205 protein-coding genes, 1 tRNA gene, 9 pseudogenes and 1 riboswitch (2 of these 216 only partly in view) are annotated in these 224,180 nt (G+C 70.6%); of the genes and pseudogenes, 109 read left to right on the forward strand and 106 right to left on the reverse strand.

The window, feature by feature from the left end; translation table 11 throughout:
• Both FPZ22_RS03885 and FPZ22_RS03890 read right to left on the reverse strand, forming a co-directional pair.
• A protein-coding gene (locus FPZ22_RS03885) for a sensor histidine kinase (protein WP_144890559.1) crosses the window boundary here: on the reverse strand, positions 1 to 97 show its start. Its footprint begins 1,154 nt before the window's first position; 97 of the gene's 1,251 nt are visible here — the first part of the coding sequence; its start codon is at positions 95 to 97; the stop codon falls past the left edge of the window.
• A gap of 147 nt (positions 98 to 244) precedes the next feature.
• Entirely contained in the window at positions 245 to 1,294 is a 1,050-nt protein-coding gene (locus FPZ22_RS03890; RefSeq protein ID WP_144890561.1) for a magnesium transporter CorA family protein, read from the reverse strand.
• 382 nt (positions 1,295 to 1,676) lie between these two features.
• Here FPZ22_RS03890 and FPZ22_RS03895 point away from each other — a divergent pair, with 382 nt between their 5' ends.
• Positions 1,677 to 2,216, forward strand: a complete 540-nt coding sequence (locus FPZ22_RS03895; protein WP_210412703.1) for a GspH/FimT family pseudopilin — start codon at positions 1,677 to 1,679, stop codon at positions 2,214 to 2,216.
• 4 nt (positions 2,217 to 2,220) lie between these two features.
• Here the strand turns inward: FPZ22_RS03895 and FPZ22_RS03900 are convergent, their stop codons facing one another.
• From FPZ22_RS03900 to FPZ22_RS03930, 8 genes are all read right to left on the reverse strand, one after another.
• Positions 2,221 to 2,676 carry a type IV pilin protein gene (locus tag FPZ22_RS03900; RefSeq protein ID WP_281287426.1) on the reverse strand — a complete coding sequence of 152 codons (456 nt, stop codon included), beginning with the start codon at positions 2,674 to 2,676 and terminating at the stop codon, positions 2,221 to 2,223.
• Between the two features lies 1 nt (position 2,677).
• Positions 2,678 to 3,337, reverse strand: coding sequence for a pilus assembly protein (locus FPZ22_RS03905; protein ID WP_144890563.1), 660 nt, complete (start codon positions 3,335 to 3,337; stop codon positions 2,678 to 2,680).
• A gap of 73 nt (positions 3,338 to 3,410) precedes the next feature.
• On the reverse strand, positions 3,411 to 4,088 hold the full coding sequence (locus FPZ22_RS03910; RefSeq protein WP_246120927.1) for a PilC/PilY family type IV pilus protein: 678 nt from the start codon (positions 4,086 to 4,088) through the stop codon (positions 3,411 to 3,413).
• Positions 4,089 to 4,128: 40 nt separating this feature from the next.
• Positions 4,129 to 6,078, reverse strand: a complete 1,950-nt coding sequence (locus FPZ22_RS13580; protein WP_168198931.1) for a pilus assembly protein — start codon at positions 6,076 to 6,078, stop codon at positions 4,129 to 4,131.
• A 29-nt stretch (positions 6,079 to 6,107) separates the two neighbouring features.
• Entirely contained in the window at positions 6,108 to 6,665 is a 558-nt protein-coding gene (locus tag FPZ22_RS03915) for a pilus assembly PilX family protein (RefSeq protein WP_144890569.1), read from the reverse strand.
• Positions 6,662 to 7,684 (reverse strand): prepilin-type N-terminal cleavage/methylation domain-containing protein, encoded by a 1,023-nt coding sequence (locus FPZ22_RS03920; RefSeq protein WP_144890571.1) that lies wholly within the window; start codon positions 7,682 to 7,684, stop codon positions 6,662 to 6,664. Before FPZ22_RS03920 ends, FPZ22_RS03915 begins: the two co-directional genes overlap by 4 nt.
• The gene (pilV, locus tag FPZ22_RS03925; RefSeq protein WP_246120928.1) at positions 7,681 to 8,163 is read right to left on the reverse strand and encodes a type IV pilus modification protein PilV; all 483 of its coding nucleotides are present in this window, start codon (positions 8,161 to 8,163) and stop codon (positions 7,681 to 7,683) included. The genes FPZ22_RS03920 and pilV overlap by 4 nt, the downstream gene beginning before the upstream one ends.
• On the reverse strand, positions 8,160 to 8,660 hold the full coding sequence (locus tag FPZ22_RS03930; protein WP_210412704.1) for a GspH/FimT family pseudopilin: 501 nt from the start codon (positions 8,658 to 8,660) through the stop codon (positions 8,160 to 8,162). The genes pilV and FPZ22_RS03930 overlap by 4 nt, the downstream gene beginning before the upstream one ends.
• Before the next feature lie 198 nt (positions 8,661 to 8,858).
• Here FPZ22_RS03930 and FPZ22_RS03935 point away from each other — a divergent pair, with 198 nt between their 5' ends.
• A complete protein-coding gene (locus tag FPZ22_RS03935) occupies positions 8,859 to 9,914 on the forward strand; it encodes a sensor histidine kinase (RefSeq protein ID WP_144890577.1) in 1,056 nt (351 codons plus the stop codon).
• 1 nt (position 9,915) lies between these two features.
• Here the strand turns inward: FPZ22_RS03935 and ppnN are convergent, their stop codons facing one another.
• From ppnN to grxD, 5 genes and pseudogenes are all read right to left on the reverse strand, one after another.
• Positions 9,916 to 11,307 (reverse strand): nucleotide 5'-monophosphate nucleosidase PpnN, encoded by a 1,392-nt coding sequence (gene ppnN / locus FPZ22_RS03940; protein ID WP_144890579.1) that lies wholly within the window; start codon positions 11,305 to 11,307, stop codon positions 9,916 to 9,918.
• Between the two features lie 160 nt (positions 11,308 to 11,467).
• Positions 11,468 to 14,680 (reverse strand): TonB-dependent receptor, encoded by a 3,213-nt coding sequence (locus FPZ22_RS03945; RefSeq protein WP_144890581.1) that lies wholly within the window; start codon positions 14,678 to 14,680, stop codon positions 11,468 to 11,470.
• A gap of 156 nt (positions 14,681 to 14,836) precedes the next feature.
• Positions 14,837 to 15,435, reverse strand: a pseudogene (locus tag FPZ22_RS03950) (YhgN family NAAT transporter).
• Positions 15,432 to 16,181: an SDR family NAD(P)-dependent oxidoreductase gene (locus FPZ22_RS03955; protein WP_144890584.1), complete on the reverse strand. Its 750-nt coding sequence runs from the start codon at positions 16,179 to 16,181 to the stop codon at positions 15,432 to 15,434. Before FPZ22_RS03955 ends, FPZ22_RS03950 begins: the two are co-directional and overlap by 4 nt.
• Complete coding sequence (gene grxD / locus FPZ22_RS03960; protein ID WP_144890587.1) at positions 16,178 to 16,504, reverse strand: Grx4 family monothiol glutaredoxin; 327 nt, start codon at positions 16,502 to 16,504, stop codon at positions 16,178 to 16,180. The genes FPZ22_RS03955 and grxD overlap by 4 nt, the downstream gene beginning before the upstream one ends.
• A gap of 78 nt (positions 16,505 to 16,582) precedes the next feature.
• Between grxD and FPZ22_RS03965 the strand changes: the two genes are divergently transcribed.
• Complete coding sequence (locus FPZ22_RS03965; RefSeq protein ID WP_144890590.1) at positions 16,583 to 17,170, forward strand: Fe-Mn family superoxide dismutase; 588 nt, start codon at positions 16,583 to 16,585, stop codon at positions 17,168 to 17,170.
• A 41-nt stretch (positions 17,171 to 17,211) separates the two neighbouring features.
• Here FPZ22_RS03965 and FPZ22_RS03970 read toward each other — a convergent pair whose 3' ends face one another.
• Both FPZ22_RS03970 and purE read right to left on the reverse strand, forming a co-directional pair.
• Positions 17,212 to 18,354 (reverse strand): 5-(carboxyamino)imidazole ribonucleotide synthase, encoded by a 1,143-nt coding sequence (locus tag FPZ22_RS03970; protein WP_144890592.1) that lies wholly within the window; start codon positions 18,352 to 18,354, stop codon positions 17,212 to 17,214.
• A gap of 5 nt (positions 18,355 to 18,359) precedes the next feature.
• Positions 18,360 to 18,866 carry a 5-(carboxyamino)imidazole ribonucleotide mutase gene (gene purE, locus FPZ22_RS03975; protein WP_144890595.1) on the reverse strand — a complete coding sequence of 169 codons (507 nt, stop codon included), beginning with the start codon at positions 18,864 to 18,866 and terminating at the stop codon, positions 18,360 to 18,362.
• 57 nt (positions 18,867 to 18,923) lie between these two features.
• Between purE and FPZ22_RS03980 the strand changes: the two genes are divergently transcribed.
• Positions 18,924 to 19,193 (forward strand): Trm112 family protein, encoded by a 270-nt coding sequence (locus tag FPZ22_RS03980; RefSeq protein ID WP_144890598.1) that lies wholly within the window; start codon positions 18,924 to 18,926, stop codon positions 19,191 to 19,193.
• A pseudogene (nadC, locus tag FPZ22_RS03985) lies at positions 19,190 to 20,082 on the forward strand (carboxylating nicotinate-nucleotide diphosphorylase). The gene FPZ22_RS03980 and the pseudogene nadC overlap by 4 nt, the downstream one beginning before the upstream one ends.
• Before the next feature lie 21 nt (positions 20,083 to 20,103).
• Here the strand turns inward: nadC and FPZ22_RS03990 are convergent.
• Complete coding sequence (locus tag FPZ22_RS03990; RefSeq protein WP_144890601.1) at positions 20,104 to 20,628, reverse strand: FHA domain-containing protein; 525 nt, start codon at positions 20,626 to 20,628, stop codon at positions 20,104 to 20,106.
• A 79-nt stretch (positions 20,629 to 20,707) separates the two neighbouring features.
• Between FPZ22_RS03990 and FPZ22_RS03995 the strand changes: the two are divergent.
• Positions 20,708 to 21,041: pseudogene (locus FPZ22_RS03995) on the forward strand (DUF3301 domain-containing protein).
• Positions 21,042 to 21,044: 3 nt separating this feature from the next.
• Here the strand turns inward: FPZ22_RS03995 and FPZ22_RS04000 are convergent.
• The 6 genes and pseudogenes from FPZ22_RS04000 to FPZ22_RS04025 all read right to left on the reverse strand — a co-directional run bounded on the left by FPZ22_RS04000 (position 21,045) and on the right by FPZ22_RS04025 (position 26,098).
• Positions 21,045 to 21,599 (reverse strand): ClpXP protease specificity-enhancing factor, encoded by a 555-nt coding sequence (locus FPZ22_RS04000; RefSeq protein ID WP_246120929.1) that lies wholly within the window; start codon positions 21,597 to 21,599, stop codon positions 21,045 to 21,047.
• A 25-nt stretch (positions 21,600 to 21,624) separates the two neighbouring features.
• Entirely contained in the window at positions 21,625 to 22,260 is a 636-nt protein-coding gene (locus FPZ22_RS04005) for a glutathione S-transferase N-terminal domain-containing protein (RefSeq protein WP_144893921.1), read from the reverse strand.
• Positions 22,261 to 22,351: 91 nt separating this feature from the next.
• Entirely contained in the window at positions 22,352 to 23,092 is a 741-nt protein-coding gene (locus FPZ22_RS04010; RefSeq protein ID WP_425463015.1) for a cytochrome c1, read from the reverse strand.
• 4 nt (positions 23,093 to 23,096) lie between these two features.
• Positions 23,097 to 24,357 (reverse strand): annotated as a pseudogene (locus FPZ22_RS04015) (cytochrome b).
• 3 nt (positions 24,358 to 24,360) lie between these two features.
• Positions 24,361 to 24,996, reverse strand: coding sequence for a ubiquinol-cytochrome c reductase iron-sulfur subunit (gene petA / locus FPZ22_RS04020; protein WP_144890606.1), 636 nt, complete (start codon positions 24,994 to 24,996; stop codon positions 24,361 to 24,363).
• A gap of 139 nt (positions 24,997 to 25,135) precedes the next feature.
• Entirely contained in the window at positions 25,136 to 26,098 is a 963-nt protein-coding gene (locus FPZ22_RS04025; protein WP_425463016.1) for a lytic transglycosylase domain-containing protein, read from the reverse strand.
• 194 nt (positions 26,099 to 26,292) lie between these two features.
• On the opposite strand from FPZ22_RS04025, the gene miaB reads away from it, so the two are divergent.
• The 10 genes from miaB to FPZ22_RS04075 all read left to right on the forward strand — a co-directional run bounded on the left by miaB (position 26,293) and on the right by FPZ22_RS04075 (position 36,122).
• Entirely contained in the window at positions 26,293 to 27,741 is a 1,449-nt protein-coding gene (gene miaB / locus FPZ22_RS04030) for a tRNA (N6-isopentenyl adenosine(37)-C2)-methylthiotransferase MiaB (RefSeq protein ID WP_144890609.1), read from the forward strand.
• A 10-nt stretch (positions 27,742 to 27,751) separates the two neighbouring features.
• Positions 27,752 to 28,003 carry a hypothetical protein gene (locus tag FPZ22_RS04035; RefSeq protein WP_144890612.1) on the forward strand — a complete coding sequence of 84 codons (252 nt, stop codon included), beginning with the start codon at positions 27,752 to 27,754 and terminating at the stop codon, positions 28,001 to 28,003.
• A gap of 24 nt (positions 28,004 to 28,027) precedes the next feature.
• Positions 28,028 to 29,038 carry a PhoH family protein gene (locus tag FPZ22_RS04040; protein ID WP_144890615.1) on the forward strand — a complete coding sequence of 337 codons (1,011 nt, stop codon included), beginning with the start codon at positions 28,028 to 28,030 and terminating at the stop codon, positions 29,036 to 29,038.
• Positions 29,039 to 29,048: 10 nt separating this feature from the next.
• Positions 29,049 to 29,531: an rRNA maturation RNase YbeY gene (gene ybeY, locus FPZ22_RS04045; RefSeq protein WP_144890618.1), complete on the forward strand. Its 483-nt coding sequence runs from the start codon at positions 29,049 to 29,051 to the stop codon at positions 29,529 to 29,531.
• Positions 29,532 to 29,588: 57 nt separating this feature from the next.
• On the forward strand, positions 29,589 to 30,464 hold the full coding sequence (locus tag FPZ22_RS04050) for a CorC family transporter (protein ID WP_144890621.1): 876 nt from the start codon (positions 29,589 to 29,591) through the stop codon (positions 30,462 to 30,464).
• Complete coding sequence (locus FPZ22_RS04055) at positions 30,454 to 31,653, forward strand: lipoprotein N-acyltransferase Lnb domain-containing protein (RefSeq protein WP_144890624.1); 1,200 nt, start codon at positions 30,454 to 30,456, stop codon at positions 31,651 to 31,653. The genes FPZ22_RS04050 and FPZ22_RS04055 overlap by 11 nt, the downstream gene beginning before the upstream one ends.
• A 90-nt stretch (positions 31,654 to 31,743) precedes the next feature.
• Positions 31,744 to 33,819, forward strand: coding sequence for a carbon starvation CstA family protein (locus FPZ22_RS04060; protein ID WP_144890627.1), 2,076 nt, complete (start codon positions 31,744 to 31,746; stop codon positions 33,817 to 33,819).
• Positions 33,819 to 34,043, forward strand: a complete 225-nt coding sequence (locus tag FPZ22_RS04065; RefSeq protein ID WP_144890629.1) for a YbdD/YjiX family protein — start codon at positions 33,819 to 33,821, stop codon at positions 34,041 to 34,043. Before FPZ22_RS04060 ends, FPZ22_RS04065 begins: the two co-directional genes overlap by 1 nt.
• Before the next feature lie 108 nt (positions 34,044 to 34,151).
• On the forward strand, positions 34,152 to 34,904 hold the full coding sequence (locus tag FPZ22_RS04070) for an ankyrin repeat domain-containing protein (RefSeq protein WP_144890632.1): 753 nt from the start codon (positions 34,152 to 34,154) through the stop codon (positions 34,902 to 34,904).
• A 48-nt stretch (positions 34,905 to 34,952) separates the two neighbouring features.
• Positions 34,953 to 36,122, forward strand: a complete 1,170-nt coding sequence (locus FPZ22_RS04075; RefSeq protein ID WP_144890634.1) for a Tle-like phospholipase domain-containing protein — start codon at positions 34,953 to 34,955, stop codon at positions 36,120 to 36,122.
• On the opposite strand, the gene FPZ22_RS04080 is transcribed toward FPZ22_RS04075, so the two are convergent.
• The 8 genes and pseudogenes from FPZ22_RS04080 to ssb form a co-directional block, all read right to left on the reverse strand.
• Entirely contained in the window at positions 36,116 to 37,384 is a 1,269-nt protein-coding gene (locus tag FPZ22_RS04080) for a DUF819 family protein (protein ID WP_144893925.1), read from the reverse strand. The genes FPZ22_RS04075 and FPZ22_RS04080 overlap by 7 nt on opposite strands.
• A 141-nt stretch (positions 37,385 to 37,525) precedes the next feature.
• Positions 37,526 to 39,588, reverse strand: a pseudogene (locus FPZ22_RS04085) (dipeptidyl-peptidase 5).
• Between the two features lie 88 nt (positions 39,589 to 39,676).
• Complete coding sequence (locus tag FPZ22_RS04090; RefSeq protein ID WP_144890637.1) at positions 39,677 to 41,644, reverse strand: OPT family oligopeptide transporter; 1,968 nt, start codon at positions 41,642 to 41,644, stop codon at positions 39,677 to 39,679.
• Between the two features lie 82 nt (positions 41,645 to 41,726).
• Complete coding sequence (gene rfbD / locus FPZ22_RS04095; RefSeq protein ID WP_144890640.1) at positions 41,727 to 42,629, reverse strand: dTDP-4-dehydrorhamnose reductase; 903 nt, start codon at positions 42,627 to 42,629, stop codon at positions 41,727 to 41,729.
• Positions 42,626 to 43,183, reverse strand: coding sequence for a dTDP-4-dehydrorhamnose 3,5-epimerase (gene rfbC, locus FPZ22_RS04100; RefSeq protein WP_144890643.1), 558 nt, complete (start codon positions 43,181 to 43,183; stop codon positions 42,626 to 42,628). The genes rfbD and rfbC overlap by 4 nt, the downstream gene beginning before the upstream one ends.
• Positions 43,180 to 44,067, reverse strand: coding sequence for a glucose-1-phosphate thymidylyltransferase RfbA (gene rfbA / locus FPZ22_RS04105; RefSeq protein ID WP_144890646.1), 888 nt, complete (start codon positions 44,065 to 44,067; stop codon positions 43,180 to 43,182). The genes rfbC and rfbA overlap by 4 nt, the downstream gene beginning before the upstream one ends.
• The gene (gene rfbB, locus FPZ22_RS04110; RefSeq protein WP_144890648.1) at positions 44,064 to 45,119 is read right to left on the reverse strand and encodes a dTDP-glucose 4,6-dehydratase; all 1,056 of its coding nucleotides are present in this window, start codon (positions 45,117 to 45,119) and stop codon (positions 44,064 to 44,066) included. Before rfbB ends, rfbA begins: the two co-directional genes overlap by 4 nt.
• A gap of 44 nt (positions 45,120 to 45,163) precedes the next feature.
• Positions 45,164 to 45,688: a single-stranded DNA-binding protein gene (gene ssb, locus FPZ22_RS04115; protein ID WP_144890651.1), complete on the reverse strand. Its 525-nt coding sequence runs from the start codon at positions 45,686 to 45,688 to the stop codon at positions 45,164 to 45,166.
• Positions 45,689 to 45,859: 171 nt separating this feature from the next.
• Here ssb and FPZ22_RS04120 point away from each other — a divergent pair, with 171 nt between their 5' ends.
• The gene (locus tag FPZ22_RS04120; protein WP_144890653.1) at positions 45,860 to 46,867 is read left to right on the forward strand and encodes a polyprenyl synthetase family protein; all 1,008 of its coding nucleotides are present in this window, start codon (positions 45,860 to 45,862) and stop codon (positions 46,865 to 46,867) included.
• Positions 46,868 to 47,438: 571 nt separating this feature from the next.
• On the opposite strand, the gene murD is transcribed toward FPZ22_RS04120, so the two are convergent.
• From murD to FPZ22_RS04135, 3 genes are read right to left on the reverse strand one after another with little or no spacing between them, the layout of a single operon-like run.
• Entirely contained in the window at positions 47,439 to 48,878 is a 1,440-nt protein-coding gene (murD, locus tag FPZ22_RS04125) for a UDP-N-acetylmuramoyl-L-alanine--D-glutamate ligase (protein WP_144890656.1), read from the reverse strand.
• A complete protein-coding gene (gene murL / locus FPZ22_RS04130) occupies positions 48,859 to 50,262 on the reverse strand; it encodes a UDP-N-acetyl-alpha-D-muramoyl-L-alanyl-L-glutamate epimerase (protein ID WP_144890659.1) in 1,404 nt (467 codons plus the stop codon). The genes murD and murL overlap by 20 nt, the downstream gene beginning before the upstream one ends.
• The gene (locus tag FPZ22_RS04135; RefSeq protein WP_144890661.1) at positions 50,259 to 52,859 is read right to left on the reverse strand and encodes a bifunctional aspartate kinase/diaminopimelate decarboxylase; all 2,601 of its coding nucleotides are present in this window, start codon (positions 52,857 to 52,859) and stop codon (positions 50,259 to 50,261) included. Before FPZ22_RS04135 ends, murL begins: the two co-directional genes overlap by 4 nt.
• A 106-nt stretch (positions 52,860 to 52,965) precedes the next feature.
• Between FPZ22_RS04135 and FPZ22_RS04140 the strand changes: the two genes are divergently transcribed.
• Complete coding sequence (locus FPZ22_RS04140) at positions 52,966 to 53,841, forward strand: PhzF family phenazine biosynthesis protein (RefSeq protein ID WP_144890663.1); 876 nt, start codon at positions 52,966 to 52,968, stop codon at positions 53,839 to 53,841.
• Here the strand turns inward: FPZ22_RS04140 and FPZ22_RS04145 are convergent, their stop codons facing one another.
• Together FPZ22_RS04145 and FPZ22_RS04150 are read right to left on the reverse strand one after the other, a co-directional pair.
• Positions 53,842 to 55,515 carry an amidohydrolase gene (locus FPZ22_RS04145; protein ID WP_144890665.1) on the reverse strand — a complete coding sequence of 558 codons (1,674 nt, stop codon included), beginning with the start codon at positions 55,513 to 55,515 and terminating at the stop codon, positions 53,842 to 53,844.
• A 98-nt stretch (positions 55,516 to 55,613) separates the two neighbouring features.
• Positions 55,614 to 56,048 (reverse strand): OsmC family protein, encoded by a 435-nt coding sequence (locus FPZ22_RS04150; RefSeq protein WP_144890667.1) that lies wholly within the window; start codon positions 56,046 to 56,048, stop codon positions 55,614 to 55,616.
• A 226-nt stretch (positions 56,049 to 56,274) separates the two neighbouring features.
• Here FPZ22_RS04150 and fusA point away from each other — a divergent pair, with 226 nt between their 5' ends.
• From fusA to FPZ22_RS04165, 3 genes are all read left to right on the forward strand, one after another.
• Positions 56,275 to 58,338: an elongation factor G gene (gene fusA, locus FPZ22_RS04155; RefSeq protein WP_144890669.1), complete on the forward strand. Its 2,064-nt coding sequence runs from the start codon at positions 56,275 to 56,277 to the stop codon at positions 58,336 to 58,338.
• A 142-nt stretch (positions 58,339 to 58,480) separates the two neighbouring features.
• Entirely contained in the window at positions 58,481 to 58,870 is a 390-nt protein-coding gene (locus FPZ22_RS04160) for an HU family DNA-binding protein (RefSeq protein ID WP_144890671.1), read from the forward strand.
• 182 nt (positions 58,871 to 59,052) lie between these two features.
• Entirely contained in the window at positions 59,053 to 59,484 is a 432-nt protein-coding gene (locus tag FPZ22_RS04165) for a hypothetical protein (RefSeq protein ID WP_144890673.1), read from the forward strand.
• Here FPZ22_RS04165 and FPZ22_RS04170 read toward each other — a convergent pair.
• Both FPZ22_RS04170 and FPZ22_RS04175 read right to left on the reverse strand, forming a co-directional pair.
• Positions 59,481 to 61,718 carry a DUF5916 domain-containing protein gene (locus FPZ22_RS04170; RefSeq protein WP_144890674.1) on the reverse strand — a complete coding sequence of 746 codons (2,238 nt, stop codon included), beginning with the start codon at positions 61,716 to 61,718 and terminating at the stop codon, positions 59,481 to 59,483. The genes FPZ22_RS04165 and FPZ22_RS04170 overlap by 4 nt on opposite strands.
• Before the next feature lie 138 nt (positions 61,719 to 61,856).
• Positions 61,857 to 62,357 carry an SET domain-containing protein gene (locus FPZ22_RS04175; RefSeq protein ID WP_144890676.1) on the reverse strand — a complete coding sequence of 167 codons (501 nt, stop codon included), beginning with the start codon at positions 62,355 to 62,357 and terminating at the stop codon, positions 61,857 to 61,859.
• A gap of 149 nt (positions 62,358 to 62,506) precedes the next feature.
• On the opposite strand from FPZ22_RS04175, the gene FPZ22_RS04180 reads away from it, so the two are divergent.
• From FPZ22_RS04180 to FPZ22_RS04210, 7 genes are all read left to right on the forward strand, one after another.
• On the forward strand, positions 62,507 to 62,974 hold the full coding sequence (locus tag FPZ22_RS04180) for an SUF system Fe-S cluster assembly regulator (RefSeq protein WP_144890678.1): 468 nt from the start codon (positions 62,507 to 62,509) through the stop codon (positions 62,972 to 62,974).
• A 17-nt stretch (positions 62,975 to 62,991) separates the two neighbouring features.
• Positions 62,992 to 64,464: a Fe-S cluster assembly protein SufB gene (sufB, locus tag FPZ22_RS04185; RefSeq protein ID WP_144890680.1), complete on the forward strand. Its 1,473-nt coding sequence runs from the start codon at positions 62,992 to 62,994 to the stop codon at positions 64,462 to 64,464.
• Positions 64,465 to 64,575: 111 nt separating this feature from the next.
• Positions 64,576 to 65,343 carry a Fe-S cluster assembly ATPase SufC gene (gene sufC / locus FPZ22_RS04190; protein WP_144890682.1) on the forward strand — a complete coding sequence of 256 codons (768 nt, stop codon included), beginning with the start codon at positions 64,576 to 64,578 and terminating at the stop codon, positions 65,341 to 65,343.
• Positions 65,343 to 66,617 (forward strand): Fe-S cluster assembly protein SufD, encoded by a 1,275-nt coding sequence (sufD, locus tag FPZ22_RS04195; RefSeq protein ID WP_144890684.1) that lies wholly within the window; start codon positions 65,343 to 65,345, stop codon positions 66,615 to 66,617. Before sufC ends, sufD begins: the two co-directional genes overlap by 1 nt.
• Entirely contained in the window at positions 66,614 to 67,924 is a 1,311-nt protein-coding gene (locus FPZ22_RS04200; protein WP_144890686.1) for a cysteine desulfurase, read from the forward strand. Before sufD ends, FPZ22_RS04200 begins: the two co-directional genes overlap by 4 nt.
• A gap of 29 nt (positions 67,925 to 67,953) precedes the next feature.
• Positions 67,954 to 68,478, forward strand: a complete 525-nt coding sequence (locus tag FPZ22_RS04205; protein WP_144890688.1) for a GNAT family N-acetyltransferase — start codon at positions 67,954 to 67,956, stop codon at positions 68,476 to 68,478.
• Complete coding sequence (locus FPZ22_RS04210; protein WP_144890690.1) at positions 68,475 to 68,810, forward strand: non-heme iron oxygenase ferredoxin subunit; 336 nt, start codon at positions 68,475 to 68,477, stop codon at positions 68,808 to 68,810. The genes FPZ22_RS04205 and FPZ22_RS04210 overlap by 4 nt, the downstream gene beginning before the upstream one ends.
• A gap of 14 nt (positions 68,811 to 68,824) precedes the next feature.
• Here FPZ22_RS04210 and FPZ22_RS04215 read toward each other — a convergent pair whose 3' ends face one another.
• Positions 68,825 to 69,427: a HutD/Ves family protein gene (locus FPZ22_RS04215; protein WP_144890692.1), complete on the reverse strand. Its 603-nt coding sequence runs from the start codon at positions 69,425 to 69,427 to the stop codon at positions 68,825 to 68,827.
• Positions 69,428 to 69,575: 148 nt separating this feature from the next.
• Complete coding sequence (locus FPZ22_RS04220) at positions 69,576 to 69,920, reverse strand: ComEA family DNA-binding protein (protein ID WP_144890694.1); 345 nt, start codon at positions 69,918 to 69,920, stop codon at positions 69,576 to 69,578.
• A 196-nt stretch (positions 69,921 to 70,116) separates the two neighbouring features.
• On the opposite strand from FPZ22_RS04220, the gene FPZ22_RS04225 reads away from it, so the two are divergent.
• Together FPZ22_RS04225 and FPZ22_RS04230 are read left to right on the forward strand one after the other, a co-directional pair.
• Positions 70,117 to 71,625, forward strand: coding sequence for a M20 family metallopeptidase (locus tag FPZ22_RS04225; protein ID WP_168198933.1), 1,509 nt, complete (start codon positions 70,117 to 70,119; stop codon positions 71,623 to 71,625).
• Positions 71,626 to 71,657: 32 nt separating this feature from the next.
• Positions 71,658 to 71,933 (forward strand): GlsB/YeaQ/YmgE family stress response membrane protein, encoded by a 276-nt coding sequence (locus FPZ22_RS04230; protein ID WP_144890696.1) that lies wholly within the window; start codon positions 71,658 to 71,660, stop codon positions 71,931 to 71,933.
• Between the two features lie 639 nt (positions 71,934 to 72,572).
• On the opposite strand, the pseudogene cysC reads toward FPZ22_RS04230, so the two are convergent.
• The 3 genes and pseudogenes from cysC to FPZ22_RS04245 all read right to left on the reverse strand — a co-directional run.
• Positions 72,573 to 74,402, reverse strand: a pseudogene (cysC, locus tag FPZ22_RS04235) (adenylyl-sulfate kinase); the annotation flags it as partial.
• Between the two features lie 2 nt (positions 74,403 to 74,404).
• Positions 74,405 to 75,319, reverse strand: a complete 915-nt coding sequence (gene cysD / locus FPZ22_RS04240) for a sulfate adenylyltransferase subunit CysD (RefSeq protein ID WP_144890700.1) — start codon at positions 75,317 to 75,319, stop codon at positions 74,405 to 74,407.
• Positions 75,316 to 76,719, reverse strand: coding sequence for a mannose-1-phosphate guanylyltransferase/mannose-6-phosphate isomerase (locus FPZ22_RS04245; RefSeq protein ID WP_144890702.1), 1,404 nt, complete (start codon positions 76,717 to 76,719; stop codon positions 75,316 to 75,318). Before FPZ22_RS04245 ends, cysD begins: the two co-directional genes overlap by 4 nt.
• Positions 76,720 to 76,801: 82 nt before the next feature.
• Between FPZ22_RS04245 and FPZ22_RS04250 the strand changes: the two genes are divergently transcribed.
• The 4 genes from FPZ22_RS04250 to FPZ22_RS04265 all read left to right on the forward strand — a co-directional run bounded on the left by FPZ22_RS04250 (position 76,802) and on the right by FPZ22_RS04265 (position 79,741).
• Positions 76,802 to 77,815: an aminoglycoside phosphotransferase family protein gene (locus FPZ22_RS04250; protein ID WP_144890704.1), complete on the forward strand. Its 1,014-nt coding sequence runs from the start codon at positions 76,802 to 76,804 to the stop codon at positions 77,813 to 77,815.
• A 10-nt stretch (positions 77,816 to 77,825) separates the two neighbouring features.
• Entirely contained in the window at positions 77,826 to 78,533 is a 708-nt protein-coding gene (murU, locus tag FPZ22_RS04255) for an N-acetylmuramate alpha-1-phosphate uridylyltransferase MurU (protein ID WP_144890706.1), read from the forward strand.
• A gap of 25 nt (positions 78,534 to 78,558) precedes the next feature.
• Positions 78,559 to 79,209, forward strand: a complete 651-nt coding sequence (locus tag FPZ22_RS04260) for an endonuclease V (RefSeq protein ID WP_168198934.1) — start codon at positions 78,559 to 78,561, stop codon at positions 79,207 to 79,209.
• 82 nt (positions 79,210 to 79,291) lie between these two features.
• On the forward strand, positions 79,292 to 79,741 hold the full coding sequence (locus FPZ22_RS04265) for a hypothetical protein (protein WP_144890710.1): 450 nt from the start codon (positions 79,292 to 79,294) through the stop codon (positions 79,739 to 79,741).
• Positions 79,742 to 79,745: 4 nt separating this feature from the next.
• Here FPZ22_RS04265 and FPZ22_RS04270 read toward each other — a convergent pair whose 3' ends face one another.
• The 3 genes from FPZ22_RS04270 to FPZ22_RS04280 all read right to left on the reverse strand — a co-directional run bounded on the left by FPZ22_RS04270 (position 79,746) and on the right by FPZ22_RS04280 (position 83,530).
• Complete coding sequence (locus tag FPZ22_RS04270) at positions 79,746 to 80,618, reverse strand: pirin family protein (RefSeq protein WP_144890712.1); 873 nt, start codon at positions 80,616 to 80,618, stop codon at positions 79,746 to 79,748.
• Positions 80,619 to 80,822: 204 nt separating this feature from the next.
• Positions 80,823 to 82,997: a bifunctional 23S rRNA (guanine(2069)-N(7))-methyltransferase RlmK/23S rRNA (guanine(2445)-N(2))-methyltransferase RlmL gene (gene rlmKL / locus FPZ22_RS04275; RefSeq protein WP_144890715.1), complete on the reverse strand. Its 2,175-nt coding sequence runs from the start codon at positions 82,995 to 82,997 to the stop codon at positions 80,823 to 80,825.
• Complete coding sequence (locus tag FPZ22_RS04280; RefSeq protein WP_144890717.1) at positions 82,994 to 83,530, reverse strand: alpha/beta hydrolase; 537 nt, start codon at positions 83,528 to 83,530, stop codon at positions 82,994 to 82,996. Before FPZ22_RS04280 ends, rlmKL begins: the two co-directional genes overlap by 4 nt.
• Positions 83,531 to 83,596: 66 nt before the next feature.
• Between FPZ22_RS04280 and FPZ22_RS04285 the strand changes: the two genes are divergently transcribed.
• Genes FPZ22_RS04285 through FPZ22_RS04295 form a run of 3 tightly spaced genes read left to right on the forward strand, consistent with a single transcriptional unit; the run spans position 83,597 to position 85,978 of the window.
• Positions 83,597 to 84,181 (forward strand): N-acetylmuramoyl-L-alanine amidase, encoded by a 585-nt coding sequence (locus FPZ22_RS04285; RefSeq protein WP_144890719.1) that lies wholly within the window; start codon positions 83,597 to 83,599, stop codon positions 84,179 to 84,181.
• Between the two features lie 7 nt (positions 84,182 to 84,188).
• Positions 84,189 to 85,094, forward strand: a complete 906-nt coding sequence (gene tesB, locus FPZ22_RS04290; RefSeq protein WP_144890721.1) for an acyl-CoA thioesterase II — start codon at positions 84,189 to 84,191, stop codon at positions 85,092 to 85,094.
• A 14-nt stretch (positions 85,095 to 85,108) separates the two neighbouring features.
• A complete protein-coding gene (locus FPZ22_RS04295) occupies positions 85,109 to 85,978 on the forward strand; it encodes a putative signal transducing protein (protein WP_168198935.1) in 870 nt (289 codons plus the stop codon).
• Between the two features lie 604 nt (positions 85,979 to 86,582).
• Here FPZ22_RS04295 and FPZ22_RS04300 read toward each other — a convergent pair.
• Positions 86,583 to 87,197: an EF-hand domain-containing protein gene (locus tag FPZ22_RS04300; RefSeq protein ID WP_144890725.1), complete on the reverse strand. Its 615-nt coding sequence runs from the start codon at positions 87,195 to 87,197 to the stop codon at positions 86,583 to 86,585.
• A gap of 179 nt (positions 87,198 to 87,376) precedes the next feature.
• Between FPZ22_RS04300 and FPZ22_RS04305 the strand changes: the two genes are divergently transcribed.
• Positions 87,377 to 88,096, forward strand: a complete 720-nt coding sequence (locus FPZ22_RS04305) for an arginyltransferase (RefSeq protein ID WP_144890726.1) — start codon at positions 87,377 to 87,379, stop codon at positions 88,094 to 88,096.
• Positions 88,093 to 89,325: an endonuclease/exonuclease/phosphatase family protein gene (locus FPZ22_RS04310; protein WP_144890728.1), complete on the forward strand. Its 1,233-nt coding sequence runs from the start codon at positions 88,093 to 88,095 to the stop codon at positions 89,323 to 89,325. The genes FPZ22_RS04305 and FPZ22_RS04310 overlap by 4 nt, the downstream gene beginning before the upstream one ends.
• A 14-nt stretch (positions 89,326 to 89,339) precedes the next feature.
• Here the strand turns inward: FPZ22_RS04310 and FPZ22_RS04315 are convergent, their stop codons facing one another.
• Positions 89,340 to 89,771, reverse strand: coding sequence for a hypothetical protein (locus FPZ22_RS04315; RefSeq protein ID WP_144890730.1), 432 nt, complete (start codon positions 89,769 to 89,771; stop codon positions 89,340 to 89,342).
• 160 nt (positions 89,772 to 89,931) lie between these two features.
• Between FPZ22_RS04315 and FPZ22_RS04320 the strand changes: the two genes are divergently transcribed.
• From FPZ22_RS04320 to rnk, 5 genes are all read left to right on the forward strand, one after another.
• A complete protein-coding gene (locus FPZ22_RS04320; RefSeq protein WP_144890732.1) occupies positions 89,932 to 90,798 on the forward strand; it encodes an SPFH domain-containing protein in 867 nt (288 codons plus the stop codon).
• 38 nt (positions 90,799 to 90,836) lie between these two features.
• The gene (locus tag FPZ22_RS04325) at positions 90,837 to 91,019 is read left to right on the forward strand and encodes a type II toxin-antitoxin system antitoxin (RefSeq protein ID WP_144890734.1); all 183 of its coding nucleotides are present in this window, start codon (positions 90,837 to 90,839) and stop codon (positions 91,017 to 91,019) included.
• On the forward strand, positions 91,016 to 91,591 hold the full coding sequence (locus tag FPZ22_RS04330; protein WP_144890736.1) for a hypothetical protein: 576 nt from the start codon (positions 91,016 to 91,018) through the stop codon (positions 91,589 to 91,591). Before FPZ22_RS04325 ends, FPZ22_RS04330 begins: the two co-directional genes overlap by 4 nt.
• Positions 91,592 to 91,600: 9 nt before the next feature.
• A complete protein-coding gene (locus FPZ22_RS04335; RefSeq protein ID WP_144890737.1) occupies positions 91,601 to 92,419 on the forward strand; it encodes a M15 family metallopeptidase in 819 nt (272 codons plus the stop codon).
• Between the two features lie 129 nt (positions 92,420 to 92,548).
• Complete coding sequence (rnk, locus tag FPZ22_RS04340; protein ID WP_144890739.1) at positions 92,549 to 92,959, forward strand: nucleoside diphosphate kinase regulator; 411 nt, start codon at positions 92,549 to 92,551, stop codon at positions 92,957 to 92,959.
• Here rnk and hda read toward each other — a convergent pair whose 3' ends face one another.
• The 3 genes from hda to FPZ22_RS04355 are packed head-to-tail and all read right to left on the reverse strand — an operon-like array spanning position 92,960 to position 95,920.
• Complete coding sequence (gene hda, locus FPZ22_RS04345) at positions 92,960 to 93,664, reverse strand: DnaA regulatory inactivator Hda (RefSeq protein WP_144890741.1); 705 nt, start codon at positions 93,662 to 93,664, stop codon at positions 92,960 to 92,962.
• Positions 93,661 to 94,842, reverse strand: coding sequence for an AI-2E family transporter (locus FPZ22_RS04350; protein WP_144890743.1), 1,182 nt, complete (start codon positions 94,840 to 94,842; stop codon positions 93,661 to 93,663). Before FPZ22_RS04350 ends, hda begins: the two co-directional genes overlap by 4 nt.
• Before the next feature lie 10 nt (positions 94,843 to 94,852).
• Positions 94,853 to 95,920 (reverse strand): DUF2066 domain-containing protein, encoded by a 1,068-nt coding sequence (locus tag FPZ22_RS04355; RefSeq protein WP_144890745.1) that lies wholly within the window; start codon positions 95,918 to 95,920, stop codon positions 94,853 to 94,855.
• A gap of 131 nt (positions 95,921 to 96,051) precedes the next feature.
• Between FPZ22_RS04355 and purM the strand changes: the two genes are divergently transcribed.
• The 4 genes from purM to FPZ22_RS04375 are packed head-to-tail and all read left to right on the forward strand — an operon-like array spanning position 96,052 to position 99,235.
• Positions 96,052 to 97,080 carry a phosphoribosylformylglycinamidine cyclo-ligase gene (gene purM / locus FPZ22_RS04360; protein WP_342779204.1) on the forward strand — a complete coding sequence of 343 codons (1,029 nt, stop codon included), beginning with the start codon at positions 96,052 to 96,054 and terminating at the stop codon, positions 97,078 to 97,080.
• A gap of 6 nt (positions 97,081 to 97,086) precedes the next feature.
• Positions 97,087 to 97,755, forward strand: a complete 669-nt coding sequence (gene purN / locus FPZ22_RS04365) for a phosphoribosylglycinamide formyltransferase (protein ID WP_144890751.1) — start codon at positions 97,087 to 97,089, stop codon at positions 97,753 to 97,755.
• Between the two features lie 10 nt (positions 97,756 to 97,765).
• Positions 97,766 to 98,518, forward strand: a complete 753-nt coding sequence (locus tag FPZ22_RS04370) for a DUF3108 domain-containing protein (RefSeq protein WP_144890753.1) — start codon at positions 97,766 to 97,768, stop codon at positions 98,516 to 98,518.
• Entirely contained in the window at positions 98,519 to 99,235 is a 717-nt protein-coding gene (locus FPZ22_RS04375) for a DUF3108 domain-containing protein (protein ID WP_144890755.1), read from the forward strand.
• A 30-nt stretch (positions 99,236 to 99,265) separates the two neighbouring features.
• Here FPZ22_RS04375 and murA read toward each other — a convergent pair whose 3' ends face one another.
• Together murA and FPZ22_RS04385 are read right to left on the reverse strand one after the other, a co-directional pair.
• On the reverse strand, positions 99,266 to 100,525 hold the full coding sequence (murA, locus tag FPZ22_RS04380) for a UDP-N-acetylglucosamine 1-carboxyvinyltransferase (protein ID WP_144890757.1): 1,260 nt from the start codon (positions 100,523 to 100,525) through the stop codon (positions 99,266 to 99,268).
• Positions 100,525 to 100,761 carry a BolA family protein gene (locus tag FPZ22_RS04385; RefSeq protein WP_144890759.1) on the reverse strand — a complete coding sequence of 79 codons (237 nt, stop codon included), beginning with the start codon at positions 100,759 to 100,761 and terminating at the stop codon, positions 100,525 to 100,527. Before FPZ22_RS04385 ends, murA begins: the two co-directional genes overlap by 1 nt.
• A gap of 124 nt (positions 100,762 to 100,885) precedes the next feature.
• On the opposite strand from FPZ22_RS04385, the gene FPZ22_RS04390 reads away from it, so the two are divergent.
• The 14 genes from FPZ22_RS04390 (at position 100,886) to mgtE (ending at position 112,350) form a co-directional block, all read left to right on the forward strand.
• Positions 100,886 to 101,890 carry a KpsF/GutQ family sugar-phosphate isomerase gene (locus tag FPZ22_RS04390; RefSeq protein WP_144890761.1) on the forward strand — a complete coding sequence of 335 codons (1,005 nt, stop codon included), beginning with the start codon at positions 100,886 to 100,888 and terminating at the stop codon, positions 101,888 to 101,890.
• A gap of 10 nt (positions 101,891 to 101,900) precedes the next feature.
• Positions 101,901 to 102,452: a KdsC family phosphatase gene (locus FPZ22_RS04395; RefSeq protein ID WP_144890763.1), complete on the forward strand. Its 552-nt coding sequence runs from the start codon at positions 101,901 to 101,903 to the stop codon at positions 102,450 to 102,452.
• Positions 102,449 to 103,012 carry an LPS export ABC transporter periplasmic protein LptC gene (gene lptC, locus FPZ22_RS04400; RefSeq protein WP_144890765.1) on the forward strand — a complete coding sequence of 188 codons (564 nt, stop codon included), beginning with the start codon at positions 102,449 to 102,451 and terminating at the stop codon, positions 103,010 to 103,012. Before FPZ22_RS04395 ends, lptC begins: the two co-directional genes overlap by 4 nt.
• On the forward strand, positions 102,993 to 103,529 hold the full coding sequence (gene lptA / locus FPZ22_RS04405; protein WP_144890767.1) for a lipopolysaccharide transport periplasmic protein LptA: 537 nt from the start codon (positions 102,993 to 102,995) through the stop codon (positions 103,527 to 103,529). The genes lptC and lptA overlap by 20 nt, the downstream gene beginning before the upstream one ends.
• Positions 103,529 to 104,248 (forward strand): LPS export ABC transporter ATP-binding protein, encoded by a 720-nt coding sequence (gene lptB, locus FPZ22_RS04410; RefSeq protein WP_144890769.1) that lies wholly within the window; start codon positions 103,529 to 103,531, stop codon positions 104,246 to 104,248. Before lptA ends, lptB begins: the two co-directional genes overlap by 1 nt.
• A gap of 31 nt (positions 104,249 to 104,279) precedes the next feature.
• A complete protein-coding gene (locus FPZ22_RS04415) occupies positions 104,280 to 105,707 on the forward strand; it encodes an RNA polymerase factor sigma-54 (protein ID WP_144890771.1) in 1,428 nt (475 codons plus the stop codon).
• Between the two features lie 107 nt (positions 105,708 to 105,814).
• Positions 105,815 to 106,144: a ribosome hibernation-promoting factor, HPF/YfiA family gene (hpf, locus tag FPZ22_RS04420; protein ID WP_144890773.1), complete on the forward strand. Its 330-nt coding sequence runs from the start codon at positions 105,815 to 105,817 to the stop codon at positions 106,142 to 106,144.
• 20 nt (positions 106,145 to 106,164) lie between these two features.
• Complete coding sequence (locus FPZ22_RS04425; RefSeq protein WP_144890775.1) at positions 106,165 to 106,635, forward strand: PTS sugar transporter subunit IIA; 471 nt, start codon at positions 106,165 to 106,167, stop codon at positions 106,633 to 106,635.
• Positions 106,632 to 107,591 (forward strand): HPr(Ser) kinase/phosphatase, encoded by a 960-nt coding sequence (gene hprK / locus FPZ22_RS04430; protein ID WP_144890777.1) that lies wholly within the window; start codon positions 106,632 to 106,634, stop codon positions 107,589 to 107,591. Before FPZ22_RS04425 ends, hprK begins: the two co-directional genes overlap by 4 nt.
• Positions 107,588 to 108,457 carry an RNase adapter RapZ gene (gene rapZ / locus FPZ22_RS04435; RefSeq protein WP_144890779.1) on the forward strand — a complete coding sequence of 290 codons (870 nt, stop codon included), beginning with the start codon at positions 107,588 to 107,590 and terminating at the stop codon, positions 108,455 to 108,457. The genes hprK and rapZ overlap by 4 nt, the downstream gene beginning before the upstream one ends.
• A 67-nt stretch (positions 108,458 to 108,524) precedes the next feature.
• Entirely contained in the window at positions 108,525 to 108,917 is a 393-nt protein-coding gene (locus FPZ22_RS04440) for a PTS sugar transporter subunit IIA (RefSeq protein ID WP_144890781.1), read from the forward strand.
• A gap of 12 nt (positions 108,918 to 108,929) precedes the next feature.
• Complete coding sequence (locus FPZ22_RS04445) at positions 108,930 to 109,199, forward strand: HPr family phosphocarrier protein (RefSeq protein ID WP_144890783.1); 270 nt, start codon at positions 108,930 to 108,932, stop codon at positions 109,197 to 109,199.
• The gene (ptsP, locus tag FPZ22_RS04450; protein WP_144890785.1) at positions 109,199 to 110,941 is read left to right on the forward strand and encodes a phosphoenolpyruvate--protein phosphotransferase; all 1,743 of its coding nucleotides are present in this window, start codon (positions 109,199 to 109,201) and stop codon (positions 110,939 to 110,941) included. The genes FPZ22_RS04445 and ptsP overlap by 1 nt, the downstream gene beginning before the upstream one ends.
• 47 nt (positions 110,942 to 110,988) lie before the next feature.
• Entirely contained in the window at positions 110,989 to 112,350 is a 1,362-nt protein-coding gene (mgtE, locus tag FPZ22_RS04455; protein WP_144890787.1) for a magnesium transporter, read from the forward strand.
• 19 nt (positions 112,351 to 112,369) lie between these two features.
• Here the strand turns inward: mgtE and FPZ22_RS04460 are convergent, their stop codons facing one another.
• The 6 genes from FPZ22_RS04460 to FPZ22_RS04485 form a co-directional block, all read right to left on the reverse strand.
• Entirely contained in the window at positions 112,370 to 113,317 is a 948-nt protein-coding gene (locus tag FPZ22_RS04460) for an aspartate carbamoyltransferase catalytic subunit (protein ID WP_144890789.1), read from the reverse strand.
• On the reverse strand, positions 113,314 to 113,802 hold the full coding sequence (gene ruvX / locus FPZ22_RS04465; protein ID WP_144890791.1) for a Holliday junction resolvase RuvX: 489 nt from the start codon (positions 113,800 to 113,802) through the stop codon (positions 113,314 to 113,316). The genes FPZ22_RS04460 and ruvX overlap by 4 nt, the downstream gene beginning before the upstream one ends.
• A complete protein-coding gene (locus FPZ22_RS04470; protein ID WP_144890793.1) occupies positions 113,802 to 114,368 on the reverse strand; it encodes a YqgE/AlgH family protein in 567 nt (188 codons plus the stop codon). The genes ruvX and FPZ22_RS04470 overlap by 1 nt, the downstream gene beginning before the upstream one ends.
• Before the next feature lie 91 nt (positions 114,369 to 114,459).
• A complete protein-coding gene (locus tag FPZ22_RS04475) occupies positions 114,460 to 115,086 on the reverse strand; it encodes a superoxide dismutase (protein ID WP_144890795.1) in 627 nt (208 codons plus the stop codon).
• Positions 115,087 to 115,223: 137 nt separating this feature from the next.
• Positions 115,224 to 116,354 (reverse strand): PilT/PilU family type 4a pilus ATPase, encoded by a 1,131-nt coding sequence (locus tag FPZ22_RS04480; protein WP_144890797.1) that lies wholly within the window; start codon positions 116,352 to 116,354, stop codon positions 115,224 to 115,226.
• Between the two features lie 12 nt (positions 116,355 to 116,366).
• Entirely contained in the window at positions 116,367 to 117,404 is a 1,038-nt protein-coding gene (locus tag FPZ22_RS04485) for a type IV pilus twitching motility protein PilT (RefSeq protein ID WP_144890799.1), read from the reverse strand.
• A gap of 135 nt (positions 117,405 to 117,539) precedes the next feature.
• On the opposite strand from FPZ22_RS04485, the gene FPZ22_RS04490 reads away from it, so the two are divergent.
• Both FPZ22_RS04490 and proC read left to right on the forward strand, forming a co-directional pair.
• A complete protein-coding gene (locus FPZ22_RS04490) occupies positions 117,540 to 118,238 on the forward strand; it encodes a YggS family pyridoxal phosphate-dependent enzyme (RefSeq protein ID WP_144890801.1) in 699 nt (232 codons plus the stop codon).
• An 83-nt stretch (positions 118,239 to 118,321) separates the two neighbouring features.
• Positions 118,322 to 119,161, forward strand: a complete 840-nt coding sequence (gene proC / locus FPZ22_RS04495) for a pyrroline-5-carboxylate reductase (protein WP_144890803.1) — start codon at positions 118,322 to 118,324, stop codon at positions 119,159 to 119,161.
• Between the two features lie 16 nt (positions 119,162 to 119,177).
• On the opposite strand, the gene FPZ22_RS04500 is transcribed toward proC, so the two are convergent.
• The 3 genes from FPZ22_RS04500 to pdxH all read right to left on the reverse strand — a co-directional run bounded on the left by FPZ22_RS04500 (position 119,178) and on the right by pdxH (position 121,062).
• Positions 119,178 to 119,573 carry a DoxX family protein gene (locus FPZ22_RS04500; protein ID WP_210412706.1) on the reverse strand — a complete coding sequence of 132 codons (396 nt, stop codon included), beginning with the start codon at positions 119,571 to 119,573 and terminating at the stop codon, positions 119,178 to 119,180.
• 74 nt (positions 119,574 to 119,647) lie between these two features.
• Positions 119,648 to 120,469 carry a cobalamin-binding protein gene (locus FPZ22_RS04505; RefSeq protein ID WP_144890805.1) on the reverse strand — a complete coding sequence of 274 codons (822 nt, stop codon included), beginning with the start codon at positions 120,467 to 120,469 and terminating at the stop codon, positions 119,648 to 119,650.
• Complete coding sequence (pdxH, locus tag FPZ22_RS04510; protein ID WP_144890807.1) at positions 120,466 to 121,062, reverse strand: pyridoxamine 5'-phosphate oxidase; 597 nt, start codon at positions 121,060 to 121,062, stop codon at positions 120,466 to 120,468. Before pdxH ends, FPZ22_RS04505 begins: the two co-directional genes overlap by 4 nt.
• Before the next feature lie 84 nt (positions 121,063 to 121,146).
• On the opposite strand from pdxH, the gene FPZ22_RS04515 reads away from it, so the two are divergent.
• Entirely contained in the window at positions 121,147 to 122,025 is an 879-nt protein-coding gene (locus FPZ22_RS04515; protein ID WP_425463035.1) for a kinase, read from the forward strand.
• On the opposite strand, the gene FPZ22_RS04520 is transcribed toward FPZ22_RS04515, so the two are convergent.
• Positions 122,006 to 122,209: a dodecin family protein gene (locus FPZ22_RS04520; protein WP_144890811.1), complete on the reverse strand. Its 204-nt coding sequence runs from the start codon at positions 122,207 to 122,209 to the stop codon at positions 122,006 to 122,008. The genes FPZ22_RS04515 and FPZ22_RS04520 overlap by 20 nt on opposite strands.
• A 107-nt stretch (positions 122,210 to 122,316) precedes the next feature.
• On the opposite strand from FPZ22_RS04520, the pseudogene FPZ22_RS13755 reads away from it, so the two are divergent.
• The 4 genes and pseudogenes from FPZ22_RS13755 (at position 122,317) to hemE (ending at position 125,402) form a co-directional block, all read left to right on the forward strand.
• Positions 122,317 to 122,878: pseudogene (locus FPZ22_RS13755) on the forward strand (shikimate kinase).
• Entirely contained in the window at positions 122,875 to 123,966 is a 1,092-nt protein-coding gene (gene aroB / locus FPZ22_RS04530) for a 3-dehydroquinate synthase (RefSeq protein ID WP_144890813.1), read from the forward strand. The pseudogene FPZ22_RS13755 and the gene aroB overlap by 4 nt, the downstream one beginning before the upstream one ends.
• 73 nt (positions 123,967 to 124,039) lie before the next feature.
• Positions 124,040 to 124,297 (forward strand): WGR domain-containing protein, encoded by a 258-nt coding sequence (locus tag FPZ22_RS04535; protein ID WP_144890815.1) that lies wholly within the window; start codon positions 124,040 to 124,042, stop codon positions 124,295 to 124,297.
• Positions 124,298 to 124,340: 43 nt separating this feature from the next.
• A complete protein-coding gene (gene hemE / locus FPZ22_RS04540; RefSeq protein WP_144893930.1) occupies positions 124,341 to 125,402 on the forward strand; it encodes a uroporphyrinogen decarboxylase in 1,062 nt (353 codons plus the stop codon).
• Between the two features lie 45 nt (positions 125,403 to 125,447).
• Here the strand turns inward: hemE and FPZ22_RS13945 are convergent, their stop codons facing one another.
• Complete coding sequence (locus FPZ22_RS13945; protein WP_246120931.1) at positions 125,448 to 127,604, reverse strand: ATP-binding response regulator; 2,157 nt, start codon at positions 127,602 to 127,604, stop codon at positions 125,448 to 125,450.
• A 37-nt stretch (positions 127,605 to 127,641) separates the two neighbouring features.
• Complete coding sequence (locus FPZ22_RS13950) at positions 127,642 to 128,994, reverse strand: ligand-binding sensor domain-containing protein (protein ID WP_246120932.1); 1,353 nt, start codon at positions 128,992 to 128,994, stop codon at positions 127,642 to 127,644.
• A 293-nt stretch (positions 128,995 to 129,287) separates the two neighbouring features.
• On the opposite strand from FPZ22_RS13950, the gene FPZ22_RS04550 reads away from it, so the two are divergent.
• Positions 129,288 to 129,827 (forward strand): YceI family protein, encoded by a 540-nt coding sequence (locus FPZ22_RS04550; RefSeq protein WP_168198938.1) that lies wholly within the window; start codon positions 129,288 to 129,290, stop codon positions 129,825 to 129,827.
• A gap of 18 nt (positions 129,828 to 129,845) precedes the next feature.
• On the opposite strand, the gene FPZ22_RS04555 is transcribed toward FPZ22_RS04550, so the two are convergent.
• Positions 129,846 to 130,082 carry a glutaredoxin family protein gene (locus FPZ22_RS04555; protein ID WP_144890819.1) on the reverse strand — a complete coding sequence of 79 codons (237 nt, stop codon included), beginning with the start codon at positions 130,080 to 130,082 and terminating at the stop codon, positions 129,846 to 129,848.
• A 104-nt stretch (positions 130,083 to 130,186) separates the two neighbouring features.
• Between FPZ22_RS04555 and FPZ22_RS04560 the strand changes: the two genes are divergently transcribed.
• The 3 genes from FPZ22_RS04560 to FPZ22_RS04570 are packed head-to-tail and all read left to right on the forward strand — an operon-like array spanning position 130,187 to position 133,542.
• Entirely contained in the window at positions 130,187 to 131,569 is a 1,383-nt protein-coding gene (locus FPZ22_RS04560) for an L-serine ammonia-lyase (protein WP_144890821.1), read from the forward strand.
• A gap of 43 nt (positions 131,570 to 131,612) precedes the next feature.
• Positions 131,613 to 132,713: an NHL repeat-containing protein gene (locus FPZ22_RS04565; protein WP_144890823.1), complete on the forward strand. Its 1,101-nt coding sequence runs from the start codon at positions 131,613 to 131,615 to the stop codon at positions 132,711 to 132,713.
• 4 nt (positions 132,714 to 132,717) lie between these two features.
• A complete protein-coding gene (locus tag FPZ22_RS04570) occupies positions 132,718 to 133,542 on the forward strand; it encodes a M23 family metallopeptidase (protein WP_144890824.1) in 825 nt (274 codons plus the stop codon).
• Between the two features lie 18 nt (positions 133,543 to 133,560).
• Here FPZ22_RS04570 and FPZ22_RS04575 read toward each other — a convergent pair whose 3' ends face one another.
• Positions 133,561 to 134,631 (reverse strand): HDOD domain-containing protein, encoded by a 1,071-nt coding sequence (locus FPZ22_RS04575; RefSeq protein ID WP_144890826.1) that lies wholly within the window; start codon positions 134,629 to 134,631, stop codon positions 133,561 to 133,563.
• Positions 134,632 to 134,792: 161 nt separating this feature from the next.
• Here FPZ22_RS04575 and FPZ22_RS04580 point away from each other — a divergent pair, with 161 nt between their 5' ends.
• The 3 genes from FPZ22_RS04580 (at position 134,793) to FPZ22_RS04590 (ending at position 139,107) form a co-directional block, all read left to right on the forward strand.
• Positions 134,793 to 136,385, forward strand: a complete 1,593-nt coding sequence (locus tag FPZ22_RS04580; protein WP_144890828.1) for a peptide chain release factor 3 — start codon at positions 134,793 to 134,795, stop codon at positions 136,383 to 136,385.
• A gap of 37 nt (positions 136,386 to 136,422) precedes the next feature.
• Positions 136,423 to 137,070, forward strand: coding sequence for a PAQR family membrane homeostasis protein TrhA (gene trhA, locus FPZ22_RS04585; protein ID WP_144890830.1), 648 nt, complete (start codon positions 136,423 to 136,425; stop codon positions 137,068 to 137,070).
• A 75-nt stretch (positions 137,071 to 137,145) separates the two neighbouring features.
• Positions 137,146 to 139,107, forward strand: a complete 1,962-nt coding sequence (locus FPZ22_RS04590) for an AsmA family protein (protein WP_144890832.1) — start codon at positions 137,146 to 137,148, stop codon at positions 139,105 to 139,107.
• Here the strand turns inward: FPZ22_RS04590 and FPZ22_RS04595 are convergent.
• The 3 genes from FPZ22_RS04595 to mtgA are packed head-to-tail and all read right to left on the reverse strand — an operon-like array spanning position 139,104 to position 141,337.
• Positions 139,104 to 139,562: a CBS domain-containing protein gene (locus FPZ22_RS04595; RefSeq protein ID WP_144890834.1), complete on the reverse strand. Its 459-nt coding sequence runs from the start codon at positions 139,560 to 139,562 to the stop codon at positions 139,104 to 139,106. The genes FPZ22_RS04590 and FPZ22_RS04595 overlap by 4 nt on opposite strands.
• A complete protein-coding gene (locus FPZ22_RS04600) occupies positions 139,522 to 140,550 on the reverse strand; it encodes a glycosyltransferase family 2 protein (protein WP_144890836.1) in 1,029 nt (342 codons plus the stop codon). Before FPZ22_RS04600 ends, FPZ22_RS04595 begins: the two co-directional genes overlap by 41 nt.
• 25 nt (positions 140,551 to 140,575) lie before the next feature.
• Positions 140,576 to 141,337 carry a monofunctional biosynthetic peptidoglycan transglycosylase gene (mtgA, locus tag FPZ22_RS04605; protein WP_425463017.1) on the reverse strand — a complete coding sequence of 254 codons (762 nt, stop codon included), beginning with the start codon at positions 141,335 to 141,337 and terminating at the stop codon, positions 140,576 to 140,578.
• Positions 141,338 to 141,424: 87 nt separating this feature from the next.
• Between mtgA and hslO the strand changes: the two are divergent.
• The 4 genes and pseudogenes from hslO (at position 141,425) to FPZ22_RS04625 (ending at position 147,847) form a co-directional block, all read left to right on the forward strand.
• Positions 141,425 to 142,325 (forward strand): annotated as a pseudogene (gene hslO, locus FPZ22_RS04610) (Hsp33 family molecular chaperone HslO).
• A gap of 96 nt (positions 142,326 to 142,421) precedes the next feature.
• Positions 142,422 to 143,279, forward strand: coding sequence for an XOO1806 family protein (locus FPZ22_RS04615; RefSeq protein WP_144890840.1), 858 nt, complete (start codon positions 142,422 to 142,424; stop codon positions 143,277 to 143,279).
• A 172-nt stretch (positions 143,280 to 143,451) separates the two neighbouring features.
• Positions 143,452 to 146,253, forward strand: a complete 2,802-nt coding sequence (locus FPZ22_RS04620) for a TonB-dependent receptor (protein WP_144890842.1) — start codon at positions 143,452 to 143,454, stop codon at positions 146,251 to 146,253.
• A 604-nt stretch (positions 146,254 to 146,857) separates the two neighbouring features.
• Positions 146,858 to 147,847, forward strand: coding sequence for a class I SAM-dependent methyltransferase (locus FPZ22_RS04625; RefSeq protein ID WP_168198939.1), 990 nt, complete (start codon positions 146,858 to 146,860; stop codon positions 147,845 to 147,847).
• A gap of 92 nt (positions 147,848 to 147,939) precedes the next feature.
• Here FPZ22_RS04625 and FPZ22_RS04630 read toward each other — a convergent pair whose 3' ends face one another.
• Together FPZ22_RS04630 and FPZ22_RS04635 are read right to left on the reverse strand one after the other, a co-directional pair.
• Positions 147,940 to 149,712, reverse strand: coding sequence for a phosphoenolpyruvate carboxykinase (GTP) (locus tag FPZ22_RS04630; protein WP_144890846.1), 1,773 nt, complete (start codon positions 149,710 to 149,712; stop codon positions 147,940 to 147,942).
• A 103-nt stretch (positions 149,713 to 149,815) separates the two neighbouring features.
• The gene (locus FPZ22_RS04635) at positions 149,816 to 150,406 is read right to left on the reverse strand and encodes a TetR/AcrR family transcriptional regulator (protein WP_144890847.1); all 591 of its coding nucleotides are present in this window, start codon (positions 150,404 to 150,406) and stop codon (positions 149,816 to 149,818) included.
• Positions 150,407 to 150,537: 131 nt separating this feature from the next.
• Between FPZ22_RS04635 and FPZ22_RS04640 the strand changes: the two genes are divergently transcribed.
• Positions 150,538 to 153,012, forward strand: a complete 2,475-nt coding sequence (locus FPZ22_RS04640; RefSeq protein ID WP_144890849.1) for an acyl-CoA dehydrogenase — start codon at positions 150,538 to 150,540, stop codon at positions 153,010 to 153,012.
• A gap of 65 nt (positions 153,013 to 153,077) precedes the next feature.
• On the opposite strand, the gene FPZ22_RS04645 is transcribed toward FPZ22_RS04640, so the two are convergent.
• The 3 genes from FPZ22_RS04645 to FPZ22_RS04655 all read right to left on the reverse strand — a co-directional run bounded on the left by FPZ22_RS04645 (position 153,078) and on the right by FPZ22_RS04655 (position 156,994).
• The gene (locus tag FPZ22_RS04645; protein ID WP_144890851.1) at positions 153,078 to 154,448 is read right to left on the reverse strand and encodes an NTP/NDP exchange transporter; all 1,371 of its coding nucleotides are present in this window, start codon (positions 154,446 to 154,448) and stop codon (positions 153,078 to 153,080) included.
• Between the two features lie 104 nt (positions 154,449 to 154,552).
• Positions 154,553 to 156,439, reverse strand: a complete 1,887-nt coding sequence (locus FPZ22_RS04650; RefSeq protein WP_144890853.1) for a M48 family metallopeptidase — start codon at positions 156,437 to 156,439, stop codon at positions 154,553 to 154,555.
• Positions 156,440 to 156,445: 6 nt separating this feature from the next.
• On the reverse strand, positions 156,446 to 156,994 hold the full coding sequence (locus FPZ22_RS04655) for a LemA family protein (RefSeq protein WP_425463036.1): 549 nt from the start codon (positions 156,992 to 156,994) through the stop codon (positions 156,446 to 156,448).
• Between the two features lie 136 nt (positions 156,995 to 157,130).
• On the opposite strand from FPZ22_RS04655, the gene FPZ22_RS04660 reads away from it, so the two are divergent.
• On the forward strand, positions 157,131 to 158,558 hold the full coding sequence (locus FPZ22_RS04660) for a serine hydrolase domain-containing protein (protein WP_484177336.1): 1,428 nt from the start codon (positions 157,131 to 157,133) through the stop codon (positions 158,556 to 158,558).
• An 84-nt stretch (positions 158,559 to 158,642) separates the two neighbouring features.
• Here the strand turns inward: FPZ22_RS04660 and FPZ22_RS04665 are convergent, their stop codons facing one another.
• From FPZ22_RS04665 to FPZ22_RS04690, 6 genes are all read right to left on the reverse strand, one after another.
• Positions 158,643 to 159,182 carry a histone gene (locus tag FPZ22_RS04665; RefSeq protein ID WP_144890857.1) on the reverse strand — a complete coding sequence of 180 codons (540 nt, stop codon included), beginning with the start codon at positions 159,180 to 159,182 and terminating at the stop codon, positions 158,643 to 158,645.
• Between the two features lie 798 nt (positions 159,183 to 159,980).
• Positions 159,981 to 160,373 carry a glycine cleavage system protein GcvH gene (gene gcvH, locus FPZ22_RS04670; protein WP_144890859.1) on the reverse strand — a complete coding sequence of 131 codons (393 nt, stop codon included), beginning with the start codon at positions 160,371 to 160,373 and terminating at the stop codon, positions 159,981 to 159,983.
• Positions 160,374 to 160,443: 70 nt separating this feature from the next.
• Complete coding sequence (gene gcvT, locus FPZ22_RS04675) at positions 160,444 to 161,544, reverse strand: glycine cleavage system aminomethyltransferase GcvT (protein WP_144890861.1); 1,101 nt, start codon at positions 161,542 to 161,544, stop codon at positions 160,444 to 160,446.
• A gap of 64 nt (positions 161,545 to 161,608) precedes the next feature.
• Complete coding sequence (locus FPZ22_RS04680; protein ID WP_144890863.1) at positions 161,609 to 162,049, reverse strand: NfeD family protein; 441 nt, start codon at positions 162,047 to 162,049, stop codon at positions 161,609 to 161,611.
• Positions 162,046 to 163,017, reverse strand: coding sequence for an SPFH domain-containing protein (locus FPZ22_RS04685; protein WP_144890865.1), 972 nt, complete (start codon positions 163,015 to 163,017; stop codon positions 162,046 to 162,048). The genes FPZ22_RS04680 and FPZ22_RS04685 overlap by 4 nt, the downstream gene beginning before the upstream one ends.
• Before the next feature lie 59 nt (positions 163,018 to 163,076).
• Complete coding sequence (locus FPZ22_RS04690; RefSeq protein WP_144890867.1) at positions 163,077 to 164,045, reverse strand: aldo/keto reductase; 969 nt, start codon at positions 164,043 to 164,045, stop codon at positions 163,077 to 163,079.
• Positions 164,046 to 164,133: 88 nt separating this feature from the next.
• Here FPZ22_RS04690 and FPZ22_RS04695 point away from each other — a divergent pair, with 88 nt between their 5' ends.
• The 4 genes from FPZ22_RS04695 (at position 164,134) to dusB (ending at position 168,666) form a co-directional block, all read left to right on the forward strand.
• A complete protein-coding gene (locus tag FPZ22_RS04695; protein ID WP_144890869.1) occupies positions 164,134 to 165,267 on the forward strand; it encodes a GGDEF domain-containing protein in 1,134 nt (377 codons plus the stop codon).
• Between the two features lie 82 nt (positions 165,268 to 165,349).
• The gene (locus FPZ22_RS04700) at positions 165,350 to 166,648 is read left to right on the forward strand and encodes a NupC/NupG family nucleoside CNT transporter (protein ID WP_144890870.1); all 1,299 of its coding nucleotides are present in this window, start codon (positions 165,350 to 165,352) and stop codon (positions 166,646 to 166,648) included.
• A 10-nt stretch (positions 166,649 to 166,658) separates the two neighbouring features.
• The gene (locus FPZ22_RS04705; RefSeq protein ID WP_144890872.1) at positions 166,659 to 167,627 is read left to right on the forward strand and encodes a ribokinase; all 969 of its coding nucleotides are present in this window, start codon (positions 166,659 to 166,661) and stop codon (positions 167,625 to 167,627) included.
• A 46-nt stretch (positions 167,628 to 167,673) separates the two neighbouring features.
• Positions 167,674 to 168,666 carry a tRNA dihydrouridine synthase DusB gene (gene dusB / locus FPZ22_RS04710; RefSeq protein ID WP_144890874.1) on the forward strand — a complete coding sequence of 331 codons (993 nt, stop codon included), beginning with the start codon at positions 167,674 to 167,676 and terminating at the stop codon, positions 168,664 to 168,666.
• Positions 168,667 to 169,311: 645 nt separating this feature from the next.
• Here dusB and FPZ22_RS04715 read toward each other — a convergent pair.
• Positions 169,312 to 169,911, reverse strand: coding sequence for a nitroreductase family protein (locus FPZ22_RS04715; RefSeq protein WP_144890876.1), 600 nt, complete (start codon positions 169,909 to 169,911; stop codon positions 169,312 to 169,314).
• 223 nt (positions 169,912 to 170,134) lie between these two features.
• Here FPZ22_RS04715 and FPZ22_RS04720 point away from each other — a divergent pair, with 223 nt between their 5' ends.
• From FPZ22_RS04720 to FPZ22_RS04730, 3 genes are all read left to right on the forward strand, one after another.
• The gene (locus tag FPZ22_RS04720; protein WP_144890878.1) at positions 170,135 to 170,497 is read left to right on the forward strand and encodes a hypothetical protein; all 363 of its coding nucleotides are present in this window, start codon (positions 170,135 to 170,137) and stop codon (positions 170,495 to 170,497) included.
• Between the two features lie 248 nt (positions 170,498 to 170,745).
• Positions 170,746 to 171,255, forward strand: coding sequence for a hypothetical protein (locus FPZ22_RS04725; RefSeq protein WP_144890880.1), 510 nt, complete (start codon positions 170,746 to 170,748; stop codon positions 171,253 to 171,255).
• Positions 171,252 to 175,589, forward strand: a complete 4,338-nt coding sequence (locus FPZ22_RS04730; protein ID WP_144890882.1) for a WD40 repeat domain-containing serine/threonine protein kinase — start codon at positions 171,252 to 171,254, stop codon at positions 175,587 to 175,589. Before FPZ22_RS04725 ends, FPZ22_RS04730 begins: the two co-directional genes overlap by 4 nt.
• A gap of 18 nt (positions 175,590 to 175,607) precedes the next feature.
• On the opposite strand, the gene FPZ22_RS04735 is transcribed toward FPZ22_RS04730, so the two are convergent.
• The 3 genes and pseudogenes from FPZ22_RS04735 to FPZ22_RS14390 all read right to left on the reverse strand — a co-directional run.
• The gene (locus tag FPZ22_RS04735; RefSeq protein WP_144890884.1) at positions 175,608 to 176,426 is read right to left on the reverse strand and encodes a UDP-2,3-diacylglucosamine diphosphatase; all 819 of its coding nucleotides are present in this window, start codon (positions 176,424 to 176,426) and stop codon (positions 175,608 to 175,610) included.
• A complete protein-coding gene (locus FPZ22_RS14385) occupies positions 176,423 to 177,139 on the reverse strand; it encodes a GNAT family N-acetyltransferase (RefSeq protein WP_246120933.1) in 717 nt (238 codons plus the stop codon). Before FPZ22_RS14385 ends, FPZ22_RS04735 begins: the two co-directional genes overlap by 4 nt.
• A 295-nt stretch (positions 177,140 to 177,434) precedes the next feature.
• Positions 177,435 to 178,241, reverse strand: a pseudogene (locus FPZ22_RS14390) (1-acyl-sn-glycerol-3-phosphate acyltransferase); the annotation flags it as partial.
• Between the two features lie 118 nt (positions 178,242 to 178,359).
• On the opposite strand from FPZ22_RS14390, the gene metK reads away from it, so the two are divergent.
• Positions 178,360 to 179,574 carry a methionine adenosyltransferase gene (metK, locus tag FPZ22_RS04745; protein ID WP_144890886.1) on the forward strand — a complete coding sequence of 405 codons (1,215 nt, stop codon included), beginning with the start codon at positions 178,360 to 178,362 and terminating at the stop codon, positions 179,572 to 179,574.
• Positions 179,575 to 180,241: 667 nt separating this feature from the next.
• Here the strand turns inward: metK and FPZ22_RS04750 are convergent.
• Positions 180,242 to 182,737 (reverse strand): alpha/beta hydrolase family protein, encoded by a 2,496-nt coding sequence (locus FPZ22_RS04750; protein WP_144890888.1) that lies wholly within the window; start codon positions 182,735 to 182,737, stop codon positions 180,242 to 180,244.
• 95 nt (positions 182,738 to 182,832) lie between these two features.
• A riboswitch (S-adenosyl-L-homocysteine riboswitch) is annotated at positions 182,833 to 182,909 on the forward strand.
• 53 nt (positions 182,910 to 182,962) lie between these two features.
• Here FPZ22_RS04750 and ahcY point away from each other — a divergent pair.
• The 6 genes from ahcY to FPZ22_RS04780 all read left to right on the forward strand — a co-directional run bounded on the left by ahcY (position 182,963) and on the right by FPZ22_RS04780 (position 189,637).
• A complete protein-coding gene (gene ahcY / locus FPZ22_RS04755) occupies positions 182,963 to 184,411 on the forward strand; it encodes an adenosylhomocysteinase (protein WP_144890890.1) in 1,449 nt (482 codons plus the stop codon).
• Positions 184,412 to 184,637: 226 nt separating this feature from the next.
• A complete protein-coding gene (locus FPZ22_RS04760) occupies positions 184,638 to 186,182 on the forward strand; it encodes an FAD-dependent oxidoreductase (RefSeq protein WP_144890892.1) in 1,545 nt (514 codons plus the stop codon).
• Positions 186,179 to 187,063 (forward strand): patatin-like phospholipase family protein, encoded by an 885-nt coding sequence (locus FPZ22_RS04765; RefSeq protein ID WP_144890894.1) that lies wholly within the window; start codon positions 186,179 to 186,181, stop codon positions 187,061 to 187,063. Before FPZ22_RS04760 ends, FPZ22_RS04765 begins: the two co-directional genes overlap by 4 nt.
• Positions 187,064 to 187,163: 100 nt before the next feature.
• The gene (metF, locus tag FPZ22_RS04770; RefSeq protein ID WP_144890896.1) at positions 187,164 to 187,988 is read left to right on the forward strand and encodes a methylenetetrahydrofolate reductase [NAD(P)H]; all 825 of its coding nucleotides are present in this window, start codon (positions 187,164 to 187,166) and stop codon (positions 187,986 to 187,988) included.
• Positions 187,989 to 188,048: 60 nt separating this feature from the next.
• Positions 188,049 to 188,657: a hypothetical protein gene (locus FPZ22_RS04775; protein WP_144890898.1), complete on the forward strand. Its 609-nt coding sequence runs from the start codon at positions 188,049 to 188,051 to the stop codon at positions 188,655 to 188,657.
• A 62-nt stretch (positions 188,658 to 188,719) separates the two neighbouring features.
• Positions 188,720 to 189,637, forward strand: a complete 918-nt coding sequence (locus FPZ22_RS04780) for a branched-chain amino acid transaminase (protein WP_144890900.1) — start codon at positions 188,720 to 188,722, stop codon at positions 189,635 to 189,637.
• Between the two features lie 19 nt (positions 189,638 to 189,656).
• On the opposite strand, the gene FPZ22_RS04785 is transcribed toward FPZ22_RS04780, so the two are convergent.
• From FPZ22_RS04785 to FPZ22_RS04810, 6 genes are all read right to left on the reverse strand, one after another.
• Positions 189,657 to 191,006 (reverse strand): sensor histidine kinase, encoded by a 1,350-nt coding sequence (locus FPZ22_RS04785; RefSeq protein WP_484177337.1) that lies wholly within the window; start codon positions 191,004 to 191,006, stop codon positions 189,657 to 189,659.
• Complete coding sequence (locus FPZ22_RS04790; protein WP_144890904.1) at positions 190,993 to 191,676, reverse strand: response regulator transcription factor; 684 nt, start codon at positions 191,674 to 191,676, stop codon at positions 190,993 to 190,995. The genes FPZ22_RS04785 and FPZ22_RS04790 overlap by 14 nt, the downstream gene beginning before the upstream one ends.
• 257 nt (positions 191,677 to 191,933) lie before the next feature.
• Positions 191,934 to 192,875: a 30S ribosomal protein S6--L-glutamate ligase gene (gene rimK / locus FPZ22_RS04795; protein ID WP_144890906.1), complete on the reverse strand. Its 942-nt coding sequence runs from the start codon at positions 192,873 to 192,875 to the stop codon at positions 191,934 to 191,936.
• Between the two features lie 45 nt (positions 192,876 to 192,920).
• Positions 192,921 to 193,298 (reverse strand): DUF6746 family protein, encoded by a 378-nt coding sequence (locus FPZ22_RS04800; protein WP_144890908.1) that lies wholly within the window; start codon positions 193,296 to 193,298, stop codon positions 192,921 to 192,923.
• Positions 193,299 to 193,516: 218 nt separating this feature from the next.
• Positions 193,517 to 193,590, reverse strand: a tRNA-Gly gene (locus FPZ22_RS04805).
• A 74-nt stretch (positions 193,591 to 193,664) separates the two neighbouring features.
• A complete protein-coding gene (locus tag FPZ22_RS04810) occupies positions 193,665 to 195,470 on the reverse strand; it encodes an autotransporter domain-containing protein (protein WP_210412732.1) in 1,806 nt (601 codons plus the stop codon).
• A gap of 182 nt (positions 195,471 to 195,652) precedes the next feature.
• Here FPZ22_RS04810 and thiS point away from each other — a divergent pair, with 182 nt between their 5' ends.
• Genes thiS through FPZ22_RS04830 form a run of 4 tightly spaced genes read left to right on the forward strand, consistent with a single transcriptional unit; the run spans position 195,653 to position 199,274 of the window.
• Positions 195,653 to 195,886 carry a sulfur carrier protein ThiS gene (gene thiS / locus FPZ22_RS04815; RefSeq protein ID WP_144890912.1) on the forward strand — a complete coding sequence of 78 codons (234 nt, stop codon included), beginning with the start codon at positions 195,653 to 195,655 and terminating at the stop codon, positions 195,884 to 195,886.
• Entirely contained in the window at positions 195,883 to 196,683 is an 801-nt protein-coding gene (locus tag FPZ22_RS04820; RefSeq protein ID WP_144890914.1) for a thiazole synthase, read from the forward strand. Before thiS ends, FPZ22_RS04820 begins: the two co-directional genes overlap by 4 nt.
• Complete coding sequence (trmB, locus tag FPZ22_RS04825; protein ID WP_144890916.1) at positions 196,683 to 197,423, forward strand: tRNA (guanosine(46)-N7)-methyltransferase TrmB; 741 nt, start codon at positions 196,683 to 196,685, stop codon at positions 197,421 to 197,423. Before FPZ22_RS04820 ends, trmB begins: the two co-directional genes overlap by 1 nt.
• A gap of 9 nt (positions 197,424 to 197,432) precedes the next feature.
• Complete coding sequence (locus FPZ22_RS04830) at positions 197,433 to 199,274, forward strand: SLC13 family permease (RefSeq protein ID WP_144890918.1); 1,842 nt, start codon at positions 197,433 to 197,435, stop codon at positions 199,272 to 199,274.
• 92 nt (positions 199,275 to 199,366) lie between these two features.
• Here the strand turns inward: FPZ22_RS04830 and FPZ22_RS04835 are convergent, their stop codons facing one another.
• Positions 199,367 to 199,765, reverse strand: coding sequence for a Rieske (2Fe-2S) protein (locus tag FPZ22_RS04835; RefSeq protein ID WP_144890920.1), 399 nt, complete (start codon positions 199,763 to 199,765; stop codon positions 199,367 to 199,369).
• 50 nt (positions 199,766 to 199,815) lie between these two features.
• Here FPZ22_RS04835 and FPZ22_RS04840 point away from each other — a divergent pair, with 50 nt between their 5' ends.
• The 4 genes from FPZ22_RS04840 to FPZ22_RS04855 all read left to right on the forward strand — a co-directional run bounded on the left by FPZ22_RS04840 (position 199,816) and on the right by FPZ22_RS04855 (position 202,833).
• The gene (locus tag FPZ22_RS04840) at positions 199,816 to 200,112 is read left to right on the forward strand and encodes a hypothetical protein (RefSeq protein WP_246120934.1); all 297 of its coding nucleotides are present in this window, start codon (positions 199,816 to 199,818) and stop codon (positions 200,110 to 200,112) included.
• A gap of 32 nt (positions 200,113 to 200,144) precedes the next feature.
• Positions 200,145 to 200,861, forward strand: a complete 717-nt coding sequence (locus FPZ22_RS04845) for a fumarylacetoacetate hydrolase family protein (RefSeq protein ID WP_144890922.1) — start codon at positions 200,145 to 200,147, stop codon at positions 200,859 to 200,861.
• A gap of 32 nt (positions 200,862 to 200,893) precedes the next feature.
• Entirely contained in the window at positions 200,894 to 201,304 is a 411-nt protein-coding gene (gene mscL, locus FPZ22_RS04850; protein WP_144890924.1) for a large-conductance mechanosensitive channel protein MscL, read from the forward strand.
• A gap of 92 nt (positions 201,305 to 201,396) precedes the next feature.
• Positions 201,397 to 202,833 (forward strand): M28 family peptidase, encoded by a 1,437-nt coding sequence (locus tag FPZ22_RS04855; RefSeq protein ID WP_144890926.1) that lies wholly within the window; start codon positions 201,397 to 201,399, stop codon positions 202,831 to 202,833.
• Between the two features lie 18 nt (positions 202,834 to 202,851).
• Here the strand turns inward: FPZ22_RS04855 and FPZ22_RS04860 are convergent, their stop codons facing one another.
• From FPZ22_RS04860 to FPZ22_RS04875, 4 genes are all read right to left on the reverse strand, one after another.
• Positions 202,852 to 203,607, reverse strand: coding sequence for a TrmH family RNA methyltransferase (locus tag FPZ22_RS04860; RefSeq protein ID WP_144890928.1), 756 nt, complete (start codon positions 203,605 to 203,607; stop codon positions 202,852 to 202,854).
• Positions 203,607 to 205,100 (reverse strand): alanine/glycine:cation symporter family protein, encoded by a 1,494-nt coding sequence (locus FPZ22_RS04865; protein WP_144890930.1) that lies wholly within the window; start codon positions 205,098 to 205,100, stop codon positions 203,607 to 203,609. The genes FPZ22_RS04860 and FPZ22_RS04865 overlap by 1 nt, the downstream gene beginning before the upstream one ends.
• A 118-nt stretch (positions 205,101 to 205,218) precedes the next feature.
• A complete protein-coding gene (locus FPZ22_RS04870) occupies positions 205,219 to 208,362 on the reverse strand; it encodes an efflux RND transporter permease subunit (RefSeq protein WP_144890932.1) in 3,144 nt (1,047 codons plus the stop codon).
• A 3-nt stretch (positions 208,363 to 208,365) separates the two neighbouring features.
• Positions 208,366 to 209,463, reverse strand: a complete 1,098-nt coding sequence (locus FPZ22_RS04875) for an efflux RND transporter periplasmic adaptor subunit (protein ID WP_144890934.1) — start codon at positions 209,461 to 209,463, stop codon at positions 208,366 to 208,368.
• A 192-nt stretch (positions 209,464 to 209,655) separates the two neighbouring features.
• On the opposite strand from FPZ22_RS04875, the gene cysK reads away from it, so the two are divergent.
• Positions 209,656 to 210,612, forward strand: a complete 957-nt coding sequence (cysK, locus tag FPZ22_RS04880) for a cysteine synthase A (protein WP_144890936.1) — start codon at positions 209,656 to 209,658, stop codon at positions 210,610 to 210,612.
• A gap of 583 nt (positions 210,613 to 211,195) precedes the next feature.
• Here cysK and FPZ22_RS04885 read toward each other — a convergent pair.
• The 5 genes from FPZ22_RS04885 to lptF all read right to left on the reverse strand — a co-directional run bounded on the left by FPZ22_RS04885 (position 211,196) and on the right by lptF (position 217,352).
• A complete protein-coding gene (locus FPZ22_RS04885) occupies positions 211,196 to 212,203 on the reverse strand; it encodes a class I fructose-bisphosphate aldolase (protein ID WP_144890938.1) in 1,008 nt (335 codons plus the stop codon).
• An 86-nt stretch (positions 212,204 to 212,289) separates the two neighbouring features.
• A complete protein-coding gene (gene pyk / locus FPZ22_RS04890; RefSeq protein ID WP_144890940.1) occupies positions 212,290 to 213,756 on the reverse strand; it encodes a pyruvate kinase in 1,467 nt (488 codons plus the stop codon).
• Between the two features lie 115 nt (positions 213,757 to 213,871).
• The gene (locus FPZ22_RS04895) at positions 213,872 to 215,047 is read right to left on the reverse strand and encodes a phosphoglycerate kinase (RefSeq protein WP_144890942.1); all 1,176 of its coding nucleotides are present in this window, start codon (positions 215,045 to 215,047) and stop codon (positions 213,872 to 213,874) included.
• Between the two features lie 107 nt (positions 215,048 to 215,154).
• Positions 215,155 to 216,261 carry an LPS export ABC transporter permease LptG gene (gene lptG / locus FPZ22_RS04900; RefSeq protein ID WP_144890944.1) on the reverse strand — a complete coding sequence of 369 codons (1,107 nt, stop codon included), beginning with the start codon at positions 216,259 to 216,261 and terminating at the stop codon, positions 215,155 to 215,157.
• On the reverse strand, positions 216,258 to 217,352 hold the full coding sequence (gene lptF, locus FPZ22_RS04905; RefSeq protein ID WP_144893936.1) for an LPS export ABC transporter permease LptF: 1,095 nt from the start codon (positions 217,350 to 217,352) through the stop codon (positions 216,258 to 216,260). Before lptF ends, lptG begins: the two co-directional genes overlap by 4 nt.
• 143 nt (positions 217,353 to 217,495) lie before the next feature.
• Here lptF and FPZ22_RS04910 point away from each other — a divergent pair, with 143 nt between their 5' ends.
• From FPZ22_RS04910 to FPZ22_RS04920, 3 genes are all read left to right on the forward strand, one after another.
• The gene (locus FPZ22_RS04910; protein WP_144890946.1) at positions 217,496 to 218,977 is read left to right on the forward strand and encodes a leucyl aminopeptidase; all 1,482 of its coding nucleotides are present in this window, start codon (positions 217,496 to 217,498) and stop codon (positions 218,975 to 218,977) included.
• A 69-nt stretch (positions 218,978 to 219,046) separates the two neighbouring features.
• A complete protein-coding gene (locus FPZ22_RS04915; protein ID WP_144890948.1) occupies positions 219,047 to 219,484 on the forward strand; it encodes a DNA polymerase III subunit chi in 438 nt (145 codons plus the stop codon).
• Entirely contained in the window at positions 219,484 to 222,339 is a 2,856-nt protein-coding gene (locus FPZ22_RS04920) for a valine--tRNA ligase (protein WP_425463018.1), read from the forward strand. Before FPZ22_RS04915 ends, FPZ22_RS04920 begins: the two co-directional genes overlap by 1 nt.
• Positions 222,340 to 222,472: 133 nt before the next feature.
• Here the strand turns inward: FPZ22_RS04920 and rimI are convergent, their stop codons facing one another.
• From rimI to pssA, 3 genes are read right to left on the reverse strand one after another with little or no spacing between them, the layout of a single operon-like run.
• Entirely contained in the window at positions 222,473 to 222,952 is a 480-nt protein-coding gene (rimI, locus tag FPZ22_RS04925; RefSeq protein ID WP_144890952.1) for a ribosomal protein S18-alanine N-acetyltransferase, read from the reverse strand.
• Positions 222,952 to 223,224, reverse strand: coding sequence for a hypothetical protein (locus FPZ22_RS14395; protein WP_144890954.1), 273 nt, complete (start codon positions 223,222 to 223,224; stop codon positions 222,952 to 222,954). Before FPZ22_RS14395 ends, rimI begins: the two co-directional genes overlap by 1 nt.
• On the reverse strand, positions 223,221 to 223,994 hold the full coding sequence (gene pssA / locus FPZ22_RS04935) for a CDP-diacylglycerol--serine O-phosphatidyltransferase (RefSeq protein ID WP_144890955.1): 774 nt from the start codon (positions 223,992 to 223,994) through the stop codon (positions 223,221 to 223,223). The genes FPZ22_RS14395 and pssA overlap by 4 nt, the downstream gene beginning before the upstream one ends.
• A 138-nt stretch (positions 223,995 to 224,132) precedes the next feature.
• Here pssA and FPZ22_RS04940 point away from each other — a divergent pair, with 138 nt between their 5' ends.
• Positions 224,133 to 224,180: the start of a DUF4124 domain-containing protein gene (locus FPZ22_RS04940; protein WP_144890957.1), read on the forward strand. Its footprint extends 348 nt past the window's final position; only the first 48 of its 396 coding nucleotides appear in the window; its start codon is at positions 224,133 to 224,135; its stop codon lies off the right edge, out of view.

Here is a 224,180-nt window from a genome sequence, read left to right on the forward strand (position 1 = left end):
CCAGCAGCGGAAGCTCCGACCACATGACCCCGACCAGCAGCACCGCAATGAACCAGGCAGCGGCGAGGCGGAAGACGAAAAAAGCACTCTTGATCATGGGAATCGGCATCGGATGGGAATGCGGCGGAGCATAGCGATCCGCGCACCCCGACTGGCGCGCTTTGCGACGAACCCCGGAATGGACCGACGAAGCTCCCGTCAGAGGGGCCGGACGCGGCGATCGGCAGGCCTTTTCCGCTGCCTGCTAGAACCATCCCCGCGCTCGCGCCAGCGCCACCGAGCCTCCGCCGAACACCAGCATCCCGCCCACCACGAGCAGGAAGCCGGCGTTTCCGGACTCGAACAGCCCGGCCTTGAAGTTCATGCCCAGCACGCCGGCCACCGTGGCCAGCACGCCGGTGATCACGGTGACGAAGGTCAGCACCCGCATCGAGCGGTCGGTGCGCAGGGCGGTCTGGCTGCTGAACAGTTCGAAGCTGCCCACCACCAGGGTGCGTGCGTTCTCGATCATGTCCATGGCCCGCTCGAAACGCGTGTCCAGCGCCTCGAAATGACGCTCGGACTCGGGCCGGTCGTCGTGCCGGAAGTCCGGCCGTGAGAGCGCGCCGAAGACGGCGCGGTGCGGAGCCAGCATCCTGCGCAGGCGCGCGGCGGCCTGGCGAAGGCGCCTCAGTTCCGGCAGGCACCTGTCTGCCCGCTCGGACAGGATCGCCTGCTCCAGCGCATCGACACTGGCCTCGAACGTGCTCACCGCATTGAAATAGGTCGACAGCTGCCAGTCCAGCAAGGCGGCCACGAAGCTGTCGGAGCCGAGCCGGCCGATGTACGAAGCCACGGCCTCGCGGTCCATGAGTTCGTCGATGAACTCGATGTCGCGCTCGTGCACGCTCACCACGATGTTGTCGCCGGCCACCAGCGTCAGCGGCGCGCCCCGCACGCCGTCGGGGCCTTCGTCGACCACGGCGATCGCACGGACCAGGAAGTGACTGCCGAAGCGCTCCAGCCGCGGGGCGGGATCATCCGCGGGCTGGTCGAGCATCTCCTCGGGCAGGCCGCATCCGGACCAGACCGAGCGCATCGTGTCCGCGTCCGCCCGCACCAGGTCGACCCACAGCAGTGCATCCTCGTCGGGACAGACGGAACCGAGTTCCGCGCAGTCCAGCTCGCGGACGCTGGCATCGGGCAGGAACAGCCGGGCGCGACAGCACGCGTCTTCCGCCCGCCGCGTGCGCCGCTCGCTCCCTGCGTCCGCGGTACCTTCGCCGGACGTGGAGACTTCATGCGGAAGGGACATTGGCGGGCTCGCGGGCTGGACGACTGGGGCGACAGTTGTCCGGCGGGTGCGAACGGTGCGTGAACCGCTGGCGCCGAACGCCAGGTCGCGCCACCCCAAGGCGATCGAGCCTGAAAACACCGCGCCACGCCTGCTCAGGCGGCCTTGACCGGCGTCGTGCTACCTCGGCCGTAAAGGAGGATCCATATCCGGAAAGGCAGCATGGCGCGCGGCGCGCAGGTCCTGCGGTTCATGTTGAAGCACTGATGCGCCGGCATCCAGGCCCGGCTATGAAGACGCGCCACTACAGCCGCGCTTCCGAGGGGAGATTCCGCTACAGCCTGACAAGCTGCGGCGTCACAGAAGGAGTGTTTCGCCCGCAGTGATGCAAAACCATGCAGGCATGAATACTCACGAGCTTCAACGCGGCTTTACACTAGTGGAGCTCGTCACCGCCATCGCCATCCTGGCCGTCTTGGTGGCGCTCGCCGCTCCCTCGGCGGTCCAGGCATGGAATCAGGCAGCCGCCCAGCGGGCATACCACGCCATGTCATCGAGCTTGGCATTGGCGCGCGTCCAGGCCGTCAGCCGCGGACATGCCGTTACCGTTTGTCCAAGCTTGAACGGCACTTCCTGCATCGTGGGAGGAACCGACTGGTCCCAGGGGTGGATCGTTTATCTTGATCCGTCCCGGAGTCCTCAACCAAAATCGACGTCCGATGTCATAGAAATGGTCCCGGACCTTGCGCCGGAAATATCTTTGAGAACCAGCGCCGGACGACACCGTATCCGCTACCAACCGTCGGGATGGGCAGCCGGCAGCAACCTCAGGCTGACATTGTGCATACGCAGCACCGGCGTCATGCACGGCAGCATTTTGCTCAGCAACGCCGGGAGGACGCGCGTGGAACGCGCGGCCGCCGAGACGAGCTGCTCCGCTTGAGCCGTTACCAGCAATCCTTGTAAGAACTTGCGGTACCGGTAATGGACTTCGCACCCGTTTGACTGAGCTTCAACGTCCCGCATCGGGCATCCGCATTGGCCTGCGCAGCCTGCGGCACGGCCTGGACGCCGTACGCACTAGCGCTTGAGCTCTCAAGCGACAGCGTGTAATGCGCGGCAAGATCCGTCGTGCACTGGGTCGCAGGGAGCGCTGCGCCGACATACGTCATCTTCGTCGTGTAATAGCGCTCCATGAACTGTGCGGCTTCCATCAAGCAACTTGCCGCAGCGCCACGACGCGTCTTGACGACATGATTCTGATAGCTCGGATACGCGATCGCGGCCAATATCGCGATCACGGCCACGACAATCATCAGCTCGATCAGGGTGAAGCCATGGGCGGTCCCTCCAGGGCCGCCATTGGCGGCGCAGGAGGACATCGTGTAGGACCTGTCACCCATATCAATCTCCGACAATCTCACGCCAGGAAATCCGCCCCTTGATCAGGGGATTGTTGATCCCGACCGCCCCGGCCGTACCCAGCGAACCGCCTGCAACGAGGAGGTTCTCCACCACGGTGGGCGAGGTTGGCATAGCGATATTCAAGTTGACCGAGCCAACAGGGCGACTTGTTCCGTTATCCCCTCCGCCCAGAACATCATCATCGAACTGCCCGTCTCCATCAACGTCGAAGAAGGATGACTGGACGCTTGTTCCCGAGAACGCGTCAATCGCGTTGAGATAGCCTGTACCACCGGACATGCATGGATCCGAGCTGGGCAGGATGCTGGCGGCAACAAGCACGCGGCCCACCATCAGTGGATCCGAAACCATGCGTTCCGAAGGCGTGCCATCCGCTGGCACTTCGAGATTGACGAACCAGCCCCTTGATGTGGCGTCGAGCCGATGGTAAGGCTCGAATGCACGAACAGCATGCCCATCGATCGTGCCGTGGAGCTGGATCTGGCGGGCCGTGAGGTCAGCATCGCCAGAAATCTTGACGCCGGTATCCTTCACTCCGTACCAACGCTGCTGGGAGGTGCTCAACTTGTCACTCTCTTCCAGGTACTTGCCCGTGCCGAAGAATACCCAGCGCTGATAGGTCTTGGGTTCGAATGCCACTTGGAGGCCGCCAGTGATCGGCTGTCCGGTTGCTATGAGCGGATTGCCGCCCGATGCCCGCTTGACCTGACCGCTAATCGTACCCCCCATCCGCCAGATTCCACTTGCTCTGATCACCGTAATTGAGATCGAACTTCCAGACATTGCCCTTCAGGTCTCCAGCAAACACGAAGTCATGCAGACCGTCGCCATCCTCGTCCCAAGCCTGGATGCTGGTAATACCATTTCCCCCGGCGGTCGCGGCTGGGAGTTCGAGCTTGCGGACTTTCACTCCGGTTTCAGCATCGACGATGAAAAGTGCACCTTTCCCGGATGCGCTGTTGATCCCGTTACCGAATATCGCAACGGCCGGCAGCAACGCTGCGTTGTTACCGTTTCCGTCTCGCGCGTTTGTGCGGACGATCAGAGGCTTGTTCAGGATCATGCCCAAATCGCTGCGATCATCAGCGGTCCAGCCCGAAGGCGCGCTCGCCGGCGACGCCTCCCACTTCACGTTGGACGCACCGAAAGTCGTCGGGCTGGTCACGTCCAGTCCGAACAGACCCCGCCCGCCGCGACCGAGCGTACCTACCAGCAGGGTCTTGCCTGGCGTCTTCGCCCTCGTCGAGACGGTCACCGGACCATCGACGTAGAACCTGTGGTTGTAAGTCGGATCGGCCAGCAGACGAAGCTTGTCGTCGGGAATCAGATTGGCACTGGGCACGTAGGCGAACAACTCACGCCCCGTTGCAGCATTGAAGGCGTGCAGCATTCCATCGTTCGCGCCCACGAAAATCGTGGCCGTTCCCGTTTCAGCCGTGAAGGCCGGCGACGAATGCACGATATCGCCGAGAGGGGGACGTGCGGTTGCGGAACGGTCCGCCGTACTGCTTTTCTCCGCTCCGCTCGCCAAGCAGGTAGGCCGCCAGGCCGTGACCATCCATCGTACCCAGACCGCTACCACGCTGCGCGAGGAACGTACCGCCGACCGTGAAGACCTTCGGAGCCCGGTCGTCGTAGTCCGGGACGCGGGTCGACGCTCTCCAGGAAGGAGTCGTGCTCACCTGCCCGTTCACGATGGGGTACGATGCCAGCTCGCCTGTCCAGCGCCGCCCAACGTAGCTAGCCTGAAAGATCCGCGTTTCGGTATCCAGCCTGACGCTGTTCGCAGCGACATTGGATCCGGATTCCGTACGCTCGATGATGCTACTGAGGGTGTTCCTGAGTTCGGTCGCAAAAGACTCGGGATCCGCGGCGCTAAAAAAACCGCCCCGCGAGTTGACGGCCGCGTGCAGTAGATCATCGATTTTCGCCGACTCCGCACTGGTCGGATCCGGCCAGACAAGAGAGCCCGACGTCTTGCCGATCTCGCCGAAAGCGGTCGCTGGATTCACGCTGCCTGAAACACCGAGCCCGATCCCGTAGGTCACCATGTGCTGGTGCGTCTTGGGGTTCAACGGACTTGCAGTCACCCTGTTGGCCATGCTCGGTCTCAGGTCGCGATTCCAGAAGTTGTAGGCAACGTCGGCCAGCGTGTCGCTGTATGCATCCTGGAACGGATAGCCCGCACTTCCATCGGCATTCGCGACGCTATTCGGAGGAGCTGGGCTTTCAGACCAGTAACCATCGGTCATGAGCATGGCAAAACTTTGCCGGCACGTCAGATACTCATCGTATTTGGATCCACCTGAATTTCCGACGTCGGTTCGCCAGGGGTCGTCTGAATCCGTCCGATCTTCGTAGTAGTTACCGACATCCCAGAGGGTCTGGCGGGATGGTGTTCCATTGGTCGAAACAACCCCGCCATAGAGATTGTTATAGAAAGCTGTCCGGTGAGTGCCCACGAAGGGCCTGACACCGGAGACGACCCTCGGGCTCGAGTTCAGCGTGGCGTAACCAACGCGCGCCGCAGTCGCTGCGTCATCGCCCGGAAGACTGGAGAATGCGCGTCCAATTCCGCCGCGACTGGCCAGGATTCTTGACCGGTAGTACTGGAACCAGTTGGCGAAGTTCTGAAGCTGGTCCGCGTCGGTGATCTCATGGCGCGTGTAGTTCGCAGGGTTGTACTTGTCGCTCGCGCTGTCGCCGCCTGTGTACGTGTAGTAGATGTTGAACCGGATGGTGCGCTCGCCCTGTTCACGGACACATGCCTGCTGGGTGCAGGTATCGTTATTCGACGTCCTCTGCCACCACACACCGGAATACGTCACGGGTCCCGTAAGGTCGACCGTCCCCTTTGACGCATTCTCGGGATTCCAGAGTGCCGCGGTAGGCGTTGCATTCGGGTAGCTCGTTCCGTCGGCCTTGACCCAGGGCTTGTAAGTCACGGCTGGATTGAAGTATTGGGCATTGAATCGCGCAGTCCGCACGATTCTTCCGTATACGTTGTCGGGATCCGCGACGGTATTGTCATAGTCGCTTCCGCCATAAAGCCCGGAGACACGAGGAAACACGCGTCCGATATTGGAAGTGTTCCTGTTGTTATCTGCGCTCGATTGAATCCTGTTGACAGTTATTCCATCAATCAAGTCTCCGGGCATGATCTCGCCATGCATCGAACCCGAGTCGTCCAGAACAAACATGATATTCGGCGGCACAGTGGCGCCCGACTGCAGCGGCACGTCCGGGATGTTCAAATTGGCATGGCCCGGCGCCGCAAGCGCCACTGCGAGACAACCAAGCAGCGCGGGATGAAGGCGCTGGGGGCGCACGGACTCGATCGTTCGTTGCTTGTTTCGACCAGACATCGGTTCGTACTCCATTACGGGCCATACCACGCCCTTAAGGCGATTCATTCGGGGGAGGTGAAGCTGCTTTGAAGCAGGACTTCTGCGCGCCCGGCGGCGCGTGCGCGCGCAGTGATGCGGTAGCGTGGCCCCATGCAACCAACCGGCACCGGCTCGGACCGGTCACAGCCCACCCAGTTCGGGAACAGACCCATGAACTCGATGAAGTATTCGGGGATCACCTGCAGGTCGCCACTACCCACGCTGGCGGCCTGCTTGTATGGAGGCGAAGGCAGCTTCCAACGATCGACCCACGACTCCTGACCGGTCGGATTCGGCTGTCCGCACAGCCCGTTGGTACACGCGCTGGTGTAATCGGTTCGCTTGGAGGCTGCCGCCACCGCTTCACCTTCCCGAAGCGCTGCTTCCGCTGCCTGGAACATCAACGATCGATCCATCAGGGACGTGCTCATTCGCTCCTCGAGCAGGACGCCGCGCATGCTTGCCAACCCCAACAAGGTCATGATCAGGAGCAGCAGCAGCACCACCACAAGCGCCACACCGCGTTCACGAGCGGCCGCGGCACTCGTTTCACGCAGCACGATACCGGGATACGTACTCATGGATTGCGGCCCCGGAGCGTTACCACGTGGGCCAATTGGCGCCTCAACGCCTGTCCGTCTGTACCGGCAATCTCTCGATTGCGCAAAGCCCCTTCGGCAGCCACGAGTTCCACGCCAATGCGGACAGCGGCGACCTCACCCCAACGGTCGGCGGGAACTGCGCCGGCCGCCAGGTAGTCTGTTCCCGGAAGGTAGTAGTTCAGGTCCAGCGTTCTGACACCCTCGGTAATCTCCTCCGGCGCCTGCCCACTTACACGGCGGTACAGCGAACGCGCACCGCGCGAGTTGTGTCCGATGTACCAGATCGTCGAATTGAGCTTCGCGATGAGCGCATTCTCTCCGTACTGCTTGCCGTCCTTGGGCTTGGATGCGCAATCCGGGTCGACGGGAAAACTAAGCGCCTTGCAGAAATTCCCGCCGGACGGTTCCGAACTGTTGCCGGTGTTATGCCCGATGTGCAACACAGCTCCGCCCGGCGTCATCTCGAAGATGCTGGCTTGGGAATAGTCACAGATGATGAGTACGTCGCCAGCCTTAAAGCCATGGTCGGCGGTGTTCACGTGGATCACCGCCGAAGCGGGGACGTGCTTGGTGACAGTCACGTTGGAACCCGCCGATGACCTGAGTTCCACGGCCTGGGTGCCTTCTACGCGGTTCCCCGCACCGGTCCCGAACGGCGCGAGAGCCGCGGCGTTGGCACCGCCGTATCCTCGCAGTCCGTCGCCCCATGAGAAGGTATCGCCGGGAGTCTTCAATACATTGGCGACCGGAAGATTGTTGCCGCATGCCGTTGCCCCTGCTTCGCGCAGGTCCCGCGCCATGAGCTCGAACGCTATGCGGCCATTCTCCTGGATACGTCCGATGGTTTCGGTCGCATTGTAGGCTTGGCGGTTCGAGAGGAAAATCGCGCCGGTCGCGCCCACGACAAGCAGGCCCAGCAGCATCGCGATCATCAGTTCGATAAGCGTAATGCCACGCTGTAGCTTTAGGGGCGTCGAAACAATTTTGCTCGGATTCATAGCCTGCTCGTAGTCACGACATTCATGCTTTCCGTGCCCGCTGTCGCCCGCGATTCATCCCAGAACACCGTCACTATGCAGACCGCGCTCGTGACATCGCACTGGACCGACCCGCACGCGGCCTGCCCGACTGTCGCCTTGAGTGAGTCGACCCAGAACTTCAGGTCACTCTGCGCGCGAGTTCCCGGTGAAGGCGAGGTACACGCCTTCGGCAGGTTGTAGGCGCCGGACCGCGCCGCGGTGACGTTGGAACGCATTGCATCGAGGATTGAATAGCTCTGGATTACCGCCTGGGTACGTTCGACGGACGCTTGGCTGTTTCGCAGCGCGACTGCCTGGATCGCCGCCACCCCCAGCAATCCGATCGCCATGATCAACACGGCAATAAGCACTTCGATCAGCGTTGCACCGGCCTGGCGACGAACGGATCCGATCATTCTGACGGGGCCTCTCCACAGGCGCTTGGTCATATGCTTCATGTGTTGGGCACCTGTGCCGCGCAGCCTGAGGACGTCACAGGAGCGTTCGTGGAGATCCGAGCTCCCGAAATCGCTACATGCCGGGCATTCTGGACGGGCCTCTGGGCGTTGATGCAGATCTCGATGATTCCCGTCAGCACGGTTTCCGGAGCGCTTCCGACGCGTGCGAGACCATCTGGCCGGAAAATGATCTTTGTACCGGCACTGCCGCTTCCACGCGCGGTCAGGCGGGGATTCAGCGCAATGTCCCGGTATATCGCTCCAGCCGCACTGCGCACGATGACCCGTTGCCAATCATTGCTTCCCGAACATGTGGTGCCGTTGGCGCTAGCGCATACCTCGACCCGTGCGTTGCGACGGACCGACTCCATCCGGGCATCCTGGAGGAGCGCGACCACCTCGTTCGTGCCGGACACGACATTGCTCCTATTTGTCATTTCCTGGAAGCTGGGAGCTGCAAGCGTGACCAGCACGGCCAGCACTGCCAGCGTGACCATCAACTCAATCAGCGTGAATCCCGCCAACAGGAGAGGGCCGCCTCCTTCCTGGCCTACAGCTCGATGCATGGATTCCAGCCCCCGGGGACGATATCCGAACCCTAATCGCCGACACGCCCAGTGTCAGCCTGAGTCCGACCGGCGGGCATTGTGCCCGGACCAGTGGGCATGAGATGAGCGCCGGTGCATGATTGACGCATGCCCACGCGCCTTGACCGCCCCGACACGATCTCCAGCCCACTCCACGCCGCGTGGCAGCCCGCGGCGATCATGTGGACCATGGCTGCAGGCGAAGGACTCGCCATTGTCCTGGCCCTTGCGCCGGGTGTCGAGGGCGACCGCTGGATCCATTTCGGCCTGGCATCCTTGGCCATCCAATGGGTCCTGCTGGCGACGATGGGTGGTTTGTATCTGCTCCGCAACCTGCTTTCAGGCCTCGCTCCCCAAGGCATCGCGATAGTTGCACTCCTGCTGCAGATGGTCGCAAGCTGGCTCGTAGGCGCATTGGCGTATCACTTCGGTCGACAGATGGCGCCGCTTTCGGGAGAAGGCGGACTTCGGCCCTTCCTGCACCTGACCGGACTGTCTTTATCGGTTGGGGCAATGGGCCTCGCGGCATTCCATAACCACTGGCGCGCCCGCCAGGCCGCCGTACGCACCAAACACGCCGAGTTGGAATCCCTGCAGGCCCGCACCCATCCGCACTTCCTCTTCAACAGCCTCAACACGGCAATCTCCTTGGTGCACCAGCGGCCGGAGGACGCCGAGCGGGTCCTGCTGGACCTGTCCGACCTCTTCCGCGCCGCCCTCGCGGGCCCGCGTCATATCCAGCTCGAGGAAGAGATCGGGCTTGTCCGCCGATATCTCGAGATCGAGCACCTCAGGCTGGGCGGACGCCTGGTGGTCGTCTGGGAGCTGCCACCGTTACTGCCCGACACCGAGGTCCCCGCCCTCTCCGTCCAGCCACTGGTGGAGAACGCCGTGCGCCACGGTATCGAGCGCCGCGTCGAGGGCGGCAGGATCGACATCCGAGTCACCGCCGGCGAGGACTGGGTCCACGTCACGGTACGCAACGATCTTCCGGATCGTGGCAATGCGCTTGTGCCCGCCGCCAGCGGCCATGGCGTGGGCCTCGCATCGGTCTCGAGCCGCGTCGAGGCGATGACCGACGGTCGAGGAACGCTGTCCACGGGCGTAGCGGACGGCCGCTATGTCGCGACTATTCGCCTGCCAGTGACCTCGCCGGCCACCTGACTCAGGTCACCACCTCGTAACACGGCCTGTAGTCCCCCGCGATCTTCATCCGCCGCTGCTCCACGAACGCCCTCAGCAGCGCGTCCAGTGACTCCATCATGTCCTTGTCGCCGCGGATCTGGAATGGACCGAAGGCCTCGATCCGGCGCATGCCCTCCTCCTTCACGTTCCCCGCCACGATGCCGGAGAAGGCCCGCCGCAGGTCTGCCGCAAGTTCGTGCGGCCTGCGGCCATGGTGCAGGTCCAGTCCTGCCATCGCCTCGTGCGTGGGCACGAAGGGCTGCTGGAACTCCAGGGGAATGTCCAGGCCCCAGTTGAAGTAGAACGAGTCCTTGTTCTGGATGCGCGCCTCGCGCACGCGCTTGATGCCGGCGGCCATGCGCCGGGCCACGGCCTGGGGATCACCGACGATGATCTCGTAGCGCGATGCGGCGGCGTCTCCCAGCGTCAGGCGGATGAACCTGTCGATCTGCTCGAAGTACGGCGCCGAGGCCACCGGGCCGGTGAGGATCAGCGGGAACGGCAGCTCCGCATTCTCGTCGCGCAGCAGCAGGCCGAGCAGATAGAGGATCTCCTCCGCCGTGCCGACGCCGCCGGGGAACACGATGATGCCGTGGCCGATGCGGACGAAGGCCTCCAGGCGCTTCTCGATGTCCGGCATGATCACCAGCTGGTTGACGATGGGGTTGGGCGACTCGGCGGCGATGATGCCCGGCTCGGTGATGCCGATGTAGCGCGGACGGCGCTGGCGCTGCTTGGCATGCGCGATGTTGGCGCCCTTCATCGGGCCCTTCATGGCGCCGGGGCCGCAGCCGGTGCAGATGTCCAGGCCGCGCAGGCCGAGCTCGTAGCCGACCAGCTTGGTGTACTCGTATTCGACGCGGCTGATCGAGTGGCCGCCCCAGCAGACCGCCAGGTTGGGTTCGACCGGATGCAGCAGGCGGGCATTGCGCAGCAGGCCGAACACCGCGTCCGTGATGCCGGCCGAGGACTCCAGGTCGGCCGCGCGCTCCGGGCCCAGTTCGATCGCCATGTAGGCGAGGTCGCGCACGGTGGCGAACAGCAGTTCGGCCACGCCGCGGATGATCGCGCCGTCGACGAAGGCCATGCCCGGCGCGTTCCTCAGCTCGATGCGCAGGCCGCGGTCCTGCTGCAGCACCTGGATGTCGAAGTCGGGATACATCTCCTGCGCGGCACGCGGGTCGTCGTTCGTGCTGCCGCTGGTCAGCACGGCGAGCGCGCAGCGACGCAGCAGGTCGTGCAGCCCGCCGGCGGAGGCGTCCTTGAGCCGGGCCACTTCCTCGCGTGAAAGGATGTCGAGCCCGCCGCGCGGGTAGATATGCGCATCGACCGTGGGAAGGGTGGTGGTTTCGAGCCGGACGGCCTGGGTCATCGCTTTCTCTTCTTCTTTCGTCGTCGTTTCCGGTCATCGACTCTAGCGCAACCGGGCCCGGCTGCCGAGGCGGCGGCGCCCTCCGCGTCCGGAGCCGGAGCGCAAACGGAAACGGCCGGGGCATGCCCCGGCCGTTCCGTGTACTGCGCAGCGTTGCCGATCAGAACTTGTACTTCAGGCTCAGCATGACCGACCAGCGCGAGACGCCGGTGTTGATGCCGTCTCCGTTGTTCTCCTGGATGCCGGAGTTGTCGGTCGAACCGGTGAAGTTGTAGACGTACTTGCCGGTCGCCGGATTGATGCCCGCGTAGTTGGCCACACGGCGGGTGGAGAAGAAGCCGTAGTCGTCGATCAGGCCCCAGTCCTTGTTGATCAGGTTGCCGATGTTCATGACGTCCAGCGCGATCTCGGCCTTGTGGCCCTCGAAGAACATGGGAATTTCCTGACTCACCCGGACGTCGAAGGTGTTCGTCCAGCCGGCGCGGAAGGCGTTGGCCGGGGCCACCTGGCCGCGGTAGCGCTGCAGCTCGGGGGCGTTCTGCGCCATCCAGTCGAAGAACCGCTGCTCCATCGCGGCTCCACCCACCCACTCGACGTCACCGGGGCCGGCGGGCACGTAGAACAGGTCGTTCGTGCTGGCGCTGTCGCCGTTGATGTCGTTGTAGTAGATGTAGCTGAACGGGCGACCCGAACGGCCCTCGTAGAACAGGCCCGCGGTGGTCATGTTGTCGCCGAACAGCGCCTTCTGCCAGGTCAGTGCGGCGGTGAAGCGGTCCTTGATGGCGTAGCGGGAGTTGTAGCCCACCGGCTCGTTGGAGTTGAACACCAGGGTGTTGTTCCAGTTCGACGAGTTCTGCGAGCTCGTCGCCGGGCTGAACTCCGTGGCGTCGGTGTAGGTATAGCCGAGCACCCAGCTCCACTGGTCGACCATCGGCTTCGACAGCGCCAGGGTGAGCTGGCGGGCCGAGCCCTTGTCGGTGTTGCGGATCACGATGGCCTGGTCGACCTGCGGATGCTTGTTTGCGCGGTTGCCGGCGCCATTGCGGCCGTGGGTCATGCCGAAGCCGGAAATGTTGGCCGGGTTGTAGCCCGCCGCGTTCCAGTAGATGGCGCGACCGTCCTGGCCGTAGCCGGTCGGGTTGCCGAGGTCGATGCGGTCGAACCACAGCGCGTTCTTGTTCTTGGTGACCAGCAGCTCGGCCGACGCCACCAGGCCGTGCCACGGCAGCTCGTGGTCGAACGCCAGGTTGGCCTTCCAGATCGACGGCAGGGCCAGGCCGGGCTCCATGATGTCGGCGGTGATGCGCGGCGCGCTGGCGCTGCCACCGGTCGGGATCGACGGCGGCACGCTCGGGTTGAACGCCGGGACATTGGAGCCGCTCAGGCTGTAGGTGTCGAAGTTCAGGCCGGTGTTCTGGAACGGGCCGGCGAGCCACACGTTGGGGTTGCCGCCCTGGAACAGGCCGACACCGCCACGCAGCTGCGTCGGGCGCTCGCTGTCGAAGGTGTAGTTGAAGCCGAAGCGAGGCTGCCACAGCTCCTTGTCGAGCGTCACGCTGTTGTCGAGGCCGTAGATCTCCTCGATGCGCGGGTTGTAGATCGGCGAGTTGCCGAAGTCGGGCATGTCGACGCGCACGCCGAACATCAGGGTCAGGTTGTAGTTGACCGCCCAGGTGTCCTGCACGAACAGGCCCAGGTTCTCGAACGAGTAGGCCGCCGGAATGTCGGAGCGGCTGCCGCCGGCGCGCGGGGCACGCAGGTCGTAGCGGGTCGGACGGCCGGCTTCGAAGTCCTCGAGGCTGTTGAAGGTCCACACGCCGTTGAGGTCGCGGCCGTAGAAGTTGAGGATGTCGTTGTCTTCGTAGTCGAAGCCGAACTTCAGAGTGTGGTCACCGGCATACCAGGTGCCGGCGCCGAACACGGTCAGCTGCTCGGTGTCGACGACGTTGACGTGGCGGTTGCGCTCGGTGCCGAGGTTGATGCTGTCCTGGCCCGGGCCGACGTTGTTGATGAAGATGGTCGGCAGGTCGGCGTAGGTGCCGGCGATCGACGAATAGTCGCGCTGCGAAACCTTGAACTCGGTCGAGAAGTTGTCGCTCCAGTCGCTGAACAGCTCGGCGACGGTGCTCTCGAAGGTCTTGTTCTGGTCGTACCAGTAGCTCGACAGCGAGACGCTGCTGCCGCCGAAGCCGACCAGCTTGGGCACCACTTCCTCGGTCTTGCTGTAGCGCAGCGCGGCACGGTGGTTGTCGTTGATGTTCCAGTCCAGCTTGACCGCGTACTCCTCGATGTCCGTCTCGGAGATGCTCGGCGGGTTCATGCTGCCCGGATCGAAGCCGAAGCCCTTGGCGGCGGCCGTCACGCGGTCGATGTGGGTCTGGTCGATGCCGTCGTTCCACGGGGTGCCGGACAGGCTGACGCCCGGACGCTCGCGCTTGAACTGCTCGTAGTTGGCGAAGAAGAACAGGCGATCCTTGACGATCGGGCCGCCGACGGTGAAGCCGTAGGTCTCTTCCTTGCCGAAGCCCTGGAACTCGACGCCGCGCAGCTCGTCACGCACCCAGTCGCCGTCGCGCAGGGTGTAGTACGCGCTGCCGTGGAACTCGTTGGTGCCCGACTTGGTCACGGCGTTGACCACCGCGCCGGTGCCGCCGGAAATGGTGGTGTCGTAGTTGGCCAGGTCGATCTGGATTTCCTCGATCGCGTCCATGGAGACCGGCTGGCGCTCGGTCGGCATGTTGTTGGCCTCGAGGCCGAACGGGTCGGAGTTGCTGACGCCGTCGATGCGGATCACGTTGAAGCGCGAGTTCTGGCCGCCGGCGGAAATGGAACCGTCGGCCTTGCTGATCTGCGAGATGCGGGGATCCAGGCGGATGTAGTCCTGGATGTTGCGGCTGGCCGACGGCAGCGCCTCGATGATCTCGTTGTTGAGGTTGGTGCCCGTGCCCATCTTGTTGGCGCTGAACAGCTCGGAGCCGCCCGCCACGCCGACCGCGGTCACGGTGGCGAGCGTGGTCACGTCGCCGGTGAGCTGGGCGTTGACCGTGTTGACCTGGTTCAGTCCGAGGAAGACGTTGTCCTCGGTCCTGGTGCCGGCGCCCGCCTTGGTGATGGTGATCTCGTAGGGACCGCCCACGCGCAGGCCGCGCGCGCTGTAGCGGCCGCTGGCGTCGGTGGTCACCCGGCTGGTGGTGCCGGATTCGACGTGGACGATGGTCACTTCGGCGCTGGTGACCGGCTGGCCATCGCTGCCGAGGACCACGCCGCCGACGCCCGCGGAGGTGGCGCTCTGGGCAAAGACAGGCGCTGCGGCGAGCGCGGCGATCAGGCCGAGCGAAAGTTTCGACACACGGAAGGCGTTTCGACGGGTCATGGGCAGGACTCTTTGGTGGCAGTAGAAAACGGAACGCGCCCCGAAGGGGCACGATGGGGGAATTCGGTCGGATCCACGCCGCGACCGCCGATCGGCGGCAGCGGTTAACGACAGATTAACATGTTAGGCCACGATCATGTCGGTTTTGTGACACTTTCAAGCCAGGCTGCTGTCGGCCAGATAGCCGGCCACGCCGTCAAGCAGCATCTGCACCGAGATGGCCACCAGCAGCATGCCCATCAGGCGCTCGACGGCGCTCAGCGCGCGGGCACCGAGCAGGCGGTACAGGTAGGGCGCGCACAGCAGGATCGCGGCCGTGGCGCCCCAGGCGATCAGCAGCGCCAGGCTCCATTCGCCGAGGCGCTCCGGTTCGCGGCTGCCCATCAGCATCACCGCAGCCATGCCCGAGGGCCCGGCCACCAGCGGCACCGCCAGCGGGACGATGAAGGGTTCGCCGTCCGGGAGTTCGCCCATCAGGCCTTCCGGCGGGGGAAGATCATCCGGATGCCGATCAGGAACAGGACGATGCCGCCGGCGATCGACACCGACTCCTGGCGCAGGTGCATGACCTCCAGCGCGTATTTTCCGACCCACAGGAACGCCATCAGCACGAACAGGGCGATCAGCAGCTCCCGCACCAGCACCGCGCGCTGCCGCTGCGGCGGCAGGTGGCGGAGGATGCCCAGGAACACCGGAATGTTGCCCAGCGGGTCCAGGATCAGGAACAGCAGCAGGGCGGCGGAGACGATGGTCATGCAGGCGGCGCCCAGGCCTGGCCTCGGAACTGCGCGCCATCGGACGACAGCAGGATGACGGCGGCGGTGGCGGCGGCATCCGGGTCGCGGGCACGGCGATCTTCGTCGGCCACGTGCGAGCGCGCGCGCAGCGGCGTGCGCATCGGTCCCGGGTGCAGCCCGTGGAAGCGCACAGGGCCGCGGCCATGCTCGGCATGCAGGGTGTCGAGCAGGGCGCGCTGGCCGCGCTGGGCGATGCCGTAGGCGCCGCGGTAGGCGGCCGGGACTTCATCGTCGAGCACGAACACGACGGCGGCGTCGGGGGCCTGGCGCAGCAGCGGCAGGCAGGCATGGGTCAGCCACCAGCGCGCGGTGAGGTCGACATGCAGGACGCGGGCGAAGTCGCCCGGGTCGGTGTGCTCGAGCGGAGTCAGGCCGGGGAAGTCCGCGGCACAGTGCAGGATGCCGTCCAGGCGGCCGAGCTGGGCGCCGATGCGCGCCGCGAGCTCGGCGTGGTCCCCATAGTCCGCGCCGGCGAGATCGAAAGGATAGTTGACCGGCTCCGGCAGCCCGGCGGGGTCGCGGGCGATGGCATCGTAGACGCGGTTGAGCTTCGGCACCCGGCGGCCGAGCAGGACCACGGTCGCGCCCGCACGCGCGCAGGCCTGCGCTGACGCCGCGCCGAGCCCGCCGTGGGCGCCGGTCACCAGGACCACGCGCCCGGCCAGCACGGCCGACGCCTCCACCGAGGCCGCGGGGGTGCTCACGCCTTCTGCGTTTCCGCGAGCATGCGCGCCAGCTCACCCGACTCGAACAGCTCCAGGGTGATGTCGCAGCCGCCGATCAGCTCGCCGTTGATGAACAGCTGCGGGAAGGTCGGCCAGTTGGAGATGCGCGGCAGGTTGGCGCGGACCTCCGGATCCTCGAGCACGTTGACGCTGTGCAGGGTGGACATGTCGGCGCCGGCCTCGCGCAGCGCGACCACGGTGCGGCTGGAGAAACCGCACATGGGGAACTGCGGCGTGCCCTTCATGAAAAGGACGACCGGGTGGCTGGAAATCTCGGCCTGGATGCGTTCGGTGATGGGCATGACGGCTCCGTCAGTGGGCGGCGGCCAGCGGCCGCGCGGCGCGCGGCGCGCGAAGGGGATCGCGCTATTGTAGCGTCCATGTCCATCGAACTCCCCGCCCTGCCCTGGGACCGCACAGCCCTCGAACCCCATGTGTCGGGCGAGACCATCGAGCTCCAGCACGGCCGCATCCAGCGCGCCCATGTCGACGCCGTCAATACGCTCGCCCCTGGCGCCGGGATGGGCTCGGCCAGCCTTGAGGACCTGGTCCGCGGCGCGCAGGGCGCGCTGCAGCAGCATGCGGCGCAGGCCTGGAACCTGGCGTTCCAGTGGCGCGGCCTGAAGCCGGCGCTGGCGGGCGGCGGCGGTGAGCCGAAGGGTGAGCTGGCCGAAGCCATCGTGCGCCGGTCCGGTGATATCCCGCGCTTCCGCCGGCGGTTCGCGGCCATGGCCACCGCGCTGCAGGGCTCGGGCTGGATCTGGCTGCTGCAGCGGCCGGATGCCTCGGTGGCGCTGGCGGTGACCGCCAACACCGCCTCGCCCATCACCGGCGACGACCGCCCCCTGTTCGGCCTGAGCCTCTGGGAGCACGCCTACCTGCTCGACTACCGCGAAGCGCGCGGACGATACGTGGAGGCGGTGTGGAACGTGATCGACTGGGGCTTCGTGGCTTCGAACATGAGATGACGGCGGAGCTGCCCCGTCCCCCGCTGCGCGGATAGTTCCCGCTACTCCCGGAGCCGCGCGACCACCGGGGCCACCTGCGCCTCGCGGCCAAGCGCGGCACCCACGCGCTCCAGTGCGGCCGCCAGGGCCTCGTCGTCGTCGGCGCGCAGGGTGGCGTGGCCGACCTTGCGGCCGGCACGCGGGGTTTTTCCGTAGTCGTGCCAGTGCCCCCCGGGCTCGGCCAGCACCGCGACGGGATCCGGCATCTCGCCGATCCAGTTCAGCATGCAGGCGCGTCCCAGCGCGCGTGTCGCACCCAGCGGCAGGCCGAGCACCGCGCGCAGGTGGTTCCCGAATTGAGAGGTCTCGGCGCCTTCGATGGTCCAGTGGCCGGAATTGTGCACGCGCGGCGCCAGTTCGTTGGCCAGCAGTCCGCCATCGAGGCAGAACAGCTCCAGCGCGAACACGCCAACATACTCCAGCGCCTCGGCCAGGGCGCGGGCATGGCCGACGGCACGCGCCTCCAGTCCGGGGGAGACGCGTGCGGGAGCAAGGCTGGCCGAGAGCACGCCGTCGACGTGCCAGTTCTCGGTCAGGGGCCAGGTGCGGAACTCGCCGTCGCGACCGCGCACCGCCACCACGCTCAGTTCGCGCTCGAACGGCACGAAGGCCTCGAGGATCAGCCCCCCGGCCGCGGCCTGCGCACCGAGCGCCTCCCAGGCCGCCGCGGCATCGGCCGCGGCGCGGATGCGGAACTGGCCCTTGCCGTCATAGCCCAGGCGACGGGTCTTGAGGATGCAGGGCGTGCCCAGGCGGGCGATCGCGGCCTCCAGGCCGGCCGGCGTATCCACGGCCACGTAGCCCGGCACCGGGATCCCGAGTTCGCCGAGCAGGGTCTTCTCGGCCAGGCGGTCCTGGCTGGTCCCCAGCGCGCGCGGATCGGGGAACAGAGGCACCCGCCGGCTCAACCACTCGGCCGATCCGGCGGGCACGTTCTCGAAGTCGAAGGTGGCGATGTCGATGCCCGAGGCGAACTCCTCCAGCGTGGCACGGTCGCGATAGTCGCCCACCACCAGCGGCGCGAACTGTCCGGCACAGGCCTCCGCGCTGGTGTCCATCACCGAGAAGCGCAGGCCCAGCGGGGCCCCGGCCAGCGCCATCATCCGCGCCAGCTGCCCGCCCCCGAGGATGCCGATCGTGGTCATCGCCTTCACCGGCGCGGGTCGTCGCCGGCGGCGACGTCGTCCGTCTGGCGCTGGCGGAAGGCATCGAGCGCCGCGGCCACGTCGGCATCGCCCGCGGCGGCCAGCTGCGCGGCCGCGAACAGCGCCGCATTGGCGGCGCCTGCGTTGCCGATCGAGAAGGTGGCCACCGGTACGCCCGCCGGCATCTGCACGATGGACAGCAGCGAGTCCATGCCATTGAGCGCCTTCGACTGCACCGGCACGCCGAGCACCGGCAGCGCCGTCTTCGAGGCCAGCATGCCCGGCAGGTGCGCCGCCCCGCCGGCGCCGGCGATGATCGCCTTCAGGCCGCGCTCGCGCGCGGTGGCCGCGTACTCGAACAGGGCATCGGGTGTGCGGTGCGCGGAAACCACGCGGACCTCGTGCGGAATGCCGAGTTCCCCGAGCTTCTGCGCCGCATGCTGCATGGTGTCCCAGTCGGATCGTGAACCCATCACGACCCCGACGACGGGTGGGCGGTTGCTGGCGGTCATTGGCCGTCCCCGGTGGCAAAGACGTATTCTAGCGGGCCCACGCCGCGACCGTATGCCATGGACCGCAAGCTGCTCGACATCCTCGTCTGCCCCGCCAGCCGGCAGCCGCTGGCGCTGCTGGAACCCGCCGGACTGGAGGCGCTGAACCGGGCGATCGCTGCGGGCGGCGTGCGGCGCGCTGATGACTCGCCGCAATCCACTCCGCTGCACGAGGCCTTGGTCACCCGCGACCGGCGCACGGTCTACCGCGTCGACGACGGCATCCCGGTGCTGCTGGCCGAGGAAGCCATCGCCACGTCCCAGGCCGACGGCTTCCCGGGCGCATGAGCAACGCGGACGGCGGATCCGGCGCGGTCGCGGATGCCCCGCCCCGCTTCGCACCTCCGCCCGCCGCGGCGGTGGACGCCGACGTCGAGCGCGCCCTCGCCGAGGATCTGGGCAGCGGCGACGTCACTGCCGCCCTGCTTGCCGATGCGCCGGAAGCGGCCTACCTGCTGTGCAAGGAAGAGGCCGTGGTCTGCGGCCGGCCCTGGTTCGACGCCTGCCACCGGGCCCTCGATCCGCAGGTCGCCATCGTCTGGCGCGTGGCGGAGGGAGACCGCGTGCCCCCCGGCACCGTGCTCGCCACGCTGCAGGGCCGCACCCGTTCCCTGGTCAGCGCCGAGCGCACCTCGCTGAACTTCATGCAGACGCTGTCGGGCACCGCGACCACCGTGGCCGCCCACGTCGATGCGGTGCGCGGCACCCGCGCGCGCATCCTCGACACCCGCAAGACCCTGCCGGGTCTGCGCCAGGCCCAGAAGTACGCGGTGCGCGTGGGCGGTGGCGAAAACCATCGGATGGGCCTGTACGACGCGGTGATGCTGAAGGAGAACCACGTGCGCGCGGCCGGCTCGATCTCCGCCGCCATTGCCGCCGCGCGCGCCAGCCAGCCGGAGCTGCCGCTGATCGTCGAGGTCGAGACCCTGGCCGAGCTGCGCGAGGCGCTCGACGCCGGCTGCGATCGCATCCTGATCGACGACTTCGACCCCCGACGCGCCGCGAGGCGGTGCGCATCGTCGCCGGCCGGATCCCGCTGGAAGTCTCCGGCGGCGTCGGACTCGAGTCGCTGTCCGCGATCGCCGCGGACGGCGTCGATTGCATTTCCATCGGCGGCCTGACCAAGCACCTGCGCGCGGTGGACCTGTCGCTCAAGCTCGGACCACCGCCGGCCTAGAGTCTCGACCGGCCCCGGGACTCACCCGCCGGCCTGGCCCAGCACCAGGGCCACGGTCGCCGCCAGCGCGGCCACCGCGGCCACCCACCACCAGGCGGATGTCCCCGCCGCCCGCTGCGTGCCGCCGACGGGTCGCGGGTCCGCCGCCGGCGCGCCCGGCGCGACCACGCGGAAGCGCAGCGCATCGATGCCCAGCTCGTCGCCATGGCGCGCCCAGGCGCGTTCGTGCGGCTTCTCGTTCAGCAGCCAGCCGTTGGTGGATCCCAGGTCTTCAACGAGCAGCCCCTCCGCGGTGGGCGTCAAGCGCAGGTGCTGGCGGGAGACGCCGGGATGGTCGAGGTGGATGCCGCAGTCGGCGGCGCGGCCGAGCGTCGTCGGTCCGAGCAGCGGAAAGGTCCTGCCGAAGCCGGCGCCGCCCACGCCGCGCAGCACGTAGGGAGGCAACACCGGGCGCACGACGGTGGCCAGCGTGGCTTCGGGGCCCGCGCCGGCAGGCGGGGACGGCTGCGGGTCGGCGGTGGTGTCGGCCTGACGGGTACTGTTCATTCGACGGAAACTGCGGCGTGCTGCGTGAAGCCCACGCAAGGCTTGCTGAAATCATCGGCCGGGCCCACATTGCACAGCCATGCCCAGCCTGATCCTGCTGATGATAGCCGGCGCCGTCGCCTATGCGTGGTGGAACGCCGGACGTGCGGCCACCGAGCACGCGATCGATGTCGGCCGTTCCGCCTGCCGCAGCGCCGGCGTGCAGCTTCTGGACCAGACCGTGCATGCCGCCGGGTGGCGCCTGCGCCGGCGGGACGATGGTCGCCTCGGACTCGAGCGCAGCTTCCCGCTTCGAGTACTCGCACGACGGCACCGACCGCCAGCGCGGGCGCATGGTCTTCCACGGGCGCCAGCTGGTGTCGTTTGCAGGGCCCGAGGCCGCGGTGGCTTCATCCCTGCATCGCAAGGACTGAGCCTTACTTCACCACGCGCAGATGGGCGCCGCGGCGCGGCGTCGGGGCGCCATCGTCACCATCGCCATCCCCGTCGCCATGGCCGTCATCGCCGCTGTCGCCGGGTGAAGCGGCATCCTCGTCGACGCCGCCCGGGACCACGCCAAGCACCACCTCGTTGCCCGGTGCGCCACGGGCCCGGGCCTCGTCCGCCGTCGCGCCGGTGGCGGTCGCGTCATCGCCGGGCCCGGGCGCCTCCTCCGGAAGCGCCATGCCCTGCCCCGTCTCGCGGGCGTAGATCGCCAGGATCGCGCCCACCGGCACCACGACCGGATGGCTGACCCCGCCGAAGCGGGCGGTGAAGCTGACCGCCTCGTTGTCCATGTCCAGGCGCGCAACCGCACGCTCGGCCACGTTCAACACCACGCGGCCTTCCTTGACGGTGTGCGGCGGCACGCGCACGCCGGGACGCGCGGCGTCGACCAGGAGGTGCGGCGTCATCCCGTTGTCCACGATCCAGTGGTACAGCGCCCGCAGCAGATAGGGGCGGTGGCTGGTCATCCGGGGCACATCGTTCATGCCCCGATTCTAGCCCGAGCCGACCTCAGTCCGGCAGTTCGCGCAGGTTGCGTTCCTGCGGTGTCAGGCTGCGCGCGAAGCCGGGGTTGCGGAAGATCCGGTTGCCGTAGTCCTCGATCGCCTTGCCGTCCTTCGGCAGCGGGATGCCCAGCGCCTCCAGCCGCCAGATGATCGGCGCCATCGCACAGTCGGCGAGGCTCATCTCGGGGTTCAGGAAGAACTTGAAGGCCTTGAACAGCGGCACCGACGCGGTGAGCAGCTCCCTCAGGCGCTTGCGCGCGGCCTCGGCCTGGGCCCGGGTGCCGGTCTGGATCGCGCGCACCTCGGGCACCCAGTCGTGCTCCAGGCGCAGCATGGCCAGGCGAAGCCGCGCGCGGGACAGCGGATCGACCGGCATCAGCGGCGGATGCGGATAGCGTTCGTCGAGGTACTCGGTGACCACGCTCGAGGCATAGAGCACCAGGTCGCGCTCCACCAGGGTCGGCACCGAGTGGTAGGGGTTGAGGTCGATGAGGTCTTCCGGCGGATCCTTGGGATCGACCGTGATCAGGTCGTAGGTGACGCCCTTCGCCGCGAGCACCAGGCGGACCCGATGGCAGAGGACGTCGTCGACCGAGGAAAAGAGCGTGAGTGCATTTCGCATGCGCGGACTCGCTGCCATCATCGAACAACTCTCCCGCGGCCGGAATCCGCCAGCCGCATCGGCGCCGCCCGCCCGTCGCGGGCGGCTGCCCGGTTTTCCGCCGCTGCCGTCAGTGGACGTCCTTCCAGTATTCCTTCTTCAGCAGCCACGCCAGGAAGGTGAAGAAGGCGAGGAACAGCAGCACCCAGACGCCCATCGCCTCGCGCTTGACCGCGATCGGCTCGCCGGCGTACTCGAGGAAGGCCGTGATGTCGCGCGCGGCCTGGTCGAACCGGGCCGCATCCATGGTGCCCGGCGCGGCGACCTCGAGGCGGTCGATCAGGGGCTCGTTCGTGGCCGCGTCCACGCCACCGTAGACCGGGCGCTGGATGCCCTGCAGCTCCCAGAGCACGTTGGGCATGGACGCGTTGGGGAACACGGTGTTGTTCCAGCCCACCGGACGCCCGTCGTCGATGTAGAAGGACTTGAGGTAGCTGAAGATCCAGTCGCCGCCGCGGACGCGCGAGACCAGGCTCAGGTCCGGCGGCACGACGCCGAACCACTGCGCCGCGCCTTCCGCCGGCATGGCGGTCAGGATCTGCTCGCCGAACTTGGCGCCCGTGAAGTTGAGGTTCTGCATCACCTCTTCCTCGGTCAGGCCCAGGTCCTCGGCCATGCGCGAATAGCGCAGGTACTTGAGCGAATGGCAGGACGAGCAGTAGTTCATGTACAGCTGCGCGCCGCGCTGCAGCGAGGCCTTGTCGCCAAGGTCGGTGCCTGCCTGCTGCAGAGGGCCGGCGGCGGCGGCCAGCGCGGAGAACGAGAGCAGCATGGCGGCTGCGAAACCGGCGGCGCGGCTGATGAGGGTCATGGGCTTAGTCATGCGTCGTCACCCGATCCGGCACCGGCCTGGTCTTGTCCAGCTTTGTCCACAACGGCATGGTGATGAAGAAGGCGAAGTAGAAGAAGGTCAGGAAGCGGCCGACGATGGTCTCGACCGGGTCGGTGCCCGGGCCGGCGCCGATCTTGCCGAGCCACACGAAGCTGACCGCGAACAGCGCCAGCAGCAGCTTCGAGAGCCAGCCGCGATAGCGGTAGGACCCTGACCCGGGCGCGGTCCAGCCACGGCACCAGGAACAGGATCGCGATCGCGCCGAACATCACCATCACGCCGCCGAGCTTGTCCGGGACCACGCGGAGCATCGCGTAGTACGGGGTGTAGTACCACACCGGCTTGATGTGCGCGGGCGTCACCAGGCGGTTGGCCTCGGTGAAGTTGTCATGCTCCAGGAACCAGCCGCCGAAGGCCGGCGCGAAGAAGATGATGAAGGCCGCGACCATCAGGAACAGGCCGACGTAGAAGGTGTCCTTCACCGTGTAGTACGGGTGGAAGGGGACGCCGTCGGCCGGCGCGGTCTTCGACCAGCGGTTGCCCTTCGGGCCCTTCTTGATCTCGACGCCGTCGGGGTTGTTCGATCCCACCTCGTGCAGCGCGAAGATGTGCAGCACCACCAGCAGCAGCAGCACCAGCGGCAGTGCGATCACGTGCAGGGCGAAGAAGCGGTTCAGCGTGGCGTCGCTGGGCAGGTAGTCGCCCATGATCCACTCGACCAGGCCGTTGCCGATCACCGGGATCGCGCCGAACAGCGAGATGATCACCTTCGCGCCCCAGAACGACATCTGGCCCCAGGGCAGCACGTAGCCCAGGAAGGCCTCGGCCATCAGCACCAGGTAGATCAGCATCCCCAGGATCCACACCAGCTCGCGCGGCTTCTGGTACGAGCCGTACATCAGGCCGCGGAACATGTGGATGTAGACCACGATGAAGAACAGCGAGGCGCCGGTGGAGTGCATGTACCGGATCAGCCAGCCCCACTCGACGTCGCGCATGATGTACTCGACCGAGGAGAAGGCCTCGGCGGCGGACGGCTTGTAGTGCATCGTCAGGAAGATGCCGGTGACGATCTGGTTGACCAGCACCACGATCGACAGCACGCCGAAGATGTACCAGATGTTGAAGTTCTTCGGCGCGTAGTACTCGGACATGTGCTTCCGGTACACGGGCATCATGCCCGGCGCGCGCTCGTTCACCCAGTCCATCACGGTGTTTGCGGTACGCATGATCACGTTGGACATGGCTTACGCGGCCCCCTGCGGATCGACGCCGACGACAATCGTGTTGTCGTCGGCGAAATGGTGCGGCGGCACCACGAGGTTGGTCGGCGCCGGCACGCCCTGGTAGACGCGCCCGGCCATGTCGAACTTGGACTTGTGGCAGGGGCAGAAATAGCCGCCCTTCCACTCCGGGTCGAACGGCGCCGGGCCGATCCTGGCCACCATCTCCGGCGAGCAGCCCAGGTGGGTGCACAGGCCGACGAGCACGGAGATTTCCGGCTTCAGCGAGCGCAGCTCGGGGTTGGCAGCCCGGATGTAGTCGGGCTGCTGCTCGACGTTCGCCGACTCCGGGTCGCGCAGCTGGTCGTTGAGCGTGGGCAGCGCCTGCAGGATCGCCTGCGAGCGCTTGACGATCCAGATCGGCTGGCCACGCCACTCCAGCATCAGGCGCTCGCCCTCGGCCAGCGCGCTGATGTCCGCGGTCACGGGCGCGCCGGCAAGCTGGGCGCGCTGGCTCGGGAACCAGGATTTGATGAACGGAACCGCGGCCACGCCGGCGCCAACAGCGCCGACTGCTGCGGTGGTGGCTGTCAGGAAGCGGCGGCGGCCGTTGTCGACCGTGCCCTCCCCGACAGGATCCAGAACCCCTTCATTGCCCATTACCACTCCGGAAATCGTCTGGTCGCTACTGGTATTGGCTGCCGCGCGCGGCTACCGCTACCGGAAGCCCGCCGCCAAAGACGCTGAAGTGTAGCGGAACGCCGATTCAGGGGACAACGCCGGGGCCGCCCCCCTCACCTCAGTTCGCGACCGTCCTGCCCCGGTAGCGGTCGGCCAGGAGCCCCACCCGCTCCACGTAGCGCCGGGTTTCGTTGTACGGCGGCACGCCCTTGTGCCGGTCCACCGCGCCTTCGCCCGCGTTGTAGCCGGCCGCGGCCAGGGTCAGGTCGCCCTCGAAGCGCTTGAGCAGCCAGGCCAGGTACTGCACGCCGCCGCGGATGTTCTGCGCGGGGTCGAAGGGATTGACCACGCCGAAGCGGTCGGCCGTGGCCGGCATCAGCTGCATCAGCCCCTGGGCGCCGACCCGCGACAGTGCATTGGGATTGAAGGCGGACTCGGCGTGCATCACCGCGCGGATGATCGCCTCTTCGACGCCGAACTCGGCCGCAGCGGCCCTGACCTCGGCCTGGTAGGCGGTGGTATTGAGGCGGACGCTGCCGAAGTCGACGCCTGGAGAACCGCAGGCGTAGCAGGTCTCGAAGAAGCTGTAGCGGATGGTGCGCACTGCGCTGGCGCCGCCGCCGCCGGGCTTGCGGCTGGTGTAGTGGCGCACGCCGTCCTTGACGTAGGAGTAGACCTGGCCCTGGACCAGGCGCCGCTGGCCGGCGCCGGCCGGTGGCCTGGGCCGGGGCGCAGGCGCGGGCGCGGTGCCCTGGCCGGTGCCCATGAAGGTGGCGGGCGCGTTGGCGCTGATCGATGCCGGCGAACCTTCCACCGCGGTGGAGGCCTTGACCGCACCGACGGCGCCCGATGCCGTGGAGGCGGCCGGCGCCGTGGACGGCCGGACGGGACGCGAGGACGCGAAGGTGCTGGCCACCGTGCAGCGCGCGCCCTGGATGCGCTTGCTGACATAGCTGGTGACGCCGTCGCCGGCGTCGCAGCGGTAGATGGTACCGGCCACGGCCGGCCCGGCCGGGGCCATGCCGCCAAGGCCGACAATCGCCATGCTGGCGAGACCCAGTATCGTCCGAAAGCGATTCATCCCCGCCCCTCCGTCGCGCGCAGTCTCCATGCTGGCGGCCGCCTTGCCAAGGCCCGATACCGTGAACATGCTCGCGGAAACGCCCCCGACCCGCCGAAGCGGCCGCTTCCGGCACGGGTAAACTGGCGAGCCCCGCCCGGACTACCGGCTTTGCCGTTGTGAAGCGCCCCGCCTCCGCGCCCCCGGAACCCGCCATGACCGATACCGACTCCCGCGCCCCCGCCGGCCCCGCGCACCGCGGCCGCAAGCTCTTCATCCAGACCCACGGCTGCCAGATGAACGAGTACGACTCGGCCCGCATGGCCGACGTGCTGGCCGCTTCCGACGGAATGGAACTGACCACGAACGTCGAAGAAGCCGACGTGATACTGGTCAATACCTGCTCGATCCGCGAAAAAGCGCAGGAAAAGGTGTTCAGCCAGCTCGGGCGCTGGAAAGGCCTGAAACAGGGCGACCGGCCCGTGTTGATCGGCGTGGGCGGCTGCGTGGCCAGCCAGGAGGGCGAGGCGATCGTGAAGCGCGCGCCCTTCGTCGACCTGGTCTTCGGCCCGCAGACCCTGCACCGGCTGCCGGAGCTTCTGCGCGGCCGGCGCGAGACCGGCCTGCCCCAGGTCGACATCAGCTTCCCGGAGATCGAGAAGTTCGACCGTCTCCCGGAACCCCGCGCGGAGGGTCCCAGCGCCTTCGTCTCGATCATGGAAGGCTGCAGCAAGTACTGCTCGTTCTGCGTCGTGCCCTACACGCGCGGCGAGGAGGTCAGCCGTCCGTTCGAGGACGTGCTGGTGGAGGTCATGCAGCTCGCCGCGCAGGGCGTGCGCGAGGTCAACCTGCTGGGCCAGAACGTCAACGCCTATCGCGGCCCGATGGGCGCGACCGATGCCGCCGGCGGGATCGACGGCCCGGCCGCCGCGACGACCGGGCCGCAGTTCGCCGACCTCGGCCTGCTGATCCGCACCATCGCCGAGATCGACGGCATCGACCGCATCCGCTTCACCACCTCGCACCCCCTGGAGTTCTCCGATTCGCTGATCGAGGCCTACCGCGACGTGCCGGAGCTGGCCAACTACCTGCACCTGCCGGTCCAGTCGGGCAGCGACCGTATCCTGTCGGCGATGAAACGCGGCTACACGGCGCTGGAGTTCAAGCAGAAGGTCCGCCGGCTGCGCACGGTGCGCCCGGACATCTCGATCAGCTCGGACTTCATCGTCGGCTTCCCCGGCGAGACCGACGCCGACTTCGAAAAGACCATGAAGCTGATCGAGGACGTGGGCTTCGACCAGTCGTTCTCCTTCATCTACTCGCGCCGGCCCGGCACGCCGGCCGCCGACCTCGAGGACAGCGTGTCCAGCGAGGTCAAGCATGCGCGGCTGTCGCGGCTGCAGGCGCACATCAGCGAACATTCGGCCCGCATCTCGAGGGCGATGGTCGGCAGCGTGCAGAGGGTCCTGGTCACCGGCCCGTCCCGCAGGAACCCGGACGAGCTCACCGGCAAGACCGAGAACATGCGCTCGGTGAACTTCGCCGGGCACCCGCGGCTGGTCGGTCGGTTCGTCGACGTGGTGATCACCGAGGCGCTCAGCAATTCGCTGCGCGGACGGGTGGCCACGAGCCGGGGGTTGCCACAGCAGCCACCCGCGGCCTGAGGACCGCGTCGTGGCGCTGCCACCGGCCGGACGCGGAGGACCCGATCCCGCTCCGCGTGCACGCCGCCGGCGCCGGGATCCGCTCGCGCTGTGGATGTGCGGACTGGCGGCACTGGGATCGGCGCGCGCCTGGCTCCATCTGGTCCGGGACGGCGACACCGGCAACCCCGCCGGCTGGATCTGGCTGGGCGGATCGCTGCTGCTCGCGGTGATCGGCGTCGTGCTGCTCGTGCGCGACCGGGGGCCGTCGATGGCCCCGTGACCGGGTGCGCGCTACCCTTCCGCCATGTCCAGACCCCACCAGCGCGACTTCATCCTCGAGCCCGACGACACCGAACGCCTGGCCAACCTCGCCGGCGCCTTCGACGCCCACCTGCGCCAGATCGAACTGGCGCTGGGCGTGGAGATCGCGAACCGCGGCAACATCTTCCGCGTCACCGGCATGGACGCCTCGCAGGTGGACGTCGCCGAACGCCTGCTGCGCGACCTCTACAGCGAGGCCGCGACCGAAACCTTCGACGGTCACGGCATCAACCTCCGCCTGAACGCCGCGCGCGCGGCAGGCGAGGACAAGGAGGCGCCGCTGCCTGCGCGCGACGGCGACTTCGTGCCGCAGGAGGTCGCCATCCGCGTCAAGCGCGGCACCATCCGCGGCCGCGGCCCGAACCAGCAGAAATACCTGCATGCCATCGCGACCCACGACATCAACTTCGGCGTCGGTCCGGCGGGTACCGGCAAGACCTTCCTCGCCGTGGCCAGCGCGGTGGAGGCCCTGAACGACTCCCGCGTGCAGCGCCTGGTGCTGGTGCGACCTGCGGTGGAGGCCGGCGAGAAGCTCGGCTTCCTGCCCGGCGACCTGTCGCAGAAGGTGGACCCCTACCTGCGCCCGCTGTACGACGCGCTCTACGAGATGCTGGGCGTGGAGAAGGTGCTGCGGCTGCTGGAGAAGAACGTCATCGAGATCGCGCCACTGGCCTACATGCGCGGGCGCACGCTCAACGATGCCTGGGTGATCCTCGACGAGGCCCAGAACACCACCATCGAGCAGATGAAGATGTTCCTGACCCGGCTCGGCTTCGGCAGCACCGCGGTGGTCACGGGGGACCTCACCCAGATCGACCTGCCCAAGCAGGTGAAGTCCGGGCTGCGCGACGCGGTGGACGTGCTGCGCGACGTCGACGGCGTCAGCTTCACCTTCTTCGAATCGCGCGACGTGGTGCGGCATCCGCTGGTGGCACGCATCGTCAACGCCTACGAGCGCCGCGACGCGGCGGACGCGGCAACGGGTCCGGCGTAGACTTCCGCCCATGACCCAGGGTCCCGTCCGCCTCGACGTTTCCGTCGGCTATGCCCTGCCGCGCGCGGGGCTTCCGGCACCTGTGAGCTTCCGCAAATGGGTGGCCGCGGCCCTCGCCGGGCGCATCCGCGAGGCCGATCTCGCGATCCGCCTGGTGGATGCGAAGGAAGGCCGCGCCCTGAACCGCCACTACCGTGGCCGGGACTACGCCACCAACGTGCTGAGCTTCCCCGCCGACCTGCCGGAGGGCCTGCCCGAGGGCGTGCGCCTGCCGCTGCTGGGCGACCTCGTCCTCTGCGCCCCGGTCATCGCCCGCGAGGCCCGCGAGCAGGGCAAGCCGCTGGCCTCCCATTACGCCCACATGACCGTCCACGGCACACTGCACCTGCTCGGCTGGAACCATGAGGACGACGTCGAGGCCGAGGCCATGGAGCAGCTGGAACGCGGGATCCTGGCCGGCCTGGGCATCGACGACCCCTACGGCACCCCCTGAACCGACGCGGTAAACTCACGGCTCCGCCCCACTCCTCCGGGCGACGATACGAGCGAGATGTCAGAAGACGACAGTAGCAGCGGCAGTACCAGCGCCACCCCCGACCCTCCGGAGCGCCGGCGAAGCTGGCTCGAGCGCCTGGGCTCGGCGATCACCGGCGAGCCCGACACACGCGACGACCTGGTCGAACTGCTGCGCGACGCGCAGTCCGACGGCCTGATCGAGGCCGACACCCTGCGGATGATGGAGGGCGCGATCGCCGTCTCCGACATGACCGTGGGCGACGTCATGGTGCCGCGCTCGCAGATGGTCTCGCTGCCGGTGGACGCGCGCTTCATCGAGCTGATGAAGCAGGTGGTCGAATCCGGCCATTCGCGCTTCCCGGTGCACGGCGAGGACAAGGACGAGATCCTCGGCATCCTGCTGGCCAAGGACCTGCTGCGCGGCGTGGTCGCGGACAACGGACCCCGCACCGTGCGCGAGCTGCTGCGTCCGGCGGTGCTGATCCCCGAGTCGAAGAAGCTCAACGTGCTGCTGCGCGAGTTCCGCCAGTCGCGCAACCACATGGCGATCGTGATCGACGAGTACGGCGGCGTGGCCGGCGTGATCACCATCGAGGACGTGCTGGAGGAGATCGTCGGCGAGATCGACGACGAACACGACGAGGCCGGGAACCCGGAAGCCCTGATCGCCGCCCAGGCCGACGGCCAGTACGTGGTCGACGCCCTGACCCCGATCGAAGACTTCAACGAGCGCTTCGGCGCCGACTTCGACGACGACGAGTACGACACCATCGGCGGCCTGGTGACCGCGGCCATCGGCCACCTGCCCGAAGCCGGCGAGGAGCTCACCCTGGGGCGCTTCAGCTTCCGCGTGGCCAGCGCCGACGCACGCCGGCTGCATGCCCTGCACCTGTCGATCCATGGGGAGTGAGCCGCGCCGCGCGCGCGCCATCGCGCTGCCGGCCCTGCTCCTCGCAGTCCTCGCCTTTGCCCTGCCTGCCCTGGCGGTACCGCGGATCGGCGTGGTCACGATGCAGCCGGGCGAGATCTTCTTCGAACGCTTCGGCCACAATGCGATCGTGGTCGACGATCCCGCCGCCGGGCCGCCGCTGTCCTACAACTTCGGCCTGTTCGATCCCGACGAGCCCGGGTTCCAGCGGCGTTTCATCCACGGCGAGATGCGTTACCGCCTGGCGGCGATGCCGCTGGCGCAGGACCTCGCCTACTACGGCAGCGTTGGGCGCGGCGCCTCGATCCAGTGGCTCGACCTCGACGACGCGGCGGCCGCGGAACTGGCCGCACGCCTGGCATGGAACGCACTGCCCGCGAACGCGGCCTATAGCTACAACTACTTCACCGACAACTGTTCGACCCGGGTGCGCGACGCACTGGATACGGCGCTGGGCGGCCAGTTGGCGCGCAGCCTGCAGGTCCGCTCCCAGGGGAATACCTACCGCAGCGAAGCGGTGCGCCTGGCCCGCCCGGCGCCGCTCATGGCGCTGGGCTTCGACCTCGGCCTCGGCCCCGCGTCCGACCGCCCCAACTCGCTCTGGGACGATGCCTTCGTGCCGATGCGGCTCGCGCAGGCCCTGCGCGACGCGCGCCTGCCCGATGGCCGCCCCCTGGTGCTGCGCGAGGAGGTGCTGCTGCCGCACCGGCTGGGACCCGAACCCGAGCCCCGGCGCGTGGCGTGGTGGCCCTGGCTGCTGGCGGGCCTGGCACTGGCCGTGCTGGCCTGGGCCGGGCGTTCGCGACCGAGCGCGGTCGCCGCGGTGGCGCTTCCCGCCTGGCTGCTGTGCACGGCGCTCGGCGCCCTGATGCTCTACATCTGGCTGGGCACTGCGCACCGCTACGGCTGGGCCAACCACAACCTGCTGCTGTTCAACCCGCTTTGCCTGCTGCTGCTGCCCGGCGCCTGGCGGATCGCCCGCGGCGGCGAGGGCGGGACGGTTTTCCGGGTCGTGCTGGCGGCGGTCGTCGCCGGCGTGGCGGTGGCGCCGTTCCTGCTCTGGATGCCGCTGCAGTCGCAGCGGAACGGTCACTGGATCGCGCTGCTGCTGCCGGTCCAGCTGGCACTGGCGGCGGTGTTGTGGCGGACCGGACCTCGACCAAAGTCGTAGCCGCCGCTCGTCATTGTGCGATGCAATACGATTGACCCCGGAGGCCGCAGGCGCGACCCTTTCCGCGTCCCATCACGACGCGAGGCGACAATGAAAGGTCCGGCAGGAAAACTCGCGTGGGCAGCCCTCGCCCTGTTGGGCGCCTTCTGCCTGGGAACCATCGCGCTGCGCCGCGGCGAGTCGATCAACGCGCTCTGGATCGTGGCGGCCGCGGTGTCCATCTACCTCGTCGCCTACCGCTTCTATGCGCGCTTCATCGCCGACCGGGTGTTCAACCTCGACGCCTCGCGGGCGACGCCGGCGATGGTCCACAACGACGGCCTCGACTACGTGCCCACCAACAAGCACGTGCTGTTCGGCCACCACTTCGCCGCGATCGCGGGCGCCGGCCCCCTGGTCGGCCCGGTGCTGGCGGCGCAGATGGGCTACCTGCCCGGGACCCTCTGGCTGATCGCCGGCGTGGTGCTCGCGGGCGCGGTGCAGGACTTCATGGTGCTGGTGATCTCCAGCCGCCGCGACGCCCGCTCGCTGGGCGACCTGGTGCGCGGGGAAATGGGCCGGGTGCCCGGGACCATCGCGCTGTTCGGCGCCTTCCTGATCATGATCATCATCCTCGCGGTGCTGGCGATGATCGTCGTGAAGGCGCTGGCGGAAAGCCCCTGGGGCATGTTCACCGTGATCGCCACGGTGCCGATCGCGATCTTCATGGGCCTGTACATGCGCTACATCCGTCCCGGGAAGATCGGCGAGATCTCGGTGATCGGACTGGTGCTGCTGATGCTGGCGATCTGGTCCGGCGGCCAGGTCGCCGCGCACCCGACCTGGGGCCCGGCCTTCACCTTCACCGGCGTGCAGATCACCTGGATGCTGATCGGCTACGGCTTCGTCGCCGCGGTGCTGCCGGTCTGGCTGCTGCTGGCGCCGCGCGACTACCTGTCGACCTTCCTCAAGATCGGCACCATCCTCGGTCTCGCCGTCGGCATCCTGATCGTCATGCCGGAGCTGAAGATGCCGGCCCTCACCCGGTTCATCGACGGCAGCGGCCCGGTCTGGAAGGGCTCCATGTTCCCCTTCCTGTTCATCACCATCGCCTGCGGCGCGGTGTCGGGCTTCCACGCCCTGATCGCCTCGGGCACCACGCCCAAGCTGATGGCCAACGAGCGCCATGCGACCTATCTGGGCTACGGCGGCATGCTGATGGAGTCGTTCGTGGCGATCATGGCCATGGTCGCGGCCGCGGTGATCGACCCGGGCGTGTACTTCGCCATGAACAGTCCGGCGGCGCTGATCGGCACCGATCCGGTGGCCGTTGCGGAGACCGTCTCGAGCTGGGGCTTCGTGGTCACGCCCGAGGTGCTGACGCAGACCGCCAGCGACGTCGGCGAGGCCTCGATCATCTCGCGCGCCGGCGGCGCGCCGACCCTCGCGGTGGGCATCGCGCAGATCTTCCATGCGGTGATTCCGGGCGAGGGAATGATGGCGTTCTGGTACCACTTCGCGATCCTGTTCGAGGCACTGTTCATCCTGACCGCGGTGGACGCCGGCACCCGCGCCGGGCGCTTCATGCTGCAGGACCTGCTCGGCAACTTCGTGCCGGCCATGCGCAGGACGGAGTCGTGGGGCGCGAACCTCATCGCGACCGGCGGCTGCGTGGCGCTGTGGGGCTACTTCCTGTACGTCGGCGTGACCGACCCGCTGGGCGGCATCAACATGCTGTGGCCGCTGTTCGGCATCGCCAACCAGATGCTGGCCGGCATCGCGCTGATGCTGTGCACGGTGGTGCTGTTCAAGATGAAGAAGGACCGTTACGCCTGGGTGCCGATCGTGCCGACCGCGTGGCTGCTGGCCTGCACGCTCAGCGCCGGCTGGATCAAGATCTTCGACGCCGATCCGGGCGTCGGCTTCCTGGCCCAGGCCAACCGCTACCGCGACGCGATCGTCGCCGGCAACCTGATCGCGCCGTCGAAGGACTTCGGCGGCATGCAGCAGATCATGTTCAACAACTACGTCAACGCCGGCCTGACCGCGCTCTTCATGTTCGTGGTGCTGGCCGTCCTCGTCTACTCGGTCGGCGCCGTGCGCAAGGCGCGTGCGAACCCGGCGCGCACCGACCGCGAAACGCCCTACGTGGCGCTGACGCCCGAACAGCAGAAGGCCTGGCTCTGATGGCCGGCGCGCTGGTTCCGCTGGACTATTTCGCCACCCACAGGCGTGTGTGGCGCAGGCTTCTGCAGACCGCGCGCCTGTGCTGCGGCATCCCGGACTACGACAACTACGTCCGGCACGTGCTCGAGAAGCACCCGGACCGGGAGCCAATGGACTACCCGACCTTCTTCCGCGAACGGCAGGAAGCACGCTACGGCGGGCGCGGCGGCTTCCGCTGCTGCTGATGCGCATCCGCCGGCCGTACGGGCCGGCGGGGTGGGAATTCTCCGATTGCCCGCGATCCGGCGGGTGACGTAGCGTGGACCCGACATCGCACGTCATCGGATGACACCATGCGTACCTGTCGCGTTCTCCCCCTGGCACTCCTGCTGTCCGCGTCCGCCGCCGGCCTGCTGCTGTCCGGCTGCGGCAACCGGGAGGTTTCAAGGATGGACCTGGAACTCGCGGGACGGGCGTTTCCCGACGATGCCCGCATGGCGGAGATCGCGGTCATGGCCCGGGCGGGCGATGTGGTCGCGGTGAGGCGCCTCGCGCCGTGGGTCGACCTCGACGCACGCGGGGACAGGCAGGTGACCCTGCTGGAGTGGGCGATCCTCGCCGACAGCCATGCCGGCTTCGAGGCCCTGCTGGATGCGGGCGCGGATCCGCACGTGAACGGAATGGACGGGGAGTCGGCGATCCATCTCGCGGCCCGGGTCCACGATTCCAGGTTCCTGGCGACGTTGATCGCGCGGGGCGCAGACCTGGACACGCCGGCGCTGCACGGCCATGGCCCCCTGACCTCGGCGATCCGGGAGGGGAACGATGCCCACATCGCCCTGCTCCTCCGCGCCGGCGCCAACCCCGACCAGGCCGACGGGACGGGCAACACGCCGCTCCATGTCGCGGCGAAGATCGGGACGCCGGGCCACGCGCTGCTCCTGCTGGAGGGGGGCGCCGATCCGGGGGCGCGCAATGGTCGCGGTCATACCTTCGACCGCTATCTCTTCGCCGGGCCCGAGCGCTTCCTCAACCAGGCCGCCCGCGAGGACATCGCCCGCATCCGGCGCCTGCTCGACGATGGCTCCGGAGGCAGCCCGGAGTAGCGCGGAACCGGGGGCCGGCCCGGATCCGGCAGTCACAGGGACGGTGACATGGACAGGACACGGGAATTTCCCGCGCCCCCGCCGCGCCGCACCGCGACGGACAGCGATCTTGCCGGCCGGCAGCCGCATGCCCTGGACCGGACGCTCGCGCTGCTGGCGCGGGATGTCTATGCCGGGGATGGCGGCGCCGTGGGCGGCTGGTCGGTGGTGTCCGCTGCGGAGCTGGCGGGCCTGGGTGTCGCCGGTTCGCCGCTGCACGACGGACAGACCGGATTCGCCGCCCGGCTCTACGTCCATCCCGGTCACGGCTACATCCTCGCGTTCCGCGGGTCCGACGAACCCGTCGACTGGATCGGCAATCTGCGGCAGGCGGCGGGCCTGCCGGCCCCCCAGTACCGGCAGGCCGTGGAACTGGCCACGGAGGTGAGCGAAGCGCTGGGCCCCCGACTGGTGGGCATGACGGGGCACTCGCTCGGCGGCGGCCTCGCTGCGGTGGCCTCGCTGCGTACGGGGGTCGCCGCGGTCACGTTCAATGCCGCAGGCGTCCGCGACTCGACGCTGGAGCGGCTCGGCATCGCGCGCGACGTGCGCGACCTCGCGGCGGAAAGCGGCCATGTCCGGCGCTACACCGTGGACAACGACATCCTCACCGAACTCCAGGAGCACATGATCCGGACCCGCACCGTCCTGCCCGATCCGATCGGCCACCGGATCCGGCTGCCCGACCCGGATCCGCTCTCCTTCCTCCAGCGGGGAGTGCCGGTCGTGCGTCTCCCGCATGCACTGGACCGGCACTCGATGGACACGGTCATCAGCGCGCTGGAACCTTCCGCGGCGCGCGATGCGCGGACGCAGGGCGCGGCCGCGCTCGTGCTCCAGTCACTCCGCGGCCTGCGGGACCTCCAGGACACGACACGGCTGCCGCGGCTGCCCGCCGACAGCCTGCTCAGCGCGGCAAGCTGCATCGCGCTGCGCGCGCGCGACTCAGGCATCGCGCGCATCGATCTCCTGGCATGCAGCGCCGACGGCGCCCGCCTGTTCGCCATCCAGGGCGGCCGCGACGATCCCGCGCAGCGGCGCATCACCGTGGACCTCGACACCGCGACCTCGGAGCCCCTGCATCACGCCGCCGCCCGCGTGGCGGCCTCCGACGCCGCCCCGCGGCCGTCGATGTCATACAACGGGCCGCAGCAGGCGCATCCGGCAGACGGTTACTGACCGGCCATCACCCGCAGGACCTGGCCGATGCCATAGGCGAAGACCGTACCGGTGGCATAGCCCACCGTGCCCAGCAGGACTCCCACCGGCGCCAGCGTGGGATGGAAGGCCGCCGCGACCACCGGCGCCGAGGCCGCCGCGCCGATGTTGCCCTGCGAGCCCACCGCGAAATAGAACAGCGGCGCGCGCACCATCTTCGCCGCCGCGTACAGCACGACGATGTGCACCAGCATCCAGATCACGCCGATCGCGATCAGCTCCGGCCGGTTGGCCAGCTTCATGAAATCCATCTGCATGCCGATGCACGCGATCAGGAAGTACAGGAGCACCGTGCCGACGCGCGACGCGCCCGCGTTCTCCAGGCGCCGCATGGGCGTGAAGCTCAACAGCAGGCCGCCCAGCGTGGACAGCACGATCACCCATACGAAGGGCGTGTCCAGGCTGAACTGGCTGGCCCAGGCGGCGTTGGCCTTGAACCATGCCGATGCCGGATCCGCCACGAAGTGCGCAAGGCCCACCAGGCCGAAGGCGACGCCCACGATCACCATGAGGTCGGTCAGCGTCGGGATGCGCGCGTTGGCGGCCTCGTAGGCGGAGATCCGCTCCTTCATCTCGTCGATGGCGCGGGTGTCGGCGCCGCTGCGGGCGTCGATCTGCTGCGCGCGGTTGGCGAGGAACAGCAGGGTTCCCATCCAGAGGCTGGCGATGGCGACGTCGACCACCGCGAACTGCCCGAACAGCGTCGCGTCGGTGCCGTAGATCTCGCGGATCGCCACCATGTTGGCGCCGCCGCCGATCCAGCTGCCCGACAGCGCGGCCATGCCCTTCCAGGTGTCGCCCGCCACGGCGGCGGGCCAGACCCATTCCATCAGCTGGAAGCTGACGATCGCGCCCAGTGCGATCCCCAGCGTACCGGCGCAGAACACGAACAGCAGCCTCGGCCCCAGCTTGAGGATGCCCTTGAGGTCGATGGACAGCGTCAGCAGCACCAGCGCGGCGGGCAGCAGCATGCGGCTGCCGATGTAGTAGAGCTCGCTGCCCTCGCCGTCGATCAGGCCGGTGGTGTTGTAGATGGCGGGCACGAAATAGCACAGCAGCAGTGCCGGCACCCAGGCGAAGAACTTCTTCCAGAACGGCGTCGGACCCGACGCGAGCCAGAAGATGAGCCCGAGCGTGGCCGCGATGAGGCCGAAGACGACGATGTCGCTGCCGATCACCGGCGCGGCGACATCGATCGCATCGACCACCCCGGCGGGATCCATGGCATCGATGGCGGCGGCTTCCTGGGCGGCTTCGGGTGCGGCGGCGTGTGGTGCCATCGGCGATGTTCCTGTCTGTTCGGAAAAAGATGGATGCAGGCGCGCCCGACCGGCCGCGCTGCGGCCGGGGGCGCCGGATTGCTGCTATCGGCCGATGTGCCGCTTCAGCCAGTCATTGACGGTGTCGTGCCAGAAGACGCTGTTCTGCGGCTTCAGCACCCAGTGGTTCTCGTCGGGGAAGTACAGCAGCTGCGACTCGATGCCCTGGCGCTGCAGCGCGGTGAAGGTCGACAGGCTCTGGTCGATCGGCACCCGGAAATCGTTCTGGCCGGCCACGACCAGCATCGGCACGCGCCACTTGTCGATGTGCCGCGCCGGGTTGTGGCGCTCGTAGGCCTCGGGGTTGTCGTAGACCGTGCCGCGGTTCTCCCACTCGGTGAACCACAGCTCCTCGGTCACCAGTCCCATCGAGCGGGTGTCGAAGACGCCGTTGTGGTTGACCAGGCACTTCCAAGGGCCGTTCCACTGTCCGGCGATCCAGTTGACCATGTAGCCGCCGTAGCTGGCGCCGAGCGCACAGGCCCTGTCGCCGTCGAGGAAGCCGTACTTCTCCTGCGCCGCGGCCCAGCCCTTCTGCAGGTCCTCCAGCGGCGCACCGCCCCAGTCGCCGCTGATGGCATCGGTGAAGGCCTGGCCATAGCCGGTGGAGCCGTGGAAATCGATCATGACCACGGCATAGCCCTGGCCGGCATAGGTCTGCGGGTTCCAGCGGTAGCTCCAGCCGTTGCCGAAGCTGCCCTGCGGGCCGCCGTGGATCAGGAAGGCCACCGGGTACGCGCGGCCTTCCTGGAAGTCCCAGGGCTTGACCACGTAGCCGTACACGGTGGCGCCCTTCGCGCCTTCGAAGCTGAACTGTTCGTAGGCGCCGAACTCCACGTCGGGCAGGCGCTCGGCGGCCGTCGGCGTGATCGCACGGAGGCTGGAGACATCGAGGGTGGTGGCGTAGATCACGTCGCCGGTATCGATCGTGTTGCGGCTGAACACCAGGGTGTCGCCCTCGACCTGGTAGGACGACACGCTGCCCTCGCCTACCAGCTTCGTCACCTCGCCGCTGGCGACGTCGATGCGGAACAGCGGGTATTCGCCGGTGTCCTGCGCCGCCACGTAGAGAGCGCTGCCGTCGGCGGACGCTTGCAGGCTGCTCGGTGAACGGTCCCAGCCGGGGGCGATCTCGCGGCGCTCGCCGCTGGCCAGGTCCAGGGCCATCAGCGCATAGCGATCGGCCTCGAAGCCGGGGCGCGCCATCGCGCGGTAGAACAGCGTCCGCCCGTCGGCGCTGAACACCGGACCGGCATCCCAGGCCGCGTTGTCGGCGGTGAGGTTGACCGGCGCGGCCTTGCCGGCGGCGTCGAGGCGATAGAGGTCGAAGTCGGTCGACCAGGGTTCTTCGCGGCCGGCCACCTTCACGCTGGCCACGATGCTCCGGCCATCGGGGGCCCAGGCGTAGTCCTCGGCCCCCCGAAGGGCTTGCCGGGCACGTCGCCATCGAGCTCGGCGCTGATGGCGCCGGCGGCGGCGACGGGCGTGCCCCGGTCGGCCGGAAGCGCGGCCACGAACAGCCGGTTGCGGCGGCCGTCGGCCCAGGTGTCCCAGTGGCGCACGAACAGCTGGTCGTAGACCACGCCGCTGACCCTGGAGTCCTTGCGCGCGTCCAGGCGCTGTTTGGTGCAGGCGAAGTCCGCGCCGCATTCGCCGAAGGTGTCTGCGCTGAAGGCCACTCGGCCACCGTCCGGCGAAACGTGGTAGGTGCCGATCCCGACCTCGAACGCGGTCAGCTGGCGCGGCTCGCCGCCGGCCAGCGGAATCGCGTAGAGCTGCTGCGAGCCGTTCTTCGCGCTGAGGAAATAGACGGTGGCGCCATCGGGCGAGAACGAGGGCGAGTTGACGTTCCAGCCCTCGGGCGTCAGGCGCTTCGGCGGCGTCGCGTCGCGGGTCCGGAGGTCGCGGACGTACAGAGCCGAGGTCGAGGAATTGGCCTCCAAATCGACGGAGCGCTGCGCGAAGACCAGCTGCGCGCCGCCCGGCGACAGCGTCGGGGACGAGACCCGTTCCAGCGCGGCCAGGTCGCGGCCCTCCAGCCCGCGGGCGTCGGCGACCGCGGGCAGCGCGGCGAACAGGCACAGGGTCAGCAGGGCGATGCGCGGCATGGAAGTGGACTCCGGACGGAAAGCCCGATGGTAGGGGCGGCGGGCGGGCTGCGCAAAGGCGGAACGTCGTGTTTTCCGCCTGCGGCCGTCAGCGCGGGCCCGGTTCCACGGGCGCCACGGCCGGCTGCGGGCGGGTGCTGCTGCGATAGAGCATCCACGCCACCACGGCCAGCACCACCAGCCCGACCCACTGGTTGAAGTGCAGCGATTCCGCCACGGCCAGCACGTCGGCGCGCTCGCTGACCACGATCGGGATGGCGATCGCGATGCCCATCAAGGCCTCGCCGGTGATCAGGCCGGCCGCGAACAGCGTGCCCGGCCGGTGCACGCGGTCGCGCGCCACCTCGTCCGTGCGATCGATGCCGTGCCTGCGCTCCACCAGCCACGCCAGCACGCCGCCCAGGAAGATCGGGACCATCAGCTCGATCGGCAGGTAGATGCCGATCGCCGCCGCCAGCACCGGCACGCGGAAGGTGGAGGCGCGGGCCTTCAGCCACTCGTCGAAGGCGATGATCGCAGCGCCGACGCCGGCGCCGATCGCGATCATGTCCCAGGGCAGCTTGCCGCCGAACATGCCCTGGGCCACCGACGCCATCAGGGTGGCCTGCGGCGCGGCCAGCGACTGCGGCTGGTCCGGCGTGGGCGCGCCGATGCCGTAGGCCTGGGCCAGCAGGTTCAGCACCGGAGCCATGATCAGCGCGCAGGAGAACGCGCCGATGCCGAGCATCAGCTGCTGCTTCCAGGGCGTGGCACCGACGATGTAGCCGGCCTTGAGATCCTGCAGGTTGTCGCCGCCGACCGCCGCCGCGCAGCACACCACCGCGCCGATCATGATCGCCGCGACCGCGCCCACCGGCGAATCGCGTCCGAGCAGGAACAGCAGCACCGCCGCCGCGAACAGGATGGTGGCGATGGTGATGCCCGACACCGGGTTGTTCGACGACCCGACGAGGCCCGCCAGGTAGGCCGAGACCGACACGAACAGGAAGCCGGCCACGATCATGATGATCGTCATCGGCACGCTGACGAACCAGTTGCCGACGATGGCCTGGTACAGCACCAGCAGCGGGATCACGAACAGCAGCAGTGCGATCAGCATCCACTTCATCGGCAGGTCGCGATCGGTCTCGGCCACCGCCTCGCCGCTGCCCTTGCGCGCGGCGGCGATGCCGCTCTTCACGCCCGAGAGCAGCGACTTGCGCAGCGAGAACAGGGTCCAGATGCCGCCGATCAGCATCGCGCCGACGCCGAGGTAGCGGATCTTCGTCGACCAGATGGCACCGGCCGCGTCGGCCGCGGAGGCGCCCGCAAGCTGCGTGGAGAGCACCGGATCGCTGGCGAGGAAGAAGGCGTGGTAGAGCGGGATCGCGATGTTCCAGGACAGGATCGCGCCCGACAGCACCACGATGCCGATGTTGAGGCCCACGATGTAGCCCACGCCGAGCAGCGCCGGGGACAGGTTGGTGCCCATGTAGGCCAGGTAGTTGCCGGCGTAGCCGGAGCCCACGGCGTTGTCGGGGATCATCCGCAGTCCGCCCTGCGCGGCCAGCTTGACCACCGCACCCACGGTCGCGGCCAGTGCGAGGATCCGCAGGCCGGGGCCGGGATTCTCGCCGGCCTTGAGCACTTCGGCCGCCGCCTTGCCCTCGGGGAAAGGCAACGGATTCTCGACGATCATCGTGCGCCGGAGGGGCACGGAGAACAGCACGCCGAGCAGGCCGCCCAGGCCCGCGATCGCCAGGACCCACCAGTAGCGGAAGTCGTCCCAGTACCCGAGGATGATCAGAGCGGGGATCGTGAAGATCACGCCGGCCGCGATCGACGACCCGGCCGAGGCGCCGGTCTGGACGATGTTGTTCTCGAGGATGGTGCCGCCGCCGAGCAGGCGCAGCACGCCCATCGAGACCACCGCCGCCGGGATCGCGGTGGCGATGGTGAGGCCGGCGAACAGCCCGAGATAGGCGTTGGCCGCTGACAGGATCACCGCCAGCACGATGGCCAGCAGCACTGCGCGGAAGGTCAGCTGCGGAACGGGTCCGCCCCCCTGGTTGGCCATTGCATCGCTCCCCGTATGAAGGCCGACAAGCTATCCCCATCCGGCATCGGGCGTCCAGCGCCGGTCGTGCCGCGGCGGTGGCTCAGGAGGCCGACATCATTCCGTCGAGGACCGCGTCGAGCGCGTCGCCCCACTGCGGGAGCGTGGTCGCGAAATCCGTCTGGAACCGGGCGGTGTCGAGGCGGGAGTACGCCGGGCGGCGCGCCGGCGTCGGGTATTCGCCGGTGGTGATCGGCAGCACCCGCGGCGCCCTCGCCAGGAGTCCGCGCTCCACGGCGCCGGCGAAGATCGCTTCGGCGAAGCCGTGCCAGCTGGTGCCGCCGTTCGCGGTCAGGTGCCAGAGGCCGCTGGCCTCGGGCCGGGTGCGCAGCGCGTGCGCGGTGGCGGCGGCGATCAGCGGCGCCGGCGTCGGCGTGCCGACCTGGTCGGCGACCACGCGCAGCTCGTCGCGCTCGGCGCCCAGGCGCAGCATGGTGCGCATGAAGTTGTGGCCGTGGGCGCCGTAGACCCAGGCAGTGCGGAAGATCATGTGGCGTGCGCCGATGCCGCGCACGGCGTCCTCGCCGGCGAGCTTGCTCGCGCCGTAGACGCCCAGCGGAGCGGTCGGGTCGTCCTCGCGCCAGGGACGCGTGCCGCTGCCGTCGAAGACGTAATCGGTGGAGTAGTGCACGAACAGCGCGCCACGTCGGGCGCAGGCCGCGGCCAGCGTGCCGGGAGCCTCGGCATTGGCGCGGAAGGCGGCCCCGCGTTCCTCCTCCGCGCGGTCGACGGCGGTGTACGCCGCGGCGTTGACGACGACATCCGGCGACAGCCGCTCGACCAGGCCCGGCAGCATGTCCGGCCGGTCGAAGTCCGCGATCTCGCAGGTGCCGCCGTCGGGCAGCGCGCCGCTGCGCGTCGTGCAGACGACCTCGCCCAGAGGCGCCAGCTCGCGCCGCAGGGCGTGGCCCACCTGCCCGTTGGCACCGAGCAGCAGCAGCCTCACGGCGCGTAGACCGGCAGCCGCTCCTCGGGCACCTCGGCCAGGAAGGGCGCGCGCGCGTCCTTGTCGGAGAGCACGGGCTGCGCCAGCGGCCAGTCGACGGCCAGGCTGGCGTCGTTCCAGCGGATTCCGGCATCCGCCTCGCGGTCGTAGGTCGCGGTGCAGAGATAGGTGAAGACGGCGCGCTCGCTGAGGGTCACGAAGCCGTGGGCGAAGCCTTCGGGGATCCAGAAGTGGCGCTTGTTCTCCGCGCTCAGCACCACCGCCGTCCACTGGCCGAAGGTCGGCGAGCCGCGCCGGATGTCCACGGCGACGTCCCAGACCTCGCCCTCGACCACCGAGACGTACTTGCCCTGCGGCTTCGGCCACTGGTAGTGCAGCCCGCGCAGCACGCCGCGCGTGGACGAGGAGACGTTGCCCTGCACGAAGGCCGGCGTCAGGCCGTGCGCGGCCAGCCGGTCGGCGTTGAAGGACTCGAAGAAGAAGCCCCGCTGGTCGCCGAACACCTGCGGTTCGATCACCACGCAGCCGGGCAGGCCGGTCTCCACCAGCTTCATCGCACCACTCCGCGCTTGGCCAGCGACAGCAGGTACTGGCCGTAGCCGTTCTTGGACAGGGGCGCGGCCAGCCGCTCGAGGTCGGCGTCGTCGATCCAGCCGTTGCCCCAGGCGATCTCCTCCGGGCAGCACACGCGCAGGCCCTGGCGCGCCTCGACGGTCTCGATGAAATTCGAGGCCTCGATCAGCGACTGGTGGGTGCCGGTGTCGAGCCAGGCATAGCCGCGGCCGAGCTGCTCGAGGTGGAGGCTGCCCTCCTCGAGATAGCAGCGGTTGAGGTCGGTGATCTCGAGCTCCCCGCGCGGCGAGGGCTTCAGCGAAGCCGCGAAGTCGCTGGCCCGGCCGTCGTAGAAGTAGAGCCCGGTGACCGCGTAGTTGGAGCGCGGCTGCGCCGGCTTCTCCTCCAGGCCCACCACCCGGCCGCCGGCGTCGAACGCGGCCACGCCGTAGCGCTCCGGATCCCTGACCCAGTAGCCGAATACGGTGGCGCCGTCCCCGCGCGCATCGGCGCGCTTCAGGATCTCGGTGAAGCCGTGGCCGTGGAAGATGTTGTCGCCCAGCACCAGGCAGCTCGGCCTGCCGCCGACGAACTCGCGCCCGATCAGGTAGGCCTGCGCCAGGCCGTCCGGACTCGGCTGCACCGCGTACCGGATGTCCATGCCCCACTGCGAGCCGTCGCCCAGCAGCTGCCGGAACAGCGCCTGCTCGTGCGGGGTGTTGATGATCAGCACTTCGCGGATCCCGGCGAGCATCAGCGTGCTCAGCGGGTAGTAGATCATCGGCTTGTCATACACCGGCAGCAGCTGCTTGCTGATCGCCTGCGTGATCGGGTACAGCCGCGTGCCGGAGCCGCCGGCGAGAATGATTCCGCGGCGCGCCGTCATGCCGCGACCCCGATCCGCTCCAGCCGGTAGCTGCCGTCGAGGACGCGCTGCACCCAGGGCTGGTTGGCCAGGTACCAGTCGACGGTCTCGGCGATGCCGCGTTCGAAGGTGTACTTCGGCACCCAGCCCAGCTCGTCGCGCAGCTTGGAGGCGTCGATCGCGTAGCGGCGGTCGTGACCCGGCCGGTCGGCCACGAACGCGATCTGCGATTCGCGCGGCCTGCCGTCCTCGCGCGGACGGCGCTCGTCGAGCAGCGCGCAGATCGTCTTCACCACTTCGAGGTTCTGCTTCTCGGCGTTGCCGCCGACGTTGTAGGTCTCGCCCACGCGGCCCTTCGCGAGCACCGTGCGGATCGCCTCGCAGTGGTCGCTGACGAACAGCCAGTCGCGCACCTGCTTCCCGTCGCCGTATACCGGCAGGGGCTCGCCGGCCAGGGCCTTGGCGATCACCAGCGGGATGAGCTTCTCCGGGAAATGGTAGGGGCCGTAGTTGTTGCTGCAGTTGGTGGTCAGCACCGGCAGCCCGTAGGTGTGGTGGAAGGCACGCACCAGATGGTCGCTGGCCGCCTTGGACGCCGAATAGGGCGAGTTCGGCGCGTACGGCGTGGTCTCGGTGAAGAGGCCGGTCTCGCCGAGCGTGCCGTAGACCTCGTCCGTGGACACGTGCAGGAAGCGGAACGCGTCCTTCGCCCCGCCTTCCAGCCCCTTCCAGTAGTCGCGCACCGCTTCCAGCAGCGCCAGGGTGCCGACGACGTTGGTCTGCACGAACGCCGCGGGGCCGTCGATCGAGCGGTCGACGTGGCTCTCGGCGGCGAAGTTCACCACCGCGTCCGGACGATGCTCGGCCAGCAGGCGCTCGACGAGGGCGCGGTCGCCGATGTCGCCGTGCACGAAGACGTGGTCCGGGTTGTCCTGGAGCGAGGACAGCGTGTCCAGGTTGCCTGCATAGGTGAGCGCATCGAGGTTGATGACGCGCACGCCCGCCGCGACCGCTTCAAGCACGAAGTTGCCGCCGATGAAACCGGCGCCGCCGGTGACCAGCCAGGTGGACATTGGGGGAAATCCTCCGTGATGTGCTGCTGCGGCCGCGGGGGCGGTCAGAACGGAATATCGTCGTCCGAGATGCCATCGTCGAACTGGGAAGCGGCTGCCGCCGGCGTCTGCCGCGCCGGGGCCGACTGGCCGCGCTGGAAGTCGCCGCCGCCACCGCCGCGCTGGTAGTCGCCGCCTCCACCACCACGCTGGTAATCGCCGCCGCCACCGCCGCCGCGCTGCCCGCCCTCGCCACCGCCGCCGAGCATCTGCATCTCGTTCGCGATGATGTCGGTGGAGTAGCGCTCGACGCCGTCCTTGCCGGTGTACTTTTCGGTGCGCAGGGAGCCCTCGACGTAGACCTGGCGGCCCTTCTTCAGGTATTCGCCGGCGATCTCCGCCAGGCGGCCGAAGAACTTCACCCGGTGCCACTCGGTGCGTTCCTGCATCTGGCCGGTCTGCTTGTCCTTCCAGGCCTCGGTGGTGGCCACGCTGATCGTGGTGATCGTGGTACCGCTCTGGGTGTACTTCACGTCGGGATCGTTGCCGAGGTTGCCGACGAGGATGACCTTGTTGATTCCGCGGGCCATGGTCCTGGTTTCCTTGCGTTCCCCGCCGGGATTGGCGGAGGAAAAGCGTGAGTATACCCGCCCGCCCGGGGCCATCCTCCGGCCCCGCGCCGGCGCATCGGGGAAGCCCGTGCGGCACACCGGCCGCAGGCACCGCCGCCTATAATGACGATCCCCAGACATGCGCCCGACATGGATCCGAACGCCCCGGCCGACCCGGCCCGCCCCGCCCTGCCGCTGACCGAGGTCCAGGCCTTCGCCGCCGCCGACATGGCGGCCGTGGACGCTTTGATCCGCCGCCGCCTCGCCTCCGACGTGGTCCTGGTCAACCAGGTGGCCGAGCACATCGTCGCCGGCGGCGGCAAGCGCCTGCGCCCGATGCTGCTGCTGCTCGCCACGCGTGCCCTGGGCCACCAGGGTCCGGACGCGCACCAGCTGGCGGCGGTGGTCGAGTTCATCCACACCTCCACCCTGCTCCACGACGACGTGGTCGACGAATCCGACCTGCGCCGCGGCCGCAGCACCGCCAATGCCGTGTTCGGCAACGCCGCCAGCGTGCTGGTCGGCGACTTCCTGTACTCGCGCAGCTTCGAACTGATGGTCGAGCTGGGCTCGATGCCGGTGCAGGAGATCCTGGCCGGCACCACCAACCGCATCGCCGAGGGCGAGGTGCTGCAGCTGCTGCACGTGCGCAACCCCGACGTGGACGAGTCCGCGTACCTGCGCGTGATCGAGCGCAAGACCGCGATCCTGTTCGCCGCCGCCACCCGCCTGGGCGCGCTGCTGGCCGGCGGCGACGAAGCCACGCAGCAGCGCCTGCACGACTATGGCCTGAACCTCGGCATCGCCTTCCAGATCGCCGACGACGTGCTCGACTACAGCGCCGACGAGGCCGCCCTGGGCAAACACCTGGGCGACGACCTGGCCGAGGGCAAGATGACCCTGCCGCTGATCCACGCCATGGCGCATGCCGACGACGCCACGCGCGCCCGCCTGCGCACGATCGTCGAGCAGGGCGATGCCGGCGCGCTGGACGAAGCGATGGCCGCGATCCGCGCCAGCGGCGGCCTTGAATACAGCCTGGACCGCGCCCGGGAATACGCCGCGATGGCCGAGGCCGCGCTCGACGGACTGCAGGACAACGAGGCTGTGGCCGCGCTGCGCGGCCTGGTGCGGCACGCGGTGGAACGCAGCGCCTAGAAAGCCTGGAGGACGGCCCAGCCTTTTCTGGCCCTTCTCCCGATCGAGGGGACGCTCCGTTCAGGTCTGGGCCGCCCGCCACGGACGCTCCGTTCGAGTCCGGGCCGCCCGCCACGGACGCAGGGGGGATGCCCAGCCGGATTCTCCGCGTCCTGCTCCCAGATCCGGCCGCCGGCCATCCATGGCCGGCTCTGGGCATCCCCCCCTGCATCCGCGGCGGGCACGACCTTTCGTGCGGTCTGGGAGGTTTCTAGAAGCGACGCCCACCTCGAAACGGAGAGCGTCATGACCGGCAGCAGCCCGGCTCCGACCGCTCTTGATCTTCCGCCCCGAAGCCGGAGAACGCCGGAGCCCTCCCGTGCACAGGGGGTGTGCGGACAGCCGGCCATGGATGGCCGGCGGCCGGCAGTGGGAGCAGGACGCGGAGACTGCCGGGGGAGCACACCCCCTGTGCGCGGGACGGGCTGCGCGGACCCCAGCGAAGCGGCTTCACCGCGCGACAGTGCACCAAGAACGCGGGAGCGCACCGACTGCACGCCATCGCCCCCGGAGTCGGGAGAAGAACGTTTTTTCAGTCCGGATTCGACGCCGCGATCCCCAGTCCCGGGATCTCCGAGATCGCATCCGGATCGAAACCGCCCAGGCGCGCGAAGTCGCGTCCTCGCTCCACATAGTCGCGCCAGGCGCCAAAGCTCGGTGCGCCGGGTGACAGCAGCACGACGTCGCCAGCCTCCGGCCCGGGACCGGCTGCCAGCGCCTCGCGCGCGGCCGCGACCGCACCGGCCAGGTCGGCCGCTTCGCGCAGGTCGAACCCGCCTTCGTCCGCCACCGCCGCCAGCAGCGCGTGGATGCGCGGGCCGTTGCGGCCCATGGTCACCACGGCCGCCGGCGCGTGCGTGCGCATCCGTGACGCGAAGTCCGCCCAGTCCAGGCCGCGGTCGTGGCCGCCCACGAGGAGTGCCACGCGCCGGTCGCGATAGACGTCCAGCGCCGCCAGCGTGGCGTGCGGCGTCGTGCTGATGGAATCGTTGACCCAGGTGGTGCCGCCACGGGTTCCCAGGACCTGCAGCCGGTGCGGCAGGGGCCGGAAGGTCCGCGCGGCCGGCGCGAGGGCCACGGCGTCGTGGCCCAGGGCTTCGGCGGCCGCCAGCGCCGCGCACAGGTTGTCGCGGTTGTGGCGCCCGGGCAGCGGCACGTCGCGGGTATCGAACACCGCCAGGCCGCCCCGATGCAGCATGCTCCCGCGCAGGTGCCAGCCGTCCTCCCGGCCATACCAGCGCACTCCGGTCGCGGGATCCAGCCGCGCTCCAAGCGCTGCCAGCCGTGGGTCGGCGGCGTTGAGCACGGCGACCCGCGGCTTCGCGCGGGTCACCAGCGCCAGCTTGTCCTCGACGTAGCACTCCTCGCCGCCGTGCCAGTCCAGGTGTTCGGGGAAGACGTTGGTGACCACCGCCACGTCCGGTCGCACGCCGCCGGCGGCGACGTCGCCGGTCTGGTAGCTCGACAGCTCGATCGCCCAGGCCTCGGCCTCGTCGTCCAGCAGCTCCAGCAGCGGCAGGCCGATGTTCCCCGCCAGCGCCGTGCGCACGCCGCCGGCGCGCAGCAGGTGCGCCAGCAGCGCGGTCGTGGTGCTCTTGCCCTTTGTGCCGGTGACGCAGGCCACGCCGCGCGCGACCCCGCCCTCCTCCGCACGTTCCCCGAACCACAGCGCGGTGCCGCCGACGAAGGCCGTGCCGGCGTGCGCGGCGACCAGCGCTTCCGGCCGGTATGGGCTGATGCCGGGCGACTTCACCACCACGTCGAAGGCCGACAGCCGGCCGGCGTTCGCCTCGGTCTCGATGGACAGCAGACCGTCGCCCAGCGCCGCCGCCGCGACAGCCTCCTCGGCGTTGCAGAACAGCGTCAGCGGCTGCGCCGGCAGACGCAGGCGCAGCGCGCGGTACGCGGCGCGGCCCTCGCGGCCCCAGCCCCAGAGCGCGAGGCGCCGGCCCTCAAGCTGCGAAATACGCATGCAGCCGGCTCCAGACCCCGTCCGGGATGCCGTGCTCCGGATCGGGCACCAGCAGCGGCGCGATCTCCAGCGCTTCGCCGCCCAGCTGCGGCAGGATCTCTCCGCGGAAGCGCGCGACCACCGCGTCCTCGCGCCACTCGGGGCGCGCGGCCAGGGCCGCCATCGCCGCGCGCGACTCACGCGCCTCGCCCACGCATTCGAAGGGCTTGTGGTCGCGGTATTCCATCAGCGCATCGTAGCCCCCCAGCTGTGACCGGTCGTCGAGCAGGTTGCGCCCGAAGATCGCCACCAGGCGCGGCTTGGGCATGAACGGAGCCAGCGCCAGGAACACGAAATGGCACTTCGGGCAGACGCCGCACCAGCGGCTGGTCGGGCGCTCGCCGAGAAGGTGGAAGTTGCGGTTGCAGCTGGAGAACCAGCCGTCGTAGCGGTCGATCCTCGCGAACTGGCGCGCCACCGCCAGCTCCGACAGCGGCCGCAGCAACGAGTAGTAGCGCAGGTCCGCCGCAACGTGGCTGCGCAGGTGGGCGGCGAAGGCCTGTTCGAAGGCCCAGCCCTTGGACCACTGGTGGTTCACCTCCCCAGTGCCTTCGATCAGGCTGCCGTAGCTGGCCGAGCGCTCGTTGGAGAACACCACCTGGTCGACGCCGAGCACGACCGCCGCGAGGGCGAGGATCGCGGAATTGATCGCGGTGACCGGGATGTGGCCGTTGTACGCGCCCTGGCGGTTGTACTCGAACAGTTCGGGGGCGAGCTGGCGCTGGATGTTGAGCGTCGGCAGCCCGGTGCGCTCGGCGCAGGCGCGGATCAGCTGCGAGCCGCCGACCCAGGCCACGGTCTGTCCGATGCCGGCGGCACGCAGGGCCTCGATCGAGACCAGCGAGTCCTTGCCGCCGCCGATGGCGACCAGGGCGTGGGAGCTCAGGCCGGCCGCGGGGGCGCGGCCATGGCTGCCGCCCGCCGCGCTTCCGGCGCCCGGACCCACTCCTGCTTCGGCCGGCCCTTCCACCGGGAACCGGATGCGTCCGTGCAGGTCCAGCGCGTTGCGATAGGCGAACTCGCCCAGTCCATGCAGGTAGACGTCCTCGAGCAGCGCCGCCGTGGCGGCGTCGATGCCGTAGCCGTCGATGCGGATGCACTCCGGGACCGCGGCCTTGTAGTAGCTGACGCCGGCGACGAGGTGGAGCAGCCGGAGCGCATGCTCCACGGCCGGCGCACGCGTCGCGTCCAGCGCGAACGGCGCGCCCGGGAGAATCACCGTCTCGACCAGCTCCGGGCCGTCGTCGAAGGCATAGGCCAGTCGTGCCTCGCCGGTCGCCGGGTCGAAGGCGCAGCCGACGAAGCGGAAGCAGGCCACCGCCTCGCGATCGAACGCTCCGGTCATTCCCCGGTCTCCGGGAGCAGGGTCTCCGCGGGCAGCGCGCGCAGGTTGTAGGTATTGGCCATGGCCATGCCGTAGGCGCCGGCGTCGGCGACCAGCAGCACGTCGCCGGGCGCGGTGTCGCGCGGCAGCGGGCGCTGGCGGCCGAAGACGTCGCTGGATTCGCAGATCGGCCCGACGACGTCGAACGCCACGGTCTCGCCGTCGGGCCGCGACAGGTTGTGGATGTCGTGCCAGGCGTCGTACAGCGCCGGACGCATCAGCGCGTTGATGCCGGCGTCGGCGCCGACGCGGCGGATGCCGCCCTTCTCCACCACCTGGGTGACTGCCAGCAGCAGGACGCCGGCCTCGGCCACCAGGAAGCGGCCCGGCTCGATCGCGAGGCGGTAGGCCGGGTAGGCCGCCTTGACCTCGGCCAGGCCGACGCTCCAGGCCTCGAGGTCGAAGGGCTCGTCGTCCTCGCGGTAGGGGATCGGCAGGCCGCCGCCGATGTCGATGGTGTCGATGCTGCCGATGCGTTCGGCGATGCCGCCGAGTTCGTCGCAGACCTCGCGCCAGTGGTCGGGCGTGTCGACGCCGCTGCCCAGGTGCGCATGCAGCCCGGTGACCCGCACGTCCAGTGCGCGCGCGGCGGCCAGGAAGGCCTCGACGCGATCCACCTGCAGCCCGAACTTCGAGGCCGGGCCGCCGGTGCGCACCTTCTCGTGGTGGCCCTCGCCGCGGCCGAGGTCCACCCGCAGCCACAGCGCGCGGCCGCGGAAGACCTCCGGCCAGCGCTCCAGCGCCTCGACGTTGTCGAGGGTGACCGTCACGCCCCGGCCGAAGGCGGCGGCGTACTCGTCGACCGGGGCGAAGCTGGGCGTGAACAGCACGCGCGCCGGATCCAGCCCGGGCAATGCCTCGAACACGTGCGCCAGCTCGCCGGCGGACACGCATTCCAGCCCGAAGCCTTCCTCGACCAGCAGGCGCAGGATTTCCGGGTGCGGATTGGCCTTGATCGCGTAGAAGCGGCGGTCCACGGCCTCCACCGCCGCCAGCTGCCGGGCGCGGGCGCGCACGGTGCCGGGATCGTAGGCGTAGCGCGGCGTGCCTTCCGCGGCCAGCGCCAGCAGTTCGTCGCGCCGCCCATGCCACCACGGCACCGGGCGCCGGCGCAGCCGGCCCTCGATTTCGCTCCAGCGCGGTCCGAACACATCGGCTTCGCGCACCGGCATCGCGCCGCTGGAAATCAGTTCATCGTGCAGTTCCCGCATGAGGCCTCCGGCGTCGGCTTCGTCGATGACGAAGGTCAGGTTGAGATCATTGGACGATTGAGAGATCAGGTGCACGCGCTCACGGCCGAAGGTCGCCCAGACATCGGACAACCGGTGCAGCAGCGAGCGCATGCCGCGGCCGACCAGGGTGATCGCGGTACACGGCGCGATCACCTTCAGCCGGCAGCTGCGCGCCAGGTCCTCCGACAGCCGGGCCAACACGTCGGTGCTGACCAGGTTCTCGTTCGGATCCAGCGACACGGTGACGTTGGTCTCCGACGAGCCGATCAGGTCGATCGACAGCCCGTGGCGACGGAAGCAGTCGAAGACGTCGGCCAGGAAGCCGACCTGCTGCCACATGCCGATGGTCTCCATCGACACCAGCACCACGCCGTCGCGGCGGCTGATGGCCTTGACCCCGGGCACGGTGGCGGCATCGCCGTCGATGCGCGTGCCCGGCAGCTCCGGGCGCGCGGTGTCCAGGATCGCCATCGGCACGCCGGCGTCGCGGCAGGGCTTGATCGCCCGCGGGTGCAGGACCCTGGCGCCGGTGGTGCAGATCTCCTGCGCCTCGGCGTAGTCCAGGCGCGCGAGCAGTCGGGCGTCGGGCACCTCGCGCGGGTTGGCGCTGAACATGCCGGGCACGTCGGTCCAGATCTCCACGCGGGCGGCGCCGAGCAGTGCGCCGAAGTACGCCGCGGAGGTGTCCGAGCCGCCACGGCCGAGGACTGCGGTGCCGCCGTCTTCGTGACGGGCGATGAAGCCCTGGGTGAGCAGCATGCCGCCGGGCTGGGCGTCGAAGCGCGTGCGCCAGTCGCCGGCGACTTCGCGGCGGCAGGCCACCGACAGCCTCCGGGTCCAGTCGTTCTGGTTGGGCAGGCCCACCGCCTGCAGCCAGTCGCGGGCGTCGCACCAGCCGAAATCCAGGCCGCGCGAGCGCAGATAGGCGGCGCCCAGCGTCGAGGAGAGCAGTTCGCCCTGCGCCAGCAGCTCGGCCTGCCAGTCGAGCGTCCGCGTGGAAGCACGCGGATCGGCCACCAGACTGCGCAGCGCGTCGAGGCGGGCCCCGACCGCGGCGTCCGGGTCGAGCCCGAGTTCGACCGCGAAGGCGCGGTGGCGCTCGATCAGCGCTTCTGCGCGCTCCACGGCGTCGGGCGCACCGTCGGCGATCGCACCCAGGGCGTTGGTCACGCCGGACAGGGCGGAAACGACGACCAGGACGCGATGGCCGGTGTCGACGCGCGAGGCGGCCAACGCACCGATGGTGTCCCAGCGCTCGCGGCGCGACACGGAGGTGCCGCCGAACTTGAGCACGATCCAGCGGGCGGGTTCGGAATGGTCGGGCATGGACGGCCGGCACGCCGGCGGATCGGACACGGCCTGCGATTCTAGCCGCGCACGGTCCCGATCGGCACGGCCGCCGCTACACTGGCGCGCCGCGCCGGAGCACCGCATGCCCGCCTGCCCCTATGTCCAGCTCGACGTGTTCGCCGATCGTTCCGGCGCCGGCAACCCGCTGGCCGTCGTCCCCGACGCCACCGGCCTCAACGACGCGACCATGCAGGCGATCGCGCGCTGGACGCGGCTGCCGGAAACCACCTTCGTCTTCCCCTCGCCCACCGCAACGGCCGACTACGCCGTGCGCATCTTCAGCCCGCGCCGCGAGGTGCCCTTCGCCGGCCACCCCAGCGTGGGCACCGCGTACGTGCTGCTCGACCGCGGCCTGGTGACCGCGCGCGAGGGGAAGCTCGTGCAGTCCTGCGCGGTGGGCGAACTGCCGCTTCGGGTGGACGGCGAAGGCGGGAGGCGCACGGTCGCGGTGCGCACGCCGCGCGCACGCGTGGTCGAGGTGGCCGACGCCGCGGACGCGCGCCTGCGCGCCGCGCTGGCCGGGCTTGCCCTGGGCGCGCTGCCGCCGGTGCTGATGGACGGCGGCCGCCGCTGGTGGCTGGCCGAACTGCGCGACGAAGCCGAGCTGCGTTCGGCAACGCCCGACTGGGCCGCGGTCGGCGCCCTGGCCGAGGCCACCGGCAGCATGGGCCTGTGCGTCTTCGCGCGCAGCGACGATCCGGTCTACCACCTCGCCGTCCGCGCGTGGGTCGGTTCGCCGGCACCGTTCGAGGACGTGGCCTCGGGCGCCGCCAACGCCACCCTCGCGGCCTGGCTGTCGGATCGCGGCGCGCTTCCCGGCGAAGGCGGCTTCTACCGCATCAGCCAGGGTCGCGAGGTCGGCCACGACGCCATCATCGAGCTGCGCGTGGACGCCGACGGCGAGGTCTGGTCCGGCGGCCGTGCGCGCATCATCGTGAACGGAACGATCGACTGGTAATCACCTGGCTTCGTACACCGGCCGGCCGTCGACCCAGGTCGATCGCACCTCGAGCTCGTCCAGCCGGTCGGCCGGCACCGCCAGCGGGTCCTGCCCGAGGATCACGAAGTCGGCACGCAGCCCTGGCGCCAGGCGTCCGGTCTCGTCATCGTCGAACGCCGACCAGGCCGCGCCCGCGGTGAACCCGTGCAGCGCCTCGGCCGCGGTCAGCACCTGGCCCGGCAGCCAGCCGCCCGGGGGCAGGCCGTGGACGTCCTGGCGTGTCACCGCAGCCAGCAGGCCGAGGCGCGGATCGGCGAATTCCACCGGGAAGTCCGAACCCAGCGCCAGCGGCACTCCGGCCTCGGCAAAGCTGCGCCAGGCGTAGGCACCGGCCAGGCGGGCCTCGCCGAGGCGATCGCCGGCCCAACCCATGTCCGAGGTCGCATGCGTGGGCTGCATCGAGGCCACCAGCCCCAGCCCGGCGAAGCGCGCGATGTCGCCCGGCGCCATCACCTGCGCATGTTCCACGCGCCAGCGGTGGTCGCCGGACGCTGCATCGCCGAGCACGCGTGCATAGGTGTCGAGCACGATGCGGTTGCCGCGGTCGCCGATGGCGTGCGTGGCCACCTGCAGGCCGCAACCCTGCGCGCGGCGCGCCGCGGCCTCGAAGTCCTCCTCCGTCTGCAGCAACAGGCCACGGTTGCCCGGGTCGTCGCTGTAGTCCTCGATCAGCGCCGCGCCACGGCTGCCCAGCGCGCCGTCGATCATCAGTTTCACACCGCGCATGTCGAGCCGGCCGGACGGGTGGCTGTAATGTCCGTCCCGGCAGAGATCGTCGATCAGGCTGCTGTCGCGCTGCGCATAGGCGCGCACGCGCAGGGTCAGCGCACCGCGGTCGGCGAAGCGTTTCATCACTTCCAGTCCACCGCGCCCGGTGCCCATGTCGTGCACGCCGGTCAGACCGAGGGCGGCGACGTGGCGCAGCGCGCGTTCCATCGCCCGGTCCTGCCAGGCCGCGTCCGGCTCGGGCGCGGGCGCGTAGACGAGGCGCGCGGCGGTGTCGACGAAGACGCCGGTGGCCCTGCCGTCCTCGCGCAGGATCAGGCCGCCCTCGGGCTGCCAGTCGCCGGACAGGTCGCGCTCCACCGCGCGCATCGCCGCGCTGTTGGCCCAGGTGGCGTGGCCGTCGACGCGCTCCAGCACCACCGGTCGATCGGGGAAGGCGGCATCGAGCACGGCCGCGGTCGGGAAGGCCTTCTCCGGCCACAGGTTCTGGTCCCAGCCGCGGCCCATCAGCCAGGCATCCTCGGGAAGGTCGCGCGCGAAGGCCTGCAGGCGTTCGACGATCTCGCCGGTGCTGCGCGCGCCGACCAGGTCGGCCTGCATCAGCGCATGCCCGAGCCCGACCAGGTGCGCGTGCGCGTCGATCAGGCCGGGGACCACGGTGGCGTCGCCCGCGTCGATGCGCTCGGCGCCGGGATGGCGCACGGCCAGCTCGGCGGCATCACCGACGGCGACGATGCGCCCTTCCGCATCCCAGACCATGGCGGTGGCCACCGGCGTCGCCGCGTCGGAGGTGTGGATCCGCGCCGCGGTGAGCAGGCGCTCGCCGTCGGCCTGCGCGGCTCCGGCAAGGGCCAGCAGGATGCCGGCGACGAGGGGCAGGGAAGAAGCGGGAACGGTGCGGCGCATGCGCGGACTCCAGTGGCGGACCGCGCGACTATGTCGGCGTTCGCGCTCCGGGGCAACGGCGGCGTGCCGCCGCGCCCCGGGAACGGCACGGCCGGGGATCAGGCGAGCAGCTCGGCCTCGAGCGTGACCGGCACCGCCGACAACGCCTTCGACACCGGGCAGTTCTGCTTGGCGTCGTCGGCAATGGCGCGGAACTTCGCGGCGTCGATGCCCGGCACCTTCGCTCTGGTGAAGAGCCGGATCGCGCTCAGCGTGGGGCCACCCTCCATCGACAGGTCGACCTCGGCGCGCGAATCGACCGCGTCGGCGGGATGCCCGGCCTCGGCCAGCGCATTCGCCAGCGCCATCGTGAAGCAGCCCGCGTGCGCGGCCGCGATCAGTTCTTCGGGGTTGGTGCCCTTCTCGTCGCCGAAGCGGCTGTTGAAGCCGTAGCGGGTGCCGTCCATCAGCCCGCTGGCCGGCGTGCTGATGGTGCCACCGCCGGACTTGAGGTCGCCCTCCCAGTGCGCGGTGGCCTTGCGCGAGATGCCCATGTCGTTCGCTCCGTGGTCGTATCGGGCCGTCCATCCTGGGGCGGCGGCCGTGACGCGCGCGTGGCCCCCGGCGGTGCATTCCCGATGCTGCGTCGCAACGCGACGCCCCCGCGCAGCGCGCGCTAAGGTGCCCGTCCGCCATGACCGCCCGCCGCGCAGGCCCGGTCGCACGCATGCGACGGACAGCCATGACGTCCTTTCCGCCCAGCCAGGGAGAAACGGACCCATGTCCCACGCAACGCAAGACATCCGCAACGTGGCCCTGGCGGGCCATCCGGGCGCCGGCAAGACCACGCTGTTCGAAGCCCTGCTGCATGCCGGCGGCGCGATCCAGGCGGCAGGCAGCGTCGAGCGCGGCAACACCGTGTCCGACTTCGATCCCCAGGAGCGCGCCCGCGGCCACTCCATCGACGCGGCGATCGCCGGCATCGGACATCGCGCCGCCGACGGCACTCGCATCCACGTCAACCTGCTCGATACGCCGGGCTATCCCGACTTCCGCGGAGTGGCGCTGTCGGCGCTGTCCGCCGTGGAAACGGTCGCGGTGGTGGTGGATGCCGACGCCGGCGTCGGCCACGGCACCCGGAGGATCATGGAGCACGCCGCGCGCCGCGGCCTGTGCCGCGCGATCGTGGTCAACCGCATCGACGCCGATGGCGCCGACTGCGCGCGCCTGCTCGACGAACTGCGCGAGGAGTTCGGCCCGGAAGTGCTTCCGGTCAACCTGCCGGCCGATGGCGGCACCCGCGTGGTCGACTGCTTCGCCGGCGACGGCGGCGACAGCGACCTCGGCCCGGTGGCGGACTGGCACCGGCGCATCCTCGACCAGGTGGTGGAGATCGAGGAGTCGGTGATGGAGCACTACCTCGACGGCGGCGAGGCCGCGCTCGGCCGCGGCGAGCTGCACGACGCCTTCGAGCGCTGCCTGCGCGAGGGCCACCTGGTGCCGGTCTGCTTCGTGTCGGCGCGCACCGGCGTCGGCGTGCGCGAGTTCCTCGACGTGGTCGCAGGCCTGCTGCCGCACCCGGGCGAGGCCAATCCGCCGCCGTTCCGGCGCGGCGCGGGCGACGCCGCGGAGCCGGTCGGATCGCGCCCCGATCCCGACGCCCACGTGATCGCCGACGTCTTCAAGATCGTCAACGATCCCTTCGTCGGCAAGCTGGGCGTGTTCCGGGTCCACCAGGGCACGGTGAAGCGCGACCAGCAGCTGTTCGTGGACGACGGCCGCAAGCCCTTCAAGGTCGCGCACCTGTACCGGATCCAGGGCAAGGACCACTTCGAGATCGACCGGGCCGTGCCCGGTGACATCGCCGCGGTGGCCAAGGTCGAGGACCTGCACTTCGACGCCGTCCTCCACGACAGCCACGACGAGGACCACATCCGCCTCGAGCCCATGGCCTATCCGCGGCCGATGTTCGGCCTGGCGGTCGAGGCCGGCAGCCGCGGCCAGGAGCAGAAGCTCGCCGCGGCGCTGCACAAGCTGGCCGAAGAGGATCCCTGCTTCCAGGTCGAGCACGACGCCGAGACCAACGAGACCGTGGTGCGCGGCCTGTCCGAGCTGCACCTGCGCATCCAGCTCGAGCGCCTGCGCGAGCGCCACGGCGTCGAAGTGTCAACGCGGACGCCGCGCATCGCCTATCGCGAGACCGTCACCGCCGCCGCGGAGGGCCACCATCGCCACAAGAAGCAGACCGGCGGCGCGGGCCAGTTCGGCGAGGTCATGCTGCGCGTCGAACCCCTGCCGCGGGGCGCCGGCTTCGAGTTCGTCGACGCGGTGAAGGGCGGCACCATCCCGGGGCAGTTCATCCCCGCGGTGGAGAAGGGCGTGCGCCAGGCCATGGCCGGCGGCGCGGTGGCCGGCCATCCGATCCAGGACGTGCGCGTGATCGTGCACGACGGCAAGCACCACCCCGTCGACAGCAAGGAAGTGGCGTTCACCACCGCCGCGCGGAAGGCCTTCCTGGACGCGGTGGCCAAGGCGTCGCCGACGGTGCTCGAACCGATCGTCGATCTGGTGGTGACCGCGCCCGAAGCGCACATGGGCGACATCAGCGGTGGCCTCGCGGGGCGCCGCGCACGCATCTCCGGCACCGATTCCGCGCGTGGCGGGAACATCGTGATCAAGGCCCAGGTGCCGCTGTCCGAGCTCGACGGCTACCCGGCGGAGCTGCAGTCGGTGACGGCCGGCCGCGGCCGTTACTCGCTGGATTTCAGCCACTACGAGCCCGTTCCGGCTCCGCTGCAGCGGCGGCTGGCGGAAGGCTGGCATCCCCGCCAGGACGACGAATAGCCCTTCCGCGACCGGCAGGGAACGAAAAAGTTGCGGGTTTCAAGCGTTTTCCCCTTGGCGCGGCCCCGGCCATGTCCTACATTGCGACTGCCGACGGGGTCGGCCGACTACCCATCTACCGATAAAACGGAATCACACACACATGGCGAAGAAAGCAACCAAGGCGGTTAAGAAGGCCGCCCCGAAGAAAGCCGCCGCTGCCAAGCCGGCCGCTCCGAAGCCGATCAAGGAAGCCCTCACCAAGTCGGGCCTGGTCGCGCACATCGCCGACTCCAGCGGCATTGCCGCCAAGGACGTCCGCGCCGTGCTCGCCTCGCTCGAGAACGCTGTGCACGCGTCGGTCAGCAAGAAGGGCGTCGGCAGCTTCACCCTGCCCGGCCTGCTGAAGATCACCTCGGTCAAGGTCGCCGCCAAGCCGAAGCGCAAGGGCATCAACCCGTTCACCAAGGAAGAGCAGTGGTTCGCCGCCAAGCCGGCCTCGGTGAAGGTCAAGGTGCGTCCGCTGAAGAAGCTCAAGGACGCCGCGGCCTGACCGCACGTTCCAGGCTTCACCTGCTCGGGACGGCGAATGCCGTCCCGAGTCGTTTCAGGGGCGGTGAAACGCAGCGGCCGCGTGGCGTACCGGCCTGCGGGCCATCGCGGATCGACGCGCGCGTCGCGTGGCGCTAGGCTCTGGCCATCGCGCGGCACGCGGCCGCGCCTGACGGTGCCGGCATGGACAAGCGCTTCTGGATCTGCGGGATCGTGGTGGGGGCGGCCGGCCTGCTCTTCGGCTTCCTGGTCCACGGACTGCTGCTGCGGGGCGAGTACCAGGCGCTTGCCGCGCTCTACCGCTCCCCGGAGCAGGCGAATGCGCAGGCCGCTTGGATCGTCCCCGCCTACCTGCTGCTCGGCCTGGCGATGACGTGGCTGTACCGGCGCATGCCCGCGAGTGATGGAATCGACCTTGCCCGCGGCGCCCGCTTCGGCCTGGCGGTGGCGCTGGTCTCGTACGTGCCGGGACACATGCTCGCCTTCGTCGCCCAGCCGTTGCCGCTGTCCCTGATGCTGCGCCAGGTGGCGCTCGACCTGGTGGCCATGGTGCTGCTCGGCATGCTGCTGGCATGGCTGCAGCCGCACCGGCGCGCGCTCGCCGCGCCGCCCTAGAGCTCGAAGCGGTAGCTGAACTTGACCAGGAGCTGCTCGTCGTCGCGCAGGTCGAAGCTGTCGCGCAGCGCCGACGAAGGCGATTCCGAGAACGGCTTGTCGCGGTAGCCGCCACGCGCATAGACCACGTAGAGATAGGACAGGGGCGCGAGCTCGTAGCGGTAGCGCACCTGGAAGCCCAGGGTGCGCACGCTGAAATCGTCCACCGGATCGTCGCTGGCGACCGCGCGGCCCGCGGGATCGACCCGCCAGGCCTGTCGCAGGCGCGCGTCGATGGCCAGGGCCTGCAGCTTGACCCGGAGCTCCTGGCGCTGACCGATGGCCCAATCCAGGCCGGTCGTGAACGCGACCTCCCGCCCGTCGAAGCTGCCGACCAGGTTGCCGCCCCGCCACAGCAACCAGTCCGGGCGATGGATCGAGGATGCGCCGAGATGCACGCGCAGGGCGTCGCTCGCGAACCAGGTCGGCTGGATCTCCAGTGCATGGCCCAGACGTTCGTTGCCGGCCAGGCCATGGCTGAAGACCTGGGCGTAGAGGCCGTAGGCCCAGCGGCCCTTGCGCGGACGGCCGTATTCGAAGAACGCGCTGAAGTTCGACGGCAGGCGCAGCACTCCATGGCCGCGGGTCAGGCGATCGTCCACGCCGGAGCCGTTGAGGCTCAGCTGGGCGTACTCGTTGCTTCCGTCGCGCAGCTGGCTGCTGCGGCTCAGCCGGAACTCGTTGCGGATGCGCTGTCCGTGGTCGTTCCAGGTGGAGCTGGCGCGCACTCGCCAGTCCTTGGACGCATAGCGGGAGTCGTCCGGAAGATCGGTGAAACGCCGAGAGACCTGCCAGTGCCCGTAGTTGAGGTCGTTGCGCGAGAGGTAACCCATGTCGTTGATCTCCAGCGCGTCGCCGAAGTGCATGGCGATCCATTGCTGGCGCCAGCCATGGTCCATCTCGTAGTCGGCCCAGACGGTGGCGCCCAGGTCCTCGCTGTCGTCGCCGGCCTGCGCGATGCGGCTTCCGAACAGGCGGCTGCGGACGTTCCAGCGCGCGGTCGGGCGCCAGTTGTGGTCGACGCCGAGCACGGTCGCCTCGCGGTCCAGCCAGGGCCGCTCGACGCGGGTCAGCATCAAGCCCGCATTCTGCGTGGCGAAGTCGCGCACAAGGCGCAGGGCGGAGAAGCTGCGCCCGGCCTCGCCCGACTCCTCCGCGGCGAACAGGCCGTACTTCACGGCGCCGACGCTGCCATTGAGCTTGAGCGCGGCGTCGATGTCGCCGGAGCCGCGGCCGTCGTCGGCCGGACCGCCGATGCGGCGCGTGTACAGCAGCTGGCTGTAGTCGGATGGCGTGGTGAATTCGAACAGGCCCTGGTTCTCGGTGAAGAACGGACGCTTGTCGCTGATGAAGGTCTCGGTGGCGCTGAAATTCACCACCAGGTCGTCGCTCTCGACCTGGCCGAAGTCGGGATTGAGGGTGGCGGTCAGCTGGAACTGGCCGTTCGGCTTCCAGAACAGGTCGGCGCCCAACTTCCCGTCGCCCCGGCCGTCGACTTTGTCGTACAGGCCCGAGACGTAGGGCGTGACCGCGAGCAGCGACCGGCTGTACAGCGGCACCTCGAGCGGCGCGAAGTCGGACAGGAAACGCGGGCGCTGGAAGCTGGCCGTTGGCCAGGCCATCCGCTCGCCGGTGGAGCCCACCACCCGGTCGAGGTAGACCTTCAGCGTGCGGGTGCCGCCGTCGCCACCGCGCATCGGCGCGATGTACCAGGGGATCAGCACCTCAACCGACCAGATGTCGCCCTCCTCGGACACGGCGTGGTGCCAGTGTCCGTCCCAGTCGCCGTTGAACTCGCTCTGGTTGGTGATCACGGCGTCGCTGACGCCGCCGGTCGAGGCGACCACGAAGTTGTAGCCCGTGCGGCCGTCGCCGTCGAAGTCGACCATGAGGTTGACGCGGTCGACCTGCTCGCTGAAATCGCGCTGCACGCGCTGGCGGGTGCGCGGCACCGCGGCCGGCTGGTGGTTGCGGAAGGCGACTGCCAGGCCTTCCGGGGTGGCCAGCACCCAGGCCTCGGTGGCGAGCGATCCCGGTTCGCCGGACAGCGGCTGGACCTTGCGGAAGTCGGTGACGTGGTGCGCCCCGGCCCACTCGGCAGGATCGATGCGGCCGTCGATCTCGACGGCCCAGGCGCCCGGCGCGGCCACGAGGGCGGCGACGAGCGCAGTCTTGCGACAGCTTCGGATGGACATGGGGGTTCCGGTGGGGAGCATCCCGCTCCCGTTGGCGGGCACCCTAAGCTCCAAGGCACCGGGAACCGACTGTCACAAGTCATGCGAACGATTCCGCGGCCGCGCGCATCGGTGCGCGGCCGGGAACGTCCGACGGCCTCAGCGCTTGGGCTGGAGCATGGTTCCCGTGCAATTGGCCGCGCCGCAACGGCAACCCCAGAGCTTCTTCAGCTTCGGCGTGTGGCGCTCGTCCAGGGTGATGCCGTAGTTGTAGGTCAGCTCCTCGCCCGGCTCGATGCGGCGCAGCGCCTCGATGAACACCTTGTCCTTGTGCGCACGGCCCTTGTCGTCCTCTTCCACGACGGCTTCGCAGTTGGGCGCGCAGCTGTGGTTGATCCAGCGTGCGACGCCGCCGCTGATGTTGGCGTCGATGACGTAGTCGTCGTTGAGCGTGAACAGGAAGGTGTGGCCGTTCTCCTCCAGGTCGCCGTAATCGGTGTCCACCTCGTCGTGGGTCCGCAGCGCGCCCTTGTAGCGCACGATGCGCTCGCCTTTCTCGATCGCCGCGGTTGCGAACACGCCGTTGCCGTGGATCTCCGACCGGCGGGCCTCGATCTTCTTCTTCTTCCTGCCCGTCTTGTCCTTGCTGCTCTTGGCCATCGGTGGCGCGGTTCCGTTGCGAAAGCGGCCATTGTGGTGCATGCGCAGGGGATGTTCCATCGCGCCCCCGGCTGCGGCGCGGTCCCCCGGCTTGGACGGGGTCGCTGCAAATGGTACAATTTCGGTCCTCTTTAAGGCCCGCCGCCGCCATGCTTCGCGTCACCCGCCTCACCGACTACGCCACCGTGGTGCTCACCGTGCTCGCCGCGGAGCCGGACCGCGTGCTGAGCGCGGTCGAACTGGCGGAGCGCGCGGGACTGGAGCCCCCGACGGTCAGCAAGGTGCTGAAGCCGCTGGCGCAGGCGGGGCTGCTGGAAGCCTTCCGCGGCGCGCATGGCGGCTATCGCCTGTCACGGCCGGCGCGGGAGATCAGCCTCATCGAGATCGTGGAGGCCATGGAAGGTCCGCTGGCGATGACCGAATGCAGCCTGGAGGACACCAGCTGCGGCATCGCCGACCAGTGCGGCGCGCGCGCCAACTGGCGCCGCATCAACGACATCGTCGCCGACGCCCTGCGCGGCGTCAGCCTGGCGCAGATGCTGGAGCCGCCCCTACCCGTTCCCGAGACCGGACCCGGCGCGCCAAAGCGCATCCCCGCCCGCCTCGCCACCGCATGAAGACCCAGGCAGTCCCCATGGCCACCCAGATCGATACACCCGTCGAAGAACCCGTCGCGAATCGCGAGATCCACGAGCAGCTCGGCCGCAAGTATGAAGCCGGCTTCATCACCGAGATCGAGTCGGACTCCCTTCCTCCCGGCCTCGACGAAGACGTGATCCGCGCGCTCTCGGCCAAGAAGGAAGAGCCGGAGTGGATGACCGAATGGCGCCTGGCCGCCTACCGCCACTGGCTGACCATGCCGGTGCCGCACTGGGCCAAGCTCTCGATCACGCCGATCGACTTCCAGGCCATCAGCTACTACTCCGCGCCCAAGGGGCCGAAGTACCAGTCGCTGGACGAGGTGCCGCAGGAGCTGCTCGACACCTACGACAGGCTCGGCGTGCCGCTGCACGAGCGCGCGAAGCTCGCCGGCGTGGCCGTGGACGCGGTGTTCGACTCGGTGTCCGTCGGCACCACCTTCCGCAAGGAACTGGCCGAGAAGGGCGTCATCTTCTGCTCGATGTCCGAGGCCATCAAGGAGCATCCGGACCTGGTGCGGAAATACCTCGGCACCGTGGTGCCGGTGGGCGACAACTACTTCGCGGCGCTGAATTCGGCGGTGTTCTCGGACGGTTCGTTCGTGTTCATCCCCAAGGGCGTGCGCTGCCCCATGGAGCTGTCGACCTACTTCCGCATCAACGCCGGCCACACCGGCCAGTTCGAGCGCACCCTGATCATCGCCGAGGAGGGCTCGCACGTGAGCTACCTCGAGGGCTGCACGGCGCCGATGCGCGACGAGAACCAGCTGCACGCGGCCGTGGTCGAACTGGTGACGCTGGACGATGCCGAGATCAAGTACTCGACGGTGCAGAACTGGTATCCGGGAGACGAGAACGGCGTCGGCGGCATCTACAACTTCGTGACCAAGCGCGCCGAATGCCGCGGCGCGCGCAGCAAGGTGATCTGGACCCAGGTCGAGACCGGCTCGGCGATCACCTGGAAATACCCGAGCTGCGTGCTGCTGGGAGACGACTCCTCGGGCGAGTTCCATTCCGTGGCGCTCACCCACCACCGACAGCAGGCGGACACCGGCACCAAGATGATCCACCTCGGCAAGCGCACCAAGTCGAAGATCATCAGCAAGGGCATCAGCGCCGGACGCGGCCAGAACACCTATCGCGGCCTGGTGAAGGTCGGCGCGAAGGCCGAGGGCGCGCGCAACTACACCCAGTGCGACAGCCTGCTGATCGGCAAGACCTGCGGCGCGCACACCTTCCCCTACATCGAGGTGAAGAATCCGACCGCCACCGTCGAGCACGAAGCCACCACCTCGAAGATCAGCGACGACCAGATGTTCTACTGCCGCAGCCGCGGGCTGGGCGAGGAGGACGCGGTGAGCCTGATCGTCGACGGCTTCTGCAAGCAGGTGTTCCGCGAACTTCCCATGGAGTTCGCGGTGGAGGCGAAGAAGCTGCTCGAGGTCAGCCTCGAGGGATCGGTGGGCTGATCGCCGCGACCGGCGCCGTGAGGGTGCCGGGTTCGCGGCTGTAGCCGCTCCTACAGGAATTGCACGGACCGGGCGATCACGCGCCGGCCCCAACCCGGACAAGAGACAGACATGCTCAAGATCACCAACCTCCATGCCACCGTCGGCGGCGACCGTGAAATCCTCAAGGGCCTCGACCTCGCGCTGAAGCCCGGCGAGGTGCACGCCATCATGGGTCCCAACGGCGCCGGCAAGTCGACGCTTGGCAACATCATCGCCGGCCGCGACGGCTACGACGTCACCGAAGGCAGCGTCGAGTTCGAAGGTGCCGACCTGCTGGCGCTGGAGCCGGAGGAGCGCGCCGCCGCAGGCGTCTTCCTCGCCTTCCAGTACCCGGTCGAGATCCCGGGCGTGAACAACACCTACTTCCTGCGCAGCGCGCTCAACGCACAGCGCAAGGCGCGCGGCGAGGAGGAGCTGGATTCGATGCAGTTCCTGAAGGTGGTGCGCGAGAAGCTCGGCGTGCTGCACCTGGACGACAAGCTCCTGCACCGCGGCGTCAACGAGGGCTTCAGCGGCGGCGAGAAGAAGCGCAACGAGATCTTCCAGATGGCGGTGCTGGAGCCGAAGCTGGCGATCCTGGACGAGACCGACTCCGGCCTGGACATCGATGCCCTGCGCCAGGTGGCCGAGGGCGTCAACGCGCTGCGCTCGCCCGATCGCGCCTTCCTGGTGATCACCCACTACCAGCGCCTGCTCGAGTACATCCGGCCCGACTACGTGCACGTGCTGGCCGACGGCCGCATCGTCGAGTCCGGCGGCCCGGAGCTGGCCCTCAGGCTCGAGGAGCACGGCTACGAGTGGCTGCGCGAACGCAAGGTGCCCGAGGCGGTGGCGTGATGGCGACGACGCTGCTCGACTCTCTCGCCACCGGCTTCAAGGGCGACGGCCCGCGCCGCGCCGCGCTCGATGCCGCGCTGCGCGACGGCCTGCCGCACGCACGCGTCGAAGCCTGGAAGTACACCTCGCTGCGCACGCTGGAGCGCCGCGAATTCTCCCCCGCGCCGCTTCCGCATGCGCCGGTCGATCCCGCGCTGGTGGCCGGCATCCCGGCGCCGCGCCTGGTCTTCGTCAACGGCCGCCACGACGCCGCGCTGTCCGACCTGTCCGGCCTCCCCGAGGGCGCCCGCCTTCTGACCATGGCCGAGGCCCTCGCCGATCCCGACCCGCGCGAGAGCAACGTGCTGGCGCGCAGTTACGACCGGGCCGACGAGGTCTTCGCCCGGCTCAACGCGGCGCTGGCCGATGACGGCGCGGTGCTGCGCATCGCCGAAGGCGTCGCGGTCGAGTCCGCCGTGCACCTGGTCTTCCTCGGCCAGCCGGCCGAGGGCGACCAGGCCTGGCATTCACGCCACCTGGTCGAGCTGCGCCGCGGTGCGTCGGCCACCGTGGTCGAGCACCACCTCGCAGGCGGCGACCATGCCCACCTCGGCAACGCCATCGCCCACGTCCACGTCGCCGCGGGCGCGACGCTGCGCCATGCGCGCATCCAGGACGAGTCGGCGCGCGCCACGCTCATCAGCCGCACAGACGCCGTGCTCGCCCGCGATTCGAGCTACCGCCGCCTCGACCTCGAGCTCGGCGGCGCGCTCTCGCGCCATGAGCTCAACGTGCGCCTGGAAGGCGACAACGCCGAACTGGTCGCCAACGGCGTGCTGCTGGCCGCCGGCCGCCGCCACCTCGACACCCGCCTGGGCATCCAGCACATCGCCCGCGACACGCGCTGCGAGCTGCTCTGGCGCGGCATGGCCGCAGGGCGCGGCCGCGCGGTCTTCCACGGCGGCATCGAGATCCGCGAGGGCGCCGACGGCACCGACGCGAAGCTGTCGAACAAGAACCTGCTGCTCTCCGACACCGCCGAGATCGACACCCAGCCGGTGCTGGTGATCCACGCCGACGAGGTCACCGCCGCGCACGGCGCCACCGTCGGCCAGCTCGACGAGACGGCGTTGTTCTACCTGCGTTCGCGCGGCCTCCCGGAGACGGAGGCCCGGGCGCTGCTCACGGCGGCCTTCGTACGCGAACCGCTGCTGTCGGTGATGGAGACGCCTGCGCAGCGCGAACTGCTGGAAGTCAGGCTGGAGCGCTCGGTCCAGGCGCAGGCGCTCGCATGAGCGCCCCGGGCCAGCATGCCGGCGGCGCGGGCACATCGGCGGGCGCTCGGCCAACCGCTGCCGGCCCCGGGGAAGATGCACGCGCCGCGACGATCGACTGGGCGGCGGTCCGCGCCGATTTCCCGCTGTTGCAGCGCAAAGTCCACGGCAAGCCGCTGGTCTACTTCGATTCCGCCAACACCTCGCAGAAGCCCGCGACGGTGATCGAGGCGGTCGACGATTTCTACCGCCGCCACAACGCCAACGTCAGCCGCGCCGTGCACCAGCTCGGCAGCGAGGCCACGGAGGCCTACGAAGGCGCGCGTGGCAGGCTGGCGCGTTTCATCAATGCCCGCCCCGACGATCTGGTGCTGACCAGCGGCACGACCTTCGCCATCAATCTCGTCGCCTACTCCTGGGCGCTGCCGCGGCTGAAGGCGGGCGACGCCATCCTGCTGACGCGGATGGAGCACCACGCCAACATCGTGCCCTGGCAGCTCGTCGCGGAGCGCACCGGCGCCCGCATCGACGTCGTCGACCTGCTGCCCGACGGCAGCCTCGACATCGACATGCTGCACGCGAAGATGACCGGCGCGGTGAAGCTGCTGGCGGTCGGCCATGTCAGCAACGTGCTCGGCACCGTCAACCCGGTGGCCGACATCTGCCGCGAAGCGCGCAGGCGCGGCATCACCACCGTGGTCGACGGCTCGCAGGCGCTTCCGCACCGCCCGGTCGACGTCGCCGCGATCGGCTGCGACTTCTACGCGCTCACCGGCCACAAGATGTGCGCGCCCACCGGCACCGGCGCGCTCTGGGCGCGGCGCGAGCACCTCGAGGCCATGCCGCCCTTCATCGGCGGCGGCGAGATGATCAAGGAGGTGCGCCTGGACGGCGGCACCGTGTTCAACGATCCGCCGCGGAAGTTCGAGGCCGGCACGCCCAACATCGCCGGCTTCGTCGGCATGGGCGCGGCCGTGGACTATCTCTCGGCGCTGGACATGCACAATGTCGAAGCCCGCGAGCAGGAGCTGCTGGCGCACCTCGTCGAGGAGTTCGCGAAGATCGAAGGCCTGCGGATCTTCGGCACCGCACCCGGCAAGGCGGCGGTGGTCTCCTTCGCCATCGAGGGCGTGCACTCGCACGACCTCGCCACCCTGCTCGATCTCGAGGGCATGGCGGTCCGCTCCGGCCAGCACTGCGCGCACCCGCTGCTGCAGTGGCTGGGGGTCAGCGCCACCTGCCGCGCCTCGCTGGCCTTCTACAACACGCACGACGAGATCGAAGCCTTCATCGCCGCGCTGCGCAAGGTGCGCACCCTGCTGGCGTAGGCCGGCCCCGCAACGGCAGAATCACGCCCATGGGCGAACTTCAGTTCCGCGCGGCCACCGAGGCCGACATCGACGCCATCGTGCTGCTGGTGACCCGCGCCTACCGCGGCGAATCCAGCCGCGCCGGCTGGACCACCGAGGCCGACCTGCTGGACGGCGATCGCATCGATCCCGAGGTGCTGCGCGCCGACATCGGGCGGCCGCGCTCGCGCGTGCTGCTGGCGCTCCGCGACGGCGCGCTGCTGGCGTGCGCACACGTCGCCGACGATGGCGGCCGCGGCTACTTCGGCATGTTCGCGGTCGAGCCGACCCTGCAGGGCGGCGGCATCGGGCGCGCAGTCGTGGCCGAATGCGAACGCATCGCTCGCACGGAATGGCGCCTTTCCAGCATGCGGATGACGGTGATCGACCTGCGCGGAGAACTGATCGCCTGGTACGAGCGCCTCGGCTACCGCCGCACCGGCGAACATCTGCCCTTCCCCTACGGCGATGCCCGCTTCGGCGTGCCCAGGCGCGACGACCTCCGCTTCGCGGTGCTGGAGAAGGCGCTGTGAGCGGGGCCTGGACCTTCGTCTGCGCAGGCGCCGAACTGCTTCCGGGCGAGATGAAGAGCGTGTTCGACGAGACCACGGGCACGCCGATCCTGGTGCTCAACCTCGACGGCGAGCTGTACGCGCTGGAGGACGTCTGCAGCCACGAGGACTTCGAGCTGTCCGCGGGGATCTTCGAGCCCGCGGACGGCACCATCGAATGCGTGCTGCACGGGGCGAAGTTCGACGTCCGCGACGGCCGGGCGCTGTGCGCTCCGGCGTACGAGCCTGTGGCGAAGTTCCCGGTGAAGCGGGAGGACGACGGGAGCGTGTGGACGCGGGACGACCGCGAGTAGGTTCGCCGCTACGCCTATCGGGCCGCGGGCTCCACGCGCACCAGCAGCAGTTCGCCGGCGCCTTCGACCAGTTGCCGGCCGCGCCCGGCGTGGCTGGCCAGCAGCGCGGTATCGCCGGCCTCGAGCAGCGTGTGCGCATCCCCGCCGCCCAGTTCGGCGCGCCCGGCCATCACGTGCACCGCCCATGTCGTGCCGGGGTCTACGAACAACAGCATCGAACCCACCAGCGGCCGGTGCCACAGCCGCGCCGCCACCCGCCGCGGCTGCCACATCAGGTTGAACACTTCGACCCGGCCCGCCTCGAGCCGCGCCTCCACCGGCACGTCGCCGGGAAACCGCTGGCGCCCATGCGGTGGCGCGAGACGGCGCTCGTCGCCTCCTCCGAAGTCCAGCGCCAGGCCGCCGCCCGACAGCAGAACCTGTTCGCGCTCGACGCCCGGGAACACGGAATAGGGGCCGTCAGCCTCGATCTCGGCGATCGACAGTCGCCAGTCCCAGCCCCCTCCTCCGTCCTCCGCCGCGTGGATCTCGCGGGTCCAGCCCAGGCCGTTGCGCCAGCGCAGGCGCCGGTAACCGTGGGCCGGCAAATGGCGTGCGAAGGCGATCCCGTCGGACATGGCGGGAGTGTAGCGCCGCGGAAGCGGCGCCCGGGACGCGTCCCTGCGTCCCGGTGCGCCACCGTTCCGGCGGACGCATGCGGGGCGGCAGAGCCCTGCGACGCCCGCCTTCCGGCGCGTCCGTGTGCCGGAAAAGCCACAGGGGCGCTCAGGACCCGGGAGATGCGGCGGGCCTGGGAGCCGCGGGCTTCGGCGCCGCCTTGGCCGCGGCCGGAGCCGTGGCGCCGCCGACCACGATGCGGTCGCGGTTCCGTTCGATGGTCTTCAAGCCCACGCCCTTGACCTTGGCAAGCTCGTCGGCGCTCTTGAAGGCGCCGTTCGCCTTGCGGTAGGCCACGATCGCCTCGGCCTTGGACGCGCCGATGTTGACCAGGACGCGTTCGATGGTCGCGGCGTCGGCGGTATTGATGTTGACCTTCTCGCTGGCGAAGGCGCTGCCGGCCGCGAGCAGCGACAGCAGCAGCGGTGCAAGCACGGACTTCAGGGGAATCATGGCGCTCTCCTTGCGTGGTGGATTCCATTGCGCCGGGCCGCTGGCGCCGGCGGAACCAGTCTCGACGGGCGGCCCGTCCGCCGGCCATCGCCACCGCACCCGCGACCGTGCCGGCACGCTGCGTGCGGTGCGGTCCGGAAACCCCGACCCGGGCGGCGTAGAATCGGGGCCCCCCGCAGAGACCAAGGTGCCTCCGATGGACGCCAGCCTGATCAACCCCGACAGCGTCGGGAAGTTCGTCTCCGCCAAGTGGGACGACGAGATCGTCCCGCAGCTGGTGGAGTACATCCGCATCCCCAACAAGTCGCCGATGTTCGACGCCGACTGGGTGAAGAACGGCTACATGGAGGACGCGGTCAGGCTGATGGAAGGCTGGGCGCGCGCGCAGCCGATCCCCGGCATGCAGCTCGAGGTCGTGCGCCTGGAAGGCCGCACGCCGCTGATCTTCATCGACATTCCCGCCGCCAATGGCGGCAGCGCCGAGGATTGCGTGCTGCTGTACGGCCACCTGGACAAGCAGCCCGAAATGACCGGCTGGGACGACGATCTCGGCCCCTGGAAGCCGGTGCTGCGCGACGGGAAGCTGTACGGCCGCGGCGGCGCCGACGACGGCTACGCCATCTACGGCTCGCTCGCCGCGATCATGGCCCTGCAGGAGCAGAAGGTCCCGCACGCGCGCTGCGTGGTGCTGATCGAGGCCTGCGAGGAATCCGGCAGCTACGACCTGCCCGCCTATGTCGACCATCTGTCCGACCGCATCGGCCAGCCCTCGCTGGTGGTCTGCCTTGATTCGGGCTGCGGCAACTACGACCAGCTGTGGTGCACCACCTCGCTGCGCGGCATGGCCGGCGGCAACTTCACCGTGAAGGTGCTGGACGAAGGCGTGCACTCGGGCGACGCCTCGGGCGTGGTGCCGTCCAGCTTCCGCCTGCTGCGCCAGCTGCTGTCGCGCATCGAGGACGAACGGACCGGCCGCATCCTGCTCGACGGCCTGCACGTGGAGATTCCCGCCGAGCGGGTGGCCCAGGCGCGCAAGTGCGCCGACGTGCTGGGCACCGCGGTCTATGACAAGTTCCCCTTCCTGCCCGGCATGACGCCCATGGACGACGACCTCACCGAGCTGGTGCTCAACCGCACCTGGCGGCCGGCGCTGTCGGTCACCGGCATCGGTGGGATGCCGGCCCTCGAATCCGCCGGCAACGTCCTGCGCCCGCATACCGCGGTGAAGCTGTCGCTGCGCCTGCCGCCCACGCTCGAGGGCAAGCGCGCCGGCGCACTGCTGCAGGACGTGCTGCTGCGCGACCCGCCAAACGGCGCCAGCGTCACCCTGGAGCTCGAGAAGGCGTCCACCGGCTGGAACGCCCCGGCCATGTCTCCGTGGCTTGAAAGCGCGGTCGACGCCGCCAGCCAGGCCTTCTACCGGCGTCCGGCGATGTACATGGGCGAAGGCGGCTCGATCCCGTTCATGGGCATGCTCGGCGAGAAGTTCCCCGGCGCGCAGTTCATGATCACCGGCGTGCTCGGCCCGCACTCGAACGCGCACGGCCCCAACGAATTCCTGCACATCGGCATGGGCAAGCGGGTGACCGCGTCCGTGGCCCACGTGATCGCTGCCCACCAGGCCGCGAGCGCACGCGGCGAGACCACGGGCGCCGCGGTGGCTGCCGACAGCGGCACCCGCCACGGCGACCACGGCTGCTGCTAACCTCCGGTCGTCATCCACCGGGAGGGGAGCGTATGGAAGGCGTGTTCGGCGGCAGCAGCTGGCTCTGGATCATCCTGCTGGGCTTCGTGGTCGGCGTGCTGGCGCGCCTGATCAAGCCCGGCAGGCAGAACATCGGCATCATCCTCACCGTGCTGCTCGGCATCGCCGGCGCGCTGTTCGCGGGCTGGGTCGGGCGCATGGCCGGCTGGTACGCGGAGGGCGAACCGGTCGGCTTCGTCGCCTCGCTGATCGGTGCGATCGTGCTGCTGTTCATCGCTGAAGCGGTGAACGGCAGACGCAAGCGCTGAGAAAGGTCGCTGCATGCACGAAAAAGCCCGGCACCGCCGGGCTTTTTCGTGGTCCTTCTCCAGACTCCGCGGCGATGGAGTGTGCAGTTGGCGCGCTGTCGCGCTTCTGGCGCACCGTTGCGCCTTGCTTGAAGTCGCCTCGTTGGGTCCGCGCAGCCCGTCCCGCGCTCAGGAGCGGCTCCGTTGGGGCCCGCGCCGCCCGCCCCGCGTACAGGGGGTGTGCTCCCCGGCAGTCTCCGCGTCCTGCTCCCACTGCCGGCCGCCGGCCATCCATGGCCGGCTGTCCGCACACCCCCTGTACGCGGGACGGGCTCCGACGTTCTTGGCTTCGGGAGGGAACAGCGGAGCCGGGCAGCCCCCGGTCATGACGCTCTCCGTTTCGACGTGGACGTCGACGCGGCCCTCTTCCCGACCGCGGCCAAAGGTCGTGCCCGCCGCGGATGCAGGGGGGATGCCCAGAGCCGGCCATGGATGGCCGGCGGCCGGATCTGGCAGCAGGACGCGGAGAATCCGGCTGGGCATCCCCCCTGCGTCCGTGGCGGGCGGCCAGCACTCGAACGGAGCGTCCGTGGCAGGCGGCCCGGACTCGACCGGAGCGTCCCCCTCGATCGGTAGAAGAACCTTTTTCTTGCTTGGCGTTCAGTCGAGCAGGAGGGAGATCACCCGCTCCGCCAGCGCCTCCGCGCTTTCGGCCATGGTGTCGAGCACCAGCTCGGGCGCCTCCGGTGCCTCGTAGACCGAATCGATGCCGGTGAAGTTGGGCAGCTCGCCGCGGCGGGCCTTGGCGTACAGACCCTTGACGTCGCGCCGCTCGGCCTCGGCCAGCGGCGTATCGACGAAAACCTCGATGAACTCGCCTTCGTCGAACAGCGCGCGCGCCGAGGCGCGCTCGGCGCGGAACGGCGAAATGAAGCTCACCAGCACCACCAGGCCGGCGTCGGTCATCAGCCGCGCGACGTGGGCGACGCGGCGCAGATTCTCGACGCGGTCCTCGTCGGTGAAGCCGAGGTCGCGGTTGAGGCCATGGCGCACGTTGTCGCCGTCAAGCAGGTAGGTATGGAAGCCTCGCGCCACCAGTCCGCGCTCGACCAGGTTCGCGATCGTGGACTTGCCCGCGCCCGACAGCCCGGTGAACCAGACGCAGCGCGGGCGCTGGCCCTTGAGCGCGGCCCGCACCTCGCGGCTCACGTCCAGCGCCTGCCAGGGAATGTTGTCGGCGCGGCGCAGGCCGTGGCGGATCATGCCGGCACCGACGGTGGCCCGGCTGAGCATGTCGACGAGGATGAAGCTGCCCATGGCCGGCTCTCGGGCGTAGGGCGCATAGGGAATCGGGGCGTCCAGCGCCAGCGTGACCTCTCCGATGTCGTTGGCCTGCAGGCGCCGGGCAGCCAGCGGCTGCAGGGTTTCGGGATCGAGCATGTGCTTGATCTCGCCGACGCGCGCACCGACCAGGCGGGTTCCGGACTGGAGCTGGTAGCGGCGGCCCGGCAGCAGCGCCGAGTCGTCGAACCACAGCAGGTCGGCGGCGAACTGGTCGCTGGCGGCGAGCGGCGCGGCGGTCGCGGCCAGCACGTCGCCGCGCGCGGCATCGACGTCCTCGGCCAGACGCACGGATGCTGCATCACCGGCGTGCACGACGTCGACCTCCATGCCGCTGCGGCGCAGGCCGGCGACGGTGACGGCCACGCCTCCGGGCTCCACGCGCAGCGTATCGCCCCCGCGCAGGCTGCCGGAGACGAGCGTGCCCGCGAGCCAGCGGCCGCCGTCGCCATCGCGCAGTACCAGCTGCACGGGCAGGCGCGCCGGCAGGGTGGCGCCACGCGCCTCCAGGTCCACCGACTCGAGGTGACCGAGCACGGTCGGACCGGCGTACCAGGGCATCGAGTCCGTGGCCGCGATGGTGACGTTGGCACCGGTGGCCGCGGCCAGCGGGATCGCGGTGACGCTGGCGATGCCGAGCTTCGCGGCGTGTTCGCCGTAGGCACCGGCGATCGCATCAAAGACAGCCCGGTCGTGGTCCACCCGGTCCATCTTGTTCACCGCCAGCAGCACATGGCGCACGCCGAACATCGAGGCGATCGCGGTGTGGCGGAAGGTCTGCGGCAACAGGCCACGGGTGGCATCCACCAGCACGATCGCGAGATCGGCCACGGACGCGCCGGTGGCCATGTTGCGCGTGTACTGCACGTGTCCCGGGCAGTCGGCGATCAGGAAGCGGCGCCGCGGAGTCTCCAGGTGCCGCCAGGCGACGTCGATGGTGATGCCCTGCTCGCGCTCGGCCTCGAGGCCGTCGAGAAGCAGTGCGTAGTCGATGTCGCCGTCGCGGGTGCCGTGCACGACGCTGGCCTTCGCCAGCGCCGCCCGCTCGTCGTCGGGCACGCGCCCGGCCTCGGCCAGCAGGCGTCCGATCAGGGTGCTCTTGCCGTCGTCCACGCTGCCGCAGGCGACGATGCGCAGGAAGTCGCGCGTCATCAGAAGTAGCCCTCGCGCTTCTTCTTTTCCATCGAATCGCCCTCGGCGTGGTCGATCAGGCGACCGGCGCGTTCGGACTGCGTGCCGGACTCCATCTCGGCGATGATGGCGTCGAGGTCGGCGGCGGCGGACTCCACGGCACCGGTCAGCGGGTAGCAGCCCAGCGTGCGGAAGCGCACGCGGCGCATCACCGGCGACTCGCCCGGGCGCAGCTGGAAGCGATCGTCGTCGACCATCACCAGGGTGCCGTCGCGCTCGACCACGGGGCGCTCGGCGGCGAAGTAAAGCGGCACCACAGGTATGCCTTCGCGACGGATGTAGCGCCACACGTCGAGTTCGGTCCAGTCGGACAGCGGGAACACGCGCATGCTCTCGCCCGGGCTCACCCGCGCGTTGTACAGGTTCCACAGCTCCGGGCGCTGGCGGCGCGGATCCCAACCGTGGTTGCGATCGCGGAAGGAGAACACACGTTCCTTGGCGCGCGACTTTTCCTCGTCGCGGCGGGCGCCGCCGATCGCGGCGTCGAAGCCACCGGCGTCCAGCGCCTGGCGCAGCGCCAGGGTCTTCATCACCTCGGTGTGCCGGCTGGCACCGTGGCTCTGCGGACCGATGCCTTCGCGCACGCCGTCGGGGTTGATGTGCACGCGCAGTTCCACGCCCGTCTCCGCCGCGCGACGGTCCCGGAACGCGATCATCTCGCGGAACTTCCACGTGGTGTCCACGTGCAACAGCGGGATCGGCGGCCTGGCCGGCGCGAAGGCCTTGAGCAGCAGGTGCAGCAGCACCGAGCTGTCCTTGCCGATCGAATACAGCATCACCGGCCTGCGGCACTGGCCGGCGACCTCGCGCAGCACGTGCAGGCTGGCGGACTCCAGGCGGTCCAGCTGGCGATCGATGGCGTCGCTCCCGGTCATGAGCGCCCGTACACGTCGTCGTAGCGGACGATGTCGTCCTCGCCCAGGTAGTCGCCGGACTGCACCTCGATCAGCTCCAGCACATCGCTTCCCGGGTTCTCCAGCCGGTGCTTCGCGCCCAGCGGAATGTAGGTCGACTGGTTGGCGTGCAATTCGAAGACGTCATGGTCGCGGGTCACGCGCGCGGTGCCGCGGACCACGATCCAGTGTTCGGCGCGGTGCGCGTGCGACTGCAGCGACAGCCGGCCGCCAGGCTTGACCTTGATGCGCTTGACCTGGAAACCGGTGTCGCTGTCGATGGAATCGTAGCTGCCCCAGGGTCGGTGCACCTCGCGATGCAGCACCGCGTGGCTGCGGTCGTCGGCCTTCAACCGCGCAACCACGTCCTTGACCTGCTGCACCCGGTCCTTGCGCGCGACCAGCACCGCATCGTCGGTCTCGACCACGACCAGGTCGTCGACGCCGACCAGGGCGACCATGCGCCGCGACCACACGTAGCTGTTGCGGCTGTCGATGGCGATGACCTCGCCGTTGTGGGCGTTGCCATGGGCGTCCTGCGCGCTCACCTGCCACAGCGCCGACCAGGAGCCGACGTCGTTCCAGCCGATGTCCACCGGCAGGACCATCGCCGTGCCGGTCTTCTCCATCACCGCGTAGTCGATCGAGTCGGCCGGCGCGGCGGCGAAGGCGTCCCGGTCCAGGCGCACGAAGTCGCCGTCGCGGGTGGCCCCGGCGAAGGCCGCGCGCACCGCTTCGAGCATCTCCGGGCGGAAGCGTCCCAGTTCCTCCAGGTAGCGCGAGGCGCGGAACAGGAACATTCCGCTGTTCCAGTAGTAGCCGCCTTCCTCCAGGTACGCCCGCGCGGTGGCCGCATCGGGCTTCTCGACGAAGCGCAGGACCTGGCGCACGCCCCTGCCCGGGCCGGCCTGGATGTAGCCGAAGCCGGTTTCCGGCGACTCCGGGACGATGCCGAAGGTGACCAGTGCGCCCGACTCCGCCGCCGGCGACGCTTCGCGCACGGCGGCCTGGAAGGCGGCGGCGTCGCGCACCACATGGTCCGAGGGCAGCACCAGCAGCAGCGGGTCGTCGCCGCCGGCCATGGCCTGGAGCGCGGCGGCGGCGATGGCCGGCGCGGTGTTGCGGCCCACCGGCTCGAGGACGATCGCGGCGCCGTCGACGCCGACCTGGCGCAGCTGCTCGCCGGCCAGGAAGCGGTGTTCCTCGTTGGCGACCACGATCGGCGCCTGCGACGCCAGTGGCGCGACCCGGAGCCAGGTGTCCTGCAGCATCGTGTGCCTGCCCGCCAGCGCCAGGAACTGCTTGGGATAGGCCTCCCGCGAAAGCGGCCACAGGCGCGTGCCGGAGCCTCCGGACAGGAGCACGGGTTGCAGCGGATTCATCGCGTCGGGCGCCTGCGCTGTCGAAAGGTGGAGGCGCGGAGTTTACCCTGTGCGCACCGCCGCCCCGCGGCCTGGAGAATGCATGAACGCAGCCACCGACGACCCGCGCGCGACCGAACGCCTGGACTGGGCCCGGCAGGCCGGCGGGCACCGCGACCTGGCCCTCGCGCGCGCTTCCGCCGACGCCGGCTTCCGCAGCTACTGGCGCACGACCGCTCCGGGCATCGCCAGCCTGATCGTGATGGACTCCCCGCCCGCGCTCGAGGACGTCCGGCCCTGGCTGCGCATGCACGACCTGCTGTCCGCCGGCGGCGTGCGCGTGCCGCACGTGCTGGCGCGCGACGTCGAGCGCGGCTTCCTGCTGCTCGAGGACCTGGGCACGGACACCCTGCTCCAGGTCATCGACGCGGGAAACGCCGATGCGTATTTCGATGCCGCCATCGACCAGCTCCTGCGCATCCAGGCGATCCCCGCACCCGACGACCTGCCGCGCTACGACGAAGACCTGCTCGCACGCGAACTGCGGCTGTTCGAGGAATGGTTCCTCGGCCGCCATCTCGGCGTGTCGCTGGACTGCGGCGACCTCGATGCGCTCGACCTCGCCTTCCGCCTGCTGATCGACAGTGCGCTCGCCCAGCCGCGCGTGCTGGTGCATCGCGACTACATGCCGCGCAACCTGATGCCGGTGGACGGCGGCCTGGCCGTGCTCGATTTCCAGGACGCGGTGCTCGGGCCGGTCGCCTATGACCCGGTCAGCCTGTTCAAGGACGCCTTCCTCGACTGGCCGCCGGCGCGCGTCGATGCCTGGCTGTCCGGCTACCACGCTCGCGCGCTCGCCGCGGGGGTGCCGGTGCCGGCGTCGCGCGAACGCTTCCTGCGCGACGCCACCCTGATCGGCGTGCAACGGCACCTCAAGGTGCTCGGCATCTTCGCGCGCCTGTGCCATCGCGACGGCAAACCGAAGTACATCGCCGACGCGCCGCGCTTCCTCGCCTACCTGGACGGGGCGCTGCCGCGACATCCGGAACTGGCCCCGCTGGCGGGCGTGCTCGACCGCCACGTGCGCCCGGCCCTGGCCACGGCCGCGGCGGGCTGAGCGCGTGGCAATGAAGGCTCTGGTTTTCGCCGCCGGGCTGGGGGAGCGCATGCGCCCGCTGACCGACCACACGCCCAAGCCGCTGCTCGAGGCAGGCGGCAGGCCGCTGATCGCGTGGCACCTGCAGAAGCTGGCCGCGATCGGCGTGCGCGAGGTGGTGCTCAACACCTCGTGGCTCGCGCCGCGCTTCCCCGAGGTGCTGGGCGACGGCGCGCGCTGGGGCCTGCGCCTCCAGTACGCGCACGAGGGCGATACGCCGCTGGAAACCGGCGGGGGCATGCTGCACGCGCTGCCCCTGCTCGGCGAAGGGCCGTTCATCGCCGTCAACGGCGACATCTGGACGGATTTCGATTTCGCGCGCCTTCCGCGGGAGCCGGCCGGCGACGCCCACCTGGTGCTGGTCGACAACCCCGACCACCATCCGGAGGGCGATTTCGTGCTCGATGCCGATGGCCGCCTGCATGCCGAGGGCGGGCCGCGGCTGACCTTCGCGGGCATCGGCGTCTACCGGCCATCCCTGTTCGAAGGCTGGCGCAGCGCCGTCGGCGATGCGCCAGGCGCGAACGAGGAGCCGCCGCGCTTCCGGCTGGCGCCGGTGCTGCGCGCCGCGATGGCGCGCGGCCGCATCGAAGGCAGGCGCCATGCCGGCCGCTGGACCGATGTCGGCACACCGCAGCGGCTGGACGCACTGTCCCGGGAGCTCGACGCAGGACGCTGAGCCGCGGGCGTATCCTGTGGCGACAATGCCTCCGCCCCCCTCCCCGTCCCTGCGCGACGGTTTCCCCGACCCGCTCTCCACGATCGGTGGTTTCGCCGCCGGTCCCGATGGCGATGGCGCCGTCCGCGCCGCCTCGGTGCTGCTCGACGCCACGACGCTGGACGTGCTGGCCGGCGAACTCGTGTGCCTGCCCGCGGCGGGGACCGGCACCAGCGACACGCATGCCAGTCGCGAGCAGGCGGCCCTGCTCGCCGCGCTCGAAGCGCTGCCGCACGCCCCCGACCTCGCGCTCGTGCACGGCCACGGCATCGCCCATCCGCAGGGGATGGGCATCGCCGCGCGTTTCGGCGTCGCGGCCGGACTGCCGAGCATCGGCGTCGCCCGGTCGCTCCTGTACGGCACCGGGCCCGAACCGCACGAGACCCGCGGCGCCTACACCGCGCTGCGCGACCCGACGCGTCGGCAGCTGGGCTGGCTGCTGCGCAGCAGGCCCGGCCATCCACCGCTGGTGGTCTCACCGGGGCACCGGGTGGCGCTGGCCTCCGCGGCGGACCTGGTCATGCGCTTCACCCGGGGCGATCGCCTGCCGGAGCCATTGCGGCTGGCGGACCGGCTGGTTCGCGGCGGCGATCCGGAAGAATCGGACGGAACGAAGCTCCGGGCCCCGAAAACGTGACGCCCGTCACGGATTTAAGCGCGACGCTCCACGCAGGATCGGGTGACGCGGCACGTGTCCCATGCCGCCAAGGGGGAAGGAAATGAAAGCGACCGCCATGCTGGCCACGGCCCTGCTGTTCGCCGCGGCCGGCGCCGCACATGCGCAGTCCGCCAGCGACTGCCCCACGCTTCCGCCCGGCAGCGCCCTCGTCTGGGAGAAACTCGACGGCAAGGGCTATACGTTCTGCAAGGCCATCCGCGACAGCGACGGCCGCCAGGTGCTGGCGGTGATGATCACCGGTGAAGCCCCGTTCCGTCCGCGCCGCGCCGACCGCATCCAGGAAGGGGTGATCGACGGCAACCAGACCTGGTGGTACCGCAGCGAACTGGCGGGCACCGTCGGCGTCGAGGTCCGCGAAGCCCTGCTCGAACTCGGACGCCACCACGTCGCCCACATCTCGCTGCGCGGCGGTGACGAAGAGGAACTGTCGCAGGCCATGCGTCTGGCCGAATCGCTGCGCTTCGACGACGTCCGCCTCTCGGTCAACTGAGGCCTCAGAAGCGGCCTTCCTGGAAATCGACGAAGGCCTGCATCACCTCCTGGCGCGTGTTCATCACGAACGGCCCGTGGCGCGCCACCGGCTCGCGCAGCGGTCGCCCGGAGACCAGCAACAGGCGCGCACCGGCGTCGCCGGCCTCCATGCGCAACAGGTCGCCGCCGCCGAGGACGCCGAGTTCGTGGCTGGCCAGCCGGCGCGCCTCGTCGCCGCGGCCGATGCGGGCGTCGCCCTCGAACACGTAGGTGAACGCGTTGTGGCCCTCGGACAGGCGATGCTCCCAGGCCACGCCGGGGGCGAGCGACACGTCGAGGTAGAGCGGATCGGTGGCGGGCTGCTCGATCGGGCCGCGCACGCGCCCGCCGCCGGCCGTGGCGATCGCGCCGGCGATCACCCGGACCTCGACGCCCGCCGCGGGAGTCGCGAGCGGAATGCGGTCCGGCGCGAACTCCTGGTAACGGGGCTCGATCATCTTGTCCCTTGCCGGCAGGTTCACCCAGAGCTGGAAGCCGCGCATGCGGCCGGCCTCCTGTTCCGGCATCTCCGAGTGCACCAGGCCGCGGCCGGCCGTCATCCATTGCACGCTGCCCGGCACCAGCAGGCCTTCGTTGCCGTGGTTGTCGCGGTGGCGCATGCGCCCGTCGAGCATGTAGGTGACGGTCTCGAAGCCCCGATGCGGATGGTCGGGGAAGCCGCCGATATAGTCCTCGGCCCGGTCGGTGCCGAACTCGTCGAGCAGCAGGAACGGATCCAGATCCGGCAGCTGCGGCCCGCCGATCACGCGCGTCAGCTTCACGCCGGCGCCATCGGACGCGGCCTGGCCCTGCACCTTGCGCACGACGCGGGTGGAGTCGAACTGGGCGGTGGTCATGGGAGAATGTCTCGGTGGAGTGGACACTCCACATGATGATGGCTGCGGGCTGCGGGAACAGTGTCCCGGCTGCAACGCTGCGGTGCCCCGCCCCACCCGCCCGCCTTCTAGCCGCCCTCCAGCCGCCCTCCAGCCGCCCCTGCAGGAGCAGCTACAGCTGCGACCCACTGGCCCGCGACTCCCGGGTCGCAGCTGTAGCTGCTCCTACACGGTGGTGGAGACGGCGCGCGGCCGCAACGCCCAGGCGCGGTGGATCCGCGGGCTGCGGGCGAAGTCCGGCGGGATCGTCTCCGCGGTGATGTCCTCGCATTCCGCGAACTCCGCCACCGCCCCGGCGTCCAGCCGGAAGCGCCGGTAGTTGTTCGAGAAGTACAGCACGCCGTCGGGAGCCAGCCGGGCGACCGCGGCCCGCAGCAGCCGCACGTGCTGGCGCTGGATGTCGAAATCGTCCGCGCGGGCGGAATTGGAGAAGGTCGGCGGATCGCAGAACACCAGGTCGTACTCGCCCGCGTCCCCCTCCAGCCAGGCGATGGCGTCGGCCTGCACCAGCCGGTGGCGGCTGCCGCCCAGGGGCCGGCCGTCGACGCTGTTGCCGCGCAGGTTGTCGGAAGCCCACTGCAGGTAGGTGGCGGACAGGTCGACGCTGGTGGTGGTGGCCGCGCCGCCGACGGCGGCATGGACCGTGGCCGCGCCGGTATAGCAGAAGAGGTTGAGGAAGCGCTTGCCGCGGGCCTCGCGCTGCAGGCGCGCACGCAGCGGCCGGTGATCGAGGAAGAGTCCGGTGTCGAGGTAGTCGAACAGGTTCACCCGCAGCCGCGCCGCGCCCTCGCGCACGACGATGGTCTCGCCGCGGCGCAGCGCCGCGTCGGCGGCGTACTTGCTGCCGCCCTTGCCGCGCGCGCGTACCTTGGTGGCCACGCGCTCGCGCGGCACGCCGAACACCTCGCGCGCCGCCGCCAGTACCTCGCCGAAACGGCGGCGCACGTCGGCGTCCGGAATGTCGGCCGGAGCCGCGTATTCCTGCACGTGCAGCCAGATGGCGTCGGGATCGTCGGCTTCGGTGTAGACGTCGATCGCGGCCGCGTACTCGGGCAGATCGGCATCGTAGGTGCGGTAGCAGCCGATGCCCTCGCGCGCGCGCCAGGACTTCGAGGCCCGCAGGTTCTTGCGCAGGCGATTGGCCAGCATCTGCGCGCCCGGCGACAGCGGCCGCGGGCCGGCGTCCTCGCGCAATGGCGGCTGCACCGGATCGACGACCAGCAGGGCGCACTCAAGGGCGCCGTTGAACACCTGGTAAACCTTCTGCGGGCGCAGTCCGGTGGCGCGCGCCAGTTCCAGGCTGCCGCACAGCAGGCTCGCCCGCCAGTACGGCGCGATCCGCCGCAGGGCGTCGCCGAGGCCACGGTAGAGCTGGGCGTCAGCGGCCAGGCGCGCGTCGTAGGGCGGATTGCTCGCCACCAGGCCGCGCACCTGCGCCATCGGCCGCAGCGCGGCGACCTGGCGTTCCTCCAGTCGCACCACGTCGATGAATCCCGCGGCCTCGACGTTCTCCCGTGCGGCGTGCAGGGCGGCGGGGTCGACGTCGCTGCCGAAGAACACCGGCCGGAGCGCGGCGCGACCTGCGCGCTCGCGCTCCAGCGCCTCGTCACGCAGCGCCGCCCAGCCCTCGGCGTCGAAGCCGTTCCATCGCGATGGCACCAGCCCGCCGTGACGCAGCAGGCCGGGCGCCACGTCGGCGGCCATCGCCGCGCCCTCGACCAGCAGGGTGCCGCTGCCGCACATGGGATCGAGCAGCGCGCCACCTTCGGCATGCACCTGCGGCCATTGGCCGCGCAGCAGCACGGCAGCCGCCAGGGTCTCCTTCAACGGCGCCTCGCCCTGCGCCCGGCGCCAGCCCCGGCGGTGCAGGGCGCCGCCGCCCAGATCGACCGACAGCACTGCGCGACCCTTGCGTACGACCAGGTTCAGCAGCAGGTCGGGCGACTCCAGGTCGACGTCGGGGCGCGTGCCGGTGTCGGCGCGCAGGCTGTCGACCACCGCGTCCTTGACCCGCTGCGCCGCGTAGCGGGCGTGGGTGATGCCGTCGCCGGAAACACGTGCGTCGACGGCCAGGGTGCGGCCCGGCGCCAGGTGGCTGGCCCAGGGCAGCGCCGCGACGCTGCGGTAGAGCGTGTCCTCGTCGGCGCAGGGGAAATCGGCCAGCGGCCAGAGCACGCGGCTGGCCAGGCGCGACCACATCACCGCGCGCTGGGCATCGGCAAGGCCGCCCTCCACGTTCACGCCGGCGACCGTGGCCGTGGCGCGGACGCAGCCCAGGACCATCAGTTCGTCGGCCAGGAGGTATTCCAGGCCCTTGCCGCAGCTGGCGAAGAACTTCACGGCGCGAGCGAGGACAGCAGCGCTTCGAACAGCGCCGCCGAGGTTTCGACGTGGGTGGACAGGCGATGGTCGTCGTCGACCAGCAGCAGGCGGTCGCCCCGCGGCGCCGCCCAGGCGACCACGTCGGCGGCCGGGATCAGCTCGTCGCCCCAGCCGTGGATGATCACGGTCGGGATCTCCGCGGCCTGCAGCGGGTGGGCCGCGGCCAGGTTCACCGGCGGAGCCATCAGGAACAGCGCGCGCACCGGCACCTGCAGGGAGACCCGGCCGGAGATCCAGGCACCCAGGCTGGAACCGGCGAGCACCAGCGGCCCCCGCGCGGCGCGGGCGGCGGCGAGCGTCTGCAGGTGGCCCAGGCGCGCGGCAACGTCACCGTGTCGGCCGGCCTCGCGGCGCGCATCGAATCCTGTGTAGTCGGGCCGCTCGTGGCTCCAGCCCAGGCGATCGGCGACCTCGGCGAGGGCGGTCACCTTGGTCGCATCGGGGCCGCTTTCGAAGCCGTGCGACAGGATGCAATGCCCGCGTGCGGTCATGGGGGTCCAGGGGTCTCGGGGGAACGCGAATGCTAGCATCGCGGGGCCTCCCGACCCGGCCGCGACGTGCGCATCCACCCCCTGCCCTACGAAGAGCTGCTGGACGCGAGACCGCTGCGGCAGATCGACCTGGTGGTCGTGCACTGCACCGAACTGCCCGACCTGGCCACCGCGCGCGGATTCGGCGAGCGCGTGCTGTATCCCGCCAGCGGCACCGGCAACAGCGGGCACTGGTACATCGATCGCGAGGGCCGGGTGGAGCGCTGGGTGGATCCGGCGCGCGTGGCGCACCACGTCCGCGGCTTCAATGCGCGTTCGATCGGCGTCGAACTGGTGAACAGCGGGCGCTGGCCGGACTGGCTGGATTCGCGCCGTCAGGCGATGGAGGAGCCGTACCCCGACGCCCAGATCGAGGCGCTGCTGTCGCTGCTGGCGACGCTGTCCGTGGACCTGCCGGCGCTGCGCTGGATCGCCGGACACGAGGACCTGGACACCGGCCTGGTGCCGGCGAGCGACGACCCCGCTGTCCAGGTGCGTCGCAAGCTCGACCCGGGACCGCTGTTCCCCTGGGCGCGCGTCCTCGCCGCCACTCCGCTGCAGCGCCTGGAAAAGGGGGAGCGAAGAGAAAGCGCGCGCCGGGGGTCCGTATAATCCGCGGATGCCCAGCCGCGTCCCCGCTCCCGCCTCCGAACTCCTCGACCTGCTCACCCTCGAGCGCCTCGAGGACAACCTGTTCCGCGGCCAGAGCCGCGACATCGGCACCAAGTATGTCTTCGGCGGCCAGGTGCTGGGCCAGGCGCTGTCGGCGGCCCAGGCGACCCTGACCCATGCCCGCCACGCGCACTCGCTGCACGCCTACTTCCTGCGCGCCGGCAACATCGACCACCCGATCGTCTACGACGTCGACCGGACGCGCGATGGCGGCAGCTTCTCGGTGCGCCGGGTGACCGCGATCCAGCACGGCCAGGTGATCTTCTTCTGCGCGGCGTCGTTCCAGGAGCACGAGGACAGCCGCGAGCACCAGCTGTCCATGCCGGAGGTGCCGCAACCGGAAGACCTCGAACCGGCGCCGGCGATCCCGGACAAGGTGCTGTCCAGGCTGCCGACCAAGATCCAGCGCTGGCTGGACCGCAGCGGCCCGTTCGAGTTCCGGCACGTCTACCCGCGCGACGAACTCGACCCGCCCAAGCGGCCGCCCTACCAGCAGGTCTGGTTCCGTCTCGCGGAGCGGGTCGGCGACTCGCCCGAACTGCACCGTGCGCTGCTGGCCTACGCCTCTGACTTCCACCTGCTCGGCACAGCCACGTTCCCGCACGGCATCAGCTATTACCAGCCGAACGTGCAGATGGCCTCGCTGGATCACGCGCTGTGGTTCCATCGCCCGTTCCGCGCCGACGAGTGGCTGCTGTATTCCCTCGACAGCCCCAGCGCGCAGGGATCGCGCGGCCTCGCGCGCGGCTCGATCTACGACCGCACCGGCCGGCTGGTCGCCAGCAGCGCGCAGGAAGGCATGATCCGCGTCATCGGGGACGTTCGCACCGGCCACGTCCCGGCCGGGGGCTGACGCCGATGCGCAAGGTGTTCTCCAGTCCCCGCATCGAAAATGTCGAGGCGGTCGCCGGGATGCTCGAGGAGGCCGGGATCGAGGTCCGCATCAGTGACGGACGCTCCTATCGCGGCGCCATCCGCGGCAATTTCAGCTATCGCGAACACTCCGCCAGCGCTCCCCGGCCGGCGGTGTGGGTGATCCGCTCCGACCAGCAGCCCGAAGCGCGGCGCCTGTTGCGCGAGGCCGGCCTGCTGCAGGAGCTGCCGGTACGCGGCGAAAGCTACCTGCCCTCGCCTGCGGCGCTGGCCGGCGGCGACCGTTCGCCCCTGTCCGCGCGCGGCGGCGGCCGCTTCCGCTACGGCATGCTGCTGGCGGTGGCGGTGATGGTGGCTCTGGTGATGGTGGCCTACAGGGCCGGCCAGGGAGACGGGACCGAGGGAGAAGAAGCCGGGGCCGGGGCCGGCATGGGCGAACCCGCCGCCGCCGCAAGGCTGGACGGGCCGCCCCGCCGTGACGGCACCCTGCCGGAGGCGCCGGTCGCGCCGGCGATGCCGGAGGTGGCGACCCTGCCCGATGCCGCCTTCGTGCTCGCGACGCCACCGGCCCTCGCCGCCACCCTGCTGCGCGCGGAGCTGGCGGCCGCCGACGGCGCCCGCGGCTGCCTGGCGATCGACGGCGCCGATCCGGAGCCGGCGCTGCTGCAGCAGCTGTCGGCCGAAGGCTTGGACGTGGCGCCGGCCTCGGCCTGCGGCGACGACCGCCTCGTGGTGGACGTCGGCGGCTACACCACCGACGGCTCCGGCAGTGGCACGGTCCGGATCACCGTGGGGAGCGGCGAGCCGCGCAAGGTCGCGGTCCGTCGCGAAGGCCGTGACTGGTTCACCGACGGAGTCCGCTGAGCCGCGGTCACGTTCCGCGCGCCTTGAAGCCGCCTCGTTGGGGTCCGCGCCGCCCGTCTCGCGCTCAGGCGGCTTCGTTGTGGTCCGCGCGGCCCGTCCCGCGCACAGGGGGTGTGCTCCCCCGGCCGTCTGCGCGTCCTGCTCCCATCGGCCGGCCGCCGGCCATCCATGGCCGGCTGTCCGCACACCCCCTGTGCGCGGGACGGGCTCCGGCGTTCTCGGGCTTCGGGAGGGAAGATCAGGAGCGGCGGAGCCGGGCGGGATGCTCCCGGCATGACGCTCTCCGTTTTGACGTGGACGTCAACGTGCCCTCTTCCAGACCGCACGAAAGGTCGTGCCCGCCGCGGATGCAGGGGGGATGCCCAGAGCCGGCCATGGATGACCGGCGGCCGGATCTGGGAGCAGGACGCGGAGAATCCGGCGGGGCATCCCCCCCTGCGTCCGCGGCGGGCGGCCCGGACTTCACCGGAGCGCCCCTGGCGGCCGACCCGGACTCGAACGGAGCGTCCCCTCGATCGGGAGAAGAACCGAAAAACAGCCCGCGCCATGAGACGCGGGCCCCGGCGCCGATCCTGGCGCCACCCGATCCTCCGGAACGCCGCGCTCAGCGGCCCCTGCCCGCCTCGAGCTCGTCGCGGCCGAGGAAGCCGTCGCGGTTGTCGTCCAGCCACGCGAAGCGCTTCGACAGGTGCGGCATCTTCGCGTCCACCTCCGCCCGGCTGAGCCGGCCGTCGCCATCGAGGTCGGCGGCGGCGAAGGCCTCGGCGAAACGCTTCCCGTGCTCGGCCCGCATCTGCTCCCGCATGCGATCGCGGTGGGCCATCACTTCGCTGCGGACGATGTAGCCGTCCCTGTCGGCGTCGATGGCATCGAAATCGAAGGCCATGTGCCGGACCATGGCGCCGCCGCGGGCGGCGCGGGCCTCCTCGCGAGCCTGCTCACGGGCGGTCTTCGCGGCATCGAACTCGGCGCGGCTGACGCGGCCGTCGCCGTCGCTGTCCATGCGTTCGATCCCGCCGTGCATGGCGCGGCCGCCATGGTGGACGGCGTTGCGCGCACCGTGGCGTTTCATGCGCTCGCCCTTCATGACACGCGGTGCGGTGGCATCGGTGTCGGGTGCGGATGGCGCGGACGGTGCGGACTGGGCGACGGCCAGGCCCGCGCCGCCAAGGGAAGCCACGGCCAGGACGGTGGCGAAAAACAGGGCATGACGCTTCATGTGCGACTCCTTGCCGGCAGCGGCATTGCTGCGGTGCCCCGGTCAACGTCCGGCACGGAAGGCGGTTGACGGCCGGCCGTATCCGTTCAGCCGCCAGCCGGTTCGCGGCGGACGCGACGCGGCGCAGTATCCTGCGCGCATGCACCGCACCATCCATGTGCCAGCGCGCAGGGCCTGCCATGCCTGAGCCCGCGCCGCTGCGTCTCTTCCACACCGCGGAACATCCCTGCGGCTACTGGCCCGGGCGTCTGGCGCGCGACCTGGTATTCGAACCGGGTGATCCGCGCCTGGCCGACTCCTATGCCCAGGCGCTGTCCTGGGGCTTCCGTCGCTCGGGCGACCTGGTCTACCGCCCGCACTGTCACGGCTGCCGCGCCTGCGTGCCGGTCCGGATTCCAGTCGCCGACTTCGCGCCCGACCGCAGCCAGCGCCGCTGCCTTGCGCGCAACGCCGACGTCCAGGTGCGGATCCTGCCCGCCGGCGAGAGTGCCGAGCGCTTCGAGCTGTACCGCCGCTACCTGGTCGGCCGCCACCCCGGCGGCGGCATGGACGACCACGGCAAGACGGAGTTCGCGCAGTTCCTGGTGGGCAGCTGGTCGCAGGGCCGCTTCCTGGAGCTGCGCGCCGACGGACGTCTGCTGGCGGTGGCCGTCACGGACCTTGTGGAGGATGCGCTGTCGGCGGTCTACACCTTCTACGACCCCGGCGAAGCCGCTCGTGGCCTGGGCACGCTGGCGATCCTGCATCAGATCGACTGGGCCCGGCGCGAAGGACGCCACCATCTGTACCTTGGCTACTGGATCGCGGGACACCCGAAAATGGACTACAAGCGCAGGTTCCAACCCCTCGAACACTTCGAAGGCCGAGGCTGGCGACCGCTGCCCCGGGGCGACGCATGAGCGCGCGACTGATCGCCCTCCTCTGCTGCGCCCTGCTCGCCGGCTGCGTGCGCGTGAACGTCCACGGCGACCCAGGCCAGGCCATGAACCACTCCCGACCGCTGCGCGTCGCCGCGTACAACGCTTCGCTCTACTCCGACCAGCCCGGGGGCCTGCTGCGGCGGCTCGAGGCCGGTGACGAAGGCGCGCGCAAGGTGGCGGCCGTGCTGCAGCGCGTACGGCCCGACGTGGTGCTGCTGAACGAGTTCGATTTCGATGCCGGCGGCGCGGCCGCCGATGTCTTCCAGCGCGACTACCTGGAGATGCCCCAGGCCGGGGGCAGCGCCGCGCTGCGCTATCCCTACCGCTATCTCGCGCCGGTGAACACCGGCGTGCCCAGTGGCCTGGACCTCGACCGCAGCGGCCACGTCGGCGCCGCTGCCGCGGTGCCGGGGGAAGACGCGGCCGCCGCGCGCGGACGCGGCAACGACGCCTGGGGCTACGGCCTGCACCCCGGGCAGTACGGCATGCTGCTGCTGTCGAAGCACCCGATCGACGACGCCGCCGCACGCACGTTCCAGCACCTGCGCTGGAGCGCGATGCCCGGCGCCGCGCGACCGGTCGACCCCGCCACCGGTGCCCCCTGGCACGACGATGCGATCTGGGCGCGGCTGCGCCTGTCCTCGAAGTCCCACTGGGACGTGCCGGTGCGCACGCCATCGGGCATCGTGCACATGCTGGCCTCGCACCCCACGCCTCCGGTGTTCGATGGCCCGGAAGACCGCAACGGTGCGCGCAACCACGACGAGATCCGCCTCTGGAGCGAGTACATCCGCGGCGACGACGCGCCCTGGCTCTGCGACGACGCCGGCCGCTGCGGCGGGCTGGCGCCGGACGCGCGCTTCGTGGTCCTCGGCGACCTCAACAATGATCCCGCCGACGGCGATGGTCGCCACGAGGCCATCCTCGGGCTGATCGGACATCCGCGCGTCCTGCGCATGGCCGCTCCGCGCAGCGCGGGCGCGGTCCACGCGGCCGGCGCTGACCGGCCCGGCCGCCGCGGCAGCGTTGCCGAAGCCACCGGTGATTTCGGACCCCGCGTGGGGCCGCTGCGACTCGACTATGTGCTGCCGTCCACCAGGTTCGGCGTGGCCGGGGCAGGCGTGTACTGGCCGGCGCCCGGCGAGGACGGGGCGGACATCGTCGATGGCAGTGACCATCGCCTGGTCTGGGTGGATCTGACCGACTGAGCCCGGAGGCGCCTTCAGGGCGCGGGTTTCGCGGCATCGTCGCCGGCGGGAGCATCCTCGACCGTGGGCGACCCGTCCCCGCCGCTGTCCGGTACCGCCCGGGGCGGAGCCGCGGCCGGCGGCGCGGAGGCGCCGATCGCGGGCAGCTCGGCCGGCACCGGCGCCGCGTAGCTGCGCGGGCCGAAGCCGAACACTTCACCGCTCTGCCGCGACACGATCATCCGCACCATCGACGTGGGCACCATCAGCTCCAGGCTCACGTCCTCGCCCGTGGGCATGCGGCCGCGCAGCGTCATCTCGACCAGGGCGCCACCGGTGTCGACCTCGTCGCAGGGCACGTGCGGCCCCACCACCGGACTGTCCTGGATGTAGGGCTTGATGGCGTCTCCCAGCGCCTCCAGCGCCTGCGGGAAGAAGAACACGGCGTATCCGTCGCGGCCTGTCATCGGTTCGGCTCTCGTGGAAGGTGGCCACATCATCGCAGGTCGCCCGGCCCGGCCGAGCGCCTGCATGTCAGGCGCTCGGCCCGCCCCCGCTTCTTGACAATGTGATATCACTTGGATATCAATATCCGGCACGCCCCAGCCGGGCCCCGAGGAAGTCGCCATGAAGGAAAACCCCGTCCGTTCGCTCTCCGGCATCCCGATGCTGCTGTTCCTGCTTGCCGTCGCGCTCGTCTGCGGCTGGTTCTTCTTCGACGCCCTGATCGGCGGCGGCGCCGTCGCGCAGCTGGTCGGTGCGATCGTGGCGGGTGGCGTCGCGCTGTTCTGCCTGGCCGGCCTCTACATGGTCGAACCCAACCAGTCGGCGGTGCTGAGCCTCTTCGGCAAATACGTGGGCACCGTGCACGACAACGGCCTGCGCTGGAACAACCCCTTCCTCACCAAGCGCAAGGTGTCACTGCGGGTGCGCAACTTCGAGAGCGGAAAGCTCAAGGTCAACGAGCTCGACGGCAGCCCGATCGAGATCGCGGCGGTGATCGTATGGAAAGTGGTCGATTCCGCGGAGGCCGTGTTCAACGTCGACGACTACGAAAGCTTCGTGCATATCCAGTCCGAGGCGGCCCTTCGCGCCATGGCCACCAGCTATCCCTACGACCAGCACGACGAGGGCCAGATGTCGCTGCGCAGCCATCCGGCCGAGATCTCCGACGAGCTCAAGCGGCATCTCGACGAACGCCTGGCCTCGGCCGGCGTGGAGGTGCTGGAGGCGCGCATCAGCCACCTCGCCTACGCGCCCGAGATCGCCCAGGCGATGCTGCAGCGGCAGCAGGCCAACGCGGTGGTGGCGGCGCGCGCGCGCATCGTCGCCGGCGCCTGCGGCATGGTCGAGATGGCCCTGGCCGAACTCGAGAAGAGCGGCGTGGTCGCGCTCGACGAGGAGCGCAAGGCGGCGATGGTCAGCAACCTGCTGGTGGTGCTGTGCAGCGACCGCGGGGCGCAGCCGGTGGTGAACTCGGGCTCGCTGTACTGACATGGACGCCTCGCGTACCCGCGGTCGCGGCCGTCGCCGTGGCTGAGAAGAAGGCCTATCCGCTGCGGATCAACGCCGAGATCCTCTCGGCGGTCCAGGCCTGGGCCGACGAGGAGCTGCGCAGCGCGAACGCACAGATCGAGTACGTGCTGCGCGAAGCCCTGCGCAGGGCCGGCAGACTGCCGAAGCCGGCGAAGAAAAAGACAGAGGACGGACAGTGACCGAGATCGACTCCCGCCGGCCCGGCGCCGGCGACTCCGCCGTGGCGCTGGTGCAGGCCTCGCCGGGCGCGCGCCGTTGGCTGTTCGCACTGGTCGTCCTCCTGCCGCTGGTGCTGCTCGGCCTGGCCGAGCTGCTGGACGAGCGCAATGCCACTGCCGGGCCGCTCCTCGGCACCGCCGCGTTCTGCGTGCTGCTGTGGGCCGTCCTCGCGCGATTGACCCGGCGCCATCGCCTGCGCCTTGACGGAACCGTGCTGGAGGTGGCGACGACCTTCTATACGCGTCGCTTCCGCCGGGACGACCTGGACCTGGACCACGCCCGCCCCGTCGACCTCGGCGAGCGGCCCGAGTACCGCCCGATGCTCAGGACCAACGGCATGTCGCTCCCCGGTTTCCGCAGCGGCTGGTACCGCCTCCGCAACGGCAACCGGGCGCTGGTGGCCACCGCGGGAGGGGCGCGCGTCCTGTGGGTGCCGACCCGCAATGGCCACGACCTGGTGCTGGAGGCCGTGGATCCGCGCACCCTCCTCGACCGGCTGCGCGCGATGGCGGGACACGGCGCCAGCCGCTAGCCTGTCGCCATGCACGGCCGCGACGCCATCCTCGCCAATACCCCCGACATCGAGCTGTGGCCAGGCGGCGTGCTGCGCGCACGTGGCAACCATGGCGCCCGCGCCCTGGCCCGCGCCCGCACCGTGCTGCGGCGCAAGCGCGATGGCGCCCTGCTCGCCGCCGTCCTGCCCGAGGGCTTGCTTGCCCTGGTTCCGCGGCTGGCCCGGGAGCCGGGACTGGACGCGGCCCTGCATGCGCTCGCGCATTCGCCCCAGCCGGCCCTGCGCGCCGGGATCGACGCGGTCCCCACCCTGCCACCGGCGCGCCTGCCCGATCGCCTCGAGGCCCTGGGCATCGACGGCGCCGCCTACGCCGAACGCACCGGCCTGGCGCTGGAGCCCGAACCCGCATGGCTCGCGTCGGCGGGCCGCGACCGCTACCAGCGCGCCCTCTGGCTGCGCGTGGACGCTGCGCGCGGCTGGCGCAACCTGGTCGCCGCCGCGATCCGCGACGGCGTGGTCCTCGAGGCCATCTCCGGATACCGCAGCCACGACCACCAGGCTGGCATCATCGAAAGGAAGCTGGCGCGCGGCCAGGCGATCGACGACATCCTCGCGGTCAATGCCGCACCGGGCTGGTCGGAGCACCATTCCGGCCGCGCGATCGACATCAGCGCGCCCGGCGAGCCGGCGGCCGAGGAGTCGTTCGAGGCCACCGCGGCCTTCGCCTGGCTTTCGGAGCACGCCGGCGGCCACGGCTTCACCCTCAGCTACCCGCGGGACAACCCCCACGGCATCGTGTACGAGCCCTGGCACTGGCGCTTCGACGGGCCGGCAGGGGCCGATTGAGATCGGCGCCGGCTGCGGCTACATTGACCGCCAAGGAACATCGCAGCCCCCCTTCCCCGCGCCCCGGCCGACGCGAGACGTCGCCCGGGGCGCGTTGCTGGCGGCAGACGCATTGCAGGAGACGCACGCGTGAACACCCGACCCAAGATCACCATTTCGACGCTGGATGCCGAGCGGCTGGAGAGCCTGCTCGAATCCCTTCCCGACGGCACCTTCCCCGGCCGCGAGGCGCTCGAGGCCGAGCTGCTGCGCGCCGACGTGGTGCCGCCAAAGGAGGTTCCGCCGACCACGGTGACCATGAACTCGACGGTCCGCTTCCGCGTGGGCCCGGACGAGAGCTTCCAGCTCACCCTGGTCTACCCGCGCGACGCCGACGGCAGCGCCGACCGGATCTCGGTGCTCGCACCCGTGGGCAGCGCGCTGCTGGGGCTGTCCCAGGGCGACGAGATGGAATGGCCCAAGCCCGGCGGTGGCAGCATCAAGGTCGTGATCGAAGAGGTCACCTACCAGCCCGAGCGCGCCGGCGAGTACCACCGCTGATCAGTCCGATCGCCCCCCGCCGGCCCCGATGATCTCGCGCAGGAAGGGCACCGTCACCCGCCGCTGGGCCGCCAGCGACGCCCGGTCCAGGGCGTCGAGCTGCGTGGTCAGCCCTGCCAGGTCGCGCCCCGCGCGCCTGAGCAGCCATGCGATCGCGGCCTCGTCGAACTGCAGGCCGCGGCGGCGCGCGCGCAACCTCAGCACTTCGGCGCGGCCGGCATCGTCCAGCGGCTGCAGGGCGATCCGGGCGCACTGCGCCAGCCTCGACCTGAGGTCGGGCAATCCGGCCGGAAGCGCCGCCGGCGCCGCCGCCGCGGCGTAGAGCAGGCGGCCACCGGCCGCCCGCGCGCGGTTGTGGAAGTCGAACAGGGCGACTTCGTCCTCGCGCTGGCCGGCGATCGCCTCCAGCCCGTCCAGTGCCACGAGCCCGGGCCCCTCCAGCGACTCCAGGGCGGCGGCCAGGCGCCCGGCCGCCGCCGCCAGCGGCAGGTAGGCGGCCCGATGCCCCAGCGACTCGGCCTCGGCGCAGGCGGCCAGCGCCAGGTGGGTCTTGCCGGTTCCGGGCGCGCCGTCGAGGTACAACCAGCCGCCGCTGCCGGCGGCCAGCGCGCGCAGCTGTGCGAGCGCGCCGGGCGGGGCAGCCACGAAGGTATCGAAGCGCTGGTCGGGCGGATAGCGCAGCGCCAGCGGCAGCTGCCTGCTCACGCGTCGTCGCGGTTCCGGCCGCCCTCGTCGCGCGCCGCGGCGCCGGCATCCGCGGCGACGGTCGCCTCCGCGGCACTCGCCCCCGTGGCGAGACCCGCCTCCCCGGCATAGAAGCGGCTCGCGGTGTAGCGCTCATGCGCGAAGCGCAGCAGCACATTGACCACCGCCGCCGCCGGCAGCGCGATCAGCATGCCCACGAAGCCGAACAGCACGCCACCGGCCATCACGGCGAAGATCACCGCCACCGGGTGCAGGCCGATGCGGTCGCCGACCAGCTTCGGCGTCAGCCAGTAGCTCTCGATCAGCTGGCCGATGCCGAACACCGCCAGCACGCCGGCCACATGCTGCCAGTCGCCGTGTTCGACCAGCGCCGCGACCACCCCCAGCACGATGCCGCTGGTCGGGCCCAGGTAGGGCACGAAGGTGAACAGGCCCGCGATCAGCCCGATCAGCAGGCCCAGCTCGATGCCCACCAGCCAGAGGCCGACGCCGTACATCACGCCCAGGATCAGCATCACCAGGAACTGCCCGCGCAGGAAGCCGCCGAGCACGTCGCTGGACTCGCGCGCCAGCCGCGACACGGTGTCGATATGGTCGCGCGGCACCACCGAGGCCACGCCCGCGACCATGCGGTCCCAGTCGCGCAGGAAGAAGAAGGTCACCACCGGCACCAGCACGATGTTCACGCCCCAGGTGACGATGGCGAAGCCGGAGCGCGACACCATGCCCAGCGCGGTGGTGGCGAGGCTGGTGGCGCGCTCGGAGTGTTCGCGGAAGAACTCCAGGGCCCGCGTGGGATCCAGCCAGGCGCCGAGGTCGATGCCGGCACGCGCCTCGATCCACGGCAGCACGGTCTGCAGCAGCCAGTCACGGTAGCCCGGCAGGGAGTCCACCAGCGTCCGCACCTGGTCCACCACCATCGGCACCAGGATCACCAGCGCCAGCACCACCAGCAGCAGCATGGCGGTGAAGACCAGCACCACCGCGGTGTTGCGCGAGCGCCCGCTGGCCTCCAGCCGGTCGACGAGCGGATCGCCCAGCCAGCCCAGCAGCGCGGCCAGCACGAAGGGCGTCAATATCGGGCCGAGCAGCCACACCAGCCAGCCGACCGCGAACAGCAGCAGCGCCCACTGCAGGCGCATGATGAAGCGCGGGATGACCTGGTCGTCGTCAGTCATGTGCGGCGCCTCAGCGCAGGCGGAACTCGGGCGGAACGCCCTCGATATTGCCGCCGGACTCCACCAGCACCGAGTCCTCGAGCATGCGCCGGAAGCCGGGCAGGCCGGTCAGCAGGTCGAGCTCCAGTTCGAGGCTGTTGGGCGTCGCGCGCAGCGGGCGGATGCCGCGTACCACCGGGGTCGACTGCAGCCACGAGGACAGGCGCACGAAATCGCCCGCGCTGTTGATCCCGGTCACCACCACGCGCTCGATCGCCGGTTCGCCGGTTTCGCTGGCCCTGGCGTAGCGGCGCACCAGGGCGTCGGCGGCGCCGTCGGCACCCGAGGCGATGGCGCGGCGGGCCAGTGCGTCCTCCCCGGACCAGGTGGACAGTACGCGGCCGTCGTCGACGAAGGTCCAGTCGGCCCTCCAGCCCGCGCCCACGCGGTAGAGCTTGCCGATGAGCTGCATCGGCGGACGGTACCGCGCCGACAGGCGCGCGATCGCGGCGGTGTCGCCGCGCCAGATCGCGCCCACCGCGGCCTGCTCGGCGGCGCTGCCGTTGGGCAGGCCGAGGCGGTAGCCGCGCTCCACAGCACGATCCAGCACCGGCCGCGCCACGTTGTTGTGCTGCAGGGCCACCAACCGCGGGCCGCTGCCGTCGTCGATCGCCAGCCACAGCACCGGCTTCGGCCTCGGTTCCGGCCAGACCGGCAGGCCGAGGGCGCCTGCGATCGCATCGACCTCCGACTCGCGGAAGCGCACCACCAGCACCGTGGTGTAGGTCGGCGCGCCGGAGGCCGATCGGCCCTCGTCCTGGCGGTAGTCGTAGCCTTCGACCAGATCGCCGGCGCGGCGCAGCTCGCGCGACACACCGGGGCGGCTGGTGACGTCGGCGTCGCCGGACATCTTCCCAAGCACCTCGGCCAGCGCGCGCGCGAAACCGGCCTGGCGAGCGGAATCGGCCTGGCTGCCGACCACGACCTCGGCCTGGTACATGCCGCTGGCCCCGGCGCGGTCGCCCTCCACGCGCTGGGCCTGGGCCCAGCCCGGGAGCAGCAGCGCGATGAGCAGCGTGAGCAGCAACGCCTTCGGCATCGTGGTTCCCTGGACCGATATCAGCCGGAATGGTGCCGCAGCGGGCGCGTCGCGTCCATGAAGCCGGCGCGGGGACTGCTAAAATCACCGTTTTCCCGTCCGGCGAAAACCTCGTGACCAGCCCCACTCCGCTGACCTACCGTGACGCCGGCGTCGACATCGACGCGGGCAATGAAGTCGTCGAACGCATCAAACCGCTGGTGAAGCGCACCTTCCGCCCGGAGGTGATGGGCGGCCTCGGCGGCTTCGGCGCCCTGTTCGACCTGTCCGGCAAGTACCGCGAACCGGTGCTGGTCTCGGGCACCGACGGCGTCGGCACCAAGCTCAAGCTTGCGCAGCAGCTCGGCCGCCACGACACCATCGGCATCGACCTGGTGGGCATGTGCGTGAACGACGTGCTCGTGCAGGGCGCCGAGCCGCTGTTCTTCCTCGACTACTTCGCCACCGGCAAGCTCGACATCGACACCACGGTGGCGGTGGTCGGCGGCATCGCGAGGGGCTGCGAGCTGGCGGGCTGCGCGCTGATCGGCGGCGAGACCGCGGAAATGCCGGACATGTACGGCCCGGGCGAGTACGACCTCGCCGGCTTCACCGTCGGCGCGGTGGAGAAGTCCGAGCTGCGCGACGGGGCCCGCGTGGCCGTCGGCGACGTGCTGATCGGCATCGCTTCCAGCGGCCCGCACTCGAATGGCTACTCTCTCATCCGCCGAATCTACGACCGCGCCGGGCGCCCGGGCGACACCGACCTCGACGGCGTGCGCCTCGAGGACGCGCTGATGGCACCCACCGCGCTGTACGTGAAACCGGTGCTCGAACTGCTGCGCGGCGCGCAGGGCGAGGCCATCCACGCCATGGCGCACATCACCGGCGGTGGCCTGACCGAGAACATCGTCCGGGTGGTGCCGGGAGACCTGGGCCTGGAGATCGACGCTTCGGCCTGGACCATGCCGGCGGTCTTCGACTGGCTGCAGCGCGAGGGCGCGGTGGCACGCGAAGAGATGTGGCGCACCTTCAACTGCGGCATCGGCTTCGTCCTGGTCGTGGACCCGGCGCGGGCGGGCGCGGTGTCGACGGCGCTGGACGCGCTGGCGCTGGCCCACCGGACGATCGGCAGGGTCACGCCGGCCGCCGAAGGCACGCCGCGCGTGCGCATCGGCTGAGCGTCGATGACGGGAGCAGCGACGCCGCGCCTGGCGGTACTCGCGTCGGGACGCGGCAGCAACCTGCAGGCGATCCTCGACGCGATCGCCGACGGGCGCCTGGACGCGCGGGTGGCCGGCGTCTTCGGCGACAGGCCTGGCGCCCATGCGCTGGAGCGGGCGCGCGACGCAGGCATCGAGGCCCGGGCGCTGCGGCCGCGCGACTTCGCCGGCCGCGACGAGTTCGACGCCGCGCTGTTCGCCATGGTCGCAGCGGTCCGCCCCGACTATGTCGTCTGCGCCGGCTACATGCGTCTGATCGGCGCCGCCGCGGTCGCGCCCTGGGCCGGCCGCATCGTCAACATCCACCCGTCCCTGCTCCCGGACTTCAAGGGCCTGGACACGCACGCCCGGGCGCTGGCCGCGGGCGCGGCCGAGCACGGCGCCAGCCTGCACTTCGTCACCGCCGACCTCGACGGCGGACCGGTGATCGCGCAGGCGCGCGTGCCGGTACTGCCCGGAGACGATCCGGTCGCGCTCGCCGGGCGGGTGCTCGAGGTCGAACACCCGCTGATGGTGGCCGCGCTGCAGCTGCTCTGCGCAGGCCGGATCGTGCTGCGGGAGGGGGTGGTGGAATTCGACGGGCAGCCGCTGCGGGCGCCGCTTCAGCTGGCGTCCAACCGCCTGCGGGCATGATCCGTCCGGCATGCGCGCCGTCCATACATTCCTGCTGACGGTCCTCGCGACCGTGTCCACCGCGACCGCGGCCGCATCCGTGCAGGCCGACAGCGGAATCCGGGAGCCTGCGGCCGCGCTGCAGCCCTTCCTGGCCACCTACGACGCCTGGAACGGCGGCCGGCCGGCCGGAGCCGCCACCATGCGCCTGGCCCGGGAAGACGGGCACTGGCTGCTGGGACTGGACGTGACCGGGAACCGCGGCCTGGCGCGCTGGGTGCGCCTGGACATCGACCAGGACACCGTCTTCGACGTGGTCGGCGACCAGTACCGCCCCTTGCGCCAGAGCACCCGGCGCAAGGCGCTGTTCGTGGACCGCGAGGTCGAAGGCGTCTACGACTGGGCGGCCGGCAGCGCACGCTGGGAGGGCGACATCAAGGCCGCGCGTCGTCAACCGGTGGCGCTTCGCGAAGGCGACATGGGCGGCCTGCTGATCAACCTCGCGATCGTCCGCGACGCAGCCCCCGGGCGCCGCCTGGGCTACCGCTTCGTCGACGGCGGACGCGTACGGGAGCACGAATATGCCGTCGCCGAGGCCACGGAGAAGGTCGAGGTCGACGGCCTGTCCTGGGAGGCACTGCGCGTTTCACGCACCAACGGCGGCGATGATGAAACGATCCTGTGGGTGGCGCGCGGCGTGCCCACGCCGGTCCGCATCCTGCAGCGCGAGGACGGCGAGGACGGCATCGACCTGCGCCTGGTCGCATACGAAGGAGTCCACTGAATGCAGAACCTGAAATCCATCCGCGGCCGTGCCGCAGTCGCATGCACCGGCGTGCTGCTGGCCCTGGCCGCGATGCCCGCGCTTGCGATCAAGCCGTTCAACGCCGACTACCAGGCCACCTACATGGGCCTGGAGGCCACCGCGAAGATGAGCCTCGCCGGCGTCGGCAAGGACCGCTGGGAATACCGCATCGACATTGGCGGCATGGGCGCGGAACTGCAGCAGAGCACCGTGTTCGAAACCGATGGCGGCGAATGGCGCCCGCTGTCGAGCGTCGACAGCCAGCGCGGCACCGGCGGCCTGGCGGCGATGCTGGTCAAGCGCAAGTCGGTCACCGCCGACTACGACTGGGACAGCGGCGTGGCTCGCTGGAGCGGCGACGTGAAGCCCGACCGCGCCGGCCCGGTCCAACTGCACGAGGGCGACCTCGACGGCATGCTGATGAACCTGGTGCTGGTGCGCGACGTGGCCGCCGGCAAGCCGCTGGACTACCGCCTGGTGGAGGACGGCCGGGTCAAGCGCCAGCGCTTCCAGGTGGCAGGCGAGGAGACCATCGAGATCGGGGGCAAGTCGCACACTGCCAAGCGCGTGGTGCGCAGGGACGGCAAGCGCGAGATCATCGCCTGGGTGGTGGACGGCCTGCCGGTGCCGGCCCGCATCCTGCAGCGGCGCGACGGCAGGGACCATATCGACCTGCGCCTGACCGCGGTGCACTGAGTCGCGCATCCGGCCACTCGTTGGTTCCGCTCAGTCGATGCGGCGGATGCGGGCGCCCAGTCCGGAGAGCTTGCGCTCGATGTGCTCGTAGCCGCGGTCGAGGTGGTACACGCGGTCGATCACCGTCTCGCCCTCGGCGACCAGGCCGGCCAGCACCAGCGAGGCCGATGCCCGCAGGTCGGTCGCCATCACCGGCGCCCCGCTCAGCCGCTCCACGCCGGTGACCGTGGCCCGGTGGCCGTCGATGTGGATCTCCGCACCCAGCCGCATCAGCTCGTTCACGTGCATGAAGCGGTTCTCGAAGATGGTTTCGTCGATCGTCGCCACGCCCTCGGCGATGCAGTCCAGGGCCATGAACTGCGCCTGCATGTCGGTGGGGAAGGCCGGGTGCGGCGCTGTGCTGATGTCGACCGCGCGCGGGCGCCGGCCGCGCATGTCGGCGGTGATGCGGTCGCCTTCGATGGCGATGTCGGCCCCGGCGGCGGCCAGGCGCTCCAGCACCGCGTCCATCGTGTCCGGACGCGCATGGGTGACGGTGACCCGGCCGCCGGTGATCGCGCCGGCGACCAGGAAGGTCCCCGCCTCGATGCGATCGGCGACCACCTCGTGGCGCGCACCATGCAGGCGTTCCACGCCGCGGACCACGATGCGCGAGGTGCCCGCGCCCTCGATGTCGGCGCCCATCGCCAGCAGGCAGTCGGCGAGGTCGACGATCTCCGGCTCGCGCGCGGCGTTGTCGATCACCGTGGTGCCCTGGGCCAGGGTCGCGGCCATCAGCACGTTCTCGGTGGCGCCCACGCTCACCATGTCGAAGGCGACGTGGCCACCCTGCAGCCGGCCGGCGCGGGCGTTGATGAAGCCGTGTTCGACGGTGATGCGCGCGCCCAGCGCTTCCAGCGCGCGGATGTGCAGGTCGACCGGGCGCGATCCGATGGCGCAGCCGCCCGGCAGCGCGACCTCGGCCGCTCCGTGGCGGGCCACCAGCGGGCCCAGCACCAGCACCGAGGCGCGCATGGTGCGCACCAGTTCGTAGGGCGCGATGTGGCTGTCGACGCTGCGCGGGTCGACGACCACGTGGCTGCCGTCCGCGTCATGGGTGACCTCCGCGCCCAGCCCGCCGAGCACCCGGGCGGTCGTGACCACGTCATGCAGGTGCGGGACGTTGCCGACCTCCACCGGCTCGTCGGCCAGCAGGGTCGCACACAGGATCGGCAGGACCGCGTTCTTGGCCCCCGAGGCGCGCACTTCGCCGTCCAGGCGCGCACCCCCGCTCACGACGATCTTCTGCATCAGCCGGGCCGCTGCTCGTCGGGGGTCAGGGTACGCAGCGCGAGGGCGTGGATCTCGTTGCCCATCAGGCTGCCGAGCGTGGCGTAGACCATGCGGTGGCGGGCCAGCGGCAGGCGGCCGGCGAAGTCGGGATGCACCACCAGCGCCTCGAAGTGCACGCCATCGTCGCCACGCACCTCCACCTCGGCGCCGGGCAGGCCGTCTTCGATCAGTTTGCGGATGGTGTCGGCGTGCACGGCATCGTCCCGGTCATGAAGGCTGCGTGAGCGGCGGCCGCCAGGCCGCGCCTCTCGACGCAGGCCGCGGAACAATCCGCGTAAGATGAACGGCTTAGCCTAAAGGAAAAGGGCCCGGCCCGGAATGTCCGCCAGCAACACACAGCCTCCCGGCGGCGGAGGCGCGCATGATTTCGCGGCCAGCGGCCGGCGGGTGTTCGAGATCGAGGCCCGCGGCCTGGCGGCGGTGGCCGCGCGCATCGACGGCGAATTCTCGCGCGCCTGCGCGCTGCTGCTGGCCTGCCGCGGCCGCGTGGTCTGCACCGGCATGGGCAAGTCCGGCCACGTCGCGCGCAAGATCGCCGCCACCCTCGCCTCCACCGGCACCCCGGCGTTCTTCGTGCATCCGGGCGAGGCCGGGCACGGCGATCTCGGCATGGTCACCGATGCCGACGTGGTGCTGGCGCTGTCGTACTCCGGCGAATCCGACGAGGTGCTGCAGCTGCTGCCGGTGCTGAAGCGCCAGGACAATGCGCTGGTTTCGATGACCGGGCGCCCGGGATCGACCCTCGCCCGCGCCGCCGCCGTGCACCTCGACGTGAGCGTGCCCGAAGAGGCCTGCCCGCTGCACCTGGCGCCGACCTCGAGCACCACGGCGTCGCTGGCGATGGGCGACGCCCTCGCCGTGGCCCTGCTCGAAGCCCGCGGCTTCACCGCCGACGACTTCGCGCGTTCGCATCCGGCCGGCGCGCTCGGCCGCCGCCTGCTGCTGCACATCGCCGACGTGATGCACACCGGCGACGCCGTGCCCCGCGTGCGCGCCGGGGCCACGGTCAGCGAGGCGCTGGCCGAGATCAGCCGCAAGATGCTGGGCATGACCTCGGTCGTGGACGATGAAGGCAGGCTGCTCGGGCTGTACACCGACGGCGACCTCCGCCGCAGCCTGGACGCCGGCATCGACGTGCGCACCACGCCGATCTCCGAGGTGATGACGCGCAGCCCGCGGACCATCGGCGCCGGCGCACTCGCCGTCGAAGCGGCGCAGCTGATGGAAGCCCACAAGATCGGCGGCCTGGTGGTGGTGGACGACGACGGCCGCGTGGCCGGCGCGTTGAACATTCACGACCTGTTGCGCGCACGCGTGGTGTGATCGCGCGCCCATGTCGACCCCGCCCCGCCCCGCCCCGTCCGCCGATCTGGCCGCCCGCGCCGCCCGCATCCGCCTGGTGTGCTTCGACGTCGACGGCACCCTGACCGACGGCCGCTTGTACATCGCCGCCGACGGCACCGAGACGAAAGCCTTCCACGTCCACGACGGCCTGGGCATCTCGCTGCTGCGCCGCGCCGGCATCGCGGTCGCCTTCGTCACCGCGCGCACCAGCCCGGCCGCGGAGATCCGCGCACGCGACCTGGGCGTGGAAGCCCATACCGGCATCAAGGACAAGCTGGCCTGCGTCGAAGCCCTGCGCACGCGCCTGGGTCTGGCCGCGGAAGAAGTGGCATTCATGGGCGATGACCTCACCGACCTCGCCGTGCTGTCGGCCGCGGGCCTGGCGGCGGCGCCGGCCGACGCCCAGCCGGCGATCCTCGGCCACGTGCACTGGCAGTCGAATGCCCGCGCCGGCGCCGGCGCCGCACGCGAATTCTGCGAGCTGCTGCTTGCGGCCCGCGGCGCGGGCCAGAGCGGCGACGCTGGCGGCGCGCGGCAGTGAGCTGGCGCGGCGCCATGATCGTGGTGTTGCTGGTGGCGGCCGTCGCCAGCGGCTGGTCGGCCTGGCGACAGCACGTCGAGCCGCCTGCCGACCCCTCGACCGGCGACCGCTCCGACTACGTCCTCGAGGACTTCCAGCTGGTATCGCTGGACGACAGGGGCGCCGAGGCCTTCACCCTGCGCGCACCCTACCTCAGGCGCGACCCGGTCGACGCGACCATGGCCCTGCGCGAACCCGTGTTCCTGCTGCCCGAGGAAGGCGACGGACTGTACTGGGACCTGCGCGCGGCCACCGGCTGGATCAGCGCCGACAGCGAGGAGATGCGCCTGCACGGCGACGTGGTCGCCGTGTCCGACCCCGCAGGCGAGCACGACCTGCGCATGCAGACCGACGCCCTGGCCGTGTTTCCGCGCCAGCGCCGCGCGCACGGCGACGGCCCCGTGACCATCACCCAGCCCGGCACTACAATGCGCGGCACCGGCATGGAAGCCGATCTGGCCGAAAAGCGCTTCCAGCTCACCTCCAAGGTCCAGGTCCGCTATGTCCCCACGCGCCGCTAGCCGCCGCTTCCTGCCCGCCACGCTGGCACTGGCCCTCGCCATGGCCGCCGCACCCGCATGGGCGAAATCCGGCGACCGCAACCAGCCCATGGACCTGACCTCGAACACCCAGGACTGCTCGCTGGCCGACGACGGGAGTCCCTGCGTCTTCACCGGCAACGTCCGCATCGTCCAGGGCACGCTCGATGTGCGCGCCGCCAGGGCCGACGTGCGCCGCGGCGGTGGCGACATCACCCGGATCATCCTCAGCGGCTCCCCGGTGCGCCTGAAGCAGGACCTCGACGACGGCGGCTCCATCAACGCCAGCGCGGGCAACGTCGACTACGACCTGCAGACCGAGACCGTGGTGTTCACCGGCGACGTCGAACTCGACCAGCCCGGCCGCGGCACGATGTCCGGCGGGCGCATCGTCTACAACATGGCCACCGGCCGCGTGCAGGGTGGCGGCGAGCAGGGCGGACAGATCCGCACCCGCATCCTGCCGAAGGGCGCCAAACCCGGCCAGGGCGGCGGCTGATGCTGGTCGCCGAAGGGCTTCGCAAACGCTACCGCCAGCGCGAGATCGTGCGCGGGTTCGGGCTCACGCTCGATGCCGGCGAGGTCGTGGGCCTGCTCGGACCCAATGGTGCCGGCAAGACCACCTGCTTCTACATGATCGTCGGCCTGGTGCCGGCCGATGCCGGGCGCATCGTGCTCGATGGCCACGACATCACCGGCGCGCCCATGCATCGCCGGGCGCGGTTGGGCGTGGGCTACCTGCCGCAGGAACCCTCGGTGTTCCGCAAGCTCAGCGTGGCCGACAACATCATGCTGGTGCTCGAACTGCGCCAGGACCTCGATCGCAAGGGGCGCGAGACCGAGCTCGAGTCGCTGATGGACGAACTGCAGGTCGGGCACGTCGCCGGACAGACGGGCGCCAGCCTCTCGGGCGGCGAACGCCGCCGCGTCGAGATCGCCCGCGCACTGGCTGCGCGCCCGCGACTGATCCTGCTCGACGAGCCGTTCGCGGGCGTCGACCCGATCTCCGTGGGCGAGATCCAGCGCATCGTCCGGCACCTCAAGGCCCGCGGCATCGGCGTGCTGATCACCGACCACAACGTCCGCGAGACCTTGGGCATTTGCGACCGCGCGTATATCCTCAACGACGGCAGCGTGCTCGCGCAGGGGGCTCCGGACGCGCTGCTGGCCGACCCGGACGTGCGCCGGGTGTACCTCGGGGATTCCTTCCGGCTGTGACGGCGGGCATCCCCGCCCGACCGGGAATGCCGTGAAAGCTCGCCTGCAGACATCGCTGGGACAGCACCTGGTTCTGACGCCGCAGCTGCGCCAGGCCCTGCATCTGCTGCAGCTGGCGGTCCCCGAGCTCGAAGCCGAGATCAACGCCGCGGTCGAGAGCAATCCGCTGCTGGAATGGGAGGAAGCCCCAGCGCTGTCGACCGCCGGCGCGGAATCCCCCGCCCCTGACATCGGGGCGGCCGACGACGCCGGCGGCGATGCCGCGGCCGGCCACGACTGGGACGATCCGCGCGACGCCGCCTGGGCCGACGGCGGGCGCGGCGGCCGCGACGACGATCCCGACGGCGACGCCTCCGAGCGCATCCCCCAGTCCGAGACCCTGCGCGACCACCTCGCCTGGCAGCTCGGCCTCGGCCAGCTGTCCCGGCGCGAGCTGCTGATCGGCGGAGCCCTGGTCGATGCGATCGACGACGACGGGTATCTGCGCGAGCCCCTGTCGGCGATCGCCGAAGCGCTGTCGCCGCAGCTGGAGTGCAGCGAGGCAGAGATCACCGCGGTCCTGCACGAAGTGCAGCGCCTGGACCCCACCGGCGTCGGGGCACGCGACCTCGGCGAATGCCTCACGCTGCAGCTCGACGCCCTGGACGCGGACACGCCGGGCCGCGGGCTGGCGCGCCGTGCGGTGGCCACGCACATCGAACGCCTCGCCAGGCTCGGTACCGACGGACTGGCCGAGGCCCTGGGCTGCAGCGCCGAGGAGGCGGCCACGGCGCTGCAGCTGATCCGCAGCCTGGACCCGCGCCCCGGCTCGAGCATCGGTGGCATGCCGCACGACACCTACGTGGTGCCCGACTGCAGCATCTCGCGCCAGCACGGTCTCTGGAAGGTGACGCTGGCCGGAGGCCGCCACGCCGGCCTCACCATCCATCGCGGCTACGAGCGGATGCTGCAGCACGCCGCCGGCGCCGACGCCGGCTACCTGCGCGGCCGCCTGCAGGAGGCGCGCTGGCTGCTCAGGAACCTCGAGGCCCGCGGCGAAACCCTGCTCAAGGTGGTCAACTGCCTGGTGCGCGAGCAGTCGGGTTTCCTCGAATTCGGTCCCCAGGCGCTGCGGCCGCTGACCCTGCGAGAGGTGGCCGCACAGATCGGCATGCATGAATCCACCGTTTCCCGCGCGGTGGCCCGCAAGCACGTGCACACGCCGCGCGGCACCATTCCGCTGCGCGCCTTCTTCGCCTCCGGCATCGACACCGGCGGCGGCGGCGAGGCCTCCAGCACCGCCATCCAGGACATGATCCGGCGCCTGGTGGATGCGGAGGACCCCCGCAAGCCGCTGTCGGATGCCCGCCTCGCGGAGCGCCTCAAGGACAGCGGGGTGCCGGTGGCCAGGCGGACCGTGGCCAAGTATCGCGAGGCCCTGAACATCCCGTCGTCGCACGAGCGCGTGCGCATCGCGTGAACCCTGGTGGAGCGCTTTCCGGCCTCCCGGGGCTGGGGTAACCTGTCCCTGACAACCACGGCGCCGCCCTGCGCGATGCCGCGGCCCCACGGAGAAAGGAGGTTGCGATGCTCATCGAGACCCACGGCCAGCAGATGGACGTCACCCCGGCCCTGCGCGACTATGTCGAGAGCAAGCTCGGGCGCCTGTCGAAGCTGTACGACCCGCCGCTCCAGGTCCGCACCCAGCTCAGCGTCGACAAGCCCGACCACCGCGCCGAAGCCACCGTCAGCATCGCCGGCAAGACGCTGCACGCCGACGCCCGTGCCGTCGACATGTACGCGGCCATCGACCTGCTCGCCGACAAGCTCGACCGGATGCTGGTCAAGGAAAAGAAGAAGATGATCGACCAGCACCGCCGCGGCGGCAACGCCGTGCGCGACGGCGAGTTCGGCTGACGCCGCCAGGGCCCGGGGGGATGCCTTACACCGACCTGCTCGTCGCCGATCGCATCGTGCAGGTGGTGGCGCCCGGCACCCGCGATCAGGTCCTGGACGTGGCCGCCCGGCTGCTCAGCGGCGACTCGCCGGACTGGACCGGGCCGATCGCCGAGGGCCTGCGCGGGCGGGAGGCCCTCGGCAGCACCGGCATCGGCCGCGGCGTGGCGATCCCGCACTGCCGCAGCGGCGCCCTCGGCGAGCCGGTCGCCGCGTTCCTGCGGCTGGCGACTCCGGTGGACTTCAAGGCCCATGACGGCCAGCCGGTGGACCTGGTGTTCGCGATGGCCTCGCCCCGGGACCGCACCCAGGAACACCTCGACACCCTGTCCGAACTGGCCGGACGGTTCGCCGACCCCGACTTCCGCGAGACGGTGCGTGAGGCACGCGATATCGCGGCGCTGCGGAAGCTGCTGCTGAGCGGCGCGCGGCGGCGTGCACCGGCATCATGAACGCGGCGATCACCGCACAGGCGCTCTTCGACCAGCTCCGCGATCGGCTGGAGCTGCGCTGGGTCGCCGGCCAGGGTGGCGCCACGCGCCGGCTCGAGGCGGTCGAGACGGTCTCGCGCCGACCTTCGCTGGCCGGCTACCTCAACATCATCTATCCCAACAAGGTGCAGATCCTCGGCAGCGAGGAGCTGGCCTGGCTGGACGGCCTGGAGCCGCGGCAGCGCTGGGAGACGGTGGAGAAGATCCTCCAGTTCGGGCCGTTGGCGCTGGTGGTGAGCAAGGGCCAGGCCTGCCCCGAAGACGTGGTGGAGATGGCGGAGGAGTCCGGCATCGCGCTGTGGGCGTCGCCGCGCCGCGGCCACGAGCTGTACAACGTGCTGCAGTACCATCTGGCGGGCGCGCTGGCGCCGCGGGTCACGCTGCACGGCGTGTTCATGGAGATCTATTCCGTCGGCGTGTTGATCACCGGCGAATCGGGCACCGGCAAGAGCGAACTCGCGCTGGAACTGGTGACCCGCGGCCACCGCCTGGTCGCCGACGACGCGCCGGAGTTCGCGCAGATCGCGCCCGACGTGCTCGACGGCACCTGTCCGGAGCTGCTGCAGGATCTGCTCGAACTGCGCGGTCTGGGCGTGCTCAACATCCGCGAGATGTTCGGCGACACCGCGGTGAAGCGGAACAAGTACCTGCGCCTGATCGTGCACCTCGCCCGTCCCGATTCCGCGCCCGCCAGAAGCGACTCCAGCGGCATGGTGCGGCTCACCGGCGACCTCGGTTCGCGCCGGGTGCTCGACCTGGACGTGCCCATGATCACCCTGCCGGTCATGCCGGGCCGCAACCTTGCGGTGCTGACCGAGGCCGCCACCCGCGTGCACGTGCTGCGCTCCAAGGGCGTGGACCCGGCCGCGGCCTTCCTTGCCCGCCATTCGCACTTCCTGGAGCGGGGGACGGCATGAACGATACGGGTCATTCGCTGATCATCGTCAGCGGCATGTCCGGCAGCGGCAAGACGGTTGCGCTGAACACGTTCGAGGATCTCGATTTCTACTGCGTCGACAACCTGCCGGCGGAGCTGCTGCCCGACTTCGTGCGCAGCGCCACGCACCCGGAGCGCGCCTCCCAGAAGCTCGCCGTGGGCGTCGACGTGCGCAGCCGCGGCGACCTCGCGAACATCCCGGAGTGGCTGTCGGCGGTGGGCGCGATGGGCTTCGACCCCAAGCTGGTGTTCTTCGACACCGCCGACGACGTGCTGCTCCGGCGCTACGCCGATACCCGCCGCCGACACCCGCTGACGCGGCTCGGCCTGCCGCTGTCCGACGCCATCGCGCTCGAGCGGCAGGTCCTGCGCCCCCTGAAGTCGCTGGCCGACATCATCATCGACACCAGCGAGCTCAACGTGCACCAGCTGCGCCGGAGGGTGCTGACCGAGCTCGGGCTCAGCATGGACTCTTCGCTGTCGCTGCTGTTCGAGTCCTTTGCCTACCGGCGCGGCGTCCCGCCGGACGCGGACTTCGTGTTCGACGCCCGCGCCCTGCCCAATCCGCACTGGGACGCACGGCTGCGGCCGCTGTCCGGGCGCGATGGCCCGGTGCGCGAATATTTCGAGAGCCAGGCCGAGGTCGGCGAGTACCTGCAGCAGGTCACCGCCTTCCTCGACACCTGGCTGCCGCGCATGCATTCATCCACGCGCAGCTACGTCACCGTGGCTTTCGGCTGCACCGGCGGGAGGCACCGCTCGGTCTATCTCGCCGAAGCGGCCGCGGACCATGCCCGCGCGCGAGGCTGGAAGGAAGTGGCCACCCACCACCGCGGCCTGGATTGAGCCCCGGAACGGTGCGCCACTCACGCGGCGCTTCCGGACCGTCATGCCGCTCTGCTAATTTGTGCCGATGGCCGTCGGACTCCTGCTCGTCACCCACCTTGGCATCGGCACCGCACTGAAATCGGTGGCGGGCCGGCTGCTGGGCCCCTTGCCGCTGGCGGTGGAGGTCTTCGAGATGTCGTACGACGCCGATCCCGACGCCATGCTTCCGGCTGCCAGCGCCGCGCTGCGCCGCGCCGACGGCGGCGACGGCGTGCTGCTGCTGACCGATCTCTACGGCGCGACCCCGGCCAACCTCGCCGCGCGCCTGGCGCACCTCGGCACGCCGGTGCGCCGTGTCTCGGCGCTGAGCCTGCCGATGCTGCTGCGGGTGCTGAACTATCCCGAACTTCCCCTGGACGAACTGCCGGCGGTGGCGGCCGCGGGCGCCCGCAATGGAGTGGTGCACGATGACGCCTGAGGCGGGCCGGCCATGATCGAACGCGAGCTCACCGTGGCCAACCGGCTGGGCCTGCACGCCCGCGCGACCGCGCGGCTGGTGCAGCTGCTGTCCGAGTACGACGTCGACGCAACCCTCACCGCCAAGGGCCGGGAGGTCAACGCCAAGAGCATCATGGGGGTGATGCTGCTCGCCGCCGGCACCGGTACCGCGGTGACCCTGAGGGTCGAGGGGGCCGACGAGGCCGCCGCCGCGGACGCCGTGTGCGCGCTGTTCGAGCGGCGCTTCGACGAGGGCAACTGATGCGCCAGCTGTTCCCCGGCCATGGCGCATCGCGGGGCAATGCCCTCGGCCGGGCGCGGGTGCGCCAGCCGCATGCGCTGGAAGTCGCCGAAGAGCGCATCGCGGTGGCCGACGTGCCAGGCGAGATCGCGCGCCTGCACGAGGCCATCGGCATGGTGCGCGCGGAACTCCGCGAGCTCCGGGCGCGCCTCCATGGTGCGCTCGCCGGCGAGGTCGGCGAGTTCCTCGACCTGCATGCCCTGCTGCTCGACGATCCCGAACTGCTGCAGGGCCTGGACGGCCTGATCGCCAACGAACTCTATGGCGCCGACTACGCCCTGCGCGTGCAGCGCAACCGCCTGGCGGCGGTGTTCGAGGGCATGGACGACCCCTACTTCCGGAGCCGCGTCGAGGACATCGACCACGTCATCGGCCGCATCCACGCGGCCCTGCATCGCCACGATGCCCAGGTCAGCGGCGTGGCCGGCGAGATCCTGGTCTCCGACAACCTGGCGCCCTCGGAGGTCGCGCGGTTGCATGCCCGCGGTGTGCTCGGCATCGTGACCGCCGGCGGCAGCCTGCTCTCCCACAGCGCCATCCTCGCCCGCAGCCTGCACGTGCCACTGGTGGTGAGCGCGCCGCAGGCCCTTGCCCAGGTCAACGACGGCGACGTGCTGATGATCGACGGCGCCACCGGGCTGGTGATCGTCGACCCCGACGCCGAAGACCTGCACGCCTTCCGCGAACGGGTCCGCGAAGGCAAGCGCGAGCGCCGCCAGCTGCACCGTCTGCGTCGCGAGCCTTCGCGCACGCTCGACGGCGTCGACATCCGCCTCTACGCCAACGCCGAGTCCCGTGGGGACGTGGCCGAGGCCCATGCGCTCGGCGCTGCCGGGGTCGGCCTGTACCGCACCGAATTCCTCTTCCTGCAGCGCGACGGGCTGCCATCGGAGGAGGAGCAGTTCGTCGCCTACCGCGACGTCGTGCTCGGCATGACGGGCCGCACCGTCACCATCCGTACCCTCGACATCGGCGCCGACAAGGCCGATGGCAGCGGGCTCGCCCTGCCCTCCGAGCCCAACCCCGCGCTCGGCGTGCGCGGCGTGCGTCTGGCGCTGCGCCGGCGCGACGTGTTCACCACCCAGCTGCGCGCGATCCTGCGCGCCTCCGGCTACGGACCGCTTCGGATCCTCCTGCCGATGGTGGCGCGACGGGAGGAGCTGTTGGCCGCACGCCGGCTGGTGCGCGAGGTCGGCGCGCGCCTGCGCCGCGAAGGCCACGCCGTGGCCGAGAACATTCCGCTGGGCGCGATGATCGAAGTTCCCGCCGCGGCCCTCGCTCTGCCGGCGCTGATCGACCTGGTCGACTTCATCTCGATCGGGACCAACGACCTGGTGCAGTACCTGCTCGCGGCCGATCGCGGCAACGACGCCCTGCACGCGCTGCACAGCCCCTTGCATCCGGCGGTCATACAGCTGCTGCACCAGGTGCTCTCGACCGCGCGTGCGCACGGCCGCCCGGCCGCGGTCTGCGGCGAGATGGCCGGCGACGCGCCGTTCACTCCGCTGCTGCTCGCTCTGGGACTGGAGGAATTCAGCATGCACCCGGGCACCCTGCTCGAAGTGCGGCGCGCAGTGCGGGCGCATGACCTGGCTGCGCTGCGCCGGAGCGCACCGGCGCTGCTGCGGGCACGCGACCAGGCCGGCATCGAACGCTGGCTCGCGACGGCCGGCGCAGGCGATAATGCGCGCATGAACGCCTGACCCGTTCGCGCATCCCCGTCGCGCGACGCGCCCACCGGAAGCAATCCATGGCCGAAGCCGTCCGCCACGACAAGACCGCGCGCCAGCTGCGCCTGCTGTCCGATGCGCTCGACAGCGGTCGCCTCGGTCCGGTGCGGCGGCTGGTCAACACCCTGGCGCCGGCCGAGATCGGCAACCTGCTCGAATCACTGCCGCCCGACCGGCGCATGGTGGTCTGGGGCCTGGTCGATCCCGAGGACGACGGCGAAGTGCTCGTCCACGTCGGCGACGAGGTGCGCGAGAGCCTGATCGCCGACATGGATCCTGACGAGCTGGTCGCCGCGGTCGAAGACCTCGACATCGACGACCTCGCCGACCTGGTCGAGGACCTGCCCGAAGCGGTCACCGGCCAGATCCTGCGCTCGATGGACCGCGAAAACCGCGAGCGCCTCGAGCAGGTGTTGTCCTACGAGGAGGACACCGCGGGCCGCTTGATGAACCCCGACGTGGTGACGGTGCGCGCCGACACCACGGTCGACGTGGTGCTGCGCTACCTGCGCCTGCGCGGCGAACTGCCCGAACACACCGACCATCTCTACGTGGTCAACCGCCGCCACCAGCTGATCGGGTGGGTGGCGCTGCAGGACCTGGTCACCTGCGAACCCGGCAGGCCCATCAACAAGCTGATCGACGACGAACTCGAGTCGATCCACGTCGACACTCCGGCACCGGAGGTCGCGCGCAGATTCTCCGACAACGACTGGGTGTCCGCTCCGGTGGTGGATGACAGCAACACACTGCTGGGCCGCATCACCGTCGACGACGTGATCGACATCATCCGCGAGCAGGCCGAGCACAGGGCCCTGGGCGCCGCCGGCCTCGATGAGGACGAGGACCTGTTCAGCCCTGTGTGGCGCGCCATGCGGCGGCGACTGGTATGGCTGTTCGTCAACCTGTGCACCGCCTTCGTCGCTGCCAACGTGGTGGGCCAGTTCGAGGACACGATCGACCAGCTGGTCGCGCTGGCCGTACTGATGCCCATGGTCGCCGGCCTCGGCGGCAATGCCGGCACCCAGGTGCTCGCGCTGATGGTGCGCGGCATCGCGCTGGGCCAGGTGGGCGCCTCCAACATCGGCACCCTGCTGTGGAAGGAGCTGCGGGTGGCGCTGCTCAACGGCCTGCTGATGGGCGCAGTGCTGGGTCTGGTCGTGCTGGTCTGGTTCCGGAGCCCAAGCCTGTCGGTGGTGATCTTCATCGCCCTCACCTGCAACCTGTTGCTGGCCGCCTTGTCGGGCGTACTGATCCCCGTGACCTTGAAGCGGCTGGGCTTCGACCCGGCGCTGGCCAGTGGGATCTTCCTCACCGCCATCACGGATTCGATGGGCTTCTTCACGTTCCTGGGGCTTGCGACGGTGATCCTGCTGCGCTGAGCACGGGCCACGCAGCGGCTCAGGCCAGCAGGGCTTCCAGCACCGCCATGCGCACGGCCACGCCGTTGGCGACCTGGCGCAGCACCATCGACTGCGGGCCGTCGGCCACCTCGTCGCTGATCTCCACTCCGCGGTTCATCGGCCCCGGATGCAACACCACGGCATCCGGCGCGGCACGGCGCAGGCGGGCGGCGGTCAGACCGTAGTCGCGGTGGTACTCCTCGAGCGAGGGCACCAGACCCTCGGCCATGCGCTCGCGCTGCAAGCGCAGCATGAACACCGCGTCCACGCCGTCGAGCGCGGCGTCCAGATCGTCGCCCACGCCACAACCGTCAAGGGTCGCGTCCCCGGGGAGCAGGCCGGCGGGGCCACACGCCCGGATCTCCCCGATGCCCAGCGTGCGCAGCGCGTGCAGCTCCGAACGCGCCACCCGCGAATGGCGGATGTCGCCCACGATCGCCACTTTCAGCCGGGCGAAGTCCGCGCCCTTGGCCTGGCGCAAGGTCAGTACGTCCAGCAGCCCCTGGGTCGGATGCGCGCTGCGGCCGTCTCCGGCATTGACGACGGCGGTGCCCGGCTGCGCGGCGGCCGCGAGCCGTGCCGCGCCGCCGTCCTCGCGCTGGCGCACGATGAAGCCGCGCACGCCCATGGCCTCGATGGTGCGCAGGGTGTCCAGTGCGCTCTCGCCCTTGCTGGTGGACGAGGTCGAGGCATCGAAGCCCAGCACGTCGGCGCCCAGGCGCTGCGCCGCGCGCTGGAACGAGAGCCTCGTGCGCGTGGACGCCTCGAAGAACAGGGTGCAGACCGCGGTGCCGGCGAGCGCGGTGCGCGGGTCGGCGGCGCCTCCGTGGTCGACGAAGGCCTGGGCGCGGTCGAGCAGGGCCACGAGAGTCTCCCGCGGGAGCCCCTCGAGGGTGAGCAGATGGCGCAGGCGACCGCTTTCGGTGGACTGGAGGTGCAGGCTCATGCTGAGACGTCGGCGTGTGGGCTGTCGGGATCGACCGGGACGGCGTCCTGCGGGGCGGACAGCCAGCGCTCGACGATGACCGCCGCGGCAACGGCGTCCAGCGCGGCGGCATCGCGGCGGCGGCGGCGTCCTTCGGCGCGGTCGACCGCGAAGCGCTGCGCCGCTTCGATCGAGCTCGAACGCTCGTCGACCATCACCACCGGCAGCGCATAGCGGCGCGCGATCTCGCCGGCGAAGGCCCGGGCCCGGGCGCGGATCGGCTGGTCGCCTCCCTCCAGGGTCATCGGATCGCCGACCACGCAGCCGCCTGGCCGCCATTCCCGATGCAGGCGGTCGACCGCCGGCCAGTCGACCTGGCCGGCATGCACGTCGACCACCGCCAGCGCGCGCGCGCCGTGACCGAAGGCGCTGCCGACGGCGACGCCGATGCGGCGTGCGCCGACGTCGAAGCCGAGCACCGTGGCGTCGCTGCGGATGGTCGCCATCAGGCGTGGCCGGCGTAGTCGGGCATGTGCGCCATGTCGACGCCGATACGGCCGGCGGCGGCCTGCCAGCGCTCCTCCAGCGGGACCGCGAACAGCAGCTCCGCGTCGGCGGGCACGGTCAGCCAGCTGTTCGCGGCAAGTTCGGCCTCGAGCTGGCCGGCGCTCCAGCCGGCGCAACCCAAAGCGACCAGCAGCTTCGCCGGTCCTTCGCCGCGGGCGACTGCGTCGAGCACATCGCGCGAGGTGGTGACGCGCAGGCCCCCGCCGACCACCAGGGTGGAGTCCCAGTCGCGGTCCCCGTCGTGGATCACGAAGCCGCGCTCCGGGTGCACGGGACCGCCGGCGAGCACCGGGGTGGCGCACAGCGCCTCGTCATCGCAGGCGATGCCCATCTGGGCGAAGACCTCGCCCAGCGAGTAGTCGGAGGGCCGATTGACGACCACGCCCATGGCGCCGCCCGCGTCGTGCTGGCAGACCAGCGACACGGTGCGCTCGAAATGCGGATCGGCCAGGGACGGCAGGGCCACCAGCAGCTGGTTGGCGAGCGATGTGGGCTGCGTGGACATGGTGTCATTCTAGCCAGTGGCGACCCACTGCGCCCGGTGTCCGGGCGCAGTCGCCGCCCCTTCCCCCGCGGCGCGGGGGGAAGGGAGAGTCTCAGCCGGCGGTGGCTTCCCGGTAGCGGCGCTCGACCTCGTTCCAGTCGATCACGTTGTAGAACGCGGCGATGTATTCCGGACGGCGGTTCTGGTACTTCAGGTAGTAGGCGTGCTCCCAGACGTCCAGGCCGAGGACCGGGGTGTTGCCGGAACCGATGCCCTTCATGAGCGGGCTGTCCTGGTTGGCGCTGCTCTCGACCTTGAGCGCACCGGAGCCGTCGACCGAGAGCCAGGCCCAGCCGCTGCCGAAGCGGGTCAGTGCGGCCTTGGTGAAGGCCTCCTTGAAGGCGTCGAAGCCGCCGAGGTCGCTGTCGATGCGCTTCGCCACCTCGCCCGCCGGCTTGCCACCGCCCTGCGGCGACATCACCGTCCAGAACAGCGAATGGTTGGCGTGGCCGCCGGCGTTGTTGCGCAGCGGCGTGCGCTTGTCCTCGGGCAGGGCGTCGAGGTTGGCGATGATCTCCTCCGCGCTCCGGCCGGCCCACTCCGTACCCTCGAGCGCGGCGTTGGCGTTGTTGATGTAGGTCTGGTGGTGCTTGGTGTGGTGGATCTCCATCGTCCGTGCGTCGATATGCGGTTCGAGCGCGTCGTAGGCATAGGGAAGCTGGGGCAGGGTGAAGGCCATTCGGGAATCTCCGGGAAGTGGATGAATCGGCCCCTCATTGTCGCCCGTGCGAGGTAAAAAGTGCGCAAAGGAAAGGGGCGCCACATGGGCGCCCCTGCCGGATGCTGCGGAACGGACCGTCGCGGAAGCCCCGCGCCTCAGTTGGCCTCGGCCACCTCGACGCCATCCAGGCCCTGCGCCAGCGTGCGCGCGTCGCCGCCCTGGGCGAGCTTGATGCGCAGGCGCACCTCGTTGGCGGAATCGGCGTGGCGCAGCGCGTCCTCGTAGGAGATCTCGCCGGCCTGGTAAAGCTCGAACAGGCTCTGGTCGAAGGTCTTCATGCCGAGGTTGGTCGACTCCTTCATCACTTCCTTGAGCTTGTGGATCTCGCCGTCGCGGATGTAGTCCTGCACCAGCGGCGTGCCGAGCATGATCTCCATCGCCACGCGGCGGCCCTTGCCGTCGGGCGTGGGGATCAGCTGCTGCGCGACCACGCCCTTGAGGTTGAGCGACAGGTCCATCAGCAGCTGGCCGCGCCGGTCCTCGGGGAAGAAGTTGATGATGCGGTCCATCGCCTGGTTGGCGTTGTTGGCGTGCAGGGTGCACAGCACCAGGTGGCCGGTCTCTGCGAACGCGATGGCGTGGTCCATGCCCTCGCGGGTGCGCACCTCGCCGATCATGATCACGTCCGGCGCCTGGCGCAGGGTGTTCTTGAGCGCGTTCTCCCAGCTGTCGGTATCGATGCCGACCTCGCGCTGGGTGATGATGCAGCCTTCGTGCTTGTGGACGAACTCGATCGGGTCCTCGATGGTGATGATGTGCCCGGTGGAGTTCTGGTTGCGGTACCCGATCATCGACGCCAGCGAGGTGGATTTGCCCGTGCCGGTGGCGCCGACGAAGATGATGATGCCGCGCTTGGTCATCGCCAGCGTCTTGATGATCGGCGGCAGGTTCAGCTCTTCGATCGTCGGGATCCTGGACTCGATCCGGCGCAGCACCATGCCGACCTGGTTGCGCTGGTAGAAGCAGCTGACGCGGAAGCGGCCGACGCCGGACACGCCGATGGCGAAGTTGCACTCGTGGGTGCGCTCGAACTCCTCGCGCTGCGGCGGCGTCATCACGTTGAGCACCAGGTCGCGCGACTGCTGCGGCGTCAGCGGGTTCTGGGTGATCGGCGAGATCTTGCCGTGGACCTTCATCGACGGCGGCATGCCGGCCGTGATGAACAGGTCCGACGCCTTCTGGTGGGCCATCAGCTTGAGGTAGGAGGTGAAATCGATGGCGCTCATGGGGTGCTCCGGTTACTCGAAGAGCCGCTTGTCCTTGGCGTAGTCCCGGGCCTGCTGGCGGGTCACCATGCTGCGCTTGACCAGGTCCTGCAGGTGCTGGTCCAGCGTCATCATGCCGTGCTGCTGGCCGGTCTGGATCGCCGAATACATCTGCGCCACCTTGTCCTCGCGGATCAGGTTCCTGATGGCGGGAATGCCGACCATGATCTCCCAGGCGGCGGTGCGGCCACCGCCGACCTTCTTCAGCAGGGCCTGGGAGATCACCGCGCGCAGCGATTCCGACAGCATCGAGCGCACCATCGGCTTCTCGCCGGCGGGGAACACGTCGATGATGCGATCGATGGTCTTGGCGGCGCTGGAGGTATGCAGGGTGCCGAACACCAGGTGGCCCGTCTCGGCGGCGGTCAGTGCGAGGCGGATGGTCTCCAGGTCGCGCAGTTCGCCGACCAGGATGTAGTCGGGGTCTTCGCGCAGCGCCGAGCGCAGGGCCTCGTTGAAGCCGTGGGTGTCGCGGTGCACCTCGCGCTGGTTGATCAGGCACTTCTGCGCGGTGTGCACGAACTCGATCGGGTCCTCGATGGTGAGGATGTGCCCGTACTCGTTCTTGTTGATGTGGTCGACCATGGCCGCCAGCGTGGTCGACTTGCCCGAACCCGTCGGGCCGGTGACCAGGATCAGGCCCTGCGGCTGGTCGATCAGCTCCTTGAAGATCCGCGGCGTACCGAGGTCCTCCAGCGTCAGCACCTCGGATGGAATGGTGCGGAACACCGCTCCCGCGCCGCGATTCTGGTTGAAGGCGTTGACGCGGAAGCGCGCCAGCCCGGCGATCTCGAACGAGAAGTCGACCTCGAGGAACTCCTCGTAGTCGCGGCGCTGCTTGTCCGACATGATGTCGTAGACCAGCGCGTGGACCTGCTTGTGGTCCAGCGCCGGAACGTTGATGCGCCGGACGTCGCCGTCGACGCGGATCATCGGCGGCAGGCCCGCGGACAGGTGCAGGTCCGAGGCTTTGTTCTTGACCGAAAACGCCAGGAGTTCGGCGATATCCATGCATGCTCCCCAGGGCCGTGCACAAGGTGGTGGCGAGGCGCCCGACCCGTGTCGCGGCTGGCGCCAGAGTACTCCCCGCGGGCAGTATAGCCCCGTATCCGCGTCACAGAACCAGCGCTGTTGGAGCACCAGGCGATGCCCACCGACCCTCTCGCGCGCATCCTCGATTCGATGGAAAACGCGGCCCGCGCCGCCGGGCGGCCACTGCCGCGCCTGGTCGCCGTCGGCAAGACGCGGAATGCCGACGAGATCGCAGCGCTCGCCGCCGCGTGGGCCGCACTCCGCCCGGGATCCACTCTGGCCTTCGGCGAGAACTACGTGCAGGAGGCCGCGCCCAAGGTGGTCGCGCTCGAGGGTCGCGGCATCGAATGGCACCTGATCGGCCATCTGCAGTCCAACAAGGCGGCCCAGGCCGCGGCACTGTTCGACTGGGTGCAGTCGGTCGACAGGCCGAAGCTGGTGAGTGCGCTGGCCTCGGCTCGCGCCCCGGGGCGGTCGCCGCTCAACGTGCTCATCCAGGTCAACGTCGACGGCGAGGCCGGCAAGCACGGCTGTACGCCGGACAAAGTTCCGGCACTGGCCGAGGCCATCGCCGCGCGACCGGCCCTGAAGCTTCGGGGGCTGATGGCGATCCCGGAGCCGCATCCCGACCCGGGGGTCCGCCGCGCCGCGTTCGTGGCCATGCGCGCCTTGCACGAGGCGCTGCAGGCCGCGCACCCCACCGCCGACACGCTGTCGATGGGCATGAGCGCGGACTTCGAACTGGCGATCGCCGAGGGCGCGACCATGGTCCGCATCGGCACGGCGCTGTTCGGTCCGCGCCCGGCGGCCTGAGGCCGACGCGGCCGCGCCAGGCGGTCGCCGCCACCGGCGCGCTCGGCGACAATGGTCGGCCACGCGACCAGGAGAGACCTGCCATGACCCGTTCCGGAACCGCCGCGGCGGAGCACCTCGCCTTCATTGGCGGCGGCAACATGGCGCGCAGCCTGATCGGCGGAATGCTGGCGCGCGGCACCGACGCCGCCACCATCAGCGTCGCCGAACCCGTGGAGGCGCTGCGTGCCGCGCTGGTCCGTGATTTCGGGGTGCGCGCGCATGCCGATGCGGTGGATGCGATCGCCGGCGCCGGCACCTGGGTGTTCGCGGTCAAGCCCCAGGTCATGCGCGAGGTCTGCGAAGGACTGGCGCCGAGCGCGCGCGCGGCGCGGCCCCTGGCGGTCTCGATCGCGGCCGGCATCACCGCCGGCCAGCTCTCGGCGTGGCTGGGCGGAGACGCCGCCGTGGTCCGCGCCATGCCCAACACTCCCGCCCTGCTTGGCGCGGGCGTGACCGGGCTGCATGCGAACGCGGCCGTGGATGCCGCCGGCCGCGAGCGCGCGCAGGCCCTGCTGTCCGCCGCCGGCGAGACCGTCTGGATCGAGGACGAGGCGCTGATGGACGCGGTCACCGCGGTGTCCGGAAGCGGCCCGGCCTATGTCTTCCTGCTGGCCGAAGCGATGGAGGAAGCCGCGCGCGCCCAGGGCCTGCCGGCCGACGCCGCGCGCACGCTGGTGCTGCAGACCATCCTCGGCGCGGCGCGCATGCTGACCGGCACGGGCGAGACCCCGGCGGAGCTGCGCCGCCGCGTGACCTCGCCGGGCGGAACCACCCAGGCGGCCATCGAGACCTTCGAGGCCGGCGGCCTGCGCGGCCTGGTGGCCGCGGCCATCGAGGCGGCCACCGTGCGCGGCCGCGAGCTTTCCGCGGCCAACGACTGAGGCCGGCCCCGCGGGCTCAGCGCTGGTTGATGCCGTAGCGTCCCGGACCCAGCAGGGCGATGGCGATGGCGGTGCCCAGGAACATGCCCTGGAGCTCCAGCGCCCAGCCGCCGGTGTTGTTGAGCCGACCCAGTTCGCCCATGTGCGCCAACGCGATCGCGAACAGCATGTTGATCGCCACCAGCACCGCGCCGGTCCGGGCATGGAAGCCCGCCAGCAGCATCAGCGGCGCCAGCACCTCGCCCACCAGCACGCCATAGGCAAGGAAACCCGGCAGGCCCTGCGCCTCGACCATGCCCTCGATGCCGGACATGCCGCCGCGCAGCTTGGTGATGCCATGCAGCAGGATCAGCACCCCGAGGGTGACCCGCAGCAGCAGCCTGCCGAAGTCGTGCATCGCAGCCTGGTTCATGTCGCGCTCCCCATCCCCATGGTCGAAGCGCCGATCATGGCAGAACCTGCATGGCACGTCAGCGGGGGGAAGGACTATCCCGGGTGCCTCTCCGACCAGCCGTGGACGATGCCGGCCAGCGCGCGCAGCCCGTCGGTCAGCGCCGCCGGGCCGGGCTGCAGGATCAGGGGCGACTTGACCTCGTGCAGCTCCCCGTCGCGCACGGCCGGGATCACGTCCCAGCCGGGCCGCGCCGCCACGCGGTCGGGGCGGAACTTCTTGCCGCACCAGGAGCCGACGATGATGTCCGGTGCCCGCCGCACGACCTCCGACGGGTCGGCGAGGATGCGCTGCTTCGCCAGCGGTTCGGCCGCCAGCTCCGGGAACACGTCGTCGCCGCCGGCGATCCGCACCAGCTCGGCGACCCAGCGGATGCCGGTGATCGGCGGTTCGTCCCATTCCTCGAAGTAGACGCGCGGGCGTCGCGGCAGCGAGCCCGCGCGCGCAGCCACTTCGTCGAGCCCGCGCCGGAGGTCGTCGGCGTACGCCTCGGCGCGCGCCGCCGCGCCCACCAGTGCCCCCAGCCGGCGCACGTAGTCGAGGATGCCTTCGACGCTGCGGTGGTTGCTGATCCAGACCTCGACGCCGCGACGCACCAGCTCCGCGGCGATGTCGGCCTGGATATCGGAGAAGCCGATCGCGAGGTCGGGCTCCAGGGCCAGGATCGCGTCGATCTTCGCGCTGGTGAAGGCGCTGACCTTCGGCTTTTCCCTGCGCGCCCGGGGCGGCCGCACCGTGAAGCCGCTGATGCCGACGATGCGGTGTTCCTCGCCCAGCGCGTACAGGGTCTCGGTCGGTTCCTCGGTGAGGCAGACGATGCGCCGCGGGCCGCGCAGCGGCGCGGGCGCGCCGTTCACGGGTAGAGCATCCGCTTGCCGCAGCCGCCGGCGAGGTCGCGCTCGTACAGCCAGCGCTCGTGCCACCGGAACTGCGCGCCGTACCAGAACTCGATGCGCTCCGGGTCCACGCGCAGGCCGTTCCAGCGCGGCGGGCGCGGCACGTCGCGGCCCTCGAACTCGCGTTCGCAGCCGGCCAGGCGCTGTTCGAACGTCTCGCGCGACTCCAGCGTCTCCGACTGCAGCGAAGCCCAGGCGCCCAACTGGCTGCCGCGCGGACGGCTGGCGAAGTAGGCGTCGGCCTCGGCCTCGTCGACGATCGCCACCCCGCCCTCGATGCGCACCTGCACGCCCTGGCGGACCCGCGGCCAGTGGAACAGCAGCGCCGCGCGCGGGTTGGCCTTCAGCTCGCGGCCCTTGCGACCGTCGAGGTGGGTATAGAAGACGAAGCCACGCGCGTCGTGCGCCTTCAGCAGCACAGTGCGCAGTGAGGGCCGGCCGTCGGGCGTGGCGGTGGCGAGCTGCATGGCGGTGCGGTCGGGCTCGCCGGCGGCCAGGGCCTCCTCGAACAGCAGGTCGAAAGTCGCCAGGGCTTCGGCATAGAGATCGGTCATCGGCAGGCGCGCTCCGTGGTGGTGCTGGATGGACGGCGCGGGCCGTGCCCGCGCCTGCGCTATCGTGCCCGGATGGCGCCGCCGATGCACATGGCCAAGGGCCGTTTCGAAGCCGGGCTGGTGGCGGCGATGCTCGACGATGCGCTGCGCGCCGACGTCCGCATCTACGGCATCAGCGGCCTGCAGGGCAGCGGCAAGTCCACGCTCGCCGGCCAGATGGCGAGCGAGGCCGGGCGGCGCGGCCTGCGCTGCGCCGTGCTGTCGATCGACGACTTCTACCTGTCGCGGGCGCGGCGCCTGCGCCTGGCGCGCGAGGTGCACCCGCTGCTGGAGACCCGGGGGCCGCCGGGAACCCATGATCTGCCGCTGGCGATCGAAGTGCTCGACGCCCTGCGCGCGGGCCGCGGCACTCTGCTGCCGCGCTTCGACAAACTGGCCGACGACCGCATCCCCGCAGACCGGTGGCCGAGCGCGGGCCAGGTGGACCTGGTGCTGTTCGAAGGCTGGTTCCTGTGCACGCCGCCGGAAGCACCGGCGGCGCTGGCGACGCCCCTCAATGCGCTCGAACGCGACGAGGACGCCGACGGCCTGTGGCGACGCGGGTGCAACGCCGCGCTCGCGCGCGGGTATCCAGCGCTGTGGGGCCGCATCGACCGGCTGCTCCTGCTGCAGGCACCCTCCTTCGACGTGGTGCCGGCATGGCGCTGGGAAGCGGAGCAGGCGCTGCGCGCGGCACGCACCATCCCCGGGGATTCCGGGGAGGGCATGGGCGGCTCCGGCGGAGGCATGGACCGGGCCGGCATCGACCGCTTCGTCCAGCATTGCGAACGCGTGAGCCGGCAGGCGCTGCGCACGCTGCCGGGCATCGCCGATCGCGTCATCGCGCTCGACCCGCACCGGCGGGCGACGGCGTGGACGGCCGGCACGCCCGGCGCGACCGGGCTCAATCCACCACGAAGCTGATCCGCAGGTTCACCCGCCACTCGGTGATGTTGCCGCCGGCATCGGTGACGACCTTGGTTTCGTTGATCCAGGCGCCCTTGATGTTCTTCACGGTCTCGGCGCACTTTGCGAGCCCCCTGCGCACGGCATCCTCGACGCTGGTGGGCGAGGACGCGTTGAGTTCGATGACCTTGGCGACCGACATGTTCGACTCCCTGGGTTGGCACCGCCGGCGTGGCGGCCCGCTCCATGCTCGCGGCACGGGTGTTAAGGCCGCGCCTGCGCCGCGTCGTCGACTGCTAGCATCGGCGCATGCATTCCGCCCGCCACCTCGTGCTCGTCGGTCCCATGGGAGCCGGGAAGACCTCGATCGGGCGCTGCCTGGCGCGGCACTTCGGGCTGGAGTTCGCCGATAGCGACCATGAGGTCGAGCGGCGCACCGGCACCACCATCCCGACGATCTTCGAGTGCGTGGGGGAGCCGGGCTTCCCGCGCACGCGAACGCGAGGTGCTGGCGGCCCTGCTCGCCGGACCGGACGCCGTGATCGCCACCGGGGGCGGCGCGGTGCTGGATTCCGGCAACCGCCGCCTGCTGGCCGACGGCGGCTTCGTGGTCTACCTGCGGGCCGGCGTACCAGCGCAGCTGCAGCGCCTGGAGCGCGATCGGACGCGGCCGCTGCTCGCCGTCGGCGACCGCGAAACCACGCTGCGCAGGCTGGCCGACGAGCGAGGTCCGCTGTACGCGGACGTCGCGGACTTCGCCTTCGACACCACCGCGCTGTCCACCCCCGAGGCCGCGAAGCGGCTGGCGGCCATGCTGGAGGCGGAGTGGCGCGGCCACCCGGCCGGACCGCGGGCGGAGCCGGCCGCGTGACCGCGGCACGGCACATCGAGGTTGGCGGCGACGCGCCCTACGCCATCGCCATCGGCGCCGGCCTGCTGGCCGACGGCGACGCGCTGGCCGCCCCGCTGCGCGGCCGCCATGTCCTGCTGGTCAGCGACAGCCACGTCGCCCCGCTGTACGCGGACGTCGTCCGCGACGCCCTGCGCCGCGCGCGCCCGGACGTGCGGCTGGACACCTTCGTGCTCCCGGCGGGCGAGGCGGCCAAGACGCTGGCCGGATTCGGCGACGCCGTTGCCGCCCTGGCCGCGCTGGGTGCCACCCGCGACGCCTGCGTCTACGCGCTCGGCGGCGGCGTGGTCGGCGACCTCGCCGGCTTCGCCGCGGCCTGCTGGATGCGCGGCATCGACTGCGTGCAGTTGCCGACCACCCTGTTGGCCATGGTCGACTCCTCGGTGGGCGGCAAGACCGCGGTGGACCTTCCGGCGGGCAAGAACCTGGTCGGCGCCTTCCATCCGCCACGCGCGGTGTTCGCCGATACTTCGGTGCTGCGTACCTTGCCCGACCGCGAGCTGCGCGCCGGCCTGGCCGAAGTGGTGAAGTACGGCGCCATCGCCGACGCCGGCTTCCTCGACTGGCTGGCCGGCCACATCGGCGCCCTGCTCGAGCGCGAGGACGCCGCGCTGGCCGAGGCCATCGCCCGCAGCTGCGCGCACAAGGCCGCGATCGTCGAGCGCGACCCCTTCGAGCGCGGCGAGCGCGCCCTCCTCAATTTCGGCCACACCTTCGGCCATGCGATCGAGGCCGAGCAGGCCTACGACGGCCTGAACCACGGCGAGGCGGTGGCCGTGGGCATGGTGCTGGCCGCGCGGCTGGCGGCACGGCTCGGGCTTGCGGCCGACGCCGACGCGGAGGCGCTGCGCCGGCTGCTGGAGCGCTTCGGCCTGCCCGCCCGCCTGCCCCATGGCCTGGATCCCCGGGCGCTGGTCGCGCGCATGCGCCTGGACAAGAAGGCTGTGGCCGGTGGACTGCGCTTCGTGCTCTGGGACGGGCCCGGTCGCGCATGCGTGGCCGCGGACGTGCCCGAGGATGCCGTGCTGGACGTGCTGCGCACCGCCTGAACGGCGCCGGCAGCGGACCCCCGCCCCGGTCCGGGGGGCGTCCGACGCCGTTGCCCCCGGCTACAATCGGCGGATGCGCCTGCTCCTCCAACAGCGACCCGGCGGCCCCGAGGCCCCGCGTTTCGTGCAGCTCATGCTCCAGCCCGACCTCCTGGGCGGCTGGACGCTGGTGCGCGAGACCGGGCAGATCGGCGGCCGCAGCACGGTGCGCCGCGAGCAGTTCCTCGACCAGGCCAGCGCGGTGAGCGCGCTGGAACAGGCGCGCGACCAGCAGCTCAAGCGCGGCTTCCAGGTGATGTTCGCGCAGGGCGCGAACACGCCGAGGCCGTGAGCCCCCGCGCGCCGCGACACAGGACCCCGATGTGACCCAGACACTGAAGAACGACCGCTTCCTGCGCGCCCTGCGCCGTGAACCCGTGGACTGCACGCCGGTATGGCTGATGCGCCAGGCCGGCCGCTACCTGCCGGAGTATCGCGCCAGCCGCGCAAAGGCCGGCAGCTTCCTGGCCATGGCCAAGAACCCCGAACTCGCCTGCGAAGTCACGCTGCAGCCGCTCGAGCGCTTCGACCTGGACGCCGCGATCCTGTTTTCCGACATCCTGACCATCCCCGATGCGATGGGCCTGGGCCTCTACTTCGTCGACGGCGAGGGCCCGAAGTTCGAACGCCCGGTGCGCGATGCCGCCGCGATCGCGAAGCTGGGCATGCCCGACATGGAGACGGAACTGGGCTACGTGATGGACGCGGTGCGCGTGATCCGCCGCGAACTCGACGGCCGCGTGCCGCTGATCGGCTTCTCCGGCAGCCCCTGGACCCTGGCCTGCTACATGGTCGAGGGCGGCGGCAGCAAGGACTTCGCGCGCATCAAGGCACTGGCCCACAACGACCCGAAGGCGCTGCACGCCCTGCTCTCGGTCAACACCGATGCCGTCATCGCCTACCTCGCCGCGCAGCGCGCGGCCGGCGCCCAGGCGCTGCAGGTCTTCGACACCTGGGGCGGGGTGCTGTCGCCGGCGATGTACCGCGAGTTCTCGCTGCCCTACCTCGCCCGCATCGCGCACGAGCTGGAGCGCGGCGAAGGCGCCGAACGTACGCCGCTGATCGTCTTCGGCAGGGGCAACGCGGCCTATCTCGAGGACCTGGCCGCCTCCGGCGCCGAGGGCGTGGGGGTGGACTGGCTGGTCGAGCTCGGCGAGGCCGCGCGCCGCACCGGTGGCCGGGTCGCCGTGCAGGGCAACCTCGACCCGGCCACGCTCTACGGCTCGCCCGAGGCGATCCGCCGCGAAGTGCGCCGGGCCCTCGACAGTTGGCGCGACGGCAACGGCGGCTCGCGCGAGGGCCACGTCTTCAACCTCGGCCACGGCATGTCCCCGGACATGGATCCGGAGCACGTGCGCGTACTGGTCGACGAGGTGCACGCCCACAGCCGTCGCTGACCCCCCGCGACCGGCCCGGGCATGCGCGCCCGGCCGGTCGCGGTCCTAGGCGAAGTCGCCGTCGCGTGACGCCGGACGCAGGGCGTCGATCGCCCCGGCAAGCATCGCGCCGGTCACCGGCTTGCGCAGGAATCCGTCGAAGCCGGCTTCGCGCGCCAGCGCTTCGGCGTCGGCGTCGGCGCGGGCGGTCACCGCCAGCAGCGGCGCCTTGAAGCCCCGGGCGCGCAGTTGGCTGGCCAGCGCCAGGCCGTTGATGCCCGGCAGGTCGAGGTCCAGCAGGGCCATGTCGAACGTCGCGGCGTCCAGTTCGGCCAGCGCCGCCAGCCCGTGCGGCACGTGCACGACCTCGTGGCCCAGGGTGCGCAGCAGTCCGGCGATCACCCTGGCGACCGTGGGGTCGTCTTCCACGAGAAGCAGCGACAGCGGCCGACCCGGCACCGGCGTCGCGTCATCGCCGGCCGCCTCCACGATCGGAGGGCTTGCGGCCGTCAGCGGAAGATCAACGGTGAAGTCGGAGCCCTGCCCCGGCGTGCTGTCGAGCTCGACCCGCCCGCCCATGGCCGCCGCGAGCTCCCGGCAGATCGCCAGGCCCAGGCCGCTGCCGCCGTAGCGCGAGGCGGTGCGCGCGCCCTCCGCCTGCTCGAAGCGGCGGAAGATATGCGCCTGCTGTTCCTCGCTGAGTCCGGGCCCGGTATCCGACACCACCAGGCGCACGCCACCGGTCGCGATCGGTGCCGCCTGCAGCGAAACGCTCCCCGTTTCGGTGAACTTGACCGCGTTGCCCAGCAGGTTGAGCAGGATCTGGCGCACGCGGCCGGCGTCGCCGAGCAGCCAGCGGGGAGTATGGGCGTCGACGTGGCTGAGGAACACCAGCCCGCGCTGGCGCGCCATCGGCTCGACCAGTTCGCCCACCTCCTTCAGCACCGACACGAGATCGAAGGGCTGCACGACCAGCTCCAGCCTGCCGGCTTCGATCCGCGCGAGGTCGAGGGCGTCGTTGACCAGGCGCATCAGGTGATCGCCGGCACGGCGGATCGCTTCGGCATAGCCGCGCTGCCGCGCGTCCAGGCCGGTCCCCAGCAGGAGCTCGCTCATGCCGAGCACGCCGGTCATCGGCGTGCGCACCTCGTGTCCCAGCGTGGCCAGGAACCGGGTCTTGGCCAGCGAGGCCTGCTCGGCGAGTTCCCGCTTCTCCTGGTGCAACTGCCACGCGTGCCGCCGCTTCAGCCGCTGCCGGTAGCCGTGCACCATCCACAGCAGTGCCAGCACCCCGAGCGCCGCCAGCAGTGCGACCGCCCAGGGTGTCTGCCACCACGGCGGCTCCACCCGCAGCTGCACGGCCCGGACCGGCGTCCAGTCGTGGTCGGCGTTCCGCGCCTGCACGCGGAGCCGGTAGTTGCCGGGGGCCAGGCGCGCGAACGCGCGCGTGCCTTCGGCTCCGGTCTCCACCCAGTCGGGGTCGTAGCCTTCGAGATGGAAGCGGTAGCGGTGGGCGTGGGCGTCGGTGAACGAGAGCAGGCGCGCGACCACGCGCAGGTCGCGGTCGTCGTGGCGCAGCGCAAGCACCGGCTGCGACGGGAGCACCACGCGCGCGTCGCCGCGCCTCAGGTCGATCGATTCGATGGCCAGGGTCGGCGTGCGCCGGCTCCATTCCACCAGCCGCGGGTGGAACAGCAACAGGCCGTCCGCGGTCCCCGCGGCAACGTAGCCCTGCGCCGACGTCGCGATCGGATACTCGCTGAACTCGTGGCTGGGCAGGCCATCCCGGACGCCGTAGACGCGCAGGCGTCCGCGCTCGGGATCGAAACGCACCAGCCCGCGCACGGTCGTCAGCCAGACCACGCCGGCATCGTCGACCGCCACCCCTCCCGGTGCGACCATCGGCATGCCCTGCCCTGCGCCCACGCTGCGCAAGGGGACCAGCGAAGCCCCGTTCCAGCGGTAGGCGCAGAGTTCGCCATAGCCCGCCAGCCAGACCAGTTCCCCGTCCACCGCCGCGCTGTACACCGCCGCATCCGGTCCGCCCGGTACGCGCGCGAACCTGCGCGTGTCCTCGTCCCAGGCCAGCAGTCCGCCGCTGGTCGCGACCCAGATGCCGCCATCGGGCGCATGCAGCAGGTGCTCGATCGCCATCGTCGCCTCGAGGCCACGTCCCCCGCCGCGATGGATGGTGTCGAGCACGCGGCCGTCGGCCGCGCGCACCTGGATCGTCTGGTGGCTTCCCAGCCACAGGCTGCCGTCATGGTGTTCGACCAGCTGGGAGATACGCCCCGGGGGGGGCGGCGTCGGCGCTGCCGTCGGCCAGCCAGCGGCGCACCCGGCCGCTCGCCGGCTCGAAGCGCACCAGTTGGTCCTGGCAGCCCAGCCAGACGCCGCCGTCGCGCGCCTCGATGACGCCGGTGATGAACAGCGCGCCACAGGCCGCGGACAGCCGGTGCTCGACGGCGCCGCTCTCGGGATCGAGATGGTCGAGCACGCCCCCGCTGCCGACCAGCCAGAGCCCTCGCCCGGAACCGGCGGAAGAGGGCGCGGCACCGTAGACGAAGGCATTGGCCGGCGAGCCCGCGTCGCCGATGCGCCGCTGCAGGACGGTGAAGTTGCGCCAGTTGGCGGGAAGGTGCCAGAGGCCGGCGTCGGCGCTGGCGAACCACAGCCCGCCCTCCTGGTCCTCGTACGCGCTCGACCAGGCCGGACGGACCATTCCGCGGCTGGTCGTGCTGTAGAGCGGCACGTCGTCGACGCGGCCGTCATGGACCCAGGCCATGCCGCTGCGCGTGTCCAGCCAGCGCGCCCCCCTGGAGTCCTCGAGCATCATGCTCAGCGCGCGGTCGCCGAGCAGAGGATCGATCCAGGGCAGCTGCTCGATGCGACCGTCGGCGTGGCGCACCATGCCGGCGCCATGGATGCCCATCCACAGGCTTCCGGCGGCATCGATGGTCATGCCGTCGACCATCGCCGTGCCCAGCCGCTCGATCGGCAGCCGCTCGAATCCGTCGCCGGTCCAGCGTGCCACCCCGCCCTTGGTGCCGACCCACAGCGTGCCGTCGCGCGGGTCCACCACCAGGTGCGAGACGCCGTCGGACGGCAGGCTGCGCGGGTCGGCGGGATCGTGTCCGTAGCGGTGCATGCGCCCGTCGGCGGACAGCCGGTGCAGGCCCCCGTGCGACGTTCCGAACCAGACCGCGCCGTCGGGCGTGCTCGCGATCGACCAGATGTCGTCGCTGGCCATTTCCGGCCAGGTCGCGCGGTCGTGCCAGGTGAACCGGTCGCGGTCGCCGTCGAGCATGGCCAGCCCCGCCTTCGAGGTGCCGATCCAGACCCGGTCGGCGGCGTCGACGTGCACCGACCACACGAAGTCGTCGCGCAGGCCCTCGCCGGTGCGCCAGACCCGGAAGCCGACACCGTCGTAGCGGGCCAGCCCGTCGCGGGTGGCGATCCACAGATAGCCCCGGCGGTCCTCGGCGATGGCGTTGACGCGATTCGACGGCAGGCCGTCGAACACGCTGATCTGGCGCGGCTGCGGCAGGAGCGGCACTGTGGCGCCAGCGACGCCGGACAGCATCAGCCCGAGCAGGCACAGCCATGAATGCATCGCCCAGCGCCGCATCGCTCTCCCCACGGTCGTGCGCTCGAGGCGCCACCGGATCCCCGGGGCATCGTCGCAACGCCCTCGCGCTGGCGCAAGTTTCACCGCCGGCCGCACAGGCGGCCTAGAATCGGCCATCGGCCCTGCCCGGCCCAGCCGCGGAGCACGCCATGCACCTCCATCGCCAGCGGCCGACCAGGTGGGTCGCGGTACTGGCCGCGTTTTGCGCCGTGGCGGCGGGCTGCGCGCAGATGCCCTCGCGCCCCGCGACGACGGCGCCGTCTGTTGCCGGTGCGGCCATGCCGTCTGCGCCCCCGGCGCATCCGGACGCCCGGAGCCATGCGATCGATCCGGTTCACTCGCGGATCGCGATCGCGGTCGACCACGCCGGCTTCTCGAAGGCCATCGGCACCGTCTCCGGCACCACCGGAACGCTGCAACTCGTGCCCGGCAGTTGGGAGGGCGCGCACGTCGAGGCGAGGATCCCGCTGTCGCGCCTCGACTTCGGCGACGAGGCCTGGAATCGCGCCATCGCCGCGCGCGGCCTGCTCGACACGGGGCGCCACCCCGAAGCGGTCTTCCGCTCCACGCGCATCGAGCCGCTGGACGCCGGCCGCGCGCGCATCCACGGCGAGCTCACGCTGCAAGGCATGACCCGTGACGTGGTGCTGGAGGCCGTGCGCAACGCCGAGCGCCGCTATCCGCTGCCGCCGTTCAGGCATACGGTGGGCTTCTCGGCCACCACCACGCTCAGCCGCGCGGAGTTCGGCAGTACGGCCTGGAGCTCCCTGGTCGGGGACGCGGTGGAGGTGCGGATCGAACTCGAGGCGGCGCGCTGACGACGGTCGCTCCGCGGGTCAGCGTCCGACGGGAGCAAGGAAGCGCTGGAGCGCGCCGGCGTCGAACGGCCATGCCAGCTCACGCCCGTCGCCCTCGTCGCGCAGCACCGGCACGCGCTCCCCGTAGCGCGCCTCGAGCACCTCGTCGCCATCGATGAATACGCTTTCGAACTCGGGCGAGCGCGCCGCCGCCAGCACCTCGAGCGCGAGGTCGCACAGGTGGCAGTCGTCGCGCTGGAACAGGGTCAGGTGCATGCCGGCACGGGTCCGTGGCTGGGGGCGATGGTGCCGTGCGCGGCGGAACCGGGCGACATGGCGGCGGCTATCATAGGCGGCAGACACCGTTCTCCGGGGCGCGCATGGCCGTCAGTACCTTCGACCTCTACAAGATCGGCATCGGGCCGAGCTCCTCGCACACCGTCGGGCCGATGCGCGCGGCCGCGCGCTTCGTCGAGCACTGGCTGGACGAGCCGGGGCGTCTGCAGGACGTCGTACGTGTGCGCGCCGAAGTCTTCGGTTCGCTGGCGCTGACCGGTCGCGGCCACGGCACCGACAAGGCGGTGCTGATGGGCCTGGAGGGCCAGCACCCCGACAGCATCGACCCCGACATCATCCCCACCGCGCTGGCGCGCATCCGCGGCGAGAAGCGCGTGGACCTCCTCGGCCGCCATCCGGTGCCCTTCGACGAGAAGCGCGACCTGGTGATGAACAAGCGCCAGAAGCTGCCGCACCACACCAACGGCATGCGCTTCACCGCCTACGACGCCAACGGCGAGGTGATCGCCACGCGCGACTACTACTCAGTCGGCGGCGGCTTCGTGGTCAACCAGGACGAGGCCGCCGAGGACCGCATCGTCGCCGACACCACGCCGGTGCCCTATCCCTTCAACAGCGGTCGCGAACTGCTGGCGCAGTGCGAGGAGCACGGCATCACCATCGCGCGGCTGATGATGGCCAACGAGACCTCCTGGCGCAGCGAGGAGGAGGTGCGCGCCGGCCTGCGGCAGATCCACGACGCCATGCAGTCGTGCATCCAGCGCGGCATCGCCAACGGCGGCACCCTGCCCGGGGGCCTGCGCGTGGCCCGCCGCGCGCCGGCGCTGTACGCCGAACTGTCCGAGCGTCCCGAGGCCGGCATGCGCGACCCCCTGACCACGCTCGACTGGGTGAACCTGTACGCACTGGCGGTGAACGAGGAAAACGCCGCCGGCGGCCGCGTGGTCACCGCGCCCACGAACGGTGCGGCCGGCATCCTGCCGGCGGTGATGCGCTACTACGAGCGCTTCTGCCCCGGTGCCAGCGAGCAGGGCGTGTTCGACTACCTGCTCACCGCCGCCGCGGTCGGGATCCTCTACAAGGAGAACGCCTCGATCTCCGGCGCCGAGGTCGGCTGCCAGGGCGAGGTCGGCGTGGCCTGCTCGATGGCCGCCGCCGGCCTCACCGCCGCCCTCGGCGGCACGCCGAGCCAGATCGAGAACGCGGCCGAGATCGGCATGGAGCACAACCTGGGCCTGACCTGCGACCCGATCGGCGGACTGGTGCAGATCCCCTGCATCGAACGCAACGCGATGGGTGCGGTGAAGGCGATCAACGCCTCGCGCATGGCCCTGCGCGGCGACGGCAAGCACAAGGTCACGCTGGACGAGGTCATCAAGACCATGCGCGACACCGGCCGCGACATGCAGGACAAGTACAAGGAAACCAGCCGCGGCGGGCTGGCGGTCAACGTCATCGAGTGCTGAGCGGGGTGTCGGCCGCGCCGCTGCGAGCCGCATAATCCACGCCATGCCGAAACCCATCCTCGCGGGCGCGCTCGCCCTCCTGCTCGCTGCATGCGCCAGCGCCCCGCCCGTGCCGGCCGGCGGGCCTGCCGCGGCATCTCCAGCTCCGGTGCCGACGCCGGCACGGATCGCCGAGGCCTGGGTCTCGCCCGCGATGCCTGGCGAAGAGCTGGACTCCGTGGTCACCTGGACCTCCGCGGACGGCGCCACCTGGCTGCTGGCCACCGCGAAATCCAGCCATCGCCTGGTGCTGCTCGACGGCGAGACCGGCGGGCTGTCGGGCACCGTCGGCTCCCGCGGCGAGGCCGCGGGCGCGTTCGACCGCCCGAACGGCCTCGCGGTCTTCGGCGACGTGCTGTTCGTGGTCGAGCGCGACAATCGCCGCGTGCAGCTGCTGTCGCTGCCGGAGTTCGCGCCGCTGGCGAGCTTCGGCAACGACGAGCTGCGCAGCCCCTACGGCATCTGGCTGCATGAGCGCGCACCCGGTGAACTCGAGGTCTTCGTCACCGACAGCTTCATGTACGGCGAGCGCCACGACGTGGTGCCCCCCGCCGAGGAGCTGGCGCAGCGCATACGCCGCTACCGTCTGCGCTTCGACGACCAGGGCCATCCCGACGCCGCCTATCTCGGCGCGTTCGGCGAGACCGCCGGGCCGGCGCGCCTGGACAGGGTCGAGTCCATCGCCGGCGATCCCCTGCACGCGCGGCTGATGGTCGCGGAGGAAGATGCCGGCTCGTCCACGCTGCATGTCTACGGTTTCGATGGCCGCTGGAGCGGGCGCAGCCTGCCCGCGGGAACCTTCGCCGGAGAGGCCGAGGGAGTGCTCCTGTGGACCTGCGGCACGGACGGTGGCTACTGGCTGGCAGTGGACCAGCGGAAGCCGCTGACCGCGTTCCACCTCTTCCACCGCGACAGCCTGGCGCCCGCGGGCAGCTTCCACGGCACGGTCACCTCCAACACCGACGGCGCCACGCTCCACGCCGCGGCCACGCCGCGCTTCCCGGGCGGCGTCCTGTATGCAGTGCACGATGACCGCGCGGTGGCGGCATTCGACCTGCGCGACGTCGTCGAGGCGCTCGGCCTGGACCCCGGCTGCCTGCGCTGAGCCGATGCGCCTCCGCCTGGCCATCCTGCTGCTGGTCGCCGGCTGCACGACCGAGGTCTCGGCCGGGCCGGCCGGCGGCATGTCCACGGGCCCTGCGCCGCTGGCGCGCCTGGACGTCGTGGATCGCGGCGACGGACCCGAGGCCTGGGCCGAGAACCTGATCGCGGGGCCGGTCGAGGTCATGCTCAGTGCCCGCGGCGCGACACCCTCGGCGCAACCGCCGCTGCCCGCCCGCGCCACCGTGCCGGCACGCGGCCGGGTGCTGGTGTCACGCGTCGAGCGCGCGGATGCCGAACTGCTGCTGGAGGTGGTCCCGGGCCATCCCGGCGCCCGCCCGCGCGATGTCGAGTACGCCTGGCCGCTGGACACCCGCATGCTGCATGTGGCCCAGGGCTGGGGCGGCGGCTTCAGCCACCGCGACGCAGAAAACCGGCACGCCGTCGACTTCGCCGTCCCCGAAGGCACGCCCGTCCTGGCCGCGCGCGAGGGCGTGGTGATGCAGGCGGAGGCCGGCTTCGCCCACGGCGGACTCGATTCGCCGGAAGGCGTCGATCGCGCCAACTTCGTCCGCATCCTGCATGAGGACGGCACCATGGCCGTCTACGCCCACCTTGCGCCGGGGGGCGTACACGTGCGCCAGGGCGAGCGCGTGCGCCGCGGCCAGCGGATCGGCAGCTCCGGCAGCACCGGCTACAGCGGCGGCCCGCATCTGCATTTCGCGGTGCAGGCCAACCGCGGCCGGCGCCTGGCCTCGCTGCCGTTCCGGATGTTCGGGCCCACGGGTGTCCTGCGCTTCGCCGAGGCCCCGGTGGATGCCGCGCGGCCATAGTGCCGCGCGGGGTGGCAGCTACGCCGCGCTGCGCGCGTCCTGCTCCATCAGCGCCCGCCACTGCGGCAGCCGCGCGCTCACGCCCACGGACTGCAGGTAGGCATCGTCCAGACCTTCGCCGGCCACCAGGGCGGCGGCCACGTGCAGGGCGCCGGTCACCCAGAAGCCCGACGCACGCCCGCGTCGCGGTCGACGGTGGAACGCCACCGCCTCGACGATGGGCATCGGCAGCCCCCACAGACCCAGCAGGTAGGCGCCGGCTTCCGTGTACTCCGGGGCCGCGGCGCCGTCGGCCGGCGGCGGCAGCAGGCGCCCCACTTCGGCCAGCAATCCGGCGGTGGCGGCCAGCTCCGCGCTCGGGCCCGCGAGCAGGCGGCCGACCAAGCGCGAAGTGCGCAGCGCGCGGTCCTGCATGGCTTCGCGTTCGGCGGCCGAGAGACCTGCGGCGTTGCCGAAGGCCTCGCTGGCCAGCACCACCCGGTGCACGGTCTGCAGGCCCAGGCGCGCAACCGCCGAGCGGATGTCGGTGATCTCGCGTCCTGCCGAGAAGTACGCCGAATTGCACAGCCTGAGCACGCGCGCGACCAGCGCCGGATCCTGCGACAGCTCCTCGGCGATCCGGCCCAGCCCGACATCGGGGTCCCGCATCAGGCGCGCCAGCTGGAAATACATGCGCGGCGCCGCGGGCAGCGAGTCCACGCGCCCCACGTACTGCTTGAGCGTCGCGCTGTCGAGCAGCTCGCGCAGGTCGCCGATGCCCTCGACCGCGTCGATCAGCTCGTTCGCGTCCAACGGTGCCTGCAGCACCCGGTGCGCGCCATCCAGCAGGCCCACCGCGCCTGCGTCCTGGTCGGGCCCGAGCAGCAGCACCCGCACCGCCCCGGGGAAACGCGCCCGCAGCGCCACCAGCCTGTCGCGCGCAGCCGGGTCCGACGGCATGCCGCTGACCAGCACGTCGGCCGTGTCCAGGGCATCCATGTTCTCCGCGCCCGAGACGGTCTCCACGCTCCAGTCCAGCCCGAACTCGGCCAGGGCCCGCGTCAGCCCGTCCATCGGCCCGGGTTCGCCTTCCACGAAAACTATGTGCACAGCCTTCTCCACGCGCATGGCCGGGGGATCGCCCGCCTGCGTCCGTTAGCGGCCGGCGTATCCGCGCCTTGATGGCACCGAAGGCGAACGGCGTCACAGTTCACGCACGTCTATAATCGCCTCCCTCTTTCCAGCCACGCGCGCCCCCGGGCGTCGACCCCATGTCCGATGTTTCCCGGCAGGCGCTGCGCCGCCGCACCTTCGCGATCATCTCGCACCCCGACGCCGGCAAGACCACGCTGACCGAGAAGCTGCTGCTGTTCGGCGGCGCGATCCAGATGGCCGGCTCGGTCAAGGGCCGCAAGGCCGCGCGCCATGCCACCAGCGACTGGATGAAGCTGGAGCAGGAGCGCGGCATCTCGGTGACCAGCTCGGTGATGCAGTTCCCTTACGACGGCCGCATCGTCAACCTTCTCGACACCCCCGGCCACGCCGACTTCGGCGAGGACACCTATCGCGTGTTGACCGCGGTGGACAGCGCGCTGATGGTCATCGACGTCGCCAAGGGCGTGGAGGAGCGCACGATCAAGCTGATGGAGGTGTGCCGCATGCGCGACACGCCGATCATGACCTTCATCAACAAGCTCGACCGCGAAGGCAAGGACCCGATCGAGCTGCTGGACGAAGTGGAGACGGTGCTCGGCATCCAGTGCGCACCGGTCACCTGGCCGATCGGCATGGGCAAGCGCCTGAAGGGCGTGGTGCACCTGATCAGCGGCGAAGTGCATCTGTACGAACAGGGCCGCAACTTCACCCGTCAGGATTCGACCATCTTCGCCTCGATCGACGACCCACTGCTGGAAGCGCGCATCGGCGCGGACATGCTGTCCGACCTGCGCGACGAACTCGAGCTGGTGCAGGGCGCGAGCCACTCCTTCGACCTCGACGCGTACCACGCGGGGCGGCAGACGCCCGTGTTCTTCGGCTCGGCGGTCAACAACTTCGGGGTGCAGCCGCTGCTCGATTTCTTCGTGAAGCACGCGCCCCCGCCGCAGCCGCGCGAGACCACGGAGCGGGCGGTGATGCCCGACGAGGCGAAGCTCACCGGCTTCGTGTTCAAGATCCAGGCCAACATGGACCCGCAGCACCGCGATCGCGTCGCCTTCATGCGTGTGTGCTCGGGCCGCTTCGAGGCCGGCATGAAGGCCTTCCACGTGCGCAGCGGCAAGGAAATGAAGCTCGCCAACGCGCTGACCTTCATGGCCAGCGACCGCGAGATCGCCGTCGAGGCCTGGCCCGGCGACGTCATCGGCATCCACAACCACGGCACCATCTCCATCGGCGACACCTTCACCGAGGGCGAGCGGTTCTCGTTCACCGGCATCCCCAACTTCGCGCCGGAACTGTTCCGCCGTGCGCGGCTGCGCGACCCGCTCAAGCTCAAGCAGCTGCAGAAGGGGCTCGAACAGCTGTCCGAGGAAGGTGCGACCCAGTTCTTCCGGCCGCTGATGTCCAACGACCTGATCCTGGGCGCGGTCGGCGTGCTGCAGTTCGACGTCGCCGCCTACCGGCTCAAGGCCGAGTACGGCGTCGACGCCATCTTCGAGCCGGTCGGCGTGGCCACCACGCGCTGGATCCACTGCGACAGCGAGAAGAAGCTGGAGGAGTTCCGCGAGAAGAATGCCGCCAATCTCGGCATCGACGCCGCCGGGGAGCTCGTGTACCTCGCGCCCAGCCGCGTCAACCTCCAGCTCGCCCAGGAACGCTGGCCGGACGTCCGCTTCGCCGCCACCCGCGAGACCGCGCACGTATGACATGATCCGGGCGGTTCCTTCCCCCGGGGATTCCGCCATGTCCACGATGACGCTGCGCGAGAGGCGCGAGGAGCTGGCCAGCGCGCTGACGCACGGCCTGGGCGCGACTGCCGCGCTGGCAGGCGGCGCGGTTCTGGTCACCCTGGCCGCGCTGTACGGCAACGGCTGGCAGCTGGGCGCGGCGATCGTGTTCGGCGCCTGCCTGCTGCTGCTGTACCTGGCATCCACCCTCTACCACTCCTTCCAGCACCCGGTGCTCAAGGGTCGGCTGAAGGTGTTCGACCACTGCGCGATCTACCTCCTCATCGCCGGCACCTACACGCCGTTCACCCTGGTCGCCCTGCGCGGCCCGTGGGGATGGGGCCTGTTCGCGGCGATCTGGACGCTGGCGCTCGCCGGCGTCGTCTTCAAACTGTTCTACACCGGCCGCTTCAGGCGCCTGTCGACCCTGATCTACGTTGCCATGGGCTGGCTGGTCCTCGTGGCGATCAGGCCGATACTGGCCGCGCTCGACGCCTGGACCTTCGGCTGGCTGCTCGCCGGCGGCGTCTTCTACACGCTCGGCACGGTCTTCTACCACCGCGAGGCACTGCCTTATTCGCATGCGATCTGGCATGTGTTCTGCATCGCCGGAAGCGTCTGCCACTACGTCGCGGTGATCGCGCAGGTGACGCTGCCCGCCTGAACGCCACCCGCGTCGTTCACCGCGGTTTTACCGCCGCCGTCGGAGGGTGATCGCGCCTCCCCCTCAGGAACGCGCATGGCGACCGAGCAACCACGGCGCGTGGGACCCTGGTCATCCGCGGCGCTTGCGGCCGGCCGCGCGCATCCCTGGCGAACCGTGCTGGCCGCCGTTGCGGTGGCCGTGCTCGTGCTGGCGCTGCTCTGGGACTGGAACTGGTTCAAGGGTCCGGTCGAAAGCCTCGTGTCCGCACGCACGGGCCGCAGCTTCCACATCGCAGGCGACCTCGATGTCGACCTCGGACGCACCACCGTGGTCCGCGCCGGCGGCCTTGCGCTCGGCAACGCGGACTGGTCCGCGCAGCCGGTGATGGCCCGCGCCGCGATGCTGGAACTGCACGTCCGCCTGTTCCCGCTCCTGGCCGGCCGCGTCCATCTGCCCGAACTGCTGCTCGTCAGGCCGGATCTGCTGCTGGAGGCGGGCGAAGACGGCGACAACTGGCACTTCGACGGTATGGCGGGCGAGGGCGACGGCCCGCGCATCGACCGCCTGCGGGTGGAGGCCGGGCACCTGCGCTTCGTCGACGCGGCGAAGGGGACCGACGTCGACCTCGCCCTGCAGAGCCGGGATGCCGGCGATGGCGAGGGCGAGCGCCCGCTCACCCTGCGTGGCGACGGCCACTGGCGCGGCGAAGCCTTCGAAGTGAGCGGAGCCGTGGCCTCGCCGTTGGAACTGCGCGACACCGACACCCCGTTCGCGGTCGATCTGCGCGCACGCGCCGGGAGCACGCGGGCGCATGCGCGCGGCGCGATCACCCGGCTGCTGGGGCTGTCGGCCTTCGACATCCGCATGGCGCTGTCCGGCACGGACCTCGCGCACCTGTACCCGCTGCTCGGCATCGCCCTGCCGCACACGCCGCACTACGCGCTGGACGGCCGCCTCGTGCGCGACCACGCCGTATGGCGCTACGAGGGCTTCAGCGGCAAGGTCGGCGACAGCGACCTCGGCGGCAGTGCGAGGATCACCACCGGCGGCGAGCGCCTGCGGTTCGAGGGCGACCTGCATTCCAGGCTGCTCGACTTCGACGACCTCGCCGGCTTCGTCGGCGCTCCACCCGAGAGCGATTCAGGAGGTTCGGGCGATGCCGTGCTCGAGGCACGTGCCGCGAAGCGGGCCGCCGAAGGCCGCCTGCTGCCCGATACACCCTACGACCTGGCCAAGCTGCGCACCATGGATGCCGACGTGCTCTGGAAGGCCACGCGCATCGTGGCGCCGGGCTGGCCGCTGGACGACATGGACATGCACGTCCTGCTCGAGGACGGGCTGCTGCGACTGGAACCGCTGGACTTCGGCGTCGCCGGCGGCCGCGTGCGCTCGACCGTGCGCATGGACGCGCGCCAGGAGGCGATCCGCACCGACGCCGCGATCCGCCTGCGCGGCCTCGACCTGGGGCAGCTGTTCCCGGACGCCGGGCTCACCGACGACGCCATCGGCCGCCTCGGCGGCGACATCGACATCCGCGGCACCGGCAATTCCATCGCCGACATGCTCGCCACCGCCGACGGCGATGCCGCGCTGGGCATGGGGCGCGGCGAGATCAGCAACCTGCTGCTCGAATTCGCCGGTCTCGACATCTACGAGGCGCTCAAGTTCATGCTCGGCCATGACCGCAGGGTCGCGATCCGCTGCGCCTTCGGCGACTTCGCGATCGAAGACGGAGTGATGACCACGCGCGCGCTGGCCTTCGACACCGAAGACACCATCATCGTCGGCGAGGGCACGATCGATCTCGGCGAGGAACGGCTGGACCTGCTGCTGAAGCCGCGGCCGAAGGACCGCAGCATCCTCGCGCTGCGCTCACCGCTGGTCATCGACGGCAGCTTCCGCGACCCCGGCTTCCACCCCGACATGGCGCGCCTCGGACTGCGTGGCGCGATCGCGCTGACCCTGGCCAGCATCGCGCCGCCCGCGGCGCTGCTCGCCACGCTCGAGCTGGGGCCCGGCGAGGACAGCGACTGCGGCGGCGAGTACGCGCGCTAGGGCGCGCGGTGCCCCACCGCCGGTTCGGACTTGATATAGCGCTGCAGGTGCTCGAGCTCGAACTGCTGCTCTTCGATCACCGCCTTGACCAGGTCGCCGATCGACACCAGGCCGACCAGCTTCCCGTCCACCACCACCGGCAGGTGGCGGATGCGACGCTCGGTCACCAGTTGCATGCAGGCCGGCGCGTCGTCGTCGAGGCCGACGGTGACCGCGTCCGCGGTCATGATGTCGCGCACCGGCGTGTCCCGCGACGAGCGCCCTTCGAGCACGATCTTCCGCGCGTAGTCGCGCTCCGACACGATGCCCGCGAGCCGTCCTCCCGGCTCCAGCACCACCAGCGCGCCGATACCCTTCTCGGCCATCAGCCGGATAGCGTCGATCACCGCCGCATCCGGCCCGATGGAAAAGACCTCAGACCCCTTCGACTCCAGCAGCTGCCTCACCGTGCGCATCGCGGCCTCGCTCGATCATGGGTGGCACGGCCGAGGATACCCCTTCGGCCGGCGACCAGGTGTCGACCAGGTACAGCGGACGCTGCTTGGACTCTTCGTACAGCCGGCCCAGGTACTCGCCGATCATGCCCAGCGCCACCAGCTGCACTCCGCCAAGGAACAGGATCACCGCCATCATCGTCGGCCAGCCCGCCACCGGGTCACCCAGGAACAACGCCTTGGCGACGACCCACAGGCCATAGCCGAACGCGACCAGCGCCGTGGCCCCGCCCAGGTAGGTCGCCAGCCGCAGCGGCGCGCTGGAGAAGCTGGTGATGCCCTCCAGCGCGAAGTTCCACAGCCGCCAGGCGTTGAACTTGCTGCGCCCCGCCAGGCGCGGCTCGCGTCGATAGGGAATGCTGGTGCGGTTGAAACCGATCCAGCCGAACAGCCCCTTCATGAAGCGGTGCCGCTCGCGAAGTCCGCGCAGGGCGGCCAGCGCGCGCGGCGACAGCAGGCGGAAATCGCCGGTGTCCGCGGGGACCGGTGTCTTCGACAGGCGCTGGATCACGCGATAGAAGGCGTGCGCCGAGGCGCGCCGGAACCAGCTCTCGCCCTCGCGCGCCAGGCGCGTGCCATGGACATCGTCGTAACCCTCGCGCCAGCGCGCGACGAACTCCGGGATCAGCTCCGGCGGATCCTGGCCGTCGGCGTCGAGGATCAGCGCCGCACCGTCGACCACACGGTCCAGGCCGGCGGTCAGCGCCGCCTCCTTGCCGAAATTCCGCGACAGCCGCAGCAGCGACACGCGCGGGTCGGCGGCGGCCAGGTCCTGCAGCACCCGCCAGGTGCCGTCGGTGCTGCCGTCGTCGACGTACAGCACGCTGCCATCGACGCCGTCGGCGGCGGCCAGCCGCGCCAGCACGGCGGCCACGCGGGGATGCAGTTCGGGCAGCGACTGGGCCTCGTTGAAGGCCGCCACCACCACGGTCAACCGGTCGCGATTCATGCCGCCATCCTAACGTGCACCGACCTCACTCCAGGGCTTCCAACCAGGCTTCGCCGCCGAGGTTGCGGACGTTGCGCTCGATCCATCGCGCGCGCCGCTGCACGTACGGGCCGGGCCGGTGCGCACTGTAGCGGCGCGGGCTCGGCAGCACCGCCGCCAGCCGTGCGCTCTCGTTCGCGCCAAGGGCGCCGGCGTCCTTGCCCCAGTAGCTGCGCGCCGCGGCCTGGGCGCCATAGATGCCGTCGCCGAACTCGGCCACGTTGACATACACCTCGAGGATCCGCCGCTTCGGCCACAGCGTCTCGATCAGCACCGTGTACCAGGCTTCCGCGCCCTTGCGGACCCAACTGCGACCGCCCCAGAGGAACAGGTTCTTGGCCAGCTGCTGGCTGATGGTGCTGCCGCCGCGGATGCGCCCACCGCGGGCGTTGTGCTCCAGCGCGCGCTCGATGGCGCGGATATCGAAGCCGCGGTGGCGCGCGAAGTCCTGGTCTTCCGCGGCCACCACGGACAGCGGCAGCGATGGTGCGATGGCCTCGAGGTCGCGCCAGTCGTAGGCGATGCGGAAGCCGGTATCGCCGGCGCCCAGCGCCTCGAACTGGCGGATGGCCATGAACGAGGTGAACGGCGGGTCCACGAAGCGCAGCACCAGCACCTGCGCCACGCTCAGCAGCACGAGCGCCAGCGGCAGCTTCCACAGCCAGTGCCAGCGGCTGCGTCGCCTGCGGCCGGCCGGCGGCTGCGGCGCGTGCGCTGCCTCGGCGTCCTTGTTCCCGCCCCGCGCCATCCCCATCTCCACGGTTCGCCCGAACGGGCGGAAGCGGCGATTATCCCGTGCCGCGGCCCCGCCACAACGCCAACCCCCGGATCCCGCATGCCCGACACCTCCCCCACCCGAGACCACCTGACACGCTTCCTGCTGCCGCGCGCCGGGGTGCGCGGTGTCCACGTGCGCCTCGACGACACCTGGCGCCGCATCGCCGCCAGCGACGACCATCCGGCGAACGTCCGCGCCCTGCTCGGCGAAGCCGCGGTGGCTTCGGCGCTGTTCACCGCCCACGTCAAGGTCGACGGCCGCCTGTCCGTGCAGCTGCGCGGCGAGGGTGCGCTGCGCACGCTGTTCGCGGAATGCACCGCCGCCGGCACGCTGCGCGGCATCGCGCGCATGACCGAAGGCGCCGGCGACATCGGCGGACTCGGCGACCTCGGCGCGGGAAGCACTGCTCGCGATCACGATCGAGAACCCGGGCATCGGCAGTCGCGAGACCTCGCGCTACCAGGGCCTGGTGCCGCTGGATGCACCGGACCTCTCGCAGGCCTTCGAGGCCTACTTCGTCCAGTCGGAACAGCTGCCGACCCGGATCCTGCTCGCGGCCGGCGAGGACCAGGCCACCGGCCTGATGCTGCAGAAGCTCCCCGCCGACGGTGGCGACGACGACGGCTGGGCCCGCGCCAGCGCCCTCTTCTCCACGCTCGAAGCCGACGAACTCCTGGCCACGCCGGGACCGGTCCTCCTGCATCGCCTGTTCCATGAGGAGTCGCCGGAGCGGGTCGGCGGCCACCCTCTGGCCTTCGGCTGCTCCTGTTCGCGGGAGCGGGTGGAGGCGATGCTGGAGTCGCTGGGCCGGGAAGAGGCCGAGGCCGCCGTGATCGACGGCGAAGCCCGGGTCCGCTGCGAATTCTGCGGCCAGGCCTACGCGTTCGACGCCGGGGCCGTACACGCCCTCTTCACCGACGCGCGAGGCCAAATGGATGCCCCCTCGCGGCTTCAGTGAGCGGGACCGGGGATTGTTAAGGAAACATAAATCGACTAGAGTTCTTCCCATCATCGGGGCGGAACTCCCGCCGGGATACGAGGTCTATGGCAGGCCATGAAGCCGCGCCTTGCGCCACTGTCGCTCTTGCTCGCCACTGCCCTCGCCCTCGGGGCGGGAGCGCCGGTGCACGCGCAGCAGCTGGGCAAGCGCGACAAGGCCGTGCTCCCGGTGTGGAACCAGTCCAGCGGCAAGGTCGAGGCCCTGCTGCTGCTTGAGCCCGCCGGGAACAAGGGCAGCCGCAGCTTCGACGATGGTGCGCTCGATGCCGCCTTCGGGATCGGCGCAGGCAGTTCGCTCGGCGTGTTCTGCGACCGCAAGACCGGGCTCGCCAGTGCGCTGGGCAACCTTGCCAACAACTGCATGCTCGCCTCCTTCGAGGACCGCGCGGGCACGCACGCCCGCGGCACCGCTGCCTTCAGGGCGAGCGACCATGCCCGCATCGGCCTCAGCGCCGGCAGCGGCAGCGGCAGCCTGCCCGTCTGGCTGGTGCGCGGCAGCCAGGGCGCAGGCGCAACGGTCGACGTCAACGACCTGACCGTCTTCGCCCAGCACAACATCGGGCGCGAAGGCATGGTCTCGATCGCCGGGACCGTGGCCAAGGCCACCCTGATGACCCCGGCCGAAGCCACCCACCTCGGGATCGGCGACGCCTGGACCTCGCACAGCCTCACCATCGGCGGCGGCTACGGCCCCTTCGGCGCCAGCGTCGTCGGCCACGTGGTAGAGACGCCGGGGCAGCCCAAGTGGGAGGGCCTGGGGTTGGGCCTGACCTGGCGCACTCCCTGGAGCGGCCAGCTCACCGTGGGCGCCGACAATCTCGTGACCAAGGGACGCAATCCCTTCGCACCGAGCCTCAACGGGCGCGAGGACGAAGGCACCGTGCCCTATATCAGGTACGAGCAGGACCTCTAAGCCCTTGATTTTCGCGACCTCTCGCAACGAGGGGCGCGCGTCTTAACAACACTTTAATTTTCTCTCCGACGCGGCTACTATCGGCGACGGCCTTGCCGGCCTTGGCGTCTGCCTTGACTCCACCGGTGAGGTTCCCATGGGAATTGACCCAAGACTCACCTCGGAGAGAGAGATGACATTGAAGACCACCAAGCTCCGCGACGCGATCACCTTCGCGCTCGTCGTGGGCGCCACCGCCGTCGCCGGTACGGGCGTCGCCTTCGCCCAGGACCAGCAGGCCACCAGCGAGCGTGCCACCACGCTCGACCGCATCGAAGTCACCGGCTCCCGCATCAAGCGCGCCGACATCGAGCAGGCCCTGCCGGTCACCGTGATCGACCGCGCGCAGCTTGAAGCCAGCGGTGACGTGTCCGTTGCCGACTACCTGCGCAACACCACGTTCAACTCGTTCGGCTCCTACCAGACCACCTCCGGCAGCTCCGGCGCCGGCGCCTCCACGATCAGCATGCGCGGTCTGGGCAGCGCCCGTACCCTGATCCTGATCGACGGTCGCCGCGCCCCGACCGCGCCGATGCTCGGCCAGGGCCAGGATCTGAACTCGATCCCGATGGCCGCGGTCGAGCGGATCGAGATGCTGTCCGACGGTGCGTCGGCGGTGTACGGTTCGGACGCGCTGGGTGGCGTGGTCAACATCATCACCCGTCGCGACTATGAGGGCATGGAGTACACGGTCGGCATGGGCCGTCCTACCGAGGCCGGTGGCGACACCGAGGAGTACAGCGTCATCGGCGGCGCGAGCGGCGATCGTGCCCGCATCCTCGCCGGCGCCTCGCTGACCAACCGCGACATCATCTTCACGCGTGACCGCGACTACTGGTACAACTCCGCTACCCCGTCGGGCTCGATCTACTCCAACAACTTCTCCCTGGGCACGGGCACCGGCGTCGGCAACCGCCTGTCGCATCCGGTGTTCGGCACCGCCGTTCCCGGCCTGTGCACCAACGGCGAGTCGCTGTTCCACGCCACCAACGGACCGCTGGGCAATGGCACCGACGGCCCGGTCTGCCAGTACGACCACGCGGCCACCTCGGCCAACCTGACCTCGCAGAAGAACACCGCGGTGTTCACCCGCGGCGACGTGCAGATCAACGACGACTGGCTGGCCTACTTCGCCGCCAGCGGCACCCGCGTCGACGTCTTCGGCCGCTACGCGCCGGTTCCGTCGTCCCCGTTCCCGGGCGGCGCCATCCTCCTGAAGGCCGGCAGCCCGAACCACCCTGGCACCCTGGCTGCCAACGGCGGCCTGAACCCGCACGCGGCCGATCCGTACTACCAGTCGCTGGCCGGCCGTGACCTGTACCTGTTCCACCGCTTCGCCGCGCTGGGCCCGCGTGACACCACCGTCGAGAACACCACCCTCAGCTTCACCGGTGGCTTCGAAGGCCGCGTGGGCGCGGTGGACCTGGACTTCGGCATGCGCTACGTGCAGTCGCGCGCCGTCGACCTCGGCCGCAACTACGTGGTGGGTGGCCTGGCCCAGGCTCCGATCACCGACGGCCGCTACAACATCTACGATCCCTTCGCCGGCGATGCGACCGCCCTGGGCTTCACCGCCACCATCAGCCGCGACATGAAGACCTCCGTCAAGGAGTTCTACGGCAGCGCGGGCTTCGACCTGTTCGAGATGGGCGGCGGCACCGCCGCGATGGTGGTCGGCGCCGAGTACCGCGAAGAGTACTACCAGGACAACTACGATCCGCTGTCCGAGTCGGGCCAGATCGTGGGTTCGGCGGGCAACTCCGCCGCCGGTTCGCGCGACGTCACCGCCGCGTACGCCGAGATGCTGTTCCCGGTCCTGGACAACTTCGAGATCGGCCTGGCCGCGCGTCATGACCGCTACAGCGACTACGGCAGCGACACCTCGCCGAAGGTCTCGTTCCGCTACCAGCCGCTCGACAGCCTGACCCTGCGTGCGTCCTACGGCGAGGGCTTCCGCGCGCCGACGCTGGACATCCTGACCCAGAAGGACACCTACAGCGCCACGTTCACCAGCGACCCGGCGACCTGCCGGATGATGACCGGCAACACCAGCTGCAACATCCAGGTCAACACCTACAGCATCGCCAACCCGGCCCTGTCGTCGGAGACTTCCGAGCAGTGGACCCTGGGCGCGGTGTGGGATGCCACCGACTGGCTGAACCTCACGCTCGACTACTACAACATCACCATCAACAACTCGATCACGAGCGTCGGGCTGGGGACGGTGGTCGGCTGCCTCCGCGGCACGACCTCGATGTGTCCGACGGGCATCAGCACCTTCCCGCAGGGCACCGTGCTGCCGAACCAGCCGCTGGGCCTGGGTGCGCAGTTCGATCCCGCGACCGGCGGCATCGTGAACGCCCAGACGGGCTACGCGAACCTGGGTTGGGTTGATACGCAGGGTTACGACTTCAGCATGCGTACCAACTTCGACATGGGCGAGTGGGGCCGTCTGCGCAACCTGCTGACCGCCACCTACATGTCCGAGTACAGCAGCAACGGTGGGCAGAGCATCGTGGGTCGCCGCAGCGGCGCCACCAACGCGACCACCTACCCGCGCATCAAGGCGTCGCTGAACAACGTGTGGACGATGGGTGATTTCGACTTCACCTGGAACATCTCGTACATCCACGGCACCCAGTCCCTCGCCCATCGCGAGTGGCTCGCCCTGGTCCGTACGGACAACCGCACCGCGGCCCAGGATCGGAACCTTGCGACCTTCGCCGCCCTGCCGCAGAGTCTGCCGTCCTGGATCCTCCACGACGTCCAGGCCAGCTACAACGCCCCTTGGAATGCGACGATCACCGTCGGCGTCAACAACCTCGCCAACAAGGATCCGGTGTTCGAAGCTGCATACGGCGGCACCTCGTACGACTCGTACGTGTACAACCCGTGGGGCCGCGTGCCTTACGTCCGCTACACCCAGCGCTTCTGATCCAGGCTGGTATCCGCGACACGAAGGGAGGCCTCGAAAGAGGCCTCCCTTTTTTGGGTTCTTCTCCCGATCGTGGGGGAGGCTCCGTTCGAGTCCAGGCCGGCCGCCACGGGCGCTCCGGTGAAGTCCGGGCCGCCCTGCTCGCGACCGCTCTTGATCTTCCGTCCCGAAGCCGCAGAACGCCGGAGCCCGTCACGTGCACAGGGGGTGTGCGGACAGCCGGCCATGGATGGCCGGCGGCCGGCCGATGGGAGCAGGACGCGGAGACGGCCGGGGGAGCGCACCCCCTGTGCGCGGGACGGGCTGCGCGGACCCCAACGAGGCGACCCCAAGGCGCGACGCTGCGCCAAAAGCGCGACAACGCGCGAACTGCGCGCCCCGCCCCCCGGAGTCCGGAGAAGAACCTTTTTGGGTTCTTCCCCCGATCGAGGGTACGCTCCCATCGAGTCCGGAGATGAGCTTTTTCGTGCGAGGTGGCTTTCGCACGATGGCAAATGATCCCGCGTTGGCCGATAGTCAAGCGACGGACAGAAACACCGGGAAGCGCCTCATTGATCCTGATCATCACGAATCACCCTGTGCAGAACGCTCCGGGCGGCCGCGCATGAGCGCGGGCATCGACGCGCGCCGCGACGCATGGACGCAGTACTGGAAGGCGGGCGCGCTGCATTCGCTGGCCGGCTCCTTCGACGGCAATTATTCCGGCGCGATCCGGAGGTTCTGGGAGCAGGTTTTCGCCCCCCTGGATGCCGACGACCGGGTGCTGGACATCGGCACCGGCAATGGTGCCCTGCCCGCACTGCTGTGCGAGCTCCGCGGGGATGCCCTGCCGCAGGTGGTCGCGATCGACCTGGCATCGCCCGACCCGGCCTGGCTGGCCTCCGCGCCGGCGGCCTGCCGCGGGCGGCTCCGCTTCCACTCCGGCATCGCCGCCGAGGAGACCGGGTTCGCCGATGCCGGCTTCGACCTTGTGGTGAGCCAGTACGGGCTCGAGTACAGCGACCTCGCGCGCTCGTTGCCGGAAGTCGCGCGGATCACCACCGGCGGCGGCCGCCTGGCGCTTGTCGTGCACCACGCCGGCTCGCGGCTGGCGGGGGTGGCGCGCGCGGAGGTGCGGATGATCGACTGGCTGCGCGCGCCCGGTGGGCTGATGGAACGTGCGGCCGCGCTGTATCCCTACCTGGTGCTGGCCGCGCGCGGTGAACGCGAGCGGTTGGTCGCGGATCCGCAGGCGGGACGCACCCGCGCCGCATTCAACGAGGCGATGCGCGCACTGGGGGAACTCGCCGGACGCGAGGTGTTCCCGGACGCGCTGCTCGACGCGCGCAGTGCGATCGCGGCGCGGATCGACGCGATCATGCGGGGCCACATGGACGCAAACCAGGCGGTCGAGGCACACCGGGACCACGATCGTGCACTGGAAGGCGCGCGACTGCGCAGCCTGGAGCTGTGCGAGCACGCGCTGGACGAGACCGCTCTCGAACGGCTCCTTTCAGCGCTGGAAAATATCGGCTTCACCGGGGCCGAGGCCGCGCCCCTGCATCACGGGGAACACCTGGTCGGCTGGACCATTCGCGCCGACCGGTCGAGCTGATTCCGCCCCCGACACTCGCCGCCCCCGCGGGAGCACGCCCTGCGCCGCTCCTGGTCCGGGAGCCGGCCTTCGCCGGCCCCGGGGATGTGTCATCAGCGCCCGGCTGCGCTGACGATCGCTTCGGGTGCGCGCGGCTGGAGCTCGTCCAGGTAGCTGCGGATCGCGGCGAACTCGCTGCTCCAGCCTTCGGCATCGATCTCGAACAGCTGTTCGAAGTCGACGCCGTCGAGCCCGTCGCGGTTGATGCCGTCCGCCTCCGGAAGCAGGCCGACGGGGCTGTCGACCGCCGCGGCCTCGCCGCGGACCCGCCCGATGATCCACTCCAGCACCCGCATGTTCTCGCCGAAGCCGGGCCACAGGAACCTGCCGTCGTCGTCCTTGCGGAACCAGTTGACGTGGAAGATCGCCGGCAGCCTGGCGCCCGGCCTGTCGAACGAGAGCCAGTGCCTGAAGTAGTCGCCGAAGTGATAGCCGCAGAACGGCTTCATCGCCATCGGATCGCGCCGGACCACGCCGACGGCACCGGTGGCGGCAGCGGTGGTTTCCGACGCCATGGCGGCGCCCACCATCACCCCATGCGCCCAGTCGCGGGCCTGGAACACCAGCGGCACGAGCGAGGCGCGGCGCCCGCCGAACACGATCGCGCTGATCGGCACGCCCTGCGGATTCTCGGTGTGCGGCGAGTACGTCGGGCACTGCCGGGCGCTGACGGTGAACCGGGAGTTGGGATGCGCGGCCGGGCCGTTGGCCGGATCATAGGGACGACCCTGCCAGTCGATGGCGGGCACCCGATCGTCCAGGCCTTCCCACCACGGCTGGTTGTCGTCGGTGACGGCGACGTTGGTGAAGATGGTGTCGCGCTGGATCGACGCCAGCGCGTTCGGGTTGGACTTCTCCGAAGTCCCCGGCGCGACGCCGAAGAAGCCGGCCTCGGGATTGATCGCCCACAGGCGGCCGTCCTCGCCGGGGTGCATCCAGCAGATGTCGTCGCCGACCGTCCACACCTTCCAGCCCTTCTCGCGATAGGACTCCGGCGGGATCAGCATGGCCAGGTTGGTCTTGCCGCAGGCGCTGGGGAAGGCGGCGGCGACGTAGTGCACCTCGCCCTGCGGGTTCTCGATGCCGACGATCAGCATGTGCTCGGCCAGCCAGCCCTCATGCCGCGCCTGGTGCGAGGCGATGCGCAGCGCGTGGCACTTCTTGCCCAGCAGCGCGTTGCCGCCGTAGCCGGAGCCGTAGGACTTGATCGTCAGCTCCTCGGGGAAATGCATGATGTAACGGCGGTCCGGATCGAGTTCGCCGGTGGAATGCAGGCCGCGCACGAAGGGCTTGCCCTCGGCGCCCTCGCGCTCGATCCGCGCCAGCGCGGCCGCACCCATGCGCGTCATCAGGCGCATGTTGGCGACCACGTAGGGCGAGTCGGTGATCTCCACGCCGCAGCGCGACAGCGGAGAGTCGATCGGGCCCATGCAGTAGGGCACGACGTACAGGGTGCGGCCCTGCATGCAGCCATCGAACAGGGCGTCGATCTTCGCGTGCGCCTCGGCCGGTGCCATCCAGTGGTTGTTGGGACCGGAATCCTCGCGATCCTGGTGGCAGACGAAGGTCAGGTGCTCGACGCGGGCCACGTCGTCGGGGTGCGAACGGTGCAGGAAGCAGCCCGGATGGGTGTCCTGGTTGAGCGCGATCAGCGTGCCGTCGGCCAGCATGGCCTCCTTCAGGGCGGCGTCTTCGGCGTCGCTGCCGTCGCACCACACGATGCGGTCGGGACGGGTCAGCGCCGCGACCTCGTCCACCCACTGGCGCAGGGACGGAAGCCGGGTGCCGGGCGTCGCGTTGGCGCCCTGCTGGGGAACTGCATTCATGTCTCGCGCCTCCGGAGTGCGCTCGTTCAAGGCTGGACACGCAATTCTAGCGAGCGCGCGACCGGCCGCCGTGCTGCAGCGCGTCAATTGCCAACCGGGATATTCAGCGCGGGACCAGGGTGTCCATCAGGTGCTCGACGTATTCGTCGAATTCCTCCTGCGGCATGCGCGCCTGGTGCAACTGCAGATTGAGCTGCAGGAAGCCCACATAGGCGGCATAGGTCAGGCGCGCGCGATGCCTGGCATCGGTGCGCGCCAGGCCGGCCTGGCGGAACGATGCCGTGAGGTAGTCCAGCCGCCGCTGCGAGACGCGTCCGATCACCGGCTGCACCGCCGGATGGTCGGGCGCCTTGAGCAGGGCGCTGTAGACCACGTGCGACCTGAACTCGCGCGCCACCATCTGGAACAGCGCACGCAGGCGTTCGCCGGGATCCGGCACGGCCTCGAGCCGGCCGAACACGTCCTGTTCCTCATGCGCTTCCCAGCGCTCCAGCGCCGCCTGCAGCAGGGCGTCGCGCGAGGGGAAGTGCCAGTAGAAGCTGCCCTTGGTCACGCCCAGGCGACGCGCCAGCGGCTCGACGGCCACCGCGGCCACCCCCTGCTCGGCGATCAGGTCGAGTGCGGCCTCGGCCCAGTCTTCGGCGCTGAGCCGGCTGCGCTCACCCTTGCTGGCCTTCGCGGCTGAGGTCTTCATGCCCCGAGTGTATCCATACGCTTGGGTGCGGGACAGTATCGAGCCCTGCCACGTTGACAGCGCGTCGCTGCGCTATCCATACTGACCCGTACGGCCCGCCCGGTGCGGGCGCGGCGTCCGTGGAGACTGCCATGAGTACCGTCATCCCCTTCCTCGTCCTGCTGTCGATCGGCGCTTTCGCGGCCTATCACCGGACGCGCCTGGCCACCTGGGCGGCGATCACCGCCGCGGGCCTAGCCGCCTGCTGGCTGCTGGGCGCCGACCGCGCGGCCACCATCGTCGCGATCGGAATCGCCGCCCTGGTCGCGGTGCCGCTGCTGCTTCCCTTCATCCGCAAGCCGCTGGTCACCGCACCGCTGCTGAAGTTCTACCGGAAGATCCTGCCGCCGCTGTCGCAGACCGAGCGCATCGCGCTGGAGTCCGGCTCGGTCGGCTTCGAGGGCGAGCTGTTCTCGGGCGCGCCGGACTGGAACGTGCTGATGTCGCAGCCGAAGCCGGAGCTCACCGCCGAGGAGCAGGCCTTCCTCGATGGCCCGGTCGAAGAACTCTGCCGCATGACCGACGACTGGGACATCACCCACGTCCGCGCCGACCTGCCGCCGGAGCTGTGGCAGTTCATGAAGGACCACCGCTTCTTCGGGATGATCATCCCGAAGGAATACGGCGGCCTCGGCTTCAGCGCGCTGGCGCACCACAAGGTGATCCAGAAGCTGGCCTCGGTCTCGAGCGTGGTCAGTTCCACCGTGGGCGTGCCCAACTCGCTCGGCCCGGGCGAACTGCTGATGCACTACGGCACCCGCGCGCAGAAGGACCATTACCTGCCGCGCCTGGCCGACGGCCGTGAAGTGCCCTGCTTCGCGCTGACCGGACCGTTCGCGGGCTCGGACGCCACCTCCATCCCGGACTACGGCATCGTCTGCAAGGGCGAATGGGACGGCGCCCAGGTGCTGGGCGTCAGGCTGACCTTCGACAAGCGCTACATCACGCTCGCGCCGGTGGCCTCGCTGATCGGCCTGGCCTTCCGCATGTACGACCCGGACGGCCTGCTCGGCGACACGCGGGACATCGGCATCACCCTCGCGCTGGTGCCGCGCTCGGTCGAAGGCCTGGACGTCGGCCGCCGCCACTTCCCGCTCAACTCGCCGTTCCAGAACGGGCCGGTGCGCGGGCGCGAGGTGTTCGTGCCGCTGAGCCAGATCATCGGCGAGGAGAACGGCTTCGGAGAAGGCTGGCGCATGCTCAGCGAATGCCTGTCCATCGGGCGCTCGATCACCCTGCCCTCCACTGCCAGCGGCGGCGCGAAGATCGGTGCGGTGGCCACCGGTGCCTACGCGCGCATCCGCAAGCAGTTCGGCCTGTCGATCGGCCGCTTCGAGGGCGTCGAGGAGGCACTGGCGCGCATCGGCGGCAAGGCCTATGCGATCAGCGCGCTGTCGCAGGCCACGGCGGCCGCGGTCGACCGCGGCGACGTGCCGGCGGTGCCCTCGGCGATCGCCAAGTACCACTGCACCGAGATGGGCCGCGAGGTCGCCAAGGACGTCATGGACGTGATCGGCGGCAAGGGCATCATCCTCGGGCCGCGCAACTTCGCCGGCCGCGCCTGGCAGGCCTCGCCGATCGCGATCACGGTCGAGGGCGCCAACATCATGACCCGCAGCCTGCTGATCTTCGGCCAGGGCGCGATCCTCTGCCATCCGTGGGTGATGAAGGAGATGAAGGCGGCCCAGGACCCGGACGAACGCGCGGGCCTGGAGGCCTTCGACGATGCGCTGTTCGGCCACATCGGCTACGCGATCTCGAACGCCGTGCGCTCGGTGTGGTTCGCGCTCACCGGATCGCGCTTCGGCGCCGCACCGGGTGACGATTACACGAAGCGCTTCTTCCGCCGCCTCAACCGCCACTCCGCCAACCTCGCGCTGATGGCCGACGTGTCGATGCTGATGCTGGGCGGCAGGCTGAAGTTCAAGGAGTCGCTGTCCGGGCGCCTGGGCGACGTGCTCAGCCACCTGTACATGACCAGCGCCATGCTCAAGCGCTACCACGACGAGGGCGCCCCGGCCACGGACAGGCCGCTGCTGGCCTGGGCCTACCACGACAGCATTTATCGGATCGAGTCCGCGCTGTCGGCGGCGCTGCGCAACTTCCCGATCCGTCCGGTGGGCTGGCTGATGTGGACGCTGATCTTCCCGCTCGGCCGGCGTGCCGTGGCTCCGGGCGATCGCCTCGGCCACCGCGTGGCCGCGCTGCTGATGTCGCCGAACGAGGCCCGCGACCGGCTGGCCCGGGGCGTGTTCACCACGCCCTGCGCCAACAACCCGGCCGGCCGCATCGACAGCTACCTGGCCGCCGCCGTGGCCGCCGAACCGGTGGAGCGCAAGTTCCTCAAGGCGCTGAAGACGAAGGGCATCGAAGCGCTGGACTTCGCCAGCCAGCTCGACGAGGGCGTGCGCGAAGGCTGGATCACCGCAGAGGAGCGCACGCAGCTGGAGGAACTGCGCGCGATGACGCTCGACGCGATCAGCGTCGACGACTTCGACAGCCACGAGCTGCGCGCGGCGACGTACTACGACCGCCACCGCCCCGACGGAACACGCGAAGCGGCCTGACTCCGGGACCACACCGAGGGCGCCTTCGACGGCGCCCTCGCTTTCAGAAAGGAAAACGCGATGGCTCAGGCAGCCCTGGCGCGCGCCTCGGCCTCCACGGCCGGATCCTCCGGCAGCGTGCGCTCCGCGCGCACCACGCGCCACGCGCCGATGGCCATGCCCACGGCGATGCCGAGCCCGGCCAGGAACACCATGCTCGAACCGAAGGCCGCCAGGGCCTTGTGCACCCAGACGAACGTGAGGTCGCCGCCGCGGTAGACCGCGGTGTCGATCACGGCCTTGGCCTTGTAGCGCTCTTCGCGGTCGACGCGCGTGTACAGCGTCTCGCGCGCGGGCTTGGCCAGGGAGAACTCGCTGGCCCGGGTCACGATCTGCACCAGGGCCACCAGCATCGGCAGCGGGGAGGCCGCCAGCGCCGCGAAGCCGAGCACGATGGCCAGCGCTGGCAGCAGCAGCAGCGGCGCGATGCCATAACGCTGCAGCAGGAAGCGGGTCAGCAGCAGCTGGATGGCGATGGTCAGTCCGTTGATCGCCCAGTCGAGCGTGGAATAGAACGCGGTGCGCTGCTCGGCGGTCTCGAAGGCCGCACGCACGATCGCCGCCTGCTCGTTGTAGAGCATGGTGCCGACGCCGACTCCGAAGAACATCAGCATCGCCAGCGCACGCAAAAGCGGCCGCTGCCACACCAGACGCAGGCCGGCGAGCACCGACCCGCCCATCGCGCGGCCATCGTGGCCCGCGCCACCCTGCGCGCGTTCGCGCGCCAGCGCCCAGGGCCGCAGCTTCATGATGCAGAGCAGGCAGACGCAGAGGAACCCGGCCGACACCAGCAGCAGGTTGGCCACGCCGACCGGCTCGACCAGGAACCGGGTGATCGCGGGGCCGACCAGGGCGCCGATGGTGCCGCCGGCACCGATGTAACCGTAGACCTGCCTGGCGTGCGCGTTGTCGAACACGTCGGCCATGAAGCTCCAGAACACGGTCACCGCGAACAGGTTGAACACCGCCACCCAGATGAAGAACGTCGCGCCGCGTCCGGCGATGCCGCTGTCGAAGGCCCACCAGAAGCCGAGCAGGCAGGCGATGAAGACCAGGTACACCGCGGGCAGGAACACGCGTCGCGGGAAGCGCGAGACCAGCGCGCCGTAGAGCGGCTGCAGCAGCACCATGGCGATGAAGGTCCCGGTGAACAGCAGCTGCAGCATGAAGTCGCCGACCTCGATGCCGAAACGTTCACCCAGGGCGATCAGGCCGCGGGGAAACACCGCGGCCGCGTCCGAAGAGGCCCCCATGGCGTCGCGCACCGGGCGCAACACGTAGTAGCCGCAGAGCAGGCTGAAGAAATAAAGCATCGCCCACCACAGCGGCGGCGAGGTGCCGAGCGCGGCCCGGAGGCGCCCCAGGCGCCGGTCGGCGCCTGCCTGCTCGCTGCTCATCGAACCGCCGTCCCGTGGTTGCCGCCCATTGCTCGGGGCACGTTAGCCGATCGCCGCCCCGCGCCGCCACCTTGTGCCGGCACCGGAGCGTTCCGCACCGGCCTTCAGGCGGCTTCCAGCCCCGGCGGCAAGGGACAGTGCAACACCCCGCAGATCGTGCGCAGCAGCTCGGACTCGGCCACCGAGATGCGGCCATCGTGGCTGGCCGCGGCGGTCACCGCCTCGACCATCAGTTGCTTGGCCAGCGGTTCCAGCGCATCGAGCGCGGGCCAGACCCGGTCGAGCGCCAGCACGCCGTCGCCCGGCGGTGCATAGGGCATGTGGTCGCGCGGCAGGACCCGCTGCAGTCCGGCCAGGTAGGCGCGCTGCGCAGCGGCCGGGTCGTCGGGATTGCCGGCCTGCGCCACCACGGCCAGCAGGGTGGAGAACTCGGTGCGCACGCTGCCGGGCTTGCGTCGGCCGAACCTGGCGTGCCGGCGCGGGTCGAGAGACTCGCGCAGCTGCACCGCGAGCAGGCGCGCCAGGCAGTACTCGAACAGGGAAACGTGGCCATCGCAATGGACCACGGCGTGCACGGTGTCGAGGAAGACCTCGAGGTCCGGTCGCGGGCGCCGCCGCAGCACCGGGAAGGCGATCGCCGCCAGCGGCAGGCGCTGCATGGGGTGCAGGGCGGCCAGCTCCCCGCCCTGCAGCATGGCCGCCCCTCGGGCCACGCCGTCACCCAGGCGTGCGGTGATCTCGGCCAGCTGGCGCTCGCGGACGGCGTCATCGCGGTCCAGCAGCAGCCCCAGCACAAGCGACCGCACCGCGTCCCGCGAATGTGCCAGCGCGACCAGGGCCTCGGGCATTCGACTGACGATCGCATCCGCGCGCCGGTAGTCGTCGGCCTCCGGCGCGCCGACCTGGGCGGCGACCATGGGCGGCGTCACGTCCAGGCGCGCGTCGTGCGCCGGCAGCACGGCGCGCGGGGCGTCCAGGCCCATCATGCGGTCTTCCTCCAGCCCCGAGGGGGGCGCAAGCGCCCACTGCGAGCGCAAGCGCTCCAGTTGCTCGCCGCGGAAGCCCGGCTCCAGCGCCTGGATGCGCTCGAGGATCGGCGGATGGGTGGCGAACAGGCCGCTGAATCCGACGCCGTCGCCGAACAGCATGTGGCTCGCCTCCTCGGCGTCGGCCCTGTCGTTCAGGCGCGCGCCGTCCGGCAGACCGGCGATCTTCTTCAGGGCGCCGGCCAGCCCGGCGGTCTGGCGGGTGAACTGCACCGCCGAGGCATCGGCCAGGCGTTCGCGCGAACGGCTGACGCTGGCCTTGATCATGCGCGCGAAGAACAGGCCGATGCTGCCGACCACCAGCGCCACCAGCGCCGCCACCGTGATCCACGCGGTGTCGCGGCCGCGGCTGCCGCTGCCCAGGTACAGCACCTTGCGCCCGATCAGGCTGATCATGAGGATGCCGAACAGCACTCCGATCAGGCGGATGTTGAGCCGCATGTCGCCGTTGAGCACATGGCTGAACTCGTGCGCGATCACGCCCTGCAGCTCGTCGCGGTTGAGGCGGTCGAGCGCGCCGCGGGTCACGGCGATCGCGGCGTCGCTGGACGAGTAGCCGGCGGCGAACGCGTTGATCGCCGTTTCCTTCTCAAGCACGTACAGACCGGGCACCGGGACGCCCGAGGCGATGGCGATCTCCTCGACCACGTTGCGCAGTCGCCGCAGCGAAGGGTCGCGTGCGTCATCCGGCACCGGCGTACCGCCGAACTGCAGCGCCACCGCGTCACCGCCGCCGCGCAGCGACGCGAGCCGGTACAGCGACCCGAGCCCGATCACACACAGCGCGGCGAGGGTGGTGAAGGCGAGCAGCCGCGGATCCGGTCCCGCCACCAGGGCCACGGCCAGGTCGATGGCCAGCACGATGCCGGCCACCGCCAGGGCGAACAGGAACACCAGGCGCGAACTGCTGCGGCGTGCCCTGGCCTGCTGTTCGAAGAAGTTCATCGAACGCTAGAACTGGACCTTCGGCGCCTCGCGGACCTCGGCCTTGTCCGCCGGGATCTCAAGCAGCGCCGCGGCGTCGAAGCCGAACATGCCGGCGAGGATGTTGGACGGGAACACCTCGCGCCTGATGTTGTAGGCCATGACCGAATCGTTGTAGGCCTGGCGCGCGAAGGCGACACGGTTCTCCGTGGAAGTGAGCTCCTCGGTGAGCTGCATCATGTTCTGGTTGGCCTTGAGATCCGGGTAGGCCTCGGCGATCGCCATCAGCCGGCCGAGCGCACCGTTGAGCAGGCCCTGCGACTGCGCCAGTTCGGCCATCGCCGCCGGGTCGCCGGGGTTGCCCTTGGCCGCCGCCAGGCCCGACATCGCCGCGCTGCGGGCGGCGATCACCGCTTCCAGGGTCTCGCGCTCATGCTTCAGGTAGCCCCTTGCGGTCTCGACCAGGTTGGGGATGAGGTCGAAGCGGCGCTGCAGCTGGACATCGATCTGCGCGAAGGCGTTCTTGAACGCGTTCCGGGCCGCGACCAGGCCGTTGTAGATGCCCACGCCCCACATCAGCGCGACCGCGATGAGGGCAATGAATACGAACAGGATCAGCAGACTGGACATCAAAGCTCCCCTTGTTCATGCAATTGCGGAACCGGGCGCATATGATCACCCGGCAGTCGAGCATACGCAGGGGAAACGTCCGATGAAAGACGCCGCGCGCACTCCTCGCCGCCTCCTGATGGGCGCGGGCCTGTTCGCATGCCTCATGCCGATGGCGATCGGCACGGCCGCCCAGACCGACATGCAATGGCCGGCACCGCTGGACGCCGCGGACGAGACCGCGGCCGGCGTGCGCGACGAGGTCCCGCCGATGCTGCCTCCAGGCACCACGGCGATGCCGCTGGCCAGTGGTTTCGACGTCGCGCGCTTCGAGGCGATGGCGCAGGCGGTGGTGGCCAACCAGCGCGTGCCCGGGCTGGCCATGGCCATCGTCCACCAGGGGGAGGTTCTCAGCGCCCGCGGCTACGGCATCACCGACGTGCGCTCCGCGGAGCCCGTGGACGCGCACACCGTGTTCCGTCTCGCGTCGCTGTCGAAACCGTTCGCAGGCACGGTCACCGGTCTTCTGGTCGCGGAAGGATCGCTGCGCTGGGACAGCAACGTCGCCGACTTCATGCCGGCGCTCCGCTTCTCCGATCCCGAGGCCGCCGGCAAGCTGACCGTCGCCGACGTGCTCAGCCATCGCGTCGGCCTCGGCCGCAATACCTACGACCGCGAGATCGAAGGCAACGCCGACTACCGCAGCCTGGTGCAGAAGCTCGCCGATGCGCCGATGACCTGCGAGGTGGGCGACTGCTACAACTACCAGAACGTCGCCTTCAGCCTGGTCGGCGACGTGGTGTTCGCCGCCACCGGCCAGTTCTTCAGCGAGGCGGTCACCGGCCGGATCTTCAAGCCGCTGGGCATGGATGACGCCAGCTACGGACTGGAAGGCATACAGGCCAGCCCGCGATGGGCGAAGCCGCATGTGCGCGCCGGCGGCGGCTGGCGCTCGCTCACTCCCAAGCCCACCTATTACCGCGTGGCCCCGGCGGCCGGCGTCAACGCCAGCATCAGCGACATGGCGCAGTGGCTGATCGCCCAATCCGGCCGCCGTCCCGACGTGCTGCCCCAGCCCCTGCTGGCCACGCTGCAGCAGCCGCTGGTGGCGACCCCCCGGGAGATGCGCACCTCGTCCTGGAGGCGCGAGCGCCTGAACGATGCCGGCTATGCGCTGGGCTGGCGCGTCTATGAGTATGCGGGCCACCGCGTGGTCTTCCACGGCGGCGCGGTCCAGGGCTATCGCGGCCTCATGGCGCTGATGCCCGAGCGCGACCTCGGCGTGGTGCTGCTGTGGAACGGCGAGACCAGCGTGCCGACCGGCCTGCTCCCGACCATTCTCGACAGCGCGATCGGCCTCACCCCGCAGGCCTGGCTCGACGTCGACCTCGAGGACGTGGACGAGCTGATGCTCGCCAACGCCCCGACCGATGGCGTCGCACCAGACCAGTCTTCAGGTTCCGCTGCGACAACGGGAGCCGACGCGGTCGGCGGCGGCAGCTCCGCCGCATCCATCGCCGGGCCGCACTGACCGGCCACCGCTCGTCACACATGAAAAACCCCTCCCCCGCCTGGGCTGCGGGAGAGGGGTCGGATCTACGGCAATCGGGGTTGCTTACATCAGCGGCGCGGGCGCGGCCGGGATGGAGACGACCGGCGCCTTGGCCTTGCGGGGAGCGCGCTTCTTCGCCGCCTTCTTGGTGGCGGTCTTCTTCGTGGCGGTCTTCTTGGCGGCGGTCTTCTTGGCGACGGTCTTCTTGGTCGCCTTCTTGGCGGTCTTCTTCGCCGCCTTCTTCGCCGGAGCCTTCTTCACCGCCTTCTTCGCGGTCTTCTTGGCGGTGGCCTTCTTGGCCGCGGCCTTCTTGGCGGGGCGCTTCTTGGCGACCTTCTTCGTCGCCTTCTTCGCGGTCTTCTTCGCCCCGGCCTTCTTCACCGCCTTCTTGGTGGTCTTCTTCGCGGTCTTCTTCGCGGCCTTCTTCACCGCCTTCTTCACTGCCGCCTTCTTCGCGACCTTCCTGGTGGCCTTCTTGGCAGCCTTCTTGGCGACCTTCTTCTTGGCGACCTTGCGCGGTGCCGCCTTGCGCACGGCCTTCTTGGCTGTCTTCTTCGCCGCCTTCTTGGCAGGCTTCTTTTTCGCGACTTTCTTCGTGGCCATGTGATGGCTCTCCTCGTCAGTGGGACTTGCAGGTACTACTGCCCAGTAGGAAACCCGCCGCGGGTATCGGACCCGCGACCAACCGACGACGCGCTGGGCGCGCCGTACCGGATCCTGTCTCCGGGCGATCCCTGCCCGTCACCACTACGGGAGCGCCGGAGCGCATCCCTCCATGCCGGTCCATCGGCACGAAAAAACCCGCTGCGCACTGCGCCGCGGGCTGCATGCATCCATCGGCCTCGAGCTTTTGCGGGGAAGACAACGCCTGAGTCCACCATGGCAACCATCCGGGCGGAGGACTGAGTTGTGTCACGCGCTGGTTTCCGGGTCGCACTCACTCGCTTCTGTGGCCGCGTCTTGTTGGGCGAAACCTAATCACGGTTTTTTCGGTGTCAACACCCTTCGCCCTCCGTCGCGGCGTGCACGGGCGCCGGCGTGGCCGCATCCGCGCACCGGAACGATGCATCGCTGCGCCCGAACCCACGCGGAGGCAACGGGACGATCGCGATGCACATGCGTAAAAACGCTTGTTTTAAGCACTCTTCCGGAAATGCACGGCCACACCACGTCGATCGCGTCGACGCGGACACCGGGCGGCGGCGGCGCGCGCGCGCAGGCTCCGCGCGCGTGCAGGCGAGGTGCATGCGCGCACACCCGGACGGTGCCGCAACCACCGGTTTGCGCGAAAGTGCGCGAAGCTTCGGACACCGTGCGCACCCCGCAACGACGAACGCCGGGCATTGCCCGGCGTTCGTGGAAGCGGTGCCGCGCGGTGCGCGGTGACGGTGGACGCGTGCGTCAGTCGTCGCCCTCGATGATCGCCGCATAGGCATCCGGGTCGAGCAGGTCCTTGATCTGGTCCGGCTCGCTGGCTTCGATCACGAACAGCCAGCCCTCGCCGAAGGCGTCCTCGTTGATCGTCTCCGGCTTGTCGGCGAGCGCGGCGTTGACCTCGACGATGGTGCCGGAGACCGGCGCGTAGATGTCGGAGGCGGCCTTGACCGACTCGACCACGGCGCAGGCGTTGCCGGCCTCGACGCTGTCGCCGACGCCGGGAAGGTCGACGTAGACCAGGTCGCCAAGCAGGCCCTGTGCGTGGTCGGAGATGCCGACGGTGACTTTGCCGTCGCCTTCGACGCGGGCCCATTCGTGGGACTTCATGAACTTCAGATCGCCAGGGATATCGCTCATTGCTGCTGCTCCGGGAACGGCGTTGCTGGGGAGATGGGGCGGCTAGTGTACGAAGCGCCGGAACGGTGGATCAAATGCCTTCGGCAGCCTTGCCGCCGCGCACGAAGGGCCATGCGACCACCCGCACCGGGACCTCGCGACCGCGGATGTCCACGCGCACCTCGCCGGGATCACCCGCGGGAATCCGGGCGAGGGCGATCGATTTGCCCAGCGTGGGCGCGAAGGTGCCGGACAGGATCTCGCCCTCGCCGCTGGCTGCGAGCACCTTCTGCCCATGGCGCAGCACGCCCTTCTCGTCCATGACCAGACCGATCAGCTGGCGGGCATCGCCACGCTGCTGCTGGGCTTCGAGCACCGGGCGGCCGTTGAATTCGCGGCCTTCGTCCAGCGACACCGTCCAGCCGAGGCCGGCCTCCCAGGGCGTCACCGACTCGTCCATGTCCTGGCCGTACAGCGGCAGTCCCGCTTCCAGGCGCAGGGTGTCGCGCGAGCCCAGGCCCGCCGGAGCCACGCCGGCGGCGACCAGCGCGTCCCAGAAGGCGACGGCGTGTTCCTCCGGCAGGGCGATCTCGAAGCCGTCCTCGCCGGTGTAGCCCGTGCGTGCGACGAACAGCGGCGCTCCGCCGGCGGAGCGCACGTCGAGGCTGGCGAACCTGCCCAGCTTCGCCACCGCGTCGCGGTCGTCGGCGTGCACCAGGCCCAGCACCTTGTCGCGGGCCTGCGGGCCCTGCACGGCGATCATCGCCAGGTCGTCGCGCACGCGGACCTCGACGTCGAATGGCGCGGCCTGCGCGTTGATCCATGCCAGGTCCTTGTCGCGGGTGGCGGCATTGACCACCAGGCGCTGGAAGTCGTCGCCGAGGTTGTAGACGATCAGGTCGTCGATCACCCCGCCGCGTTCGTCGAGCATGCAGGTGTAGAGCGCCTTGCCACGCACCTTGAGCTTGTCGATGGAATTGGCGAGCAGCCGGCGCAGGAAGTCGCGCACCCGCGGGCCGTGCAGGTCGACCACGGTCATGTGCGAGACGTCGAACATGCCGGCGTCGCGGCGCACCGCGTGGTGCTCCTCGATCTGGGAACCGTAGTTGAGCGGCATGTCCCAGCCACCGAAGTCCACCATCTTCGCCCCGAGGGCACGGTGGGAATCGTTGAGGATCGTCTTGCGGGTCATGGCGGGCGGGCTCCTGTGGGGCGGCCGGCCATTATCGCCGACCGTGCCCCCTGCAGGAGCAGGATCAGTCGACCTCGCGGACCTCGAGCACCATGCCGTTGGCCGCGACCACCCGCACGCGGGTGCCGGCCTCCAGCTCCGGCCCGCTGACCACCCAGTAGGCGTCGCCGATCTTCACCCGTCCCTGCCCGCCGCTGATCGCGCGGTCCAGGACCACGACGCGGCCGACGTGCTGCTCGGCGCGGCGGTTGAGCAGCGGTCGGTCGCTGGGCCGCTCGCGGCGGCGGCCCCACTTCAGGTAGGCCAGTACCGCCACCACGCTCAGCACCACGAACAGCACCACCTGGACCAGCAGGCCCAGGCCGGGGAACAGCAGTACCACGAGCCACACCAGCGCGGCAGCGATGCCCATCCACAGCAGGAACGCGCCGGGAATGAAGGTCTCCGCCGCCATCAGCACCAGCGCGATCGCGGCCCATGCGGTGGTGTTGAGCGTCCAGCTCATGGCTCAACCCCCGTGCGCGGCGCGCCGTCGAGGCGCCGGCGGGTGTCGGACTGCTGGTTGCCCAGCGCCTCCTTCGCCAGCTCGGCGATGCCGGCGATGGAGCCGATCACGCCGCTGGCCTCCATCGGCATCAGCACGAACTTCTGGTTGGGCGCGGTGGCAAGCTCCCTGAACGCCTCCACGTACTTCTGGGCGATGAAGTAGTTGATGGCCTGCACGTCGCCGGCGGCGATGGCGTCCGACACCATCCGCGTGGCCTTGGCCTCGGCCTCGGCCAGGCGCTCGCGGGCCTCGGCCTCGCGCCAGGCGGCCTCGCGCTGGCCCTCGGCCTGGAGGATCGCGGCCTGCTTCTCGCCCTCGGCGCGCAGGATCTCCGACTGCCGATGGCCCTCGGCCTCGAGGATCACCGCGCGGCGGTCGCGCTCGGCCTTCATCTGCCGGGCCATGGAATCGACCAGGTCGCGCGGCGGCTGGATGTCGCGGATCTCGATGCGGGTGACCTTGATGCCCCAGGGATGGGTGGCCTGGTCGACCACGTTGAGCAGCTGGGCGTTGATCGACTCGCGGTTGCTGAGCGACTCGTCCAGGTCCATGGAACCGATCACGGTGCGGATGTTGGTCTGCACCAGGGCGATCGTCGCGACCTCGAGGTGGGCGACCTCGTACGCGGCCTTGGCGGCGTCGAGGACCTGGAAGAAGACCACGCCGTCGACCTTGACCACGGCGTTGTCCTTGGTGATCACCTCCTGCGAGGGCACGTCGAGCACCTGCTCCATGACGTTGACCTTGCGGCCCACCGCCTGCATGACCGGGATCAACAGGTGCAGCCCGGGCGACAGGGTGTGCGTGTACTTGCCGAAGCGCTCGACGGTCCACTCGTAGCCCTGCGGCACGATGCGCACCATCTTGAAGAAAAAGATGATGAACGCGAGCGCCAGCACGGCGGCGATGAAGGTTCCTCCGGACATTCCGCATCCTCCCCAGACAATGGCCGGAGTATAGACGCCGGCCGGACGGCCACCGTGGCTCAGCCCGACGTGGCGGCCTCGACGCGGCCCCATGCGCCGGCGTCCACCTGCCCGGCGAGTTCCAGCGCGTCCAGGTTGTCCAGCAGCTGCGACACCCGGCTCGCCCCGAGCAGCACGGTGGACACATGCGGATTGCGCAGGCACCAGGCGATCGCCAGCGCCGCCGGCGCCAGGCCCAGGTCGGCGGCCAGCGCGCTGAAGCGGCGCGCGCGGTCCAGTCGGCCATCCCCGGGATCGCCGATCACCACGTCCCGCAACCATGCGTCGCCGGCCAGCCTCGATCCCGCGGGAACGCCGTCGTTGTACTTCCCGGTCAGCAGGCCCGACGCCAGCGGGGACCACACCGTCGCGCCCATGCCGAACTCGGCGTAGAGCGGGGCGTATTCCAGCTCCACGCGCCTGCGGTGCAGCAGGTTGTACTGCGGCTGCTCCATGGTCGGCGGCTGCAGGTGGTGGGCGCGCGCCACCGCGTGGGCCTCGCGGATCAGCGCTGCCGGCCACTCCGATGTGCCCCAGTACATGACCTTGCCCTGGCGCACCAGCGCGTCCATCGTCGCCACCGTCTCGACCACCGGCACCGCAGGGTCTGGGCGGTGGCAGAAGTACAGATCGAGATAATCCACGCGCAGACGTCGCAGCGCGCCATGGCAGGCATCGTGCACATGCTTGCGCGACAGGCCCCTCTGCATCGGCCGCGGATCGGCGACCGAGCCGTACATCACCTTGCTCGAGACCGCGAAGCCGTCCCGCGGCAGGCGCAGGTCGGCGATCACGTCGCCCATCACCCGTTCGGCCTCGCCGTGGGCATAGCCCTCGGCGTTGTCGAAGAAGTTGATCCCATGGTCCCAGGCCGCGGCGACCAGATCGCGCGCCTCGCCGCGGGGCACGCCGCGGCCGAACGTGGTCCAGGCACCGAAGGACAGCGCGGAAAGCGCCAGGCCGGAGGCACCGAGCCTGCGGTACTCCATCTGTGGACGACTCCATCGACGCTGCGGGTCCCGCAGTGTACGCGCGACCGCGCTATGCTTCCGCCGCAGGCCAGGGAGAAGCAGGCAGATGCACGCCGAGGAAGGCCGGATCCGCAACGCGATGCGGCGCCTGGTGGTGCCGCCCGACGAGGTCATGCGCGAACTGGGCGCGCGCGGCGAGCGCATGGTCGCCCGAGCGCGCCTGCTGCTCTGCGGGCTGGCGCTGTCGCTGCCGCTCGCGGCCGCCGCCCTCGGCGCGGGCACGGGCTGGGTCCTCTTCCATCTCGGTGCCGCCGTGCTGGCGATCGCGGTCGCCCTGATGTGGCTGGTGCTGGCCCGCGTACGCAGGCCCTGGCTGCCGTTCGCGAGCTGCGCCTGGGACGTCACCGTGGTTACCGCGGTGCTCGCGGCGATCGCGGCGAGGGAACCGTCCGTCGCGATCGCGGGCACCACCGGCGTCTGGCCGTTCTACCTGCTGGTGATCGCCTCCGCCGCGCTGCGCGCCGACGGTCGATTGACCCTGTTCGCGGGCGGCCTCGCCCTGGTCCAGTACGCGCTGCTGGCAGCGGCAGTGTCCGCGCTCGGCCCGTCATGGGACGGACTGGTCTCGCTGCATCCTGGCGTCTCCGGGGCCGGCAGCGAAACGCTGCGCGTGCTGCTCCTCGTGCTGGCGACCGCCGTGACCGCCGCCGTGGTGCGCCGCATGCAGGCCCTGGTGGAGCTGTCCGGCCACGACGGCCTGACCGGCCTGCCCAACCGCTCCTGGCTGCTGCAGCGCATGCCGCATCTGTTCGCCACCGCGCGCAACTCCGGCGCGTCGCTGACCATGGTCCTGCTCGACATCGACCGCTTCAAGCGCGTCAACGACGAGGTCGGGCCGCTGGCCGGCGATCGCGCCCTGCGCCACATCGCCTCGACCATCAGCGAGACGCTCCTCGCGGACGAGGCCCTGGTCCGGATCGGTGGCCAGGAGTTCGTGATGGTGCTGCACTGCCCGGCCGGCAGCGCCTGGGAACGCCTGGACCGCCTGCGCCGCAGGCTGATCGAGCTGCCTTTCCTGCCCGAGCGCGGCCAGGAGGCGTTCGCATTCACCTTCAGCGCCGGCATCGCCGCCTGGCCGCAGGACGGTGCCAGCACCTCCGGGCTGCTGGGCTGCGCCGACCGCAGGCTCAAGCTCGCCAAGGCCGCGGGCGGCAACCGGATCGTGGCCCGCGACGCCTGAGCGCGGTTGCCCGGCTACCGCGCCTGCACTACCCTGCCCCGTCGCCGCGGGCCCGCGGCAGTGCCAGGGGAACGGGTTCCGGATGGACGTGTTGACGCGGATCGGCTTCGGCGTGTTCGGCCTGGCCGTGCTGGTCGGGATCACCTGGCTTTTCTCGAACAACAGGCGGCGGGTGGACTGGACGCTGGTCGGCACCGGCCTGGCCCTCCAGGTCGCGTTCGCGGCGCTGGTGCTGCTGGTCCCGGGCGGGCGCGAGGTCTTCGACTGGCTCGGACGTCTGTTCGTGCAGGTGCTGGCCTTCGTCAACGCCGGCTCGGAGTTCATCTTCGGCAACCTGATGGACGTCGGGACCTACGGCTTCATCTTCGCCTTCCAGGTGCTGCCGACGATCATCTTCTTCGCATCGCTGATGGCGGTGCTCTACCACCTGGGCGTGATGCAGTTCGTGGTCCGGATCATGGCCCTGGCGATCACCCGGGTGATGCGCGTGTCCGGCGCCGAGACCACAAGCGTCTGCGCCAGCGTGTTCATCGGCCAGACCGAGGCACCGCTGACCGTGCGCCCCTACATCTCGCGCATGACCGAATCCGAGCTGATCACGATGATGATCGGCGGCATGGCGCACATCGCGGGCGGCGTGCTCGCGGCCTATGTGGGCATGCTGGGCGCCGGCGATCCCGGGCAGCAGGCGTTCTACGCCAAGCACCTGCTCGCCGCCTCGATCATGGCCGCGCCGGCGACCCTGGTGATCGCCAAGATCCTGATCCCCGAGACCGGTGAGCCGCTGACCCGCGGCACGGTGCGGATCGAGGTCGAGAAGACCACCAGCAACGTCATCGACGCCGCCGCCGCCGGCGCCGGCGACGGCCTGAAGCTGGCGCTCAACATCGGCGCCATGCTCCTGGCCTTCATCGCCCTGATCGCGATGATCAACGCGCCGCTGACCTGGCTGGGCGACGTGACCGGACTCTCGGCGGCGATCGGCAAGCCGACCGACCTCGCCGCGATCTTCGGCTACGTGCTCGCGCCGGTGGCCTGGCTGATCGGCGTGCCCTGGGAAGACGCCGGCACCGTCGGTTCGCTGATCGGGCAGAAGGTGGTGATCAACGAATTCGTCGCCTACCTGCAGCTGGCGGACATCGTCAACGGACGCATGGAAGGCGTCACGCTGGGCGACGAGGGCCGCCTGATCGCGACCTATGCGCTGTGCGGCTTCGCCAACTTCAGCTCGATCGCGATCCAGATCGGCGGCATCGGCGGGCTGGCGCCCGACCGCCGCCAGGACCTGGCGCGCTTCGGCCTGCGCGCGGTGCTCGGCGGCACCATCGCCACGCTGATGACCGCGACCATCGCCGGCGTGCTGACGCACATCGGTGCCTGAGGAGCGGCACGTGCCCCGCGTCGTCGTCGTCGGCTCCTTCAACGTCGACCACGCCTGGCACTGCGCGCAGCTGCCGCGCCCGGGCGAGACCCTGGCCGGCGAGTACGCGACCGGCGCCGGCGGCAAGGGGTTCAACCAGGCGGTCGCCTCGGCCGCGGCCGGCGCTGCCACCACCTTCGTCTGTGCGCTCGGCGACGACGACGGCGGACGCCTTGCGCGGCGCCTGGCCGCCTCGCACGGCATCGACCTGCGCGCCCACCAGGCCGCGACCGCCACCGGAACCGCGGGCATCTTCGTCGATGCCGAAGGCGGCAACAGCATCGTCATCGGCGCCGGCGCCAACGCCGCGCTCACTCCGGCCTTCGTGGCCGCCCAGGGCGAGGCGATCGCGGCCGCCGACGTGGTGCTCGCGCAGCTGGAATCCCCGGTCGCCACGGTGGTCGAGTCACTGCGCCTGGCGCGCGCCAGCGGCGCGCACACAGTGCTCAACCCGGCCCCGGCCAACGCCGCCTGCGCCCGGGAGCTGCTGCTGGTGACCGAGGTGCTGACGCCCAACGAGACCGAGTTCGCCGCGCTGCTGGCATGCCACTGCGGGGATACCGTGGATCCCGCCGCGCTCGGCGGCATGGACGAAGCCGCCCTGCACCGGCTGTGCCGCATCCTGCTGCCGCGCGGCACCCTGGTGCTGACCCTCGGCGCCGCCGGCTGCTTCGTCTCGCACCGGGAGGACAACCTGCGCGGCGACTCCGTCCCGCACTACCGCTGCCCGGCCGCGCCGGCGCAGGTCGTGGACACCACCGGTGCCGGCGACGCGTTCAACGGCGCTCTCGCGGCCGGGCTCGCGCTCCATCCGCAGCGTCCGTTCGCGGCAGTCGTGCGCCAGGCGACGCGCTTCGCCGCGCTCTCCACCGAGCGACCGGGTGCGTCCTCGGCGATGCCCTCGGCAAGCGAGGTCGAAGCCCGCTACGGCCCCGACTGAGCGGCGTCCGCGACCGCCGCCACGTGCGATCGGCGACAATGCCGACATGCGGATCGGCCCACACACCATCGAACCGGCGGTGATCCTCGCGCCCATGGCCGGCGTCACCGACAAGCCGTTCCGGCTGCTGTGCAAGCAGCTCGGCGCGGGCCTGGCCGTGTCCGAGATGACCACCAGCGACTCGCGCTTCTGGAACACGACCAAGTCGCTGCGGCGCATGGACCACGCCGGGGAGCCCGACCCGGTCAGCGTCCAGATCGCCGGCACCGTGCCGGAGCAGCTGGCCGAGGCCGCGCGCCACAACGCCGGCCAGGGCGCGCAGCTGATCGACATCAACATGGGTTGCCCGGCGAAGAAGGTCTGCAGCACCTGGGCCGGCTCGGCGCTGATGCGCGACGAGGCGCTGGTGGCGCGCATCCTCGCGGCGGTGGTTGCCTCGGTGGACGTGCCGGTCACACTCAAGATCCGCACCGGCTGGGCCGCCGGGCAGCGCAACGCGCTGGCGATCGCGCGCATCGCCGAGGACAGCGGCATCGCCGCGCTGGCCATCCACGGCCGCACCCGCGACCAGCACTACGCCGGCGAGGCCGAATACGACACCATCGCCGAGGTCAAGTCGCGGCTGCGCATCCCTGTGATCGCCAATGGCGACATCGACTCGCCGGAACGGGCGCTGGCCGTGCTGCGGCACACCGGCGCCGACGCGGTGATGATCGGGCGCGCGGCGCAGGGCCGGCCGTGGATCTTCCGCGAGATCGCGCACTTCCTGGCCACCGGCGAGCGCCTTCCGCCGCCCTCGCCGGCCGAGGTCCGCGACATCCTCATCGGCCATCTGCAGGCGCTGCACGAATTCCACGGTGAGCCGGCCGGCGTGCGCATCGCGCGCAAGCATCTGGGCTGGTACGCGAAGGACCGGCCCGAAAACGCCGCCTTCCGCGCCGTGGTCAACCGGGCGGAAACCGCGCGCGCCCAGCTCGACCTGACCCGCGACTACTTCGACGCGCTGTCGGCGGGCGAGGCCCTGCGCACGGCCGCCTGAGCGCGGCTGCCGGAAAAAAGGTTCTTCTCCCAACTCCGGGGCGATGGTGTCGCGTCCCTGGGTTGCTCCGCTGTGACTCCGCGCTGCCCGTCCCGCGTGCAGGGGGTGTGCTCCCCCGGCAGTCTCCGCGTCCTGCTGCCACTGCCGGCCGCCGGCCATCCATGGCCGGCTGTCCGCACACCCCCTGCACGCGGGACGGGCTCCAGCGCTCTCGGGCTTCGGAACGGAAATCACGAGCAGAAGCAAGAGCGGTCACGCGCTCGTTGCGCCGCTCCTGCATGACGACCGAACCGCCTTCGGCATCGACCTCGACATCGACTTGTCTCGACGTCGCGTCGCCGTCGCCGTTGCTGTTGCCCTTGCTCTCCTCCAGACCGCGACCAGAGATCGGGCCCGCCGCGGAGGCAGGGGGGATGCCCAGAGCCGGCCATGGATGGCCGGCGGCCGGATTCGGTAGCAGGACGCGCACGCTTCCGGCTGGGCATCCCCCCTGCCTCCGCGGTGGGCTGCGACCAACTCACCGGAGCGGCGGCCCCGGCCTCCGCGGCGGGCGGCGCGAACCTCGACGGAGCGTCCCTCACTTGGGAGATGAAAAAAAAATCCCAGGGCGTGCCCGGGTTCCCGGGTGTCGTCCGCCGTGGGTCGTCAGGCGACGACCCTGAAGCGGTCGGCGTCGTCCATGAACGTCTTTTCGGCGAACGGAGCCTCGTTGGAACCGAAGGGCATCTGCGCGCGCAGCTTCCAGCTCTCCGGGATGTCCCATTCCCTGCGCACGGCCTCGTCCACGACCGGGTTGTAGTGCTGCAGGCTGGCGCCGATGCCGGCCTCGGCCAGCGCCGTCCATGTCGCCACCTGGGCGATGCCGGAGGACTGCTCCGACCAGACCGGGAAGTTGTCCGCATACAGCGCGAAGTTCTCCTGCAGGCCCTTCACCACGCTCTGGTCCTCGTAGAACAGCACGGTGCCGACGCCGGCCGCGAACGACGCCAGCTTGGACTCGGTGGCCGCGAACCCGTCGGCCGGCACCAGCGGAAGCAGCGCCTCACGGGTCAGCCCCCAGAACTTCTCGCTCTGCGCACCGAACAGGATCACCGCGCGCGAGGACTGCGAATTGAACGAGGACGGGCTGAGGCGGATGGCCTCCTTGATCAGGGCTTCGATCTCGGCCTGCGACTGCCGGACCTGCCTGCCGAGGCTGTACTGGCTGCGCCGCTTGCGCAGGGACTGGATGACGGGGTTGCTCATGCTGGCTCTCCGGTGGGTTCAAAAGTGGATGAGCACATGGTATTGAACGCAAAACAGCAGTATATCGACGCCAGAATCACTGATTGTTCCAACAAGGGAATAAATGAAAAGCGCCGAGTCCCTGCGCGACCGGGTTCAGCGGCGACCGTGTAATCGCCGGCGGCGGATGCCGAATACATGGGTGCCGGCAGAGAACGGCACACCCTTACAGAGGAACACCGCCATGAACGCCAGACTGGCCACGCTCGCAGTGCTGTCCGCCCTCGCCCTTCCCGCGGCGGCCCAGGAGGATCTGAGGATCGTCGTCAACGCGCCTCCCGTTTTCGTGACGCCACAGCAGCTCGCCGCCGAGACCGGGCTCAGCGAACGCCAGGTGCGCATGATGGTCGGGGCGCACAGCGGTTCCCCCGAGTACCGTGTCAACTTCCTCCGCACCGACAAGCAGTTCCGCCAGGCGCTGGGCGCCAAGCGCTACAACGACCTGGTGGCCGGACGCCCGATCCCGCTGTACCGCCAGGGCGGCGACGCGACCCCGGCGCGCACGCTGGTCGCCGACGTGGCCGAGGGGGAGGATGATCCCCGCTGAACCGTTGCGCGGCACCGGGTGGCCGCCCGCCGCGGCCCCCCGGCGTTGGTCCTGACGAGGATGGACAGCAATGAGCCAGTTCCGGACCACCCGCTGGAGCCTGATCGCGGCGGCCCGCGATGATCCGGCTCGCGCGCACGTGGCGCTGGAGGAGCTTTGCAAGGCCTATCGCCCGCCGGTCCTGGCCTACCTGCGACGCTGCGGCCACGCCGACGCGGGAGGACCTTGCCCAGGCCTTCTTCCTCGGCGTGCTCGAGCGCGGGTGGTATCCGCAGGCGGATCCCGACCGCGGCCGCTTCCGCAATCTGTTGCTGACCGCGCTGCGTCGCTTCGTCGCCGACCGGCAGGCACAGGCCCATGCCTTGAAACGGTATGCCGCGCACCTGGATACACAGGTCGTCGCGGAGCTGCCCGACGATGCCCCGGGGCCCGAGGACGCCTTCACCCGGGCCTGGCTGGAGACCGTGGTGGCCCGCGCGACGCGGCGGCTGCAGCGGGAGTGGGCCGAACACGGCAGACAGGCGCAGTACGCCCTGCTGGCGCCGCTGCTGGTTGAACGGGCGGACGGACATGAACTCCGCCAGCTGGCCGAACGCACCGGCGTGCGCGGCAACACCCTGGCGGTGCAGGCGCACAGGATGCGCCAACGCCTGAGGCAGCTGGTGCGGCTGGAACTGTTGGCGACGGTCCGCGATCCGGACCAGCTCGAGGAGGAGCTGCTCGAGCTCCGCCGCGCGCTGGGCGAGCGGACGCGGTGACCGGGAGCGACGGCAAGGCCACGGACAATCCGTCCGCCGCTGCGCGGACCAGGCTGGCACGAGTGGCGCTCGGGCCGAGCACGCATGTCCGTGCCGGCTCCGGCGACAGCGACGGCACCTGTCCCTCCGGCGACGGCAGCGTCGGGCTCGAACTCGATCTCGACGATCCTGCACAGCGCGAGTTCGGCGACTACGAGCTCAGGGAGCCGATCGGCCGCGGTGGAATGGGCATGGTATACCGCGCGCACCAGCGGTCGCTCGACCGCCCGGTGGCGATCAAGCTGCTCGTGGACGGCGCCTGGGCGACCCCCGACTTCATCGATGCCCTCCGCCGCGAGGCGCGCAACGCCGCCCGTCTGCAGCATCCGAGCATCGTCACCATCTACGACTTCGGCGAACACGGGGACCTGGTCTACTACGCGATGGCCCTGGTCGACGGCGAAAGCCTCGCGCAGCGCCTCGCCCGGACCGGCCCGCTGCCGCCGCGCGAGGCCGCCGCCTGCCTGCGCACCGTGGCCGAGGCGGTGGACTACGCCCACCGTCTGGGCGTTCTGCACCTGGACCTGAAACCGGCCAACGTGATCCTCGCCGCCGACGGCGTGCCGCGGATCACCGATTTCGGCCTGGCGCGCCGCGTCGACCACCCGCAGGCCGTGGCCGACGACAGCATCGCCGGCACGCCCGGCTACATGGCGCCCGAACAACTGGTGCCCGGGAACGTGCTGGGGCCGGCCGCCGACGTCTGGGGCCTGGGGGCCACCCTGTACGAAGCGCTGACCGGCCACGCTCCGTTCGAACGCAGCGGCATGCGCACGCTGGAGTCGATGCGCCGGCGCGGGCAGGTGCGCAATCCGCGCCGCTACCGTCCAAAGCTCTCCCGGGACCTCGAAGCGATCTGCCTCAGGTGTCTGCAGGTGGATCCCGGTCTGCGCTATCCCAGCGCACGTGCACTGGCCGACGACCTCGGCCGCTTCCTCGAGGGCCGGCAGGTCAACGTGCGGCCGCTGGGCCTGGTGCCGCGCACCCTGCGCTGGGCGCGCCGCGAACGCAGGCTGGCGGCGATCTCGCTGCTTGCGGTGGTCGCGCTGGCGACAGGCCTGGTGGCCACCAACCACCTGCGCCGCGTCGCCGAGGACAGCGCCGCCAGCGCGCGCGAGAACCTCTGGGCGCAGCGGCACGAAACCGCCTGGCGGCTGCTCCAGGAGGGACGCGATTACCAGGTGCTGCCGTTGCTGGCGGCGAACCTCGCCGAACAGGAGCAGGCCGGCGCGACCCGGGCGGCGCACTCCGAACGCCTGCGCCTGCAGCTGATCCGGACGCAGGCCCCCATGCTGCTGGCGGTGATCGACGCGGGTGAACCGGTGCACGCCCTCGCCCTGAGCGACGACGGCCGGCATGTGGCGCTGGGCCTCGGCGAGAACCGGGTCGCGCTGTACTCCATCGCGGACGGCACGCGCCTGTGGCAGGTGGACCTGGGCCCGGAGGCGGGCCTCGACGGAGACTCGCAGCTGCGCCATCTCCGCTTCACGCCGGACCACCGGTGGCTGCTGGTGACCGAGCACGCACCGCTGGTCCACCACCTCCCGGGGGCCTCCACCCACCGCCTGGCGGTGGCGGACGGCCAACGGACCATCGCCCCCGACCGGCCCGGTCTCGAAGGCGCGACTTACCAGGCATGGAGCCCTGACGGCCGCCACGTACTGCTGAGCGACCGCCGCGGCTGGATGCAGATGTTCGAGGCCGCGGGCTGGCGGCCGCTCGGCCCGAAGCGACTGGTCCCGATCGCCCGGCACCACGACTGGCTCATCGCACCCGGCACCGCCTTCGTGGCCATGATCGACGGCACCAGCGGTCTGCACATCCTGGACCCGCACACGCTGGCCGCACGCCACACGCTGGCTCCCGGGCCGGAGAGCGACCGGTTCCGCGCATGGGCGGTCAGCCCGGATGCACGCCATCTCGCCCTGGGACGGATGTCGGGCGAAGTCATGCTCATGGATCCACGCGACGGGAGCACGCGCGTCCTGCTGCCCGGGATCGCGCGTCCGGCCTGGCTGACGTTCTCCGCCGACGGGACGAAGCTGGCCGCCAGCTTCGCCAGCGGAGACTTCCTGATCCTCGGTGTCCCGGACGGTCGGATCGTGGGGCGGGTCCGCGACGACAATCCGCTCTGGGGCCACCAGTTCGACTGCGGCGACGGCCCCGCCCGGCCACAGGAGACCTGCCTCGCGCTGCTGATGGAGTTCGACCGCATCCGGATCTGGTCGACCCCTTCGGAAACCCGCGAGGGCGGCAGTCCGGCGCAGGTCAGCCAGGTGGCACCCGAAATCACCCATCCGTCGTTCCTGCCGCGCTTCGCCAGCATGTTCGACCGGCGGCGCGGACTGCTCGCCACCGGCGGACAGGACGGCAGCCTGCGGCTGTGGCGACTGCCGCCGACGCCGCTCCTGCCATGGCCGGCGCCGACCCGACAGGAAGCACCGCTGGCCTTCGACGGCCAGCACGTGGTCACGATCGACGGCGGGCGCCTGCAGGTGTTCGACGTGGCCACCGGCCGGGCCGCATCGCCGCCGATGCCGCTGCCGGACGTCGCAGGCTTCGCCGTCCTGACCGGCGACGGCCGCGGTCTCGTGGCGAGCAGCGGCCACGAACTCCACGTCTTCGACTGGCGCGAAGGGAGGCTTCGCTTTCCACCGATCGCCCTGGGTGGCAGCCCCAGCGACCTGGCCTTCGCGCCCGACGGCTCGGCCGTGGTCGCGCGCTGGCTGGACGCCGCGGCGGAGGACGGTACGGGGACGCTGCGGGCCTGGTCGCTGATCGACGGCCACGCGCTCGGCCCCTCCACGCCGCAACCGTTCACGGCCGCGCGCGTGATCGAAGGCGGCCGCCTGCTGCTCGACGCGCCCGGAGCGACGATGCTGTTCGACCTCGCCGACCTCGGGCGGCCGCGGCTGCGCTTTCCGGCGCCGGCAGGAAGCCGGGTCCAGCTCACCGCGCACGCGCCCGGGCGCGACGAAGTGGTGCAGTACCTGCAGAGCCCCCTCGCTCTGGAGAACGGCCTGCGTCGATGGTCGCTGCGCGACGGCCAGCCGCTCGGTGTGCTGCCCATCGCGGCGCGCGCCTTCGATCTGCAGCAGCGCGGTTCGGACGGACGCATGGCGCTGAGCGGCACTCCCGGCTTCACCGCGCTCACGGACGTGTCCCTGCTGCTCGACGTCGACGGCGAGACCCACGCGATCAGCACTCTGCGCGGCGCGCGCCTGGTGCATGCGCAGGCGTTCAGCCCGGACGGCGCGATCCTGGCCCAGGCGGTTTCGACGGGTGTCCTGCTGGTCGACGTCGACAGTGGGCGCCCGCTGGGCCCCGCGCTCAGGCACTGGCTGCCGGATCCCGATGAGATCACGCAGCTGGCGTTCTCGCCCGATGGACGCGGCCTGCTCGCGCGCACGTTCCTGGGCCGCTGGATGCACTGGCGCCTCTCCGAGGACGACCGACCCGTGACCGTGCTGGCGTCCGAGGCCGCCCTGGTGTCGCCGACCGAAGGGGGCCGCTTCAGCGCCCCCGACCCGGCCGTGCAGGCGCTGCTGCGCGAACGGAGACAAGCCGCTCCGCATGCGGCGCAGAGCGTCCCCTTCCCGCTCTGGTCCTGTCTCCCTGCGACGCCGGAGGTGCCACCGCGTCCGCCCGGCCTGCCGCCGGAGGCGCTGGACCTGGGCGCGCTGTTCACCGCCCCGCTCCATCATCCGATCCAGCCGGTCGGGGACGGCGTGCTGGCCATGGCCCTGTCCAACCGGTGCTGGATCCCGATGGGTCGCCAGCGACTGCTCGGGGTCGACTACGACCTGCGTGGCCTGTTCACCCTGAGCCGGTACGGCAACCGGCAGTTGCCGGACGTACGGGGTCCCGAAACCACCGGCAGGATCGTGGTACCGCCGGGCCGCTACGACGCGGCACGGGTGCTGAACGCGCTGGCCACGCCGATGCAGGCGCCCAGCGGCCCGGTGGCCGCCTTCACCTTCCACTACCGCGACGGCAGCCGCGGAACGGTGCCGATGCACAGCGCACCGACCCCCACCTATGTCCTGGGCGAGGACCACGTGCTTCCCGACGGTCTGCGGACCGCGCTGACGACACGACACGGGGATGCATTGTTCGCGGCGGAACTGCGGAATCCACGGCCGGGGCGCGAAGTCTCGGCGATCGAGCTGCGGATGACCGCGCCGGCATCGCAGCCCTGGGCACTGGTGGTGTTCGCGATCACCCTGCAGCCCGGCGCTCCGGAACCGATCGCCAACGCGACGGCGATCGCGCGCGACGCGGGGCCTCGACGCTGAGTTCCGGCAGCGCTTCCGTCAGGCCGCCTGAGCGAACACACGTCCCGCATGCGCGCCGGTCGTGCGCGGTGCGAGTTCGGCCAGCACCTCGCCGCGATGCGACAGCAGCCGCAGGCAGCCATCGTGCTCCTCGACCAGGGCGGTGAGGCTCTCCACCCAGTCGCCGTCGTTGGCGTAGACCAGGCCGTCGCACTGCACCAGGCCGGGGCGGTGGATGTGTCCGCAGATGATCCCGTCCAGGCCGCGCCGCCGTGCATCGTCCAGGCCCGCCTGCACGAAGCGCGCGATGTAGCGTTCGGCGGCGCCGCTGCGCTGTTTGAGGAATTCCGACAGCGACCAGTAGCGCAGGCCCAGCCGGCGCCGCACCCGGTTGAGCAGCTTGTTGCCGCTCAGGATCCGGTAGTACAGCCAGTCGCCGAACTTCTCCTGCAGGCTGCCGAAGTGGGTGATGCCGTCGTAGTCGTCGCCATGCGTGACCAGAAGGCGGCGGCCGTCGGCGGTGGTGTGGATGGTGCGCCTGCGCACCTGCATGGCCGGCAGTGCCAGGCCGCAGAGGCGGCGTGCGGGACGGTCATGGTTGCCGGGCACGTAGACGATGCCGGTTCCCGCGCGGCGCAGCGCATGCAGGGCTTCGACCACGCGGTTGTGGGCCACGCTCCAGCTCGCGCGCCGCTGCGCCAGGTACCACAGGTCGATGATGTCGCCGACCAGATACAGGCGTTCGCAGCGCAGTCCCTCGAGGAAGGCCGCGAGCTCGGCCGCATGGCAGTGGCGCGATCCCAGGTGCACGTCGGAAACGAAGACCGCGCGCCTCGAGGGGGTGGTGCTGTCGCTCATGCCGGCTCCTCCCTGCGGCCCAGCCAGCGTCGGGCCTTCTGGGGGCGGATGCGATGCAGATCGACCTCGACCAGCCCATCGATGGAGTCGGAGAACGCGGGGTCGACGCCGAATGCGAGGAAGCGCGCGCCGCCCGGCTCGCACAGTTCGGTGTACTGGCGGTAGAGCGTGGGTACTCCGGCGCCCTGCGCGGCCAGGTTCGCCTTGAGCACGCCGTAGGCGGTGGCGGCGTCCAGCGCGCCGAAGCACGGTGGCGCGGCGAAGTATTCGAAGGGCCGGCTGGCGGTGGCCAGCGCGCCGCCGGCCCCGTGGTAGCGCTGGTAATAGGCGACCAGCTGCTCGCGCGCCTCCCGCGGCAGCGCGCCGCTGATCGATACCGCGCCGAACAGATAACGCAGGCCGGGCCGGCTCGCCAGATAGGCGCCGATGCCCTGCCAGAGATAGTCGAGGCTGCGACCGCCACGGTAGTCCGGCGCGACGAAGCTGCGCCCGAGTTCCAGGCCTTCGGCGATGCGCGGGATGGCGTCGTCGGCGTAGCGGAACAGCGATGCGGTGTATAGGCCGGCCAGCCCGCGTCGCGCGAGCACGTCGGCGCCGCGCGCCACCCGGTAGGCCCCGGCGATGCGCGAGGCGGCCTCGTCCCAGAGCAGGATGTGGTCGTAGTGGGCGTCGAAGGGGTCGAGGTCGCGGGCCCGGCGGGTGCCCTCGCCCACGCTGCGGAAGGCGATCTCCCGCTGGCGACCCAGCTCCTGCAGCAGCGGCGCCTGCAGCGCGCGGCCCGTCGAAGCGCGCCAGCAGGATCCGCATGCCGTCGCCGGTCTCGCCCAGCCGCTCGCAGCCGGCGATCGCCGCGCGCACCTGCGCGGCCGGCAGGGGCGGCGCGATCGGTTCCATTCCGGCCACCCGCGCCTCGCTGCGGCGGCCGATGGCGTAGAGCGTGCGGCGCACCTCGCGCAGGACCGATGCCGTATCGGCGTCCGGCGCGACCGCACGCGGCCAGCCCACGCGCAGGCGAAGCGGCTGCTGCCGGCGCGCGAACATCTCCCGTGCCAGCAGGGCGGTGGCCGCGGGCTTGTACAAGGCCGACACCCCGTAGAACAGCGGCGAGTTGCGCGCCTCCACCCGCACCGGAAGCACGGGCGCCGAGGTCGCGCGCGCGAAGCGCAGGAAGCCGCGGCGCCAGCGGCTGTCGCGCACGCCGCGGGGGCCGAGCCGCGACACTTCGCCCGCCGGGAAGATGATCACGCAGCGTTCTTCGCGCAGCGCCCGCTCGATCGCCGCCAGACTGCCGCCGTTGGCCCGGCCACCCAGCACGCGCACCGGCAGCAGCAGATCGCCCAAGGGTTCGACCAGGGACAGCAGGTCGTTGGCGACGATGCATGCGTCGCGGCGGACGCGCCCGATGCAGTCCAGCAGGGCCAGCGCATCGAGCGCCCGGGACGGATGGTTGGCGACCACAAGAAGGCGGCCGCGGGCGGGAATGCGCAGGAGCTCCTCCGGATCGACCTCGTAGCGCATCCCGAGGTAATCGCGGGCCGCCGCCACGAATTCGAAACCCCGCAGGTGGCCATGCGAATCGAGGAAGGCGTCGATCCGGTCCAGGCGCGACCAGCGGCCGATGCCCCGCAGCAGCGGCCTGGCCAGTTGCGCCCGGCGGCCCCGGAACCACTGGGGCCAGCGCTGGCGCAGGTGTTCTTCGAGCTGCGGCATCGTCCCCCCGAACGCCTCCTCCGCGGTGCAGGGAGCAGCTTGCGTCGGCACCGCGACAGCGCCGTTGCCGAATTGCTGCCGCACGATGACGTTCCCCGGTGCCATCTGCGGGGCGGCATGGCGGTCTGTCAGGGGGATGCCCAGGCGGCACAATGCGCGGGCCGGCGCGCCCGTGTATGATGCGCGCCCATCCTTTCATCCGCATCAAGGGATATAAGCCGCGATGACCAGCCCGTCCTACCTGTTCACCTCCGAATCGGTCTCCGAGGGCCATCCCGACAAGATCGCCGACCAGATCTCCGATGCCGTGCTCGACGCCATCCTCGCCCAGGACAAGCGCGCCCGCGTCGCCTGCGAGACCATGGTCAAGACCGGCGTCGCGATCATCGCGGGCGAGATCACCACCTCGGCGTGGATCGACCTCGAAGCGCTGACCCGCAAGGTGATCCTCGACATCGGCTACGACTCCAGCGACGTCGGCTTCGACGGCGAGACCTGCGGCGTGCTCAACCTGATCGGCAAGCAGTCGCCCGACATCAACCAGGGCGTCGATCGCAGGAATCCGGAGCAGCAGGGCGCGGGCGACCAGGGCCTGATGTTCGGCTACGCCACCAACGAGACCGACAGCGGCATGCCGGCGGCGATCCACCTCTCGCACCGCCTGGTCGAGCAGCAGGCCAAGGTGCGCAAGAAGAAGAACTCGCCCCTGCCGTGGCTGCGCCCGGACGCGAAGTCGCAGGTCACCCTGCGCTACGAGGACGGCAAGGCGGTGGCGATCGACGCCGTGGTGCTGTCGACCCAGCATGATCCGGGCGTGAAGCAGAAAGACCTGGTCGAGGCGGTGCGCGAGCACATCCTCAAGCCGGTACTGCCCGCCAAGTGGCTGCACAAGGGCACCAAGTTCCACATCAACCCGACCGGCAAGTTCGTGATCGGAGGCCCGGTGGGCGACTGCGGCCTGACCGGCCGCAAGATCATCGTCGACACCTACGGCGGCTGGGCACGGCACGGTGGCGGCGCGTTCTCGGGCAAGGATCCGTCCAAGGTCGACCGCTCGGCCGCCTACGCCGCGCGTTACGTCGCCAGGAACGTCGTGGCCGCGGGTCTGGCCGACCGCTGCGAAGTCCAGGTGAGCTACGCCATCGGCGTGGCCGAGCCGACCTCGATCTCGGTCACCACCTTCGGTACCGGCAAGGTGGACGACGCGCTGATCGAAAAGCTGATCCGCCGCCACTTCGACCTGCGTCCGTACGGCATCATCCGGATGCTCGACCTGGTGCACCCGATCTACCAGCGCACGGCGAGCTACGGCCACTTCGGCCGCAAGCCGCAGGAGATCAGCTACATCGACGCCGCCGGCAAGGAACAGACGGCCACCGCCTTCTCCTGGGAGAAGACCGACAAGGCCGAGGAGCTGCGCAAGGCCGCGAAGCTCTGACCCCACGGTGCCGGGCAGGGAATGAAGGGCGGGCCGCATATGCGGCCCGCTTTTTTCGGTTCTTCTCCAGACCGAGGGGACGTTCCGTCTGAGTCCGGGCCGCCCGCTACGGACGCTCCGTTCGAGTCCGGGCCGCCCGCCGCGGACGCTCCGTTCGAGTCCGGGCCGCCCGCCGCGGATGCAGGGGGGATGCCCCGCCGGATTCTCCGCGTCCTGCTCCCAGATCCGGCCGCCGGCCATCCATGGCCGGCTCTGGGCATCCCCCCTGCATCCGCGGCAGGCACGACCTTTAATCGCGGTCTGGAAGATTTTCCAAGAGCGACGTCGACGTCGAAACGGAGGACGTCGAAACGGAGAGCGTCATGACCAGGAGCTGCCCTGCTCGCGACCGCTCTTGCTCTTGATCTTCCCTCCCGAAGCCGCAGAACGCCGGAGCCCGTCCCGCGCACAGGGGGTGTGCGGACAGCCGGCCATGGATGGCCGGCGGCCGGCAGTGGCAGCAGGACGCGGAGACTGCCGGGGGAGCACACCCCCTGTGCGCGGGACGGGCTGCGCGGACCCCAACGAAGCGGCTTCAAGGCGCGACCGTGCGCCAGAAGCGCGACAACGCGCCAACTGCACGCCGTCACCCCCGAGTCCGGAGAAGAACCTTTTTCCGCGGCCGCTCCTACGGACCGGTCGCGCGTGGCGCCGCCTCCTTCACGTACTTCTCCAGCCACTCGCTGGTCTCGGCCAGCATGTGCAGGATCGACTCGCGCGCGCGATAGCCGTGCGATTCGTTGGGCAGCATCACCAGGCGTGCGGTGCCGCCAAGGCCCTTGATCGCGGCGTACATGCGCTCGCTCTGCATCGGGAAGGTTCCCGAGTTGTTGTCCTGCTCGCCGTGGATGAGCAGTACCGGTTCGTCGATGCGGCCGGCGTGGTTGAACGGGGACATCGCGTGGTAGGTGTCGGTGGCCTGCCAGTAATTGCGCTCCTCGGCCTGGAAGCCGAACGGCGTCAGCGAACGGTTGTAGGCGCCGCTGCGGGCGATGCCCGCGCGGAACAGGTCGGAATGCGCCAGCAGGTTGGCGGTCATGAACGCGCCATACGAATGCCCGCCGATGGCGATGCGATCGCGGTCGGCCACGCCACGCTCCACGACCTCGTCCACGGCGGCCCGGGCGCTCGCCACCAGCTGTTTCACATAGGTGTCGTTGGGCTCCGCATCGCCTTCGCCCACGATCGGCATGGTCGGGCCGTCGAGCACCGCGTAGCCCTCGGCGAGGAAGGCAAGCGGACCCCAGTAGCTGATCCGGTTGAAGCGGTGCGGCGAGCCGCGCACCTGGCTCGCGGCTTCGGCGGATTTGAACTCGCGCGGGTAGGCCCACATCAGCATCGGCAGCGGGCCGTCGCGTTTCGCGTCGTAGCCCGCGGGCAGGTACAGGTCGGCCGTCAGCTCGACGCCATCCGCGCGCGTGTAGCGGATCTGTTCCTTGCTGACGCCGCGCAGCGCCGGCGTCGGGTGCGGGAAGTCGGTCAGCGCCACCGGCGCTTCACTGCCGTCCAGCCTGCGCAGCAGCACGTTCGCCGGCTCGGTCGGCGATTCGCGGGTGGTGAGGATGCGCAAGGCACCGGCGTCGAGCAGCGCGAACGGCGACTCGTACCAGGGCGCCTCCGACTGGAACAGGCGTTCGGTCGTGCCTTCGCCCAGGTGCTGGCGGTCGAGGAAGGGCCGGTCGCCTTCCGGCGAAGCGCCGTCGCCGATGCGGTAGATGGTGTCGCCGTCGCCGGTCGTCAGCAGGCGCGCGAAGCCGCGCTCGTCGGACTGCATCACCGGCGACCCCGGATCCGCATAACGATCCTCGTACGAGCCTTCCCGCAGCAGCACCGGCGCGGCGCCGGTGTCCGGCGCCAGCCGCCACTCGCGCAGCTGGCGCGTCTTCCACCAGGATTCGTACATCAGCGCGAGTCCGCCGTGGCCCCAGCTGATGCCGCCATAGCGCATCGTCAGGTCGGCCACCACGTCGGGAGTGCCGCGGAACGGCGCGGCGTGCGCGAACACGCGGTCGCGGACCTCGACCTCGCGCGACGGGTCACCGCCGTCCTGCGCTTCGGCCCAGACCAGGGTGGCGGGCGCATCGGCGCGCCAGCCGATGCGGCGCACGCCGGTCGCCACTGCATCGTTGCCGGTGGGCAGTCCCTCGACCAGCGGCAGCGCGGCCACGGTATGCAGCAGGCGCCCCTCGAGGTCGATCACATCGATCCGCCGCGGGAAACGGAAGTACGGCACCGAGTACGAGAACGGGCGCTCCAGGCGCTGCCGCAGCAGGTGGCGGCCGTCCGGCGACACCGACGCGCCCACGTACATCTCGGGCGCGCCGATGGCCCGCACCCGGCCGTCCAGGCCCACGCGCACCAGCTGGCTGGTCATGTAATAGGCGAACACCGCCTCGTCATGCGGATTGCGCAGCAGGTCCTGGTAGGTGCGCAGGCTCTGCACCTGGCCGCCGCCATCGGTCTGCTGGATGTTCGGCCCGGCGGGGACGCCGTCGCTCGCCGGCGCCGGTCCCTGCCCCTGCGGCCGCAGCAGGGCGACCAGCCCGCTGCTGTCGGGCAGCCAGTCGAAGCCGCTGCCGACCACCCCGTTCAAGGGCTGATCCAGCAGCCGGCGCGCCCGGCCCGCGGCCACGTCCACCAGCCACAGCTCAACGCGCCCCGCGCGAGGATCGACATGGCTGAACGCGATGTGGCGCTGGTCGGGGGACCACTGCAGCGAGGACAGCGCCAGCGGCTGCGGCAGCCCCGCGATGCGGCGCTCGGCACCGCCGTCCACCCCCTGCAGCCACAGATCGTCGATGAAGCTGAAGGCGCTGGCCGAATGCGTGCGCGGGTGGATCCGCAGGCCCGCGAGCTTCAGCTCAGGCTGCGCGACCACGTCGATCCCGGGCAGCGACGGCACCTGCATGTAGGCGATCAGGTCGCGCTTCGGCGACAGCGACAGGCGCGGCGCGAAGGGCGCATCGACGATGCTGCGCAGCGCGGCCTCCGGCAAGCGGTAGCCGGACGCCGTGGCGGTGTCGGCGGCCGGTGCCTGGCGCGCGTCCGCGGGCGAGGGCGAACACAACAGCAGGCTGGCGAACAGCAGCGGGACGGCGAGGTGCTTCAGGGCGGGCTTGGCCAAGGCGTGGATCCTGTCCGGGGAAACTTCCAGCCTAGCTCCTGGGACCGCGGCGGGTACGTGGCGACGGTCATGCACGCCGGGATATAATCCGGGGCTCCGCCGAGGGGCGCTGCGACCGTGGAACCAGCACGGCCAGGCTCGGCGGGCCGCACCCGAACGGCGCCCGGTTCACCTCACCCACCCTCTCCCGCGAGCGGGACAGGGAGCAGAAACCGGAGCTTCCGCATGAACGCACAGGTCAAGACCTTCTCGACAGAAGGTGACTACAAGATCGCCGACATCTCCCTGGCCGACTGGGGCCGCAAGGAGATCGACATCGCCGAGCACGAGATGCCGGGTCTGATGTCCATCCGCCGCAAGCACGCCGCCGACGCCCCGCTCAGGGGCGTGCGCGTGACCGGCTCGCTGCACATGACCATCCAGACGGCGGTGCTGATCGAGACCCTGAAGGACATCGGCGCCGACGTGCGCTGGGCGTCCTGCAACATCTTCAGCACCCAGGACCACGCCGCCGCGGCCATCGCCGCCACCGGCACTCCCGTGTTCGCCTGGAAGGGCGAGACCCTGGAGGAATACTGGGACTGCACGCTCGACGCCCTGTCCTTCCCCGACGGCCAGGGCGGCTTCCTCGGCCCGCAGCTGGTGGTGGACGACGGCGGCGACGTGACCCTGCTGATCCACAAGGGCCACGAGCTCGAGCAGGGCGACGAGTCCTGGGTGAACTCGGCCTCGGGCAGCCACGAGGAGCAGGTGATCAAGAACCTGCTCAAGCGCGTCGCCAGGGAGCGCCCGGGCTACTGGACGAAGGTCGTCGCCGACTGGAAGGGCGTGTCCGAAGAGACCACCACCGGCGTGCACCGCCTCTACCAGCTCGCCGACGCCGGCAAGCTGCTGGTGCCGGCGATCAACGTCAACGACTCGGTCACCAAGTCGAAGTTCGACAACCTGTACGGCTGCCGCGAGTCGCTGGCCGACGGCCTGAAGCGCGCGCTGGACGTGATGCTGGCCGGCAAGGTGGCCGTGGTCTGCGGCTACGGCGACGTCGGCAAGGGTTCCGCCGCCTCGCTGCGCGCCTACGGCGCCCGCGTGATCGTCACCGAGATCGACCCCATCTGCGCGCTGCAGGCGGCGATGGAGGGCTATGAGGTCAAGACCGTCGAGGACACCCTCGGCGAGGCCGACATCTATGTCACCACCACCGGCAACAAGGACATCATCCGCGTCGAGCACATGACGGCGATGAAGGACCAGGCCATCGTCTGCAACATCGGCCACTTCGACAACGAGATCCAGGTCGATGCGCTGAAGGCGCTGCCGGGCGTCGAGATCGTCAACATCAAACCGCAGGTGGACAAGTTCGTCCTCCCGAACGGCAATGCCATGTTCCTGCTCGCCGAGGGCCGCCTGGTGAACCTGGGCTGTGCCACCGGCCACCCGAGCTTCGTGATGTCGAACTCGTTCTCCAACCAGACGCTGGCGCAGATCGACCTCTGGGCGAAGAAGGACGAGTACGACAGGAAGGTCTACATCCTGCCCAAGAAGCTGGACGAGGAAGTGGCGCGCCTGCACCTGGAGAAGATCGGCGTGAAGCTGACGAAGCTCACGAAGGAACAGGCCGACTACATCGGCGTGCCGGTCGAGGGTCCGTTCAAGCCGGAGCACTACCGCTACTGACCGGCACGCGCCGGTCCGTGCAACCGCAGCGGGCGCCGGAAGGCGCCCGTTTGCGTTCGGGGCGCTGCCGACGTGCCCCGCAGCGCCGCGCGGCCGACGCCGCGCGCGGTGGCGGGACAGGTCGGCGCTGGCCGGCGGACGTCGAGCATGGCGTCTGCTCCTGTGAGGACATCCCTTGCTGACGCGTCAGGGGCGCCGGGCATGTGCCAGGCGCCAGGAGTCGACCATGGCACCGACCGACACGATTCCTTCCGGCCCCGACCTCGCAGGCGGCATTCCGCTGGCGGACATCCCCCGCGGAGGGACGCTGGCCGGCCACGTCGACGGCGCGCCGGTGCTGCTGGCCCGCTTCGACGATGGCGTTCACGCGGTCGGCGGCACCTGCAGCCACTACGGCGGGCCCCTGGCCGACGGCCTCGTGCTCGATGGCGAAGTCCACTGCCCCTGGCACCACGCCTGCTTCAGCCTGCGCACCGGGGCCGCGCTGCGCGCTCCCGCGTTCGCTCCGCTGGCCCGATGGGACGTGGACATCATCGACGACACCGTGTTCGTGCGCGCGCCGGACACCGCGCCCTCGCCGCCCGCGCCGACGTCGCCCCGCCGCAGGCGCGGCCACCCGGGACGGATCGCGATCATCGGTGGCGGGGCGGCCGGTTTCGCGGCGGCCGAACGTCTGCGCGGTCTGGGGTTCGCAGGCGCACTGTCGATGCTGAGCGCGGACGAGGCGCCGCCCTGCGACCGTCCCAACCTGTCCAAGGACTACCTCGCGGGCACCGCGCCCGAGGACTGGATCCCGCTGCAGGCGGCGGACTTCTACGATGCGCACGGAATCGATCTGCGCCTTGGCTGCGAGGTCCGGGCGATCGACACCGCCTCACGCCACCTGCTTGCCGCCGACGGCGCGCGCATCGCCTATGACGCACTGCTCATCGCCACCGGCGCGGAGCCGAGGCTGCTGACGCTCCCCGGCTTCGACCGCCCCAACGTCTTCACCCTGCGCTCACTGGCCGACGCGCGCGCGATCGTGGCCGCCTGCGCGCACGCCACCTCGGTCGCACTCGTCGGAGCCGGCTTCATCGGACTCGAAGCCGCCGGCGCGCTGCGGTCGCGCGGCCTGGAGGTCCACGTGGTCGCAAGGGAGGCGGTGCCGATGGCGCGCGCGCTCGGGCCCGATGTCGGCGGCTTCCTCCTCGACCTGCACCGGGCGCGGGGAATCGTCTTCCACACGGACGCGACGGTGAAGGACTTCGACGGCCGCGTCGTCACCCTCGAGGACGGCACCGGCATTCCCGCGGACGTGGTCGTCGTGGGCGTCGGAGTATCGCCACGCACGGAGCTCGTCTCGGGCACCGGGATCGCGGTACGCGACGGCATCCTGGTCGATGCCTGCCTGCGGACGGCGGTTCCCGGCATCCTCGCCGCCGGCGACGTCGCCCGCTATCCGCACGGCGACGGTGATCTCCGCATCGAACACTGGGTCCATGCGGAGCGCCAGGGCCAGGTGGCGGCCGCGAACCTGCTCGGCGATCCGGAGCCGTTCGCCGACGTGCCCTTCTTCTGGACTCACCACCAGGGCGTGGCCCTGCGCTGCAGCGGCGTCCTCCAGGGCTGGGACCGGATCCGCATCGACGGCGAACCGTCCCGGCGCGACTTCACCGCGCGTTATTACCGGGGCGGCCGCCTGGTCGCGGCGGCTTCGGTCGGGCGCGACCTCGAGAACCTGCGCCTCGAGGCCGCGCTCGCCGGGGAACGCACCTTCGCCTTTCCATGAGCGGCCCGGGCCCGACACGGACCGCGTTCGTGCTGGCGGGCGGCGGCAGCCTCGGGGCGGTCCAGGTCGGCATGCTCAAGGCCCTGGCGGATCACGGCATCGCGCCGGACTTCGTCGTCGGGGCCTCGGTGGGCGCGCTCAACGGAGCCCGCTATGCGGCCGAACCGCACGGGGATGGGGTCGCGCACCTGGAACGCACATGGCTGCGGCTGCGCAGGGCCGACATCTTCCCGCTGACGATGCGCGACGCGGCGCTCTGCCTGCTCGGTCGCCGCGGCCATTTCGCACAGCCGCACCGGCTGCGCGCGCTCATCGAATCCGAGCTCCCCTGCCGGCGGCTGGAGGACATGCCCCTGCCCTGCCACGTCGTCGCCACCGACGTGCTCGACGGAACCGAAGTCGTGATCTCTTCCGGCGACGCGGGCACGGCGCTCCTGGCGAGCACGGCGCTGCCGGCGGTCTTCCCGCCGGTGGAAATCGGCGGCCGGGCACTGATGGACGGTGGCATCTCCAGCAATACGCCGATCGCCGCCGCAGTGTCGCTCGGCGCCACCCGGGCCTTCGTGCTGCCGACCGGATCATCCTGCGCACTCGACGCCCCGCCGCGGGGGGCGATCGCGATGGCCCTGCACGCGCTGAACCTGCTGGCCATGCGCCAGCTGCTGGCCGACATCGACCGCTTCGCCTCGCGCTGCCAACTGATCGTGGTCCCGCCGCTCTGTCCGCTCGCGGTCCATGCCTATGACTTCTCACGCACCGGATCCCTCATCGCCCGGGCCGAAGCCGCCTCCCGCGAATGGCTGGCAAGGGACATGCGCCCGGCCGACCCGCGCTGGGCGCTGCTGCCGCATCGCCATAGGGCGCCCGAGGCCGTCGGCTGACCGGTCCGGCGGCGCGGCGGCCCGCCCCGGGGCCGCTTTCTCATACCTTCCATCGCGATAAAGCGATATTATCCTGCCGGACCAGGACACCCCCGACGCCATGACCCCGATCAGCTTCGAGTTCTATCCGCCCAAGAATGACGAGCAGCGCGCGCAGCTCGACCGTACCGCGGCCCGGCTCAAGGCCTGGGCGCCGGAGTACGTGTCCTGCACCTTCGGCGCCGGCGGATCCACGCTCAGCTACACCGGCGACACGGTGCGCGGCCTGATCGACAGGCACGGACTGGACGCCGCGCCGCACCTGTCCTGCGTCGGCGGCACCCGCGACGAGATCGCGGCACTGCTGGAGCGCTACCGCGAAGCCGGCTGCCGCCGCATCGTGGCGCTGCGCGGCGACCTGCCCTCGGGCATGGGCCATCCGGGCGAATTCCGCTACGCCGCCGACCTGGTCGCCTTCATCCGCGCCGAACACGGCGACCACTTCCACATCGAAGTCGCCTGCTACCCGGAGACCCATCCCCAGGCCGAGGACGCGCTCGCCGACCTGCGCCACTTCCGGGCCAAGGTCGAGGCCGGTGCCGACGGCGCCATCACCCAGTACTTCTACAACGCCGACGCCTATTTCCGCTTCGTCGACGAGGCGCGCGCACTCGGCGTCGAGGTGCCGATCGTGCCCGGCATCATGCCGATCGCGAACTTCAACCAGCTGCGGCGCTTCTCCGAGGCCTGCGGCGCGGAGATCCCGCGCTGGCTGGGCAGGCGCATGGCGGCCTACGGCGACGACGCCGACAGCATCCGCGAACTCGGTGCGGACGTCGTGTCCAGCCTGTGCCGGCGCCTGGTGGACGGCGGCGCTCCGGCCCTGCACTTCTACACGCTCAACCTCGCGCGTCCCGCAATGGCGGTGCTCGACAGGCTGAACTGAGGCGCGCCGCACGCGTCCGCGATGCTTCTGCGCGGCATCCGCGCGCGCTACCCTTGGCCGATGCCGTACCTGCGACGCCCTGCCCCGACCGGCGCGCTGCTGCTGGCCCTGGCCGCGACCACGACGCTGACCGCACCCGCCGTCGGACAGATCCGCCGCTGCACCGCAGCCGACGGCGGCACCGTGTACACCGACCGCAGCTGCGGCTCGATGGGCGCGGTGGAAAGCCGTCTCCGGATCGACGATGGCGCCGCGGCCGGCACGCCGCGCTACCGCGGCGGCTGCGCCCGGCGCCTGGACGACCTGGTGTTCGAAGTCGGTGCGGCCATCGACGCCGGCGACACCAACCGCCTGGCCCGCAGCTACCACTGGACCGGCCTGTCCACGCGCAGCGGCTACGAGGTGATCGACCGCCTCGACGCGATCGCGCAGCGCCCCCTGCTCGACATCGCCGAGGTGCGCCCGGCACCCGTGGTCGCGTCCACGTCCGTGCCGGCCGCGTGGACCGTGGCCGGCGGGACGCCTCCGCCACCGTCTCCGCCGCCACCGCGCGAGGCCGCACAGCCGGAAGGACTGCGCATCGAACAGACGCTGGCCGACGGCGTCACGCCCTCCTCCGCCACCTTCGGGCTCCGCCGGCACATGGACTGCTGGTGGATCACGTTCTGAGCGCAGGACCCCGCGCGGGCGCGCTGCGGCACAATGCGGGTTCCACACAGCGGAGCGGCGCGATGCGGTACCCGGAATGGATCTGGCACAACGGCGGCATCAAGCCCTGGGCCGAGGCGACCACCCACGTGATGTCGCACGCCCTGCACTACGGCTCCTCGGTGTTCGAGGGCATCCGCGCCTACGCGACGCCGGACGGCAGCGCCATCTTCCGTCTGCGCGACCACACCCGCCGCCTGTTCGCGTCGGCGCGGATCTACGAGATGGCGATCCCCTACACGGCCGACGAGCTCGACGCCGCCTGCCACGAGGTGGTGAAACGCAACGGGCTGAAGGAGGCCTACCTGCGGCCGGTCGCCTGGCGCGGCCTCGGCGGCTTCGGGCTGAGCGCGGACACGCCGATCGACGTCGCGGTGGCGAGCTGGCACATGGGCCCCTATCTGGGCGAAGGTGCGCTGACCGAGGGCATCGACGCCTGCGTCTCCAGCTGGCAGCGCTTCGCGCCCAACACCATTCCCGCGGGTGCCAAGGCGGGCGGCAACTACCTCTCCGGGCAACTGGTCGCGCGCGAGGCGCGGCGCCTGGGCTTCGGCGAAGGCATCGCGCTGGCCTCGACCGGCCTGCTCAGCGAGGGTGCCGGCGAGAACCTGTTCCTGGTCTTCGACGGCGCGCTGCACACCACGCCGGTCAGCGCGGCCCTGCTCAACGGCATCACCCGGGACTCGATCATCCGCCTTGCGCGCGACGCCGGCATCGAGGTGGTCGAACGCGACCTGCCGCGCGAATACCTCTACCTCTGCGACGAGCTCTTCATGTGCGGCACGGCCGCCGAGATCACGCCCATCCGCTCGGTCGACGGCCGCCAGGTGGGTGCCGGCCGCGCCGGTCCGGTCACCCTGCGCCTGCAGGAACTGTTCTTCGGTCTGTTCGACGGCAGCACGCCCGACCGCCATGGCTGGCTGGAGCCGCTGGGCGGATGAGCGCCTCGCGCGACCGGCCTCAACCGGTCGCGCCGTCCCCGTCGCCGGCCTCGAAGCGCAGCGTCGCCACCACGCCGCGCTCCTCGCCCGGCACCACCCGCACCTGCCACTCGTAGAGGCTGCACAGCCGGCGCACGATCGACAGGCCGATGCCGCCGCCATGGGTGTGCTCGGCGTAGCTCCCGCGATATCCACGCTCGAACAGGTTGGCGGCGTCCTCGTCGCTCAGGCCCGGTCCGGAATCGATGACATCGACCGCGCGCTCGTGCAGGCGGACCACCACCGCACCGGCGGCGGTGTACTTCACCGCATTGCCGATGAGGTTGCCCAACGCCACCGAGACCGCGGCCTCCGGCGCGTCCACCATCAAGGTCCCGGCTTCGCCCTCCAGGCGCAGCTCCAGGTCCTTGGAACCCAGCTGCGAGCGGTGCGCCTCGAGCAGCTGTTCGGCGACGCGGCACACATCGGTATTGCCGTGTCCGCGCTCGGCGCGCGACAGCAGCAGCAAGGCGCTGATCAGGTCGGTGCACTGCTGCTCGGCGCGCTGGATGCGCTGCAGGCGCGCCACGGTCTTGTCGTCGAGCCCGGGGCGCGTCAACAGCAGTTCGACCGCGCCCCTGATCACCGCCAGGGGCGTGCGCAGCTCGTGGCTGACGTCGGCGTTGAACTCGCGGTCGCGCTGGACGACCTCGGTCAGGCGCGTGGCGTAGTCGTCGAGCGCGGTCGCGAGCTCGCCCACTTCGTCGTCGGGGAAGTGCGGGGCCAGGGCCGCGGGGCGCGCGCTTTCGTCGGACGCCCCCAGCAGGTTGGCCAGCTCCGACACCGGCCGCATCACGCGCGACGCCGACCACCAGCCGATGAGTCCGGCAAGCGCGGTGAACAGCACCACCGCCGCGATCAGGATCAGCTTGATGCGCGCGCGCACCTCGGCGGTGCTCGTGGTGTCCTGGGCGACGAAGAACCAGTAGTCCGGGTCCTTCTTCACAACAAGCCGGTAGACGAAAGGCTTGCCATCCTGGATGCCATGCATGTTGTAGACCCCGGACTCGAGGTCGATCCAGTCCGGCTGCGCGTTGTGCCACTTGTCCGGCCCGAACACGTAGGCGCGCACGCTGCCCAGCGGCGACAGCTGCGCCGACTGGTCGACGTAGAAGCGCTCGGCGTAATCGTCGAGGTTCTCCTTCAGCACCGCTCCCACGGCCTGGTCCTCGACCACCGCGCCGACGTAGGCCGCGGCGATCGCGAACATGGCCGTCAGCCCCAGCCCGAGCAGGGCGAAGGACAGGATGATGCGGCTGCGCAGCCGGCGCCGGTAGCGGCGCCTGGAGCGGATGCCCCGCGCGGGGACCCCGCCCTCAGCTTTCGACATCGGGTGCCGCGATGCGATAGCCGATGCCATGCCGCGTCTGGATCAGCTGGGTCGGGAACGGTTTGTCGATCACCGCGCGCAGGCCGTGGATGTGCACGCGCAGGCTGTCCGAGTCCGGCAGCTCCTCGCCCCAGACCCGGGTCTCCAGCTCCTGGCGGGTGACCACCGCCGGAGCGGCCTCCATCAACGCCTGCAGGATCTTGAGCGCGGTGGGATTGAGCTGCAGCAGCTTGCCGCCGCGGCGCACCTCGAGGGTGTCGAGGTTGTACTCGAGGTCGGCCACTTCCAGGACACGGGTCTGCACACCCTTGCCGCGACGTGCCAGCGCGTTGAGACGCACCTCGACCTCCTGCAGCGCGAAGGGCTTGATCAGGTAGTCGTCGGCGCCGGAATCGAAGCCGGCCAGCTTGTTGTCGAGGCTGTCGCGAGCGGTCAGCATCAGCACCGGAGTCTGCTTGCGGGCCTCGTTGCGCAGCTTGCGGCAGACCTCGAGCCCGTCCATGCCGGGCAGGTTGAGGTCGAGCACCACGGCGTCGAAATCATGCACCACCGCCAGATGAAGCCCGGTGACGCCGTCGGCGGCGAAATCGACCGTATGGCCGCGGTCCTCCAGGTAGTCGCCGATGTTGGCGGCGATGTCCTGGTTGTCTTCGATCACGAGGATGCGCATGCGTGGGCCCTGTCAGGAGTCGGTGTTGGACCGCGCCCCGGTGGGCGCGTTCCCGTCTGTCGGCGATTCTTGCACAGCCTCTTGCGAGCGCCGCGCGACGGCCGCGGTGGCGGGCAGAAAATGGCCCGGGCAATCTGCTTGCCCGGGCCGAACAGTATTGCCCCGATGACCGCAATCCACGACTGACGACAGGAGTGACCGGTGACACGCAGGGATTTCGGTCGGATCACGCTACCCGCGGCCCGATTAAAGAGGCGTTAAACGCAGGGCTCTGTTTTCATGGCACGCGCGCGTCTCACGCGCTTGCGCGACTGCATGCCCGCCCCGGCCGCTTCTGCCGTAACGAAGTCGATGATTCGGCCCGCGATATCGACACCAGTGGAACACTCGATGCCTTCCAGGCCGGGCGAAGCGTTGACCTCCAGGACCAGCGGACCGCGGGCCGAAGGCACCAGGTCCACCCCGGCCACGCCCAGGCCCAGCACCTTCGCGGCGCGCACGGCCACCGCGGCATCGGCGGCGGACAGCACTACGGCCTCGGCGCTGCCCCCCCGGTGCAGATTGGCGCGGAAGTCGCCTTCGGGCGCCTGGCGGCGCATCGCCGCCACCACCTCGTCGCCCACGACCAGGCAGCGGATGTCGGAACCGCCGGCTTCGGCGATGAACTCCTGCATCAGGAAGGTGGCGTAAAGCCCGCGCAGCGCGTCGACCACGCTGCGCGAGGCGGACGGTTTCTCGGTCAGCATCACGCCCCGCCCCTGGCTGCCCTCGGTGAGCTTGATGACGTGCGGCGGCTCGCCGAGCAGGGCCAGCAGGTCGTCGGTGTCGTCCGGGTTGTCGCCGAACACGGTGACCGGCATGTCGATGCCCTGCGCTGCCAGCAGCTGGTGGCAGCGCAGCTTGTCGCGTGCGGCGGCGATCGCCCGGGACGGGTTGGGCGTGTGGCAGCCCATCAACTCGAACTGGTGCAACACGGCGTTGCCGTAGCGGGTGATGGACGCACCGATGCGCGGGATCACCGCGCCGTAGCCGGCCAGCGACTGCCCCTTGTAGCGCAGCGCGAAGCCTTGGCTGCCGATGCGCATGTAGCACCGCAGCGGGTCGAGCACGCGAACGCTGTGCCCACGCTGCCGCGCCGCCTCGACCAGGCGGCGCGTGGAGTAGAGCTTGCCGTTTCGGGAAAGGATCGCGAGCTTCATGTGCGCCTGCGCGGGAGCGTCGCGTGGGAGCCCGGAGGAACGGGCCTAGCGGGTGAGCTTTGTCGCCGCCTCGAGGTATTCCCGGCCCTGCGTCCTCACCACGTCGACCTGGTAACGCTCCGACGCCACGTGGAGTTCCTCCAGCGTTTCCTGCATCTCTTCCACGTCTTCGCTGATCCTCTCCAGCGCGTTCTCGAGGGTGTAGGTGATCTGGTGGATCTTCGCAGTGTCTTCCGGCCCGAGCTCACCCTTGGCGAGGATCGTTTGCAGCTCCGCGTTGTAGGAGGAGAGGTGGGCGAGCGCTTCTTCGAACGTCTCCGCCTTCTCGCCCTTGAAATGCGCGGGACGCTCGTCCGCCAGCGCGGTGGCGGAAAGGCCGAGGGAAAGCAGCGGCGCTGCCAGCAGGATGAACAGCTTCTTCATTGGAATGTCCCGGAGTGCGGAAGGGCATGGTAAGGGAATCCCGTTGCCGGACGCATGCAGGCCGGGCCGTGGAAATCCATGTGTCCATTCACCCCGGAAACACGAGCGCCATGAGCGGGGTCTTCCAGCCGCGGGGAGGCGGAGTCGCTCGGGGTCTCGGGAGAGATCGTCGGCTTCCGGGCCCCCGGGGATGCGGATCGGGGCGGCGCGGGTCGGAATGGAGCGGGTGATGGGAATCGAACCCACGTTAGCAGCTTGGGAAGCTGCAGTTCTACCATTGAACTACACCCGCGATGCGCGGCAAGTCTAGGGCGTTGCCAAGCGGCTGGCAACGCCGCGCGGCCCTGCCGCGCGGCGCACCGGGCTTCAGAATCCGGCGCCGACGCTGGCGAAGACCATGGCCTGCCTGCCCCGCTTCTCGCCGCTGTTGATGCTTGCGCCGATGTCGGCATCCAGGCCGAACAACCGCGTGCGCGCACCGAAGGTCAGCGTCGTCCAGGACTGGTCGTACTCCACGCCGGGCACCGCGTACGGCAGCGCGCCCGGGATCGACAGCGAGCGCGCGAAGGCCTCCCCGGCCTCGTCCTCGAATTCGCGGTCGATGGTCAGCCGTGCGTACGGCACCAGGTGGTCGTGGATCGTATACGCCAACTGCCAGCCCGCGCTGCCGACCATCGAATCGAACTCCTGGTCGAGATAGCCCAGCGCGGTCGACAGCGTCGGATCGCTCTCGCTGAAGCCGTCGACTTCGATCCGCTGCGCCACCACCCCCAGCACCGGGCCGTGGCGAAGCGCGCCCCCGCCCAGGTTCCAGCCGCCCTGCAGGGCGAGGCTCAGGTTGCTGCCGTCGGTGGAGCCGGCATGCGTGCGCAGCGCCGGCCCCAGCGGCACCTGGCGCTCGACGTCGAAATCCAGGCGCGTGTAACCGAGCTGGCCGTTGATCCAGGCGCCGGCCTCGCTGCGCCAGCCCAGGTAAGCGCCCACCGAGGCCTCCGACTGGTCCCAGTCGCCGCGCCGCCCGCCCCAGTCGTTGGCCTGGACGCCATAGCCGATGAAGCCGCCATACGTGAAGCCGCCGTCGCCACGGTCCATGCCCACGGTCAGCGCCGGACCGGCGCCGTCGTAGTGGTCGCCGTGCGCATAGCGCTGGAAGTCCCCGCGCAGGTCGACCCACCAGCGCGTGCCGGTCGCGTCGCCGCGGCCGGCGACCTGCGCGTCCACGCGCGCGGCGCGGTTGCGGCCGGTGCCGGCGGCCGAATGCGGCAGCACCGCCATCTGGCGCGGCCCCTCGATCGCGGCGATGGCAAGGTCGGCCAGCGCGCGATGCGCGCCGCTGGCCGGGTGCACGCCGTCGGCGAACAGATAGGTGTTCGGGGCGTCGGGGCTGACCAGGCTGGTCGGGTTGCAGGTCAGCGATTGCGCGGTGATCTGCGGCATGCAGGCCGTACCGGTGACGTTGCCGATGCCGAACCGCCCCGGGTCCGCCACGATCTCGCGCAGGAAGCCGAAGGTATCGACCGGAATCACGCGCAGGCCATTGGCCGCCAGGGTGGCGTACAGCGCCTGGTTGTAACCCGTGGCCAGGGCCGTGCCCTGCGCGGCCGCCGCCGGCCCCTGCGCCCGGAAGGACGGGGTGAGACCGAGGTCCGGGATGTTGGGGACCAGCACATAGCGCGCGCCGGCGGCCTGCAGGCTGCCGACGATCCCGGCCTGGGCGGCCACCGCGCCGCCGACGATGGCCGGGGCGTTGGCCGGAGCCGCGGCCGCCGCGAACAGGTCGTTGGCGCCGCCCCAGACCGTGTAGAGCGCGCGGGGATCGGCCACTCCGCCGTTGGCGGCGAGGTAGCGGCTGGCCTGGGTGGCCAGCGAAGGCGTGAAGCCCAGCGCCCCGTTGACGTCGATGCCGTTGCGCGCGCCGCCGGCCGCATGGTTGTCGCCGGTCTGGCCGTTGCCGTTGGGCGTGGCTCCCGTGCCGTAGTTCTGGGCCAGCCACTGCGACCAGACCAGGCCGGGGTTGGTGGTGAACTGGCCGGTCACCGCCCGCGCGTTCGCGGGCAGCAGCGGCCGGAAATAGCCGGAGTCGGTGAGGCTGTCGCCGAAGAACACAGTGCGCGAGAAGGGCTGGTCGCTGGCGGTGGCGGGAAGGACGGCCAGCGCCAGCGCTGCGGCCAGCAGCGGGCCGGAAATGGGGCGGGATGTCGACATCGGTAGCTCCTTGCGGCGAGTCGGGGCCCGTTGCCCGGGCACGAAGCCGCCATCGTTCCACGCCGCCGCTCACCGGCTCAATGTGCAGTGCGGCAAGCCGCCGGCCCGCCCGCCATGCAATCGCCCGTCCGGCGGGCGACAATGCCGCCATGGACATCATCCTCAACGGCGAGCCGCAGGCCCTGGCCGGCCCCTGCACCGTCCTCGCCCTGCTGGAATCGAAGGAGCTGGCCGGGCGCAAGGTCGCGGTCGAGGTCAACGGGACCATCGTGCCGCGCAGCCTGCACGCCGAACACGCGCTGAAGGACGGCGACCGGATCGAGATCGTGCACGCCCTGGGGGGGCGGCTGACCGGCGGCGCTTGCGTGATAATGGCGCAATGACCAGCCCAGACCCCCGCGGCGGCGACGCCCTCGTCATTGCCGGAACGCCCTTCCGGTCCCGCCTGCTCACAGGCACCGGCAAGTTCAAGGATCTCGAGGAGACCCGCCAGGCCACCGAGGCCGCGGGCGCCGAGATCGTCACCGTCGCCATCCGGCGCACCAACATCGGCCAGGATCGGGGCGAGCCCAACCTGCTCGACGTGCTGCCGCCGGATCGCTACACGATCCTGCCCAACACCGCGGGCTGCTATACCGCGGACGAGGCCGTGCGCACCTGCCGCCTGGCCCGCGAGCTGCTCGACGGGCATTCGCTGGTGAAGCTCGAGGTGCTGGGCGACCAGCGCACGCTGTTCCCGGACGTGGTGCAGACCCTGAAGGCGGCCGAGGAGCTGGTGGCCGACGGCTTCCAGGTCATGGTCTACACCTCCGACGACCCGATCCTGGCCAAGCGCCTGGAAGAGATCGGCTGCGTGGCGGTCATGCCGCTGGCCGCGCCGATCGGCTCGGGCCTGGGCATCCAGAACCGCTGGAACCTGCTCGAGATCGTCGACAACGCCAAGGTGCCGATCATCGTCGACGCCGGCGTGGGCACCGCGTCCGACGCCGCCATCGCCATGGAGCTCGGCTGCGACGGCGTGCTGATGAACACCGCCATCGCAGGCGCGCGCGAACCGGTACTGATGGCGCATGCGATGAAGCTCGCGGTCGAGGCCGGCCGCGCCGCGTTCCGCGCCGGACGCATCCCGCGCAAGCGCTACGCCAGCGCCTCGTCTCCGGTCGACGGCCTCGTCGGCTGATGACCGACCCGTTCTCGAGCCCGGGCTCCAAGGCACCGCCCAAGCCCTTCACCGTCGAGGACGGGCATCGCCGGGTGCGCAGCTTCGTGCTGCGCCAGGGACGGTTCACGCCGGCGCAGCAGCGCGCGTTCGACGCGCTGTGGCCGCGCTTCGGGCTCGACTACGCCGGCACGCCGCTCGACTTCGACGCCGCCTTCGGCCGCAGTGCGCCGCGCATCCTCGAGATCGGCTTCGGCAACGGCGAGGCGCTGCGATTCTCGGCCGCCAACGACCCCGGCCGCGACCACATCGGCATCGAGGTGCACGCCCCGGGGGTGGGCCGCCTGCTCAACGCGCTCGCCGAGGACGGCAGCGACAACGTGCGCCTCTACCACCACGATGCCGTGGAGGTGCTGGAGAACGAGGTCGCCGACGCCAGCCTCGATGAAGTCCGCATCTACTTTCCCGATCCCTGGCACAAGAAGCGCCACACCAAGCGCCGGCTGGTGAATCCCGCCTTCGCCGCGCTGCTGGTGCGCAAGCTCGCGCCGGACGGGCGCTTGCACCTCGCCACCGATTGGCAGGACTATGCGGAGCAGATGTGGGACGTGCTCGACGCCACGCGGGGGCTGGAGAACCGCGCGGGGCCACGGGGCCACGTGCCGCGGCCCGGATGGCGTCCGCAGACGCATTTCGAGAGCCGCGGCCAGCGCCTCGGCCACGGGGTGTGGGACCTGCTCTACGACAGGACCGGGGACTAGACGCAGGACATGGAAACGCTTGCCCTCACCACCGACATGAAGCTCGTGCTCGGGCTGGTCGCGATGGTGATGGTGCTGTTCCTGTTCGAGCGCGTGCGCGCCGACCTCGTCGCGCTGGTGGTGCTCGTGGTGCTGGGCCTGACCGGCCTGGTGGCGCCCGAGGACATCTTCAACGGCTTCTCGTCGAACGCGGTGATCAGCATCATCGCGACCATGATCCTGGGCATGGGCCTGGACCGCACCGGCGCGCTGAACCGGCTGGCCGCCTGGCTGCTGCGACGGTCGAAAGGCATGGAGAAGCGGCTGCTGCTCTACACCTCCGCCATCGCCGGCCTCAACTCGTCATTCATGCAGAACCCGTCGGTGATGGCCCTGTACCTGCCGGTGGCCTCGCGCCTGGCCTCGCGCACCGGCCTGCGGCTGTCGCGCTTCCTGCTGCCGATCTGCGCGGCGATCATCATGGGCGGCTCGCTGACCATGGTCGGCAACTCGCCGCTGATCCTCCTCAACGACCTCCTGGTGGCGGCCAACGCCAACCTGCCGTCGGGCGTGGCCACGCTCGAACCGCTGCCGATGTTCGCGCCGCTGCCGATCGGCCTGGCCCTGCTGGTGATCGCGCTGGCCTATTTCCATTTCTTCGGCGACCGCCTGCTCGGCGGCGGCGGCGAGAGCGACGGCAGCGTGACCCCGGCGCGCACGCAGAGCTACTTCGCCCGTGCCTACGGCATCGAGGGCGACGTGTTCGAGCTCACCGTCAGCGCCGACAGCCCGCTGGTGGGCATGGCGCTGGGCGAGGCCGAGAGCCTGCACGGCGCGCCGCTGCTGTTGGCGCTGAAGACCGGCAACGACGCGCGCCTGGCGCCGCCCGGCGACGCCCGCATCTGGGTCGGCAGCGTGATCGGCGCGATGGGCCCGCGGCAGCAGGTGGCCGACTTCGCCCAGAACAACATGCTGCGCATGTCGGCGCGGCTGCGCGAGTTCGGCGACCTGTTCAACCCAAGTCGGGCCGGCATCTCCGAGGCGGTCGTGCCGCCGACCTCGAAGTTCATCGGCAAGAGCGCCGCCGACCTGGCGATGCGCAAGAACTACAACATCAGCCTGCTGGCGGTGAACCGCGACAAGGAAGTGCTGCGCGACGACATCCGCAACCTGCCGCTGCGCGCCGGCGACATGCTGGTGCTGCACAGCATCTGGCAGGACCTGGCGCAGACCGCGGCCAACCGCGACTTCGTCGTGGTCACCGATTTCCCCAAGGGCGAGCAGCGGCCGCACAAGTTCAAGGTGGCGATGGCGATCTTCGCGGTCACCATCCTGGTGGCGCTGGGCTCGGACCTGCCGACCTCGATCGCGCTGATGACCGGCGTCGCCGGCATGCTGGTCTGCGGCGTGCTGAAGATGGACGAAGCCTATTCGGCGATCAGCTGGAAGACGGTCTTCCTGATGGCCTGCCTGATCCCGCTCGGCTGGGCCATGGACACCAGCGGTGCCGCGGCCTGGATCGCCGGCCACACCATCGAGGCGCTGCCCGAGGGACTGCCGGTGTGGGCGATCCAGTTCACCGTCGCCGCGCTGACCGCCACGTTCTCGCTGGTCATCAGCCACGTGGGTGCCACCATCGTGATGGTGCCGCTGGCGATCAACCTCGCGCTGGCCGCCGGAGGCGATCCCACCGTCTTCGCCCTGATCGTGGCGCTGTCGGCCTCGAACAACCTGGTGACCTCGTCCAACCCGGTGGTGTCGATGGTGGTCGGCCCCGCCGACTATTCCGCGCGCGACCTGTGGCGCGTGGGCGCGCCGCTGTCGGTGGCCTACCTGCTGGTGGTGGTGGCGCTGGTGAACCTGATCTTCTGAGCCGGTGCCCCCGCCCGGCTGCGGCACCCCCTGCAGGAGCAGCTACAGCTGCGACCGCACGCTGGCAAACCCGGTCGCAGCTGCAACTGCTCCTACACCTGCCCGGGAACGGCCGAGGGGTCGGCGAGCCAGACGGCCTCTCCGCGGACTTCGACCGGGACGGGGCGCAGCGCGTCGCCCCGGCAGGGCCCGGCTTCGCACACGCCGCCCACCGTCTCGAAGCTGGCGCCGTGCACCGCGCACACCAGCAGCCCCGTCTTCGAGACCAGGAACCGCCCCGGCGCCCAGTCCAGGCGCCGGCCGGCGTGCGGACAGACATTGAGCCAGGCGCGCACGGCACCGTCCGCGGCGCGATGCAGGATCAGGGATTCCGCGACACCGTCGACCGGGGCCTCGGCCTCGGCGAAGCCGCCGGCGGGCAGGGCGTCCAGCGAAAGCAGGGGGCTACCGCGGCCATCGGTTAACGCTTCACTTACATCTCTGGGCGTCATCGGGCTGATACTCGCACCGTCACCAAGTCTTCACATTCTGGCACCGCCGCATGATCAACCGCACCTTCCGCAGCGTCCACGCGCGTTTCGACGCCAGCCAGCTGGGCGCAATGTTCGCACCCCGCAAGCCCCGCCATCCACTCCTGCGCCTCGCCGTGGGCCTGGTGGGCCTGGCGCTGCTGGCCGCGCTGCTGGTCGTCGGCGTGGTGGTCGGCACGGCGATGCTCGCCGCCGGCCTGGTGCGCCGCCTGCTGACCCGCGGCGGCCGGACGCAGGCGCGCGGCGGCAGCGTGGTCGAGGCCGAGTACCGCGTCGTCGACAAGCCGGTGCATACCCTGCCCTACTGAGCGCCACGCGCGCCCTTTTCCTGGAGCCTTCCATGACCGACGTGATCCCCGCGCCGGCGCCGGTCCGCGTGCCGGTGCGCGGCGGCGGCAGCTTCCCCGTGCGCCGCGTGTACTGCGTGGGCCGCAACTTCGCCGACCACGCCCGCGAGATGGGCGCGCAGGCCCCGGCCTCGAAGGCCGAGCGTGGCAGCCCGGTGTTCTTCTCCAAACCGGCCGACGCGGTCGTCATCGGCGGCGAGGTCCGCTACCCGCCGGCCACCTCCGATCTGCACCACGAGGTGGAGCTGGTGGTGGCGCTGGGGCATGACGCCCCCGGAGGCGTCCTCGATCCGGAGGAGGCCCAGGCCCTGGTGTTCGGCTACGGCGTGGGCCTGGACCTGACCCGTCGCGACCTGCAGGCCGCCGCGAAGAAGGCCGGCCTGCCCTGGGACACCGGCAAGGGCTTCGACGAGTCCGCGCCCGTCAGCGAACTGGTGCCTGCGGCCGACATCGGCGAACTGGCGCCCCGCCGGCTGTCGCTGGCGGTCAACGGCACCGAACGCCAGGCCGCGCTGCTGTCCGACCTGATCTGGGACGTGCCCGAGATCCTGCATGAGCTGTCGAAGCTCTATGCCCTGCGCGCCGGCGATCTGGTGTTCATGGGCACGCCCGCGGGCGTGGCCGCCCTGTCACCCGGCGACGACTGCGAGGCCCGGCTGGACGACGCCATCGTGCTCCGGTGCCGGATCGCCCCGGCGCGTGTAGGCTAGCGGCGATTCCCGCCAGGACGATGGAGAAGGCCATGGGCATGAGGAACGAGTTCAAGGAATTCGCGATGCGCGGCAGCGTCATCGACCTCGCCGTGGGCGTGGTCATCGGCGCCGCGTTCGGCAGGATCGTCAGCGCCCTGGTCGACAACGTGATCATGCCGCCGATCGGCCTGCTCATCGGCGGCGTCGACTTCTCGGACCTCGCGATCACGCTCAAGGGCGCCACCGTCGATGCCGCGGGCGAAGTCGTGCCGGCGGTGGAGATCGGCTACGGCGTGTTCCTGAACGCGCTGATCCAGTTCGTCATCGTCGCCTTCGCGATCTTCATGGTCGTCAAGGCGATCAACCGCCTGAACCGCAAGCAGGCCGCGCCGGAAGCGCCCGCCGCGCCGTCCGAGGACGTCCTGTTGCTGCGCGAGATCCGCGACTCCCTGAAGCGATAGCTCCCAGCGGCAGCAGGACTTCACGCACATCGACGCGGGGCCGCGGGTTGCTAAGCTCGTGGCTTCGTCCTTTTCGAATGCAGCGGAGCGCCATGCGCCTGGTCCCGATGTTGCTCTCGGCGGCAATCGCCGCATCCTTTCCCGCCGTCGCCGCCGAGACCGCTGGGGCCAGCACCCCGGCCACCGTCGAAACCCGCATCGCCGACGCCTCCATGGCCGCCGTCGCCGGCCTGCGCGAAGCTGCGCTGGCCAGCAGCCTGGCATGGGACATCACCGAGTCGCTGACCACCGAGATCGGCCCGCGCCTGGCCGGCAGCGAGGCCGACGCACGCGCGGTGGAATGGGCCCGGGCGAAGTTCACGGAGCTCGGCTTCGACCGCGTCTGGACCGAGCCGGTGACCTTCCCGAAATGGGTCCGCCGCGGCGAGTCCGCCGCCGTGCTGGGTCCGAATGCGCAGCCGCTGGCGCTGAGCGCGCTGGGCGGCAGCCCGGGCGGCACGGTCGAGGGCGAGGTCGTGCGCTTCGCCGACCTCGCCGCGCTGGAAGCCGCTCCGGCGGGCTCGCTGGCCGGGAAGATCGCTTTCGTCGACTACCGGATGGAACGCGCACGGGACGGCAGCGGCTACGGCCCGGGCTCGCGGGTGCGCAGCCGCGGCCCCTCGGCGGCGGTCCGCGCCGGCGCTGCCGGCTTCATCATGCGCTCGGTCGGCACCGACTCGCACCGGATGCCGCACACCGGCATCACCCGCTTCGACGCGGGCCTGGATCCGGTGCCCAGCGCCGCGCTGTCGGTGCCCGACGCCGACCAGCTCGCGCGCCTGCTCGCGCGCGGCCCCGTGCGCATGCGGGTCGCGCTCGACTGCGGATGGGACGGCGAGTACACCTCGCAGAACGTGATCGGCGAGATCACCGGCGCCAGCCGTCCCGACGAGTTCGTGCTGATCGGCGCCCACCTCGACTCCTGGGACCTGGGCACCGGCGCGGTGGACGACGGCGCCGGCGTCGGCATCACCATGGCCGCGGCGGTGCACATCGCCGCGCTCGAGCGGCGGCCCGCGCGCAGCATCCGCGTGGTGGCGTTCGCGAACGAGGAACAGGGCCTGATCGGCGGCTTCGCGTATGCGGACCGCCATGCCGGCGACGTCGCCCGCCACCAGATCGTGGCCGAGAGCGACTTCGGCGCCGGCCGGATCTACGGTTTCAACACCGGTGCGCCGGCGCATGCGAAAGCGGCCGAAGCGAAGATCGCCGAGGCGCTTGCGCCGCTGGGCATCGAACGCCTGCCCGGCGAGGGCGGTCCGGGACCCGACCTGATCGGCATCGCGCGCAAGGGCGCGACCTGGGCCTGGCTGGGCCAGGATGGCACCGACTATTTCGACCTCCACCACACGCCCGACGACACGCTCGACAAGATCGATCCCGACGCGCTGGCGCAGAACGCCGCGGCCTATGCGGTCTTCGCCTACCTCGCCGCCGACGCCGAGGGCGACTTCGGCAGCGCCCCCACGGATCCCGCTCCCGCCCTGTAGGAGCGGCTGCAGCCGCTCCTACAGAGGGGCGGCCGTGGCGGACTGCCACCAGCGCGCGAGCAGCACCGCGGTGGCCGCGGCGACGTTGAGGCTCTCCACCGCACCGGTGCCGGGGATCGACAGCCGCAGGTCGCAGGCTTCGACCAGCGCCGGCGACATGCCTTCGCCCTCGCTGCCCATCACGTAGACTAGCCGCCGCGGCAGCGCGGCGGCGAAGGCATCGTCGCCGCCGGCCACCACCGTCGCCGCCAGGCCGAAGCCCGCCCCGCGCAGCTGGGCGATGGCGTTGTCCTCGCGTCCGAGGCGCACCAGCGGCACCGCCTCGGCGCCGCCCTCGGCCACGCGCGCCGCGGCGCCCGAGAGCTGCAGCGGCGAATGCTTCGGCAGCAGCACCGCGGCGCCGAAGTTCGCCGCCGAGCGCAGGATCGCGCCGAGGTTGTGCGGGTTGCCGACGCCGTCCAGCCACAGCGCGCAGGCCGGCCCGTCGGCGAGATCCCGCAGCCAGGCGGTCAGCGGCAGCGGCGCCTCGCGCAGCACGTCGGCGACCACGCCTTCGTGGTGGCTGCTGGCGGCGAGCTTGCGCAGGTCCTCGTCTTCCACCACCCGGTAGCCGACGCGGTTGGCCACGCACCACTTCAGCAGCGGCTGCAGCCTCGGGATCAGCGCCTCGGCCAGGTACAGCTTGCGGATCGCCTCGGGGCGCCGCGCGAACACGGCCTGCACGGCGTTGAAGCCGTGCAGGCGGATCTCGTCGGCGGAACCGGCCTTCGCCATCAGCCCTGCTTCTTCCGCATCCAGAAGGTCGCATTGCGGATGCCCAGCGCCTCGGGATCGAACACCGGCTCCTTGCCCGCCTTCTTCTGCACCTCGTAGTCGCGCAGCGCGGCGAGCGCCGGCTTCTGCAGCAGGAAGATGGCGATGATGTTGAGCCAGGCCATCAGGCCGACGCCGATGTCGCCCAGCGCCCAGGCCGTCTTCGCGTTGTGGTACGCGCCGAAGACCACCATGCCCGTGATCGCCAGCCGCAGCAGGAGCGTGGCGAGCGGCCTCGTCTTGTGGCCGTTGAGGTAGGTGAGGTTGGTCTCGGCCATGTAGTAGTAGGCCATGATCGTGGTGAAGGCGAAGAAGAACAGCGCCAGCGCCACGAAGCCCGAGCCCCAGCCCGGGAGGACGGTGTCGATGCCACTCTGCACGAAGCCGGCGCCGGCCTCGATGCCCGGCAACGCCTCCTGCATCATCGTTCCTTCGGGCCCGTGCACGTTGTACATCCCGGTGGCCAGCATCAGGAAGGCGGTGGAAGTGCAGATCAGCATGGTGTCGAAGTAGATCGCCCAGGCCTGCACGTAACCCTGCTTGGCCGGGTGCGAGACCTCGGCCGCGGCGGCGGCGTGCGGACCGGTGCCCTGTCCGGCCTCGTTGGCGTATACGCCGCGGCGCACGCCCCACTCCACCGCCAGGCCCAGCATCGCGCCGAAGCCGGCGTGGATGCCGAAGGCGCTGCTGAAGATGATCCGGAACATCTCCGGCACGAACTCGTAGTTCACGACCATCACGAAGACGGCGGTGAGGATGTAGCCGATAGCCATGAACGGAACCACCAGCTCGGCGAAGGCCGCGATGCGCTTGACGCCGCCGAAGATGATCAGCGACAGCAGGCCGGCGACCACGATGCCGGTGCCCAGCTTCAGCGCGTCGCGCTCCGGCATGCCCATCCACTCGCCGTCCAGGCTGCCGCAGATCCCGCCCTGGCAGGCGTTGGCGATGCCGTCGGCGATGGCGTTGGCCTGCACTCCGGGCATCAGCAGGCCGGCGGCGACCAGCGTCGCCAGCGCGAACGCCAGCGCGTACCACTTCATGCCCAGGCCTTTCTCGATGTAATAGGCCGGGCCGCCGCGGTAGCGCCCCTCGTTGTCCTTTTCCTTGTAGATCTGCGCCAGCGAGCACTCGATGTACGAGGTCGATGCGCCGAGGAAGCCCATCACCCACATCCAGAAGATCGCGCCCGGGCCGCCGAAGGCGATCGCGGTGGCGACGCCGGCGATGTTGCCGATGCCGATGCGCCCGGCCATGGACATGGACAGCGCCTGGAACGAGGACACGCCGGCCTCCGACTTCTGGCCGGTGAAGGTCAGCCGCGTCATCTCGATGATGCCGCGCACCTGCATGAAACGCGTGCGGAACGAGAACCAGAGTCCCGCGCCGAGGCAGAGCGCGATGAGCGCCTTGCTCCAGATGATGGAGTTGATGAAGTCGAGGATCTGTTCCAAGGGCTGGCTCCAGTGGTGGGTGGCGATGCACCGGCACCACGTCTCCCCGGCCCCGGAACCGCCCGATTCTCCACGATCGACGCACGGATGCCAAAGGGCCGAAAGTCCGCCCCCGGCGTCAGGCGTGCCCCCCGACGCTGGGCACTTCGCGCTGCTGTTTCTCCAGCTCCCGGGCCACTGCCAGCGGCGAGCGCGTCCAGGGCGCAAACAGCCGGTAGAACGCGGGCACCACGAACAGCGACAGCAGGGTCGAGAACGCGACCCCGGCGATGATCACCACGCCGATCGTGGCGCGGCTGGCCGAACCGGGGCCGCCGGCCAGCACCAGCGGCAGGGCGCCGGCCACGGTCGCGATCGAGGTCATCAGGATCGGACGCAGGCGCACGGTCGCCGACTCGACGATGGCCTCGGTCACGCCGCGTCCCTCGTCGCGCAGCTGGTTGGCGAACTCGACGATCAGGATGCCGTTCTTCGCCGCCAGGCCCACCAGCATGACCACGCCGATCTGGCTGAAGAGGTTGATCGTGCCCCCGGTCACCGCCAGCCCGATCAGCGCGCCGAGCACCGCCAGCGGCACCGTCAGCATGATCACGAAGGGATGCACGAAGCTCTCGAACTGCGCGGCCATCACCAGGTAGACCACCAGCAGCGCCATGGCGAAGGTCAGGAGCACCGCGCCGCCGGCCTTCCGGAACTCGCGGGACTCGCCCTTCCAGCCGACCTGGGCGTAGTCGGGCAGTTCGGTGCGCACCACGTCCTCGAGGAAGGCCAGCGCATCGCCCATCGGGTAGCCGGGCGCGAGGCCTGCGCTGATGGTGATCGCGCGCAGGCGGTCGAAGCGGTTGAGGCTGCCGGCCTCGGCGACCTCGGTGAGCGTCACCAGGTTCGACAGCGGCACCAGTTCGCCGCTGCGTGCGCGCACTTCGATCGCGGCGAGGTCGGCGGGCTCGGCGCGGCCGGAGCGGCCGGCCTGCACCAGCACGTCGTACTCCTCGCCGTCCTGGACGAAGGTGGTGACGCGCCGGCTGCCCATCATCGTCTCCAGCGCGCGGCCGATGTCGGAGACACTGACGCCGAGGTCGGAGGCGCGCGCGCGGTCGATCTCGACGCGCATCTGCGGGCGTGTTTCCTTGTAGTCGGAGTCGACCGAGAAGAAGCCCGGGTGCGCCTCCATCCGCTGCATGACCAGGTCGCGCCAGGCCGCGATCTCCCGGTACTCGGGGCCGCCCAGCACCATCTGGATCGGCTGCCCGCGGCTGCCGACCAGGCCGCCGCCCACGCGCGGCTGCGCCTGCACGCCGCTGAGCGTGCCCAGCTCCGAGCGCAGCGAGTCGGCGACCTCGGCCGTGCTCTGTTCGCGCTTGTCCCAGTCCTCGAGGAAGACGATCACGTTGCCGGTGTGCATCTCCTCGCTCGCGCCCCAGCCTCCCGGCGCGCGGGTGTTGTAGCGGCGGATCGGGCTGTCCTCCTCGGCCACGCGGCGGGCGAAGATCTTCTCGACCTCGCGCACCTGCTGCACGGTGTAGTCGAAACCGGCGCCCTCCGGGCCGACCAGCGACACGAAGAACGAGCCGCGGTCCTCGGCGGGCGCGAGTTCGGACGGCACCAGCCGCGATAGTCCCCAGGCCGCCGCAAGGCTCACCGCCATCACCAGCAGCACGCCGGCCAGCACCTGCCACGCCGGGCGCGCGGCGATGCCGGAGACGCTGCGGCCGTAGGCGGCGGTCACCGAGGCCAGCCGCGCGTTGAACCAGCGGTTGACCGGGTTCGACTTCTCCTCGGTGTGCGGGCGCACCATCTTCGAGGCCATCATGGGCGTCAGCGTCAGCGCCACGAAAGCCGACAGCGCCACCGCGCCGGCCAGCGCCACGGAGAGCTCGCGGAACAGGCGGCCGGTGTTGCCTTCCATGAAGCCCACCGGCAGGAACACCGCGACCAGCACCGTGGTGGTCGCGATCACCGCGAACGCCACCTGCTTCGTGCCGCGCACCGACGCCACCAGCCGCGGCTCGCCGAGGTCGACGCGGCGCTGGATGTTCTCCAGCACCACGATCGCGTCGTCCACCACCAGGCCGATCGCCAGAACCAGCGCCAGCAGGGTCAGCAGGTTGATCGAATAGCCGAACAGCAGCAGCGGGATGAAGGCCGCCAGCAGGCAGACCGGCACCGTCACCGCCGGGATCAGCGCGGCGCGGAAGCTGCCCAGGAACAGCCAGATCACGACCAGCACCAGCGCCATCGCCTCGATCAGGGTCCAGTACACGCGCTCGATCGAGGCCTCGATGAAGACCGTGTCGTCGAAGGCGACGAAGATGTTCGTGCCCTCGGGCAGCGACTTCTGGATCTCGACCGCGGCCTCGCGCGCGGCGCGGGTCACGTCGAGCGCGTTCGCGGTCGAGGTCTTGACGATGCCCAGGCCGATGTTGGGCTGACCGTTGCTCTGGTAGTACGCACGGCGCTCGGCGGAGGCCAGCTCGACCTCGGCCACGTCGCCCAGGCGCACCACGTAGCCGTCGGCACCCTTGCGCAGCGGCATGGCTTCGAAGTCGGTCGGCTCGACGTAGCTGCGCTCCACGCGCAGGGTGAAGTCGCGGCTCCCGGACTCGATGCGCCCCGCCGGGAGCTCCACGTTCTCGGCGCGCAGCGCGGCCTCGATGTCGTTGGGGGCGATGCCGCGGGCGGCCATCGCCGCGCTGTCCAGCCAGACCCGCATGGCGTAGCGCTGCCGGCCGCCGATGCGCACCTGGGCCACGCCGTCCAGGCTCGACAGGCGGTCGACGACGTAGCGGTCGGCGTAGTCCGACAGCTGCAGCGTGTCCATCGTCGCCGAGCTCATGTTGAGCCAGATGATGGTGTCCGAATCGCTGTCGGCCTTCTCGATCTCGGGCGCCCGGGCCTCGTCGGGCAGGCGGTCGGCGACGCCGCCGATGGCGTCGCGGACGTCGTTGGCGGCCGCCTCGATGTCACGGTTGAGGGTGAATTCCAGGGTCACCGAAGAGCGCCCGTTGCGGCTGCGCGACTGCAGGGTCTCGATGCCCTCGATGCCCGACAGCGCGTCTTCCAGCACCTGGGTGATGCGGGTCTCGACCACGGTCGCCGAAGCGCCGGGATAGCTGACGTCGACCGAGACGATGGGCGGATCGATCGCCGGCAGCTCGCGCACGGTCAGCCTGGTGAAGGCCATCACGCCCACCACCATCAGCAGCAGGCTCATCACCGTGGCGAAGACGGGGCGGCGGATGGACAGGTCCGACAGGATCATGGCTCAGCCCTCCGTCGTTTCTTCGGTTCCCCCGGAGTCCGCATCCGCGGCCTCGACGATGGCGCTGCCGTGGCGCAGCTTGCCGGTGCCGTCGACGACGATGCGATCGCCGGGCTGGATGCCGGAGAGGATCTCGGCCATGCCGACCGCCCGCGAGCCGATGGTCACCGGCACCTGCTCGACCGTGGAGTCGGGGGTGACGCGGTAGACGAAGGACTCGCGGCCGACCTGGACCACGGCGATCTCGGGCACCAGTAGCGCCTGGCGCTCGGCGCGCTCGAGCTCGATCTCCAGCAGCATGCCCGGGCGCAGCATGTGCTCGGGGTTGGCGAAGTCGGCGCGCACGCTGAAGGCGCGGCTGGTCGGGTCGACGCGCGAGCCGACGTTGCTGACCGTACCCTCGAAGCCGCGGCCCTGCCAGGCGGTACTGGTGCCGGTGATGCGCTGGCCCAGTGCGACGTTCGCCAGGTGCGCTTCCGGCACGGGAAAGTCGACATGGACCGAGGACAGGTCGTCGAGGGTGGCGACCACGGTGCCCGGGGTGATCAGCGCACCGGGGCTGACCTGGCGCACGCCGAGCACGCCCGCGAAGGGCGCGCGGATCACGCGGTCTCCCAGGTTGGCCTCGATCTGCCGCACCTGCGCCAGCGCGCTGTCGCGGGTGGCGCGCTGGGAATCCAGCGTGGCGCGCGCGATCAGCTGGCGTGCGGCCAGCTCCTGCTGGCGCTGCAGCATGCGGTCCGCCTCTTCGGCGGTCGCGCGGGCAGCGGCCAGCGCGGCCCGCTGCTGCTCGCCGCTGAGGGTGACCAGCGGCGCCCCGGCGGCGACCACGTCGCCGCTGTCGAAATGGACGCGCTCCACGATCTCGCTGACCTTGGCGGTGACCTCGACCGCTTCACGCGCCTTCACCGTGCCCAGCGCGCGGATCCGGTCGTTGAACGGCCGGATGCCCACGGTGGTCGTGGTGACCACGGCCGCGGGAGCCCCGCCACCGCCACCGCCACCGGCACCCCCTTCGCTTCCGCAGGCCGCGAGGACGAGGAGCAACAGGGCGGCGCAACAGGCCCGGAAGCCGGGGCGGGACACGGAGGCGTGGGGCATCGGTCTCTGCGAAAGAGGGAAGGGGAACCGCTGGATTCTATCGGGGTGGCGTCCCGGCGACGTATGCCATCAGGCCCGTCCGCGGGACGCGGCGTTCATGTCAACCACTGGCGCCTGCGTACGTTACGGCGCACTCTGGCCTCGCCCGGGCCGGGCCCGCGGCACGTCCCCTCCCCCAACCAGGACGACGCCATGATCCACGACAGCATCCTCGACACCATCGGCCGCACCCCGGTGGTGCGCCTGCACCGGCTCGCGCCCGAAGGCATCGACCTGTACGCGAAGGTCGAATCCTTCAACCCCGGCGGTTCGGTCAAGGACCGCCTGGCCCTGGCCATCATCCTCGACGCCGAGCAGCGTGGCCTGCTGAAGCCCGGTGACACCGTGGTCGAAGCCACCTCCGGCAATACCGGCGTGGCCCTGGCGATGGTCTGTGCGGCGCGCGGCTACCGGTTCGTGGCCACCATGGCCGAGACCTTCTCCATCGAGCGCCGCAAACTGATGCGCGCCTTCGGCGCCAAGGTGATCCTCACGCCGGCCGCTGAACGCGGCAGCGGCATGGTGCGCCGCGCGAAGGAACTGGCCGACGAACACGGCTGGTTCCTGGCCAGCCAGTTCGCCAATCCGGCAAACCCCGCCTACCACCGCAACACCACCGCCGCCGAGATCCTGCAGGACTTCGCCGGCCGCCGGCTGGACCACTTCGTCACCGGCTGGGGCACCGGCGGCACGCTCACCGGCGTGGGCGAGATGCTGAAGCTGGCGCGTCCGGAGGTGGAGGTCGTGGCCGCGGAACCTTCGGTCGCGGCGCTGCTGCAGGGCGCGGAATTCACTCCCCACAAGATCCAGGGCTGGACCCCGGACTTCGTGCCGGAAGTGCTCAACCGCGAAGTGGCCGACCGCGTGCTGTCGGTGACCGACGCGGACGCCATCGCGATCTCGCGCAGGCTGGCGGCGGAGGAAGGCATCTTCACCGGCATCTCGGCCGGGGCGACGGTGGCCGCCGCGCTGGAGGTCGCACGGGGTGCCGTCGAAGGCGCGGTGATCCTGGCGATGCTGCCCGACACCGGCGAACGCTACTTCTCGACTCCGCTGTTCGAGGGCGTGGCCGAGGGCAGCGACGACGACTGGCTGGCCGGCCTGCCCTGAGGCAAAAAGTTCTTCTCCCGATCGAGGGGACGCCTCCGTTCGAGTCCGGTCGGCCGCCAGGGGAGCTCCGGTGAAGTTCGGGCCGCCCGCCACGGACGCAGGGGGGATGCCCAGCCGGATGTCTGCGCGTCCTGCTCCCACATCCGGCCGCCGGCCATCCATGGCCGGCTCTGGGCATCCCCCCTGCATCCGCGGCGGGCACGACCTTTGGTCGCGGCCGGAAAGAAGGTCAACGCCGAAACGGTCGCGTCGTCATGAGCAGGAGCGGCCCCAGCCGCGACCGCTCTTGATCTTCCCTCCCGAAGCCGCAGAACGCCGGAGCCCGTCCCGCGCACAGGGGGTGTGCGGACAGCCGGCCATGGATGGCCGGCGGCCGGCAGTGGCAGCAGGACGCGGAGACTGCCGGGGGAGCACACCCCCTGTGCGCGGGACGGGCTGCGCGGACCCCAACAAACCGACTTCAAGGCGCGACGGTGCGCCAGAAGCGCGACAACGCGCCAACTGCACGCCGTCACCCCCGGAGTCGGGAGAAGAACCAAAAAAAAGGCGGCCCGGAGGCCGCCTTTTTCTTCGCCTGGCGCGATCAGCCGCGGGTCCACTGCCCCAGCGCGGCCAGACCGTTGGCCTTTGCGCGCTGGTACACGGTGGCCTGGGCCTTGGCGTAGTTGCCGACCAGGTCCTGCGACCAGAGCTTGAGCGCGGCCGATTGCATGGCGCGGCCGTAGGAGAACGACAGCGGCCACGGATTCGGGCCCATGCGGTTCATCGCGTCCAGGTGCGCCGTGGCGTCGTCGTCGGACTGGCCGCCGGACAGGAACACGATGCCCGGCAGGATCGCCGGCACCGCCGACTTCAGGCACATCAGGGTGGCCTCGGCCACCTCCTCCACCGGGGCCAGCTCACCGCTGTCCTTGCCCGGCAGCACCATCGAGGCCTTCAGGATCGTGCCCTCGAGGGCCACGTTCTGGTTGTACAGGGCGTCGAACAGCGCGCGCAGGGTGACCTCGCTGACCTCGTAGCAGGTCTCGATGTCGTGGTTGCCGTCCATCAGCACCTCCGGCTCCACCATCGGCACCAGGCCCTGCTCCTGGCACAGCGCGGCGTAGCGCGCCAGCGCATGGGCGTTGGCCTCGATGCAGGTTCCCGACGGGATGTCGTCGCCGATGTTGATCACCGCGCGCCACTTGGCGAAGCGGGCGCCCAGCTTGTAGTACTCCTCCAGGCGGGCGCGCAGGCCATCGAGGCCTTCGGTGACCACCTCGCCGGGAAAGCCGGCCAGGGCGTGGGTGCCCTTGTCGACCTTGATGCCCGGGATCATGCCGTTGTCGGTCATGAACTGCGCGAAGGGCACGCCGTCCTTCGTCTTCTGGCGGATGGTCTCGTCGAACAGGATCGCGCCGCTGATGTACTCGTTGAGGTCCGGCGTGGACAGGAGCAGCTCGCGGTAGGCGCGGCGGTTCTCCTCGGTGTTCTCGATGCCGACGCCGGCGAAGCGCTTGGCGATGGTCCCGGTGGACTCGTCGATGGCGATGATCCCCTTGCCCGGGGCGACCATGGCGAGGGCGGTTTCGGCAAGCTGTTCGATGCTCATGTGCAGGGACACTCCGGGCTGGCGGCGGGGCCGGACATTATAGCCGTCCTTGCCGCCCCCGGCCTTCGCGCCGCCTCCCCCCCGGATCAGAGTCCGCCCAGGCCCTGGGCGGTGCCGTCGGGGCCCACCTGCAGCAGGCGCAGGGTGTTGGTGGCGCCGTGGGTCTCCATGGCCTCGCCGCTGGTGAAGACCACGCGGTCTCCGGACTCCAGCAGGCCCGCGCCCACCAGCAGGCCGATGGCGTCGCGCGCGGCCTGGCGCGCGCCCTGGCCGCGGCTGTCGTGGGCCATCGGGAACACGTCGCGCATCAGGCTCATGCGCCGGCGCGCGCCGGCGTGGCGCGAGAAGGCGTAGATCGGCGCACTGGAACGGAAGCGCGACAGGAAGCGCGCGGTGCCGCCCGATTCGGTCATGGCCACGATCGCGGCCACGCCGATGTGCTCGCTGAGGAACATCGCCGCCATGGCGATCGCCTGGTCGGCGCGCTCCAGTCCCCGCTGCGCCTGTTCGAAATCGGTGTCGTGCTCGAACTGCTTCTCGGCGCCCTTGCAGATCCGGTCCATCGCCTCCACCGCGCGCACCGGCCAGGCGCCGGCCGCGGTCTCGGCGGAAAGCATCACCGCGTCGGTGCCGTCGATCACCGCGTTGGCCACGTCCAGCACCTCGGCGCGCGTCGGCATGGGGCTCTCGACCATCGACTGCAGCATCTGGGTGGCGGTGATCACCACGCGGTTGCGGGCCAGCGCCTCGCGGATGATCTTCTTCTGCAGCCCGGGCAGCTCGGCATCGCCGATCTCCACGCCCAGGTCGCCGCGCGCGACCATGACCACGTCGCTGGCATCGATGATTCCGCCGAGGTTCTCGATCGCCTCTGCACGCTCGATCTTCGACACCAGCGCGGCGTCGCATCCGTGGGCGCGGGCGACGCGGCGCGCCTCCTCCATGTCCTCGGCGTTGCGGCAGAACGAGACCGCGATGAAGTCGGCATCGATCTCGGCCGCGACCCGGATCAGTTCGCGGTCCTGGTCGGTGATCGCACCCAGCGACAGGCCGCCGCCCTGCTTGTTCAGGCCCTTGCGGTCGGACAGGACGCCGTCGTTGAGCACGGTGGTGGCGATGGTCGCGCCCTCCACCGCCTGGACCCGCAGCTGCACCATCCCGTCGTCGAGCAGCAGCACGTCGCCGGGCGCCACGTCGGCCGGCAGGCCGAGGTAGCTGACGCCGACGCCGCGCGCGTCGCCCAGGGCGGCATCGCTGCGCGCATGCAGGTCGAAGCGCTCGCCGGCGCGCAGCTGGACGCGGCCGCCCTCGAAGCGCTCGATGCGGATCTTCGGCCCCGGCAGGTCGGCGAGGATCCCGACCTCCACGCCGGCACGGGCCGCCGCCTCGCGGACCTCCTGCGCGCGGCGGACGTGGTCGGCCGGCACGCCGTGGGAGAGGTTCAATCGCACCGCGTTCACGCCCGCGCGCACCAGCGCGTCGAGCACGCCCGGCGCGTCCGTCGCCGGCCCGAGGGTGGCGAGGATGCGGGTACCACGGCGGTATTCGGACATCGGGGCCTCGTGTTCGGCAGTTCGGGGATGCCCCAATGCTAGCCGAGCCCGATCGCGCGCGGCGCGCGCCGCGGCGCGGCGTGCGCTGCGCGTCCGGCACCATGTGCCGGCGCGCTCAGCCGGCGCGCCGCTCCAGCGCTGCGACCGCCGGCAGTTCCTTGCCTTCGAGGAACTCGAGGAAGGCGCCGCCGCCCGTGGAGATGTAGGACACGCCGTCGGCGATCCCGTACTTGTCGACCGCCGCCAGGGTGTCGCCGCCGCCGGCGATCGAGAACGCCTGCGAGGCCGCGATCGCCCGCGCCAGGGTTTCGGTGCCCTTGCCGAAGGCGTCGAATTCGAACACGCCGACCGGCCCGTTCCAGACCACGGTGCCCGCTCCGGCGATCAGCTTCGCGTAGCGCGCCGCGGTCTCCGGGCCGATGTCGAGCACCATCTCGCCCTCGCCGATCGCGTCCACCGCCTTGACCGTGGCCGGCGCGTCGGCGGCGAAAGCCGGCGCCACCACCACGTCGGTCGGCACCGGGATGTCGGCGCCTCGCGCGCGGGCGTCGGCCATGATCTTCCTGGCGGTATCGACGAGGTCGGCCTCGTGCAGCGAGGTGCCGACACCATGGCCGGCCGCGGCGATGAAGGTGTTGGCGATGCCGCCACCGACGATCAGCTGGTCGACCTTGCCCACCAGCGAGGACAGCAGCTCGAGCTTGGTCGAGACCTTGGAGCCCGCGACGATCGCCAGCATCGGCCGCGCCGGATCCTTCAGCGCCTTGCCCAGGGCGTCGAGCTCGGCCATCAGCAGCGGACCGCCACAGGCCTGCGCCGCGTGGCGGATGACGCCGTGGGTGGAGGCCTGGGCGCGGTGCGCGGTGCCGAAGGCGTCCATGACGAAGACATCGCAGAGTGCGGCGTAGCGCCTGGACAGCGCCTCGTCGTCCGCCTTCTCGCCGACGTTCATGCGGCAGTTCTCGAGCAGCACGAGCTGGCCCGGCGCGACCTCGACCCCGTCGAGGTAGTCGCGGACCAGCGGCACCTCGCGCCCGAGCAGCTCGCCCAGGCGCACGGCAACCGGCGCCAGCGAATCGGCGGCGTTCCACTCGCCTTCCTTCGGCCGTCCGAGATGCGACATCACCATCACCGCCGCGCCCGCATCCAGCAGCGCGCGCAGCGTCGGCAGCGAGGCCAGGATGCGCTGGTCGGAGGTCACGCGGCCGTCGGCCACCGGCACGTTGAGGTCCTGGCGGACCAGCACGCGCCTGCCGGCGAGGTCGAGGTCGGTCATGCGGAGGATGGACATGGGAAACGGCCGGAATGTCAGGGGGCGCCATTGTCGGCGCGGGCCGCGGCGGATTCAAACCGCCGCGAGGGCGCGCGGCCGGGCGAGCGGGCCTCGCGGCAGGCGCTTCAGCCGCTCCGCCTCCGGAACAGCAGCCACGACACCGCGAGCATCAGCAGGGGCGGCGCCGCGTAGGCCAGCCGGTAGTCGAAGCCGTAGACCGCGGCCAGCTTGGCGACCTGGTTCTGCAGCATCCAGAATCCCAGCGCGAACACCACGCCGATGAACAGCCTGCGCCCGAGGCCGCCGCTGCGCAGCGAGCCGAAGGCGAAGGGCATCGCCGCCAGGCACAGCGCGAGCACGTTGACCGGGTAGTACCAGCGTCCCCAGTAGTGCTCCTCGAACTCGCTGGCATCGAGGCGGTTGCGGTGGCGGTAGTCGATGCCCTCGGCCAGCTCGCGCGCCGACATGTAGCGCGGTCGGAAGGCCCCGGCGCTGGCGGCCAGCGCGGCGGCGTCGAGCTGTGACTCCCAGCGTTCCTCGTCGACGTGGACCTCGGCCACCGAACGTTCCTCGAACGTCATCCGCCGGACGTCGCGCAGCAGCCAGCCGCTGCTGCGGTGCTCGGCGCGACCGACCTGGGCGACGGATGCCAGTCGCCCACCCTCGTCGAACTCGAACAGGCGCACGTCGTCCAGCTCCAGCCAGGCCTCGCCCCCCTCGCTGCGCTCGCGGCCGTCGCGCGCGTTGAGGAAGATGTTGCCCTCGCGCGCCCACAGCCCGGAGTACCGGGCCACGATCATGTCGCTGGAGCGCGCGGCGGCCTTCATCGCGTCCGCGCTGCGCTGGGCGCCCGGGCCCAGGGTTTCGCCGCTGAACATCATGACCCCGGTCAGCAGCGCCAGCGGCACCGCCACCGAGACGCTCAGCCGGCGCCGGGACACGCCGAGCGCGCGCAGCGCGGTCAGCTCCGACGAGGCCGCCAGCTGCCCCAGGCCCATGAGCGTCCCGATCACAGCCGCGGTCGGGAACATGGTGTAGGCGCGCCGCGGCAGGGTGTAGGCGACGTAGGTGAGCACGCTGACGAAGCCGTAGTCGCCCTCGCCCATGTTGCCGACCTCGTCGACCGCGGCCAGCACCGCATCCAGCCCCACCAGCACCACCCAGACCAGCAGCACGGTCGCCACCACCACGCGCGCGACCAGGAGGTCGTGGATCCTCGGGAACGGCCTCATTCCGCGCCTCCCGCGCGACGGCGGCGCGGCGCGGCGACATGGCCGTCGCGGAAGTAGAACCAGGTGCCCGCCGCCAGCAGAGGCAGCACCAGCCACCACAGCCCCAGGCGCAGCGGAATCACGCCGTCCGCCAGCCACCGGGTGCCCAGCAGCATCAGGTTCATGCCCACCACATAGGCCAGGAAGGCGACCGCGACGCGTCCGTACCGCGCCTGCCGCGGCGGGCTGCGCGCCAGTGGCACCGCCAGCAGCGCGAAGGCCACCGCCAGCAGCGGCGGCGCGATGCGGGCATGCAGCTGCGCGCGGGCCTCGGGGCGCGGATCGCCCAGCAGCTCGAGGGTGGTGTCGAACTCGGGGTTGTCCTCCGCGGAACGGGTCTCGGCGTCCGGCAGGCGCATCTCGTTGCGCGCGTAGCGCATCATGCGGAAGTCGAGGGTGTCGGCCAGCGGACCCTCGACGCGGAAGCCGTCGCCCAGGTCCAGGTAGCGTTCGGGCCCGTCCACCGTCAGGCGCCCGGTGCGCGCGGTGGTGACGTCCATGCGGTCGCCGTCCTGGCGATAGACGAACACCCGCGACAGCGCGGAGCCCTCGCCGGACATCGCGCCGACGTAGACCACGCCCCCGCCGCCCGGAAGCTCCACGAAGCGGCCGGCCTCCAGCCCGGCCAGCAGCAGGTTGCGATTGCCCTCGGCGACCATGCGCTGGGCGTAGTCGTTGGCCCAGGGGCCCAGCCACAGCGAGCAGGCGGCGATGAATGCCACCACGGGCGCCACCAGCATCAGCAGCGGCCGAAGCAGGCGCCGCGGGCCGACGCCGGTCGCCACCAGCACCGGCATCTCGGAATCGCGGTACAGCCGGCCCATCGCCATCAGCAGGCCCAGCATCAGCCCCAGGGGCAGGATCAGCGGCAGGTAGTTCAGCACCATCAGCCCCAGCTGGGAGAGCATCAGGCCGGCCGGGACCCGCCCGCGGGCGATGTCGCCGAGCACGTCGGCGAACACCCCGCCGAGGCTGACGATCATCAGCACCACCAGGGCCGCGAACGTGGACTGGGCGAATTCGCGGAACAGGTAACTGTCGAGCTTCGGCATCCGGGGGCGGCCTTGCATTAGAATCGGGGGTTCGTCCATACACCGCCAGGACCGCGCCGGGACGCCGGCGCCGCGGCGCAAGGCCGCATTCTGGTCCGCGGATTGTAAGGAACACTTCACGCCAAACCGCAGAACAGGACCCCATGACCCTCGAACTCGCCCTGAACAGTGCCGCTCCCGCCACCGCCGCCGTCGACTGCGTGGTGGTCGGCGCCTTCGCCGACAAGACCCTGAGCCCCGCGGCCCGCGCGCTCGACAAGGCCAGCGGCGGCCGCCTGTCGGAGCTGGTGGCCCGCGGCGACATCGACGGCAAGACGGGGCACACCGCGCTGCTCCACGACCTGCCGGGCGTGGCCGCGCCGCGGGTGCTGGTCGTGGGTCTGGGCGAACCGGCCAAGTTCGCGGTCGCGCCCTGGCTCAAGGCCGTCGCCGATGCCGTGCGCGCGCTGAAGACCGGTCCGGTGCGCTCGGCGCTGCTGACGCTCTCCGAACTCGAGGTTCCCGGCCGCGACGCCGCCTGGACCATCCGCCAGGCCGCGATCGCAGCCAGCCACGCCGCCTACCGCTATACCGCCACGCTGGGCGAGAAGAACAAGAAGCGCGAAGAGAAGGGCCTGGAGCGGCTGGAACTCGCCGGCACCGATGACACGGCGCTGGCCCAGGGCGGAGCCATCGCCGCCGGCGTGGCCTTCACCCGCGAGCTCGGCCACCTGCCGCCGAACATCTGCAACCCGGCCTACCTGGCCGGCCAGGCGCAGGAGTTCGCCGCGAAGTTCGACAAGGCCTCCTGCGAGATCCTCGAGCGCGAGGACATGGAAAAGCTCGGCATGGGCTCGCTGCTCGCGGTCGCCCGCGGCTCGGCCAACGCGCCGAGGCTGATCGTCATGAAGTGGAACAACGGCGGCGACGCGAAGCCCTACGTACTGGTCGGCAAGGGCATCACCTTCGACACCGGCGGCGTCAACCTGAAGACCCAGGGCGGCATCGAGGAGATGAAGTACGACATGCTGGGCGCCGGCTCGGTGATGGGAACCTTCGTCGCCGTCGCCGGCATGGACCTGCCGGTCAACCTGGTGGTGGTGGTGCCGGCGGTCGAGAACGCCATCGACGGCAACTCCTACCGCCCGTCGGACATCGTCACCAGCATGTCGGGCAAGACCATCGAGGTCGGCAACACCGACGCCGAGGGCCGGCTGATCCTGTGCGACGCGCTCACCTACGCGCAGCGCTTCGAACCGCAGGCCATGGTCGACGTGGCCACGCTCACCGGCGCCTGCATGGTCGCGCTCGGCAGCTTCGCCACCGGCCTGATGAGCAAGCACGACGACCTCGCCCAGGAACTGCTGGACGCCGGCGAGCAGGTCTTCGACCGCGCCTGGCGCCTGCCGCTGTGGGACGAATACCAGACCATGCTCGACTCCAGCTTCGCCGACGTCTACAACATCGGCGGCCGCTGGGCCGGGGCGGTGACCGCGGGCTGCTTCCTGTCGCGTTTCACCGACGGCCAGCGCTGGGCGCACCTGGACATCGCCGGCAGCGCCAGCCACAGCGGCAAGAACGGGCTGGCCACCGGCCGTCCGGTGGGCCTGCTGTCGCAGTGGCTGCTGGAGCAGGCGGCACAGTAAGCCGCCCGGGCCGGTCCGGGCTTCCGCCTGCGGAAGCCGGCCGGCCCCGGCGTCGACCCGGGACCGAGAATGCGCGCCGACTTCTACCTCATTGCCAAGCCCCGCTTCCGTGACGAGCCGCTGCTGCTGGTCTGCGAGCTGGCGAAGAAGGCCTGCGCGGCCGGCCAGCCGATGCTGGTGCTCGCGCGCGACATGGCGCAGGCCGAACGGCTGGACGACCTGCTGTGGTCGTTCGAGCCCGACGCCTACATCCCGCACGAGATCGCCGGAACCGGCTTCGACGACGGCGAGGACGGCGACGGCGAGGCGGACGTGCTGATCGCGCCGCCGGAAATCGACGCGCCGCTGCGCCCGCTGCTGCTGAACCTGCGCGACGCGCCGGTGGACGGCGCCTTCCAGCGCGTCCTGGAAGTGGTGCCCGCAGACCCGTCGGCGCGCGAGCCGCTGCGCGAGCGCTGGAAGCAGTACAAGGCACGCGGCTTCACCCTCAACAAATACGACATGTGATGACCCTCGCCACCGGCTACGACCCCAAGTCCTTCGAATCCCGCCTCTACGCGCAGTGGGAGTCCAGCGGCGCCTTCGCGCCCGCCGGCGACGGCCCGGCCTACAGCATCCTGCTGCCGCCACCGAACGTGACCGGCACCCTGCACATGGGCCACGCCTTCCAGCACACCCTGCAGGACGCGCTGGTCCGCTACCACCGCATGCGCGGCTTCCGCGCCCTGTGGCAGGTCGGCAGCGACCATGCCGGCATCGCCACCGAGATGGTGGTGGCACGCAACCTCGACCGCGAGTGCCGCGGCGAGACCCGCGACTCGCTGGGCCGCGAGGGCTTCATCGAGAAGGTCTGGGAGTGGAAGGGCCAGTCCGGCGACACCATCGAGCGCCAGATGCGCCGGATGGGCTCGTCCGGCGACTGGTCGCGCAGCGTCTTCACCATGGACCCGCTGGCGTCGAAGGCGGTGGTCGAAGCCTTCGTGCGCATGCATGAAGAAGGCCTGGTCTATCGGGGCCAGCGCCTGGTCAACTGGGACCCGGTGCTGCAGACCGCGATCTCCGACCTGGAGGTGGTGAGCGAGGAAGAGGACGGCCACCTGTGGTCGATCCGCTACCCGCTGGCCGACGGCGCCAGCTACGTGCACGTCGAGCGCGACGCCGAAGGCAACGAGACGCTGCGCGAGACCCGCGACTGGCTGGTCGTGGCGACCACGCGCCCGGAGACGATGCTCGGCGACACCGCGGTGATGGTGCATCCCGAGGACGAGCGCTACGCGCAGCTGGTCGGCAAGGCGGTCACGCTGCCGCTGACCGGCCGCCGGATCCCGGTGATCAGCGACGACTACGTCGACCGCGACTTCGGCACCGGCGTGGTCAAGGTCACGCCCGCGCACGACTTCAACGACTACGCGGTGGGCCAGCGCCACGGCCTGCCGATGATCAACGTGCTCACCGCCGACGCCACGATCGTGTGCGGCGACGCCGCCATCCCTTTGCACTACCGCGGCATGGACCGCTACGAGGCGCGCGAGGCGGTGCTGGCCGACCTCAACGCCCACGGCCTGCTGCTGGAAGCGAAGCCGCACACACTGCAGGTGCCGCGCGGCGACCGCACCGGCCAGGTGATCGAGCCGTGGCTGACCGACCAGTGGTTCGTGCGCATGGACGGGCTGGGCGCCCGCGGGCTCGAGCTCGCCGGCGGAGCGGACGCCACCGATGGCCAGGTGCGCTTCGTGCCGGGCAACTGGATCAACACCTACCGCCACTGGCTGGGCAACATCCAGGACTGGTGCATCAGCCGCCAGCTGTGGTGGGGCCACCGCATCCCGGCCTGGTACGGCGAAGGCGGCGAGATCTTCGTTGGCCGCGACGAGGCCGAGGCGCGCGCGAAGGCCGACGCCGCCGGCTACACCGGCGCGCTCCGCCAGGATTCCGACGTGCTGGAGACCTGGTTCTCCTCGGCGCTGTGGCCCTTCAGCACCATGGGCTGGCCCGACGCCGAGGCCATGGCCGAGCGCGGCTACGACGAGTTCCTGCCGTCGGGCGTGCTGGTCACCGGCTTCGACATCATCTTCTTCTGGGTCGCCCGGATGATCATGATGACCGACCACTTCACCGGCCGCCTGCCCTTCCGCGACGTCTACGTCACCGGCCTCGTGCGCGACAAGGACGGCCAGAAGATGTCCAAGTCGAAGGGCAACATCCTCGACCCGCTGGACATCATCGATGGCATTTCCATCGAGGACCTGGTCGCCAAGCGCACCAGCGGCCTGATGCAGCCGAAGATGGCCGAGAAGATCGCGAAGGCCACCCGCAGGGAGTTCCCGGAAGGCATCCCCGCCTTCGGCGCCGATGCGCTGCGCTTCACGATGGCCGCGCTCGCCGGCCCCGGCCGCGACATCAAGTTCGACCTGGCGCGCGCCGAGGGCTACAAGAACTTCTGCAACAAGCTCTGGAACGCAACGCGCTTCGTGCTGATGAACAGCGAAGGCACCGCCGCGATGACCGGCGCGCCGGCCGCGCGCACGGCGCCCGAGCAGTGGATCCTCGCCCGCCTCGCCGCGGTCACCGCCGAGGCCGAGGCGCACTTCGCCAGCTACCGCTTCGACCTGCTGTCGCAGGCGCTGTACGAGTTCGCCTGGAACGAGTTCTGCGACTGGTTCGTCGAGCTGGCCAAGCCGGCGCTCAACGGCAGCGACGCCGAAGCCGCCGCCAGCACCCGCCACACCCTGCTGTTCGTGCTCGAACGCCTGCTCTGCCTGCTGCACCCGCTGGTGCCCTTCGTCACCGAGGAGCTGTGGCAGCAGGTCGCGCCGCGGCTGGGCATCGAGGGCGGCAGCATCATGACGCGCGCGTATCCGCGCAGCGAGGACTTCGCTGGCCAGGACTTTTCGGCGGCGGCCGCGGACGTGGAGTGGCTGAAGGCCATGATCTCCGCGCTTCGCCGCATCCGCAGCGAACTCGGCGTGTCGCCGGCGAAATCCGTCCGCCTGCTGGTCTCCGGCGGCGGCGCGCAGGACGCTGCGCGGATCGGGCGCTTGAGCTCGCAGCTGGGCTTCCTGGCCCGGGTCGAAGGCATCGAGGCGATCGCCGGCGATCCGCCACCGGCGGCTGCCGCACTGGTCGGCGAGCTGAAGCTGTTCGTGCCGCTGGAAGGCCTGGTCGATCTCGACGCCGAGCGCGCGCGCCTGGACAAGGAGCTCAAGCGCGTGGCCGGGGAACTGGCGAAGTCGCAGGGCAAGCTCGCCAGCGAAACCTTCGTCGCGAATGCCCCGGCGGCCGTGGTCGAACAGGAGCGCAGCCGCCTGGCCGACTGGACCGCCCAGCACGAGGCCCTCAGCGCCCAGCGCGCCCGCCTCTGACCCGCGCCGCCCCCTCCCCTTCGCCCCTCTCCTCCCCTGCAGGAGCAGCTACAGCTGCGACCCGGTTCGCGACATCGGTGACGACCGCGGGTCGCAGCTGTAGCTGCTCCTACAGCTGCTCCTACAGCTGCTCCTACAGCAGCTCCATGGCCATGACGATGGCGTCCTCGCGGCCGTTGTCGGCCGGGTAGTAGCGCGGACGGCGGCCGATCTCGTTGAAGCCTTCGTCCTGGTACAGCGCGATCGCCGCGGGGTTCGACGGCCGCACCTCGAGGAACACACGGCAGGCACCGCGCCCGCGCGCAGCCTCCACCATCGCCCGCAGCAGCCGGCGGCCGTGGCCGCGCCCCTGGCGCGCGGGATCCACGCAGACGTTGAGCACGTGCGCCTCGTCGGCGGCCAGGCTGAGCACGCCGTGGCCGATGAAGGCCCCGCCTTCGAGCAGCACCCAGGCCGGATAGCCGGCGAACAGACAGTCGCGGAAGATGCCGATCGACCAGGGATATGGATAGGCGCGGCGCTCGACCACCATCACCGCTTCGAGGTCGGCCTCGCGCATCGGCCGCATGACCGGACTCTGGCGCGCATAGGTCTCGATGGCCGCGGCGTTCATCACGCCGCGCCCCCGCGGCGCAGGGCGCGCAGCCTGGGCCACAGCGCCCGCTTCGCGGCAGGATCGGCCCGCAGCGCCGCAAGCGGCGGCAGCTCGCGCAGCAGCGCAGCGGCGTCGGCGTCGGAGGGCGTGCGCCCGGCCGCGCGCAACAGGGCATGGGCGAGCGGATCCTCGGGCACCACGTCCCCGGGCCGCGGCGCACGCGCGTAGACCCGGTGGCCGAGGGCCTCCAGCACCTCCCGCTGCCACGGATCCCAGGCCACCGCGCTCACCCCGCCGCCGCTCCGCGGCGCCCGCGGAGGCGCCACAGCCACGCTGCCGGACCCGAGAGCGCATAGGCGCCCAGCACCGCGAGCAGGGTCTTGGGCGGATCGATCCACAGCGCGATCAGCGCCGCCACGATCAGCAGCACTGCGAAGAACGGCACCCGGTCCGAGCCCGGCCCGCTGCCGCGGCCCTTGAAGCTGGTGTACCGGAACAGGCTGACCATCAGCAGGCCGGACACGACCGTGATCGCCAGCGCCACGTAGCGCAGCGAAACGCCATCGAGGTCGAGGCTGTGGAAGGTCCAGACCGAACTCGCCATGACCCCCGCCGCGGCCGGACTGGCCAGTCCGATGAACCAGCGCTTGTCGACCTTGCCCACCTGGCTGTTGAAGCGCGCCAGGCGCAACGCGGCGCAGGCCGCATACAGGAAAGCCGCCAGCCAGCCGACCTTGCCCATGGTGTTGCCGTCGAGCTTCAGCGCCACCAGCGACCAGTGGTACATGACCAGCGCCGGCGCCATGCCGAAGCTCACCAGGTCGGCCAGCGAGTCGTACTGCACGCCGAACTCGCTCTGGGTGTTGGTCAGGCGCGCCACGCGGCCGTCGAGGCCGTCGAGGATGGCGGCGACGAAGATCGCCACGCAGGCGGCCTCGATGCGCCCCTGCGAGGCCGCGATGATCGCGAAGAAGCCCGCGAACAGGCCGCCGGTGGTGAACAGGTTCGGCAGCAGGTAGATGCCGCGGCCGCGGCGCGGCGGCTGGGTGGGCTGGTCCATGCCGGCAAGTGTACCCGTCGCCGCCGGCGCCGCCGCCGGCATCGGCGCGGTCCGGAACGGAGGCAGGGCGCTTGCGCGGGCCCTGCCCCGGTGCTGCAATCACGGCCACGGCCCCCAGGCGCCCCAGGAGTCCCCGCCATGCATCGCATCGTGTCCGTCGCCATTCTGGCGCTCGCCGCCAGTCCG

Source organism: Luteimonas granuli, from assembly GCF_007795095.1.
Lineage (GTDB): Bacteria > Pseudomonadota > Gammaproteobacteria > Xanthomonadales > Xanthomonadaceae > Luteimonas > Luteimonas granuli.

Coding starts and splice junctions, on each gene's coding strand:
- FPZ22_RS04735 (WP_144890884.1), bottom strand. CDS start 176,426: ATGAGCGACAGCACCACCCCCTCGAGGCGCGCGGTCTTCGTTTCCGAC.
- FPZ22_RS04490 (WP_144890801.1), top strand. CDS start 117,540: ATGCCCACCGACCCTCTCGCGCGCATCCTCGATTCGATGGAAAACGCG.
- purN (WP_144890751.1), top strand. CDS start 97,087: ATGACGGGAGCAGCGACGCCGCGCCTGGCGGTACTCGCGTCGGGACGC.
- petA (WP_144890606.1), bottom strand. CDS start 24,996: ATGGGCAATGAAGGGGTTCTGGATCCTGTCGGGGAGGGCACGGTCGAC.
- murD (WP_144890656.1), bottom strand. CDS start 48,878: ATGCGTATTTCGCAGCTTGAGGGCCGGCGCCTCGCGCTCTGGGGCTGG.
- FPZ22_RS04335 (WP_144890737.1), top strand. CDS start 91,601: ATGCACGGCCGCGACGCCATCCTCGCCAATACCCCCGACATCGAGCTG.
- FPZ22_RS04180 (WP_144890678.1), top strand. CDS start 62,507: ATGCTTCGCGTCACCCGCCTCACCGACTACGCCACCGTGGTGCTCACC.
- FPZ22_RS04425 (WP_144890775.1), top strand. CDS start 106,165: ATGCCTTACACCGACCTGCTCGTCGCCGATCGCATCGTGCAGGTGGTG.
- FPZ22_RS03920 (WP_144890571.1), bottom strand. CDS start 7,684: ATGAATCCGAGCAAAATTGTTTCGACGCCCCTAAAGCTACAGCGTGGC.
- FPZ22_RS03990 (WP_144890601.1), bottom strand. CDS start 20,628: ATGAACAGTACCCGTCAGGCCGACACCACCGCCGACCCGCAGCCGTCC.
- FPZ22_RS04355 (WP_144890745.1), bottom strand. CDS start 95,920: ATGCCGAAGGCGTTGCTGCTCACGCTGCTCATCGCGCTGCTGCTCCCG.
- FPZ22_RS03945 (WP_144890581.1), bottom strand. CDS start 14,680: ATGACCCGTCGAAACGCCTTCCGTGTGTCGAAACTTTCGCTCGGCCTG.
- FPZ22_RS04655 (WP_425463036.1), bottom strand. CDS start 156,994: ATGTGGGGCGTGGGCATCTACAACGGCCTGGTCGCGGCCCGGAACGCG.
- FPZ22_RS04395 (WP_144890763.1), top strand. CDS start 101,901: ATGTCGACCCCGCCCCGCCCCGCCCCGTCCGCCGATCTGGCCGCCCGC.
- dusB (WP_144890874.1), top strand. CDS start 167,674: ATGCGGATCGGCCCACACACCATCGAACCGGCGGTGATCCTCGCGCCC.
- ahcY (WP_144890890.1), top strand. CDS start 182,963: ATGAACGCACAGGTCAAGACCTTCTCGACAGAAGGTGACTACAAGATC.
- FPZ22_RS04775 (WP_144890898.1), top strand. CDS start 188,049: ATGCCGTACCTGCGACGCCCTGCCCCGACCGGCGCGCTGCTGCTGGCC.
- gcvH (WP_144890859.1), bottom strand. CDS start 160,373: ATGAGCGATATCCCTGGCGATCTGAAGTTCATGAAGTCCCACGAATGG.
- FPZ22_RS04200 (WP_144890686.1), top strand. CDS start 66,614: ATGAGCGCCCCGGGCCAGCATGCCGGCGGCGCGGGCACATCGGCGGGC.
- FPZ22_RS04350 (WP_144890743.1), bottom strand. CDS start 94,842: ATGACTGACGACGACCAGGTCATCCCGCGCTTCATCATGCGCCTGCAG.
- proC (WP_144890803.1), top strand. CDS start 118,322: ATGACCCGTTCCGGAACCGCCGCGGCGGAGCACCTCGCCTTCATTGGC.
- miaB (WP_144890609.1), top strand. CDS start 26,293: ATGACCGATACCGACTCCCGCGCCCCCGCCGGCCCCGCGCACCGCGGC.
- FPZ22_RS03890 (WP_144890561.1), bottom strand. CDS start 1,294: ATGTCCCTTCCGCATGAAGTCTCCACGTCCGGCGAAGGTACCGCGGAC.
- metK (WP_144890886.1), top strand. CDS start 178,360: ATGACCAGCCCGTCCTACCTGTTCACCTCCGAATCGGTCTCCGAGGGC.
- FPZ22_RS04245 (WP_144890702.1), bottom strand. CDS start 76,719: ATGAATCCGCTGCAACCCGTGCTCCTGTCCGGAGGCTCCGGCACGCGC.
- FPZ22_RS04475 (WP_144890795.1), bottom strand. CDS start 115,086: ATGGCCTTCACCCTGCCCCAGCTTCCCTATGCCTACGACGCGCTCGAA.
- FPZ22_RS04565 (WP_144890823.1), top strand. CDS start 131,613: ATGCCGAAACCCATCCTCGCGGGCGCGCTCGCCCTCCTGCTCGCTGCA.
- cysK (WP_144890936.1), top strand. CDS start 209,656: ATGATCCACGACAGCATCCTCGACACCATCGGCCGCACCCCGGTGGTG.
- FPZ22_RS03900 (WP_281287426.1), bottom strand. CDS start 2,676: ATGGGTGACAGGTCCTACACGATGTCCTCCTGCGCCGCCAATGGCGGC.
- FPZ22_RS13580 (WP_168198931.1), bottom strand. CDS start 6,078: ATGGAGTACGAACCGATGTCTGGTCGAAACAAGCAACGAACGATCGAG.
- thiS (WP_144890912.1), top strand. CDS start 195,653: ATGGACATCATCCTCAACGGCGAGCCGCAGGCCCTGGCCGGCCCCTGC.
- lptG (WP_144890944.1), bottom strand. CDS start 216,261: ATGAGGCCGTTCCCGAGGATCCACGACCTCCTGGTCGCGCGCGTGGTG.
- FPZ22_RS04040 (WP_144890615.1), top strand. CDS start 28,028: ATGTCCAGACCCCACCAGCGCGACTTCATCCTCGAGCCCGACGACACC.
- FPZ22_RS04005 (WP_144893921.1), bottom strand. CDS start 22,260: ATGGCAGCGAGTCCGCGCATGCGAAATGCACTCACGCTCTTTTCCTCG.
- FPZ22_RS04860 (WP_144890928.1), bottom strand. CDS start 203,607: ATGGCGAAGGCCGGTTCCGCCGACGAGATCCGCCTGCACGGCTTCAAC.
- FPZ22_RS04280 (WP_144890717.1), bottom strand. CDS start 83,530: ATGACCGCACGCGGGCATTGCATCCTGTCGCACGGCTTCGAAAGCGGC.
- sufB (WP_144890680.1), top strand. CDS start 62,992: ATGGCCACCCAGATCGATACACCCGTCGAAGAACCCGTCGCGAATCGC.
- trhA (WP_144890830.1), top strand. CDS start 136,423: ATGTCCACGATGACGCTGCGCGAGAGGCGCGAGGAGCTGGCCAGCGCG.
- FPZ22_RS04145 (WP_144890665.1), bottom strand. CDS start 55,515: ATGCGCCGCACCGTTCCCGCTTCTTCCCTGCCCCTCGTCGCCGGCATC.
- FPZ22_RS04165 (WP_144890673.1), top strand. CDS start 59,053: ATGGACAAGCGCTTCTGGATCTGCGGGATCGTGGTGGGGGCGGCCGGC.
- FPZ22_RS04215 (WP_144890692.1), bottom strand. CDS start 69,427: ATGTCCGACGGGATCGCCTTCGCACGCCATTTGCCGGCCCACGGTTAC.
- FPZ22_RS04070 (WP_144890632.1), top strand. CDS start 34,152: ATGCGTACCTGTCGCGTTCTCCCCCTGGCACTCCTGCTGTCCGCGTCC.
- metF (WP_144890896.1), top strand. CDS start 187,164: ATGACCCCGATCAGCTTCGAGTTCTATCCGCCCAAGAATGACGAGCAG.
- FPZ22_RS04820 (WP_144890914.1), top strand. CDS start 195,883: ATGACCAGCCCAGACCCCCGCGGCGGCGACGCCCTCGTCATTGCCGGA.
- FPZ22_RS04630 (WP_144890846.1), bottom strand. CDS start 149,712: ATGAATGCAGTTCCCCAGCAGGGCGCCAACGCGACGCCCGGCACCCGG.
- FPZ22_RS04685 (WP_144890865.1), bottom strand. CDS start 163,017: ATGTCCGGAGGAACCTTCATCGCCGCCGTGCTGGCGCTCGCGTTCATC.
- FPZ22_RS04915 (WP_144890948.1), top strand. CDS start 219,047: ATGCGCGCCGACTTCTACCTCATTGCCAAGCCCCGCTTCCGTGACGAG.
- pyk (WP_144890940.1), bottom strand. CDS start 213,756: ATGTCCGAATACCGCCGTGGTACCCGCATCCTCGCCACCCTCGGGCCG.
- mgtE (WP_144890787.1), top strand. CDS start 110,989: ATGGCCGAAGCCGTCCGCCACGACAAGACCGCGCGCCAGCTGCGCCTG.
- pssA (WP_144890955.1), bottom strand. CDS start 223,994: ATGGACCAGCCCACCCAGCCGCCGCGCCGCGGCCGCGGCATCTACCTG.
- ybeY (WP_144890618.1), top strand. CDS start 29,049: ATGACCCAGGGTCCCGTCCGCCTCGACGTTTCCGTCGGCTATGCCCTG.
- rfbC (WP_144890643.1), bottom strand. CDS start 43,183: ATGAAGCTGGTGGAGACCGGCCTGCCCGGCTGCGTGGTGATCGAACCG.
- FPZ22_RS04625 (WP_168198939.1), top strand. CDS start 146,858: ATGAGCGCGGGCATCGACGCGCGCCGCGACGCATGGACGCAGTACTGG.
- FPZ22_RS04230 (WP_144890696.1), top strand. CDS start 71,658: ATGGAAGGCGTGTTCGGCGGCAGCAGCTGGCTCTGGATCATCCTGCTG.
- FPZ22_RS04840 (WP_246120934.1), top strand. CDS start 199,816: ATGATCAACCGCACCTTCCGCAGCGTCCACGCGCGTTTCGACGCCAGC.
- FPZ22_RS04920 (WP_425463018.1), top strand. CDS start 219,484: ATGACCCTCGCCACCGGCTACGACCCCAAGTCCTTCGAATCCCGCCTC.
- lptB (WP_144890769.1), top strand. CDS start 103,529: ATGCTGGTCGCCGAAGGGCTTCGCAAACGCTACCGCCAGCGCGAGATC.
- FPZ22_RS04170 (WP_144890674.1), bottom strand. CDS start 61,718: ATGTCCATCCGAAGCTGTCGCAAGACTGCGCTCGTCGCCGCCCTCGTG.
- FPZ22_RS04660 (WP_484177336.1), top strand. CDS start 157,131: ATGAAAGACGCCGCGCGCACTCCTCGCCGCCTCCTGATGGGCGCGGGC.
- FPZ22_RS04855 (WP_144890926.1), top strand. CDS start 201,397: ATGCGCCTGGTCCCGATGTTGCTCTCGGCGGCAATCGCCGCATCCTTT.
- murU (WP_144890706.1), top strand. CDS start 77,826: ATGAAGGCTCTGGTTTTCGCCGCCGGGCTGGGGGAGCGCATGCGCCCG.
- FPZ22_RS04440 (WP_144890781.1), top strand. CDS start 108,525: ATGGCCGTCGGACTCCTGCTCGTCACCCACCTTGGCATCGGCACCGCA.
- FPZ22_RS04370 (WP_144890753.1), top strand. CDS start 97,766: ATGCGCGCCGTCCATACATTCCTGCTGACGGTCCTCGCGACCGTGTCC.
- FPZ22_RS04135 (WP_144890661.1), bottom strand. CDS start 52,859: ATGCCCGACCATTCCGAACCCGCCCGCTGGATCGTGCTCAAGTTCGGC.
- rfbA (WP_144890646.1), bottom strand. CDS start 44,067: ATGACGGCGCGCCGCGGAATCATTCTCGCCGGCGGCTCCGGCACGCGG.
- FPZ22_RS04025 (WP_425463016.1), bottom strand. CDS start 26,098: ATGAATCGCTTTCGGACGATACTGGGTCTCGCCAGCATGGCGATTGTC.
- FPZ22_RS04830 (WP_144890918.1), top strand. CDS start 197,433: ATGGAAACGCTTGCCCTCACCACCGACATGAAGCTCGTGCTCGGGCTG.
- FPZ22_RS04375 (WP_144890755.1), top strand. CDS start 98,519: ATGCAGAACCTGAAATCCATCCGCGGCCGTGCCGCAGTCGCATGCACC.
- FPZ22_RS03930 (WP_210412704.1), bottom strand. CDS start 8,660: ATGGTCACGCTGGCAGTGCTGGCCGTGCTGGTCACGCTTGCAGCTCCC.
- lptA (WP_144890767.1), top strand. CDS start 102,993: ATGTCCCCACGCGCCGCTAGCCGCCGCTTCCTGCCCGCCACGCTGGCA.
- FPZ22_RS04580 (WP_144890828.1), top strand. CDS start 134,793: ATGTCCGATGTTTCCCGGCAGGCGCTGCGCCGCCGCACCTTCGCGATC.
- FPZ22_RS04790 (WP_144890904.1), bottom strand. CDS start 191,676: ATGCGCATCCTCGTGATCGAAGACAACCAGGACATCGCCGCCAACATC.
- FPZ22_RS04800 (WP_144890908.1), bottom strand. CDS start 193,298: ATGAAGAAGCTGTTCATCCTGCTGGCAGCGCCGCTGCTTTCCCTCGGC.
- FPZ22_RS04535 (WP_144890815.1), top strand. CDS start 124,040: ATGCGCCTGCTCCTCCAACAGCGACCCGGCGGCCCCGAGGCCCCGCGT.
- fusA (WP_144890669.1), top strand. CDS start 56,275: ATGTCCCACGCAACGCAAGACATCCGCAACGTGGCCCTGGCGGGCCAT.
- FPZ22_RS04895 (WP_144890942.1), bottom strand. CDS start 215,047: ATGTCCATCCTCCGCATGACCGACCTCGACCTCGCCGGCAGGCGCGTG.
- rimI (WP_144890952.1), bottom strand. CDS start 222,952: ATGAACGCCGCGGCCATCGAGACCTATGCGCGCCAGAGTCCGGTCATG.
- FPZ22_RS04175 (WP_144890676.1), bottom strand. CDS start 62,357: ATGGCCAAGAGCAGCAAGGACAAGACGGGCAGGAAGAAGAAGAAGATC.
- FPZ22_RS04615 (WP_144890840.1), top strand. CDS start 142,422: ATGAAGCCGCGCCTTGCGCCACTGTCGCTCTTGCTCGCCACTGCCCTC.
- FPZ22_RS03965 (WP_144890590.1), top strand. CDS start 16,583: ATGTCCATCGAACTCCCCGCCCTGCCCTGGGACCGCACAGCCCTCGAA.
- FPZ22_RS04150 (WP_144890667.1), bottom strand. CDS start 56,048: ATGGGCATCTCGCGCAAGGCCACCGCGCACTGGGAGGGCGACCTCAAG.
- FPZ22_RS04760 (WP_144890892.1), top strand. CDS start 184,638: ATGGCACCGACCGACACGATTCCTTCCGGCCCCGACCTCGCAGGCGGC.
- ppnN (WP_144890579.1), bottom strand. CDS start 11,307: ATGACCCAGGCCGTCCGGCTCGAAACCACCACCCTTCCCACGGTCGAT.
- gcvT (WP_144890861.1), bottom strand. CDS start 161,544: ATGACCCGCAAGACGATCCTCAACGATTCCCACCGTGCCCTCGGGGCG.
- FPZ22_RS04595 (WP_144890834.1), bottom strand. CDS start 139,562: ATGCGCACGGTGAGGCAGCTGCTGGAGTCGAAGGGGTCTGAGGTCTTT.
- FPZ22_RS04250 (WP_144890704.1), top strand. CDS start 76,802: ATGAACGCAGCCACCGACGACCCGCGCGCGACCGAACGCCTGGACTGG.
- rimK (WP_144890906.1), bottom strand. CDS start 192,875: ATGAAGCTCGCGATCCTTTCCCGAAACGGCAAGCTCTACTCCACGCGC.
- FPZ22_RS13950 (WP_246120932.1), bottom strand. CDS start 128,994: ATGCATTCATGGCTGTGCCTGCTCGGGCTGATGCTGTCCGGCGTCGCT.
- FPZ22_RS04225 (WP_168198933.1), top strand. CDS start 70,117: ATGGACGCCAGCCTGATCAACCCCGACAGCGTCGGGAAGTTCGTCTCC.
- FPZ22_RS04885 (WP_144890938.1), bottom strand. CDS start 212,203: ATGAGCATCGAACAGCTTGCCGAAACCGCCCTCGCCATGGTCGCCCCG.
- FPZ22_RS04875 (WP_144890934.1), bottom strand. CDS start 209,463: ATGCCCCACGCCTCCGTGTCCCGCCCCGGCTTCCGGGCCTGTTGCGCC.
- rfbB (WP_144890648.1), bottom strand. CDS start 45,119: ATGTCCACCTGGCTGGTCACCGGCGGCGCCGGTTTCATCGGCGGCAAC.
- FPZ22_RS04835 (WP_144890920.1), bottom strand. CDS start 199,765: ATGACGCCCAGAGATGTAAGTGAAGCGTTAACCGATGGCCGCGGTAGC.
- FPZ22_RS04665 (WP_144890857.1), bottom strand. CDS start 159,182: ATGGCCACGAAGAAAGTCGCGAAAAAGAAGCCTGCCAAGAAGGCGGCG.
- FPZ22_RS03970 (WP_144890592.1), bottom strand. CDS start 18,354: ATGACCACGATCGGCATCCTCGGGGGCGGGCAGCTGGCGCGGATGATG.
- FPZ22_RS04515 (WP_425463035.1), top strand. CDS start 121,147: ATGCACATGGCCAAGGGCCGTTTCGAAGCCGGGCTGGTGGCGGCGATG.
- FPZ22_RS04205 (WP_144890688.1), top strand. CDS start 67,954: ATGGGCGAACTTCAGTTCCGCGCGGCCACCGAGGCCGACATCGACGCC.
- grxD (WP_144890587.1), bottom strand. CDS start 16,504: ATGCCCATCACCGAACGCATCCAGGCCGAGATTTCCAGCCACCCGGTC.
- FPZ22_RS04315 (WP_144890730.1), bottom strand. CDS start 89,771: ATGACAGGCCGCGACGGATACGCCGTGTTCTTCTTCCCGCAGGCGCTG.
- murA (WP_144890757.1), bottom strand. CDS start 100,525: ATGCAGAAGATCGTCGTGAGCGGGGGTGCGCGCCTGGACGGCGAAGTG.
- FPZ22_RS04310 (WP_144890728.1), top strand. CDS start 88,093: ATGAGCGCGCGACTGATCGCCCTCCTCTGCTGCGCCCTGCTCGCCGGC.
- FPZ22_RS04160 (WP_144890671.1), top strand. CDS start 58,481: ATGGCGAAGAAAGCAACCAAGGCGGTTAAGAAGGCCGCCCCGAAGAAA.
- FPZ22_RS04555 (WP_144890819.1), bottom strand. CDS start 130,082: ATGCACCTGACCCTGTTCCAGCGCGACGACTGCCACCTGTGCGACCTC.
- FPZ22_RS04680 (WP_144890863.1), bottom strand. CDS start 162,049: ATGAGCTGGACGCTCAACACCACCGCATGGGCCGCGATCGCGCTGGTG.
- FPZ22_RS03915 (WP_144890569.1), bottom strand. CDS start 6,665: ATGAGTACGTATCCCGGTATCGTGCTGCGTGAAACGAGTGCCGCGGCC.
- FPZ22_RS04600 (WP_144890836.1), bottom strand. CDS start 140,550: ATGAATCGCGACCGGTTGACCGTGGTGGTGGCGGCCTTCAACGAGGCC.
- cysD (WP_144890700.1), bottom strand. CDS start 75,319: ATGACCGGGAGCGACGCCATCGATCGCCAGCTGGACCGCCTGGAGTCC.
- FPZ22_RS04460 (WP_144890789.1), bottom strand. CDS start 113,317: ATGAGCCTGCACCTCCAGTCCACCGAAAGCGGTCGCCTGCGCCATCTG.
- FPZ22_RS03895 (WP_210412703.1), top strand. CDS start 1,677: ATGAATACTCACGAGCTTCAACGCGGCTTTACACTAGTGGAGCTCGTC.
- FPZ22_RS04320 (WP_144890732.1), top strand. CDS start 89,932: ATGAAGGAAAACCCCGTCCGTTCGCTCTCCGGCATCCCGATGCTGCTG.
- FPZ22_RS04090 (WP_144890637.1), bottom strand. CDS start 41,644: ATGGCCAACCAGGGGGGCGGACCCGTTCCGCAGCTGACCTTCCGCGCA.
- FPZ22_RS04620 (WP_144890842.1), top strand. CDS start 143,452: ATGACATTGAAGACCACCAAGCTCCGCGACGCGATCACCTTCGCGCTC.
- FPZ22_RS04570 (WP_144890824.1), top strand. CDS start 132,718: ATGCGCCTCCGCCTGGCCATCCTGCTGCTGGTCGCCGGCTGCACGACC.
- FPZ22_RS04650 (WP_144890853.1), bottom strand. CDS start 156,439: ATGAACTTCTTCGAACAGCAGGCCAGGGCACGCCGCAGCAGTTCGCGC.
- mtgA (WP_425463017.1), bottom strand. CDS start 141,337: ATGGCGCGGGGCGGGAACAAGGACGCCGAGGCAGCGCACGCGCCGCAG.
- FPZ22_RS04080 (WP_144893925.1), bottom strand. CDS start 37,384: ATGGATCCCGCCGGGGTGGTCGATGCGATCGATGTCGCCGCGCCGGTG.
- pdxH (WP_144890807.1), bottom strand. CDS start 121,062: ATGACCGATCTCTATGCCGAAGCCCTGGCGACTTTCGACCTGCTGTTC.
- FPZ22_RS04695 (WP_144890869.1), top strand. CDS start 164,134: ATGCACGCCGAGGAAGGCCGGATCCGCAACGCGATGCGGCGCCTGGTG.
- FPZ22_RS04720 (WP_144890878.1), top strand. CDS start 170,135: ATGAACGCCAGACTGGCCACGCTCGCAGTGCTGTCCGCCCTCGCCCTT.
- FPZ22_RS04910 (WP_144890946.1), top strand. CDS start 217,496: ATGACCCTCGAACTCGCCCTGAACAGTGCCGCTCCCGCCACCGCCGCC.
- FPZ22_RS04700 (WP_144890870.1), top strand. CDS start 165,350: ATGGACGTGTTGACGCGGATCGGCTTCGGCGTGTTCGGCCTGGCCGTG.
- FPZ22_RS04480 (WP_144890797.1), bottom strand. CDS start 116,354: ATGAGCGCCATCGATTTCACCTCCTACCTCAAGCTGATGGCCCACCAG.
- FPZ22_RS04220 (WP_144890694.1), bottom strand. CDS start 69,920: ATGATTCCCCTGAAGTCCGTGCTTGCACCGCTGCTGCTGTCGCTGCTC.
- purE (WP_144890595.1), bottom strand. CDS start 18,866: ATGACCGCCAGCAACCGCCCACCCGTCGTCGGGGTCGTGATGGGTTCA.
- FPZ22_RS04845 (WP_144890922.1), top strand. CDS start 200,145: ATGACCGACGTGATCCCCGCGCCGGCGCCGGTCCGCGTGCCGGTGCGC.
- FPZ22_RS04300 (WP_144890725.1), bottom strand. CDS start 87,197: ATGAAGCGTCATGCCCTGTTTTTCGCCACCGTCCTGGCCGTGGCTTCC.
- FPZ22_RS04055 (WP_144890624.1), top strand. CDS start 30,454: ATGGGGAGTGAGCCGCGCCGCGCGCGCGCCATCGCGCTGCCGGCCCTG.
- FPZ22_RS04520 (WP_144890811.1), bottom strand. CDS start 122,209: ATGTCGGTCGCCAAGGTCATCGAACTCAACGCGTCCTCGCCCACCAGC.
- FPZ22_RS04260 (WP_168198934.1), top strand. CDS start 78,559: ATGCCTCCGCCCCCCTCCCCGTCCCTGCGCGACGGTTTCCCCGACCCG.
- FPZ22_RS04305 (WP_144890726.1), top strand. CDS start 87,377: ATGCCTGAGCCCGCGCCGCTGCGTCTCTTCCACACCGCGGAACATCCC.
- pilV (WP_246120928.1), bottom strand. CDS start 8,163: ATGAAGCATATGACCAAGCGCCTGTGGAGAGGCCCCGTCAGAATGATC.
- FPZ22_RS04120 (WP_144890653.1), top strand. CDS start 45,860: ATGGATCCGAACGCCCCGGCCGACCCGGCCCGCCCCGCCCTGCCGCTG.
- FPZ22_RS04500 (WP_210412706.1), bottom strand. CDS start 119,573: ATGAACCAGGCTGCGATGCACGACTTCGGCAGGCTGCTGCTGCGGGTC.
- FPZ22_RS04635 (WP_144890847.1), bottom strand. CDS start 150,406: ATGAAGACCTCAGCCGCGAAGGCCAGCAAGGGTGAGCGCAGCCGGCTC.
- mscL (WP_144890924.1), top strand. CDS start 200,894: ATGGGCATGAGGAACGAGTTCAAGGAATTCGCGATGCGCGGCAGCGTC.
- sufD (WP_144890684.1), top strand. CDS start 65,343: ATGGCGACGACGCTGCTCGACTCTCTCGCCACCGGCTTCAAGGGCGAC.
- ruvX (WP_144890791.1), bottom strand. CDS start 113,802: ATGGCGACCATCCGCAGCGACGCCACGGTGCTCGGCTTCGACGTCGGC.
- hpf (WP_144890773.1), top strand. CDS start 105,815: ATGCTCATCGAGACCCACGGCCAGCAGATGGACGTCACCCCGGCCCTG.
- rapZ (WP_144890779.1), top strand. CDS start 107,588: ATGAACGATACGGGTCATTCGCTGATCATCGTCAGCGGCATGTCCGGC.
- FPZ22_RS04560 (WP_144890821.1), top strand. CDS start 130,187: ATGGCCGTCAGTACCTTCGACCTCTACAAGATCGGCATCGGGCCGAGC.
- FPZ22_RS04065 (WP_144890629.1), top strand. CDS start 33,819: ATGGCCGGCGCGCTGGTTCCGCTGGACTATTTCGCCACCCACAGGCGT.
- FPZ22_RS04645 (WP_144890851.1), bottom strand. CDS start 154,448: ATGAGCAGCGAGCAGGCAGGCGCCGACCGGCGCCTGGGGCGCCTCCGG.
- FPZ22_RS04550 (WP_168198938.1), top strand. CDS start 129,288: ATGCCGTCTGCGCCCCCGGCGCATCCGGACGCCCGGAGCCATGCGATC.
- FPZ22_RS03980 (WP_144890598.1), top strand. CDS start 18,924: ATGGACCGCAAGCTGCTCGACATCCTCGTCTGCCCCGCCAGCCGGCAG.
- sufC (WP_144890682.1), top strand. CDS start 64,576: ATGCTCAAGATCACCAACCTCCATGCCACCGTCGGCGGCGACCGTGAA.
- FPZ22_RS03935 (WP_144890577.1), top strand. CDS start 8,859: ATGCCCACGCGCCTTGACCGCCCCGACACGATCTCCAGCCCACTCCAC.
- tesB (WP_144890721.1), top strand. CDS start 84,189: ATGCCCAGCCGCGTCCCCGCTCCCGCCTCCGAACTCCTCGACCTGCTC.
- FPZ22_RS04470 (WP_144890793.1), bottom strand. CDS start 114,368: ATGTCCACGCAGCCCACATCGCTCGCCAACCAGCTGCTGGTGGCCCTG.
- FPZ22_RS04010 (WP_425463015.1), bottom strand. CDS start 23,092: ATGACCCTCATCAGCCGCGCCGCCGGTTTCGCAGCCGCCATGCTGCTC.
- FPZ22_RS04640 (WP_144890849.1), top strand. CDS start 150,538: ATGAGTACCGTCATCCCCTTCCTCGTCCTGCTGTCGATCGGCGCTTTC.
- FPZ22_RS04050 (WP_144890621.1), top strand. CDS start 29,589: ATGTCAGAAGACGACAGTAGCAGCGGCAGTACCAGCGCCACCCCCGAC.
- FPZ22_RS04715 (WP_144890876.1), bottom strand. CDS start 169,911: ATGAGCAACCCCGTCATCCAGTCCCTGCGCAAGCGGCGCAGCCAGTAC.
- FPZ22_RS04765 (WP_144890894.1), top strand. CDS start 186,179: ATGAGCGGCCCGGGCCCGACACGGACCGCGTTCGTGCTGGCGGGCGGC.
- ssb (WP_144890651.1), bottom strand. CDS start 45,688: ATGGCCCGCGGAATCAACAAGGTCATCCTCGTCGGCAACCTCGGCAAC.
- lptF (WP_144893936.1), bottom strand. CDS start 217,352: ATGCCGAAGCTCGACAGTTACCTGTTCCGCGAATTCGCCCAGTCCACG.
- trmB (WP_144890916.1), top strand. CDS start 196,683: ATGACCGACCCGTTCTCGAGCCCGGGCTCCAAGGCACCGCCCAAGCCC.
- murL (WP_144890659.1), bottom strand. CDS start 50,262: ATGACCGGAGCGTTCGATCGCGAGGCGGTGGCCTGCTTCCGCTTCGTC.
- FPZ22_RS04445 (WP_144890783.1), top strand. CDS start 108,930: ATGATCGAACGCGAGCTCACCGTGGCCAACCGGCTGGGCCTGCACGCC.
- FPZ22_RS04870 (WP_144890932.1), bottom strand. CDS start 208,362: ATGATCCTGTCGGACCTGTCCATCCGCCGCCCCGTCTTCGCCACGGTG.
- FPZ22_RS04270 (WP_144890712.1), bottom strand. CDS start 80,618: ATGACCACCGCCCAGTTCGACTCCACCCGCGTCGTGCGCAAGGTGCAG.
- FPZ22_RS03910 (WP_246120927.1), bottom strand. CDS start 4,088: ATGCTGCACGCCTTCAATGCTGCAACGGGGCGTGAGTTGTTCGCCTAC.
- FPZ22_RS04590 (WP_144890832.1), top strand. CDS start 137,146: ATGGCGACCGAGCAACCACGGCGCGTGGGACCCTGGTCATCCGCGGCG.
- FPZ22_RS04780 (WP_144890900.1), top strand. CDS start 188,720: ATGCGGTACCCGGAATGGATCTGGCACAACGGCGGCATCAAGCCCTGG.
- FPZ22_RS04060 (WP_144890627.1), top strand. CDS start 31,744: ATGAAAGGTCCGGCAGGAAAACTCGCGTGGGCAGCCCTCGCCCTGTTG.
- FPZ22_RS04000 (WP_246120929.1), bottom strand. CDS start 21,599: ATGAACGATGTGCCCCGGATGACCAGCCACCGCCCCTATCTGCTGCGG.
- FPZ22_RS04265 (WP_144890710.1), top strand. CDS start 79,292: ATGAAAGCGACCGCCATGCTGGCCACGGCCCTGCTGTTCGCCGCGGCC.
- hprK (WP_144890777.1), top strand. CDS start 106,632: ATGAACGCGGCGATCACCGCACAGGCGCTCTTCGACCAGCTCCGCGAT.
- FPZ22_RS04485 (WP_144890799.1), bottom strand. CDS start 117,404: ATGGATATCGCCGAACTCCTGGCGTTTTCGGTCAAGAACAAAGCCTCG.
- FPZ22_RS04075 (WP_144890634.1), top strand. CDS start 34,953: ATGGACAGGACACGGGAATTTCCCGCGCCCCCGCCGCGCCGCACCGCG.
- FPZ22_RS04690 (WP_144890867.1), bottom strand. CDS start 164,045: ATGGAGTACCGCAGGCTCGGTGCCTCCGGCCTGGCGCTTTCCGCGCTG.
- FPZ22_RS04140 (WP_144890663.1), top strand. CDS start 52,966: ATGCCCGCCTGCCCCTATGTCCAGCTCGACGTGTTCGCCGATCGTTCC.
- FPZ22_RS04390 (WP_144890761.1), top strand. CDS start 100,886: ATGTCCGCCAGCAACACACAGCCTCCCGGCGGCGGAGGCGCGCATGAT.
- FPZ22_RS04785 (WP_484177337.1), bottom strand. CDS start 191,006: ATGTCGAAAGCTGAGGGCGGGGTCCCCGCGCGGGGCATCCGCTCCAGG.
- ptsP (WP_144890785.1), top strand. CDS start 109,199: ATGCGCCAGCTGTTCCCCGGCCATGGCGCATCGCGGGGCAATGCCCTC.